Annotated in this window: 206 protein-coding genes, 3 pseudogenes and 2 riboswitches (1 of these 211 cut by a window edge); of the genes and pseudogenes, 102 read left to right on the forward strand and 107 right to left on the reverse strand. The window is 60.7% G+C overall.

Translation table 11 applies throughout. The features are described 5' to 3' along the window. The 7 genes and pseudogenes from GT753_RS07945 to GT753_RS07975 all read right to left on the reverse strand — a co-directional run. Positions 1 to 137 (reverse strand): annotated as a pseudogene (locus GT753_RS07945) (pyrroloquinoline quinone biosynthesis protein B); the annotation flags it as partial. Positions 138 to 195: 58 nt separating this feature from the next. Beyond that, positions 196 to 273, reverse strand: a complete 78-nt coding sequence (gene pqqA / locus GT753_RS07950; RefSeq protein WP_004937827.1) for a pyrroloquinoline quinone precursor peptide PqqA — start codon at positions 271 to 273, stop codon at positions 196 to 198. A gap of 116 nt (positions 274 to 389) precedes the next feature. After that, the gene (locus GT753_RS07955) at positions 390 to 1439 is read right to left on the reverse strand and encodes a dipeptidase (RefSeq protein ID WP_015377866.1); all 1050 of its coding nucleotides are present in this window, start codon (positions 1437 to 1439) and stop codon (positions 390 to 392) included. Positions 1440 to 1575: 136 nt separating this feature from the next. Further along, positions 1576 to 2499, reverse strand: a complete 924-nt coding sequence (locus GT753_RS07960) for a LysR family transcriptional regulator (RefSeq protein ID WP_021503684.1) — start codon at positions 2497 to 2499, stop codon at positions 1576 to 1578. A 137-nt stretch (positions 2500 to 2636) separates the two neighbouring features. Continuing rightward, entirely contained in the window at positions 2637 to 4106 is a 1470-nt protein-coding gene (locus tag GT753_RS07965) for an aspartate aminotransferase family protein (RefSeq protein WP_031299643.1), read from the reverse strand. A gap of 18 nt (positions 4107 to 4124) precedes the next feature. After that, positions 4125 to 5507: a diaminobutyrate--2-oxoglutarate transaminase gene (locus GT753_RS07970; RefSeq protein WP_004937838.1), complete on the reverse strand. Its 1383-nt coding sequence runs from the start codon at positions 5505 to 5507 to the stop codon at positions 4125 to 4127. 505 nt (positions 5508 to 6012) lie between these two features. Next, positions 6013 to 7233 carry an NADH:flavin oxidoreductase/NADH oxidase family protein gene (locus GT753_RS07975; RefSeq protein ID WP_021503686.1) on the reverse strand — a complete coding sequence of 407 codons (1221 nt, stop codon included), beginning with the start codon at positions 7231 to 7233 and terminating at the stop codon, positions 6013 to 6015. A 72-nt stretch (positions 7234 to 7305) separates the two neighbouring features. On the opposite strand from GT753_RS07975, the gene GT753_RS07980 reads away from it, so the two are divergent. Then, positions 7306 to 7713, forward strand: coding sequence for a MerR family transcriptional regulator (locus GT753_RS07980; protein WP_004937845.1), 408 nt, complete (start codon positions 7306 to 7308; stop codon positions 7711 to 7713). Here the strand turns inward: GT753_RS07980 and eno are convergent. From eno to GT753_RS07995, 3 genes are read right to left on the reverse strand one after another with little or no spacing between them, the layout of a single operon-like run. Further along, positions 7710 to 8993, reverse strand: a complete 1284-nt coding sequence (gene eno, locus GT753_RS07985; RefSeq protein WP_160125481.1) for a phosphopyruvate hydratase — start codon at positions 8991 to 8993, stop codon at positions 7710 to 7712. The two genes, GT753_RS07980 and eno, sit on opposite strands and share 4 nt — an antisense overlap. Before the next feature lie 16 nt (positions 8994 to 9009). Further along, positions 9010 to 9438, reverse strand: coding sequence for a hypothetical protein (locus tag GT753_RS07990; protein ID WP_004937850.1), 429 nt, complete (start codon positions 9436 to 9438; stop codon positions 9010 to 9012). Positions 9439 to 9441: 3 nt separating this feature from the next. Next, positions 9442 to 10407 carry a DHHA2 domain-containing protein gene (locus GT753_RS07995; RefSeq protein ID WP_160125482.1) on the reverse strand — a complete coding sequence of 322 codons (966 nt, stop codon included), beginning with the start codon at positions 10405 to 10407 and terminating at the stop codon, positions 9442 to 9444. 40 nt (positions 10408 to 10447) lie between these two features. Then, a riboswitch (Fluoride riboswitch) is annotated at positions 10448 to 10523 on the reverse strand. 175 nt (positions 10524 to 10698) lie between these two features. Between GT753_RS07995 and GT753_RS08000 the strand changes: the two genes are divergently transcribed. The 3 genes from GT753_RS08000 (at position 10699) to GT753_RS08010 (ending at position 13960) form a co-directional block, all read left to right on the forward strand. After that, complete coding sequence (locus GT753_RS08000) at positions 10699 to 12579, forward strand: diguanylate cyclase domain-containing protein (RefSeq protein WP_015377872.1); 1881 nt, start codon at positions 10699 to 10701, stop codon at positions 12577 to 12579. A gap of 71 nt (positions 12580 to 12650) precedes the next feature. Then, on the forward strand, positions 12651 to 13499 hold the full coding sequence (locus GT753_RS08005; protein WP_015377873.1) for an AraC family transcriptional regulator: 849 nt from the start codon (positions 12651 to 12653) through the stop codon (positions 13497 to 13499). Positions 13500 to 13552: 53 nt separating this feature from the next. Further along, the gene (locus GT753_RS08010) at positions 13553 to 13960 is read left to right on the forward strand and encodes a DUF2000 domain-containing protein (RefSeq protein ID WP_004937864.1); all 408 of its coding nucleotides are present in this window, start codon (positions 13553 to 13555) and stop codon (positions 13958 to 13960) included. A 36-nt stretch (positions 13961 to 13996) separates the two neighbouring features. On the opposite strand, the gene GT753_RS08015 is transcribed toward GT753_RS08010, so the two are convergent. Continuing rightward, positions 13997 to 14866, reverse strand: a complete 870-nt coding sequence (locus GT753_RS08015; RefSeq protein WP_118892035.1) for a LysR substrate-binding domain-containing protein — start codon at positions 14864 to 14866, stop codon at positions 13997 to 13999. Positions 14867 to 15047: 181 nt separating this feature from the next. On the opposite strand from GT753_RS08015, the gene GT753_RS08020 reads away from it, so the two are divergent. From GT753_RS08020 to GT753_RS08040, 5 genes are all read left to right on the forward strand, one after another. Further along, a complete protein-coding gene (locus tag GT753_RS08020; protein ID WP_254071033.1) occupies positions 15048 to 16220 on the forward strand; it encodes a nitrate/nitrite transporter in 1173 nt (390 codons plus the stop codon). Between the two features lie 16 nt (positions 16221 to 16236). Further along, positions 16237 to 17289 (forward strand): FAD-binding oxidoreductase, encoded by a 1053-nt coding sequence (locus tag GT753_RS08025; RefSeq protein ID WP_049188890.1) that lies wholly within the window; start codon positions 16237 to 16239, stop codon positions 17287 to 17289. Between the two features lie 261 nt (positions 17290 to 17550). Next, positions 17551 to 17868 carry a cupin domain-containing protein gene (locus GT753_RS08030; protein ID WP_015377878.1) on the forward strand — a complete coding sequence of 106 codons (318 nt, stop codon included), beginning with the start codon at positions 17551 to 17553 and terminating at the stop codon, positions 17866 to 17868. Positions 17869 to 18224: 356 nt separating this feature from the next. Then, positions 18225 to 19016, forward strand: a complete 792-nt coding sequence (locus GT753_RS08035; protein ID WP_004937878.1) for a helix-turn-helix domain-containing protein — start codon at positions 18225 to 18227, stop codon at positions 19014 to 19016. A gap of 86 nt (positions 19017 to 19102) precedes the next feature. Further along, the gene (locus GT753_RS08040; protein ID WP_160125483.1) at positions 19103 to 20638 is read left to right on the forward strand and encodes a phospholipase D family protein; all 1536 of its coding nucleotides are present in this window, start codon (positions 19103 to 19105) and stop codon (positions 20636 to 20638) included. A 60-nt stretch (positions 20639 to 20698) separates the two neighbouring features. Here the strand turns inward: GT753_RS08040 and GT753_RS08045 are convergent, their stop codons facing one another. Then, the gene (locus GT753_RS08045) at positions 20699 to 21112 is read right to left on the reverse strand and encodes an energy transducer TonB (protein ID WP_160125484.1); all 414 of its coding nucleotides are present in this window, start codon (positions 21110 to 21112) and stop codon (positions 20699 to 20701) included. A gap of 315 nt (positions 21113 to 21427) precedes the next feature. Between GT753_RS08045 and GT753_RS08050 the strand changes: the two genes are divergently transcribed. Continuing rightward, on the forward strand, positions 21428 to 22513 hold the full coding sequence (locus GT753_RS08050) for an NAD(P)-dependent alcohol dehydrogenase (RefSeq protein ID WP_015377881.1): 1086 nt from the start codon (positions 21428 to 21430) through the stop codon (positions 22511 to 22513). A 26-nt stretch (positions 22514 to 22539) separates the two neighbouring features. Here the strand turns inward: GT753_RS08050 and GT753_RS08055 are convergent, their stop codons facing one another. Genes GT753_RS08055 through GT753_RS08070 form a run of 4 tightly spaced genes read right to left on the reverse strand, consistent with a single transcriptional unit; the run spans position 22540 to position 26038 of the window. Further along, the gene (locus GT753_RS08055) at positions 22540 to 23418 is read right to left on the reverse strand and encodes an HlyD family secretion protein (protein WP_075684944.1); all 879 of its coding nucleotides are present in this window, start codon (positions 23416 to 23418) and stop codon (positions 22540 to 22542) included. Between the two features lie 7 nt (positions 23419 to 23425). Then, on the reverse strand, positions 23426 to 23638 hold the full coding sequence (locus tag GT753_RS08060; protein ID WP_015377883.1) for a DUF1656 domain-containing protein: 213 nt from the start codon (positions 23636 to 23638) through the stop codon (positions 23426 to 23428). A 1-nt stretch (position 23639) separates the two neighbouring features. Next, the gene (locus tag GT753_RS08065; RefSeq protein WP_015377884.1) at positions 23640 to 25577 is read right to left on the reverse strand and encodes an FUSC family protein; all 1938 of its coding nucleotides are present in this window, start codon (positions 25575 to 25577) and stop codon (positions 23640 to 23642) included. Further along, complete coding sequence (locus GT753_RS08070; RefSeq protein ID WP_015377885.1) at positions 25574 to 26038, reverse strand: MarR family winged helix-turn-helix transcriptional regulator; 465 nt, start codon at positions 26036 to 26038, stop codon at positions 25574 to 25576. The genes GT753_RS08065 and GT753_RS08070 overlap by 4 nt, the downstream gene beginning before the upstream one ends. Before the next feature lie 296 nt (positions 26039 to 26334). Here GT753_RS08070 and GT753_RS08075 point away from each other — a divergent pair. Further along, a pseudogene (locus GT753_RS08075) lies at positions 26335 to 26586 on the forward strand (helix-turn-helix domain-containing protein); the annotation flags it as partial. 36 nt (positions 26587 to 26622) lie between these two features. On the opposite strand, the gene GT753_RS08080 reads toward GT753_RS08075, so the two are convergent. The 3 genes from GT753_RS08080 to GT753_RS08090 all read right to left on the reverse strand — a co-directional run bounded on the left by GT753_RS08080 (position 26623) and on the right by GT753_RS08090 (position 29740). Beyond that, a complete protein-coding gene (locus GT753_RS08080; RefSeq protein WP_015377886.1) occupies positions 26623 to 27564 on the reverse strand; it encodes a sugar phosphate isomerase/epimerase in 942 nt (313 codons plus the stop codon). 10 nt (positions 27565 to 27574) lie between these two features. Beyond that, a complete protein-coding gene (locus tag GT753_RS08085; RefSeq protein ID WP_131164668.1) occupies positions 27575 to 28750 on the reverse strand; it encodes a Gfo/Idh/MocA family protein in 1176 nt (391 codons plus the stop codon). Positions 28751 to 28816: 66 nt separating this feature from the next. Then, a complete protein-coding gene (locus GT753_RS08090; RefSeq protein WP_021503698.1) occupies positions 28817 to 29740 on the reverse strand; it encodes a substrate-binding domain-containing protein in 924 nt (307 codons plus the stop codon). A gap of 317 nt (positions 29741 to 30057) precedes the next feature. On the opposite strand from GT753_RS08090, the gene GT753_RS08095 reads away from it, so the two are divergent. The 3 genes from GT753_RS08095 (at position 30058) to GT753_RS08105 (ending at position 32093) form a co-directional block, all read left to right on the forward strand. Then, a complete protein-coding gene (locus GT753_RS08095) occupies positions 30058 to 31068 on the forward strand; it encodes a LacI family DNA-binding transcriptional regulator (RefSeq protein WP_160125485.1) in 1011 nt (336 codons plus the stop codon). Between the two features lie 39 nt (positions 31069 to 31107). After that, complete coding sequence (locus GT753_RS08100) at positions 31108 to 31620, forward strand: hypothetical protein (protein ID WP_160125486.1); 513 nt, start codon at positions 31108 to 31110, stop codon at positions 31618 to 31620. Positions 31621 to 31712: 92 nt separating this feature from the next. Continuing rightward, complete coding sequence (locus GT753_RS08105; RefSeq protein WP_004937905.1) at positions 31713 to 32093, forward strand: DUF4440 domain-containing protein; 381 nt, start codon at positions 31713 to 31715, stop codon at positions 32091 to 32093. 173 nt (positions 32094 to 32266) lie between these two features. Here the strand turns inward: GT753_RS08105 and GT753_RS08110 are convergent, their stop codons facing one another. Together GT753_RS08110 and GT753_RS25815 are read right to left on the reverse strand one after the other, a co-directional pair. Further along, entirely contained in the window at positions 32267 to 32449 is a 183-nt protein-coding gene (locus tag GT753_RS08110) for a hypothetical protein (protein WP_139319740.1), read from the reverse strand. 3 nt (positions 32450 to 32452) lie between these two features. Next, on the reverse strand, positions 32453 to 32680 hold the full coding sequence (locus GT753_RS25815) for a GrpB family protein (RefSeq protein ID WP_071824286.1): 228 nt from the start codon (positions 32678 to 32680) through the stop codon (positions 32453 to 32455). 259 nt (positions 32681 to 32939) lie between these two features. On the opposite strand from GT753_RS25815, the gene GT753_RS08120 reads away from it, so the two are divergent. After that, complete coding sequence (locus GT753_RS08120; protein ID WP_075684934.1) at positions 32940 to 33317, forward strand: VOC family protein; 378 nt, start codon at positions 32940 to 32942, stop codon at positions 33315 to 33317. Between the two features lie 85 nt (positions 33318 to 33402). On the opposite strand, the gene GT753_RS08125 is transcribed toward GT753_RS08120, so the two are convergent. After that, positions 33403 to 33720 carry a YbaK/EbsC family protein gene (locus GT753_RS08125; RefSeq protein ID WP_160125487.1) on the reverse strand — a complete coding sequence of 106 codons (318 nt, stop codon included), beginning with the start codon at positions 33718 to 33720 and terminating at the stop codon, positions 33403 to 33405. Positions 33721 to 33888: 168 nt separating this feature from the next. On the opposite strand from GT753_RS08125, the gene GT753_RS08130 reads away from it, so the two are divergent. Next, complete coding sequence (locus tag GT753_RS08130; protein ID WP_021503704.1) at positions 33889 to 34314, forward strand: DUF2231 domain-containing protein; 426 nt, start codon at positions 33889 to 33891, stop codon at positions 34312 to 34314. Positions 34315 to 34324: 10 nt separating this feature from the next. Further along, complete coding sequence (locus tag GT753_RS08135; protein ID WP_044031228.1) at positions 34325 to 35626, forward strand: sorbosone dehydrogenase family protein; 1302 nt, start codon at positions 34325 to 34327, stop codon at positions 35624 to 35626. A gap of 40 nt (positions 35627 to 35666) precedes the next feature. On the opposite strand, the gene GT753_RS08140 is transcribed toward GT753_RS08135, so the two are convergent. Beyond that, a complete protein-coding gene (locus GT753_RS08140) occupies positions 35667 to 36275 on the reverse strand; it encodes a class I SAM-dependent methyltransferase (protein ID WP_004937922.1) in 609 nt (202 codons plus the stop codon). Positions 36276 to 36520: 245 nt separating this feature from the next. Here GT753_RS08140 and GT753_RS08145 point away from each other — a divergent pair, with 245 nt between their 5' ends. The 3 genes from GT753_RS08145 to GT753_RS25695 all read left to right on the forward strand — a co-directional run bounded on the left by GT753_RS08145 (position 36521) and on the right by GT753_RS25695 (position 39502). After that, entirely contained in the window at positions 36521 to 36907 is a 387-nt protein-coding gene (locus GT753_RS08145) for a DUF2946 domain-containing protein (RefSeq protein WP_230199806.1), read from the forward strand. 225 nt (positions 36908 to 37132) lie between these two features. Continuing rightward, the gene (locus GT753_RS08150; RefSeq protein ID WP_160125488.1) at positions 37133 to 39199 is read left to right on the forward strand and encodes a TonB-dependent copper receptor; all 2067 of its coding nucleotides are present in this window, start codon (positions 37133 to 37135) and stop codon (positions 39197 to 39199) included. Positions 39200 to 39340: 141 nt separating this feature from the next. Further along, positions 39341 to 39502, forward strand: coding sequence for a hypothetical protein (locus GT753_RS25695; RefSeq protein WP_015377897.1), 162 nt, complete (start codon positions 39341 to 39343; stop codon positions 39500 to 39502). A gap of 19 nt (positions 39503 to 39521) precedes the next feature. On the opposite strand, the gene GT753_RS08155 is transcribed toward GT753_RS25695, so the two are convergent. Next, positions 39522 to 40415, reverse strand: coding sequence for a LysR family transcriptional regulator (locus GT753_RS08155; protein ID WP_075684928.1), 894 nt, complete (start codon positions 40413 to 40415; stop codon positions 39522 to 39524). Positions 40416 to 40499: 84 nt separating this feature from the next. Between GT753_RS08155 and GT753_RS08160 the strand changes: the two genes are divergently transcribed. Further along, positions 40500 to 41276, forward strand: a complete 777-nt coding sequence (locus GT753_RS08160; RefSeq protein ID WP_021503708.1) for an NAD(P)H-dependent oxidoreductase — start codon at positions 40500 to 40502, stop codon at positions 41274 to 41276. Positions 41277 to 41291: 15 nt separating this feature from the next. Here GT753_RS08160 and GT753_RS08165 read toward each other — a convergent pair whose 3' ends face one another. From GT753_RS08165 to GT753_RS08180, 4 genes are all read right to left on the reverse strand, one after another. Continuing rightward, the gene (locus tag GT753_RS08165) at positions 41292 to 41942 is read right to left on the reverse strand and encodes a LysE family translocator (protein ID WP_160125489.1); all 651 of its coding nucleotides are present in this window, start codon (positions 41940 to 41942) and stop codon (positions 41292 to 41294) included. A 91-nt stretch (positions 41943 to 42033) separates the two neighbouring features. Further along, complete coding sequence (locus GT753_RS08170) at positions 42034 to 42351, reverse strand: NAD(P)H-dependent oxidoreductase (protein ID WP_226882980.1); 318 nt, start codon at positions 42349 to 42351, stop codon at positions 42034 to 42036. Between the two features lie 47 nt (positions 42352 to 42398). After that, a complete protein-coding gene (locus GT753_RS08175; RefSeq protein WP_015377901.1) occupies positions 42399 to 44153 on the reverse strand; it encodes an ABC transporter ATP-binding protein in 1755 nt (584 codons plus the stop codon). 231 nt (positions 44154 to 44384) lie between these two features. Next, a complete protein-coding gene (locus GT753_RS08180) occupies positions 44385 to 45176 on the reverse strand; it encodes a Fic family protein (protein WP_015377903.1) in 792 nt (263 codons plus the stop codon). Positions 45177 to 45334: 158 nt separating this feature from the next. Between GT753_RS08180 and GT753_RS08185 the strand changes: the two are divergent. Beyond that, positions 45335 to 45538, forward strand: a pseudogene (locus GT753_RS08185) (winged helix-turn-helix transcriptional regulator); the annotation flags it as partial. Between the two features lie 4 nt (positions 45539 to 45542). Here GT753_RS08185 and entS read toward each other — a convergent pair. From entS to fes, 4 genes are read right to left on the reverse strand one after another with little or no spacing between them, the layout of a single operon-like run. Then, entirely contained in the window at positions 45543 to 46826 is a 1284-nt protein-coding gene (gene entS / locus GT753_RS08190; protein ID WP_160125490.1) for an enterobactin transporter EntS, read from the reverse strand. A 58-nt stretch (positions 46827 to 46884) separates the two neighbouring features. Continuing rightward, entirely contained in the window at positions 46885 to 55395 is an 8511-nt protein-coding gene (locus tag GT753_RS08195) for a non-ribosomal peptide synthetase (RefSeq protein ID WP_160125491.1), read from the reverse strand. 50 nt (positions 55396 to 55445) lie between these two features. Continuing rightward, positions 55446 to 55670, reverse strand: coding sequence for an MbtH family protein (locus GT753_RS08200; protein WP_004937955.1), 225 nt, complete (start codon positions 55668 to 55670; stop codon positions 55446 to 55448). A gap of 29 nt (positions 55671 to 55699) precedes the next feature. Then, positions 55700 to 57007: an enterochelin esterase gene (gene fes, locus GT753_RS08205; RefSeq protein WP_015377907.1), complete on the reverse strand. Its 1308-nt coding sequence runs from the start codon at positions 57005 to 57007 to the stop codon at positions 55700 to 55702. A gap of 200 nt (positions 57008 to 57207) precedes the next feature. Between fes and GT753_RS08210 the strand changes: the two genes are divergently transcribed. After that, positions 57208 to 59397, forward strand: a complete 2190-nt coding sequence (locus GT753_RS08210; protein ID WP_076741239.1) for a TonB-dependent siderophore receptor — start codon at positions 57208 to 57210, stop codon at positions 59395 to 59397. A 740-nt stretch (positions 59398 to 60137) separates the two neighbouring features. On the opposite strand, the gene GT753_RS08215 is transcribed toward GT753_RS08210, so the two are convergent. Then, complete coding sequence (locus GT753_RS08215; RefSeq protein ID WP_015377909.1) at positions 60138 to 60758, reverse strand: transcriptional regulator; 621 nt, start codon at positions 60756 to 60758, stop codon at positions 60138 to 60140. Positions 60759 to 60868: 110 nt separating this feature from the next. Further along, complete coding sequence (locus tag GT753_RS08220) at positions 60869 to 62326, reverse strand: amino acid permease (protein ID WP_015377910.1); 1458 nt, start codon at positions 62324 to 62326, stop codon at positions 60869 to 60871. Between the two features lie 619 nt (positions 62327 to 62945). On the opposite strand from GT753_RS08220, the gene GT753_RS08225 reads away from it, so the two are divergent. Continuing rightward, positions 62946 to 64220 (forward strand): Glu/Leu/Phe/Val dehydrogenase, encoded by a 1275-nt coding sequence (locus tag GT753_RS08225; RefSeq protein WP_004937972.1) that lies wholly within the window; start codon positions 62946 to 62948, stop codon positions 64218 to 64220. A 39-nt stretch (positions 64221 to 64259) separates the two neighbouring features. Here GT753_RS08225 and GT753_RS08230 read toward each other — a convergent pair whose 3' ends face one another. Continuing rightward, on the reverse strand, positions 64260 to 65798 hold the full coding sequence (locus tag GT753_RS08230) for a long-chain fatty acid--CoA ligase (protein ID WP_004937975.1): 1539 nt from the start codon (positions 65796 to 65798) through the stop codon (positions 64260 to 64262). Positions 65799 to 65933: 135 nt separating this feature from the next. Between GT753_RS08230 and GT753_RS08235 the strand changes: the two genes are divergently transcribed. Next, entirely contained in the window at positions 65934 to 66503 is a 570-nt protein-coding gene (locus tag GT753_RS08235) for a DJ-1/PfpI family protein (RefSeq protein ID WP_004937978.1), read from the forward strand. 7 nt (positions 66504 to 66510) lie between these two features. On the opposite strand, the gene GT753_RS08240 is transcribed toward GT753_RS08235, so the two are convergent. The 5 genes from GT753_RS08240 to GT753_RS08260 form a co-directional block, all read right to left on the reverse strand. Beyond that, entirely contained in the window at positions 66511 to 66864 is a 354-nt protein-coding gene (locus GT753_RS08240) for a DUF1493 family protein (RefSeq protein WP_004937980.1), read from the reverse strand. Positions 66865 to 67019: 155 nt separating this feature from the next. Beyond that, entirely contained in the window at positions 67020 to 68462 is a 1443-nt protein-coding gene (locus GT753_RS08245) for an efflux transporter outer membrane subunit (RefSeq protein ID WP_075686295.1), read from the reverse strand. 1 nt (position 68463) lies between these two features. Beyond that, the gene (locus GT753_RS08250; RefSeq protein WP_160125492.1) at positions 68464 to 71601 is read right to left on the reverse strand and encodes an efflux RND transporter permease subunit; all 3138 of its coding nucleotides are present in this window, start codon (positions 71599 to 71601) and stop codon (positions 68464 to 68466) included. A gap of 1 nt (position 71602) precedes the next feature. After that, positions 71603 to 72745 carry an efflux RND transporter periplasmic adaptor subunit gene (locus tag GT753_RS08255; RefSeq protein ID WP_075686299.1) on the reverse strand — a complete coding sequence of 381 codons (1143 nt, stop codon included), beginning with the start codon at positions 72743 to 72745 and terminating at the stop codon, positions 71603 to 71605. Between the two features lie 124 nt (positions 72746 to 72869). Next, a complete protein-coding gene (locus GT753_RS08260) occupies positions 72870 to 74006 on the reverse strand; it encodes an MFS transporter (RefSeq protein ID WP_230857986.1) in 1137 nt (378 codons plus the stop codon). A 344-nt stretch (positions 74007 to 74350) separates the two neighbouring features. Between GT753_RS08260 and GT753_RS08265 the strand changes: the two genes are divergently transcribed. After that, on the forward strand, positions 74351 to 75400 hold the full coding sequence (locus GT753_RS08265; protein ID WP_004937998.1) for a DAPG hydrolase family protein: 1050 nt from the start codon (positions 74351 to 74353) through the stop codon (positions 75398 to 75400). A 92-nt stretch (positions 75401 to 75492) separates the two neighbouring features. Here the strand turns inward: GT753_RS08265 and GT753_RS08270 are convergent, their stop codons facing one another. From GT753_RS08270 to GT753_RS08280, 3 genes are all read right to left on the reverse strand, one after another. Beyond that, the gene (locus GT753_RS08270) at positions 75493 to 76239 is read right to left on the reverse strand and encodes an IclR family transcriptional regulator (RefSeq protein WP_004938000.1); all 747 of its coding nucleotides are present in this window, start codon (positions 76237 to 76239) and stop codon (positions 75493 to 75495) included. Between the two features lie 247 nt (positions 76240 to 76486). Next, on the reverse strand, positions 76487 to 77167 hold the full coding sequence (locus GT753_RS08275) for a bifunctional 2-polyprenyl-6-hydroxyphenol methylase/3-demethylubiquinol 3-O-methyltransferase UbiG (RefSeq protein WP_160125493.1): 681 nt from the start codon (positions 77165 to 77167) through the stop codon (positions 76487 to 76489). Positions 77168 to 77243: 76 nt separating this feature from the next. After that, positions 77244 to 78383 carry an agmatine/peptidylarginine deiminase gene (locus tag GT753_RS08280; protein ID WP_160125494.1) on the reverse strand — a complete coding sequence of 380 codons (1140 nt, stop codon included), beginning with the start codon at positions 78381 to 78383 and terminating at the stop codon, positions 77244 to 77246. Between the two features lie 143 nt (positions 78384 to 78526). Here GT753_RS08280 and GT753_RS08285 point away from each other — a divergent pair, with 143 nt between their 5' ends. From GT753_RS08285 to GT753_RS08295, 3 genes are all read left to right on the forward strand, one after another. Further along, positions 78527 to 79390 carry a LysR substrate-binding domain-containing protein gene (locus tag GT753_RS08285; RefSeq protein WP_015377919.1) on the forward strand — a complete coding sequence of 288 codons (864 nt, stop codon included), beginning with the start codon at positions 78527 to 78529 and terminating at the stop codon, positions 79388 to 79390. A gap of 162 nt (positions 79391 to 79552) precedes the next feature. Beyond that, positions 79553 to 81226 carry a gamma-glutamyltransferase gene (ggt, locus tag GT753_RS08290; protein ID WP_015377920.1) on the forward strand — a complete coding sequence of 558 codons (1674 nt, stop codon included), beginning with the start codon at positions 79553 to 79555 and terminating at the stop codon, positions 81224 to 81226. A 202-nt stretch (positions 81227 to 81428) separates the two neighbouring features. Then, entirely contained in the window at positions 81429 to 83726 is a 2298-nt protein-coding gene (locus tag GT753_RS08295; RefSeq protein WP_160125685.1) for an FdhF/YdeP family oxidoreductase, read from the forward strand. A gap of 67 nt (positions 83727 to 83793) precedes the next feature. On the opposite strand, the gene GT753_RS08300 is transcribed toward GT753_RS08295, so the two are convergent. Beyond that, positions 83794 to 85719: a DUF3857 domain-containing protein gene (locus GT753_RS08300; protein WP_160125495.1), complete on the reverse strand. Its 1926-nt coding sequence runs from the start codon at positions 85717 to 85719 to the stop codon at positions 83794 to 83796. A gap of 123 nt (positions 85720 to 85842) precedes the next feature. Beyond that, entirely contained in the window at positions 85843 to 86412 is a 570-nt protein-coding gene (locus GT753_RS08305; RefSeq protein WP_076741232.1) for a helix-turn-helix domain-containing protein, read from the reverse strand. Between the two features lie 129 nt (positions 86413 to 86541). Between GT753_RS08305 and GT753_RS08310 the strand changes: the two genes are divergently transcribed. After that, the gene (locus GT753_RS08310) at positions 86542 to 87438 is read left to right on the forward strand and encodes a DMT family transporter (RefSeq protein WP_015377923.1); all 897 of its coding nucleotides are present in this window, start codon (positions 86542 to 86544) and stop codon (positions 87436 to 87438) included. A 209-nt stretch (positions 87439 to 87647) separates the two neighbouring features. Here GT753_RS08310 and GT753_RS08315 read toward each other — a convergent pair whose 3' ends face one another. From GT753_RS08315 to tetR, 5 genes are all read right to left on the reverse strand, one after another. After that, positions 87648 to 88253 carry a nitroreductase family protein gene (locus tag GT753_RS08315; protein ID WP_004938044.1) on the reverse strand — a complete coding sequence of 202 codons (606 nt, stop codon included), beginning with the start codon at positions 88251 to 88253 and terminating at the stop codon, positions 87648 to 87650. A 69-nt stretch (positions 88254 to 88322) separates the two neighbouring features. Then, complete coding sequence (locus GT753_RS08320) at positions 88323 to 89621, reverse strand: cytochrome c (RefSeq protein ID WP_031299654.1); 1299 nt, start codon at positions 89619 to 89621, stop codon at positions 88323 to 88325. 28 nt (positions 89622 to 89649) lie between these two features. Further along, positions 89650 to 91908: a molybdopterin cofactor-binding domain-containing protein gene (locus GT753_RS08325; RefSeq protein WP_160125496.1), complete on the reverse strand. Its 2259-nt coding sequence runs from the start codon at positions 91906 to 91908 to the stop codon at positions 89650 to 89652. After that, a complete protein-coding gene (locus GT753_RS08330; RefSeq protein WP_015377926.1) occupies positions 91905 to 92378 on the reverse strand; it encodes a (2Fe-2S)-binding protein in 474 nt (157 codons plus the stop codon). Before GT753_RS08330 ends, GT753_RS08325 begins: the two co-directional genes overlap by 4 nt. A gap of 175 nt (positions 92379 to 92553) precedes the next feature. After that, a complete protein-coding gene (gene tetR / locus GT753_RS08335) occupies positions 92554 to 93195 on the reverse strand; it encodes a tetracycline resistance transcriptional repressor TetR (protein WP_160125497.1) in 642 nt (213 codons plus the stop codon). Positions 93196 to 93259: 64 nt separating this feature from the next. On the opposite strand from tetR, the gene tet(41) reads away from it, so the two are divergent. From tet(41) to GT753_RS08355, 4 genes are all read left to right on the forward strand, one after another. Beyond that, the gene (tet(41), locus tag GT753_RS08340; RefSeq protein WP_160125498.1) at positions 93260 to 94438 is read left to right on the forward strand and encodes a tetracycline efflux MFS transporter Tet(41); all 1179 of its coding nucleotides are present in this window, start codon (positions 93260 to 93262) and stop codon (positions 94436 to 94438) included. Positions 94439 to 94635: 197 nt separating this feature from the next. Then, positions 94636 to 95592 carry a sulfonate ABC transporter substrate-binding protein gene (locus GT753_RS08345; RefSeq protein ID WP_015377929.1) on the forward strand — a complete coding sequence of 319 codons (957 nt, stop codon included), beginning with the start codon at positions 94636 to 94638 and terminating at the stop codon, positions 95590 to 95592. Between the two features lie 257 nt (positions 95593 to 95849). Further along, entirely contained in the window at positions 95850 to 96584 is a 735-nt protein-coding gene (locus GT753_RS08350; protein WP_004938065.1) for a MurR/RpiR family transcriptional regulator, read from the forward strand. Positions 96585 to 96712: 128 nt separating this feature from the next. Further along, a complete protein-coding gene (locus GT753_RS08355; RefSeq protein ID WP_031299656.1) occupies positions 96713 to 98149 on the forward strand; it encodes a 6-phospho-beta-glucosidase in 1437 nt (478 codons plus the stop codon). 54 nt (positions 98150 to 98203) lie between these two features. On the opposite strand, the gene GT753_RS08360 is transcribed toward GT753_RS08355, so the two are convergent. The 7 genes from GT753_RS08360 to GT753_RS08390 all read right to left on the reverse strand — a co-directional run bounded on the left by GT753_RS08360 (position 98204) and on the right by GT753_RS08390 (position 104401). Continuing rightward, positions 98204 to 99541: a D-serine ammonia-lyase gene (locus GT753_RS08360; RefSeq protein ID WP_021503734.1), complete on the reverse strand. Its 1338-nt coding sequence runs from the start codon at positions 99539 to 99541 to the stop codon at positions 98204 to 98206. 108 nt (positions 99542 to 99649) lie between these two features. Beyond that, the gene (locus GT753_RS08365; RefSeq protein ID WP_015377931.1) at positions 99650 to 100339 is read right to left on the reverse strand and encodes a VIT family protein; all 690 of its coding nucleotides are present in this window, start codon (positions 100337 to 100339) and stop codon (positions 99650 to 99652) included. 26 nt (positions 100340 to 100365) lie between these two features. Continuing rightward, positions 100366 to 100839, reverse strand: coding sequence for a VOC family protein (locus GT753_RS08370; protein WP_015377932.1), 474 nt, complete (start codon positions 100837 to 100839; stop codon positions 100366 to 100368). A gap of 11 nt (positions 100840 to 100850) precedes the next feature. Then, a complete protein-coding gene (locus GT753_RS08375; protein ID WP_004938082.1) occupies positions 100851 to 101201 on the reverse strand; it encodes a DUF1428 domain-containing protein in 351 nt (116 codons plus the stop codon). 104 nt (positions 101202 to 101305) lie between these two features. Next, a complete protein-coding gene (locus GT753_RS08380) occupies positions 101306 to 102748 on the reverse strand; it encodes a diguanylate cyclase (protein WP_015377933.1) in 1443 nt (480 codons plus the stop codon). A gap of 320 nt (positions 102749 to 103068) precedes the next feature. Continuing rightward, positions 103069 to 103530: a GNAT family N-acetyltransferase gene (locus GT753_RS08385; RefSeq protein WP_160125499.1), complete on the reverse strand. Its 462-nt coding sequence runs from the start codon at positions 103528 to 103530 to the stop codon at positions 103069 to 103071. A gap of 55 nt (positions 103531 to 103585) precedes the next feature. Further along, complete coding sequence (locus GT753_RS08390) at positions 103586 to 104401, reverse strand: alpha/beta fold hydrolase (protein ID WP_015377935.1); 816 nt, start codon at positions 104399 to 104401, stop codon at positions 103586 to 103588. Positions 104402 to 104515: 114 nt separating this feature from the next. Between GT753_RS08390 and GT753_RS08395 the strand changes: the two genes are divergently transcribed. Then, positions 104516 to 104698 carry a hypothetical protein gene (locus GT753_RS08395; RefSeq protein ID WP_004938091.1) on the forward strand — a complete coding sequence of 61 codons (183 nt, stop codon included), beginning with the start codon at positions 104516 to 104518 and terminating at the stop codon, positions 104696 to 104698. A gap of 48 nt (positions 104699 to 104746) precedes the next feature. Here GT753_RS08395 and GT753_RS08400 read toward each other — a convergent pair whose 3' ends face one another. Next, entirely contained in the window at positions 104747 to 107176 is a 2430-nt protein-coding gene (locus GT753_RS08400; RefSeq protein WP_174242124.1) for a DUF3772 domain-containing protein, read from the reverse strand. Between the two features lie 449 nt (positions 107177 to 107625). On the opposite strand from GT753_RS08400, the gene GT753_RS08405 reads away from it, so the two are divergent. Together GT753_RS08405 and GT753_RS08410 are read left to right on the forward strand one after the other, a co-directional pair. Further along, positions 107626 to 109356 (forward strand): ABC-F family ATP-binding cassette domain-containing protein, encoded by a 1731-nt coding sequence (locus GT753_RS08405; protein ID WP_160125501.1) that lies wholly within the window; start codon positions 107626 to 107628, stop codon positions 109354 to 109356. Between the two features lie 338 nt (positions 109357 to 109694). After that, a complete protein-coding gene (locus GT753_RS08410; protein WP_160125502.1) occupies positions 109695 to 110543 on the forward strand; it encodes an inositol monophosphatase in 849 nt (282 codons plus the stop codon). Here GT753_RS08410 and GT753_RS08415 read toward each other — a convergent pair. The 5 genes from GT753_RS08415 to GT753_RS08435 form a co-directional block, all read right to left on the reverse strand. Continuing rightward, positions 110486 to 111862 carry a cation diffusion facilitator family transporter gene (locus GT753_RS08415; RefSeq protein ID WP_160125503.1) on the reverse strand — a complete coding sequence of 459 codons (1377 nt, stop codon included), beginning with the start codon at positions 111860 to 111862 and terminating at the stop codon, positions 110486 to 110488. The two genes, GT753_RS08410 and GT753_RS08415, sit on opposite strands and share 58 nt — an antisense overlap. A gap of 26 nt (positions 111863 to 111888) precedes the next feature. Further along, positions 111889 to 112068 (reverse strand): hypothetical protein, encoded by a 180-nt coding sequence (locus GT753_RS08420; protein WP_004938106.1) that lies wholly within the window; start codon positions 112066 to 112068, stop codon positions 111889 to 111891. A gap of 107 nt (positions 112069 to 112175) precedes the next feature. Continuing rightward, entirely contained in the window at positions 112176 to 112268 is a 93-nt protein-coding gene (mgtS, locus tag GT753_RS08425; protein ID WP_004938109.1) for a protein MgtS, read from the reverse strand. A 129-nt stretch (positions 112269 to 112397) separates the two neighbouring features. Next, positions 112398 to 113420, reverse strand: a complete 1023-nt coding sequence (locus tag GT753_RS08430; RefSeq protein WP_048323604.1) for a magnesium transporter — start codon at positions 113418 to 113420, stop codon at positions 112398 to 112400. Between the two features lie 75 nt (positions 113421 to 113495). After that, positions 113496 to 113669: riboswitch (M-box (ykoK) riboswitch) on the reverse strand. A gap of 142 nt (positions 113670 to 113811) precedes the next feature. Continuing rightward, complete coding sequence (locus GT753_RS08435; protein WP_160125504.1) at positions 113812 to 115431, reverse strand: ABC transporter substrate-binding protein; 1620 nt, start codon at positions 115429 to 115431, stop codon at positions 113812 to 113814. 411 nt (positions 115432 to 115842) lie between these two features. On the opposite strand from GT753_RS08435, the gene GT753_RS08440 reads away from it, so the two are divergent. The 3 genes from GT753_RS08440 to GT753_RS08450 are packed head-to-tail and all read left to right on the forward strand — an operon-like array spanning position 115843 to position 119510. Further along, positions 115843 to 116859, forward strand: a complete 1017-nt coding sequence (locus tag GT753_RS08440) for an iron ABC transporter substrate-binding protein (RefSeq protein ID WP_004938115.1) — start codon at positions 115843 to 115845, stop codon at positions 116857 to 116859. 33 nt (positions 116860 to 116892) lie between these two features. Beyond that, a complete protein-coding gene (locus GT753_RS08445; RefSeq protein ID WP_031299659.1) occupies positions 116893 to 118476 on the forward strand; it encodes an iron ABC transporter permease in 1584 nt (527 codons plus the stop codon). Then, positions 118473 to 119510, forward strand: coding sequence for an ABC transporter ATP-binding protein (locus GT753_RS08450; RefSeq protein WP_076741217.1), 1038 nt, complete (start codon positions 118473 to 118475; stop codon positions 119508 to 119510). The genes GT753_RS08445 and GT753_RS08450 overlap by 4 nt, the downstream gene beginning before the upstream one ends. A gap of 32 nt (positions 119511 to 119542) precedes the next feature. On the opposite strand, the gene GT753_RS08455 is transcribed toward GT753_RS08450, so the two are convergent. After that, entirely contained in the window at positions 119543 to 121051 is a 1509-nt protein-coding gene (locus tag GT753_RS08455; RefSeq protein ID WP_160125505.1) for an alpha/beta hydrolase, read from the reverse strand. A gap of 221 nt (positions 121052 to 121272) precedes the next feature. On the opposite strand from GT753_RS08455, the gene GT753_RS08460 reads away from it, so the two are divergent. Both GT753_RS08460 and fusA read left to right on the forward strand, forming a co-directional pair. Further along, complete coding sequence (locus GT753_RS08460; protein ID WP_004938127.1) at positions 121273 to 121521, forward strand: DUF883 family protein; 249 nt, start codon at positions 121273 to 121275, stop codon at positions 121519 to 121521. 237 nt (positions 121522 to 121758) lie between these two features. Beyond that, positions 121759 to 123864, forward strand: a complete 2106-nt coding sequence (gene fusA, locus GT753_RS08465; protein WP_160125506.1) for an elongation factor G — start codon at positions 121759 to 121761, stop codon at positions 123862 to 123864. Positions 123865 to 123891: 27 nt separating this feature from the next. On the opposite strand, the gene GT753_RS08470 is transcribed toward fusA, so the two are convergent. Next, on the reverse strand, positions 123892 to 124860 hold the full coding sequence (locus GT753_RS08470) for a DMT family transporter (protein ID WP_160125507.1): 969 nt from the start codon (positions 124858 to 124860) through the stop codon (positions 123892 to 123894). Between the two features lie 98 nt (positions 124861 to 124958). Then, the gene (locus tag GT753_RS08475) at positions 124959 to 125786 is read right to left on the reverse strand and encodes an AraC family transcriptional regulator (protein WP_049240927.1); all 828 of its coding nucleotides are present in this window, start codon (positions 125784 to 125786) and stop codon (positions 124959 to 124961) included. Positions 125787 to 125983: 197 nt separating this feature from the next. On the opposite strand from GT753_RS08475, the gene GT753_RS08480 reads away from it, so the two are divergent. Beyond that, entirely contained in the window at positions 125984 to 127417 is a 1434-nt protein-coding gene (locus GT753_RS08480; RefSeq protein WP_004938137.1) for an NAD-dependent succinate-semialdehyde dehydrogenase, read from the forward strand. A gap of 414 nt (positions 127418 to 127831) precedes the next feature. Here the strand turns inward: GT753_RS08480 and GT753_RS08485 are convergent, their stop codons facing one another. Genes GT753_RS08485 through GT753_RS08495 form a run of 3 tightly spaced genes read right to left on the reverse strand, consistent with a single transcriptional unit; the run spans position 127832 to position 130699 of the window. Next, positions 127832 to 128734 (reverse strand): alpha/beta hydrolase, encoded by a 903-nt coding sequence (locus tag GT753_RS08485; RefSeq protein WP_160125508.1) that lies wholly within the window; start codon positions 128732 to 128734, stop codon positions 127832 to 127834. Then, positions 128724 to 129617 carry an alpha/beta fold hydrolase gene (locus GT753_RS08490; protein WP_075684423.1) on the reverse strand — a complete coding sequence of 298 codons (894 nt, stop codon included), beginning with the start codon at positions 129615 to 129617 and terminating at the stop codon, positions 128724 to 128726. Before GT753_RS08490 ends, GT753_RS08485 begins: the two co-directional genes overlap by 11 nt. A 26-nt stretch (positions 129618 to 129643) precedes the next feature. Continuing rightward, positions 129644 to 130699, reverse strand: a complete 1056-nt coding sequence (locus tag GT753_RS08495; RefSeq protein WP_160125509.1) for a sugar phosphate isomerase/epimerase — start codon at positions 130697 to 130699, stop codon at positions 129644 to 129646. Positions 130700 to 130839: 140 nt separating this feature from the next. On the opposite strand from GT753_RS08495, the gene GT753_RS08500 reads away from it, so the two are divergent. Next, positions 130840 to 131430, forward strand: coding sequence for a TetR/AcrR family transcriptional regulator (locus tag GT753_RS08500; protein ID WP_160125510.1), 591 nt, complete (start codon positions 130840 to 130842; stop codon positions 131428 to 131430). Here GT753_RS08500 and GT753_RS08505 read toward each other — a convergent pair. The 4 genes from GT753_RS08505 to GT753_RS08520 all read right to left on the reverse strand — a co-directional run bounded on the left by GT753_RS08505 (position 131427) and on the right by GT753_RS08520 (position 135824). After that, the gene (locus GT753_RS08505) at positions 131427 to 131729 is read right to left on the reverse strand and encodes a cupin domain-containing protein (protein WP_160125511.1); all 303 of its coding nucleotides are present in this window, start codon (positions 131727 to 131729) and stop codon (positions 131427 to 131429) included. The two genes, GT753_RS08500 and GT753_RS08505, sit on opposite strands and share 4 nt — an antisense overlap. Positions 131730 to 131848: 119 nt before the next feature. Beyond that, positions 131849 to 132568 carry a glucosamine-6-phosphate deaminase gene (locus tag GT753_RS08510; protein WP_021503752.1) on the reverse strand — a complete coding sequence of 240 codons (720 nt, stop codon included), beginning with the start codon at positions 132566 to 132568 and terminating at the stop codon, positions 131849 to 131851. Positions 132569 to 132757: 189 nt separating this feature from the next. Further along, entirely contained in the window at positions 132758 to 134638 is a 1881-nt protein-coding gene (locus GT753_RS08515) for a potassium transporter Kup (protein ID WP_160125512.1), read from the reverse strand. 256 nt (positions 134639 to 134894) lie between these two features. After that, positions 134895 to 135824, reverse strand: coding sequence for a LysR substrate-binding domain-containing protein (locus GT753_RS08520; RefSeq protein WP_160125513.1), 930 nt, complete (start codon positions 135822 to 135824; stop codon positions 134895 to 134897). 169 nt (positions 135825 to 135993) lie between these two features. On the opposite strand from GT753_RS08520, the gene GT753_RS08525 reads away from it, so the two are divergent. The 9 genes from GT753_RS08525 to GT753_RS08565 all read left to right on the forward strand — a co-directional run bounded on the left by GT753_RS08525 (position 135994) and on the right by GT753_RS08565 (position 143427). After that, on the forward strand, positions 135994 to 136944 hold the full coding sequence (locus tag GT753_RS08525) for a branched-chain amino acid ABC transporter permease (protein ID WP_004938163.1): 951 nt from the start codon (positions 135994 to 135996) through the stop codon (positions 136942 to 136944). 10 nt (positions 136945 to 136954) lie between these two features. Beyond that, positions 136955 to 138067: an ABC transporter ATP-binding protein gene (locus tag GT753_RS08530; protein ID WP_075684418.1), complete on the forward strand. Its 1113-nt coding sequence runs from the start codon at positions 136955 to 136957 to the stop codon at positions 138065 to 138067. Next, the gene (locus tag GT753_RS08535; protein ID WP_021503757.1) at positions 138064 to 138834 is read left to right on the forward strand and encodes an ABC transporter ATP-binding protein; all 771 of its coding nucleotides are present in this window, start codon (positions 138064 to 138066) and stop codon (positions 138832 to 138834) included. Before GT753_RS08530 ends, GT753_RS08535 begins: the two co-directional genes overlap by 4 nt. Further along, entirely contained in the window at positions 138827 to 139540 is a 714-nt protein-coding gene (locus GT753_RS08540) for an ABC transporter ATP-binding protein (protein WP_015377959.1), read from the forward strand. Before GT753_RS08535 ends, GT753_RS08540 begins: the two co-directional genes overlap by 8 nt. A 34-nt stretch (positions 139541 to 139574) precedes the next feature. Beyond that, positions 139575 to 140726 carry a branched-chain amino acid ABC transporter substrate-binding protein gene (locus tag GT753_RS08545; RefSeq protein ID WP_160125514.1) on the forward strand — a complete coding sequence of 384 codons (1152 nt, stop codon included), beginning with the start codon at positions 139575 to 139577 and terminating at the stop codon, positions 140724 to 140726. 18 nt (positions 140727 to 140744) lie between these two features. Beyond that, positions 140745 to 141236 (forward strand): L-2-amino-thiazoline-4-carboxylic acid hydrolase, encoded by a 492-nt coding sequence (locus GT753_RS08550; RefSeq protein WP_015377960.1) that lies wholly within the window; start codon positions 140745 to 140747, stop codon positions 141234 to 141236. Continuing rightward, positions 141233 to 142459, forward strand: coding sequence for a Zn-dependent hydrolase (locus tag GT753_RS08555; protein WP_160125515.1), 1227 nt, complete (start codon positions 141233 to 141235; stop codon positions 142457 to 142459). The genes GT753_RS08550 and GT753_RS08555 overlap by 4 nt, the downstream gene beginning before the upstream one ends. A gap of 83 nt (positions 142460 to 142542) precedes the next feature. Next, positions 142543 to 142890 (forward strand): helix-turn-helix transcriptional regulator, encoded by a 348-nt coding sequence (locus GT753_RS08560; RefSeq protein ID WP_004938187.1) that lies wholly within the window; start codon positions 142543 to 142545, stop codon positions 142888 to 142890. 3 nt (positions 142891 to 142893) lie between these two features. Beyond that, positions 142894 to 143427, forward strand: coding sequence for an SRPBCC family protein (locus GT753_RS08565; RefSeq protein WP_015377962.1), 534 nt, complete (start codon positions 142894 to 142896; stop codon positions 143425 to 143427). On the opposite strand, the gene GT753_RS08570 is transcribed toward GT753_RS08565, so the two are convergent. The 3 genes from GT753_RS08570 to GT753_RS08580 form a co-directional block, all read right to left on the reverse strand. Further along, on the reverse strand, positions 143428 to 144456 hold the full coding sequence (locus GT753_RS08570) for a transporter (protein ID WP_015377963.1): 1029 nt from the start codon (positions 144454 to 144456) through the stop codon (positions 143428 to 143430). 212 nt (positions 144457 to 144668) lie between these two features. After that, entirely contained in the window at positions 144669 to 146099 is a 1431-nt protein-coding gene (locus GT753_RS08575; protein ID WP_160125516.1) for an SH3 domain-containing C40 family peptidase, read from the reverse strand. A gap of 151 nt (positions 146100 to 146250) precedes the next feature. Then, positions 146251 to 146838: a hypothetical protein gene (locus tag GT753_RS08580; RefSeq protein ID WP_021503763.1), complete on the reverse strand. Its 588-nt coding sequence runs from the start codon at positions 146836 to 146838 to the stop codon at positions 146251 to 146253. A gap of 170 nt (positions 146839 to 147008) precedes the next feature. Between GT753_RS08580 and nudI the strand changes: the two genes are divergently transcribed. The 3 genes from nudI to GT753_RS08595 all read left to right on the forward strand — a co-directional run bounded on the left by nudI (position 147009) and on the right by GT753_RS08595 (position 149490). After that, the gene (gene nudI / locus GT753_RS08585) at positions 147009 to 147434 is read left to right on the forward strand and encodes a nucleoside triphosphatase NudI (RefSeq protein ID WP_015377966.1); all 426 of its coding nucleotides are present in this window, start codon (positions 147009 to 147011) and stop codon (positions 147432 to 147434) included. A 93-nt stretch (positions 147435 to 147527) separates the two neighbouring features. Further along, positions 147528 to 148364 (forward strand): D-alanyl-D-alanine endopeptidase, encoded by an 837-nt coding sequence (pbpG, locus tag GT753_RS08590; protein WP_160125517.1) that lies wholly within the window; start codon positions 147528 to 147530, stop codon positions 148362 to 148364. A 139-nt stretch (positions 148365 to 148503) separates the two neighbouring features. After that, positions 148504 to 149490, forward strand: a complete 987-nt coding sequence (locus GT753_RS08595) for an MsnO8 family LLM class oxidoreductase (RefSeq protein ID WP_015377968.1) — start codon at positions 148504 to 148506, stop codon at positions 149488 to 149490. Here the strand turns inward: GT753_RS08595 and GT753_RS08600 are convergent. Then, complete coding sequence (locus GT753_RS08600) at positions 149487 to 150791, reverse strand: aminotransferase class I/II-fold pyridoxal phosphate-dependent enzyme (RefSeq protein ID WP_160125518.1); 1305 nt, start codon at positions 150789 to 150791, stop codon at positions 149487 to 149489. The two genes, GT753_RS08595 and GT753_RS08600, sit on opposite strands and share 4 nt — an antisense overlap. Before the next feature lie 66 nt (positions 150792 to 150857). Between GT753_RS08600 and GT753_RS08605 the strand changes: the two genes are divergently transcribed. Genes GT753_RS08605 through GT753_RS08615 form a run of 3 tightly spaced genes read left to right on the forward strand, consistent with a single transcriptional unit; the run spans position 150858 to position 152671 of the window. Continuing rightward, on the forward strand, positions 150858 to 151112 hold the full coding sequence (locus GT753_RS08605; protein ID WP_004938217.1) for a hypothetical protein: 255 nt from the start codon (positions 150858 to 150860) through the stop codon (positions 151110 to 151112). Beyond that, on the forward strand, positions 151109 to 151825 hold the full coding sequence (locus GT753_RS08610) for a glutamine amidotransferase (protein ID WP_075684413.1): 717 nt from the start codon (positions 151109 to 151111) through the stop codon (positions 151823 to 151825). Before GT753_RS08605 ends, GT753_RS08610 begins: the two co-directional genes overlap by 4 nt. A gap of 3 nt (positions 151826 to 151828) precedes the next feature. Next, entirely contained in the window at positions 151829 to 152671 is an 843-nt protein-coding gene (locus GT753_RS08615) for a PfkB family carbohydrate kinase (RefSeq protein WP_015377971.1), read from the forward strand. Positions 152672 to 152715: 44 nt separating this feature from the next. On the opposite strand, the gene GT753_RS08620 is transcribed toward GT753_RS08615, so the two are convergent. From GT753_RS08620 to GT753_RS08635, 4 genes are all read right to left on the reverse strand, one after another. Next, a complete protein-coding gene (locus tag GT753_RS08620) occupies positions 152716 to 153429 on the reverse strand; it encodes a flagellar brake protein (protein WP_004938226.1) in 714 nt (237 codons plus the stop codon). Between the two features lie 76 nt (positions 153430 to 153505). After that, positions 153506 to 154288, reverse strand: coding sequence for an N-formylglutamate amidohydrolase (locus GT753_RS08625; RefSeq protein ID WP_015377972.1), 783 nt, complete (start codon positions 154286 to 154288; stop codon positions 153506 to 153508). 101 nt (positions 154289 to 154389) lie between these two features. Beyond that, positions 154390 to 156111, reverse strand: coding sequence for an ornithine lipid synthase OlsF (olsF, locus tag GT753_RS08630; RefSeq protein WP_015377973.1), 1722 nt, complete (start codon positions 156109 to 156111; stop codon positions 154390 to 154392). A gap of 155 nt (positions 156112 to 156266) precedes the next feature. Next, positions 156267 to 157937: a DUF4091 domain-containing protein gene (locus GT753_RS08635; protein ID WP_021503769.1), complete on the reverse strand. Its 1671-nt coding sequence runs from the start codon at positions 157935 to 157937 to the stop codon at positions 156267 to 156269. A gap of 464 nt (positions 157938 to 158401) precedes the next feature. Between GT753_RS08635 and GT753_RS08640 the strand changes: the two genes are divergently transcribed. The 13 genes from GT753_RS08640 (at position 158402) to uspE (ending at position 171524) form a co-directional block, all read left to right on the forward strand. Beyond that, positions 158402 to 159655, forward strand: coding sequence for a sugar ABC transporter substrate-binding protein (locus tag GT753_RS08640; RefSeq protein WP_160125519.1), 1254 nt, complete (start codon positions 158402 to 158404; stop codon positions 159653 to 159655). Positions 159656 to 159733: 78 nt separating this feature from the next. Beyond that, entirely contained in the window at positions 159734 to 160675 is a 942-nt protein-coding gene (locus GT753_RS08645; RefSeq protein ID WP_044031158.1) for a carbohydrate ABC transporter permease, read from the forward strand. 10 nt (positions 160676 to 160685) lie between these two features. Next, a complete protein-coding gene (locus GT753_RS08650) occupies positions 160686 to 161504 on the forward strand; it encodes a carbohydrate ABC transporter permease (protein WP_004938251.1) in 819 nt (272 codons plus the stop codon). Between the two features lie 21 nt (positions 161505 to 161525). Next, on the forward strand, positions 161526 to 162638 hold the full coding sequence (locus GT753_RS08655) for an ABC transporter ATP-binding protein (RefSeq protein WP_004938255.1): 1113 nt from the start codon (positions 161526 to 161528) through the stop codon (positions 162636 to 162638). Between the two features lie 20 nt (positions 162639 to 162658). Beyond that, entirely contained in the window at positions 162659 to 163942 is a 1284-nt protein-coding gene (locus GT753_RS08660) for a Gfo/Idh/MocA family protein (RefSeq protein ID WP_160125520.1), read from the forward strand. 18 nt (positions 163943 to 163960) lie between these two features. Further along, positions 163961 to 164866 carry an ROK family protein gene (locus tag GT753_RS08665; protein ID WP_041922243.1) on the forward strand — a complete coding sequence of 302 codons (906 nt, stop codon included), beginning with the start codon at positions 163961 to 163963 and terminating at the stop codon, positions 164864 to 164866. A gap of 334 nt (positions 164867 to 165200) precedes the next feature. Continuing rightward, a complete protein-coding gene (gene agaR, locus GT753_RS08670; protein ID WP_021503775.1) occupies positions 165201 to 165971 on the forward strand; it encodes a transcriptional repressor AgaR in 771 nt (256 codons plus the stop codon). 26 nt (positions 165972 to 165997) lie between these two features. Continuing rightward, positions 165998 to 167164 (forward strand): SIS domain-containing protein, encoded by a 1167-nt coding sequence (locus GT753_RS08675; protein ID WP_160125521.1) that lies wholly within the window; start codon positions 165998 to 166000, stop codon positions 167162 to 167164. Between the two features lie 9 nt (positions 167165 to 167173). Beyond that, the gene (locus GT753_RS08680) at positions 167174 to 168028 is read left to right on the forward strand and encodes a tagatose bisphosphate family class II aldolase (protein ID WP_033632947.1); all 855 of its coding nucleotides are present in this window, start codon (positions 167174 to 167176) and stop codon (positions 168026 to 168028) included. 306 nt (positions 168029 to 168334) lie between these two features. Then, positions 168335 to 168646 (forward strand): hypothetical protein, encoded by a 312-nt coding sequence (locus GT753_RS08685; protein WP_015377982.1) that lies wholly within the window; start codon positions 168335 to 168337, stop codon positions 168644 to 168646. 219 nt (positions 168647 to 168865) lie between these two features. Further along, positions 168866 to 169390 (forward strand): methylated-DNA--[protein]-cysteine S-methyltransferase, encoded by a 525-nt coding sequence (gene ogt / locus GT753_RS08690; RefSeq protein WP_004938274.1) that lies wholly within the window; start codon positions 168866 to 168868, stop codon positions 169388 to 169390. Positions 169391 to 169670: 280 nt separating this feature from the next. Next, a complete protein-coding gene (locus tag GT753_RS08695; protein ID WP_004938278.1) occupies positions 169671 to 170435 on the forward strand; it encodes an FNR family transcription factor in 765 nt (254 codons plus the stop codon). 126 nt (positions 170436 to 170561) lie between these two features. Then, positions 170562 to 171524, forward strand: coding sequence for a universal stress protein UspE (uspE, locus tag GT753_RS08700; RefSeq protein WP_004938281.1), 963 nt, complete (start codon positions 170562 to 170564; stop codon positions 171522 to 171524). Between the two features lie 61 nt (positions 171525 to 171585). On the opposite strand, the gene pntB is transcribed toward uspE, so the two are convergent. The 3 genes from pntB to GT753_RS08715 form a co-directional block, all read right to left on the reverse strand. Next, on the reverse strand, positions 171586 to 172980 hold the full coding sequence (pntB, locus tag GT753_RS08705) for a Re/Si-specific NAD(P)(+) transhydrogenase subunit beta (RefSeq protein ID WP_015377983.1): 1395 nt from the start codon (positions 172978 to 172980) through the stop codon (positions 171586 to 171588). Positions 172981 to 172990: 10 nt separating this feature from the next. Next, positions 172991 to 174520, reverse strand: a complete 1530-nt coding sequence (gene pntA / locus GT753_RS08710) for a Re/Si-specific NAD(P)(+) transhydrogenase subunit alpha (RefSeq protein ID WP_004938288.1) — start codon at positions 174518 to 174520, stop codon at positions 172991 to 172993. A gap of 149 nt (positions 174521 to 174669) precedes the next feature. Beyond that, positions 174670 to 174939 (reverse strand): hypothetical protein, encoded by a 270-nt coding sequence (locus tag GT753_RS08715; RefSeq protein WP_157699294.1) that lies wholly within the window; start codon positions 174937 to 174939, stop codon positions 174670 to 174672. A 118-nt stretch (positions 174940 to 175057) separates the two neighbouring features. Between GT753_RS08715 and ydgH the strand changes: the two genes are divergently transcribed. From ydgH to GT753_RS08735, 4 genes are all read left to right on the forward strand, one after another. Beyond that, positions 175058 to 176008, forward strand: a complete 951-nt coding sequence (ydgH, locus tag GT753_RS08720; RefSeq protein WP_004938291.1) for a DUF1471 family protein YdgH — start codon at positions 175058 to 175060, stop codon at positions 176006 to 176008. A 244-nt stretch (positions 176009 to 176252) separates the two neighbouring features. After that, the gene (locus GT753_RS08725) at positions 176253 to 177644 is read left to right on the forward strand and encodes an amino acid permease (RefSeq protein WP_160125522.1); all 1392 of its coding nucleotides are present in this window, start codon (positions 176253 to 176255) and stop codon (positions 177642 to 177644) included. A gap of 220 nt (positions 177645 to 177864) precedes the next feature. Further along, positions 177865 to 178350: a hypothetical protein gene (locus tag GT753_RS08730; protein ID WP_015377985.1), complete on the forward strand. Its 486-nt coding sequence runs from the start codon at positions 177865 to 177867 to the stop codon at positions 178348 to 178350. 31 nt (positions 178351 to 178381) lie between these two features. Next, positions 178382 to 178777, forward strand: a complete 396-nt coding sequence (locus tag GT753_RS08735; protein WP_004938299.1) for a pyridoxamine 5'-phosphate oxidase family protein — start codon at positions 178382 to 178384, stop codon at positions 178775 to 178777. 101 nt (positions 178778 to 178878) lie between these two features. Here the strand turns inward: GT753_RS08735 and GT753_RS08740 are convergent, their stop codons facing one another. Further along, positions 178879 to 179289, reverse strand: coding sequence for a hypothetical protein (locus GT753_RS08740; protein WP_004938301.1), 411 nt, complete (start codon positions 179287 to 179289; stop codon positions 178879 to 178881). A gap of 184 nt (positions 179290 to 179473) precedes the next feature. Here GT753_RS08740 and folM point away from each other — a divergent pair, with 184 nt between their 5' ends. The 4 genes from folM to GT753_RS08760 all read left to right on the forward strand — a co-directional run bounded on the left by folM (position 179474) and on the right by GT753_RS08760 (position 183832). Continuing rightward, positions 179474 to 180196, forward strand: a complete 723-nt coding sequence (gene folM, locus GT753_RS08745) for a dihydromonapterin reductase (protein WP_160125523.1) — start codon at positions 179474 to 179476, stop codon at positions 180194 to 180196. A 75-nt stretch (positions 180197 to 180271) separates the two neighbouring features. Continuing rightward, complete coding sequence (gene rstA, locus GT753_RS08750; RefSeq protein WP_004938307.1) at positions 180272 to 180997, forward strand: two-component system response regulator RstA; 726 nt, start codon at positions 180272 to 180274, stop codon at positions 180995 to 180997. Next, positions 180994 to 182298: a two-component system sensor histidine kinase RstB gene (gene rstB, locus GT753_RS08755; RefSeq protein ID WP_031299665.1), complete on the forward strand. Its 1305-nt coding sequence runs from the start codon at positions 180994 to 180996 to the stop codon at positions 182296 to 182298. Before rstA ends, rstB begins: the two co-directional genes overlap by 4 nt. Before the next feature lie 34 nt (positions 182299 to 182332). After that, the gene (locus GT753_RS08760) at positions 182333 to 183832 is read left to right on the forward strand and encodes a carboxypeptidase M32 (protein ID WP_004938314.1); all 1500 of its coding nucleotides are present in this window, start codon (positions 182333 to 182335) and stop codon (positions 183830 to 183832) included. A 167-nt stretch (positions 183833 to 183999) separates the two neighbouring features. Here GT753_RS08760 and GT753_RS08765 read toward each other — a convergent pair whose 3' ends face one another. Continuing rightward, positions 184000 to 184905 (reverse strand): alpha/beta fold hydrolase, encoded by a 906-nt coding sequence (locus GT753_RS08765; protein ID WP_075684407.1) that lies wholly within the window; start codon positions 184903 to 184905, stop codon positions 184000 to 184002. A gap of 184 nt (positions 184906 to 185089) precedes the next feature. On the opposite strand from GT753_RS08765, the gene asr reads away from it, so the two are divergent. The 3 genes from asr to GT753_RS08775 all read left to right on the forward strand — a co-directional run bounded on the left by asr (position 185090) and on the right by GT753_RS08775 (position 186472). Continuing rightward, positions 185090 to 185365, forward strand: a complete 276-nt coding sequence (gene asr / locus GT753_RS08770; protein WP_004930450.1) for an acid resistance repetitive basic protein Asr — start codon at positions 185090 to 185092, stop codon at positions 185363 to 185365. A 35-nt stretch (positions 185366 to 185400) separates the two neighbouring features. After that, positions 185401 to 185532, forward strand: a complete 132-nt coding sequence (locus GT753_RS25920) for a hypothetical protein (RefSeq protein WP_016927581.1) — start codon at positions 185401 to 185403, stop codon at positions 185530 to 185532. 127 nt (positions 185533 to 185659) lie between these two features. Continuing rightward, complete coding sequence (locus GT753_RS08775; protein ID WP_160125524.1) at positions 185660 to 186472, forward strand: serine protease; 813 nt, start codon at positions 185660 to 185662, stop codon at positions 186470 to 186472. 38 nt (positions 186473 to 186510) lie between these two features. Here the strand turns inward: GT753_RS08775 and GT753_RS08780 are convergent, their stop codons facing one another. Continuing rightward, positions 186511 to 187287, reverse strand: coding sequence for a helix-turn-helix transcriptional regulator (locus tag GT753_RS08780; protein ID WP_015377991.1), 777 nt, complete (start codon positions 187285 to 187287; stop codon positions 186511 to 186513). Positions 187288 to 187387: 100 nt separating this feature from the next. Here GT753_RS08780 and GT753_RS08785 point away from each other — a divergent pair, with 100 nt between their 5' ends. Further along, positions 187388 to 188545, forward strand: a complete 1158-nt coding sequence (locus tag GT753_RS08785; protein ID WP_160125525.1) for an MFS transporter — start codon at positions 187388 to 187390, stop codon at positions 188543 to 188545. Here GT753_RS08785 and hrpA read toward each other — a convergent pair. Next, on the reverse strand, positions 188523 to 192410 hold the full coding sequence (gene hrpA, locus GT753_RS08790; protein ID WP_160125526.1) for an ATP-dependent RNA helicase HrpA: 3888 nt from the start codon (positions 192408 to 192410) through the stop codon (positions 188523 to 188525). The genes GT753_RS08785 and hrpA overlap by 23 nt on opposite strands. A gap of 269 nt (positions 192411 to 192679) precedes the next feature. On the opposite strand from hrpA, the gene azoR reads away from it, so the two are divergent. Next, the gene (azoR, locus tag GT753_RS08795) at positions 192680 to 193285 is read left to right on the forward strand and encodes an FMN-dependent NADH-azoreductase (protein ID WP_015377994.1); all 606 of its coding nucleotides are present in this window, start codon (positions 192680 to 192682) and stop codon (positions 193283 to 193285) included. A 119-nt stretch (positions 193286 to 193404) separates the two neighbouring features. Here the strand turns inward: azoR and GT753_RS08800 are convergent, their stop codons facing one another. Genes GT753_RS08800 through GT753_RS08810 form a run of 3 tightly spaced genes read right to left on the reverse strand, consistent with a single transcriptional unit; the run spans position 193405 to position 196543 of the window. Next, the gene (locus GT753_RS08800; protein ID WP_015377995.1) at positions 193405 to 193728 is read right to left on the reverse strand and encodes a YdbL family protein; all 324 of its coding nucleotides are present in this window, start codon (positions 193726 to 193728) and stop codon (positions 193405 to 193407) included. A gap of 8 nt (positions 193729 to 193736) precedes the next feature. Next, the gene (locus GT753_RS08805) at positions 193737 to 193934 is read right to left on the reverse strand and encodes a YnbE family lipoprotein (RefSeq protein ID WP_004930472.1); all 198 of its coding nucleotides are present in this window, start codon (positions 193932 to 193934) and stop codon (positions 193737 to 193739) included. Further along, positions 193931 to 196543, reverse strand: a complete 2613-nt coding sequence (locus tag GT753_RS08810; RefSeq protein WP_099982473.1) for a YdbH family protein — start codon at positions 196541 to 196543, stop codon at positions 193931 to 193933. Before GT753_RS08810 ends, GT753_RS08805 begins: the two co-directional genes overlap by 4 nt. 467 nt (positions 196544 to 197010) lie before the next feature. Here GT753_RS08810 and GT753_RS08815 point away from each other — a divergent pair, with 467 nt between their 5' ends. Both GT753_RS08815 and hslJ read left to right on the forward strand, forming a co-directional pair. Then, on the forward strand, positions 197011 to 198003 hold the full coding sequence (locus GT753_RS08815; RefSeq protein WP_015377997.1) for a 2-hydroxyacid dehydrogenase: 993 nt from the start codon (positions 197011 to 197013) through the stop codon (positions 198001 to 198003). A 50-nt stretch (positions 198004 to 198053) separates the two neighbouring features. Next, the gene (hslJ, locus tag GT753_RS08820) at positions 198054 to 198482 is read left to right on the forward strand and encodes a heat shock protein HslJ (protein WP_160125527.1); all 429 of its coding nucleotides are present in this window, start codon (positions 198054 to 198056) and stop codon (positions 198480 to 198482) included. A 24-nt stretch (positions 198483 to 198506) separates the two neighbouring features. Here the strand turns inward: hslJ and GT753_RS08825 are convergent, their stop codons facing one another. Both GT753_RS08825 and ssmE read right to left on the reverse strand, forming a co-directional pair. Beyond that, positions 198507 to 198761 carry a DUF333 domain-containing protein gene (locus tag GT753_RS08825; RefSeq protein ID WP_015377999.1) on the reverse strand — a complete coding sequence of 85 codons (255 nt, stop codon included), beginning with the start codon at positions 198759 to 198761 and terminating at the stop codon, positions 198507 to 198509. Between the two features lie 477 nt (positions 198762 to 199238). Continuing rightward, positions 199239 to 199571: a multidrug efflux SMR transporter SsmE gene (gene ssmE, locus GT753_RS08830; RefSeq protein WP_004930487.1), complete on the reverse strand. Its 333-nt coding sequence runs from the start codon at positions 199569 to 199571 to the stop codon at positions 199239 to 199241. A gap of 238 nt (positions 199572 to 199809) precedes the next feature. Between ssmE and nifJ the strand changes: the two genes are divergently transcribed. From nifJ to GT753_RS08845, 3 genes are all read left to right on the forward strand, one after another. Beyond that, on the forward strand, positions 199810 to 203343 hold the full coding sequence (gene nifJ, locus GT753_RS08835) for a pyruvate:ferredoxin (flavodoxin) oxidoreductase (RefSeq protein ID WP_160125528.1): 3534 nt from the start codon (positions 199810 to 199812) through the stop codon (positions 203341 to 203343). 229 nt (positions 203344 to 203572) lie between these two features. Next, positions 203573 to 204511, forward strand: coding sequence for a tRNA 2-thiocytidine(32) synthetase TtcA (ttcA, locus tag GT753_RS08840; RefSeq protein ID WP_004930494.1), 939 nt, complete (start codon positions 203573 to 203575; stop codon positions 204509 to 204511). A 146-nt stretch (positions 204512 to 204657) separates the two neighbouring features. Next, positions 204658 to 205056 (forward strand): VOC family protein, encoded by a 399-nt coding sequence (locus tag GT753_RS08845; RefSeq protein ID WP_004930496.1) that lies wholly within the window; start codon positions 204658 to 204660, stop codon positions 205054 to 205056. A gap of 217 nt (positions 205057 to 205273) precedes the next feature. Here GT753_RS08845 and zntB read toward each other — a convergent pair whose 3' ends face one another. Further along, entirely contained in the window at positions 205274 to 206257 is a 984-nt protein-coding gene (gene zntB, locus GT753_RS08850; RefSeq protein ID WP_004930499.1) for a zinc transporter ZntB, read from the reverse strand. Between the two features lie 154 nt (positions 206258 to 206411). Here zntB and GT753_RS08855 point away from each other — a divergent pair, with 154 nt between their 5' ends. The 3 genes from GT753_RS08855 to GT753_RS08865 all read left to right on the forward strand — a co-directional run bounded on the left by GT753_RS08855 (position 206412) and on the right by GT753_RS08865 (position 208599). Next, positions 206412 to 207113, forward strand: a complete 702-nt coding sequence (locus tag GT753_RS08855) for a hypothetical protein (RefSeq protein ID WP_160125529.1) — start codon at positions 206412 to 206414, stop codon at positions 207111 to 207113. Continuing rightward, the gene (locus GT753_RS08860) at positions 207065 to 208156 is read left to right on the forward strand and encodes a hypothetical protein (protein ID WP_080497853.1); all 1092 of its coding nucleotides are present in this window, start codon (positions 207065 to 207067) and stop codon (positions 208154 to 208156) included. The genes GT753_RS08855 and GT753_RS08860 overlap by 49 nt, the downstream gene beginning before the upstream one ends. A gap of 194 nt (positions 208157 to 208350) precedes the next feature. Then, positions 208351 to 208599 (forward strand): hypothetical protein, encoded by a 249-nt coding sequence (locus GT753_RS08865; RefSeq protein WP_004930507.1) that lies wholly within the window; start codon positions 208351 to 208353, stop codon positions 208597 to 208599. A 162-nt stretch (positions 208600 to 208761) separates the two neighbouring features. Here the strand turns inward: GT753_RS08865 and GT753_RS08870 are convergent, their stop codons facing one another. Both GT753_RS08870 and GT753_RS08875 read right to left on the reverse strand, forming a co-directional pair. After that, positions 208762 to 210381: an ABC transporter substrate-binding protein gene (locus tag GT753_RS08870; RefSeq protein WP_004930510.1), complete on the reverse strand. Its 1620-nt coding sequence runs from the start codon at positions 210379 to 210381 to the stop codon at positions 208762 to 208764. A gap of 173 nt (positions 210382 to 210554) precedes the next feature. Next, positions 210555 to 210905, reverse strand: coding sequence for a hypothetical protein (locus tag GT753_RS08875; RefSeq protein WP_015378006.1), 351 nt, complete (start codon positions 210903 to 210905; stop codon positions 210555 to 210557). 206 nt (positions 210906 to 211111) lie between these two features. Here GT753_RS08875 and mpaA point away from each other — a divergent pair, with 206 nt between their 5' ends. Next, positions 211112 to 211819, forward strand: coding sequence for a murein tripeptide amidase MpaA (gene mpaA, locus GT753_RS08880; RefSeq protein ID WP_004930517.1), 708 nt, complete (start codon positions 211112 to 211114; stop codon positions 211817 to 211819). A 3-nt stretch (positions 211820 to 211822) separates the two neighbouring features. Here mpaA and ycjG read toward each other — a convergent pair whose 3' ends face one another. Further along, complete coding sequence (gene ycjG / locus GT753_RS08885; RefSeq protein WP_085336620.1) at positions 211823 to 212797, reverse strand: L-Ala-D/L-Glu epimerase; 975 nt, start codon at positions 212795 to 212797, stop codon at positions 211823 to 211825. Between the two features lie 225 nt (positions 212798 to 213022). Here ycjG and tpx point away from each other — a divergent pair, with 225 nt between their 5' ends. After that, positions 213023 to 213526 (forward strand): thiol peroxidase, encoded by a 504-nt coding sequence (gene tpx / locus GT753_RS08890; RefSeq protein WP_004930536.1) that lies wholly within the window; start codon positions 213023 to 213025, stop codon positions 213524 to 213526. Positions 213527 to 213583: 57 nt separating this feature from the next. Here the strand turns inward: tpx and tyrR are convergent, their stop codons facing one another. From tyrR to pspA, 7 genes are all read right to left on the reverse strand, one after another. Next, complete coding sequence (tyrR, locus tag GT753_RS08895) at positions 213584 to 215155, reverse strand: transcriptional regulator TyrR (protein ID WP_015378008.1); 1572 nt, start codon at positions 215153 to 215155, stop codon at positions 213584 to 213586. Between the two features lie 313 nt (positions 215156 to 215468). Further along, positions 215469 to 216530, reverse strand: a complete 1062-nt coding sequence (locus tag GT753_RS08900) for a YcjF family protein (RefSeq protein ID WP_015378009.1) — start codon at positions 216528 to 216530, stop codon at positions 215469 to 215471. Next, a complete protein-coding gene (locus tag GT753_RS08905) occupies positions 216527 to 217924 on the reverse strand; it encodes a YcjX family protein (RefSeq protein ID WP_075684398.1) in 1398 nt (465 codons plus the stop codon). Before GT753_RS08905 ends, GT753_RS08900 begins: the two co-directional genes overlap by 4 nt. Continuing rightward, positions 217905 to 218171 (reverse strand): phage shock protein PspD, encoded by a 267-nt coding sequence (pspD, locus tag GT753_RS08910; protein WP_031299672.1) that lies wholly within the window; start codon positions 218169 to 218171, stop codon positions 217905 to 217907. The genes GT753_RS08905 and pspD overlap by 20 nt, the downstream gene beginning before the upstream one ends. Positions 218172 to 218267: 96 nt before the next feature. Continuing rightward, the gene (pspC, locus tag GT753_RS08915) at positions 218268 to 218627 is read right to left on the reverse strand and encodes an envelope stress response membrane protein PspC (RefSeq protein WP_015378011.1); all 360 of its coding nucleotides are present in this window, start codon (positions 218625 to 218627) and stop codon (positions 218268 to 218270) included. Next, positions 218627 to 218854: an envelope stress response membrane protein PspB gene (pspB, locus tag GT753_RS08920; protein WP_004930553.1), complete on the reverse strand. Its 228-nt coding sequence runs from the start codon at positions 218852 to 218854 to the stop codon at positions 218627 to 218629. Before pspB ends, pspC begins: the two co-directional genes overlap by 1 nt. A gap of 63 nt (positions 218855 to 218917) precedes the next feature. After that, positions 218918 to 219583, reverse strand: a complete 666-nt coding sequence (gene pspA / locus GT753_RS08925; protein WP_004930555.1) for a phage shock protein PspA — start codon at positions 219581 to 219583, stop codon at positions 218918 to 218920. Positions 219584 to 219767: 184 nt separating this feature from the next. Here pspA and pspF point away from each other — a divergent pair, with 184 nt between their 5' ends. Further along, positions 219768 to 220775, forward strand: a complete 1008-nt coding sequence (pspF, locus tag GT753_RS08930) for a phage shock protein operon transcriptional activator (protein WP_118891990.1) — start codon at positions 219768 to 219770, stop codon at positions 220773 to 220775. Positions 220776 to 220968: 193 nt separating this feature from the next. Here pspF and zigA read toward each other — a convergent pair whose 3' ends face one another. The 3 genes from zigA to folE2 are packed head-to-tail and all read right to left on the reverse strand — an operon-like array spanning position 220969 to position 223643. Further along, a complete protein-coding gene (gene zigA / locus GT753_RS08935) occupies positions 220969 to 222156 on the reverse strand; it encodes a zinc metallochaperone GTPase ZigA (RefSeq protein ID WP_160125530.1) in 1188 nt (395 codons plus the stop codon). A 10-nt stretch (positions 222157 to 222166) separates the two neighbouring features. After that, the gene (locus tag GT753_RS08940) at positions 222167 to 222727 is read right to left on the reverse strand and encodes a carbonate dehydratase (protein ID WP_160125531.1); all 561 of its coding nucleotides are present in this window, start codon (positions 222725 to 222727) and stop codon (positions 222167 to 222169) included. Continuing rightward, complete coding sequence (folE2, locus tag GT753_RS08945; protein ID WP_160125532.1) at positions 222717 to 223643, reverse strand: GTP cyclohydrolase FolE2; 927 nt, start codon at positions 223641 to 223643, stop codon at positions 222717 to 222719. The genes GT753_RS08940 and folE2 overlap by 11 nt, the downstream gene beginning before the upstream one ends. Before the next feature lie 204 nt (positions 223644 to 223847). On the opposite strand from folE2, the gene sapA reads away from it, so the two are divergent. From sapA to GT753_RS08975, 6 genes are all read left to right on the forward strand, one after another. Then, positions 223848 to 225497: an ABC transporter substrate-binding protein SapA gene (sapA, locus tag GT753_RS08950; RefSeq protein WP_015378016.1), complete on the forward strand. Its 1650-nt coding sequence runs from the start codon at positions 223848 to 223850 to the stop codon at positions 225495 to 225497. Continuing rightward, a complete protein-coding gene (gene sapB, locus GT753_RS08955; RefSeq protein WP_004930575.1) occupies positions 225494 to 226459 on the forward strand; it encodes a putrescine export ABC transporter permease SapB in 966 nt (321 codons plus the stop codon). The genes sapA and sapB overlap by 4 nt, the downstream gene beginning before the upstream one ends. Further along, entirely contained in the window at positions 226446 to 227336 is an 891-nt protein-coding gene (gene sapC / locus GT753_RS08960) for a putrescine export ABC transporter permease SapC (RefSeq protein WP_004930580.1), read from the forward strand. Before sapB ends, sapC begins: the two co-directional genes overlap by 14 nt. Continuing rightward, positions 227336 to 228328: a putrescine export ABC transporter ATP-binding protein SapD gene (sapD, locus tag GT753_RS08965; RefSeq protein WP_016927551.1), complete on the forward strand. Its 993-nt coding sequence runs from the start codon at positions 227336 to 227338 to the stop codon at positions 228326 to 228328. The genes sapC and sapD overlap by 1 nt, the downstream gene beginning before the upstream one ends. Position 228329: 1 nt before the next feature. Continuing rightward, positions 228330 to 229142 (forward strand): putrescine export ABC transporter ATP-binding protein SapF, encoded by an 813-nt coding sequence (sapF, locus tag GT753_RS08970; RefSeq protein ID WP_004930589.1) that lies wholly within the window; start codon positions 228330 to 228332, stop codon positions 229140 to 229142. 420 nt (positions 229143 to 229562) lie between these two features. After that, positions 229563 to 230686 carry the 5' portion of a carboxymuconolactone decarboxylase family protein gene (locus GT753_RS08975; protein ID WP_160125533.1) on the forward strand. 61 nt of this gene lie beyond the right edge of the window, so 1124 of the gene's 1185 nt are visible here — the first part of the coding sequence; it begins with the start codon at positions 229563 to 229565; the stop codon falls past the right edge of the window.

Genomic DNA, 230686 nt, shown 5'->3' on the forward strand with positions numbered 1-230686 from the left:
TCGCTGACGGCGATGGAAGACTGCGTGCGGCGCGTGGCGCTGATGCTGTGGCTGCGAACGCCCCGGCAGTTGTCGCAGTTGCAATTCCACTGGGGGAAGCCGCCGCCCGCTGCCGAGCCGAGAACTTTTATCTGCATGTCTGAACCAGAAAAAGAAGGAAAGAAATGCCCGCGCGAAAGGCGGGCAGACGGGCGATTAACGGTTGGAAATGTACAGCGTCACTTCCAGCCCCAGACGCAGGTCAACAAACTCAGGTTTAGTCCAGGTAGTCATAGCGGTGCTCCTTTACATGCATCGTGATAGTTCGAGCCCAATGAGAAATTTTCGCATTAGGCCGGCCCAATGTTGGCGAAATGTGACGAAGATCGCAACCTTTAAGCGTAACCGGGTTATTCACCCCAGGTGGCGGCGAGCGCGTTCAGCCAGTTGCGCCAGGTCAGCTTCTCCAGCAGCCGGTTATCGAACCCGGCCTGCGCCAGCGCTTGCGTCAGGCGCGGCAGGCCGGCGGCGTCCTCCAACGGTTGCGGTACGTTGACCCCGTCAAAATCAGAGCCAAATCCCACGCGATCTTCACCAAGTTTAGCGATCAAATACTCAACGTGTTTAACAATTTCTGTTAGGTCGGTCGTTGCACTGTCACGTTTACCGTCAGCGCGCAGGAAGGCGGTGCCGAAATTGACGCCGACTATCCCGCCGCTCTGGGAGATGGCCTCCAGCTGTGCGTCGGTCAGGTTGCGCGGCTGCGGGCAGAGGGCGTGGACGTTGGAGTGGGTGGCGACCAGCGGTGCTCGGCTCAGCGCGGCGGTTTGCCAGAAGGTTTTCTCGTTCATGTGCGAGACGTCGATCATGATGCGGCGCTGGTTGCAGGCGCGGATCAGCGCCTCGCCGGCCGGCGTCAGGCCGGGGCCGGTATCGGGGGAGCCGGGGAACGGCCCGCTGACGCCGGTGCCGAAGGCGTTCGGCAGATTCCAGAATGGCCCGATGCTGCGCACGCCCAGCCGGTAGAAGGCCTCCAACTGCGTCAGCTCCGCATCGATCATGCCGGCGCCTTCGATATGCAGCACCGCGGCCATTTGCCGGTTGAGGCGGCACTGTTCTATCTCGGCGGCGGTGCGGCAGATGCGCAGCCGCCCCTGGGAAGCCTGTTCCAGCTGATAAAGGATAGCGATCTGCCGTTCGGCGATCGCCAGCGGATCGAAGGCGGCCTGCGCCTCCTCCGGCGTTTGATTACGCATCTGGGCGATATAGCTGACCGGGGGAATAAATACCGCGAACAGCCCGCCGCAGAATCCGCCGCGCTGCATGCGGGAGAAATCGAGGTGGCCCGGCGTGACGCGGGAATAAAAGGCGGCGACCGGATCGTCGTCATGCTGTAGCCACAGGTTGAGCAGCAGATCGTTATGGCCGTCGAACACCGGCCAGAGAGGGGGAAGCGTCATGGGCATTTCACTGAGTCAGGCATCGTGAATGCTATGTTCTCCCATCGCGCGAGGGGGAACAACCCTCAGGCTATGGGGGTTTTGCCGTCGGCTGGATCACTCGACATCAGCAGGGCAAAACTTAGTGACATTGTCACTATTCGCAAAGCGGTTCCTGCACGCGTTGGCGGCAGACGGCCAACACCAACTGCCGCAGCCAGCGGTGATCCGCCTCGGCGTCCAGGCGCGGATGCCACATCTGCGAGACGGTGATGAGCGGCGTTCTTACCGGCAGCTCGAAGACGCGCAGCGGGCCATCGGCAGGTTGAGCCTGGAGGAAAGAGGCGGGCAGCAACGCCAACAGGTTCGAGGCTTGCGCCACCGCCAGCGCGGCGGGAAAGCTCGGCACCACGGCGGCGATATGGCGTGCCAGCCCCAGCTCCGCCAGCGCGGCGTCTACCGGCCCGAGGATGCGCCCGCTGCGCGAGGCCACCACGTGGCCGCAGGCGGCGTAGTCGGCGGCGCCGATCTCGCGCTGCTGCGCCAGCGGATGTGCGGTTCTCATCACGCCGACGAAGCGATCGCGGAACAGCGCCTGCAGGCGGATTTCCGGGCCCATGTCACCCAGCACGCCGATCTCCAGATCGACCAGCCCTTCACGCAGGGGGCGGTCGCTTTTCTCCGGCTTGGGCGCAAAGCGCAACCGTACCCGCGGCGCCTGTTCGGCAGCGGCGGCGATCAGCGCCGGGCCGAAGGCCTCGACGAAGCCGTCGTTGGCGCGCAGCGTGAAGGTACGATCCAGCGCGGCGGGATCCAATGCTCCCTGCGCCGGGCGCAACACAGCGCGCGCTTCGAACGTCGCGTGCCGCGCCCGCTCGCACAGCGTTTCGGCATAGGGCGTCAGCACCATATGACGGCCGGCGCGCACCAACAGCGGATCGCCGGTGGCCGCGCGCAGTCGGCTGAGGGTACGGCTCATCGCCGAGGGGCTTAAACCGAGACGGCGCGCCGCGCCGGCAACGCTGCCCGCCGTCAGCAGCGCGTCGAGCGCGATCAGCAGGTTGAAATCCGGGTCGGTCATGCGTTTATCCTGTGGCGCTGGAAATAGGGAAGGCGTTTGCTGCAGTATATCAGCGTAAGCGCTGCGTCTCCTGCGATTGATGAGCAATAAAAAAGCCGATAACAAACGTTATCGGCTTTACAGGCAGGGGGACGACGTTACGCCGGCAGCTGCTGTGCGGTTTTCTCGACCAGCGCCAGCAACAGCTTGATGTCTTCCAGCGTCACGATCGGGTTCAGCAGCGTCATCTTCAGGCAGGTCACGCCATCGAACTCGGTCACGCCGACGTTGGCGCGGCCCGATTCCAGCAAGGCGTCGCCGATGCGCTGGTTGAACAGGGCGACGGCCGCGTCGCCTTTCGCCGCCAGCTGCGCCGGACGGTAACGGAACAGCACGCTGGCCAGCTGCGGCTGCATCACCAGTTCCAGCGATTCCTGGTCGGCGATGTAACGCGCCACCTGTTGCGCCAGCGTGACGCCGTGATCGATGATCTCGGCGTATTGCTTCTGCCCCAGCGCTTCCAGCCCCATCCACAGCTTCAACGCATCGAAGCGGCGGGTGGTCTGCAGCGATTTGGAGACCAGGTTCGGCACGCCTTGCGCCTCGTCGAACTCGGAGTTCAGGTAGGCCGCCTGATAGCGCATCAGCTCGTAGTGGCGCGCGTCTTTCAGCAGGAAGGCGCCGCAGCTGATGGTCTGGAAGAACTGCTTGTGGAAGTCCAGGGTGATGGAGTCCACCAACTCCAGGCCGTCCAGGTAGTCGCGGTACTGCTCGGAGAGCAGCAGCGCGCCGCCCCAGGCCGCATCCACGTGCACCCAAATTTTCTGCTCCGCCGCCAGCCGCGCGATATCGCGCAGCGGGTCGATCGCGCCGGCGTCGGTGGTGCCGGCGGTGGCGACGATCGCCATCACCTGCTCGCCGTTGGCCTTCGCCTGCGCCAGTTTGTCCGCCAGATCGTTCACGTCCATGCGGGCGAAGCGATCGGTTTTCACCAGGGTGACGGACTGGTAGCCGAGGCCCATCAGCGCCATGTTCTTCTGCACCGAGAAGTGGGCGTTTTCAGAACAGAACACTTTCAGCTTGCGCAGATCGCCCACCAGACCGTCCTGCTGCACGGAGTGGCCCTGACGCGCGAAGAACGCATCGCGCGCCAGCATCAGCCCCATCAGGTTGCTCTGGGTGCCGCCGCTGGTGAACACCCCGGCGTCGCCGGGCTGGTAACCGACCTGGGCGCGCAGCCACTCGATCAATTTCATTTCGATCAGCGTGGCCGACGGGCTCTGATCCCAGGAGTCCATGCTTTGGTTGGTGGCGTTGATCAGCACTTCGGCGGCCTGGCTAATCACCAGGCTCGGGCAGTGCAGGTGCGCCACGCATTGCGGGTGGTGCACCGACAGGCTGTCTTTCAAAAAGTACTCGATGGCGCGCTCGATCGCCGCCTGGTTGCCCAGGCCTTGCGGGGTGAAGTCGAGCTGGATGCGCTCGCGCAGTTCGGCAACGCTTTTGCCCTGATACATCTCGGGCTGTTGCAGCCACTGCACGACGGCTTCACTGCTCTGCGCGATCGCCTGGCGGTAAGCCTCGGCGCTGTGCGCCGAGGAAGCCAGAATCGGGTTTAACTTGGACATCGCGGTCATTCGCTCCAATCAGACTGGCTTGACGCCGGCGGCCAACAGCGCCTGCTCAAATTTATCCAGGAAAATACCCAGCTCATCGTTGGTGATCAGCAGCGAAGGCAGCAGACGCAGCACGCAGCCATTGCGCCCGCCGCGCTCCAGGATCAGACCGGATTCGAAGCATTTCTTCTGCAGCAGCGCGGACAGCTCGCCATCGGCCGGGTAGCAGCCCATGTGATCCTGCGCTTCGTTCGGCTTGACGATCTCGATGCCGATCATCAGGCCCAGACCGCGGACGTGACCGATCACCGGATAACGTTTCTGCAGCTCGGCCAGCTTGCCTTTCAGCCACTCGCCCTGAGCGGCCACTTTGTCGGCGACCTTATGCTCTTTCAGGTACTGCAGGGTGGTCAGGCCGGTGGCCATCGCCAGCTGGTTGCCGCGGAAGGTGCCGGTGTGGTGGCCCGGTTCCCAGGCGTCGAACTCTTTTTTGATGCCCAGCACCGCGAGCGGCAAGCCGCCGCCGACCGCTTTCGACATCACGATGATGTCCGGCTCGATGCCCGCGTGTTCGAAGGCGAACAGCTTGCCCGTACGGGCGAAACCGGCCTGAACTTCGTCGATGATCAGCAGAATGCCGTGTTCCTGGGTCACTTTGCGGATGCGCTGCAGCCACTCGGCCGGCGCCGGGTTAACCCCGCCTTCGCCCTGAACGGCTTCCAGGATCACCGCAGCCGGTTTACGCACGCCGCTTTCCACGTCGTTGATCAGGTTGTCGAAGTAGTAGGTCAGCGCCTTGACGCCGGCTTCACCGCCGATGCCCAGCGGGCAGCGGTATTCATGCGGATAAGGCATGAACTGCACTTCCGGCATCATGCCGTTGATCGCCGCCTTCGGCGACAGGTTGCCGGTGACCGACAGCGCGCCGTGGGTCATGCCGTGGTAGCCGCCGGAGAAGCTGATCACGCCGGAACGGCCGGTGTGCTTTTTCGCCAGCTTCAGCGCGGCTTCCACCGCATCGGCGCCGGACGGGCCGCAGAACTGCAGGCAATACTCTTTGCCTTCGCCAGGCAACAGAGAGAGCAGGTAATCGGAGAAACGATCTTTCAACGGGGTCGTGAGATCGAGAGTATGTAACGGCAAGCCGCTGGTAATGACATTTTGGATGCTTTGCAGGACGTCGGGGTGATTATGTCCAAGAGCCAACGTTCCCGCCCCGGCCAGGCAATCAAGATATTGATTATTCTCAACATCAGTGATCCAAACGCCCTGGGCTTTCGCAATTGCCAACGGCAATTTGCGCGGATAACTCCTAACATTCGACTCAAATTCGGCTTGACGCGCCAAATAGGTTTCATTGTTTCCGTTTAATGAGTTTGCAACTAAAGTATCAATACGGACTTTATCCGTCATCATATCTCTCCTACAACCGAAGGTCTCAAGACGCAACGATTGAATTAATGAATTAGAAAAGTAACTGCCTTGTGAAAAGCGCGACCAATATATGGCTTTTTCGCCTGGGACTCAATAGCCGATTTTGTTTTGAATTGTTTAGTTTTTTCTTAGGCTCATCAATATGTTGTTGATTTGTTGACCGTTGGTTTTGCCGGCAGAAAACAACATTTCTTTAACATTGCGTAAAAATCCTTTTCTGCTTTCCTTTGGCTGCTTCTTTAATGCATTTATTATTAAGGTGAATTTCCGATTAATAACATAAATAGAAAATAGCGGCTTATTTTCATCTATTCACCACCTTAAGTCCTATAGCGGTTATATACACAAAATTTGTGATGAATATAAGCAATCGAGCGTTAAAAGCGCAGTATCCAGAGTGGTGATTTCTTGCAGATTTTACGTAGCGCGATCAAAACAGCGGGATTTTTGTGCGGTGCCGGCATGTCTGCCGGCGCCGCGGTCATTAACGTTGCCGTAACCAGGCATGATAGCGCCGCAGAGTGCGGCGGGTGCGCCACCGATCGATAAGCAGCGACCACAGCGGGGAGTAACGCACGTTGCGCGTCCGATCGCGGCTCAGAGCGTGCATGCGGCGCTTGATCAGCGCCATGCGGGCGAGCAGCGTCAGCGTTTTGTCGCGCCATTTTACCGGCGCGGGCAGCGCATGAGGGGCTTCGCCGGTTTGCCAACGGCGCGGCAGATCGGGAATTTCCGCCATGGCGGTGGCGATGCCGACCACCGCGACGCCGCTGTTCAGCACCCGTTGCGCCACCGTCGGGCGGGTGATGCCGCCGGTGGTCATCACCGGCATGCGGGCTACTGCGGCGAGATCGCGGGCAAAGGTCAGGAAATAGGCTTCACGCGCCAGGGTACTGTCGTCTGCCGTTTCGCCCTGCATCGCCGGGCTTTCATAGCTCCCGCCCGATAACTCCACCAGATCGACCGGCAGTTCGTTGAGCATCAGCAACACCTGCCGGGCTTCGTCCGGCGAAAAGCCGCCGCGCTGAAAATCGGCGGAATTGAGCTTTACCGCCACGCAAAAACCTGGCGAGACCCGCTTGCGCACCGCGCGCACCACCTCCAGCAGCAGGCGGGCGCGATTTGCCAGTTCGCCCCCCCAACGATCGCTGCGCTGGTTGGCCAACGGCGACAAAAACTGAGAGATCAGGTAGCCATGCGCCGCGTGGATCTGCACGCCGGTAAACCCGGCCCGTTCGGCGGCGTGCGCGCTGGCGGCAAAGCGGGCGATCACCTCGGCAATCTGCGCTTCGCTCATGGCTTCCGGCTGCGCGAACGCTTTACTGTACTTACCCATGGCCATCGGAATGGCGGAGGGCGCCCAGGCGTTGCCACCCATGTCGGCCATTACCTGGCGGCCCGGGTGGCTGAGCTGCATCCAAACCTGCGCGCCTTCCTGGCGCGCGGCCTTGGCCCAGGTTTCGAACGAGGCGAGCGGCGTATCCTGTTCCAGCACCACGCCGCCGGGGCCGGTCATGGCGCGGCCGTCGATCATCACGTTGCCGGTGATGATAAGACCGGCGCCGCCGATACCCCAGTGGCGATACAAGCGCCATAGCGCGGGGCCGGGCAGTTGGCCTTCATCGGCCAAATTTTCTTCCAACGCGGCTTTGGCCAAACGGTTGGTCAGGCGGCTGCCGTTGGGCAGTGTCAGTGGGGTAAACATCGGGTTTGCGCTCCTGTCGCAGGGGGAATGGCGCTATACTAGGTTTAAAGTTAACTTTAAGGTCAATAGGGCATGAAGATCGGAGAATTGGCGGAACGGGCCGGCGTGGCCGCCTCGGCGATACGCTACTACGAGCAGCAGGGGCTGCTGCCCAAAGCGGTGCGCGGCGTCAACGGTTATCGGGTGTATAGCGAAAGCGCGCTGGAACGGCTGCATCTGATCCAAATTGGCCAGAATCTGGGCTTTTCGCTGCAGGCGATCCAACGCGTGCTGGCGCTGCAGGGCAGCGCTTATGAGGATGGGTTGATACAGGGCGTCGAGACCCGTCTGGCGGAAATCGAGCGGATGTTGGTCACGCTGAATGAGCAGCGAGAAGCATTGCTGGCGACCCGACTTACCTTGCTGGAATCCGGCGTGGCGGGGTTATGCCAGGTCAAAAATGAAAAGTTGGCCGGTGCGTGGCCGGCCTGCACAGATTAGCGGCGTTTAAAGGCGGAGCGCCCGGCATATACTGCCGCGGTGCCCAATTGGTCCTCAATGCGCATCAGCTGATTGTATTTTTCGATGCGCTCACCGCGGCACGGCGCGCCGGTTTTCACATGGCCGGCTCGCATCGCAACCGTCATATCGGCGATAAAGCTGTCGACGGTTTCGCCGCTGCGATGCGAGATAAAGGCGCCCCAGCCGTTTGCCTGGCAAAGCTGCACGGCGGCGAAGGTTTCGCTCAGCGTGCCGATCTGGTTCAGCTTGATCAGCGCGGCATTAGCCAACCGTTCATCAATCCCGCGCTGGATGTATTTCACGTTGGTGACGAACAGATCGTCGCCGACCAGCTCCACCTGGTCGCCCAGGGCGTCGCTCAGAATACGCCAGCCGGCCCAGTCGTCCTCAGCCAAGCCATCTTCAATCAGCACAATGGGGAAATCCTGTACCAGCCGCTGGTAATAGACCGTCATCTGGGTTGCGTCCAACTCGAGGTTCTCGCTGCGCAGGCGGTATTTGCCGTCGGCGTAGAATTCACTCGAGGCCGGATCCATGCAGATAGCGATATCTTCTCCCGGTCGGTAGCCGGCTTTCTCTATCGCCTGCACGATCAGCTCCAGCGGCTGGCGGTTTGAGGCGACCGCCGGCGCGAAACCGCCTTCGTCGCCGACGCCGACCGACAGGCCTTGTTCCAACAGGATTTGGCGCAGCGCCTGATAGACTTCACTGCCCCAGCGCACGGCCTCGCGCAGCGACGGCGCGCCCAGAGGGGCTATCATAAACTCCTGAAAGTCCGCCCCTTGCCAACGGGCGTGCACGCCGCCGTTGATGATATTCATGCAGGGCACCGGCAGCAGGTTGGCGCCGATGCCGCCCAGATAACGATACAGCGGCAACTGAGACAATTGCGCCGCGAGGCGGGCGGCGGCCAGAGAAACGCCGAGCAGGGCGTTGGCCCCCAATCGACTCTTGTTCTCGCTGCCGTCCAGCGCGATCAGCCGGCGGTCAATCTCCTGTTGTTGGCGCACATCCACCCCGCGCAGCGCCTCATTGATCGCCGTTTTGACGCTGTGCACCGCCTCCAATACGCCTTTGCCGCCGAAACGGTGCGGATCGCCGTCGCGGTGCTCCACCGCCTCGCGCGACCCGGTGCTGGCGCCGGAGGGGACCGAAGCCCGGGCCACGACGCCCGCCGCGCTCATTTCGACTTCGACGGTCGGGTTGCCGCGCGAATCCAGGATTTCTCTGGCGGTTACGTTTTCAATCTCATAGCTCATGGGTAGTCACCTCATTCTAGGGAGTTGGCACATGCTTTATCAGCACGTCGATGGACAAATGGTTAATGAACTCGAAGCCGAAGGAGGAAAAGACGCCGAACGGACGGTTCTGATGGCCTAACAGCAACAGATCGACGCCTTCGCGGGCAATCAGGGCTTCGACGTCTTTGAAGCGATGGATACTGACAATTGCGCGCACCTCCAGGGGGATTGAGCAGTCCTCCACCAGACGGCTGAGCATGGCCTTGGCGGCGATCACCTCGCTGGACTGGCGATCTTTGGTCAGCGAATCGCTGAGGTAGTCCAGCTCGGCATAGTCGGCGCTGATGTGCGCCACGGTAATGCGCGTATTCATCTGCTGATTGAGGCGTTCGGCATGATGCAACAGCAGCCGGCCGTCGCGTTCATCCTGCACCAGCAGTAAAGCATGTTGGTAGAGCGGCATGACTTATCTCCCTGCGTTAGCGATCTGGCGGGTTAACCACGGTAAAACCTCTTTTTTCCGGCTCGTCATGCCGGGCAGAGACACCTGACGAATGTCGAGCACCCGGTTCGGCGAGAAATACAGGGTGGAGCGACGGCAGGTGATATCGGTGACCAATAGCGCGGCCATCTCCAGCCCGGCTTCCTGCTTCGCATGTTCAAGCGCCTGTTGCAGTGCGGGCAACAGCGGATCGATGTCGCTCATGGTCCGCACTTCTATCTGCGACAGCAGCAGCGAGACGCTATGGATGCGGTAATTCTTGGCGTCGCGGTGCAGCAACTGCGCGGCGGATTGCCCCGAGAGATCGGTTTTGGCGGCGAGCAGCCCGGCGGTGAAGGCGTCATAGTCGACATGAGCAATTGCGCGTAACCGTTCGGCGGCCAACCGATCCTGCTCGGTGGTGGTCGGGGCGCTCAGCGCGACGGTATCGCTCAGGATGGCGCCCAGCAGCAGCGTGGCCTGGGCGGCGGAAAGCGGCATCGGCCTTTCCGCCGCCAGGATCTGCAGGATCACGGTGGCGCAACAGCCGACGGCGCGAACCCAGACATCGGGCGGGTTGCGGGTGATTAACGTGCCCAGCCGGTGATGGTCGATAACGCCGACCACATCGCTGTCGGGCAATGAGGCCGGCCCTTGTTCGACGTCGGTAAAATCGACCAGCCAGACTTTACGGTCACGGAGATCGCCTTTCAGCAGCGCAGGCGCTTGTACGCCGGCGGCGGCCAGTATGTAGCGGGTTTCCGGCGTCAGTTCGCCAAGGCGGAAAGCGACGGCCGGTTTGCCAAGGTGATTGAGCCAGTCCGCGACCACCAGCGCGCTGCAGATGCTGTCGCTGTCGGGATTTTTATGGCCGAAAACGTAAAGCGGCATTTCCCGCGCGTCGGCATCGGGCTGGAGTGGAAAAGGGGTAAAGCGTGAGATTTCATTCATAGCGACTCCTGACATACCTGCCTAAAAAATAAAGCGAAGTTGTATATCAGGCGTCATCATCCGGTTCGAGCGAACGCGGCGGTTGGGAAAGGTGGAACACCATCACCTTGTGAACGACTGTAGCGCAGCGCGGTGACAAACGCAACGCCTGGCAAAGCTGGCGAGAATGCGCAATCGGATTGATACTGAGTGAGTCTATGATGGACAAGGATATTTGCCGCTAATCGACGGAAACGCTGAACGGACTCACGCGGCTATGCCGGGTCCGTCGGTGACACAATGGGAGACAACATGCTCGAACCCTGCTTCCCCGAAAACGAAGCCGAACGCCTGTCGGTATTGCATTCGCTGAACGTGCTGGATTCAAACTCGGTGGAAAAACTGGATCGCATCACGCGGTTGGCGGCGAAATACTTCGGCGTGACCATCGCGCTGGTGTCGCTGATCGACCGGGATCGCCAATGGTTTTTATCGCGTTACGGTCTGGATGCCCGGGAAACGCCGCGCAATATCTCGTTTTGCGGCCATGCTATCTTGCAACGCGAAGCGCTGGTGGTGCCCGATACCGCCAAAGACCCGCGCTTTTTCGATAATCCGCTGGTGATTGGCGGGCCGCGGATCGGTTTTTACGTCGGGCAGCCACTGCTGTCGCTCGACGGGTTGCCGCTCGGTACCCTGTGCATTATCGACAGCCAGCCGCAGCCGTTTTCCCCGGAACAACTGGCTGACCTGCACGATTTCGCTGCCGTGGTGGAGGAGTATTTGCAGAGCATTGAACGCCACGTCTATACCGAAAACCTGAAGTCCAATCTGCAACGCTCGGAAGCCCTGTTCGAACAGACCTTCGCCCAGGCGGCGGTAGGGATGGCGCTGGTGTCGCTGCAGGGGTATTGGCTGCGGGTCAATCCGCGCATCTGCGAAATGTTGCGCTATTCCGAGCGCGAGCTGATGGATCGCACCTTTCAGGACATTACCTATCCGCTCGATCTCAACACCGATCTGGAAAAACTGCAGCAGCTGCTGAGAAACGAGATCAGCACTTACTCGCTGGAGAAACGTTATTTCCGCGCCGACGGCTCGATCATCTGGGTGCAGCTGACGGTGGCGTTAAACCGGCTGCCTAACGGCAAGCCGGACCATTTCATCTCGGTTATCGTCGATATCAGCGAGCGCAAGGCGGCGGAGGCCGATCTGTTCGCTCTGCAACACGAGCTGGAACAACGCGTCGAAATCCGCACGCGAGAGCTGAACGTGGTCGTCAAGAAACTCAACGAAGAGATTGAAACCCGGGTGCTCGCCGAATGTCAGCTCAGTGCGGAGAAGGAGCGTTTGCGCGCCATTACCGACAACATGCCGGCCTTAATCAGCCAGATCGACGGCAATGAACGCTACCTGTTCGCCAACAGCGCCTACAAAACCTGGTTCGGGCTGGAGGAGTCCAGTCTCAGAGAAATGACGGTGCGCGATTTCATGGGGGAAAGCGTTTATCGGATAGCAAAACCGATGATCGAACGGGCCCTCGCGGGCGAAATGGTGAGTTTCGAGAATGAGCTCCAGACCCAGAAGGGGTTGCTGATGATCCACACCACGCTGGTGCCGTGTGAAGCGCAGGGGTTTTACATTCTGTCGATGGACATTACCGAGTTGAAGCGGCTGCAGCAGCGGCTGGAATATGACGCAACCCACGACATGCTGACCGGATTGACCAATCGCCGCGCGTTTCTGCGCCGGTTGTCGGGCACGCTGCAGGCCTGTTGCCATCAGCGGCAGATGGCGCTGTTGTTTATCGATCTCGACGGGTTCAAAACCCTTAACGACAGCTATGGTCATGACTTCGGCGACGCGATCTTGAAGACATTCGCCACATTGCTCAGCGCCTGCGCCGGCGAGCACCACAGCGTCTCGCGCCTGGCCGGTGACGAGTTCACGGTGATCCTGTGGCCGTTGACGGATCCGCGGCGCGAAGTCAGCGAATTTTGCGAAAACGTGTTGGCGCAACTGGCCAAAATTACGCAGATCGGGCCGCAGAAGGTACGGCTTTCCGCCAGCATCGGCGCGGCCATTTCCCCATGCGGCGATGTGACGGAGGAGATGCTGCTGACCCGCGCCGACGGCGCAATGTATCAGGCGAAATCGGCCGGAAAGGGCACTTATGCCATCTGCGAGCTGTGAGCGTGCAACGGTGGCGGTCTCAGGGTAAGCTGTTTTTTCTTTTCCTGTGAGCAGAACTCCGGATTTATTGCATGGCGTCAAATCATCAACATACCGACTGGCTCGAACTGCGGCGCGATGACGAAACCGGTATTGAGAGCGTCAACGCCCACTTTCAGGGGCATGCCTACGATCCTCACGATCATGATGAAATGCTGGTGGGCGTCACGCAGCAGGGCTTGCAGCGTTTCAATTGTCACCGCTCGCTGCATACCAGCCGGCCGGGGCGCGCCATGCTGATCGAGCCGGGCGCGGTGCACGATGGCCATGCGCCGCAGGCCGAAGGGTTTACCTATGCGATGCTTTATCTACCGCAGCGCTGGGTCTCCGACGCGATGCAGCGCCGCGGATTGGGGGACGCCTCAGTGCTGGAAGGCGCTTTCCACAGCACGTTGACCGACGATCCGATGCTGGCGACCGCGATACAACAGGCTTTTTTTGCGTTGCATCAGAGGGAAGGCCGGCTGGCGCGCGATCAAAGCCTGGACCAACTGCTGACGCTTTTGGCGCGGCATATACGCGTCAGGCCAACGTCCCAAAGCGATGACGCTTTGATTGAGATGAATCGTTTACGGGACTACTTGCACGAGCACATGGCGGATAATCCCAGTCTGGAGGAACTTGCGCTTCAGTGCGGCCTGGATCGTTTCCGTCTGACTCGCCAATTCACCCGCGCTTTCGGCCAGTCGCCGCATGCTTACCTGATCCGGCTGAGGCTGCGTGCCGCGCGACTGTTACTGGCGCAGGGGGAAGAGCCGGCGCAGGTCGCCATGCAGGTAGGCTTTGCCGACCAGAGTCATTTGGGCCGCTGGTTCCGGCGCGCCTACCGTTTATCGCCGGCGGCCTATCAACGCCAGTGCACAAACGTTCTATACCGCTGACTCGCTCATCGCCGATGATGTGCTTTTAACAGCACAACGGAGTAAAGCGAAACATGTTTGATACCAAGATAGCGTTTATCGTGCGTGACGATCTGCAAACCTGGCAGCGGCTGAACGTGGTGGCCTTTCTGGCGACGGGCATCGCCGCTGCGGCCCCGGAGATCATCGGCGAATGTTACGTGGATGCGCAAGGCAGACGCTACGGCGGCATTTCCGGGCAGCCGATGCTGATTTTCGCCGCGGATCTGCCGGGCCTGCAAAATGCGCATCGTAAAGGGCTGGAACGGGAATTGACGCTGATCCCCTATGTGCACGCCATGTTCTCGACCGGGCACGATGAAGCCAACCGGCAGGTTTTTCTCGCTGAAAACGCGGACAACCTGGACTTGGTCGGCCTGGCGCTGCGCGGGCCGAAGAAAGCGGTGGATAAGGCGATAAAAGGGCTGACGCTCCACGCCTGAGAATACCGTTAGCGCGGTGCGCTTCCATTACGGCGCTTAGGCCTGGAACGTCTGCAGCCAGGCGGCGAATTTTCTCACGACCTCATCGTCCCGATCGCGCAGCAGCAGGGAGTAAACGCCGGTTCGGATAGTCAACGCCGGGAAAGGCGACACCAGCCGACCGGACGACAGATGTTTGGCGCAGAACAGGTAAGGTACGACGGCCAGCCCCAGGCCGTCTTCGGCCGCCTGAATGGCGGCGAAGGTATGGTCGAGCGTGAGCGGCGGCGGTGAGGCGTCCAGCGCCGTCGGGTAGGTATTCAGCCAGCTGTGCCATAAATCTTCCCGGGCGCGAATGCGGATGGCGGTATGCTCGCCAAGCTTGTCCGGCGCACTGACCGGCATGGCGCGCAAATAGCTCTGGCTGCAGACCAGCAAGCTGTCTTCCTGCAGGAAAGGGATCGCCTTCAGCCCGGAGAAGTGCGCGGGATCGCGCCGGATCGCCACGTCAAACGGCGTATTGCGATCGACGGCGCCGGTGCTGGTGGTGATATCAACCGCGATCCCCGGATGTATCTCATTGAATGCCGCCAGCTTTGGCATCAGCCAGTGCATGGTAAACGTCGGCAGGCTGTGCACTACCAGCCGCTGCCGGCCGGCGCTCGCTTTCAGCGCGCTTTCCGCTGCAAACAATTCGCTTATCACCCGAGACGCGGTGCGCGAAAAATTCTCACCGGCCGGCGTCAGCCGCACGGACTTGTGCGCGCGATAAAACAGCGTGATCCCCAGCTGTTCTTCCAGGCTGCGAATATGGCGGCTAATTGCGCCCGTGGTGAGAAACAGCTCATCCGCAGCGGCGCTGAAGCTGCCCAGACGGGCGGCGGCTTCGAATGCGGACAGGTGTGGCAGGGAGTGAACTTTTTTCATAGGTTGAGTTTAGCTCAACCAAATGAGGGACGAAAGATCGTTTGTCAGCCATTGATTTTGCTCACTATTATGGCGCATCCTTCCCGCGTTGCCGAGTGCGCCATGTTAAGTTTCGTCCCGTCAGTTATCCGTGTTAGTCGAGTCATCCTCACCCATCGATGGACAGGGAGGCGGCGCTGAGATGCGAGCTTTCTTTCTGCTTTGCGTAAGCCGGGCAGGCCTCTGCCTGGGCACCATGATGTTCGCCGGCGCGCTGCCGACCATCAGGAGCGAGTGGCAGCTCGACGCCGCCTCCGCCGGCACGGTGCAGACGGTGTTCAGCCTGACCAACGCCCTGGCGTTGCTGGTGGCCTCCTGGTGGTGTGATGCGTTGGGCGCCCGCCGGGTTTATCTGCTGTTCTCCTGGCTGGGCGCCGCTGCGTTGATGCTGTTCGCCGTATTTGCCCATTCTTATCTCGGCGCGTTGGTGTTGATGGCCTTCGTCGGTTTGACGCAGGGCGGGGCTTATACGCCGGCGCTGCTGTTGGCGATGGGGATGAACGGTCCGGCGCGGCGCGGTTATGCCATTGGCATGGTGCTGGCGGCCAGTTCGCTGGGGTATTTTCTGTCGGTTTTCATCGCCGGTTGGAGCGCCATGCGCTGGGGCGCAGGCGTGGCGTTTTCTCTGTGCGCCGCCGGTGCGTTACTGGGAGCGCTGGCGGGATCGTTGGCCCTGGTCGGTTATCGGGAACCGCAACCGCGCACGCTGGGGAGGAAGACGAAACGTGAAAGCTATGCTATCACCTACGCGACCCTGCTGTTGCTGATCGGGTATATCGCCCACAGCTGGGAGCTGCTCGGCAACTGGGCCTGGGCGCCCAGCCTGGTCAGCGAGGCGTTGAGCGGCTTCTCTCTGGATCCGCTCAGCGCCGGATTGATCGTCGCGGCGGTGATCCACCTGGCCGGCATGGTGGCTACATTGATTGTCGGCACCGTTTCGGACTATTTCAATCGCGCGTCGGTGCTGATGTTTATGGGCGCCGCCGGCGCATTGGGTTCGCTGTTGATGGGGTGGTCGGCGGACTGGGGGCCGGGCTGGACGCTGCTGCTCGTCAGCATCGGCAGTTTCTTCATCCTCGGCGACTCCGGCGTGCTGTCGGCTGCGATGGCGGACAACGTGCCGCCGCAACAGCTTGGCAGTGTGATGGGCTGGCGATCGTTGCTGGGGTTCGGCATCGGTTCGTTCGCCCCGTTATCCTTTGGCGTGGTGATGGATACCACCCACAGTTGGGGCGCGTCTTACGCCGTGCTGGCCTGCGGCGGCGGGGTAGCCTGTTTGGCGGCATGGCTGCTTTGGCGACAACATTTGAAATGAGGTACGGGCATCATTAATGAATGGAACATCATCACGCATTATTATCGTGGGCGCCGGGATTGTCGGGGCATCGATCGCCTATCATCTTGCGCGTCAGGGGCAGCGCGTTATCGTCGTTGAGCAGGCGTATCCTGCGGCGGGGGCCACAGGCAGCTCGTTCGGCTGGATCAGCGAAGGCGTACCTGACGGCGCTCCCGACGCGTTTCTGCGGCGCGAGATCGTGGCTGACTGGATGCGCCTGACGCAGGAGATCCCGGAATTGTGGGTGAATTGGTCCGGCGCGCTCAGCTATGGTCAGGCGCCGGCTACGCAAAACCCCGACAATCGGCGTCTGTCCTTAGCCGAGGTGATGGCGCTGGAGCCGGCGCTCGGGCGGCCCGATAGCCAGGCCTATTTTGCGGCGCGCGATGGCGCGGTCGATCCGCAAGAGGTAACACAGCGGCTGCTCGAACGGGTAGGCGCGTTGGGCGGCGAGTTGCTTCTGGGACGTGCGGTCAGCGGATTTCTGCGCGAAGCCGGTGGGCAGATAACCGGCATCGTTACCGATGAGGGCGCGATCGCCGCCGAACGGGTCGTGCTCGCCTGCGGTACGGGGATCTCGGCGCTGCTGGACGGCAGCGAATTCTCGTTGCCGATCGAGGCGTCGCCGGCAATTTTGTTGCGCTATCACGCTGCGGCGCAGGCGGTGAACACGCTGATTGCGGGCGACGACATCGAAGTGCGTCATGCGCAAAATGGCGATCTGCTCGCGGCGGAGGATTATCCCGCTGGCGGCAATGTCAAACACGTGGAAGAGGACGCGCAATCGGCGATTCAAAGCCGCCTGCACGGCTCGGCGCCATTGCAGCTGCAGACGTGTTCGGTGGGGCTGCGCCCCAGGCCGCGCGACGGTTATCCCATCCTCGGGCCGCTGGGCGCCACTTGTCTCTATGTGGCGGTGATGCATCCGGCCGTGATGTGCGCTCCGACGCTGGGTCGGCTGGTCAGCGACGAGCTGCTGCACGGCGTTAATCCCGCCATTCCTCGCGGCTACCGCCCGGCGCGATTCACTGATTGGGCTGCTGGATAATCTTTCCGACTATGGATTCACATCGTAATGCGCTCAACGTTGCAGCGGTTTTTTGCGCCGTCGGCGAGGCTCTTATATATTTATTAGCATGCCTGAGGCAGGTTAGGCATGAAACGGCGGTCGATCGGGCCGCTGCAAGTACGACAGTTAATCCGTTCGCCAAGAGGCTGCGAGCCTGTGCTTTCGGTAGGGACAGCCGCCAATCGTTTCTACGGCGACCGAAGGCGGAGCAGCTACTCACCGGTCACGAGGACACTTACCATGCATAAGAGAACACTGGCGTCACTGCATTACGAAAACATGCCTTACGATGGGGTACACTTTCACATTTTGAAACGGGAGACGCCTGGCCATACGGCGTTGCTGAAGCTGGATGCGGGCAGCCGGCAACCGGCGCGTTTTCATCCGGGCTGGGTGAAACTGATGGTGCTGAGCGGTGAACTGAAGGTTGACGATCAGACGTTGCAACCCCATGAGATGTTGATCATTCCTGCCAATACCGCTTATACGGTACAGGCCATCACGGAGGTGATTTGTCTGGCGATTTCCGAGCTGGACGGCGCCGAGTTGGCCCGTTAATGAGATAACAACGTTGGATGGAGGAGAGCCTAGGCGCTCTCCCTATCCCTTCAGCAGTAAGCCGTCCCCCAGGCCGAGCTACCTACTGATTGATGCGTACACCTCCTGATTATGCCACCGCGCTTTCCCTCTCCATCACTTTCGGCCGCGTCGCCCCCGCAACGAGCCGCCATCGCGCAGCGCATGCGCAACGTCATCGCCTCCGTTTTACGCAGAACGATGAAATTTTGGTGTAAATAGTGAGTTTCTTCGCATAAGGCCCCTGGTGTGGCTTGCGAGAACGTCACTATATGGAGGATCATGCGCTCCCTCTATCAAATAAAAGACATTCGCGTTATCAAAAGGGACAAACGATCATGGGATTCGAAGTCGACAACGCCGAAACGAAACGCATTGACCTCAGCAGCCACGAAAATTCCTCGTTCGAGGTGACGGGGCTGGTGAAACACTATCCGGCGGGCTTCGTCATTCCTTACCACTCGCATAAACGCTGTCATTTGCTCTATTCGCAACAGGGCGTTATGGCGGTCGAGGCGAGCAGCGGTCGCTGGATCGTGCCGCCCACCACCGCGGTTTGGTTGCGGCCGGGGGTAGAACATCAGATCGTCATGCAGAGCAACATCTGCGTTTACGGGATTTTGGTCGATGAAATCACCGCCGCGCGTTTGCCGCTGCGCGACGGCGTATTACAGGTTTCACCGCTGTTGCGAGAACTGATCGCCCAGTTGGCGACGCTGGCGCCTGAAGGGGCGGAGACCAAACGCAATGCGCTGCTCAGAGCGTTGTTCCTGGAGGAGCTGAGCCTGCAGCCGCAGCTGGCGCTGCATCTGCCTTGGCCGGTAGAGGCGAGGATGGCCGAAATTTGCCGGCAGTTGGTCATCACGCCGGCCGACGAACGCGGTATTGAGGCCTGGGCCGATTCACTGTCGATCAGCGTAAAGACCTTTCAACGCCATTTCAGCCAACAAACCGGCATCACCTTCGGCCAGTGGAAACAACGCCTGCGGCTGCTGTCGTCCATTCCGCTGCTGCTGGCCGGCAACTCGATCATCCACGCCGCCTTCGAAAGCGGTTACGAGAGTCACAGCGCCTATTCGGTGGCGTTCAAAAAACTGTTTGGCGTTTCGCCTTCGCGCTTTACGCTATAGCCTTATGGCATAGCGCGCTTCTCCTATAGATTGAAGCAACCTAATGACGTATAAAGCAAAGCAGTCAACTTCCGAGGCCGCGTCCCGTGATAAAAATTGTCGTGTATCTGATTCTCGCCGTGACGGTCGCCATTATTGCGGCAAGAGTCCTCTTTCGTTTGCCGGATATTTCGCAGCGTCTGCCGCAGGCGGCGTTGCCGGCGGATCCTGCCGCGCTATTGCCGGCGCGAGCCGCCGAACAGATGGCGGCGCATCCCGGCCTGAGCGGCGTGGTGCCGCTGGTCAGCGGCCACGATGCATTCGCCAGCCGCCTGGCGCTGGCGCGAATGGCGGAAAGGTCGATCGACGCCCAGTATTACATCTGGCATAACGATACCTCCGGGCAGATCCTGCTGAAAACCCTGTATGACGCCGCCCAGCGCGGCGTGCGCGTGCGGCTGCTCTTGGACGATAACGGCGTCGCCATGGACGAGACCCTGGCGGCGCTGAACGCCCAGGAAAACGTCGAGATCCGTCTGTTCAACCCATCAACCGTGCGCACGCCGAAGTTGGCCGGCTACGCCTTTGACTTTATGCGCATGAACCGGCGCATGCATAACAAGTCTTATATCGTCGATGGCGCTGTGGCGATCATCGGTGGCCGCAACATCGGCGACGAGTATTTCCAGGTCGGCGACGAAAACTATTTCCTCGATCTCGACGTGTTGAGCGTCGGTAACGTGGTGGCGGAAACCGCCGAGGTCTTCGATCGCTACTGGAACAGCGCTTCGGTGTTTGGCGTTGAGCAAATTATCCGAGGCAAAGGCAATCTTTCTGCTTTCCTGACGCAGGCCTCCGCGACCGAAAGCAGTGACCGGGCTCGCAAACTGGCGGTGCAGCTGGAAACCAGTGCAGTGCGCTTTAGCGATGGTGCCGTGCAGCCGGAATTCACCCAGGTCGAGCTGGTGGCCGACGATCCGGCGAAGGGATTGGGCAAAGCGTCGCGCGATCGTTTGATGGTGACGCAGCTCAGCAAGATCATCGGCGGCGTCAACCAGCAGTTGGAGCTGGTCTCCGCCTATTTCGTGCCGGGCCGGGAAGGGGCGAGCTTTTTTGAATCGCTTGCCAAACAGGGGAAATCCATCCGTGTGCTGACCAACGCGATGAACACCACCGACGTGCTGGTGGTCCATGCCGGCTACGCCAAATACCGACGTGAGCTGCTGCAGGCGGGCGTCGAGCTGTTCGAGCTGAAATTGCGCGCCGGCCAACCGACGGGGCGCAAGGAACTCAAACCGCTGGGGCTGTCTGGCGCGGCGCTGCACGCGAAAACCTTCGCCATCGATGACAAACGGGTGTTTATCGGTTCGTTCAATTTCGATCCGCGCTCGGCGCACCTGAACTGCGAAATGGGCTTTTTGATCGACAGCCCGACGCTGGCGGCCGACACCCGCCAACTGTTTGATGGCCCGCTCGAGTATGCCGCCTACCGGCCGACATTGACGCCCAAGGGTAAAATGGTGTGGAACGAAGCCTTCGAAGACGGCCACACCGAGGTGCACCAGCAAGAACCCGGCGCCGGCTGGGTAAAACGCATCGTTCTCACCGTGGCCGGCTGGCTGCCGATCGAGTGGATGTTGTAAGGGCGGCGAATGCCGCCGACACCCGTTAAGTCAACCGTTGCAAGGGAACCAATCCTGCGCTTATCGGTTGGCTTCAGCATCACCAGAGAGTTTAAAAGTAAACAACGCTGTTTCATTAACGCTGCCTGGTATCCAGCAGCTGCGTGCGATAGCGCTTTTGGTGTCGCGATAGAACTCCGGGGTGCCCGTTAGTACGATATTTCTGGCTTTACCCTTATCATCAACATCAAACGTTGCGCGCACTTCGCCTTCACGTTTTTCAGCCTTCGCAGAGGCGGAATAGTATGGCCGCTCATAAAAGACTTGGCCGTCGCATCCCAGATTAGGCGGTTGCTTTGCCGCTGGAACATTGCTGCCTGCACGCCAGGCATAGACGCAATCGTTCACCGCACCGGCTTTTTCACAGCCATCAGGTTGCAATGGCGCACAGCCGGCAAGTGCCAGGCTCAGCGGGATGAGGGTGAATCGTGACATGGCGTTTCCTGCATGTTCTATCAATCAGATAACGCATATTTTCGCTTAGCGCAGGGTATTTAGAAAGAGAAATTATGCGGCTTTCGCTAGGGTGTTAACCATTCTTTTCTTAAGCGATGCTCTACTCGAAAATATGAAGATAAATAGTTTGTCGGGGTGGGGTTAATTCTTCGGTTAATTATATTTATTATTTTACTTCGCTATTGGAACTATTGATGAAAGTGATTACTTCACAAGAAATTAAAATAGAAAAAATAACCGTTTTGATTATTCTTTCTTGTAATTACCTCGACAGAAACCAAAGGATCTTCCACCATGCGCATGATGAAAGCCGCCGCCTTTATCGACAGGGGGAGAATAGAACTCATTGAAAAGCCGATTCCTTCTCCTGGCCCCAACGATGCTTTGCTCAAAATAACCACGACGACAATCTGCGGTACCGATATTCATATTCTTAAGGGCGAATATGCCGTGCCTCACGGATTGACCGTGGGTCATGAGCCGGTTGGGATTATAGAAAAGCTCGGGAGCAATGTTAAAGGCTTTAATGAAGGGCAGCGGGCGTTGGCCGGCGCCATTTGCCCCTCTTTTACATCCTATGCCTGCCAGGATGGATTTCCTGCCCAGGACGGAGCCTATTTGCCGGAATGCCGTTGCCACGGATATAAAGCCACGGCGGGTTGGCGCTTCGGCAATGTTATCGATGGTACCCAGGCTGAATATGTACTGGTGCCTGATGCTGAAGCCAATCTGGCGCTCATACCGGACGGTCTGACGGATGAACAGGTGCTGATGTGCCCGGATGTGATGTCTACCGGTTTTAAAGGCGCGGAAAATGCCAACATTAAAATTGGTGACACGGTGGCCATCTTCGCCCAGGGGCCGATCGGTTTATGCGCCACTGCGGGCGCTCGTCTGCAGGGCGCCAGCCTGATTATTGCCATCAGCAGCTCTCCCGAAAAGCTGATGATGGCGGGAAAGATGGGGGCAAACGTCTTGCTGAATTACAAGGAAACCGATGTGATTGATGAAATATTCAAGATTACGGCGGGGCGTGGTGTGGACGCCAGCATCGAGTGTTTGGGGACGCAAGCCACCTTCAATCAAGCACTGCGGGTGTTAAAACCCGGCGGCACCTTATCCAGCCTTGGCGTTTATAGCGAAGACCTCCATCTGCCGGTGAGTGCACTTGCCTATGGGTTGGGCGATCATACTATTCGCACGGCATTGTGCCCGGGCGGCAAGGAGCGGATGCGCAGAATGATGAACGTCATCCAGCATGGCGGTTTGGATCTCAGACCGTTCGTGACGCATCGCTTTCGGCTGGAGAATATCGCAGAGGCCTACGCGTTGTTCGCGGAGAAACGCGATGGCGTGATTAAGTTGGCCATCACGCCATAAAGCCCAGCGATACGGTTAGCGGCGGATTATTCCCCGTTATCCTTGAGACTGACCGTCGCCGTGCGGCCGGCGATCAGCTCGACGCCGTGGGGAATGGTGTCGATCGCGATGCGCACCGGGATGCGCTGCGCCAGACGGATCCAGCTGAATGTCGGGTTGACGTTGGCGAGCAGAGTGCCGGCGGCGGTGGTGCGCTCGCTGTCGTTGATGCCGGCGGAAAGCCCGTCGACGTGGCCGTACAGCGGCTGCCGTTCCCCCATGATGCGGATCACCACCTTGTCACCGTTCTGGATGCGGCCCAGCTTGGTCTCTTCGAAGTATCCGGCGATGTAGAAACTGTTGGAATCCACCAACGCCATGATCGGCTGACCGGCGGTCGCGTAAGCGCCGGGGCGCAGGGAGAAGTTGGTGATCACGCCATCCACCGGCGCATAGAGATCGGCGCGCTGCAGGTTGATGCGCGCCAGCGCCCGATCCGCCAGGGCCTGATCCAGATTGGCCTTCGCCAGCGATTGGGCATCGCGGCGATTGTCGCGTTCCTGTTGTGAAATAGCCGACTGCAACGCCTGATAACGCCGGTTTTCGCGCTGGGATGACGCCAACTGGACGTTGGCGCGCTCCACGGCGGCCTCGGCCTGATCCAGCGCGTTGCGCAGCCGTACTTTGTCCAGGCTGAGCAGCAGCTGCCCTTTATGCACCATCTGGTTGTCGTGAATGTGCACGGCCTCCACCTTGCCTGAAACGTCCGTGGCCAGCGGCACCACGTCGGCGCGAATCTTGCCGTCGCGCGTTTGCGGGGCGTAGGTGTAATAAAGATAAAGCTGCCACAGCACACCTGCCGCGAACAAAACGGCAATCAGGGTCAGCGCGGGGCGTAGCAGAGCAAGGGTACGTTCACGAAACATGGGGGCCTCAGGGGGTGGTAAGCCATTTCAGGCCGTGGAAAAACAGCCCGGCCAGAATAAGAAACAGGGCGGTGTCGAACAGCGGGCGCTGCGCGACCCAGCGATAGATGCCCACCGCGTTGAGCGTCCAGGAAAGCGCCATGCGCGAGAAAAACGCGCACACCAGGCACAGCAGCAAGGGCGAGATGAATACGCCGTCAATGTTGATTTCACCGATCATGTCAGGGATTCCAGTGCAAAGCCGTGGGGAAGTGCAGCAGCCGTAGCCGGGTAAGCGGCCGCAGCGCGCGCCGATCGTTCTGCCGCCAGGCCTGTTGCAGACCGGCGTCGATCTGGCCCAGCAGCTCGGAGGGTGCCTCGGCGTGCAGAGAAAGTTGGCGGAACGCCGCCGGCAGACCGGCGTTCGGCGAAGCGCCAGGAGTGAGCCCGCCGGCCTGCTGCAGACGAATCAGGTCGATACCGGTTTTTAAGCGCATCAACAGCTGTGGGCTGCGATCGGCTTGCCCAACGACGGCCAGGCGGCTACCCAGCGCGGTGATGCGATCCAACGCGCGGGCCTGATAGCGCTGTAAGTCGCGCTCCGTGATGTGGCGATTGAGGCGCAGCATCTCTTGCGCATCCTGCCGCATCAGCCGCGCTACTACTTGATCAGTGCCCCAGCGCCGGAACAGCGCGGCGCACAGGAATGCGAAATAGACGCCGATCAGCGTGCCGGTGGTGCTTTCCAGATACAACCCCATATTGTTCGGCGCATAGTGCCCCTGAAAGTTGACGTTGCTGAGCGACAGGGCGATCGCCAACGTCGCCAACGGGTTGCTCGCCGCCCACACGCCGAGCGGCAGCAAAAACAGCCCCATCACGATCAGGAAACTGCCGTAATCCCCGGCCAGCGGCAGCAGCACATAGCTGAGCAGGGCGCCGAGGACCATAGCGATAGTGGCGAAGCGGCCAAAAGTGGCGATGGTGGCGCCGGGATTGTCGCCGGCGCCGAAGAAGGCGATAGCCACGATCCCCATCAGCACCATGTTGGCGCCCTGTTCCCAGCCGGTGAAATACCAGAGACCGCACAGCAGGGCGTAGGTCGTCAAAATTCCGGCGAACATGCGCACCGCCATGCCGGTATCCGGCGGCGGCGAGAAGACGCGGCTGCGCATCATCTGCGCCTGCAGCGCCGCGGGCAGCGGCTCGCCGTCCAGGAATGCGTTCAACTGCTGTACCTCGGCCCACAGCGTTAACCACTGCTCAACCTGTTCAGCCAGCTCGTCGACGATCAGCGTTTCCCACGGCGACAGCGACGCTGCGGGTGGCAACAAGCTCACCGAGGGGGCAGCGTGCGGTGCGGGTTCAACGGCCTGCCGCCGGACCTCATTCAGCCACGGCTGTAGGCGGGGGCGCAGACCGACCGGCAGTGCGGCGATGCTGCTGCCGATGGCCGAGAGCAGCGGCACGATTTGCAGTACGCGTTGCTGTATCGAAATCGCCGCCTGACGGGTGGGCTTATCGACCGAACTGTCATAGCCAAGGGTGGTCATCATCTGATTGAACGAGGCGATGTCGCCCAGCAAACGGATACGGTCCGCGTCGGTCTGGGCGTCGCCGCCCTTACCGTCGAGGCTGTCCTCCTGCCAACGCGCTAGGTCAGACAGCCAGGCTTTCAGCCGCGTGCGCAGCACCGGCTCCAGCGACGATGGGAACAACACGCTGTCTACCAGCGTCACCGCCAAAATACCCAGGCAGATCTCCGTCACCCGCGTGACGACCATGGTGAACATCGTGTCCGGGTGATTGATGTAGGCGATAGCGACCAGCATCATGGTGATGGCGCCCAGCTGGAAAAAGTAAGCGCGCGGCGTGCGATCGAGATAAGAGAGGCCCAGCATCAGTGACGATGACAGCCCAGCGGCGACGATCAACAGCACCGGCGTGTTGCTAAGCCAGGCCGAAAGTCCCAGCGTCAGCACGCCGGCGAACAGCGTGCCGCAAAAACGGTAGGTGGCGCGGGCGCGTACGGCGCCGCTGACCGGATTGCTCAGCACGCAGCAGGTCACCATTGCCCAATAGGGATTTTGCAGGCCGATGCTTTCCGCCAGCGCGAAGGCCAGCATGGCGGAAATAAACAGTTTCACGGCATACAGCAGCTGCGGTTTACCGATTCTCATGGCTCATTGCCGGCCTGTTGCAGATAGTGGCCTGCGCGCTCTTCAAACAGGCGCAGAATGCGCGTGGCGGTTTCAATATCTTCCAACGGCACGTCGTGCATCAGCTCGACTCGCAGCTTATCGGCCGCGGTTTCGACCTTTTTAGCCAGCTCGGCGCCGGCGGGCAAAATGCGCAGGGTTTTAAACCGACGATCGCCGGCCGACTCCTGCCGCTCGAGGAAGCCTAACGCGGCGGCCTGATCCAACAGACGCACCAGCGCACCGGGATTGACGCCGACTTCTTCCGCCAGATCGCGCTGATTGATGCCCTGCGGATTGCGATGCACCAGAACCACGACGGTAGCCAACGACATGGAGATGCCGGATTTGGCGATCGCCAGCGTCGCAGCCTGTTTCCACACCCGGCGAACCGGTTGCAGGGCGTTGGTGAGGGCATAGAGGGATTTTTCTTTCGATGACATGGGATACCTCGGCAAACAGTGTATATAGGTTAAATGGCAACAGTTGCTTTGGCAATTAATTTTAAACAATCGACTCAGAGACAGAAGGCAAGACATATGTGACGTCGTCACATAAAACAGAAGGGCTACATAGGCAGCCCGTTTGAAAGGTGGGTATTACAGCGCCTGAACGGGGTTCATCGCAGCGCCGGGGAAGGCCGTATCCTCACCGCGTTCACGCCACGGCGCCAGATCAGTCTGGCGATCGCCGCCATGCACGCCGAGCCGGCGTGTAACTCGACGCAGGAAGAGCTGGCCCGCATCGCCGGCTATTCGCTCAACGTTCCAAAGGGCTGGTTGGTAGCACCGCCATGGAATACCTCTCGCATTGGCGTATGCTGCAGGCGGCAGATCGCCTGCGGGCCGGTAAAGAAAACGTCGCGTCGATCGCCTACTCGTTGGGGTATGGCTCGGAAAGCGCGTTCAGCACCGTCTTCAAACGGGTGATGGCGCAGTCGCCGTTTCAGTATCAGCGGCAAATGCCGGCCGGGGCGAGTGAACCGGAGTGAAAGGGGGCGCCGCGGCCGTAGCCGCCGCGCCTGAGGCTACCTGCTGATCGTCTGCTGCAACGCCTGAACGGAAGAGTCGATGCCGGCATCGACCGACATGGTCAAGTCTTCCATTTCCAGCGACACCCAGTCGTTGTAACCCATCATGCGCACCACCGAGAAGAATTCCTTCCACCACTGCAGATCCCGGCCGCAGCCGACGGCGACATAGTTCCAGGCCCGGCCAGCTACCTCGTCGATCGGTTTGGTCTCCAGCAGCCCGTTGATCTCGACGACGCCGCGCTCCAGGCGCACGTCCTTGCCGTGTACATGGTGAATGGCGGGACCGAGGGCGCGGGCTACCGCGATGGGATCCGCGCCCATCCAGATCAAGTGGCTGGGATCGAGGTTCAGGCCCACCATCGGGCCAACGGCCTCGCGCAGCCGGAACAGCGTTTCCGGGTTCCACACCAGCATGGCGCTGAAGTTTTCCAGCGCAAAGCGCTCGACGCCGCACGCTTTGGCTCGGGCGACCAGCGCCTGCCAATAGGGGATCGCCACCTCATTCCATTGATAGTCCAGACAGTTTTTCACCGTAGGCGGCCAGCTGACGGTATAGGTGATCCAGTTGGGGATGGTGTCATGCGGGCTGGCCGGCGGCAGGCCGCTCATCATCACGATCTTCTTCACCCCCAGCAGGCCGGCCAGCTCCAGCGTATTGTCGGTTTGGCGCAGATGACGCTGCCCCAGCTCGCCCGGATCGAGCGGATTGCCGGAGACATTGAGCGCGGCGATCTCCATGCCGCGGCTGGCCAGCGCTTCCTGCAGCTGCCGGCGTTTGGCGGGGTTGGCCAGCAGTTCCTCGGTATCCAGATGGGGCGCCGGGGACCAACCGCCGGTGGTCATCTCCACACCGCGCACCCCCAGCTCCAGCAGCCGATCCAGCATCGGTTCGAAGGGTAAATGGCCCAGGCTGTCGGTACAGAACGAAAGTTTCATGGTGCTTTCCTTATTGGTAATTAACCCAGGTGGCGCCGTTGTCGGCGGAACGAACACAGTTCTCAATCCAGCGCACGCCTTCCAATCCGGCATCGATATCCGGATAGATCAGCGCGGCCAGCGTCTGCCGATCGCCGCGCTGACTGGCGCTGATGGCGATGGCGAACTTGAGGTAAATATTGGCCCAGGATTCGGCCAGCCCTTCGGTATGCAGCGCGCCGAGCCGCTCTTCCGCCAGGGCGCTGTCGTCTAGATAGGGCATGCCGTGGTGCAGCGTCTGGCTGGGCCGCCCCTGGATCTCATAGCGTAATTCGCCGGGTGTGGAATCACTCCATTGCAGGCTGGCGCGTGAGCCCACCACGCGGATGCTTTGGCTGTCCATCGCGCCCGCGTTGATGGCGGAGGCCCACATGCGCCCGACGGCGCCGTTTTCGTAGTGCATCAGCACCATGGCATTGTCTTCCAGCGGGGCGCGGGAAGGGATAAAGCTCTGGCGATCGCACAGCAGGGAGGCAATTTTCATGTCGGGCATGACCAGCTGTGAGATGTAGAAGGTGTGGGTAGAGATGTCGCCCAGCACAAAGGAGGGGCCGGCGATTTTCGGATCGACGCGCCACTTTTGCGCCTCGAACGTGTCCGCGCTTTCATTGGCGTTGAAGCCATGGGTGTACTGCAATTCGACCATGCGTATTTCGCCGATGTCGCCGTTCGCGATCATGGCGCGCATCTGCATCAGCAGCGGATGCCCGGAGAAGCCGTAGGTCACCCCGACGATCAGGCCTTTCTCCGCCGCCAGTGCCTTGATTTCTCTTGCCTCCGCCGTGGTAAAGAACAGCGGTTTTTCGCAGATGACATGCAGGCCGGCATTCAGCGCGGCGCGCGTAATTTCATAGTGGGTGCCGTTGGGGGTGGCGATGGTCACCACCTCAACGCCATCTTCGCGGTTGGCCTCTTGTTTCAGCAACTGCTGATAGTCTTCATAGCAGCGTTCAGCGGGCACACCGAGATTGACGCCAAACTCACGTCCGCGCGCCGCGTCGATATCAAAAGCGCCGGCAACCAGCCGATAGGCGGTATTGTCGCGCAGTGCGCCGGAACGATGCTTGTAGCCCACCTGGCTGAGGCGGCCGCCGCCGATCATCGCCCAACGCAGCGGGCGAGGGATGCTTCTTTCACCATTTAACATGCTGACTCCTGATATTGTGGTATTGCACTCGGGTGCAAAATGGGTTGAAAAGAGAGTGGCAACGGTTTATTTCTGGTTCATCTGTGCAAATTGCGGGTAGTTTTCTCGCGTCACGGTGGCATAAGGCACCCAGTTGTAAGACTCGGTTTTGGCGCGATCCAACATCGCTCGGGTCACTTGCACCGCGCCGATCGCCTGGGCTTTGGCATCCTGGAAAATGGTCACAGCCAGGTCGCCATTTTTGATAAATTGCAGGCCGTCGGGCGTGCCGTCGATACCGGCAACCAGTACGCCGTTCTTTTTGGCCTGCTTCAGCGCCATGATCGCGCCGATGGCCATCTCATCGTTGTTGGCGGCGATCGCATCGATCGGGACGCCGTTCAGCAACCAGCCGGAGACCACGTCGACCGCTTCATTGCGCTGCCATTTGGCGGTCTGTTTCTCTACCACGTTCAGGTCTTTGTGTTTGGCGATCACCGCCTCCACCGCGCGGGTGCGTTCGCGGGTTTCTTCGTTGGAGAGGGCGCCCATCAGGATCGCCACGTTGCCGCGGTAATTCATTTTTTTCGCCAGGGCCTCCATCTGCAGGCGGCCGCTGAGCGCCGAATCGGAGCCGACGTAGGCTGTCGCGCCGCTCAGCGGCACTTCGGGTTTACGGTTGACGAAGATAAGGGGGATAGCGGCGCGTTTGGCGGCCGCTATCATCGGCTGGACGCCTTGCGTATCAACCGGGTTGAGGATAATGGCGTCCACGCCCTGATTAATCAGATCGTCTACCTGCTGCACCTGCAGGGCGACATCGCCTTTGGCATCGACGAACTGGCCTTGCAGCTGTTGCGCAGCCAGTTCTCGCGCCATTTGGCTGCGCAGGATGGAGACAAAGTTGAGATCGAAATTGGCCAGCGCCACGCCGACCTGATAGCTCTTGGCCTGAGCGGTCACGACAAACAGCGAGCAGGCTAACATCAACAGCAGTCTGGTTTTTTTCATTACGGTATCCTGTTGAGAAGAGAGGTGTTATGTAAAAACAGCGTTTTTGCAACCGGGTGCAAATCAGAAGAAAAAACGGCGATGAGTCTCTGAATGCCACCGTGAATGTCGGCCATGGATAAAATTTGGTCAACAGGGGAAAGGTGAAAACAGCGCGGACGATCACAAACTCTTTACACATTGCACCCGGTTGCACAACAAATTGCAATCGGGTGCAAAAACGATACATAATTGCAGCAGATATGCCGGCAGGCGCTTAGGGGATCTGAGCGAGCAGGGTATAGTTTAACTTCACCGAAGCAGGGATCGACGCAACCATGAAAAAACACCACAAAGCCACCGCCAGCGACGTCGCCGAAAAGGCAGGCGTCTCTAAATGGACGGTATCGCGCGCCTTTACGCCCGGCGCGTCGATCTCGGACAGCGCGCGTGATAGCGTGTTGGCGGCGGCGGCCGAGCTGGGCTATCGGCCAAACCTGCTGGCGCGCAGCCTGTCGCAAAAACGCACGCACATCATTGGCGTGGCCATCGACGAGATGAAGAACCCGCATTCGATGATGATGCTCGATATGGTCACCAAACAGCTGCAAACTCGCGGTTATATGGCGCTGCTGCTGAACATCACCGCGGGGGAAAACTACCGGGCGGTGATGGCGATGGCCGATCAGCTGCAGGTCGACGGCATTCTGTTCCTGGCGACGGTGTTAACCAAAGAGTGGGCGGCGATCGCGCAAGATCTGCATCAGATCCCGCTGGTGCAGGTATGTCGCAATACGGAAAGCGAACACATTGATGTGGTCAATATCGACGGCTACCGCGCCGGCGAAGAGATCGCTGCGCTGCTGATAGAACAAGGGCATCGGCGCTTTGGTTACATGAAGGGGCCGGACACGCAAAGCAGCCATTTGCTGCGCATGGAAGGCTACCGTGACAGGCTGATGGCCGCCGGCTTTCAGCTGGATCGGGTGCTCACCGCCGGCCACTACGATCGCCAACGCGGTTTCCAGCTGATGAGCGAATACCTGCAGGCAACGCAGGAAAGCGAGCGGGTTGAGGCGCTGTTCTGCGAGAATGACGTGCTGGCGCTGGGGGCACTCGAAGCGCTCAGGCAAACGGCGCCGTCGTCCGCGATGGCCGTGGTGGGCTTCGACGATATCGATGAGGCCGGCTCAGCCAATTGGGCGCTGACCAGCTATAGCCAACGCATCGACCGGCTGGTTGAAGAAGCCTTGAATCGCCTGATCGACAATCGCGCCACGGCAGACGGCGCCTGGCGGCACGGGGAATTGCGGGTTCGGCGGTCGCATTTGGGAGATAAACAGGCGTGAGGCTTTTTCTTTTGGTGACAGCGTCACTTTGGAGGCTTGATGAGAGCTCATCGCGATACAAAGAAAAAACTCTATAGAAGAGAAAGTGTTACATCCAAAGGGTCCATCGCCAGCGGTGGTGAATACCGTTGGGGACGCCATGGCAAACAGGCGGACGATGAGCAGTTGCCGCTGCGTGAAAGCATGCATGGGCGGATACAACATGGCATGGATTACACGCCGCTATTTCAATTTCTGCTCAGTAAAGTGGGCCAACCCTGGAATGAAGTACATAGCGAAGCGGTTAGTCGATTGGACAAACCAGCACCCATTTTTTACCTGGTGGCGCTGCACCGTAAAAACTGGCGGAACTATGTCTGCTGTGGTGAATCTAGCTATTACAGCGGACTGTGTGTCGATGAACGCGGGATACTGCAGAAAGTGAACCCGGCATTTACCGCAGAAGATGTGCCGGTGAGATGCCGTTGTTGCACCTACACGTTCAACGGGGAACTCGTGCCCGTCACGGAAAAGAACTGGCAAAAGCCTTATGAGAAGGAGTCCTGGGAATAATCAGGTCTCACGTCTCACGAGTGTCATTCTGGTGCAGATTGACTGCCGGAGTTTGCCAGATTTCACGTAGCGCGATCAAAAAGGAGGGTATTTTGACCCATTTTGCAGAGTGGCACAGCCAAATCCAGGCGCTTGAGGTTGAACTGCATCAGCCGCCGGTGCGGCGCGATCCGCGGCGCGTCGCGGCATTGCTGCATGAAGACTTTGAAGAGATTGGTCGTTCAGGGCTGCGTTATGACAAACGCCAAACCGTTGCGGCGCTGGAAATGGAAACTGAACATCCGCATATTTTTGCCGAAGGTTTTAAGCTGGCGCAAATCAGCGAAGGCGCCGTGTTGCTGACGTATAAAAGTTTTCAGCGTGATGCGCAGGGCCACGCCGTTCGTTGCACCGAACGTTCATCGATTTGGCTTCTGACAGCCAAGGCAGGTTGGCAGATGCGGTTTCATCAAGGTACGCCGACTAAGGGTTAAACTGAGATGGGGGCTTAAACATAAAAAAGGATATCCGCCTGATAAAGCCTTGAAGGTGAGGTGAGAAAGGACGGGCATGATAATCCCGGTGCGTATCCAGTAATTAAATTTAACATAATATACATTATGCGCACTCATATGCAGGTATGTGGATTATACCGTCCAGGCCTGATTCATGGGGTTTCTCTTGTAGCCAACCAGGCCAGCGCCAACTGCTCGTGCCGTTGAATCAATTCGTTTTTCAACCGGCCATAAGTCCACTGGATTTTGCCGGCAGTCTTCTGCTGCCTGGTATTTGATTGCCCTGTATTGCTGAGAACATCATAATGCTTGCGCAGATAATCTCTGAACGCCACATGTCAGATCGCCTGTTCACTTCCAGCAATAAATGCATGCACGTGATGCGTGCGTTTGCCGTTTCCCTTGATGTCGTAACGCCTGCAGGCAATGCCGTTCTCGCTACGCGGCGTATATCCCATGTCACGCATCCTGTCATTCAAGCTATCCAACGCCGGCAGACTTTCAACCTCCAGCAATATATCAATCCTTGGGATCGTGATGATGCGCGCTGATATTTTCCACTCCAATAATGATGACCGGGCATGGTTTCCAATGGCGCATACCTGCCGGTATTGGCCAAAAACCCCCTGCTTTTTTGATCGCGCTACGTGAAATCTGATAAAACGTGGCGGCTACGATACTGCAGATTTCTCCCAAACGCGTCATTTAAGCGGGCAGTATTTGCACGCCAAATGCGCATTGGCGCGCGTTTCATTGCTTTCGGCGCCCACCACGGCGTTGGCTATACTGAATGGAAACATTCTTCCTCGCTCCAGGAGCCTCTCCATGTTTGATCATGTGAAATTTGGCGTCAGCGACTTTGCCCTAAGCAAAGCGTTTTTCCTCAATGCGCTGGCGCCGCTGGGCGTAAAAATCGTTGCTGAAGGCGAGCCCGGCTATGGCGTCGAACTTTGTCCCGATCGGGGTAATGTGTCATTGTGCCTGTTTCAAACCGACGAAAAGCCGGCGCACCTACACCTGGCATTTGTCGCAAGCAGCCGTGAGCAGGTCGATGCATTCTACCACGCCGCGCTAAAAGCCGGCGGCAAAGACAATGGCGCGCCCGGTTTACGGCCCCATTACCATGCCCACTACTATGCGGCATTTGTGATCGCCCCGGATGGCCATAATATCGAGGCAGTTTGCCACAATTCGATGGACTAGTGATTTTTCCAGTTAAAACAGCATATTAATCACGAGGTAATGCATTGGATTTAACATAACGCAATTGTGACATCGTCACTTAAAGTTACCCCGTCACGTCAATCCATTCTGCTCCGGTGATGCTGGCCAGCTGCTGCGCCTCCACCTCCTCCGTCGGCAGCATGCGTGCCTTTACGCCAAAGAATTGCTTGTACTTCTTGTTGTCGATTCTGGCGGTTCCCGCCATCACCAGCAGCACCACGCCGTCGTTTACACGAAACGAAAGCGTCTTGGCGATCTGCCCGCCCTCCACGCCAAAGGCTTCCGCCGCCAGCGCCACCGTTGCGGTGTTCTTTGCCAGCACCGTCACCGTCGTCTCCGGTGCGTGCTCGGCCAGAAAACGCTGAACGCGTTCTATGCTCATGCCCTGCCTCCTGATATTGCTAAGCCATTGATAATGCCGAAGTGATGGTTTCGGTTTTAACATCGCATGCTAAAAATGAGAATCAAAATTGTTCAAATCGATGAATCTGAACAAAGCTTTAAGGGGCCAACGCCTTTTTTATCTATCATTTTTCATGGAGATAACCGTATGACCACGCAAACGACAGCAAGGCCTTCAGCGGCCGCGGTGGCCGTCTATGAATGGCTCAATCCGATACCCTACGGATTTTTTACCGCGGCGCTCATTTTCGACATCATCTATGCCTGCACGGCGAATATTCAATGGGTCAATGGTGCCAGTTGGCTGATCGCCATCGGCCTGATTTTTGCCATTATTCCCCGGCTGATTAACCTGGTGCAGGTGTGGTTCGGCAGCGGCCGGCTACAGGGCTCATCGGTCAAGCTCCATTTCTGGCTGAATCTGTTGGCCATCGTTCTCGCCATTATCAACGCTTTCGTGCATAGCCGGGATGCGTATGCCGTGGTGCCGCAAGGCCTGGTGCTGTCTGCGATCGTGGTCGCGCTGCTGAGCTTCGCCAACATTCTGCTGGCCGTGAGCGCCCGCGCAAAATAAGGAGGTTTTCATGAAGCTATCATCCATCGCGATTGCGCTTTCGGCCGTGTTGGCGCTGGCCGGCTGCGATAACAGCGCCGTCATTTCGCCGGAACAACAAATGGGGCCGGATCCGGCGTTGCCGGCGGCACAAGACTTCCTGATGCCACCGATGCAGGTGCCAAAGGGCGTGGGCTGGCAGCAAAACCAGATGCCGAAAGTCGCCGAAGGCTTAAAAATTGACAAGGTGGCAGACGGTTTGCTGCACCCGCGTCAGTTGCTTACCCTGCCCAACGGCGATGTTTTGGTGGTGGAGGCCAACGGGCCGGGCACGGAAGCGGTCAGCACGCCCAAGCAGCTGATCGCCGGGTTGGTTAAGGGCAAGTCAGGTAAAGGGGGAAAAGGCGGTAACCGCATCACCCTGTTGCGCCCAACCGCCGACGGCAGTTGGGAAAAGCATGTCTTCCTCGAGGGGCTCGATTCTCCGTTCGGCGTTCAGCTGATTGGCAACACCCTGTATGTGGCCAACACCGGCAATATCATGCAGTACGCCTATCAGCCGGGCGAAACGCGCATCAGCGATCCGGGTAAAGAGCTGGCCGATCTGCCGGACACCATCAATCATCATTGGACCAAGGCCCTGCTGGCCAGCCCGGACGGTAAAAAGCTGTATGTCGGCGTCGGCTCCAACAGCAACATCACCGAAAACGGCCTGGCCGTAGAGTACCGGCGCGCCGCCGTGTTGGAAGTGGACACCGCCTCCGGTGCCAGCCGCATCTTCGCCAGCGGCCTGCGCAATCCGACCGGGCTGCAGTGGGAACCGCACAGCGGCAAGCTGTGGGCGATTGTCAACGAGCGTGACGAGATCGGCGCCGATCTGGTGCCGGACTACCTGACCTCGGTGCAGGACGGCGGCTTCTACGGCTGGCCTTACAGCTATTTCGGCCAGCACGTCGATCGTCGGGTACAGCCGGCGCGGCCGGATCTGGTGGCGAAAGCTATCAAGCCGGACTACGCCCTCAGCTCGCACGTCGCGCCGCTGGGGCTGCTGTTCTACACCGCGAGCGCTCTGCCGGCCGACTATCGCGGCGGCGCTTTTGTCAGCGAGCACGGCAGCTGGGATCGCTCGCCGCTGAACGGCTACCGGGTCAGCTACGTGGCGTTTGAGCAAGGCAAGCCGGTCGGTAAACTCAAAGCGGTGGTCACTGGCTTTGTCTCCGACGACGAGAAGGAACTCTATGGCGCACCGGTTGGATTAGCGGTCGATAAGGCTGGCGCCCTGCTGATTGCGGATGATGTGGGCAACACCGTTTGGCGCGTCAGCGCTAAATAACGTTAACGTGCAGGTTCCGAAGAACCTGCACGTGACATTGTCACTCAATGCTTTGCGCCAACCAGACCGTTCTTCCCCCGCAGGCGGGATCTTCCACCACATGATCGACCACGCGGAAGCCGTTCTCCTGCAGCAAGCGCGTATACTCCTCCGGCGCCAGGCTGGCGTGAAACAGCGGCTGGCCTTCGAAATTGCCGATCGCCACGCCGTCTGCAGGGCCGCTGGTGAACATCAATGCGGCATTCGGCTTGGCGTGCCGTCTGAACAGTAGAAACATGCGGCGCTGATCGTCGCGCGCCAAATGGAAGAAGCTGTCCCAGGCCAGCAGGCCGTCGAATCTTGTCGCCAGATTCAGCTGGCGCATATCCATCTGCCGCCACTCCTGCTGTGGAAAACGTTGCCGGCAGCGCGCGATCATCGCCTGCGCACCGTCGATGCCGGTGACTCGATACCCTTGTTCGATAAAATAGGCGGCGATCGGCGCGCCATTGCCGCAGCCGAGATCGAGCAGCCGCGCATTGGCCGGGGTAAGCTGTAAAAAGCGGTCGAGCCACGGCCGCTCAAACAGCGTGATGGGCCTGAGGCGTTCCCAGGCGGCGGCATGTTCGTCATAAAGCGGAATAATCGTGCTCGCCAGTTTTTCCGTCATTAATATTATCCCCGTCACGTTATTAGCGCAAAAAAAATAGCCTTTGGTCAGAATTAAAGCGCTTGTCCGATAATATATTCATCAACAGGCCGTTGACCAGAAATAAAAGGTTTTAACATTTCGACATAAACCAGTACAATTCCCTACCCTGTGTTAACCCTTTTTTTAGGTTGATTGTGTCGTTAATTCAGCCCCATGCATCGCGAAATCGGGCCGCCGCCTGGTTAGGGATGTTTGCCATTCTGATGTTGTTCATTGCGCCGGTGATCTCGCGATCCCTGGAGCATGTACGCGCCGGAAGTGCTGGAACGACCGTCATGGCGGATTGCGGCATGGATATGCCGATACATCACGAGATGCACTCGCCGCCGCCTGAACCTGAAAAAGCCACGCAGCCGCTGATGCAGCACGGCGGCGGCCACCACAACATGGCGATGATGATGGACGACAGCGCCTGCGGCTACTGCGTGCTGTTGTTGCATGCGCCGCTGCTGGACGTGAGCCACGCCCCGCTGTTCTGGTCCCTGCCGCTGGCTTCACGCCCGCCGCCGATCCACTATCTCGTTCCCCTGTTTGCCCACGTCGTTCACACCGAATTACAGCCGCGCGCGCCGCCCGTCTCTTTCCTCTGATTTAACAATAAGCCCATTGCCGTTCTCTGTATTGCCGTTGATCGCTTCAACCCGGCGGAATTAATTCGCCCAATGGTTAATCATCGAGACGACATTATTAGCCCGGTTATTTCCGCGTTCAGGGAATTAACCCCCCGTATTTACCGATGGTGATTTTCGCCAGGCCTCCCCACGCCTGAATAATCCCTCGGCCAAGAACGGAAAAAGTTAGCTTAAGGAAAGATGATGTTTAAACCCGTTTATAAAAAGAACGCCGCCACCCGCGCCATTACCACCGCCATGCCGCTGTTCCTGCTGGCCGGCCACGCGGCGCAGGCGCATCAGCACCCTACCGACGCACAGGTTAATGATGGCGACGTGATCACCGTCACCGCACCACTCTACTCTCCGCTAACCATCGTGACGTCACCGAAAACTCCGCGCCAGCCGGTGCCCGCCAGTGACGGATCGGACTATCTGAAAACCATTCCCGGCTTTTCTCAGATCCGCAACGGCGGCACCAACGGCGATCCGGTGTTCCGCGGCATGTTCGGTTCGCGGTTGAAGATCCTCACCGACGGTTCGGAAATGCTGGGCGCCTGCCCATCGAGAATGGATGCGCCCACCTCTTACATCTCGCCGGAAAGTTTCGATCTGCTGACCATCACCAAAGGGCCGCAGACGGTGCTGTGGGGGCCGGGATCGTCGGCGGGCACCGTGCGTTTCGAACGTGAACGCCCGCGCTTCGACAAGCCGGGCATCAAGGGCAGCGCCAGCGTGCTGACCGGCTCCAACGGCCGCTGGGACGAGAATATCGACGCCAGCCTCGGCGCCGAGCAAGGTTACTTGCGGGTGATGGCCAACAAATCCCGCGCCAACGATTATCAGGACGGCACCCATACGCGCGTGCCGTCGCGCTGGGACAAATGGAACGGCGATCTGGCGCTCGGCTGGACGCCGGACAACGATACGCTGTTGGAAGTGACCATGGGCCGCGGCAACGGCGAAGCGCGCTATGCCGGCCGCAGCATGGACGGTTCGCAGTTCAAGCGCGAAAGCCTGGGCATGCGGGTGGAAAAATCCAACATCGGCGAGGTGCTGGATAAGCTGGAAGCGCAGGTCTACTACAACTACGCCAACCACGTGATGGACAACGTCACCCTGCGCTCACCGGGCAGCGGCGGCATGGGTGGGCACGGTGGCCATGGCGGCATGAGCATGGGCGGCCATGGCGGGCATATGATGTCCTCCGGCATGACGATGCAGCTCGATCGCCGCACCGTCGGCGGCCGCGTGATGGGCACCTGGCAATGGCAGGACGTGAAGCTGGAAAGCGGCCTGGACACCCAAACCAACACCCACCGCAGCATGAGCCGCGGCAGCTGGGAAAAAGACGCCCAGTTCAACAGCTACGGCGCCTTCGGCGAGCTGACCTGGTCCACCAGCGAGCAGGATAAGCTGATCGGCGGTGCGCGTCTCGATCGCACCCTGGTGGAAAACTTCCGCAACGGCGGCGATGCGGAGCGTTCCGACACCCTTCCGAGCGGCTTTATGCGCCTTGAGCACACGCTGGCCGAGCTGCCGCTGATGCTGTATGCCGGCGTCGGTTATACCGAGCGCTTCCCGGATTACTGGGAGCTGTTCTCGCCGAAGCTCGGCCCGAACGGCAGCAAGGATCCGTTCGCCAGCGTCAAGAGCGAGAAAACCACGCAGCTTGATATCGGCGCGCAGTATAACGGCAAGCGCTTCAACGGTTGGGTCTCCGCTTACCTGGGCCGCGTCGATGATTTCATCCTGTTCAAATACGATCCGCACAACGCGCGCCTCAGCCAGGCCGATAACGTCAACGCCAACATTATGGGCGGTGAAATGGGCATGGGCTACCAGCTGAGCGAACACTGGAAAACCGACGCCAGCCTGGCCTACTCCTGGGGTAAAAACACCAGCGACGGCCGCCCGCTGCCGCAGATCCCGCCGCTGGAAGCGCGCCTGGGCCTGACCTACGAGTACGGCGACTGGAGCGGCACCGGCCTGTGGCGTCTGGTCAGCAGCCAACACCGCGTGGCGATCAACGAAGGCAACGTGGTGGGCAAAGACTTTGCCGAAAGCGCCGGCTTCGGCGTGCTCTCCGCCAACGCCGCCTACAAGGTGAATAAAAACGTCAAGCTGAGCGCCGGTCTGGATAACATCCTGAACAAGACCTACAGCGAGCACCTCAACCTGGCGGGCAACAGCGCCTTCGGCTATTCGGCCAACAGCGCGGTGAATGAACCGGGCCGCACCCTGTGGGCCAAGGTTAACGTCACCTTCTAAGCTATTCACCGGGCGATGGATAACCGTCGCCCGGTCAGGCGATATGCGATCCGGTTCTTAGGATATGAGTTTTAAGTTTTTCCCATTCGGTTAGGCGGCGATTACTATCATCCTCAGGTTAATCATTGCCCCGGAGGGAATATGCAAAAGATCACTCGTTTTCTGGCCCTGCTCGGCGAGCTGATGATCGAAAAAGCCGAAGACACCGCACCACAGGCTGCCCAGCCTGACGATCGTGACGACGCGTTGCCACCGCGCCTTGAGCGTGGCGTTCCGCTGGCCGACCGCTTCCTGTTCATGTAATTTCCCGCGCTGTTTCCGCTCACACTGAACGCACGATATGTTCGCGCAGCCACTGGTGAGCGGGATCCCGATGCGAGCGTTCATGCCACAGCATAGTCATTTCAAAACCCGGCACTGCCAACGGCGGTTTGAGTTGCTGCAATAAAGGGTGGTTGCGCGCCAGCCGCTCCGGCAACATCGCCACCAAATCGGACTGCGTCAGTACCGAGATCACAAAGAGAAAATGCGGCACGGAAAGCACCACGCGCCGCGTCAGCTCCACGTCCGCCAGCACCTGGTCGGTGATGCCGTAGAAACCGCCGCCGTCCGGCGAGACCATCACCTGCTCCAATTCGCAAAATTGCGCCAGCGTGAGGTTTTCATGCAGCTTAGGGTGACCGACTCTGCCCACCAGCACATAGCGTTCACTGAACAGCGTACGCTGACGCAGACCGGGCGGCGCCCCTTCGCGGGTGTGAAACGCCAGATCGATCTCTCCCTGTTCCGCCAGTTTGGCGATGCGTGCCGGCGCGGTTTCCAGCACCGCCAGCCGGGTGCCGGGCGCCGCCGAGCGCAAACCGTTCAGCGCGGGCAGCACGATGGTGGATTCGCCATAGTCGAAGGCAGCCACTCGCCAGGTATCAGTCGCCACGGCGGGATCGAACGGCGTGGCCGGCGTCACCGCCAACTCAAGCACCGCCAGCGCCTGACTCAGCGGTTCCCGCAGCTGTTCCGCTCTGGCGGTCGGACGCATGCCGCGCGGGCCGGGCAGCAGCAGCGGATCGTCAAAGATCGCCCGCAGTTTGGCGAGATGCACGCTGACCGCCGGCTGAGAGAAATTGAGCCGCTGCGCCGCGCGCGTGACGTTGTTCTCCGCCAGCAGCGCGTCGAGCGTTACCAGCAGATTGAGATCCAGCCGCCTTAAATTATTCATGGTTATACCTGGGGTAACAGTAATTCATTTCTAATATACCTTGTGACGCCCTAACCTGCAGCTCTCACCCCAAGGAGTGTTGTTATGAATGTATTGATTGTTTACGCCCACCCAGAGCCACTGTCGCTGACCGGTTCACTGAAAAACTTCGCCGTTGAGCGCCTGACGCAGGCCGGCCATCAGGTCCAGGTGTCAGACCTGTACGCCATGAAGTGGAAAGCGGCGATCGACGCCGACGACAGCCTGGAAGGCGCATCAGGGCCCCGTTTCGATCCTTCGCTGGATTCCCGGCGCGCATTCGCCAACGGCGTGCAAAGCGCCGATATTGAACGGGAGCAGCAAAAGCTGCGTTGGGCGGACGCGGTGCTGCTGCAGTTCCCGCTGTGGTGGTTCTCGATGCCGGCGATCCTGAAAGGCTGGGTCGATCGCGTCTATGCCTATGGTTTTGCCTACGGCGTCGGTGAACATTCCGATACCCATTGGGGCGACCGTTACGGCGAGGGTATGTTGGCGGGCAAACGGGCGATGCTGATCGTCAGCGCCGGCGGGTGGGGATCCCATTACGCCCCGCGCGGCATCAACGGGCCGATCGACGATATTCTGTTCCCTATCCAGCACGGCATGCTGCATTACCCAGGCTTCGAGGTGCTGCCGCCTTTCGTCACCTACCGCGCCGGTAAGACCGACGAGACGCGCTTTGCCGAACTGTGCGAGCAGCTCGGACAGCGGCTCGATAACCTGTGGCGCACCGAGCCGATTCCGTTTCGGCGGCAAAACGCCGGTGACTACCTGATCCCGCAGTTGACGCTGAAAGCCCATCTGGCGCCGGGGCAAGACGGCTTTAGCATTCACCTGAAATAGCGCGAGCCGCTCCCCTTATCGCGGCGCTGACACAGCGCCGCCCCCAAGGAGGAGTTTGGCGCCCAATCCCATCATGACCACGCCCGTAAATCTCTGCTGCCAGACCAACAAACGGGGATTGCGGGCGAGCCATTGCCCCACGGTGCCGGAGGCCATCGCGACAGAGCCCAGTGAAAGGATCCCGGCCAGCTTCTGAATGGAACCTAAAACGAGCAATTGCAACCAAACCGGCCCGTTTTCTGGGTTAACAAACTGCGGCAGAAAAGCAAACATGAACAGCAGCGACTTAGGATTGGTCAGGCTGTTAATTGCCCCTTCTTTCACCGCCTGCCACCCGGTCATCATCCGGGGTTTCAGCACGGCATCGGAACGCTGCCGGCTTACTTTCAGCATTTTTATCCCCAGCCAGACCAGATAGGCGGCCCCAACCCAACACAATACGTCCAACGCCAGCGGATAAGTATGCAGCAAGGTGGCGAGACCGAGCACCAGCATGGAAACCTGCACCATGCCGGCGACAAAAACCATGCCGAAAACATTGAGCAGCGCGATACGGCGGCCTTGGCCGATACCCCGGGCCAGCGTGAGCATCATGTCCGGTCCGGGAGACAGTTCCAGGAGGGTGAGTGCAACAAGAAAAGCAATAAACGTTTCGGCCGAAGGCATGGGGTTATCACCGGCTAATCATAGGAGACGGTAATCATATTCCTCCCCGGACATTCGCGACAGCACTATCAGGCGCATCCGGGGCGTATCGTTAATTCAGGGCGGCGAGAAATGCCCGATAGCCCTGCGCGCTGCTGTCCAGCTCGTGCTGCTGAACCTGCTCTGCCGCCCCGTCCGAAGCGGCTTCCTTGCCGTAAAAGGCAAAGAACGAAGCATAGTCGGCCCGCACGTAACCGGCGGTGACTTCAAACGGCCGGAAGATTTCCTCCAGCGAGTAGCGATAACGCCCTTCACGCGCGTAATCTTCTGCGCGCACGCCCGCCGTGACCGCCAGCGCCAGTTTCTTGTTCTGCATCTTATAGCCGCTGCGGGAACCGTAGGCCCAGCCGTAGGTGAGCACGTCGTCCAGCCATTCCTCCCTAAAATGGGCGTGTTACCGAAACAATAACACCAATGTTAACCCGCAATGTCCAAGTCGCCCTTTTTCAGGATGGATTGAATATACGTATTTTTGCAGGCAAGCGAGGGCAAATTACCTCGGTCAACAATGCCATCCTGATCCAATACTATGATCTCATCTGAGTAATCAAATGTTGAACGCCGGTGACTGATATTGATGACGATAGCGAAAGGATAGGCTGATTTTATGTTTTTCAGCACTTCTCTTTCATTTACAATATCCAGTGACGAGGTGACTTCGTCGAGAATAATGATCTGTGGCTGCCTGAGAAACAACCTGGCCAATGACAGGCGTTGTCGCTGCCCCCCTGACAAGGTCATACCATTATCTCCTATCGGCAAATCTAACAATTCGGCAGGATCGTTATACGGAATATCATTAAATTGAGCTAACTGCAACGCCTTGAGTAGTTTTTCATCCGATGCATGTGGGCACGAAATTTGTAAATTAAAGCGAAGAGTATCCATGAAAATATAGTCATTTTGCGATACATGGAACATTAACTTAGCTCGTGCTTTGTCAGACATGCCATTTGTTGGCATTTGATTAACATATATCTCGCCTGAGTCAGGCATGAGCTCCCCAGCAATCAGTTTAGCCAGGGTGCTTTTCCCAGCCCCGCTTGGACCGGTCAAGGTATAGAAACCTGGGGATGATAACGTTAAGTCCATGTTATGGATTGCATTCGTTCCATTTTTTTCATACGAAAACAGGACCTTTGAGAGCGTCACAGAGACACTTTCACCTTGGACATTGTTCATCACCGGATGATCATTTCGGGGAGGGGTGCCCATATCAGTAATAAACTTATACAGTGATACCGTGGATTTTTGCATTGCGGTATACATGGAGCCGATATTCTCAAGGGGGGAAGCCAATAGCATAATGTAGGAAGATATCATAACAAAGTGACCGAGCGTGATATCTTGACTCATGACGCGATAAAAGGAGAGTAAGAAAGTGGCACCAAAAAATAGAATGCTTAAAATAGACTCAATCAGCAGGAACCGGAAGTCAGCCTTAAGCAAGGCCTCATGTTTCTCTTCTATTGAGTTGAGTAAGTTTTTATATCTAGAAAACAAAAAATCATAAGAGTCACAAACTCTAACAGCATCTATATTCTTAACACTGTCTGTAATTATGCTGTATTTTTTTACCGAGGATGAATAAAAATCGGAATACAAAGTAACAATTTTCGGGTTAAATTTCCTCTTCGTCCACAGATAGATAACAAAGTAAAGTACGAAGAGTAATGCGACAACCACATCACCAGAAATCAATATTATTGAAATACTAAAAAACAACTGCAGGAGCGGAGGTAACAAATTATGCGAGATATTTCTCAGCAACGTTGTCAGTTCGTCCACTGCTTGATTCAACCGCTGTGTGACATCACCGGTATTCTCATTTGTCGTCATTTTATTTGAAGTAAACAAACTTTTGAAATAACTATCTGTCAGACTAATGACAACATTGTTACGCAACGACGTTATCAAAATAAAGTTAACTGCCGAGGATAGCTTTTTTATGCTCATCAGTGCAATATAGCTAATGGCAAGACCAATCACCGCAACGGATAAACTGTACGCTTTTACTTCGATGGCATTGACCAGATATGACATAATTACGGGTTGCACTGAGAACATCAGCGTGGTGATAACGGATATTAATACAACATAGACAAACTGCCATTTTACCGTTTGGCTTGATGAAGCTTTGAAGTACCTAAACAAAAACAAAAGTTTTTCCATATTGGAACCTTTTATTTTTTATAGTATGGCGGGGCCCCACCATACTTTGCAATCAACGGTCAGATAAAGTATTACCTAACAGACCACCTCACTTAACTCTTAGAGGTAGTCCAACCGTCACCCTTACCGACTTGCGTATCCGTCATCGTTGTTGTCTTGATCAAAAGCAGATCTTTTTCAGTTAACATAAATGCTCCTTTGTCGATAAATTAGCTAAATAGCATGCATTTTTCACTGCATGCTATTTAGATCACTTAATGATGAACCATAGAGCAGATGAATACAGTTACAGTAAAATCGGATGATGTTATCCCACTCTGAGAACAAAAATGCCTCGCGTAAACTGAGAACATACCCACTACGTGCTGCATAACACAGCTCGGTGAGAGGGATGTAATCAGATGATATATTATTCAGCATCATGTTAAAAAAAAGCCTGGATGCACGACCGTTTCCGTCTAAAAGCGGATGAGCGTGTACAAACATAACGGAAAAAACAATAGACACAAACAAACAGTGCGTATCATCATTTTTCAGTGCATACGCACGTAAGGAATACAATGACACACTAAGCATTGACATATCAATAAACTCGGTGTACCCACCCTCTTCATCAGGGACGGTTCTTATATTCCCCTGCCGAATAATGTTAGACTCATCTTTTATTTTTCGCCCGGCATCACTGATAAACCCAATGAACGATTCATCACTGAGCAGTTTATCTATAAAAACAGGTTCTGCATGCTGATAGAAAGAAAACTCTTTACGACTGGTCGCGTTTTCACTGGGGAATATTTTTGGATCTACATGATTACTAAGGCGATGTTGCAATAATTTTACCCTGTCTGTTTTTATTGCCTCAATAGCATTATTGACCATTTGTTCATATCCAATATTTGTCCTCTTTATCAATTGCTGAGTCTTACCCAGTAATACAAGACTATCCTTGTGAAGATGACTTACATCAGGATATGCGAACGGTTGTAATTTGATGACATTACCATTTAGAACGTAGTTTCCCATGCTTCCTTTCTCTCTATCTTCCCTAAAACACCCAGCATAATTTCTTTTTTTTTCATAAATGCTTCATGTTTGTTAATGTTTTATTTCCCCCATCCTTCTGGCTCATTAGCGCCAACTTCAGTACGAACGCTCTGCTCAGCGGGAAAAAATCTGCGTGCTGCATCGGCACCATTTCGTACAAGACGCTCAGTTCGACGCTTAAAGAACTGGAAAAAGATCGGCTAGTGGTGAGAAAGGAGTATCCGCAGATCCCGCCCAAGGTGGAGTACAGCCTGTCCGAGCGCGGGCGTTCGCTGATCCCGGTGATCGACATGATGTGCCACTGGGGGGAACAGCACCGGCCGGAACCGCCGGTGCCATAAGGGGTTAATTGTCCGCCGCCGCTGAGGTTGCCGGCGCGGGTTCATCGTGCTCGACCAACGCGTCTGCCGGCCGGCACTGGCGCAGCGTGCGCACGCTGCAGGCCACCAGCACGCCCAACAAGGCGGCGAACGCACCGAACGACAGCACGCTCATCAACGGGGTAAACATCTTGCCCAGAACGCCGAGCCCCAGCGCGCCGATCGAATCGCCGGTCACGTCCTGCGCGGTGCCGAGGCTGTTCACCCGCCCCAGCAGATGGTCCGGCGTGTTGCTCTGGATCAGCATGAACTGCAGAAGTGAGGCGATGGCATTGGCATAGCCGTAGCACACCAGCGCCAACAGCGCCGGCGCCAGGTGGCTGAACAGCCCCAGCGATGCGATGGCGGTGAACGCGACGATCGCGGCGGCCAGAATCAGCACGCCAGGGCGAGAGAAACGCCCCACCCAGCCGCTGGTCAGCGCGCCCAACATCGCACCGAGCGGCACTGCGGAGTACATCAGACCAATAGAGGACGCGCCGACGTGGTAAGCGTCCTGCGCCAGCGCCGGGAACAGCACCCTGACGGCGCCGACGATGCTCATCAACATCCCCAGCAACACCACCGAGCCGACCACCTTATTGTGCCAGACAAACTGGAAGCCGCTGGCGAGCGCGCGCAGCGGATGTTCCGGCTCCTGCTGCTGCGGCAGCAGCGTCGGCAAGCGCACCAGCGGCACAAGGGTGCCCAGCGTCCCGGCCGCCGCGACGGCGAAAGCGAGACCGACGCCGCCGAACACGATGATAATCCCGCCCAGCGCCGGCGCCAGGATCGCGCCGATGCGCACCGTCACCATGCTCAAGGCCCCCGCCGCCGCCAGGTTTTCACGCCCCACCAGCAGCGGGATCACCGCCATCAGCGCCGTCATGCCCAGCGCGCCAAAGAATCCGTCCCAGGCCGCCAGCAGGTAGAGCGCCCACAGCGACGGCGCCGGGGCGAAGGCGTTCAGACTCAGGGCGACAAAGCCCAGCCCGCAGGTGCCGCGCGCGAACAGGATCAGCCTGCGGCGATCGTAGCGATCGGCGAGTACCCCGCCCAGCATCAGGCCGATAAACATGCCTGCGCCGTCCAGCGCCACCGCCACGCCCACCTGCAACGTGGAGCCGGTCATCGCCTGGATCTGAATCGGCACCCCCACCGCCAGCATGCCGAGGGAAAACACCGACAGCATGCGGGCGCAGAAAATCGCACGAAAATGCGCATTGCTTCTCAGCAAACTGAAATCAAGAAAAAAAGAAGGTCTGGCCATAGTGTCCTGCATATCATGTTTTAGTACGGGCCGTGGCGCACGCCCCGGCCCGGTTGCGTTATATCAACCCGTATTGCCGCGTCAGCAGCGAATGCAATAGCGGCCCAAGCGTCTCCAGCGAGGCCGGCGACAGGATGTCTGCGTGCTCGCAGCCTTGGTGATGGCAGATCAGCCCATCCAGATACGGCGCCCACACGGCGTTGATATCCATCTCTGGCGGCAGTGTCCGGTCGGCGACGAACAGCGTCGCCGTGCCGTGGAAACGCTGACTGCGCGCCTGAGAAAGAAGGCGCACCGCGTCGCGGTAGTTGGCGACAATGCTGTCAAACATCGCCGCCTTCTCCGCCATCAGCGCCGGATCGCCATGATCTTCCGCCATAAACTCGGCCTGCTCCTGCGCCACCTCCTTCTGCGCCTCCTCCTCGGTGGGGCCGGTCCAGTCCTGGCCTTCCGGCGGATAGGTATCCAGCATGCCGAGGAACGCCACCTCCTCCCCCTGCTGCTGCAGACGCGCGGCCATCGAATGCGCCAGCGTGCCGCCGAGCGAATAGCCCAGCAGGTAGTAAGGCCCCTGCGGCTGCAGGCGGCGCAGAGTGGCGAGATGACGATCGACCATCTGCTCGATATCCTCGCAGGTGGCGATGGCGCCATCCGGCCTTGGCGACTGCAGCCCGATGATGGGGTAGCTCCCCGGCAGATAACGGCTCAGCCCCGAGTACTGCCAGGCGAAACCGGAAGCCGGGTGCAGACAGAATAGCGCCGGGCCTTGGCCGGCCCGCAGCTGCAGGCATTCGCCGACGCCGCGGCTTTCGGCCGAGTTGGCGGCCTGCACGTCATCAAGCAGATGCGCCATCTTCTCCAGGCTACGGGCGAACATGATTTGCCCGACGGTCAATGGCCGAGGGACGCGCCGCCGCAATTCCGCCGCCAAACGCATCGCCAGCAGCGAGTGGCCGCCCAACGCGAAGAAGTCGTCATCGGCATACACCGTCTCGCGGCCCAGCAGTTCCCCGAACAGCGCCGCCAGTAGGCGCTCGCTGTCGCTGTGCGGCGCGCGGCCGCTCTGCGGGTTCAGCTGCGGCCGTGGCAACGCCTTGCGATCCAGCTTGCCGCTGGCGCTGAGCGGGAAGCTGTCGGTCATGACATAGCTGACCGGCATCATATGCGCCGGCAAACGCGCCTCCAGCGCCTGATGCAGTACGGCGGTATCCAGCGTCACCCCCGGTTGGGCGATCAGCCAGGCGACCAACTGCCGCATATCGGCGCCGCCCAGTCCCGTCGCGCCCTCGCCCAGTTCGATGGCGTGCACCGCCGCTTGCGCTACCCCCGGCTGCGCCAGCAGCGCCTGCTCGATTTCACCCAGCTCGATGCGCTGGCCGCGGATCTTCAGCTGATCGTCGCTGCGGCCCAAATACTCGACGCTGCCGTCCTCCAGCCAGCGGGCGATATCGCCGGTGCGATACATGCGAGCGCCGTTGCCGGCGGGATCGGCGACAAACCGCTGCGCCGTTAATCCCGGCCGATGCAGATAGCCGTCGGCCAGCTGAATGCCGCGCAGGTAGAGATCGCCGGCGCAGCCGACGGGCACCGGCCGCAGCATGGCGTCGAGAATGCTCAGTTGGGTGTTCCAGACCGGTTTGCCGATCGGCACGCCGGCGCCGTTCACTGCCGCCAATGCCTCGCCGGACGCCGGTTGATAGGTAACATCGACCGCCGCCTCCGTCGGGCCATACAGGTTATGCAGCGGCGCGGCAACCAACGCCTGATAGCGGGATGCCAGTTCACACGACAGCGCTTCGCCGCTGCAGAACACACGTTTCAGGCTGGCGGCGGCGCGCTGCGGCGCCCGTTCGTTCAGCGCCTCAACCCAGATAGCCAACATCGACGGAACGAAATGCAGCGTGGTCACGCCATAGTCGTCGATCAAGGTCGTCAGCGCCTGCGGATCGCGGTGCGCCTCCGGCGGCGCCATCACCAGGCGCGCGCCGACCATCAGCGGCCAGAAGAACTCCCAAACGGAAACGTCGAAGCTGCACGGCGTTTTCTGCAGGACCACGTCCTGCGCATCAAGCGCATACTCATGCTGCATCCAGAACAGACGGTTGACGATCGCCCGGTGATTCACCACCACCCCTTTCGGCCGCCCGGTCGAACCGGAGGTATACAGCACGTAGGCGGGATAATCGCCGTTCCCCGCCGGTGGGCGCGGCGCAGGCACACGCCCGCTGTCATCCAGTGCATCGAACCGCAGCGTCGGCGCCAGCGCGGCGAAGCGGGCATCCAAGGTGCTCTCGGTGATAATCAGCCGTGGTTTGGCGTCCTCCACCATGTAGGCCAGCCGCTCGTCCGGATAGCCGGTATCCAGCGGTAGCCAGGCGGCGCCGGTCTGCACAATCGCCGTCAGCGCCAGGCTGAGGCGCACGGATCGCGGCAACGCCACCGCGACGATATCCCCCGGCTGAATGCCAGCCGCCGTCAGCCGTTCGGCCAACAGCGCGGCCTGGCGCTGCATGTCACGGTAGCTGAGGCTGTGCCCGGCGTCCTGCAGCGCGATGCGTTCCGGCGTGCGCCGCGCTTGCTCGGCGATCGCCTGATGCAAGGTGGTGTCCGCCACCGCCTGCCCGGTGCGGTTGACTGCCGCGACCAGCGCCTGCTCCTGCGGCGTTTGCAATTGCCAGCGCGGCAGCGGCAGATCCGGCTGCGCTATCCACTGTTGCAGCAGCGCCATCAGCCGTGCGGCGAAGCGTTCAGGCTGCGGCACCGAATCGCGGTACTCCATCAGCAGACGCAGGCGCTCGCCCGGCAGCACCAGCAGCGTCAGCGGATAGTGGGTATAGCCTTTGTTACGGATGGCATCGCAGCGCAAGGAACCTGCGCCGCCAAGCAAGGCGTCGTTGTCCGGGTAGTTTTCCACCACCAACAGCGTATCGAACAGCGTGCCCGCCCCGGCCAGATGCTGGATCTCCCCCAAGCCCAAATCGTCGTGCTCCAGCAGTTCAATCTGCCGATGCTGCAGTTCGGTCAGTTGATCCGTCAACGAACGGTCATGCTGCAGACGAACCCGCACCGGCAGCGTGTTGCTGAACAGGCCAACGTGTTCCTCAATCCCTTCTATCTGGCCAAAGCGGCCGGAAACCGGCGAGCCGAACACCACGTCCTGATGGCCGCAACAGCTGGCCAGCTGCAGCGCCCAGATGCCCTGCATCAGGGTATTGAGCGTCAACCCGCGTTCGCGGCACAGGGTCAGCAAGCGCCTTTCCTCGGCCGGCGGCAGCGTCATTTCCAACTCATGCACGCGATCGTTATGCGATTCACCGAACAACAACGTCGGGCGCACATCCTGCAGCGTCTCACGCCAGAGGCGGCGCGAGGCGTCGGCATCCCGCGCGGTCAGGCGGCGCACGATATCGGCGTAGTTCGAGCGCAGCGGCGGCAACGCCTGCTCGCCTTCACGCAGGGCCAGCATCAGATCGTTGAGCACCACCGGCGTCGACCAGCCGTCGACAATCAGATGGTGTGCGTTAAGGAACAGCGTGTAGCGTTCGCTATCGCCGTGTTTGATCCGCAGCGCATGCAGCATCGCGCCCGGCTGATTAAACAGATCGCGCCGCAACTCTTCCTGTTCCAGTTCATGCAGCGCCTGCGCTTCTTGCTCTTCGGACAGTGGCGGCAGCTTACGGCTGTCCAGCGGCCAATGGCTTTCCTGCGGTATCAGCTGCAGCGGTTCGCCCTCGCGGTTGAACCGGGCGGCCAGCTGCGGATGGCGGCGGATCACCGCATTCAGCGCCTGCTGGAGTTGATGTTCGTCCAGCTCGCCGCAGAGGCTCAGGCGCGTCAGCGAGTTATAGCTGCCGCCCTGCTGCGCCGTCTGCGCATGGAACAGCAGGCCATGTTGCAACGGCAACAGCGGCAGCGCCGCCGCCAACGGCCCGCACTCTTGCTCCCAGGCGCGCACCGTCTCATCGGCAACGTTCGGCTGGGCGATCTCGGCCGCCACCAACGTTGCCGCCGCGCGTTCGGGATGACGCTCGGCAAACTCGCACAGTGAACGCACCGCTTGCTCGATGCCGCTGTGCAGCTGCGCAATGTCGCTCTCGCTGAAAATCGCCTCCAGCCAGCTCCAGTTGATCGCCAGGCAGGCGCCGTCGCGCCGCTCTTCGACAAAGATATTCACCTCCAGGCCATACGACAGCGCCTGTTGCGCATCCTGCGCCACGGCGAAGGCGTCGCGGAAGCGGGTTTGGCTGCGTTGCGGCGTCCAGTGCCCCTCATCCTGGCTGAAACGCCCGAGGTAGTTGAACAAGATCTCCGGCGCATTGCGCTGCGCCAGCGCCGCCAGTTCGTCACGCTGCGGATGCAGATAACGCAGCTGGCCATAACCGACGCCGCGATCGGCCACCGCTCGCGTCGCCCGTTTCACCGCACGCACGGCCTCATTGTGCTCAGCGTCATGCAGTTCAATGTGCAGCGGATACTCCGCCGTCAGCCAGCCGACGGTGCGGGCCAGATCGAGTCCGTCGTCCAGTTCTGCGCGGCCGTGCGACTCCAGAGAGAAACGCAGCGAAGCGGCCTGGAAACGGCGGCGGCAGGCCTGAGCCAGCGCGCACAGCATGATCTCTTCAACCTGCGCGCGGTATCCCTGCGGCAATGTGCCGAGCAGCGCGGCGGTCAGCCGGCTGTCGAGCAACGTGCGTTTTTCCGATACGTCGCCAGTGCGATCGCTAAGCGGATCCAGCGCGCGTCGCCCCAAACGCGGTGCGCCGTCCGCCAGCATCCGCCGCCAGAACGGCAGCTCGGTTTCCCGGCGTTCAGCGTCGGCTCGTAGACGTGCAGACCACTCATAGAGCGAGGTTTCTTCCGGCGGCAAGGTGATCCGCTGCCCCTGCATGGCGCTGTTGGCCACCTGCCGCAGCTCGTCGAGCAGGATGCGCCAGGAAACGCCGTCGACTACCAGGTGATGGATCGCCAGCACCAGCCCCAGGCTCTGCCCGTCGCGCTGCAACAGGATGCCTTGCATCATGGTGCCGGCAGCCGGTTCGAGATGGTCAAGTGCGGCATCAAACGCCTGTTCCGCCGCTAACTCCAGCTCACCGGACACGCTATCAACCTGCATCAGTTCACCGCCGGCGGCGGTTTCAACCACCAACTGACCGTCGCGGATCCGCGCGCCCAGCGCCGGGTGCGCCGCACGCAACTGCTCCAATGCATAACGCAGCTGTTCCGGTTGCAGCTCGGCAGGCACGCGCAGAAAAACGCCGTGCGCGAAGCGACGATGCATATCGCCCGTCTCGGCAAACCAATGCAGGATCGGCAGCCCGTCGATCGGGCCTTGTTGCACGCTGCGTGCAGCCTGAGAGTCTACGGCCAGCGGCTGCATCGCCTGCGCCATGCGCGCGGGGGTGTGCAGCGCGAAGATCTCGCGCGGCCGCAGCAGATACCCTTTGCGCCGCAGGGCGGTGCCCAGCCCCATCGCCGAGATGCTGTCGCCGCCGAGCGCGAAGAAATCGTCGTCGGCGCCGATGCGATCCATCCCCAGCAGCTGCGCCATGGCGCCGCAAATCAGCCTTTCCTGCTCGGTGGCCGGCTCGCGAATGCTTTGCGCCAGCGTCTCCTGCGGTTTGGGCAGCGCCTGGCGGTCAATCTTGCCATTCACGTTAAGCGGCAGCTCCGGCATCACCACCAGGATCGCCGGCACCATATAATCCGGCAGACGCTGCGCCAACTGCCCCAGCAGCTCGCTTTGCAGCGAGGGTGAGGCACGGCGCGCGTCATCCTGCACCGAGCAGTAACCGATCAGGCGATAGGTGGCGCCGATCGGCTCGGCGATCGCTACCGCCCGCCCCACGTCCGGCAAGGCGGCCAAGGCGCTTTCCACCTCACCCAGCTCGACGCGGAAACCGCGCACCTTGATTTGGTGATCGGTCCGGCCAATGAACACCAACTGGCCCTCAGCGCTCCAGCGCATCAGATCGCCGCTGCGGTACATCACTTCGCCTTCGGCGAACGGATTGGCGACAAAGCGCGCCGCCGTCAGATCCGGGCGCCGCAGGTACCCGCGCGCGATGCCTTTGCCGGAAATGTACAGCTCGCCCGCCGCGCCGATCGGCACCGGCTGCAGGCGGCCGTCGAGCAGCCAGACTTCGGTATTGGCGAGGGGCCGGCCAATCACCGGCTGTTCGGCGGCCGTGACCGGCGCGCCGAGGGTATCGACGGTGTATTCGGACGGGCCGTAATAGTTGTGGATCTCCACCTCCGGATGCTGCTGCATCAGGTTCCACAGCGTCGGCGTTGCCGCCTCGCCGCCGATCATCACGAACGCCGGCAGCGGGAACTGCCCCTTCAGCAGGCCGCAGTCCACCAGTTGCGAGAAGAATGACGGCGTGATGTCCAGCAGATCGATCGGCGTCTGTTGGGTTTGTTCGAGCAGCGCCCAGGGATCGCGGCGCAGCTCCTCATCGAAGATGACCAGTTCGCTGCCCATCATCATGCAGAACAGCGGTTCCCAGGAGGAGTCGAAAGAGAACGAAGCGGTATGGCCGGCGCGCAGGCGGCGCGCATGGCGAGCCTGGAATTTTTCGATCGCCGGGCCAAACAGCGAGGCCTGATGCGACAGGAACAGGTTCAGCAGCCCGCGGTGCGTGGACATCACGCCTTTGGGTTTGCCGGTCGAACCGGAGGTGTAAATCATATAGGCCAGATGCGCCTCGTTCAGCGGCGCACGCCGTTCGGCATCCGTTATCGGCGCAGCTTCGGCGGCCGCGCAGCGCGCCAGGCACGCTGCGTCGTCCAGGCACAATACCTGTGGCAGATCCGGCATATTGGCCTGCGTAGCGTGGTGGGTCAGCAACATCGCCGGCCGCGCGTCGTCGCACATCAGCGCCAGGCGTTCACGCGGGTAATCCAGATCGAGCGGCATATAGGCCGCGCCGCTGGCCAACACGCCGAACAGCGCGACCAGCGTGTCCACCGAGCGCGGAATGCCGATGGCGACCACGTCTTCCGCGCCGATGCCGCTTTCGATCAGCACTCGCCCCAGCTGCATCACCCGTTCGGAGAGCTGACGGTAGCTGAGGCGCACATCGCCGCAGGCCACCGCCAGCGCCTCGGGCTGCCGCTCAACCTGGCGCTGGAAAGCGTCCATGATTGACACCATGCCCGCCGGCGGCGTCAGATGCGCGCCGCGCCCCCAGGCCGCGAGCTGCTTTAACTCCCCTTCGCCGATCAACGCCAGTTGACCGTTCGGCTGGTGCGGCTGCCGCGCCAGTTGCTGCAGCCAATGGCCGATGCGCTCCGCGTGGTGATGCAAGGTGCGCGGCGAGTATTTGGCCGGGTTGGCCACCAACGACAGCGTCAGCACGCCGTTGCGAAAGCCGATCTCAAACTCGAGATCGTCGACCGGCCCCATCGCCAGCGTATGGGTAACGGCCGCCTGGCCGTCGAAGGACAAGGCGCTGTGGTAGACCTTGACGTTGATCACCGGGCCGTACAGCTCCTGATGGCCGCCGACCAGGCCGAGATCGCGTTTGATCTGCTCCGCTTCATAGCGTTGATGGCGGCGCGCCTGTTTGATTTGCGCCACGGTCGCCTGACAGACGTCCGCCAGCGACATCTCCGGCGTCACATTCAGCAGCAGCGGCAGCACGTTAACCACCGGGCCGACCGCCGCCAGCGCCTGGGAGCCCATACGGCGCATGAAAGGAAAACCGAGTGAAAAACGGGTTTCGCCGCTCATGCGCGCCAGATACATCGCCAGCGCCGCTGTGACGATATCGGCCGGTTGCAGCGACTGCAGCGCGCCATCGCGCAGCGCTTCGTCAAACAGCGATTCCGGCAGCACCAGCGCCTGTTTGAGCGGCCGGGCGCCCGGTTCAACCTCCCGACTCTCCGTCGATAGCGACAGCGGCGACGGCAAATCGCGCAGATGCTGTTGCCAGAACTCAGCCGCCCGCCGGCGCGCCGGCGACGTTTGCCATTGCTGAAACTCTTCCACCACCTTGCCGAACGGGGTAAACGGCGATGCCGCCGGCGACAGCCCGTGACGCAGCGCGCGATAGATATCGGCGATCCGACGGGTGATGGCCTCGAAGCTGAAGCCGTCCAGGGTCAGATGATGAAAGCGCTGGTACCAGAACCAGCGATCGGCGCTGACGCGGATCACCGCATGGCGATAGAGCGGCCGTTCGCCGTCCGCCGGCAGATCCTGCGCCAGATCGTCGTTCATCAGCGCCAGCGCCGCCTGCTCGGCGTCCGGCCGCGCGCTGAAATCGAACCACTCCGGCGCCTGCACGCGTGCGGGATCGGCTATCAGCGGTAAACGCTGCACCGGCTGGCCGTCCTGCGCCTCAAAGAATCGCGCCTGAACCGTATCCGCTTCGGCCAGCCCCTGACGGATCGCGCGCTCCAGCGCCGAACGATCGATAGCGCCGTGCAGTTCGGTGTAGTGCGCCACGGCGAAGCTGTTGCGGCGCAGCGCGATTTGGTCGGCGATCCAGATCCCCGGTTGCGCAGCAACCAGCGGATAATCCCGATACTCGACCTGAGTATCCGGTAAAGAAAGCGTTTCTGACATGGTGTCTGTCCTTTCCCTCAAACGGAATATATCGATTGACTGCCTGGCGCTTAACGCGCCGCATCCGCCGCTTTCAGCGCCGCCGGCCGCATGTCCTGCCAGTGCGTTTCGATGTAGTCGATGCACTCGCCGCGCGACGCCGGCCCCATCAGCACGCGCCACCCCTGCGGCGTATCGGCAAACTGCGGCCACAGCGAATACTGCTGCTGCGCGTTGACCAGCACGGAGAAACGGAGGCTTTCGTCATCGAACGGGTTTTGTTGTTCCTGAGTCATTTGCATTACCTGTCTGTCAAAATGTGGGATTACTTCATTGCGGAAAGCAGCCGGCGCACGCCGTCCACCAGGCCGCCGCGCCAGCAGAGCGCGTCATGTCCGCCGGAATACACGCGGTAGTCGGCGCGGTGCCCGGCCGCCGTCAGCGCCTGGTGCATCTGGCGATTGACGAATTCGATGTCCGCCTCCCGATCGCCGGCCTGTTGGATCACGGTGAGCTTGGGTGCCGCCGCGTTGCGCTGCCGAACCTGGCGTATCAGCCAGCCTTCCTCCAGTTCGTGGCGTTTTTCGAACTGGGTAACAAATTGCACCGTAGGCCACCAGAAAGAGCCGGACTGGCTCAGCACGTGGCCGAAGCGCTCTGGCCAGTGCAAACCGGCGTATAACGCCGCCAGCCCGCCGTAGCTCTGGCCGGCGACCACGGTGCGCGCCCCAGTCTCGCTGAACGCTTCGCGGCGCTGCGCCTGCGGCAGCAGTTCGTCGATCACCGCCTGCCAGAAGACGGCGTTGCAGGGCAGCTCGTTTTCCCGGTATTCACCATCGATCGCATCGATCAGCAACCAGCACGCGGGCGGCAACTGCCCTTTTGCGGTTTCGTTCTCGATCACCGGCAGCAGCGCATGCCTTTCGATCCAGTTTTGGCCGTCGAGCAGCAGCACCAGCGGGCGGTTCGCTTTCACCGCCGCGTCGCCGCTGGCATACAGCCAAACGCGCCGCTGGTTACCCAGCCGTTCGCTGTGCCACTGAAATCGCTGTAGCCGCGCCTCATCCAGCGGCCGATCGGCAGCCTGCCAGGCGCTTTGATCGTCGGCATCCGGTCCTTGCGCCAGGGATACGGGCCGCGGGCGATGAGACGGCCCCAGCGAGAGCCGATTCAGCGGATCGGCGATCGCCAACGGGAACAGCGATACCCACCAGGCACGCTGCTGGCGGTCGCGTAACGTTTCGTCGTCGCTGAAGACGGGGGGGAGATCTCGCTCGGTAATGGGGATCAGGCTGTAGCTGCCGCGCCAGCGGCGATCGATAACGGCCGAGCCGTACCAAACGTCGGTGCCGGGGAGCCGAGTCAGGCTGCTGGGGGACGTGCTGTGGTGATCGGTAATGCCGTTGATATCGGCGTAAACGCGGCATATCGGCGAGTGCCGTTCATCGCCGGCGGGGTCGCGCCATAGCCAGGTCATTTTGACGTGGCGTTCGTCGAGCGCGTCGACGATGGGCGTGCCCTGCGCGGCAACCTTTTGCCACCACGCGGATTGCCCTGCCGCCTCTTCACGCAGCCATTGCGCCGCCAATCCCTCAAGGTCGTTTCCTGGCCTCTTTTCCGGCAAAAACTCCATAGCGCCCCTTACATAACATGAGTGATTTTTACAAAACCTGACAATCGTATTGATACTCATTATCATTTTCAATACTATTTGTCGGATTTTTACCGTCGTGCACATACGGCGTCTCCGCGTCGACGGGTGAATACCGCTCGTCGATATTTCGGGGTTTATCAGGGTGGCATAACACACAACGCAGGTATGCAGGAGAGATAATGAAGATTAAAAACAAAGGGATAGCTAACGGGAATGCGGAGGCGATGTCCGCCAGGCGTCTGTTGCTGGGATCGGCGCTGGCGTTATTGCCCTTGGCGCAACACGCGTCTGCGGCAGCGGACGAAACGATTTTGGTGACCGCCGACGCGCAAAACAGCGTGACCGCGCCGGTCAAAGGGATCGTCGCCAAAGAGAGCGCCGCCGGCACCAAGACCGCCGCCTCTCTGCGCAAGACGCCGCAGTCCATCTCGGTGGTCACGCGCGAGCAAATGAACGACCAGGAGCCGGCGTCGGTCGCCGACGCGCTGAACTACACCAGCGGGGTGATCACCACCTACCGCGGCAACTCCAACCGCAATGACGAAGTGATCAGCCGCGGCTTCCGCTATGCGCCCAAACTGCTCGACGGCCTGCACTTTGGCCTCTCGAGCCAAAATGGCGGCGCCGGGCAGATCGACCCCTGGCTGCTGGAGCGCGTGGAGATGGTGCACGGCCCGGCCGGCGTGCTGTACGGCCAGGTCAGCCCCGGCGGCGTGGTGGTGATGACCAGTAAACGCCCTACCGCCCAGAGCATTCACGAAGTCAAATTCAGCACCGGCAACCGCCATCTGGCGGAAACGGCGTTCGATTTCGGCGGCAAACTCAACGACGACAACACCCTGTTCTATCGCCTGAACGGTATCGCCAGAACCGAGCACGAGTTCGTCAAAGACAGCAAGCAGCAACGGGTGGCCATCGCGCCGGCCTTCACCTGGCTGCCGAACGAAGACACCAGCTTTACGCTGCTGACCAGCTACCAGAACGATCCGAAAGCCGGGTCGCGCAACTTCCTGCCGCGTGCCGGCACGCTGTTCCCGACCAGCGCGGGCTATGTGCCCTATGACTTCAACGTCAGCGAGCCCAGCTTCAACAAATCGCGGCGCGAGCAGGCGTCGATCGGTTACAGCCTCGAGCACAACTTCAGCGATGCGCTGTCGTTTACCCAGAACCTGCGCTTCACTCACCGCGATGAAGACTATAAATATCTGGTCTATAACGTAAATTCTGACGTTAACGACCACACCGTGACGCGCAGGGCGCAGCATGAAACGCAGATGACCAACGAGTTTGGCGTGGATAACCAGCTGAAGGGCCTGTTCGATACCGGCGAGGTGAAGCACACCGTGCTGGGCGGGCTGGATTACCGCTACAGCCATAGCGATTCGAAGATGTATCGCGATCGCGGCAACGATTACCCGATCGACTGGGCCAATCCGGTTCGCCCCAGCATTGATGGCAGCGCGCTGACGCTGGTTTCCAGCGAATTGAAGACGCTGAATCAGGTCGGGGTGTATCTGCAGGATCAGCTGGAGTGGAATAACTGGAACCTGCTGCTGTCCGGCCGCCAGGACTGGTCGCAGGTCAACACCCGCGATCGCACCGCCGGCGGCAAAGAGCAGACCTACAACGATGCCCAGTTCACCGGCCGCGCGGGCCTGCTCTACGCCTTCGACAACGGCATTTCGCCGTATGTCAGCTACAGCACCTCGTTCGATCCTAACCTGTATCCGAGCGCGCCGGGCGCCGATCCGCTCAAGCCGACCACCGGCAAACAGACCGAGGTGGGCGTGAAGTACCAGATCCCGGGCGGCAATACCCTGCTGACCCTCTCCTGGTTCGACATTACCCAGCGCAACGTGGCGTCCTATAACCGTCTCACCTCCGCCTATGAGCAGATTGGCGAGGTGAAATCCAAGGGGATTGAGGCGGAAGTGCACGCTCAGCCGACGCCGGCGATCAAGCTGACCGCCGCCTATACCTACACCGACGTAGTGACCAAAGACTCCAACTCGGCGGACGAAATCGGCCACAGCCCGGCGGGCATCCCGCGCCACGCGGCGTCCGCCTGGGGCAGCTACAGCTTCCTGAGCGGCGCGCTCAACGGCCTGACCGTCGGCAGCGGCGTGCGTTACATCGGCGATGCGCCGGCCGACGCCACCGGCCAGTACGACGTGCCGCACTACACGCTGTACGACGCCATGGTGAAGTATGACCTCGGTCAGGCTTCGTCGGCGCTGCGCGGCGCGGCGCTGCAGCTCAACGTGCAGAACCTGACGGACAAGAAATACGTTTCGTCGTGCAGCGGCGAGTACGCCTGCTTCTACGGCAGCGGCCGCAGCATTATCGCTTCGGTCAACTACCGCTGGTAACGAAAATGGGCGGCCAGCGCCGTAATGCGTGTCAGTTAGCGTTTTTCTGAAGGTATTGGTAACGTATTTCGGTCGATAAATGTGAGATGCACCATGAAACTCATGCGCCTCGACCGAGCAAGGGACCGTAGGCGCGGTCCCTTGCAACCCGCGCCTTTGCCCTATCAGACGGTTGGCTTTGCCAACTGCCCTCCCTCCGCCATACCGCATTGAGGCCGGTTGCGACAGGCCTCCCTGCCTGTCTCACCTGAAACCGCCGTCCATGGCGGTTTCGCCTAATGCGCTATGCCTGCGTTCGGCGTCTTCAAGGGCGCCCAACACCGCGCTCATCTCCAACGTCTCTACCACAACCTCATAAGCGACAGATTTCCCGGTAGCCGCCAGCTCAGGTGTTGACCTTGGGCGCGCATCACCGGCTGCCGAGCAAGACGGCGTTGTCAGGGGCAACCGGCCAGGGAAGGCCGGTTGAGGCGAGACTAACAGGGACGTTTGTCGCAGCCGACCCGCCCGACAATGCAGACGCGGCGAGGGTATCCGCATAGCGGACAGACGGTGTTAAGCGAAGGCGCGGGTGTAGGGGCCGCGCCTTCGGCCCCTACAATTGCCGTTCATTGTGGTAACAGAGAAATTCGGGGTATTTACGGCAATTTTTCCTGCACGGCGCTGACAGATACCGGATAAAAAATGCCAGTCAGGTTTACGGCCAGCGCCGCCCCTTTCTTCCGCCTTTCTCGCCGCCTTTACTCCTGCTTCAATTCCCGCAAGTGTTTGTACACCGTGGCGCGCCCCATCGACAGCACGTTGGCGATGTAATCCGCCGCGCTTTTGGCCTTGAACGCCCCCTGATGATAGAGATCGCTGACCAGCCGCCGTTTCTGCTCGCGGCTCAGCGCGCCGAGCGCAGCGTTCTCGCGCCGCAGCCAGTCATGCAGGAAGGTGTTGATCTTCTCCTGCCAGTCGTCTTTGAACAGCTGTTGCGGCTGCGGCTGCAATCGCGTGACCGATAAAAACATGTCCAGCGCATTGCGGGCGTCCTCGAACATCGCGGTGCTCAGGTTGATGCACAGCAGATAGCTGGGCTTGCCCTGCTCGTCGCGCGCGGCGATGCTCACCGAACGCATTTTTTTGCCGTCCCAGTTCAGCTTTTCATAGGGGCCGGTCACGCCGGCGCCGCCATCGAGCTCGAAGTCTTCCAGGCCGGCGTCATCGCCCGGTTTGCGCTTCGACAGGTTGTTCGCCAGATAGGCAATCTTGTTGGTGGCCAGATCGTGGATCACCACTTCCGCATTCGGGAAAAACAGCGCGGCGATGCCGTCGGCGACCGATCGCAAAAGGTCGAGTTGAGAAGAAGAGTTCGGCACGCTGGGGGTCTCCGTATAGCCCGGTTTGGTTTGCGGTTCAGCCGCTTAGCATACCGCAGTTGCCGCCGCTTGCCGAGCGGAGCGGCGGCAAGCGGCGTATCCTTCGCCGGTTATTCCGCCTCGGCGCCGCGCCGATAAAACACGTAGCTCTCGCGCGCCACGCTGTCGCGGACCCGATAGCGCCAGATCAGGCCGAGCGTGGTAAACCACAGCGGCATGCTGCACAACGCGATCAGCGTATCGCTATCGAACACCATCAGCACCAGCGTAAAGGCGAAAAATGCCAGCGTCAGCCAGGCCATCGCTACCCCGCCCGGCATTTTGAAGTGGGAAGCGGCGTTCAGATCCGGCCGCTTCTGGCGATACACCAGGTAGGCGACCAAAATCATGCCCCAGCTGTAAACCACCAGGATCGCCGCCACGGTAGAGACAATGGTGAACAGCGTCATGACGTTCGGCACCAGTACCAGCAGCAAGGTGCCGGCCACCATGCAGAAGCAGGAAAACAGCAGGCTGCGGATCGGAATGGCCGTGGTGCGCGACAGAATGCGGAACTGACCGTGGGCGTGCTTTTCCATCGACAGGCTGTACAGCATGCGGGTGCTGGAATACACCCCGCTGTTGGCCGAGGACATCGCCGAAGTCAGCACCACGAAGTTGATCACCGCGGCGGCGGCCGGCAGCCCCGCCCGATCGAACAGCATCACGAACGGGCTGCTGTCCGGCGAGATGTGGCTCCATGAGGTGACGGCGATAATGGTCAGCATCGAGCACACGTAGAAGACGATGATGCGGGCCGGGATCGCGTTGATCGCCTTCGGCAGCACCTTCTCGGGGTTTTTGGTCTCCGCCGACATCGTGCCCAGCAGCTCGATGCCGGTGCAGGAGAAAATGGCGATCTGGAAACCGGCGAAAAAGCCGAAGATGCCGTGCGGCATGAAAATGGCGGGATCGGTGACGTTATGCAGCGAAGCGGTCACGCCGTCCGGCGAAGTCCAGCCGCTGAACACCATCCAGGCGCCGGTAGCGATCAACGCGACGATCGCCACCACCTTGATCATCGCGAACCAGAATTCGGCTTCGCCGAACATCTTGACCGACAGCATGTTGAACAGACACAGAAACCCCAGCGTCAGCAGCGCCGGCAACCAGGGCGAGACGTCTGGCAGCCAATATTGCACGTAGCCACCGCACACCACCACGTCGGCAATGCAGGTTACGACCCAGCTCAGCCAGTAGGACCAGCCGAGAAAAAAGCTGGCGCGCGGCCCCAGGTATTCGGAGACAAAATCGGCGAACGAGCGGTAATCGAGCCGCGTGAGCAGCAGCTCCCCCATCGCTCTCATCACCATGAACATGAAAAAACCGACGATGGCGTAAGTCAGCACGATGGAGGTGCCCGACAGCGCGAGGGTTTTCCCGGCGCCCATAAACAGCCCGGTGCCGATGGCGCCGCCGATCGAAATCAGTTGAATGTGGCGCGCACTCAGCCCGCGCTGCAAGGTTTGGGCACAGTGAGGCCCCTCGGCTGAACCTGGGTTCAGCCGATCGCAGTGGTTTTTTGTCATGGTGTTACCTGTCCGTCGTTAAGGCGATTAAGCAACCGATGCGCGGTTGCAGCAGGAATGAAACGCCCGCGGGCGCTCTAACCGGCAAAAAAATTGAGACCAAACGCTGCCCGCCCCGTTGTGACAGGGAGGTAATAATAATGGGTACCAAGAAAATGCTCTCGTGAGCCGTCGTATCGCCCACGTTTGGCGTACAAAGCCTGAGCGTGGTGGGTAAACACTACAATATCAAATGGTTATACTTTCCCTTGTGCAACAAAAAAACGACGCCGGAGCCGTTTTAACATTAATTTAACTCTGGCGAGGGGAAATGCCATTGTCAACATGGCAGTTAAATAAAATGAAACTTTTTGATCACATTCAAGCTTCTGAAAAATAGATAAAAAGGGTTTTTATGCGCTTTATATGCATAAATTATGCATGTGATCGCTCACCGCTGACAAAAAGTAATTAACTATTCATTTACCGCTCTGCAGGCGGCGAAAAACCGTCCGCTGGCCCGATGAGAGGGGGGCTAACAACCGGCATAATTAGTGGTAAATTTAGCGTCGCAAAGTGTTATGCGCTTGCTAATCCACGGTTAAACGAAATAAATACCTCTAATATATAAAGGTTGGTTATGGAAAAGCTATCCTACGCTTCAGACAGCAGCACCACCGCTTGGGCTACATATCTGCAACAAATCGATCGCGTCGCCCCTTACCTCGGTGACCTGTCACGCTGGGTTGATACGCTGCGTCACCCTAAGCGCGCTTTGATTGTCGATATCCCGCTGCAGATGGACGATGGCACCATCCGTCACTTCGAAGGTTTCCGCGTACAGCACAACCTGTCGCGCGGGCCGGGCAAAGGCGGCATCCGCTTCCACCCTGACGTCGATCTGAACGAAGTGATGGCCCTGTCCGCCTGGATGACCATCAAGTGTGCCGCGGTCAACCTGCCGTACGGCGGCGCCAAGGGCGGCATCCGCGTCGACCCGTTCAAACTGTCTGAAGGTGAACTGGAGCGACTGACCCGCCGCTACACCAGTGAAATCGGCTTCATCATCGGGCCACAGAAAGACATTCCTGCGCCGGACGTCGGCACCAACGCCAAAGTGATGGCCTGGATGATGGACACCTACTCCATGAACCACGGCACCACCATCACCGGCGTGGTCACCGGCAAACCCATCCACCTCGGCGGCTCCCTGGGCCGTGAGAAAGCGACCGGCCGCGGCGTGTTCGTCACCGGCAGCGAAGTGGCCAAGCGTCTGGGCGTGCAGATCGAAGGCGCCAAAGTGGCGGTACAAGGCTTCGGTAACGTGGGCAGCGAAGCGGCCCGTCTGTTCGTCGGCGTCGGCGCGCGCGTCGTCACCATCCAGGACCACTCCGCTACCCTGTTCAACGCCGACGGCATCGACCTGGCCGCGCTGACCGAATACCAGGCCAAGCACAAGCAGATCGCCGGCTTCCCTGGCGCCAGCGAGATCGAGAGCGAAGCGTTCTGGTCGGTTGACATGGACATCCTGATCCCTGCGGCGCTGGAAGGCCAGATTACCCGCCAGCGCGCCGAAATCCTCAGCGCCAAACTGGTGCTGGAAGGGGCTAACGGCCCAACCTTCCCAGAAGCGGACGACATTCTGCGTTCCCGCAACATCACCGTGGTTCCGGACGTTATCTGTAACGCCGGCGGCGTAACGGTCAGTTACTTCGAGTGGGTGCAGGACATGGCGAGCTACTTCTGGAGCGAGTCCGAGATCAACGAGCGTATGGACAAGATCATGACCGACGCGATGGTCCACGTCTGGAACAAGGCCGCCGAGAAAGAGTGCAGCCTGCGCACCGCCGCTTACATCGTGGCCTGTGAGCGCATCCTGACCGCACGTAAAGAGCGCGGCATCTACCCAGGTTGATACCCGTATTCCGGCCTGCCCCGGCAGGCCGGATTTTCCTCAGCGCAAACAGCGTTTCAACACCTTACCGGTACTGGTCATCGGCAAGCGTTCGACAAACTCGACGATACGCGGATACTTGAACGCCGCCAGCCGCTCCCGGCTCCAGGCGATCAGCGCTTCTTCCTCGATCGGTTCTTCCGTTTCCTTCAATACCACCACCGCTTTGATCTCTTCGCCCAGCGAAGGATGCTCGACACCGATCACCGCCACCAACGACACCGCCGGATGGCGAATCAGCGCCTCTTCAATCTCGCGCGGATAGACGTTGAACCCGCCGCGAATGATCATGTCCTTGGCACGATCGACGATAAAATAGAAGCCGTCGGCGTCGCGGCGCGCCAGATCGCCGGTGCGAAACCAGCCGTTTTCCAGCACCTCCGCCGTCGCTTCGGGGCGATTCAGATAGCCTTTCATGATGTTGTAACCGCGCACCGCGATCTCCCCCACCTGATCGACACCGTCGATCGGCTGCCCGGTGACGTCGAGCAAGCGAACCTCCACGCCCCAGATCGGTTGGCCGATGGAGCCGGGTTTGGTCACGCGGTGCGGATGGTTAAAGGTGGCGACCGGACTGGTTTCCGACAGCCCATACCCTTCGAGAATGTTGACGCCGAAGCGGCGCGAGAAATCCTCCAGGATCTGCACCGGCAGGCTGGCGCCGCCGGACACCGCCATACGCAGCGTGCTGCGCAAGCGTTCGATATCCGTGTGCTCATCCAGCGCATTCAACAGCGCCCAATACATGGTCGGCACCCCGGCGAAAAAGGTGATGCCGTGCCGTTGCATCAGCGCGATGGCCTGTGCGGCGTCGAAGCGCTCGACCAGCACCAGGGTGGCGGCGGCGGCAAATCCGGCGTTCATCTGCACCGTCGAACCAAACGTGTGGAACAGCGGCAAGGTTACCAGGTGACGATCGGGATTCGCCTCTGAGCCGTCGAACAGCCGCACCGATCCCAATGCGTTGAGCACCAGATTGGCGTGGGTCAACTCCGCACCCTTGGCCCGGCCGGTGGTGCCGCTGGTATAGAGCACCACCGCCGTGTCGCTTTCGAGCGTCGCGGCAGACGCGAACTCAGTGGACTGTGCGGCTATCGCCTGGCTGAAACGCTCCCCCTCGAGCGGCAGCCGATCGCCGATAATAAACACCTCGCGGCATTGTTCCGCCTTCGCCGCCGCCCGCAGTGCCTCTTCCCCCAACGGCAGAGTGCTGCTGCCTTCGAAACAGAACAGCGCCACCGCCGCCGAATCCGCCAGGTAATAGTCGAATTCGGCGCTTTTAAGCAAAATATTCAGCGGCACCACCACGGCGCCGCTTTTGAGGATGCCGTAGTAGATAGCCGGAAACTCCGGCCGGTTTGTGCAGGCCAGCGCCACCCGTTCACCGGGCTGCACGCCGCGCGCGACCAGCAAATTCGCCACCCGGTTGGCCATTTCATTCAGCGCCCGATAGCTGAGCGGGATATCGTCCTGTATCACCGCCGGCCGCTCCGGCCAGGTACGCGCACTCTCTTCAAGCAAGGTTGCCAGATTCAGCATCGGGGATTCTCCCTGGGGTTGAGCGACGAGAAAAGCGCCGCAGTATCACGAGTATAGATAGGCGCTTTGCGGTTCGCATTCCAAGGGGGGCTGGGCTATACCTTAGGCATTCCCCCTCCTGCAGGAGTTGTGATCATGAGCAAGAAAAAGATCCTGATGCTGGTCGGCGACTACGCCGAAGATTACGAAACCATGGTGCCGTTCCAGGCATTGCAGATGATCGGCCATTGGGTGGACGCCGTGTGCCCCGGCAAAGCCGTCGGCGACTATATCCAGACCGCGATCCACGATTTTGACGGCGCGCAGACCTACAGCGAGAAACCCGGCCACCGTTTCACCCTGAACGCCGACTTCGCCGCCGCCAAAGAAGAGCACTACGATGCGCTCTTGATCCCCGGCGGTCGGGCGCCGGAATACCTGCGTCTGAACCCCGACGTGATCGCGCTGGTACAGGCGTTTGACGCCGCGAAAAAACCGATCGCCGCCGTTTGCCACGGTCCGCAGCTGCTGGCGGCGGCCGGAGTGTTGAAAGGCCGCACCTGCAGCGCCTACCCGGCCTGCGCACCGGAGGTGCGGCTCGGCGGCGGTCATTATGCGGAGATCGGCATCGATCAGGCGCACGTCGACGGCAATCTGGTCACCGCCCCGGCCTGGCCGGCGCATCCGCAGTGGCTGGCGAAGTTCGCTGAGGTATTGGAGCAGTAATGCGGCGCTAACGGAGCTGCTCGATCAGAAAATGGATGTCGTACAGCCAGCGTTTGGCGCGCGCGGAGCGCACCAGCATAGACACGCACAGCGGCCGGGTGTGTTCTTTACAGGCGGAGGGAGAAAACCAGCGCCCGGTATTGCTCGGCGGCTGGAAATACAGCTCGTGGTTATAGTTGCCGCTGTCGACGCCGAAGGTGTCGAAGTAGCGGCGCATCAGCGTGTTGGAGTCGCTGAACGACAGATTGAGCACGGTGTTAATCTCGGTTTCCGGGGTGATGGCCACGCCCTTCTGCAGCCGCCCTGATGCGTTGAAGGCGGCGATAAGCGCGATGACCTGTTGCTGAATGTCTTCTGCCATGACGACCTCGAGCCGATATGAAGAAAAAGTGAGTGCAATTACCTGTCTGACTCTGCCCGCCGCGGCGAGTTCGGGCCGCCGCGCGGGTTTTCCGTTTCTTTACACTTTCCATAAAAAACGCGCGCAGCCAAACGCCCGGCGCGCGCGGTCGAAGGTTAGCGGCTGAGCGTCGTCTTGTCGGCGATGACGCCATCCCCCTGCCGCTCGGCGGCAACCCCGCCGCCCAACACTTTATACAGGGTCGCCTGATTGTCGTACGCGGTCTGCTGTGCGGCGATCAGCGACTGCTGCGCCGTATACAGCGTGCGCTGCGCGTCCAGCACGGTCAGATAGCTGTCCACGCCCTGGCGGTAGCGCAGTTCGGCCAGACGATAATATTGCTGCGCCGCCGCCACATAGCCGGTTTGCGCCGCCAGCTGCTCCCGCAGCGTGGCTTTGCGCGCCAGCGCGTCGGCGGTTTCCTGAAATGCCGTCTGCACCGCTTTCTCATAGGTGGCGACATACAGATCTCTCTGCGCTTTGCTGTAGTTCAGTTGCGACGTGTTATAGCCGCCGCTGAAAATCGGCAGGCTGATGCTCGGGGCGAATGACCAAACGCCCGCGCCGTGGCTGAACAGCGACGAGAGTTCACCGCTGCCCACCCCGCCGCTGGCGGTCAGGCTGATCGACGGGAAGAACGCCGCCCGCGCCGAGCCGATATTGGCGTTGGCGGATTTCAGGTTATGCTCCGCCTGCAGCACGTCCGGTCGCGTCAGCAGAACCTGCGAAGACACCCCGGCCGGCAGGTCGCGCATGATCCCGCCCAGCGCGTCGATGCCGCCGGGCAGCAGGTTTTCCGGCACGCTTTGTCCCACCGCTAAATCCAGCGCGTTTTTCGCCTGCGCGGCGCTGGTCGCATAGCTGGCGGCGTCCGATCGCGCCTGTTGATAAACGGTCTCCGCCGACGCCACGTCGACCAGCGACGAGATGCCGTGCTGCTGGTTTTTGCGCGTCACCTCCAGCGACCGTTTGGCGCTTTCCATCGTCTGCTGCGCCACAGCCAGATTGCTGCGCTCGGCTGCCACCGCCACCCAGTCGGTAACGATGTCGGCGATCAACGTCAGGCGGGTGCTTTTCGCCGCCTCCGAGTTCGCCAGATAGGTTTCGAACGCCGCCCGCGACAGGCTGGCGTTTTTGCCGAACAGATCCAGCTCAAAGGCGCTGACGCCGGCCTGCGCTTCGTAACTCTGGCTGATGGCGGTGGCATTGCCGTTGCCGGTCAGCGAACGCCCGCGGCTGCCGTCGGCGGTGGCGTTGATCGTCGGCAACAGCGCCGAGCGCTGCTCACCGTACAGCGCGCGCGCCGAGGCGATATTGGCGATCGCCTCGCGCAGATCGCGGCTGCTGCTCAGCCCCATCGCCACCACCTGGCGCAGCCTGGCGTCCTGCACATAGTCGCGCCAGGCGACGTCCGGGTAGCTCAACGCCTGCTTGCCTGCGGCCTCGCCCTGCGGCAGGTTGGCGGGCACCGGCGCCGCCGGGCGCTGGTAGTGCGGATCCAGCGACAGACACCCGCTCAGCAGCAGCGGTAAAGTTAACATCATGACTCGTTGCAACACGTTATTCTCCTGCCTGCGACGGCGAGTTGGCGGGCCGACGGGTAAACATGCGGCGCACCAGCACATAAAACAGCGGGACGAAAAAGATCGCCAATGCGGTGGCGGTAAGGGTGCCGCCGATAATGCCGGTACCGATGGCGATGCGGCTGTTGGCGCCGGCGCCGCTGGATACCGCCAGCGGCAGCACCCCGGCGGTAAACGCCAGCGAGGTCATCAGGATCGGCCGCAGGCGCATGCGCGCCGCGTGAACCGCCGCGCCAATCAGCGTTTCACCGCGCTGGTGCATTTCCTCGGCGAACTCGACGATCAGAATGGCGTTTTTTGCCGACAAACCGACGATGGTCAGCAGCGCCACCTGGAAGTAGATATCGTTCTCCAGCCCGCGCAGCGTGATCGCAAGCAGCGAACCGACGATGCCCATCGGCACCACCAACATCACCGCAAACGGAATCGACCAGCTCTCATACAGCGCCGCCAGGCACAGGAACACCACAATGAGCGAAATGGCGTACAGCGACGATGCCTGGCCGCTGGTCAGCCGCTCCTGATAGGACAGTCCGCTCCAGGAATAGCTGCTGCCGGCGGAGAACTTCGCCGCCAGTTTCTCCATCTCGCTCATCGCCGTGCCGGAACTGACGCCGGCGGCGCCCTGCCCGGTGATCTCGAACGACGACAGCCCGTTATAGCGCGACAGGTTTTCCGGGCCGTAGATCCAGTGTGAGGAAGCAAAGGCGGAGAACGGCGTCATGCTGCTGTCGCCCGCTGCGTTGGTGCCGCGCACAAACCATTTGTCGAGATCTTCCGGCTTGGCGCGATACGCTACGTCGCCCTGCATATAGACTTTTTTCACCCGGTTGCGATCGATAAAGTCGTTGACGTAGGTGCTGCCGAACGCGCTGCTGAGCGTGCTGTTGACGTCGCCGGCGCTCAGGCCGAGCGCCTGCAGTTTGCCGCTGTCGATCTCCACCTGCAGCTGCGGCGTGTCCGGCAAGGTGTTGGCGCGCACCGCCAGCAGCGCCGGGTTGTTGCCGGCGGCGGCGACGATCTGATCGCGCATCGCCTGCAGCTCGGCGCGGGTGGTCGCCCCTTTGGCCTGCAGTTCGAAGGTGAAGCCGTCGGACTGGCCGAAGCCGTCGATCGCCGGCGGGCTCATGGAGAACACCTGGGCGTCGCGCAGCGAGGCGAAATGCGCCATGGCGCGCTTGGCGATGGAGTCGGCGGTGTTTTCACTGCCGCCGCGTTGGCTCCAGTCTTTGAGGCTGACGAACGCCATGCCGGCGTTTTGCCCGCTGCCGCTGAAGCCGAAACCGTTGATGGTGAAAATGGTGCTGACGTTGGCCTTTTCCTGCTCGAGGAAATAGGCGGTCACCGCCTCGCTCACCGCCGAGGTGCGGGCATTGGTGGCGCCGGCCGGCAAGGTGTACTGCACCATCACCGACCCCTGATCCTCATTGGGCAGGAAACCGGTCGGCAAACGCAGATACATCACGGCGGTGGCGATCAGCAGCAGGCCGTACAGCAGCAGATAGCGCGTCGGCCGGTGGATCACCCCGCCGACCTTGTCGGCGTACTTCTCCTGCAGCCGGTTATAACCGCGGTTGAATTTACCCAGCAGCCCTTTGTCGGTCTGTTCTTCATGCGACGCTTTCAGCAGCGTGGCGCATAGCGCCGGCGCCAGCGTCAACGCCAGCACCACCGACAGCACCATCGAGGAGACGACGGTGATCGAGAACTGGCGGTAGATCACCCCGGTGGAACCACCGAAGAACGCCATCGGCAGAAACACCGCCGACAGCACCAGCGCGATGCCGACCAGTGCGCCGGTGATCTCGCGCATCGATTTCTCCGTCGCCTCGCGCGGCGGCAGCTTATCTTCACGCATCACGCGTTCGACGTTTTCCACCACCACGATGGCATCGTCCACCAACAGCCCGATCGCCAATACCATGCCGAACAGCGTCAGGGTATTGATCGAGTAGCCGAACGCCGCCAGCACGCCGAAGGTGCCCAGCAACACCACCGGCACGGTGATGGTCGGGATCAGCGTGGTGCGCAGGTTTTGCAGGAACACGAACATCACCACCACTACCAGGACCACCGCTTCGAACAGCGTTTTCACCACCTCCTCGATCGAGATGTTGATGAAGTCGGTGCTGTCTTTCGGGTAGGCCACCTTATAACCCTGCGGCATCGCGCTTTGATATTCCGCCACCTTGGCCTTTACCAGCTTGGCGGTGTTGAGGGCGTTGGCGCCCGCCGCCAGCTTGACCGCGATCCCCGCCGCCGGGTGGCCGTTGAGGTGCGCGCTGGCGGAGTAGTCTTCGTTGCCCAGTTCAACCCGCGCCACGTCGCCCAGCCGCACCAGCGCCCCGCTGCTGTCGCTTTTCAGGATGATATTGCGGAACTGTTCCGGCGTTTGCAGCCGCGACTGCGCCTTCACCGTGGCGGTCAGCTGCTGATCGGCGGCGGCCGGCAGATCGCCGATTTTACCGGCGGATACCTGGGTGTTTTGCGCCTCGATCGCCGTCTGCACGTCGGAAGGCATCAGCGCATAGCTCGCCAGCCTGGTCGGATCCAGCCAGATGCGCATCGCGTATTCCGAGCCGAACACCTGCACGTCCCCGACGCCCTCGATGCGCGACAGCGGATCCTGCAGGTTGCTGACCAGATAGTCGGAAATGTCGGCCATCGTCGCCTTGTCGGTCTCGTCATACAGCCCGACGATCAGCAGAAAGCTGCTCTGGGATTTCTTGACCGTCACGCCTTGGGCGGTGACGGCGCTCGGCAAGCGGCTTTCCGCCTGCTGAACTTTGTTTTGCACCTGCACCTGCGCGATATCCGGATCGGTGCCCTGATCAAAGGTGACGTCGATGCTGACCGAGCCGCTGGAGCTGCTGGTCGAAGAGAAATACAGCAGACCATCCAGCCCGGTGAGCTGCTGCTCTATCACCTGGGTGACGCTGTTTTCCAGCGTTTCCGCGTCCGCGCCCGGGTAGGTGGCGGAGATGGAAATCTGCGGCGGTGACACGTCCGGGTACTGCGAGATGGGCAACGAATTGATCGACATCAGGCCGCACAGCATGATGATGATGGCGATCACCCAGGCGAACACCGGCCGCCGGATAAAGAACTGCGCCATATCACTGCTCCCCGCGTTGGTTTTTGTCGACCGAGACTTCAACCGGCTTCACTGCGGCGCCGATCGTCACCTTGCTGGTGCCTTCGACGATCAGGCGATCGCCTTCGTTCAGCCCGCTGCCGATCAGCCAGTTGCTGCCCACCACCCGTTCGGCGTTGACGGTGCGCTGCGCCACTTTGTTTTGCTCGTCCACCACCAACGCGGTGGCTTCGCCCTTGGCGTTGCGGGTGATGCCCTGCTGCGGCGCCAGAATGGCTTTGGGATCGACGCCGTTATCCACCGTGGCGTGGATATACATGCCGGGCAACAGCTCATGTTCGGGGTTGGGGAACACCGCGCGCAGCGTGACCGAACCGGTGGCCTCATCCACCGCCACCTCGGTCAGCTCCAGCTTGCCGGCGTGAGCATAAGACGTGCCGTCCTCCAGCTTAATGGCGACCGGCGTGACCGCGCCGCGCTGTAACGCCGCCTGTTGGCGCCGCAGTTTAAGCAGTTGGGCGCTGGACTGGGTCAGATCGACATAGATCGGATCTAACGCGCGGATGGTGGCCAAGGCATCGGTCTGGCCGGCGGTGACCAGCGCGCCCGGCGTCACCGACGAAATACCGATGCGCCCGGCGATCGGCGCACGCACCTGGGTATAGCCGAGATTGATGCGCGCCGTCTCCAGCGCCGCCTGATACTGCGCCACCGACGCCACGGCCTGCAGATACGCGGCTTTGGCGTCGTCTGCGTCCTGTTTGGAAACGCCGTTTTCTTTCACCAGCGCCGCATAGCGCTGCGATTTGAGCCGGGTGGATTGCACCGTAGCCTGGGCGTTTTTCAACTGGGCGGCGGCCTGATCGTAGCTGGCCTGATAGCTGGCGGGGTCAATTTGATACAATACCTGCCCGGCTTTCACCTCGGCTCCTTCGGTAAACAGCCGCTGCTTGATGATGCCGTCGACCTGCGGCCTCACGTCGGAGGTCATGGTGGCGTTGACCCGGCCGGTCAACTCGCTGCTCAGGGTCACTGACTGGCCGCGCAGCGTGACCACGCCGACCTCCTGCTCACCGCCTGCGCCCGCCAGCGCACCGGCGTTTTGCCCATCGCAGCCGGCCAGCAACAGCGACAGCCCCAGCGCTAAAAGCGTTTTCCTCTGCATTGCAATACGATCCTATTGAGAATGACTATTCTCAATATATCGAATGCCGCAATGCGCTTCTGAAAGGGTTGCGTAAGGATTGCGTAAAATCTTTTCGGGCTGGAAAATGCGCAGCGCGGTGGGTTTATCCTAATCTGCGCGCAAGCGTCAGCGCCAAAATCGTGGCGATGCTGATACCCGCCGCTCCCAGGAAAACGGCGGATGAACTGCCGGGAATGAACGCCATAAAGGATGACAAGAACTGGCCGGAGAAAATCGCCATCGATAAATAGGTCAGATTTCGCCCCCGGGTGCGGGGGGAGCTTTTTTCTACGGTCATATGATTAACCAACGGCACCGAGAAGCCGAACCCGCATCCCATCAGAATGCCGCCGGCAACAAATGCCGCAGTGCCGTGCGCAGAGGCGAAGAGCAGATGCGCTGCGGCATAACAGACAAACGCCGCGCCAAGCGCGCCGTTTTCTCTGAGTAAAGCCACCAACCTGGGCATCAGCGCGGCGGCAAAAACGGCGATAAGCGAGATAAACGACAGGAAGTATCCCGTTTGCGCCGCCCCGATATTCATGTGGTGGAAATGCTGCGGGATGATAATGATCCCGGTGAAGAAGCAGATCATGGAAAGCACAGCGGAAAAATAGACCGCGGTTAATCTGCCGGCGCCGGTGGAAATGGCATCATCGCGCTGAACGTTGTCTGATTCGCCCACATCGGACTGGGGTTTGGGCACAAACAGCAACTGCATCGCCAGCAACACCCAGGCGACAAGATACAACAGGAAGGGCCAGCGCCAGCCGAGCGTCGCCAACAGCCCGCCGATAAACAGAAAGATGACGCCGCCCAGCTCGATCGACATGCCTTGCGAAGCGATCATTTTCAAGCGCGCCTGCCCGCTGTAAAAAGCAGAAATCAGACCGGTGCCGGCTGACATCACGATCGCCGTGGCGCCGCCAAGCAGCAGGCGGTCGAGCATCACCGGCCAAAAGCCGCGCAGCAACAGCCCCCCCGACCCAAGCAGGCCATACAACAACAGCCCCCAGCTGAGCGCCGCGTAAGCGCCCGCCTTGTCAATAAAACGTCCGGCGAAGGGGCCAAATATCACCACGCCCAACGACGGCACGGTGACCAGCCAACTGGCCGCGGAAGGCGTGCCCAACTGGCTCGCGATCTCCGTCAAACCGGGAACGATCACGCAACCGACCATGATCGTCAGACAGGCCACGGCCAAGAGCGTAAACGCCGCCATTTTTCTTAATTCACGCATAGAGTGCCTCACTGAAATATCCGATATATGGATATGATATCCACAATTCGGACGGTATTCTTGAGACTTCTGCCCAACATGTCAACGCGCGAACTGTAAATCGAATGTCAATCCTACCCTGCCAACGTCGGCAACCCTCCAGTTATTACCTGCAATGGCTGGCAGGCGCTTTTTGGCAATCCATGCGCTTTGTCACTCAATGAGCGTTGACATCGCCTACATCCGGCAACAGAATAATAACCATTATTCGGATGAGTGATCCATCATGCGGATAATTCGAAATCAATATCAACCACACCACATCTCGCTGCCGTCAAGTCGGCGACAACCTAAGTGAGGATCTCATGAGTAAAGAAATTTCACGTCGTAATATCATCAAACGCATTCCGCTGTTGGCTGGCGGCGCCTTGCTTTCTCAATCCCTGCTGTCTTCCGCCATGGCGGCACCATCATCCGCCCTACCGGCGGCGACGCGGAAAGGCGCGTTTACTGATGCGGGCGCATCGCTCGATAAGTCATTGATTTCCTACTATCAGGTGCCGATGCAGAAACGCTTGAAGATCAATGAGAAAGGCATTCAGGGCAAGCCCTACGCCGAGTTCTTCGACAGCAATCTGGATGCGCCCGTAGAGATGATCCGCGCGCTGGAACAGGGGCCGTTGGCAAAAGAACACATCCTTCAACCCACGAAAGCGGGCCTGAAAACCCTATTGGAACGTTTTGACGAGTTTCCGGTATCGGGTTACGCCGTCGTTGAGGATGGCGGCCCCTGCGCCTATGCGCAAAGCCGCCATATTTTTCCGGGCGTGACCACGGAGATGTTCAAGTGGTGGTTCTGCTGGCACCCGATCGAAAGCGAACGCTACTATCTGTGGTTCCCTCATGCTCATATCCACAACTCGGTTGTCGATCCCAAGCGTCTGGCGGATACCCGTCTGTCCTACGCTGAGCGGCTGTACGGCAACCCGAACCACATTACCGAGTACATTGGCGATAACTATCTTGACGGCGTTATCCATTTTAATGCGCCGGAAAGCTTCGGCGTCGAGAGCGAGTTGCTCAAAAAGCATCGCTTTACCTTTAACGCCAGCGGCATCATCACGCCTTATGATGCGCAATCAACGCCGCTGGTGCTGATGATTCATCTGGGACGCGACACGCCGCAAGGGATGGAAATGGTCAACCGTTACTGGATCGGCACGCATGAATCCTGGGATAGATTCGACAAGTTCCCGGACGGCGGAAAACGCTCGCGCGAATACATCGCAAAAGCGGGGATGACGAAAGCGTCGCTGGAAGGCTTTGCCTATGAAATGGCCGTCCACGATATGACGGAGTTCTCTTCGCTCGGCCGTTTTCTGCCTGAGATTTATGCCCGGTTCGGCAACAGCTGACTGCCGCCTTCCCCTCGCCAACGCAGCGCCGGGGGCGAGGCATGCTTGCCCATGCGGCGTTTAGCGCCTGCCGGGCCAAACGCCCCGGCTTGTTATGCCAGCATCGCCTCGATTTCCGCTTTGCACTGCATCAGCGAACCGAGCAGATGGTCAAACTTTTCCTCGAAGCGCATGGCCGGAACCGCAATGGATATGGCGTAAAGCTCGTTGACGCCGATATTGAGGTAAACGCCGACGCCACAGACGCCGCGAGCGTGCTCTTCGCGATCGATGGCGTAACGACGGATCCTGGTTTCCCGAATGTCCTCCAGTACGGATGAGACGGTTCTGAGGGTATTATCCGTTCTGACATCCGGCTGGCCGCCAAGCAGATCCGCAATCTTTTCGTCAGGCAGCTCGGCCAGAATGGCTTTGCCATGCGCCGTGCAGTGACACGGAAAGGCGGTGCCAACGGCTGATACGACGCGAAGTTCCTGATCGGAAACAAACTGGCCTACCGATACCGCGTGGCTGCCGCGGTAAACGCACAAATCGACGGTTTCACGCGTGCGGCGGCCAAGCGTTTCCATCGCCGGTTTTGCCAGGGTGATCACATCCGTATGCGCGGAAGCCGCCAGGCGGGCGAGCGCCGGCCCTAATTGAACGCCACCGCTGCCCATGATGAGCAGCTGTTGCGATTCAAGCGAGGTGACCAAACGGTGTACGGTGGTGCGCGGCAGCCCCGTTTCCCGGGACAATTGAGAGATGGTCATGCCCTTCGGTTGAGTTTCCAGCGCCCGCAGCAGGGTGGCGGCCCGGGCAATCACCTGTGAGCCGCTATTATCCGCGTCATTACTCATCGTGATGTTCCACATTGAATGGGGTCAGGGACGAAAGAATATCACAGGTTGTCCACATATTGGATAGGTGGACAAGAACCATGGAAAATCCCCCGCCTACCTGCCTCATCACAGATACCAGGATTTTTTAGAGCAACACCGTGAGATAAAAGCAATAGCTCCCCCCATGATATTCAGGATGGCCGTCTGCCCATGTTTCATCATCGCGCAGGCGCCTACGCCAACAGCCTCACGTACCTACGGCTTTTTACGGCTTCGCCAATCTGAACACCGTTTTGGTGTGCCAATAGTAGTCGATCGCCGCCGCGATATTCGGCATCCAAGCGTCCGGCTCATAGGGCACGAAGCCGGAAAAACCCAGCCTGCGGGCAGAGACCTGGAACCCTGCGCCGGAGAAAATGCGCGCATAGTCGTCCAGCGAGCGATCCTGCACCACGGTATGCGTCTGTTCAGCGACCCTTGCGCGCCATTGCGGCCACAGCGGGTTGTCGGTGTGGCAGCCGGTCACCGCATAGTAAACGCCGCCCGGTTTCAGCGCCCGCAGCATATCGGCGGCATGCTGCGCGATATCTTCGATCAGGTAGATGACTTCATGGCTGAAGGCTATATCGAAATGGTCATCCCAGCCTGTCAGCCGCGTGTCGGTTTGATAATCGATCGGCAGGTTTCCTTTCAGGCGATTGGCGTGTTCGACGGACTGGCGGGCGATATCGACGCCGAGCCCTTCACGAAATGGCCGGATTTGGTGCAACAGACGCAGAAAACCGCCCTGATTGCAGCCGAAGTCCAGCACCCTGACGCCGGACAGTTCGTGTTCCGGCACCAGAGTTAGCAGATGCCGCCAGATAGGCGCATGGCCTTCGGCCATGGCCTGCTCTGCATACGGATCGCGATACCAGGTGGGAATGCTCAAGGATGAGTCGTTCATGATGGCCTCCTTATGTTTCCACTCAGCCAACCACAGCCTATGGCGACAAACAACCGTGCGCGCATTTTTTGAACATTCACTGCTCTGGCTTGCCATGCACCGGCAGCTGGCTGGTCACGCAGTGAATGCCGCCGCCGCCGGCCGCGATGGCGTCGATCTCCAACTGCACCACCTTGCGCTGCGGATAGAGCGCCGACAGTAGCGTAAATGCCGCCTTATCCGCCTGCGGGTCGCCAAACTCAGGGGCGATCACCGCGCCGTTGATCACGAAATAGTTGATATAGCCCGCCGCAAAGTCCGGATTGTTACGGCTGAAACGGCTGTCGCGCGGTGCCAGCGGCGGCGAAAGCGTATGCACCTGCAGCTTGCGGCCGTCGGCGTCGGTCGCTGCCTTGAGGATCGCCAGATGCGCCTGGGTAACCGCATGATCATAAGAGGCCGGATCGGTGTCCAGGTTGGCCACCACCACGCCCGGCCGCACGAAACGGGCATAAAAATCGACGTGGGCGTCGGTGATGTCCCGGCCTTTAATGCCCGGCAGCCAGATAATTTTGCGCAGGCCGAGCATCGCCTTCAGCTCCTGCTCCACCCGATCGCGGTTCCAGCCTGGATTACGGTTTGCATTCACCCAACTGCTCTCGGTCATGATGCCGGTGCCGCGCCCATCCACCTCAATGCCACCGCCTTCCCCCACCAGCGCGCTGCGGCGCGGCTGAGCGACGCCGTATTTTTTGGCGGCGAACGCCGCCAGACGCGCATCCTTGGCATGCTGCTGCTTATCGCCCCAGCCGTTGAAGTTGAAATCCACCGCGCCCAGCGCACCGGCGTCGTTGATGACGAAATTGGCGCCAATGTCACGCATCCAGATGTCATCCAGCTCGGTGACGACATAGCTGACGTTCTGACTGCCGCAGGTGGCCTCCGCCAGCTGCCGTTCGTGCGCGCGGCAAAATACCGTCAGCGGCTGAAACTCGGCGATGGCGCGGGCGATGCGCCCCTGCGCTGCCTGCACGTCCGCCGTGAACCCGCCCCAGATGGCCTTCTGGGCGCCGAAGGCGAGAAACGCCCGCAGCTGAGGTTCCCCTTCGTCGGGCATCCGCCAGGCCGGATTAAGCGCAGCTTCTGCGTGACCGCGTAATGGAAAGCCCAACGATGCCGTCAAGCCGACGCCGGCCACCGCCGAAAGCTGCTTGATGAAGGTGCGACGCGATGACATAAACGACCTCTTTTAATTAATTTAAATTCAAATGGTTAACCGAATTCTTCACTCTCCGGCACTTGAATCCCATGCTAGTCTTCCCCTGCCACCGCGACAAACGATATATTTAGTGGATATCTGATTAGACAGGCTTATCGATAATGTTAAAACACTGGCCCCCTTTGAGCGCACTGCGCGGTTTCGAAGCGGCGGCGCGCCTGGGCAGTTTTCATCAGGCCGCCGAAGAATTGCACCTGACCCAGTCGGCCATCAGCCAACAGATCCGCAGCCTCGAGGCGTTTTTGGAACAGCCGCTGTTCTTCCGCACCGGCCGCAGCGTAACGCTGACCGACGCCGGCCACGATCTGTTCAGCACCGCACAGGTGATGCTGCAACAGTTGGCCGTCGGCATTCGCCGTTTGGATCAGTACCGCAAACCCAATCAGCTGATCGTCAACACCACCCCGGCCTTTGCCCGCCACTGGCTCGCGCCGCGGCTGGGCGAGTTCAACCAGCGACATCCGCAGATCGATCTGTGGCTGTTCACCAGCTTTGAACCGCCGGATATGGCGACGGACAGCATCGATCTGGCGATCCGCGACGATCTCAGCGCGCAGGCGGACTGCACCTTTAACGTTCTCTGTACCGACCGGCTCTATCCCGCCTGCCACCCCAGCCTGCTGGCGTTGGCGCCGGAGCAGCGCGTGACCTTGCACGGCGAACGCGAGATGGACTGGAGCCACTGGACGGTGGCGGGCGGCGCGCACGTCGGCCAACGCGACAGCGGGCTGAACTTCTCCGATCCTGGTCTGCTGCTGGACGCCGCCTGCAACGGCCTCGGCATCGCGTTGGTCAGTCAGCTGCTGGCGCAACACGCGCGTGAGGCCGGGTTGCTGCACCCGTTAACCGAGCAACGCGTGCGCGGCGCCAACTGGGCGTGGCTGCTGCATCGCGACAGCGAACACAATCCGCTCGCCCGGCACTTCTGCCAATGGCTGCAGTCGGCGCTGCCCGCCGGCGCATAACGCGTCACGTCACGATTTGCTACTCTGGTCAGGCGACCCCGCCTGACCGCTGCTACCTTCAATAAAGCGCCGCAACAGCCCGAAGAAAACGCGCTAACCTGCTGTTTCAAAAATAATTAGTTGAATTCACCTGATAACTGAACATCGCTAAAAGGATCTTCTATGTCTGCCGGTTTATTGAAAACGATAGCGCTGAGCGTGACCCTTGCTTGCTCCCTTCCCGCCGCCTTTGCCGCCGATCTGACCGCCGGCGCGGTCGCCGCCCCGGATCAGTATGGCGCCAAGGTCGCCGCGCACATTCTGCAGGCCGGCGGCAACGCGGTCGACGCGGCGGTCGCCACCGCCTTTACCCTCGCGGTGACCTACCCTGAAGCCGGCAATATCGGCGGCGGCGGCTTTATGACGCTGTACGTCGACGGTAAGCCCTATTTTCTCGACTACCGCGAAGTGGCGCCCAAGGCCGCCAGCAAGACCATGTATCTGAACGAGAAAGGCGAAGTGATCGAAAATCTCAGCCTGGTGGGCAGCCGCGCCGCCGGCGTGCCGGGCACCGTGCTGGGGTTGTGGGAAGCCCACAAGCGTTTCGGCAAGCTGCCGTGGGCCGAACTGCTGACGCCGGCGATCGGCTACGCCCGGCAAGGTTTCACCGTAGCGGATCAGCAGTATCAGTACCGTGAAGACGCCAACAAGCTGTTCGCCGGTAAAACCAACTTCGGCGACTATTTCGGCGCCATGAAGCCCGGCACGGTGTTCAAACAGCCGGAGCTGGCCGCCACCCTTGAGCGCATCGCCAAATCGGGCGCCGACGATTTTTATCACGGCGAAACTGCCCGCCTGCTGGTGGCGCAAATGCAGCGCGACAACGGGCTGATCGGCGCGGCGGATCTGGCCGACTACCGGGTGAAATGGCGCGAACCGATGCGCATCAGCTGGCGCGGCAACACCGTGTATACCGCCCCGCTGCCCAGCTCCGGCGGCATCGCGCTGGCGCAGCTGCTGGGGATAAAAGAAGATCGCGCCGCCGACTTCAAGGACGTGCCGCTGAATTCGGCGCGCTATATCCACCTGTTGGCGGAGATCGAAAAACGCGTGTTCGCCGATCGCGCCGACTACCTCGGCGATCCGGATTTCACTAACGTGCCGGAAGCGCAGTTGATCGCCCCTGATTACCTGCAAAAACGCGCCGCCGAGATCAATCCGCAGGCGATCTCACCGACCGAGCAGGTACGGCCGGGGCTGGAAACCCACCAAACCACCCATTTCTCGATCGTCGATGCCGCCGGCAACGCCGTCAGCAACACCTATACGCTCAACTGGGACTTCGGCAGCGGCGTGGTGGTCAAAGGCGCCGGCTTCCTGCTCAACGACGAGATGGATGACTTCAGCGCCAAACCGGGCGTCGCCAATGCCTTTGGCGTGGTGGGCAGCGACGCCAACGCCATTGAGCCGGGCAAACGCATGCTCTCCTCGATGAGCCCGACCATCATCACCCGCGACGGCGACGTCACCCTGGTGATCGGCACCCCGGGCGGTTCGCGCATCTTCACCTCGATCTTCCAGGTGATCAACAACCTCTACGATTACCACCTGCCGCTGGCGCAGGCGGTGGCCGCCCAGCGCGTACACCATCAGCTGTTGCCGAAAGACACCGTCTACTATGACAGCTTTGCGCCGCTGACCGGCAAACCGGCGGACGAGCTGAAGGCCATGGGCTACACCCTCGAAGACCAGGGCTGGAACATGGGGGATATTCAGGTCATCCGCATCGATGGCCGCACGCCGGAAACCGCGTCCGATCCGCGCGGCCGCGGCGTGGGCCTGGTGGTGAAAAAGTAACGCCCCGGCGGCCCGCCTCAGGTTAGACGGGCCGCTACTTCCCCGCATTGACTGCCGCTGCGCCCTTTCTTACTCATCTATACTGAAGCGACAGGCTCGCGTTTGACGACGGCGGCGTCTGCCTTCCTTCTTAGACGATAACGACAATATTAATTTTAAATCAATCACCTGCATTTATCGTAAGCGGTGTCGGAGGCAATTAATAATGGCGAAAAGACGAGCAGTACCCGGTGTCCATCCCTACGATGGGCCCGCCGGCGGTTGGGGCGCGCTGAAAGCGACGGCCATCGCCGTGCGCACACAGATGGATACCCTGGAAGCGCCGGTGACGCTGATGCGTACCAACCAGCCCGACGGGTTTGACTGCCCGGGATGTGCGTGGCCGGATAAAGAGCATCGCTCCACCTTTCAGTTTTGCGAAAACGGCGCCAAAGCCGTGACCTGGGAAGCGACCAGCAAGCGCGTGACCCCTGAATTCCTGGCGCAAAATACCGTGACCTCACTGCTGCAAAAAACCGATTATCAGTTGGAGGACTACGGCCGTCTGACCACGCCCCTGTTTTATGACGCCGGGACGGACACCCTGCGCCCGCTGGCCTGGGACGAGGCGTTCCAACGCATCGCCGCCGTCTTGCAGACGCTGCCGCCGGAACAGGTGGAATTTTATACCTCCGGCCGGGCGTCCAATGAAGCGGCCTACCTGTTCCAGCTGTTTGCGCGTGAATTTGGCAGCAATAACTTTCCCGACTGCTCAAACATGTGCCATGAGCCGACCAGCGTTGGCCTGCCGCAGTCGATCGGCATCGGCAAAGGCACTGTCTCGCTGGACGACTTTGACAGCGCGGAGCTGGTTATTTCCATCGGGCACAACCCGGGCACCAACCACCCGCGCATGATGGGCACGCTGCATGAGCTGGCGCGCAAAAAAGTGCCGATCATTGTGTTTAACCCGCTGCGCGAGCGGGCGCTCGAACGTTTCACCGATCCGCAAAACGTCATCGAAATGGCGACCTACAGTTCGACCCCGATCGCTTCAACCTACTATCAGGTCAAAGCCGGCGGCGATGCCGCGGCGCTCAAAGGCATCGCCAAAGCGTTGCTGCAGTTGGATGATGAGTATGGCAATGCGCTGGATCACGCCTTTATTGCCGAGCACACTGAAGGGTTTACGGCTTTCGACGCCGATCTGCGGGCCACCCGTTGGGAAGCCATTGAGGCGGAAAGCGGTCTGACGCGTCAGGATCTGGAACAGGTCGCCGCCGCTTACGCGAAATCCAACGCCACCATCGTGACCTACGGCATGGGCATTACGCAGCACAATAAAGGGACGGCCAACGTGCGCCTGATCGCTGACCTGCTGCTGCTGCGCGGCAACATTGGCAAACCGGGCGCCGGCATTTGCCCGCTGCGCGGCCACTCTAACGTGCAGGGCAACCGCACCGTCGGCATCACCGAAAAACCCTCGGCCGAATTTTTGGCGAAGCTGGAAACGGTGTTTGGCTTCACGCCGCCCAAAGCCCACGGTCACGATGCCGTGAAATGCATGCAGGCGATGATCGACGGCGCTTCGAAGGCGTTGATTTGCCTGGGCGGCAACTTCGCCGTGGCGCTGCCTGACCCCGAGCAGAGCTTCCCGGCGATGAAAGCGCTGGAGTTAAGCGTGCATATCGGCACCAAACTCAATCGCAGCCATCTGTTGGTGGCGAAAGAAACCCTCATTCTGCCCTGCCTGGGCCGTACCGAGCTGGACCTGCAGGCCGGCGGACGGCAATCGGTGACGGTGGAGGATTCGATGTCGATGGTGCATGCCTCGTCCGGCAAATTAAAACCGGCGTCGGAACTCCTGCGTTCGGAACCCGCCATTGTGGCCGGCATGGCCAAAACGGTGATGCCCGCCAGCAAGGTGCCCTGGGATGAGTTGGTCGAGGATTACGACGTGATCCGCGATCTGATCGAAAAAACCATACCGGGCTTCGACGATTACAACGCGCGCATTCGCCAACCCGGCGGTTTTCGCATGCCATTGCCGCCGACAGAACGCCAGTGGCCGACGGCGACGGGCAAAGCGATGTTTTCGGTGTTCAGCGGGTTGCACGAAGACCAGATTGCGGCGGAACAAAATACGCTGCGGCTGATCACCCTGCGCAGCCACGATCAGTACAACACCACCATCTATGCCCTGGATGACCGCTATCGCGGGGTTTTCGGCAGGCGCGATGTGCTGTTTATGAATGACAGCGATCTGCAACGTTTGGGGCTGGAGCATGGCGACGTGGTCGACCTGGAAACGGCGCTGCCCGGCAGCACCCAGCGCCTGGAAGGCATCACGGTGATCGCCTACAACATCTCGGCCGGATCGGTCGGCGCCTACTACCCGGAAGCCAACGTGCTGGTGCCGCTGCATTACATCGATGAGGAGAGCGGTACGCCTTCGTACAAATCGGTGCCAATCCGCGTGAAGCTAAGATCCAAAGAGGTGCGCGCGGTTAAGATCGCTTAGTAGGAATGCTTTGGCCCCCACAGGCATCTGATTGGGGGCCATTTTTATCCGACTACGGAGCGGCGTCCTATTTGCCGTTGGCCAATTCACCGTACACCACCTGGCCGCGGAAACCGCGCCGCACCTGCTGGAACAGCTCGCGGAACGCCGGGTAATCCTGCGCCTGGCACAGCGCTTCCTTGCCGCGAATGGCGTTCACCTGCAGCTGATGATTGACGATCACCTGCTGCCCGTCGCGCCGCCACGCGACGCGATAGTCGCCCGCCGCATTGCGGAACTGCCTGTCTTGCGGAATGGCGATGATCGGCACGTTGGCCGGCAGCTGCAGACGGTAGGTTTCATCGTAGCGCTGCGCGGTGCAGTAGAACGGCGTTTCGTTGCCCGGCGCCGCCGTGGTGGTATACAGCGTGCGGAACGATTTGCCGCCGGGCGGGTTGGGCAAGGTCATGCCGCCCACCACGCCGAAATCGACGTAGTCGTCCGCCTTGAAGCGGAAGCGGTAACCGAACTGCTTTTTGAGATCCAGCGGATCGCTGTTCATCGCCACCTCGCCGCTGCCGTCGATGCCGGAGGCGGACATGATCGTCGCTTCGGCCTGCGCCCGGTTCTGGCGGTTGATCTGCGAGAAGTAGCCCCGCAGGTCAATCTCTTCCACTTCGCTCAGCCGGCGCTCGGTCTCCCCCTGCAGATTGCCCGCCTTGTCGAACACGAAATCGACGCTCAGCGCGCTCTTGACCGGCTGCTCGTCGCTGCCCGGGGTGCGCGCCAGCCTGGCGTCGCGCGTCAGCAGCACCGGCGCGCCCAAATCGCCCTCCGGCAGTTGCCCGAAACGCGCCCAGGGATTGGTGGAATCGAGGTACAGTTTGAATTCCGGCACGTAGGTGATGGCGTGATTGAAGCGGCCAAGCAGCGGCACTTTAGGCAGTATCGGGCCCTCATCCATGCCGATCAGCACCGGCGAGCTTTCGATGCCTTTGGCGGCGAGCAGCGCCTCCAGGATCACCACGTGATCCTTACAGTCGCCGTAATGGTTATCGAGAATGCTCTGCGCCGAATTCGGCTCCAGCCCACCATTGCCCAGGTACACCGCCACGTAGCGAATGTTTTGCGCCACCCAGCGATAGAGGGCCTCCGCCTGCTCGCGCCGATCGCTGATGCCGGCGGTAATGTTGTCCGCCAGCGCCTGAATGCCCGGCGTCACCTTCGCTGCCGCGCCGGCCTTCAGCTGGTAGGCCTTGGCCAACTGCGGCCAATCGCGGTAGGTGCTGGCCATGATGGTCGGGCTGAAGGTCCAGCTGTCCGCCGCCCAGTTTTGCGCCTTCATCGGCGCGCTGCGCGAATAATGCCAGCGCCAGTGCGCTTGGCCGTTGCGGATCTGCGGCTGGTCGCCGCCCGCCACGCCGCGGGTGAAAATATGCATCGGCAGCTTGGCCGGCGCCTGCAGGGTCACTTCGGCGTCGTCGAACTGATCGAAAACGCTGAACGTCTCCCACAGGCCGAAATAGTCGGGGAAATACGGGGTGTTTTGCGTGCGGCGCAGCTCATACACCACGCGCGATCCCGGCGCCAGGTTGGAGAACACGATGACGCGCACTTTGCGGTCGGCATACAGCGGCGCCGTGGCGCTGGAGTAGCTCTCCTGGGTGTAGATGCGGTCGGGCGCCACGTCGTGGCGCTGGCCGTCGGCGGTCAGCGTATAGGCGGCGACCACCTCCAGCGTTTCCATTTTTTCGCTGTAGCTCAGGCGGATCTGGCTGAATTTCTCGATCGCCGCCTTGGTCTTCAGCAGCACTTCGTAGCTTTCCGTCTTCACGTTGGTGGCGTTGGCGTTAACGCGATAATCCGCGCGATAGCGCACGAAGCTGAAATCGTTGTTGGCCGTGTCGTTCTGGCCCTGATCCGCCGCGGCGGGCGGTGCAGCGGCCAACACGGTGGCCGGGTGCGTCGCCGTCAAACCGGCGAGTAACAGTATGGAAGGAATAGCGATTTTCATCTTCGGTCCTTGAAGGGCGTTAAGCAGCGACACCGGGCCATACGTCCGTCCCGGCGTCAAAACAGGCGGGCACACTAATATAATTGAGAATCATTTTCAATAAACGAACCATCAACGCCCGGGTTAGCCCTGCTCGATCAACATCACGGCGGTGGTCTCCGGATCCAGCGCTTCGAAAATATGCTCGCGATCGGCGGAGTAACTGATGTAATCCCCGGCGCTCAGCTCCAGCGGCTGATCCGCCGGCCCGAGGCGCGCGCGCCCGCTGCTGATGATCACATGCTCGACGGTGCCCGGCGGATGCGGCCTCGAGCATTTCGTTTCACCGGGTTGCACCCGCAGCCGGTAAATGTCGCGCTGCGCGCCCGGTGGACAAGTGGCCAACAGCGTGGCGGCGTAGTTGCCCTGCTCCGACAGCGCCGGCGTTCCCTCATGGGCGCGGATCACTTGCACCGGCCTGCTCGGCTGTGAAATCAGCCGGCTGACCGGCACATCCAGCGCCATCGCCAGCGCCCACAGCGTTTCCAGGCTGGGGTTGCCGCTGCCGGCTTCGAGCTGCGACAGCGTGGACTTGGCGATACCCGCGCGCTTCGCCAGTTCGGTAACGGACAGATTCAATCGCTCCCGCTCACGGCGGATTGCCGCCGACAAGAGGCCAATCGGCGTGATGTTCTGCATTAGGCTCTCGCTCATTGTTCGTTATACCATTCAATTGTTCGTCTTGACGAACAGCGCCAACCGTGTTCATCATAATGTTCGATTGTTCATTTTAATGATTAAGCGACTTCACCACAAGCACGGTCAGGCCGCGAGGGAAACGACATGAAAACGAAAACGCGCGGCGCAGTGCAAATGATCCTCGCCATGACGATCTCCGGCACCGTCGGTTGGCCGGTGATCGTGTTAGGGCAGCCGCCCGCCACGGTGGTGTTTTGGCGCTGCGCGTTCGGCGCGCTGGCGATGCTGGCCACCTGCGCCGCGCTTGGGCAACTGAAATCAGGCGCCATCAACCGGCGGCAGCTGGCGTTCGCCGTCCTGGGGGGCCTCGCGCTGGTGCTCAACTGGACGCTATTGTTTGCCGCCTATGCGCATGCCTCGATCGCTGTCGCCACCGTGACCTACCATGTTCAACCGTTTATGTTGGTGGCGCTGGGAACGCTGCTGTTCGGTGAAAAACTGACGGCTAATCGGCTGGGCTGGCTTCTGCTGGCGTTCGCGGGGATGGTGTTGATCGTCACCGGCCGGCAGAGCGGTGGCGGCGATGGCGACTATCTGTTCGGCGTGGCGCTGGCGCTGGGCGCGGCCCTGATGTACGCCCTGGCGGCGGCGATCGTCAAACAGCTGGCCGCGTTGCCGCCGCAGCTGATCGTGTTGATTCAGCTGACCGTCGGCGCGCTGGCGCTGGCGCCGTTCGCCGGTCTGGCCCACCTTCCCGCAGATTCGTTCGACTGGCTGCTGCTGGCGACCCTCGGCCTGGTGCATACCGGGTTGATGTCCACGTTGCTCTATGGCGCGATCCAGAAAATCCCCACCGCTCTGGTCGGCGCGCTGTCGTTTATCTACCCGGCAGTGGCGATCGTGGTGGACTGGGCGGCGTTCGGGCACCGTCTCAGCCTGTTGCAGCTGCTGGGCACGCTGGCCATTCTCGGCGCGGCGGCGGGCATGAACTTCGGCTGGCGATGGCCGCCCGCCGCGCACCGGGCCGGTAAAATCGGTTAATCCCGCCTGACGGGCAAGCTATGCACAATAAGGCATTCGCCTTGTGTCCGGCGCGGTGCTATTTATTTAAACCGTGTAGGGTAGAAGGAGTGTTCTATGTGGCATCACCGCCTGCAACGGCGCATCCGTTTCAGCTACTGGAACGAACTGTGCGTCACAAAAAAATAAGGGAAGGCGCAAGCCTTCCCTTTTGTCATTCACCGCTCGGGTCAAAAACGGTCGGTTTTCACCACCTCGTCGAACGGCAGCTTGCCGATGCGCGGGTAAGGTTGCCCCGCCGCCTTGCCGATAGCGACCATCAGCGCGATCTGATAATGCGCCGGCTTATTGATAATCTCGCCCACCGCGTCGAAATCAAAACCGTCCATCGGGCAAGAGTCGTAGCCCTGCGCCTTGGCCGCCAGCATCAGCGTCTGGGCGAAGATGCCGCTGCTGCGCATCACCTCGTCGCGCTGCACCTGCGGCTTACCGCGATAATACTGATCGACGGCCGGGATCATGAATTGCTGCACCGGCTCCGCGGCCTCGGCCCAGACGGTTTTTACCTGTGACTCCCAGCTCGACAGATCGCCGCACAGCACGACCAGCATCGACGCGTCGGTCACCTGCGCCTGCCCCCACGCCGCCTCGCGAATTTTCTCGCGCTGCGCGCGATCTTCGATCAGCAGCGGGCGCCAGTGCTGCAGGTTAAACGCGCTGGGAGCGCCCTGCAGCGCGATAGTCAGCAACGCTTTTTTCTCTTCGAGCGTCATCACGTGCTGCGCATCGAACTGCTTGGTGGCGCGGCGCTGGCGGATTGCGTCTAACGTATTCATTTTACTGCCTCTGTCCATGTGAAAAGCTCTATTGTCGCCAACGCGGCGTGGCTGTCCAGCCCCCGGCGGCTATTTCTGCTCGGTTTCGGCGCGCAAGCGGCCGACCTGCGCCGCCAGGTCCGGCCACGGCGCCTGACCGGCGTAATGCTGCCGCAGGTAGTTGAGCAGGATGGCGATCTGTGCGTCATTCAGGTTATGGCGAAAGCCTGGCATATAGCCCAGCTCGGCGTTCGCCGGCCGCTGTATGCCGTCCAGCACCACGCGAATGGCGTTGTCCGGCGCCTCGGCGAACAGGTTGGTATTCAGCGCCAGAGACGGGCGCACCCCCGCCATCTGCGCGCCTTTTTCCTGCGCATGGCACGCCATGCAGGCACCGGAAAACAGCCGCGCCCCTTGCGAACTCAGGGGCTCGACCTGGCGCTCCGCCTGAGCGTTCAAGGTTGCCGCCGCGGCCTGCGCCGCCGCTTCCGGATGATAGCTGCGCAGATAGACGGCGATCGCCTGCAGATCGGCCTGCGACAAGCGCGACAGCCCTTCTTCGATCACCGGCGCCATCGGCCCGGCGGCGACGCCGTGGTTGGCCGAGTAGCCGGTGCGCATGAAATCGACCAGATCCTGCTGCGTCCAGGCGAGCGGCGCGGGCGAGCGGCCGCTCAACGCCGGCGCCGTCCAGCCCTCCGCCACGCCGCCGGCCAGGTGCTCGCCGCCGGTTTTCTCACCGAACAGCACGTTGCGCGGTGAGTGGCAGGCGCTGCAGTGCCCCAACCCTTCGGCCAGGTACGCGCCGCGGTTCCAGTCGGCGCTTTGGGCTGGCTGTTCCGGCAACGCGCCCGGCGTCAGGAACAGCAGGTTCCAGGCGAAGATGCCCTGGCGAATGTTGAACGGAAAGTGCAGATCGGTGGCCGGCGGCCGGTACTTGACCGGCGGCTGCGACATCAGATAGGCATACAGCGCCTGCAGATCGTCGTCGCGGGTGCGGGTAAAGGCGGTATAGGGAAACGCCGGATAGAGATAGCGGCCCTGGCGATCGACGCCGTGGCGCATGGCGCGTTCGAACGCCGCGTAGCTCCAGCTGCCGATGCCGGTTTCCACGTCCGGCGTGATGTTGGTGGTGTAAATGGTGCCGAAGGGGATCTCCATCGCCAGCCCGCCGGCGTTGCGCTCGCCGCCCGCACGGGTGTGGCACACCGCGCAGTCGCCGAGATCGGCCAACGTTTTGCCACGCGCGATCTGCGCCTCGCTGAAACTGTGGGTCGCATCGGCGGCGAGCGGCGCAATCTCCGGCTGCCAACTGGCGACCACGCCGGCGACTACCACGGCGATCACCGTGACGCCGCCCCACCCGACGATTTTTTTCATCTTACTCATCTTTGCTGTCCTTGTTCGTTACGGGGGGTTAATGGCTGGCCTGAGCGCGCAGCGCGGCGAGCACCCGCGCCGGTGTGAACGGCACCTCGCGCAGGCGCACGCCGAGGGCGTCAAACAGCGCGTTGCCGATCGCCGCCGCACTCGGCACCGAGGCGGACTCTCCTGCGCCCATCGGCGCTTCGTCCGGGCGGTCGATCAGCTGGATATCGACCTGCGGCAATTCGTCGAAGCGCAGGATCGGATAGCCGCCCCAGTCCAATGACGTCACGCCCGACGCGTTGAAGGTCACAAACTCTTTCAGCACCCGGCTGGCGGACTGGATAATGTTGCCGTGCACCTGATGGCGCACCCCGGCCGGATTGATCATCCGGCCGCAATCATGCGCCACGAAGATTTTATCGAGCGTGATCTGCCCGGAAAGGCGATTGACGCTGAGATCGCACACCCAGGCCGCCCAGGCGGCGCCGAAGCCGGGAAATTTGCTGTGGAAATAGCGCGCATAGGCGAAGCCGCGGCCGCTCACCACTTCGGCGCCGGCGGCGCGTGACCGGTGCGCCGGGCCGTCTTGCCAGTTCGCCTGGCGCTTCAGGGCCTCAATCAAGGCCACTGCGCGCGGATCGTTCAGGTAACGCAGGCGAAACGCGATCGGATCCTCGCCGGCACGCCAGGCCAGCTCGTCGATCCAGGACTCATGGGCGAACACGTTGGGCAGCGCCGAAACGCCGCGCATCCACGAGGCCCGCACGATCGGCGCGGCGTCCTGGCAAATCACCCGCATGTGCGGATACTCGTATTGCGGAATGGCGGTGCGATCGCCCATCTGTTGCACGTCAGCCCGGTTGGCCACCTTGCCGGTCAACACCAGCGGCAAGGTCACCGCATTGTTGGAGGGATAGCTGGTTTTCAACTCGTAGGCCGCCACTCGGTTTTGCGCGTCGAGGCCGCCGCGTACCCGGATCAACTGACCGGTGCCCTTCGGCTCCCAGCCGGATTCCTGTTCGCGCATCAGCTGCACCCGCACCGGGCGGCCGGTCTCCCGCGCCAACAGCGCCGCGTCCGCCGAGACGTCGTCGGCGCAGTTGCGGCCATAGCAGCCGGAGGCCTCCATGCGGGTGATGTGCACCTGCTCAGACGGCAACTCGAGCAGCCTGGCGATATCTTTGCGCAGATCGTGCGGGTTTTGCGTGCCGGACCACACCTGCGCCCGCCCGTCTTTAACCTCCGCCACTGCGCAGGAAGGGCCGATCGAGGCGTGCTGATGGTAAGGCCAGACATAGTCAGCCCGCACTTCGGTATGCAACAATGCCAGCGCGTCGTCCGTGCCCGCATCGTCGCGCAACACGCGGTCAGTTTTCGGGTTGGCTTCCAGTGCGGCGGGCAGCGCCTCCGGCGACAGGTCCGGCAGGCCGGCCCAGGGTTTCCATTCGGTTTTCAGCTGGCGCATGGCGGCGATCGCCTGCTCTTCGCGCTCGGCCACAATGCCGATGAAATCGTTGATCACCACCAGTTTCACGATGCCCGGCAGATGCGCGATCGAACTTTCATCCACCGACAACAGGCCGCCGCCCAGCGGCGCGCTGCTGTCGGCGCCTGCGTAAGGCGGGCGCACCACCCGGCCATGCAGCATGCCGGGCAAACGCAGATCGTGCACGTAGGTCAGCGCGCCGCTCACTTTGGCCGGAATATCGACCCGGGCGACGGCGCGGCCGACATAGCGGTTCTGCTGTTCACCGTTCAGCGGCACGTTTTTATCCAGCGCCACGTGCAGATTCTGCCCGCTTGCCAGCTGCGCATAGCTCAAGGAACGCCCCGGGTGCTTGGTCACAAACACCTGCCCCGCCGCCGCCGTCAGCTGGTCGGCCGGCAGTTCGAAGGCTTTGGCCGCCAGCGCCGTCAGCATATGCCGCACCTGCGCCGCCGCCTGGCGCAGCGGCACCGACGTCACCTGAAGGGTGGCGCTGGCGATAGTTGGCCCCTGATCCGGCGTGCGTTGCGTATCGCCGAGGATCATCGTGACGTGCTCGAACGGCACGCAAATTTCGTCGGCGACGATCTGCGCCAGCGCGGTGCGAATGCCGGTGCCGAGATCGACGTGGCCGTTGAATGCCGTCACCCGGCCGTCGGCGGTGAGGCTGATAAAACTGTCTACCCTGTCCAGCGGCAGATCGGCAGGCGTTGGGGCGGGCTCGGCGGCGAAGGCGTTAAACGGCGCGGGCAGCAGGCTGCTGACCATCACCACACCGCCGGCCTGCAACAGCTGGCGGCGGGTCAGTTCGAGGCGGCTCATGCTTGCCTCCGTGCAGCCAGCAGCGCGCGGGCGCGTTCGGCGGCGCGCAAGATCTCAAGATGGGTGCCGCAGCGGCACAGGTTGTAGGCCAGCTCTTTCTTGATGGTTTGTTCATCTGCATCCGGCTCGCGTTCGAACAACGCGACCAGCGTCATGATCATGCCGTTGGCGCAGTAACCGCACTGCGCCGCCTGCTCATCGATAAATCCTTGCTGCACCGGGTGCGGCGTTTCCGGCGTGCCCAGGCCTTCCAGCGTGGTGACGGATTTTCTTCCTACCGCGGCCAACGGCATTGAGCAGGAGCGAGCGGCGACGCCGTCGATAAGAACGGTGCAGGCGCCGCACTCCCCCAGGCCGCAGCCGTATTTGGGGCCATTCAAGTGCAGATCGTTGCGTAACACGTACAACAGCGGGGTCTCGGGCGAGATATCGCCGAGTGGAACCACCCGGCCATTAACATTGATTTCCATGGTGAAACTATCCCTTAAACAAACGGATTTAATCCGTAACATCACTGCGGCGAATAATTGCGCAGTGTGCTAATAATTATCATCAAAAGACTTGATAATGTTAAGGGAATGTAGCCGCCATGGCTTTAACGAAAAGTGGGTATTTTCTATAAATTTCCGATAGATAAGCCCGGTTTTATGATTGCGTCCCGTGATTATTGGCGTTCGTCAACGCGGCCTCGGCACCGTCGACCAACAGCCGCACGCTGGCTTCGAACAGCGCGTCTGCACCCTTATCCTGCAAAGTTTCCCAGCCTTCGCACAGCAGCGGGTAACGCTGGCGATCGGCGTCATTCAGCGTATCGTCCGGCTGCATTTGCTGCTCTTCCAGCACCCAGCCTACGACGAAGCGCCCGACGGCGAACAGCAAATTCACCGCGCGTTCAGGCGTCAAGCCCGCCCGGCACAGCAGCGCCACCTTGGCCTCGATAATGGCGAATTGCGGCTCCTGCGGCCGGGTGCCGGCATGCAGACGCGCGCCGTCGCGGTAAGCCAGCAGAGCCCGACGGAAATGGTTCGCATTGGTGACGACCCAATCCTGCCAGGCCATATCGGCGGGCACCTCTTCACGGTGATCCAGCATGATGGTTTCCGCCATCGCCTTCAGCAGCTCGGCCTTGTTCTTGAAATGCCAATAGAGCGTGGGAGATTGCACGCCCAAATGTTGCGCCAGGCGGCGGGTGCTCAGGGCATCGATGCCGATGTCGTTCAGCAGCGCCAGCGCTCCGCGCAGGACGGTTTCACGCGTTAAACGTATCGTAGTATTTTTTTCACTCATCTCTCTATCACTGATAGGGTAACTATGGAATACTCAATACTCTATCACTGTTAGAGTCACAATCTTGAAAAAACCTATGCTGGTTATTTTGTTGACGGTGTTGCTGGATGCGGTGGGCATCGGTCTGATCATGCCGATCCTGCCGGTGCTGTTGCGCTCGCTGGGCGGTCTTGACGCCGGCAGCCTGCATTACGGTGCCCTGCTGGCGGCCTATGCGCTGATGCAATTCCTGTTTTCACCGATCCTCGGCGCGTTGAGCGATCGCTTCGGCCGGCGGCCGGTGCTGTTAATTTCACTCGCCGGCGCCGCGGCCGACTACCTGCTGATGGCGTTCGCGCCGACGCTGGCCTGGCTCTATCTGGGCCGGTTGCTGGCGGGCATCACCGGCGCCAACATGGCGGTCGCCACCGCTTACGTTACCGATATTACTCCTGCCGGCCAGCGCGCGCGGCGTTTCGGCCTGGTGGGCGCGGTGTTCGGCGTCGGCTTTATCGTCGGCCCGCTGCTCGGCGGTTCGCTGGGCGAGTGGCATCTGCATGCGCCCTTCCTGGCGGCGGCGGCGATGAATGCCCTCAACCTGGCGATGGCGTTTTTCCTGCTGCCGGAATCGCGTAAACCCCGCACCCGCGCCGCCGAGAAAATCCGCCTCAATCCCTTTTCGTCATTGCGACGGCTGCACGGCAAACCGGGCCTGCTGCCGCTGGCCGGCATTTATCTGATCATGGCGCTGGTTTCACAGGCGCCGGCCACGCTGTGGATTTTATACGGCCAGGATCGTTTCGGCTGGAGCATGATGGTGGCGGGCCTGTCGCTGGCCGGTTACGGTGCCTGCCACGCGCTGTCGCAGGCCTTCGCCATCGGCCCGCTGGTCGCGCGGCTCGGCGAACGCAAGGCGCTGCTGATCGGCCTGACCGCCGACGCGCTGGGCCTGGTGCTGTTATCGATCGCCACGCGCGGCTGGGCGCCCTTTGCGCTGCTGCCGTTCTTCGCCGCGGGCGGTATGGCGCTGCCCGCGCTGCAGGCGTTAATGGCGCAAAAGGTGGACGACGACCATCAGGGCGAACTGCAAGGGACGCTGGCCAGCATGGGCAGCCTGATCGGCGTCGCGGGGCCGCTGGTGGCGACGGCGCTGTATGCCGCCACGCGCGATGTCTGGCCCGGCCTGGTCTGGGCGTTGTCCGCCGCCCTCTATCTGCTGGTGCCGCCGTTGCTGGCGCGTTCGCGCGAGCGTGACGCGGCATAGCGTAGAGATCCCCTTCTCCCGCTTAAGCTCATTTATGGCTAAGCAAGGCATTATTCAGCATAAGCGGGCGCTTTACACGCCAGTGCGCCGCTCATTATCATCGCCCTTATCCCGCCGCAGGAAAATTTGAATGCCGTTTCATGGCGTTACGCCCAGCGCGTATCGCTATTGTTTACTTCGCCTATCGGAAAATCAGGATGAGAAAACTCACAACGCCGCTGATCGCCGCCCTGCTGCTGGGCCTGTTTAGCCTGCCGGCCGGCGCGCAGGAGAAACCGCAGCAAATCACCATCGGTTACCAGAAAGCTAACATTTTTGCGCTGCTGAAATACCGCGGCACGCTGGAAAAAGCCCTTGAGCCGCAGGGCGTCAAGGTTCGCTGGATAGAATTCCCCGCCGGCCCGCAGATGTTGGAGGGGTTGAACGTCGGCAGCATCGATCTGGCGGCGACCGGCGACGCGCCGCCGGCCTTCGCGCAAGCCGCCAAGGCCGATCTGGTTTATTTGGCGCATTCGCCGCCCAGCCCGAAAACCGAAGCCATCGTGGTGCCGCAGGATTCGCCGATCCGCTCCGTGGCCGATCTGAAAGGCAAACGCGTGGCGTTGAACAAAGGGTCTGACGTCAATTACCTGCTGGTGAGCGCGCTGGAACAGGCCGGCTTGAGCTACAAGGACATCACGCCGGTCTATCTGCCGCCGAGCGATGCCCGCGCCGCCTTCCAGCGCGGCAGCGTCGACGCCTGGGTGATTTGGGATCCCTACTACGCCGAGGTGGAAACCCGCGCCAACGCCCGCCTGCTGAAAGACGCGGAGGGCCTGGTGCCGCACTATACCTTCTATCTCGCCAGCCGCCGCTTTGCCGAAACCTACCCGGACAGCGCCAAACAGGTGATTCAACAGCTCGGCGCGCTGAGCGACTGGGCCAACGAGCATCCACAGGAAGCGGCGGCGATCCTCGCTCAGAGCACCGGTCTGGATCAGGCCATTTGGGCCAGAGCCATCGCCCGCATGCCGTTCGGCAGCCAGCGCATGTCGCCGGAGGTGTTCAGACAGCAACAGCAGTTGGCGGATAAATTCACCGCCATCGGGCTGCTGCCGGTTAAGGTGGATGTCAACGCCGCCCGCTGGTCCGAAGATAAGCCCGAGGCGCCATAGCCTTTGCCGCGCTTTGGCTTTAGAAAGCAGAAACCGGCATTTTGCCGCCGGAGTAAGCTGACCTATGCTAACCCTGTGTGATGAAACGCGTTTTCATGGCATGTCTTCCGGAACGTTTTGCTTTATTTGTTCGTCGTGAACCCTGGGCCGCCCCTGACTGGTGCGGCTTTTCTTTTTGTTCGGCAGTGTCGGCGGCGGCGAATTTTGCTATGGTAACCCGCAGATAAATGTCCCGTTTTCAGCCGCCGGATCGACCCATGTTTACCCATAAAGCAATCGCCGAGCTCAACGCCCTGGAGCTGATGGTTTATAACTACGTCAGCAAACACAAAAATCAAGTGATGTACATGACCATCCGCGAGCTGGCCGAGGCCGCCGGCGTATCCACCACTACCGTGCTGCGATTTTGCAAAAAAATGGGTTGCGACGGTTATTCAGAATTTCGCATCCGTTTCAAACTGTATCTGGAGCAAAGCGATGCGCCGCCGGTCGATTCCGGCATCGGCGAAATTCTCAGTTTTTTTAAAAGCGTCAGCAACGACGAATTTAATCAGTTACTCGATGAAGCGGCGCATCATATCGCCGCCGCCGAGCGGATTATTTTCGTCGGCATCAGCACCTCTGGCGCCTTGGGGAAATATGGCGCGCGTTTCTTTTCCAACGTCGGGAAATTCAGCACCCATATCGACGATCCTTATTATCCCGTCAACAGCGATATGTATAAAAACGCGGTGGCGATCATGCTGTCGGTTTCCGGCGAAACCGAAGAGATCCTGCGGCTGGCCAGCCAATTCAGTCTGCACCACTGCAAGATCATCAGCATCACCAACAACGAAACCTCTTCGCTGGCGCGGCTGGCGGACTTTAATCTCTCCTACCACGTGCCGCAGCATTTGATCGGCGGCCATCACAATATCACCACGCAGATCCCCGTGCTTTACATTATTGAAACCATCGGCAAACGGCTTGGGCATATTAATTCGGCAAAATAAAACAGGCTGTTTTTTTATTGTGACAAATCACTTTGTCCGGCGATTTGTTATATCGTGACATTTCTTTTGGTCTTGTTACTCTATTGGCAATGCGAATGTTATTATCCTTCATTAAATAAGATGAGACATTGACGATGAAACAGTTGCCGAAAGATTTTCTGTGGGGAGGCGCGGTCGCCGCGCACCAGGTTGAAGGCGGTTGGGATCGGGGCGGCAAAGGCCCAAGCATCGCCGACGTGCTGTCCGGCGGTTCGCACGGCGTCGATCGCGTGATGACAGACGGCGTGCTCGACGGCTACCGTTACCCCAACCATGAAGCGGTGGACTTCTACGGTCGCTACAAGCAGGACGTGGCGCTGTTCGCCGAGATGGGCTTCAAATGCTTCCGCACCTCGATCGCCTGGACGCGCATCTTCCCGAACGGCGACGAAGCAACGCCAAACGAGGCCGGCCTGCAGTTTTACGACGATCTGTTCGACGAGTTGCTGAAATACGGCATCCAGCCGGTGATTACCCTGTCGCACTTCGAAATGCCTTACCATTTGGTGAAAACCTACGGCGGCTGGAAAAACCGCCGGGTGGTGGAATTTTTCGTGCGCTTTAGCGAAGTGGTGATGCGCCGCTACCGCGAGAAGGTGAAGTACTGGATGACCTTCAACGAGATCAACAACCAGAGCAACTACCGCTACCCGCTGTTCGGCTACTGCTGTTCCGGCGTGGACTACACCCAGGAAGACAATCCGGAGCAGGCGCTGTACCAGGTATTGCACCACCAGTTCGTCGCCAGCGCGCAGGTGGTCAAACTCGGCCATCAGATCAACCCGGAGTTCAAGATCGGCTGCATGCTGGCCTGCGTGCCGTTCTACCCTTATTCCTGCAAGCCGGACGACGTGATGTACGCCGTGGAGGCGATGCACCAGCGCTATCTGTACACCGACGTGCAGATGCGCGGCTACTACCCAAGCTATCTGCTGCGCGACTGGGAACGCAAAGGGCTGAAGATCGAGATGCAGCCGCAGGACGCACAGATCCTGCGCGAGGGCTGCACCGACTACATTGGCTTCAGCTATTACATGAGCAACGCGCTGCAGGCCAACGCGGTGGAAGGCAGCGACGGCATGTTCGGCTTCCCGGGCAACGTGCCGAACCCGCACGTCAAGGCTTCCGACTGGGGCTGGCAGATCGATCCGGTCGGGCTGCGCTACTCGCTGAACGTATTGTATGAACGTTACCAGAAACCGCTGTTTATCGTGGAGAACGGCTTCGGCGCCTTCGACAAGGTGGAAGCGGACGGCCAGATCAACGATGACTATCGCATCGACTATCTGCGCGCCCATATCGAAGAGATGAAAAAAGCGGTGATTGAAGACGGCGTAGACCTGATCGGCTATACGCCGTGGGGCTGCATTGACTGCGTATCGTTCACCACCGGCGAGTACAGCAAGCGCTACGGCTTTATCTACGTCGATAAACACGACGACGGCACCGGCACGCTCGAACGTTCGCGCAAGAAAAGCTTCGACTGGTATCGCCGGGTGATCGCCAGCAACGGCGAACAGCTTTAACCGCACGGCAGACCAATCAGGGGCGATGTTCGCCCCTTTTTACTTTATTGCGCCTTACTCCGCCGTCTGCCCGGCGGCGAGGTACTTCGCCATTTCCGCCGGCGGCACCATGCCGCCGCCGGTCGCCCACACCAGATGCGTCGCCTGCGCCAGGCTTTCCGCGCTCACCCCTTGCCCGCTAAGCTGTTGCGCATTGGCCTCCATGCGCCACGGCCCGGCCATGCCCGCCAGGGCGGAGGGTTCCAGCTGGATATGCTCGTGCCTGTCCAACAACCCGAGCAACGCGAACATCTCTTCGTCGCTCAGCGTGTAAAATGCGCTCAGCAGGCGCTCCATCGCCCGGCCGACAAAACCCGAGGCGCGCCCCACCGCCAGCCCGTCCGCCGCCGTGCGGTTGTCGATGCCGAGATCTTGCACCGCAATGCCGTCATGCAACCCGCTGTAGACGCCGAGCAGCATGCAGGGGGAATGGGTCGGTTCGGCGAAAATGCAGTGAACGTGATCGCCGAACGCCAGCTTGAGGCCAAAGGCCACACCGCCCGGCCCACCGCCGACGCCGCACGGCAGATACACGAACAGCGGATGCTGCGCGTCCACCACAATGCCCTGTTCGGCAAACTGCCGCTTCAGGCGGCCGCCCGCCACCGCGTAGCCGAGGAACAGGGTTTGCGAGTTTTCATCGTCGATAAAGAAGCAATTCGGATCGTTCGCCGCCTGTTGGCGCCCTTGCTCGACCGCCACGCCGTAATCGTCAGCGTATTCCACCACCGTCACGCCATTGTCGCGCAGCTTCTGTTTTTTCCACTCTCGCGCATCCGCCGACATGTGCACGCTGACATCAAATCCCAGGCGGGCGCTGATGATACCGATGGATAATCCCAGATTGCCGGTTGATCCGACGGCGATGCGGTACTGGCGGAAGAACTGACGAAATGCATCGGAACACAGCCGGGCGTAGTCGTCGCCGATCTGGAGCAGCCCCGCCTCCAGCGCCAGTTTCTCCGCGTGCGTCAGCACCTCATAGATGCCGCCGCGCGCTTTGATTGAACCGGAAATCGGCAGATGGCTGTCCTTTTTCAATAGCAGACGCCCGCCCAACGCCTGCCCATAGCGCCGATCCAACACCTGCTGCATGGCGGGGATCGCCACCAGCTCGGACTCGATGATCCCCTTTGTCGGCTGGGTTTCCGGGAAGGCCGCGGCGAGATAAGGCGCGAAACGCGCCAGGCGCTGCTCGGCTTCGGCCACGTCGGCGGCGGTCAGCCCGACATGGGGCAAGCCGGCGGCCAGCGTGGTCGCACGCGGATTGAACCAGGTGATCGGCTCGAGGGCGACCATTCGTTGCAGCAGCGGATGCTGCGCAACCCACGGTTGGATCTGTGATTTTTGCATAAGAGTCCCTGACTGATTTGGCGTTGCCGTCACCATGCCGTGAACGCCGGCGGCTGACAAATGATAAATTCTGAGTTTGAGGTGCAATAGATTGATGCAAACGCGGCGTTAGCCTGCCGTCACGCCAAACAGCATGCCCACGCCTGAGGAGACCGCCATCGCCAGCGCGCTCCAGATCAGGATACGCGCCACGCCCGGCAAGATCGGCGCCCCGCCGGTTTTCGCGGCGATGCCGCCGAGAACGCCGAGAGAAATCAGCGCCGACGCCACCAGCGCCGCTCGCGTCCAGTCGAGCGGTGCCCACAGCGCCACCAGCAGCGGCAGCAGCGCGCCGAGGGAGAAACTGAGGGCCGACGCCAACGCGGCCTGCAGCGGCCGGGCGCGGGTGACGGAGGAAATGCCCAGCTCGTCGCGCGCGTGCGCCTCCAGCGCATCATGCGCCATGAGCTTTTCCGCCACCTGCCGAGCCAGCGCCGGATCCAGCCCGCGATGCACGTAGATTGACGTCAGTTCGCGAAACTCCCCCGGATAGTCTTCGAGCAACTCCGCCTGCTCTTCCGCCAGCGCGGCCTTTTCGGTATCCGCCTGCGACGAGACCGACACATACTCACCGGTGGCCATCGACATCGCCCCGGCCACCCACCCGGCGACGCCGGCGATCATCAGCGCGGAATGCGCGGCGCTGGCCGCCGCCACGCCCAGCAGCAGGCTGGCCGTCGAAACGATGCCGTCGTTGGCGCCGAGCACCGCCGCCCGCAGCCAGCCGATGCGTTCAATACTGTGCCGCTCTCGATGCATCCTTTCTCTCCTTCGTTCTCTTACCGCTAGCCCCGCGCCGCCGCTTCCAACCCGGCGATGTCGATTTTGCCCATCAGCAGCATCGCTTCCGTGACCCGCCGCACGCGGGCGGCGTCGGGATCGTTCATCAACTCCGTCAGGCGCCGCGGCACAATTTGCCAGCACAGCCCCCAGCGATCGCGCAGCCAGCCGCACTGCTCCGCCTCGCCGCCCTCGCTCAAGGCATCCCACAGCCGGTCGACTTCCGCCTGATCGTCACATTCCACCATCACGGAGAAACTGTGGTTGAACGGATCCAGCGGCCCGGCTTCGATCGCCGCGTAGCGCTGGTCCCCCAGCGTGAAAGAAGCCAGTTTCACGCTGCCGGCCGGGCCGCTCGGCGTATCCGCCGGCAGGTCGGAAAACCAGTTCACGGACGAACCGGGGATCAGCGCGACATAGCAATTCAGCGCCGCTTCCATGTCCTTTTCAAACCACAGATGTTGCGTAATTCTGGCCATTTGCGCCTCCTTTACGCATCGAGGATCGGCGCGAACCCGCCAAAGATCATGCGTTTGCCGTCAAACGGCATCTCACCGAGCGCCTTCATGCGCGGATCGTTCATCATTTTCTCGTTGGCGGCGTCGCGCACCGCTTTGGAGGGGTACTCTATCCAGCTGAACACCACCACTTCACCTTCTTGCGCCTTCACCGCGCCGCGAAAGTCGGTGAGCTTGCCGTCGGGCACGTCATCGCCCCAACACTCCACGATGCGCGTGGCGCCAAACTCTTTGAACAGCGGCGCCGCTGCGGCCGCCAACCGGTGATAAGCCTCCTTGTTGGCGGCCGGTACCGCCACCACAAAACCGTCTACGTATTTCATCCTGGTATCCTCTTGTCTGATTAAGGACAGTCGGTTCAGCGCGGGCGACGTTGCCTGCGCCCCCTACCAGTTTAGACGGCGGGCGCGCAACCCGGATCGGAAGTTCAGCGCTCAGGATCGTTCGGTGGGTCAGAGTCCGGCGTGGCGACCCGGTTACGGCCGGCGTTTTTCGCTTTGTATACCGCCAGATCCGCCAGTTTGAGCAAGTCGGCCAGGCTGTGGCCGGAACCGCCCGGGCAGGTCACCATGCCGATGCTGACGGTGATCTGCAGCGGATGGCCGGCCGGCATGGTGATCGATTCCGCCTCAATGCGTTGCCGCAGCCGTTCGGCCAGCTGCAACCCTTGCTGTGGCTGGCCGAGCGTCGAGACGATAGCGAACTCTTCGCCGCCCATGCGGCCGAACAGATCATCGACGCGCAAATCGGCGGCGATCGCACGGGTAAAGGCCATCAGCGCCTGATCGCCGCCGGCGTGGCCGAAACGATCATTGATCGATTTGAAGTAATCAATATCAAGCATCATGACGCATACCAACTCGCCCTTTTGGTCAATCATCCGCTCGCCGCGCTGCATAAACGCATTGCGCGTCAGCACGTGGGTCAGCGCATCGTGGTTCGCCACATGCTCCAGCGTGCGCAGCAGCGCGCTGCGCGCATAGTTCATGCTGGCCACGGCGATGGGCCCCAGCGCCAGCAGCGCGATGCCCAAACGCATCGATACCGCGTTTTGCAACACCTGCATGTCGAGCGTCGTGCTAAGCAACCCGAAATCGATCGCCAGATGGCACCACAGCACATAAATCAGCACCGCAATCATGGTGCAGAACAGCGAAAAGGACATCGCCAGCCACAGCAGCACCGGCATGGGAAAGATCACCGCCCCGGGGCCGCCGATCAGCACGCTGCAGATCGCCGCCAACGCCAGCAGCGCCAATACCGCCAGTTTTCGTCCCGCGCGCGGCCATTGGCTGCGCTGCGTCACTATACTGCGGGCCGCGCGCAAGCGATGCCGCCAATCGGCGGGAAACGCCAGAATAAACGGCATCAGCGTGACGTAGTTGGTGAACTCGGATGAGAACCACAGTGCCAGCGAGGTCAAATAGGGCCTGCCGAACAGCCACTGCGAGGCCGCCGCGCCCACCAAACCGGTCGCGGCGGCGGCGGCCAGGCAGATGCCGAACAGGTACATGCTGGAGGCGCCACGCTGCAGCATACGCGCCGGCGGCGACAGCCGCATATACAGCAGATACCCCACCACCACGCCGGTCAGATTGGCGGCGTTCAGCAGCAGCGCCTTTTGCAGCGAACTGCCGGTCAGCAGGTCCGCCGCCAGATAACCCAGCACCGCCATGCCCCAGCCGGCGCGCGTGGCCCACTGAGGGCGACGCACCAGAAACGCCAGCAGTACGGCGTTTACCGGCCAGAATATCGCCAAAAATCCGACGGGGCGGCTCACGATGCCCAACAGGCAAACCGCGAACACCAACAGAAAGACGGTGAGTGCGGGCCAAATTTTCCGGGCATCGGACAACGAGGTGGTTTGCATCTTGGATCCAGAGACTTCTGCTGCGTAAGGTGACAATCTGTTCGTGTCACAACCGTCGACGATGAGGAGAAGATAAGCGGCCGACTCGCCTATTATTGCCAGTTTTGCCTGCCCGGACATCTGTTTATTCATCTAGGAAAAATATATTTGTGTATCAATATATTGACGACACCCGCATACCTGGCACAGAAACGGCTAAAGCGGACGCTTCACTTTGAACATTTCACGCCCCAGTTGGCCTGTTACCGGTAAAAACCGCCGTCTTTTTCCTCAAAAGCAAAATAAGATTGGGCTATGTGGGGTTGTTTTTTCATCCCGCGTCAAAACGCCTTGCGATACATCACAAAACCGGGGCGCTCCGCCACCTTGTCGTACAGCCGCATGGCGATCTGGTTGGTTTCGTGGGTATTCCAATACACACGCGGCAACCCCAACTGCTGCGCACGCTCGTAAACCGCCGCGATCAGCGCCCTCGCCACCCCTTTGCCGCGCACCGCCTCTGCGGTGAACAGATCCTGCAGATAGCAGTTGGGCTGCAGCTGAATGGTGCTGCGGTGCAGAAGATAGTGCGTTAATCCAACGACCAGCCCCTGATGCTCGGCGACCAGCGCGTACATCGGTTCATAGGCGTCGAAAAAACGCCGCCAGGTGGTCTGTGTCACCTCATCCGGCAGCGCCGTTGCCCCCTCCCGGCCGTAAAAGGCGTTATATCCTTGCCACAGTGCCAGCCAGGCGGCGTAATCCCGTTGTTCCAGCGATCTGACCACGATGCTTTCGCTCATGATGTCCTCTTCGATGATGCCCAAATGCCCCGCCTCCAGCATAGAACAACGAGCGTCAACGCGCAGGCGGCGGCATCACACCGGCGAGAAAATCCAGCAATGCGCGGTTGAACAGCGCGGGCCGCTGCAGCGGCGCGAAGTGGCTGACGCCCGGCAGCGTCGTCAAACGGGCGCCAGGAATGCTGCGGCTCAGGTAGGCGGCATGTTCGGCGCGGATAAATTCATCGTGTTCGCTGTGAACGATCGTCACCGGCACGCGAATGGCCGCCAATTCCCGTGCGCGGTAGTCCGGCTGGCTGCTCATCATCAGGCTTACGGCGGAGACGAAGGGAGCGAAATCCTCCGGCGTCGGTGACAAGGCGGCATAGTCCTGCGCATGGCGCGCAAAACAGCGCTCGACGAGCGGACTGGACGGCGGCGGTTTAACCCCGCTGGCATCCATATTGCAGCCGAAGAAAAAGACGCCGTCCACCCGCTCGGGCGCCCGATGGGCGGCGATGAGCGCGACGCAAGCGCCGTCGCTCCAGCCCGCCAGCGCGGCGTGGGGGATTTGCAGCGCCGCCATCACCGCCAACAGATCATCGGCCATCCGATCGTAACGATACGGCCGGGCGTCGCGCGTGCTGCGTCCGTGCCCGCGGCTATCGATGAGCAACACCCCGTAGCCGGCGGCCAGCAGCGCCGGCAGTTGATACCCCCAGTTGCCGCTGTGGCCCAGGCCGCCGTGCAACAGGATCAGCGTCGGATCAGCGCCATAGGCCGCATACCAGATGTGCGCGCCGTCGTGTTCGACAAAGCCCTGCCTAGAACCGGGCGGCAACGGCGGCGCGCCCTGCGCGGCAAAGCGGGTCAAATCGTCGTCGGTTTGCATCTTTCTCCCCTCATTCGCCGAGGTTGAGCATCAATACGGCATCCAGGGAGTATAGTTCGCAGCGGCAAGCGGTGCCGTTCGCTTTCCCGGCATATACTTAAAGGAGGAATCGCAATGGAGGACGGTGAGATGAAGAAGATAATTCTCGTGTTTTTGACGTTGATGCTGAGCGGTTGTATCGGCGGAGGCGGCGGCCCATCGAATGCGCCTTCGGCATCGCCAAATGAACCTTACACCTGCACCAAATCCAGCGCCAACAGCGACTGCTCGCAATCGGTGGAACCATCGATGTACTAGCCGCGCTCGGCGGGCCGTCGCTTAACGGCCCGCCGCCTCAAACCGGCACTAGGAGGAGTGCTCCTCTTCATTGGCCTGATATCGCGTCGCCTGCTGCTTCATAAATACCACTTCTTGCGGGCTGGACAGGCTCACTTCCTGCGCGCGCAGCAGCTTGAGGATATTGAACAGCAGTTCGCTCTTGGTGGCGCCGACCATGCGCGGGCTCGGCACATAGCCGGTCACGCTCAGGATAATGCCGTCCGGCCCCAGTTGGCTGAAGCGCACGTAAGGCGCCGGCGTGTCCAGAATGGTTTCGTACTCGTTATAGGCGCTGAGCAAGATATTGCGCACCTGCTCCGGATCGATCGAGGTCGGGAACGTCAACGCGATGGTCACCACGCCTTGCGCGTTGCCCATGGTGGCGTTGCGCACGTTCTGCGAGATCAGCTGCGAGTTCGGTACGATCATGGTGGAACGGTCGCTGAGCTGGATTTCGGTAGCGCGCACGTTGATGCGCCGCACGTCGCCTTCCACGCCGCCGATGCCGATCATATCCCCGACCTTCACCGGGCGTTCGGTCAGCAGGATCAGGCCGGAAATAAAGTTCTTCACAATCTCCTGCAAACCGAAACCGATACCGACCGACAGGGCGCTGACGATCCACGCCAGGTTGCTCCACTGGATGCCCAGCGCCGCCAGGGTGATCAGAATCACCAGCACATAGCCGATATTGCTGAACAGCGTCACCAGCGAGGCGCGGATGCCGACGTCCGAAATGGTCTTCGGCAACAGCTCAGAGCCAAGCCAGCGCCGTACCGCACGCAGGATGTAGATGCCGATCGCCAGGCAGATCACGGCGTTGAGCAGGTTGCCGGGCACGATGTTGAAACGCTGCAAGCCTTCGCCGGTCAGGATCGAGACGATTTTCTCCATCAGCGAGCCCGGCGTGGTGCTGCCGAACGAGCCGTTGAACAACGCGACGATCATCAACAGCAACAGTGAACATTTGGCCAGCGCGGTGGTGATGATCGCCACCTGCTCCAGATGGCGATCCTTGAAGCTGAGCGTTTTCTTCAGCATCTTGCCGCTGACGGTCTGCGGCGAAAACAGCGCGGCGCACAGGTCAGTGGCGAACAGCACCATGAAGTAGAACGCCATCAGCACCAGCACCACCCAGATCAGCTGGTAGGTCAGGAAGCGGGCGAAGGCGATGTAGCCGATAAGCAGGGAAAGCAGGATCACCACCGAACACACCAGGGTGACGATGTGCACCAGCCCGCCGACCAGCGTGCGTTTTTCCAGGTGCGCGCCCTGCTGCTCCAGACGGCGACGAATGCGCTGGCCGCGCAGCGGCGCCGCCAGCAGCACCATGCCGATCAGCCCCGCCACCAGGCCGTTGCCGAAGATGGTGGTGGCCAATGAGGCGCTGACGACGTTGTTGATCAGCTCCACAGTACCGAACGCCAGCGCCAGACCGGCCAGCAGCGGCGAGAAGTAACGCAGCCCGGCGGCCACTTCATTGTCCAGCGAAGCCAAACGCCAGGACGGGCGATTCAGCGACAGCGCCGCACGCCCCAGCCCGGCGATCAGCGCGCAGAAAATCCCCAGACGGTTAAAGCCTTCGGCAAAGTCTTCCAGCATGACCGGCAGCGGCTGCACGCGGATAAAGACGTAATACAGCAGGTTCAGCGCGATCGAGGTGGTGATCACCGTCACCGCCACGGTGATGATGGCCATAAAGCTGCGGCGCAGGCGCCCGTCCGGCAGGAAGCGAATGCTGACCCAGGCGAGGAAACGCTCGGACAAATAGCGCCCCCAGGACCAGACGATCACCGCCAGCGCCAGCAACGCCAGCGTGCCGTACCGCCATTCGTCCTGCCAACTGGCGTCCCAGGCCGCTTTCATCTCGGCGTTGAACTGGTCCAGCCGCTGCACGTCATCCGCTGACGGCTGCACGACCGGCGTCCAGAATTTGACGCCCAAAATGCTGCCGGTGTTCAGCGCCAGCTGGGTTTTGAACGCCACCCGGCGCAGATCGCTGATCTGCTGGCCCAGATCGAAGGCGCTGGTCTTGATGGCCTGCGCGCGTTTTACCGCATCGTCCAACTGCTTCTTGCTGCTGTTCAGCGCATTGCGCTGCTGGGCGACGGCCGGGGTTTCCGGCAGCGCGCCGGCCGCCGGGGCCGGCCCCAGCACGTCCAGCTGCGCCTGCAGTTTTTCCTGCACCGGCTGCAGATCGGCGGACAATTTATCCATGCTGGCGACCAGATCGTCCGTCGCCAACCGCAGCTTGCTGAGCTGGGTGTCGGTCGTCGCTTTGGAAACCAGCTGCTTCATGCTGTCCAACTGCTTTTGCGCGGCTTTCAGCTGCGTAGCGGGATCGGGCACGCTTTCGGCGGCGGGATCATCCTGGGTGGCGGCGACGGCGGCGAACGGCGTCAGTTGCATACCCAACAGCAATAATAACAACAGCAGGAACGGGCGAGGCTTTAACATAAATTCAGTGCTCAGCATCATTATCTGATAGACAGACGAACAGGCGGCGGATGAACCGTCGCTTAACCATAAACGCTAATTATAATAGCTGCTTAATGTCGGCCGAAATACAGTAATTATTCCCATTGTGTGCCACGCGCCCGCGCTCGCCTTAGCTTGCTGATAATTCAGGCGCTTTTACACTGGCGATACGGCATGAAGCGCTCTATAATCCAGCCACCGATTAACCTGCAACCAATAAAAGGAGACTTACTATGCTGACGTGTGAATTGGTTTTTCACTCACACTTCTTTGGTAATCGTCGCCGCTCAAGCATTACCGGTATCGCGCTGCGATAACCCAGCTTGAGCGAAGCTTACTAAATCCAGGATCTTCCCTCCGGCTTACCGGGTTGTCGTCAGCAATGTTTGACGATAGGCATTGTCATGCCTGTAACTCTTGAGTAAGCAATGAGCACATTACTGTCTGCACAATCTGTCGGTTACGACAACGCGTTCGGCGTCCTGCTGAGCGAGATTTCCTTCAGCCTGAAAAAAGGCGACCGCATCGGTTTGATCGGCGATAACGGCTGCGGCAAAAGCACCCTGCTGCAAATTCTCAGCGGCGACCTGCCTGCGCACACCGGAACGGTGACATTGTCACATCAATGTCTGATGGCGCGCATCGAGCAGCACCTGCCGCCGGAACTGCACACCCGCACCCTGCTGGATGCGGTTCTGGCGCGGCTGCCTGCGGGCCAACACCTCAGCGAACGCTGGCGCTGCGAAGCACTACTGGCCGAGCTGGGGTTTGAACCGGCGAGCTGGATGCTGACCGCCGGCACCCTCAGCGGCGGCCAGCATACGCGGCTGCTGTTGGCGCGCGCGCTGATCCGCCAGCCCGATCTGCTGCTGCTCGACGAACCCAGCAACCACCTGGATCTGCCCACGCTGCTGTGGCTGGAACAGTTCTTGCGTAACTGGACCGGCAGCTTCGTGCTGGTGTCGCACGATCGCTACCTGCTCGACCAGGTAACCAACTGCACCTGGATCCTGCGCGACAAAACGCTGCAGTTCTTCCGTTTGCCCTGCTCTGCGGCGCGCACCGCGCTGGCGGAACAGGACGCCGCAGACGAACAGCGGCGACAGGCCGAGCAAAAGGAAATCGACCGGGTGGAAAAAAGCGCCAAGCGCCTGGCGACCTGGGGCAAGGTCTACGACAACGAAGATCTGGCGCGCAAGGCCAAGCAAATGGAGAAGCGCGTCGATCGGTTGAAGGAAGAACAGACCACCCTGACCGCCGGCAGCCCGTGGCGGCTGCGGCTGCAGGGAGAAGCGCTGGACGCTGACCGCCTGCTGGCGCTGCCGCAATGGGCGGTGCGCCCGGCGCCGGATGCGCCGGTGCTGTTCAGCCTGGAACATCTGCGCGTGAAAAGCGGCGATCGCATCGCCATCGTCGGGCGCAACGGCTGCGGCAAATCGTCGCTGCTGCGCCTGCTGTGGCGCGAGTATCAGCAACAAACGCAGCGCCCGGCGCTGTTCCATCCGCGCGTGCGCATCGGCTATTACGATCAGAGCCTGCAACAGCTACGCGATGAAGACACGTTGAGCGAAGCGCTGGCGCAGTTTGCGCCGCTGACCGAGGAACAGCGGAAAATGGCGCTGATCGGCGCCGGGTTTCCTTACCTGCGCCACCATCAGCAGATCCGTTCGCTGAGCGGCGGCGAGCGTTCACGGTTGTTGTTCGTCGGCCTGACGCTGGCCAACCATTCGTTGCTGCTGCTGGACGAGCCCACCAACCACCTGGATATGGCGGGCAAAGAGGAGCTAGCGGAAACGCTGCGTCAGTTCCCCGGCGCCGTCATGCTGGTCACCCACGATCGGATGCTGATCGAACAGAGCTGCAACCGCTTTTGGCTGATAGACCAACAAAAACTGGAGGAGTGGCACGATCTGGCGCCGGTATACCAGCGTCTGGCGGGTGAAACGCCGGCGCTGCCGACGGCGCACCAGGCCAACGCAGACGCCCCGACGCCAAACCCGCAGTTGGAAGGCGAAGAGGCGTTGCTGACCGCCCTGTTTGCCCTCGAAAGCAAACTGGAGGCCGACCTGGCGCGTAAACCGAAGCATCAAAAACCGGAGCTTCAGGCGCGCTGGCGCCGCGAGATTGCCGACCTCACCGCCCGGTTGCATCTGGGCTAATCCCACAGGCCGCCCCCGGCGGCCTGTCAGGCTATTGACAAAGAGGGGAAAAAGCGTGGTTTTTCCCCTCTTTGTGGCGATCAGCCGAAAATCAATAAATTGATTTTCCTTGTTTTTTATTCGGTGCTCTCTGCCAACCCGGCAAGGGTATAAGGTTTGTCATCAATCTCACAGGCCGCCCGGCGGCCTGTTTTTTCCTCTTTGTAAAAACCGCGTGCCGCCGACGGTTTGAGACGCGACACGCTGCGCTTTTCTTATCCGCAGCGCTGAGCGACACATTACTTTCATCATTCTCTGGCAGGCTACTGCCATTCTTTTTTTTCGTTATCAGGCACTCCATGACGTCACTCTCACCACGGGACATCGAGGCGCGCTACCGCTTCGCGCGTGAGATCGCCCGCGCCGCCGCCGATCTCGCCTTCAGCTTTTATCAACGCCGGCAGAGTCTGGCCGTCGAGTTTAAACAGGGCCTGCAGGACGTGGTCAGCGAAGCCGATCGCCGCGTCGAGGCGCTGATCCGCCGTATGATCAACCGTCGGTTTCCCCTGGATGGGTTTCTCGGCGAAGAGAGCGGCGGCAGCAGCGGCGATAACGCCACCTGCGTTTGGGTGGTCGATCCGATTGACGGCACCGCCTGCTTCCTGAACGGGTTGCATACCTGGTGTATCGCGATAGGCGTGGTGATCGACGGCGTGCCAACGATCGGCGTGGTCTACGATCCCAACCACCGCGAGATGTTCCGCGCCTGCCGTGGCCAAGGCGCTTTCCTCAACGGGGAACCGATCGGCGTGCATGCCGGGCACAGCGTCGCGGATGGCGTGATGGGCGTCGGGATATCACCGCGCGCCTCGGCGGCGGAATTCAGCGGTTTTCTCTGTCGCCTGCTGCAGGCGGGCGGCATGTTTGTGCGCAGCGGATCCGGCGCGTTGATGACCGCACAGGTGGCCGCCGGCCGGCTGCTGGGCTATTACGAACCGCATATGAACGCCTGGGACAGCCTGCCTGGGCTGGTGCTGACGCGCGAAGCCGGCGGCGTGGCGAATGACTTTATGCACCACAACGGGCTGCGACGCGGCAACCCGCTGCTACTGGCCAACGCGGCGCTCTATCCGCAATTGGCCGAGCTGATTCAAACGCCGGGCTTGATCGGCTCGACGTGCCCTATCGCGCGTGAGATGGCCGGATAAAGCGCGCGCAGCCGCCGCTCGACCCGATCGACCGCATCGTGCGCGGCGGCGATGGTTACCGCCGGCGACACCCGGCAGTGGAAGTTGACGATGATGCCGCCGTCGGTCCTGCGCGCGCGGATGTTATGGACGTCTTGCACCTTATCCCCCTGCTCCAGCGCCGACTGCAAAATCAGCCGGATATCGGCCAGCTCGGCGGCGGAAACATCCTCGCTGGCCAGCCAGTGCGGCGTCTGCGGCTCCAGATGGGTCTCTATCTCGGTGTCCTCGCCGATCGCCTGACGCAGGATCCCTTCTATCTCCGTGGCGATATCATGCGCCTGCGCCACGCTGGCGTTGGCCGGCACCGCCAAATCCATGCCGATCGCCATGTGCGTCGGCAACTGCTGCAAGGTGACATTCTGCACCTGCGCGCCGTGATTGGCGGCGATCGCCCGAATGCGCGTCGCCATGTCTTCGTCGCTGCGGGTCTGCGGCACCGCGATGACGATAAACTCCGCCTTGGCATGCTGCTCCCGCAGTCGTTCGACGATTTCTCGCTTGAGCGCATCGATGCGCTCCAGCGGCAAGGTGCGGCACACCGCCACCGTGATCTCGACAAACAGTACGGCGCCGGCGTTGCGAATGCGCACGCTGTCGCAGGCCAGCACCGCCGGGAAGCTGTCCAGCGTGGCGCGAATCGCCTCGGTGGCTCCGGCCGGCGCGGCATCCATCAGCGAGTCGAAGGAGCGTTTACCCAGTTTGATTGCCGCGACAAAGATAAAACCGGCGACGATCAGCGCGGCGATGGCGTCCGCACGGCCAAAGCCCAGCAGCACAAACACCATGCCCAGCAGCACCACGCCGGACGAAAGCATGTCGGAGAAGAAATGCAGCGCATCCGCCTCCAGCGCCGCGCTGTCGGTCGCCCTGGCGACGCGGTTGAGCGCCCGCACGCGGAAAAAATCGACGCAGATGGAAATCAGCAGCACCGCGATCACCACCGGCGCCGCGACGATCTCATGCGGCTGCCCAAGCAGGCTACTGCCCGCCTCGTAGACGATCCAACCGGCGGCGCCGAGCAACAGCAACACCTCGAACAGCGCCGCCAGGTTTTCCACCTTGCCGTGGCCGAAGTGGTGATCGTCATCGGCGGGTTTATCGCTGATGCGCACCGCCAGCCAGGTGATGCTGGTGGCGATAAAATCGGTGAAAGAGTGGATCCCTTCGGATATCAGGCCAATACTGCCGGTAAAAATGCCGGCGACGAATTTGCCCGTGGCCAGCAACCCGCTGGCGATCATCGAGTTTCTGGCCACGGCCTGTTTTTCATTTTGCATGATGCTGCTCACATTCGGACGGTGATTTATTTTTTTACTTTAGAGGATAATTGCCAGACAAAGGCGATCAGCAGCATACTGCCAGAGAAAGTCAGCATGAGGCTAGTAAGAAAATTGGATTTTCCGGTGGAATAAAAATAAATCTCATTCACCCCCACCGAAATCATTAAAATGGCGTAGAGCAATCCCAGAATAAGAATCGTCATTATTATCAACTCCCGTTTTAGGCTGCGCGTTCAGCGCGCCGCTAAATCCTCCCCATAATAAATAGCGATCACGGGGAGGATGCATCTAGGCGGATCTTTAGCGTTCATTAATCATCCCATTTGGTGCTCATATAGGCCGCCAACAGGCCCAGCGAGCTGATCATTGCCAGGAATCCCATAAAAATAGTCATGTTTCCCATTATTTTGTCCTCAGGTTAAATGTTATCGATAAAATCCCCTTGCGTTAAATATCGGGGTTGGTCGGCGTCCATGGTTTTTAACGTCCTCCTCAGGTTTGTCACATTTCCGCCCTTTACGGGCGGAGCGGTTTAAATACCCAAAACGTGTTGGGCGATTTTGAAATAAATAATCAGGCCGGTGCCATCGATAAAGGTGGCGATAAACGGCGCCGACACCACGGCAGGATCGATGCCGAGACGTTTCAGCAGCATCGGGATGATCGACGAAACAATGGCGCTCCACACGGTGATCGCCACCAGCGACAGGCTGACCACCAGCGTCACCTCCATGCCGACGCCCATGATCCAGGCGCGCACCCAGGCCGCCAGACCAATGGTGACGGCGATCAGCAGCGAGGTCGTGACCTCCTTGCGGATCACCGCGCCCAGGTTGCGCAGGCTGACCTCGCCCAGCGCCATGGCGCGCACCAGCGTCGAGGTGATCTGGGTGCCGCTGTTGCCGCCGGTGCCGATCAGCAGCGGGATAAAGAACGCCAGCGCAATCGCCGCTTCGAGCTGATCTTCAAACGCTTTCAGCACGTTGCCGGTGTAGGCTTCAGCGACGAACAACATCAGCAGCCACACCGAGCGTTTACGCCACAGCGCCCACGGGCTGGTCTCCAGATAAGGCTTGTCCAGCGGCAGGCTCGCGCCCTGGCGTTGTGCATCCTCGGTGTTTTCATCCTCGACCAGCCGGGCGATCTCACGCTCGCCCAGTACGCCGACCAGCGTGTTATTGGCCACCACCGGCACCACGTCCAGCCCCCCTTTGCCCAGCAGATGCGCCACGTCGTTGCGGTCATCGTCGGGCGAAACCTGGAAATAGCTGTAATCCATCATTACGCCGACGGCTTTATCCTGTTCTTCGCACTGCAACAGTTTTTTCACCGACAGTGTGCCGCGCAGATGATAATCGTCCGCGGTAATAAATACCCGGCTGGGAATTTCGTCCGTTTTGAGCTGCGAAAGTAAATATTCCCGGGCATGATTGACCGTCATCGTTGCGGGAACGGTAATAAAATCGGCGTTCATATAACCGGCGACCGAAGTCTCGTCGAGAGTTTCAGTCGCGTTCAGCGCCGGAGAAGAAGAGTGTTGATGTGACTTGATCATTTTGTCAGTCCCTATTTCTGTTGTGAACTTCAACAGCGAATCGCATAGGGGCGTAACCACAGAGGGAGTGCAGACTGCCTATCTCCGCGTCCAGGTTTTAGCACTATACAACGTATCCGAGTTGTTGCTCGGAAGTTACTTTGGGCTAAACCTTAATCCGATAAAGCCTGTCTTAACCTTGGGCATCTCTCGATGTCGTCAGATCAGTAACCTGTGTTTGTATAGGAGCCTCGCCAAACGAGATACTGCATATAAACTACCGGCGCAGTATAGGCGTTGTTTTATCCGGCGGGAAGAAAAGATTGCCCGTCGTTTATGGAGTATTTAGGATAATGTTAATTAAACGGCCATTTATAAAAACGGCTGATATAAATCAGCCGTTTTTTATTTTTCAGTGTTCGAGAATGTAGACGTTTTTATCGTATAAGGCGCCCTGACGAGTAAAGTCGATCCCCTTCACGTAAGGTTTGATGAGCGTGGCGTTGGCTTCGTAGTACACCGGCGCGACCGGCGTATCGACGGCCAGCACCGCCTCGGCCTGCTGGAAATATTGCTGCACCTGCTGCGGTGTCGGCGCCGCCGTCGCCTGATGCAGAATGCGATCGTACTCCGGATTGCGGTATTTGGGGCTGTTCTCGCTGCTGTCGGAACGGAACACGTTCAGGAAAGTAGACGGATCGTTGTAATCCGCCAGCCAGCGGGTAAAGGCCACGCCGTACTGCCCGCGGTTGATATTGTCCAGCGTGACTTTGCGCTCCTGGCTTTGCAAGGTGGCCTCTGCGCCGAGGTTCTTTTTCCACATGGCGGCGGCGGCGATGACGATCTTCTTAATGGTGGCGTCATTGCTGTACAGCACGGTAAAGCGCAGCGGATGCTCGGCGTTGAAACCGGCCTGCGCCAGCAGTTGCTTCGCCTGGGCGTGGCGTTGTTCCGGCGTCAAACCGGCCGCGGCGCCGGGCTGCAGGCTATAGCCGCCCGCCCCAGTTGGGGTAAAGGTCCAGGCCGGCTGCTGGCCGTATCCCAACACTTTGCCGGCGATAATCTCTTTGTCCAGCGCCAGGTTCAGCGCCTGGCGCACCCGCACGTCGTTAAACGGCGCCTGGCGGTTGTTGAAGGCGAAATAGCTGGTGGAGAGCAGCGGATAGGTCACCAGCTGTTGCTCGCCGAGCGTTTTTTTCAGCTGCTGATACAGCTCCGGCGGCGTGGTATACCCCAGCTCAACCTCACCGGCGCGAAAACGCGCCACTTCCGGGAAGCCCTGGATCGGCAAGAAGGTGACCTTGTTGAGCACGGTATTGGCGTTATCCCAATACTGCGGGTTACGTTCCACCACCACCTTTTCGTTCACCACCCACTGGCTGAGGCGGAACGCCCCGTTGCCGACAAAGTGCGCCGGCTGCGTCCAGTTTTTGCCGTACTGCTCCACCACCTTGCGGTTAACCGGCAAAACCGGGAAATGCACCAGTTGCTTGAGCAGATAGGAATTAGGCTCCGACAGCGTCACCTGCAGAGTGTGCGCATCCAGCGCCTTGACGCCCAGCTCGCTCGGCGGTTTGCTGCCGGCGTTGATCGCCGCCGCATTCAGCACGTAGGCCGAAGCCAGATAGCTGCCGTACGGCGAGGCGGTTTTCGGATCGGTGAGGCGCCGCCAGCTGTAAACGAAATCGTCGGCGGTCACCGGATCGCCGTTCGACCATTTGGCCTGCGGCCGCAGATGGAAAGTCCAGACGTTGCCCTGATGCTCCCACGTCTGCGCCAATGCCGGGATCACTTCACCGTCTTTTCCGACGCGCAGCAAGCCTTCGAACAGATCGTTGAAGATGTAGAACTCCACATTGCTTTCGGCCAGGTTTGGATCCAGCGTCGCCGGTTCATACCCGTTGGCGCGCACCAGTTCTTGCACCGCCGCCAGTTTAACGCCTGCCGGCACCTCGGCGGCATGGGCAGCCGTAGCGTTAAAAGCCAGGAGGATTAAACCAGCCAGTTTCTTGCCATTAAATGAATATTTCACGTCGATATCCCTGATTAGTGTTTTATCGCGTTTAATATGCAATGAGGCAGTGGAATAAATTAAATCATTAATCGCTATGAGTCATAACCAAAAGCGGTGTTGAATTTCTTTCATTATCAAAGAAGTACTGACGACAGAACGATGAAAAACACGAGGATAAACGCGGAGACCGGCATTGCCGTCAGGAACGCCGTGAACCGGCGGTGACATAAATTCAGGCAATCAATACAGATTATTCCAGCCGAAGCTTAACTTATCCTTAGGGCAATTCATTTTGTGAGCGATCGTCAAAAATAATTTAATACGAATCGTTTTCACTATCATTATTGATGTTCTTGGCTAAAATCGGCCTGCTTGCGCTCGCCAGGCGATATTCGTTTTCTTCATTCGAACGCTAAAAAGGATAACTGCATGAAGCTGCGTATTTCATCTCTCGGCCCCGTCGCCCTGCTCGCCTCCTCAATGATGCTGGCCTTTGGCGCTCAGGCGGCCTCCGCCGACCAGGGCATCGTTATTTATAACGCCCAGCATGAAAATCTGGTGAAATCCTGGGTCGACGGATTTACCAAAGACACCGGCATTAAGGTGACGCTGCGCAACGGCGGCGACAGCGAACTGGGCAACCAACTGGTACAGGAAGGCAGCGCTTCACCTGCCGACGTGTTTCTGACGGAAAACTCCCCGGCGATGGTGTTGGTGGATAACGCCAAGCTGTTCGCCCCGCTGGATGCCGCCACGCTGGCGCAGGTGGAACCACAATATCGCCCAAGCCACGGCCGCTGGATCGGCATCGCCGCCCGCTCTACCGTATTTGTTTATAACCCGGCCAAACTGAGCGACGCGCAGCTGCCGAAGTCACTGCTGGATCTGGCCAAGCCGGAATGGAAAGGCCGCTGGGCCGCTTCGCCGTCGGGCGCCGATTTCCAGGCGATCGTCAGCGCGCTGCTGGAGCTGAAAGGCGAGAAAGCCACGCTGGACTGGCTGAAAGCGATGAAAACCAACTTTACCGCCTATAAAGGCAACAGCACGGTGATGAAAGCGGTCAATGCCGGCCAGATCGACAGCGGCGTGATCTATCACTACTACCCGTTCGTGGACGGCGCGAAAACCGGCGAGAACAGCAACAACATCAAGCTGTATTACTTCAAACATCAGGATCCGGGCGCCTTCGTCAGCATCTCCGGCGGCGGCGTGCTGGCTTCCAGCAAGCATCAGCAGCAGGCGCAGGCGTTCATCAAGTGGATCACCGGCAAACAGGGCCAGGAGATCCTGCGCACCAACAACGCCTTCGAATACGCCGTCGGCGTCGGTGCGGCCTCTAACCCGAAACTGGTGCCGCTGAAAGATCTGGACGCACCGAAGGTAGACGCCGCGCAGTTGAACAGTAAGAAAGTTGTCGAACTGATGACCGAGGCGGGCCTGCTGTAAGGCCCGCCGGCAAACCGAGAGTTTTTGATCGTTATGTCAAACCTGAGTACCCACGCCGCGCAGACCGCGCGGCGTTATTCTGTTGTCCCCCGTCACCCGCGGCCAGGGGCGATCGTGGTGGTCAGCGCCGTGTTGCTGTCGTTGCTGGCGCTGCTGCCGTTGGGATTCGTTATCGGCGTGGCGGTTGAAACCGGCTGGCAAACGGTCAAAGCACTGGTTTTCCGCCCGCGTGTGGCGGAGCTGCTGTTGAATACCCTGCTGTTGGTGGTGCTGACGCTGCCGATCTGCGCCGTGCTGGGCGTGGCCCTGGCCTGGTTGACCGAACGCACCACGCTGCCGGGCCGCCGTCTCTGGGCGGTATTGGCGACCGCGCCGCTGGCGGTGCCGGCCTTTGTGCAAAGCTATGCCTGGATCAGCCTGGTGCCGTCGATGCACGGCCTGGGTGCTGGCGTTTTCATCTCGGTGCTCGCTTACTTTCCGTTTATCTACCTGCCTGCCGCCGCCGTGCTGCGCCGCCTGGATCCCGGTATCGAGGACGTCGCCACCTCACTCGGCTCCCGGCCGCCGGCGGTGTTTTTCCGCGTGGTGCTGCCGCAGCTGAAACTGGCGGTCTGGGGCGGCTCGCTGCTGATCGCGTTGCACTTGCTGGCGGAGTATGGCCTGTACGCCATGATCCGTTTCGATACCTTCACCACCGCCATCTTCGATCAGTTCCAGTCGACCTTCAACGGCCCGGCGGCCAACATGCTGGCCGGCGTGTTGGTGCTGTGCTGCCTGGGGCTGCTGTTGCTTGAGGCCATAAGCCGTGGCCGCGCACGCTATGCCCGCGTCGGTTCCGGCAGCGCCCGCAGCCAAACGCCGCGCCGCCTTTCGCCGCCGCTCGCCGCGCTGGCGCTGCTGCTGCCGATCGCGCTGACTGCGCTGGCGTTGGGCGTGCCTTTCATTACCCTGGCCCGCTGGCTGTGGCTGGGCGGCCTCGACGTATGGCGCAACGCCGATCTGTGGCCCGCGCTGTGGCAAACGCTGTCGCTGTCCGCCGCCGGCGCGCTGCTGATCACCCTGTGCGCCATTCCGATGGCCTGGCTGTCGGTACGCTATCCGGCCCGGCTGTATCGGGTGCTGGAAGGCTGCAACTACGTGACCAGCTCGCTGCCCGGCATCGTGGTGGCGCTGGCGCTGGTGACCATCACCATTCACAGCTTCCGGCCGATTTACCAGACCGAAATCACCCTGCTGCTGGCGTATCTGCTGATGTTTATGCCGCGGGCGCTGATCAATCTGCGCGCCGGTATCGCACAGGCGCCGGTGGAATTGGAAAACGTGGCGCGCAGCCTGGGCAAATCGCCGGCGCAGGCGCTGTGGAGCACCACGCTGCGGCTGGCGGCGCCGGGCGCCGCTGCGGGCGCGGCGCTGGTATTCCTGGCGATCGCCAATGAACTGACCGCCACGCTGCTGCTGGCGCCGAACGGCACCCGCACGCTGGCCACCGGCTTCTGGGCGCTGACCAGCGAGATAGACTACGTTGCCGCCGCGCCTTATGCGCTAATTATGGTGGCGCTGTCGCTGCCGCTCACCTGGCTTCTTTATTCTCAATCTAAACGCACGGCGGGACTATGAGCACGCTCGAACTGCACGGTATCGGAAAATCTTACAACGCCATCAGAGTGCTGGAACGCATTGACCTGCAGGTTACCGCCGGCAGCCGCACGGCGATCGTCGGCCCTTCCGGCTCCGGCAAAACCACTCTGCTGCGCATCATCGCCGGCTTTGAAATCCCCGACGGCGGCCAGATCCTGCTGCAGGGGCAAGCCATGGGCAACGGTGGCGGCTGGGTGCCTGCACACCTGCGCGGCATCGGCTTCGTTCCGCAGGATGGCGCGCTGTTCCCGCACTTTACCGTCGCCGGCAACATCGGTTTTGGCCTCAAGGGCAGCAAACGCGAGAAACAGCATCGCATCGAGGCGTTAATGGAGATGGTGGCGCTGGATCGCCGTCTGGCGGCCCTGTGGCCGCATGAACTGTCCGGCGGGCAGCAGCAGCGGGTCGCGCTGGCGCGTGCTCTGTCGCAGCAACCCCGGCTGATGCTGCTGGACGAGCCGTTCTCGGCGCTGGATACCGGCCTGCGCGCCGCCACCCGAAAAGCGGTGGCCGAACTGCTGACGGAGGCCAAAGTAGCGTCGATCCTGGTCACCCACGATCAGAGCGAGGCGCTGTCGTTCGCCGATCAGGTGGCGGTGATGCGCAATGGCCGGCTGGCGCAGGTGGGCGCGCCGCAGGATCTTTATCTGCGCCCGGTCGATGAACCGACCGCCAGCTTCCTTGGCGAAACGCTGGTGTTGGCCGCCGAACTGGCGCACGGCTGGGCCGACTGCGCACTGGGGCGCATCGCCGTCGACGATCGCCAACGCAGCGGCCCGGCGCGCATCATGCTGCGCCCGGAGCAGATTCAAATCGGCTTGTCCGATCCGGCGCAGCGCGGCCAGGCGGTGATCACCGGCATCGATTTCGCCGGCTTCGTCTCTACGCTCAACCTGCGGATGGTCGCCGGCGGCGCGCAAATCGAGATCAAAACCGTCAGCCGCGAAGGCCTGCAGCCCGGTGCTCAGGTCACTCTCAACGTGATGGGCCAGGCGCATATTTTCGCCGGCTGACTCACTTAAGGCCGGGCTGCTCCCCGGCCTTCTCAGCGGCAAATCTTGTCGCGGCGCGGCTTTTTCGGCGCCAGCAGATAATCCACCACGCTTTCGTCAACGCAGCTGTCGATGCCGTTCAGCGCCAGCGTATGCCCGTCGCGTTCGCGGGTGATCAGCGGGCTTTTAAAGGCGGCGGCCATCACTTGCGCGTTGCGGTACGGGGTAGTCGGATCGTAGCGCTGGGCAACGAACAGCAGCGGCGGCAACGCGGCGGACGCAGCCGGGGTATGCGGCCGATCTTTGCCGCGGTACGGCCACAGATCGCACATTTCCAGCGGGTATTCGTGCAGCGGCAGATAGTGGGCATACAAAGCGGCGGTATTGATCTCCTGCCGCTGCCGGCGCAACTGCTGCGGATCGGCCGTCGGGTTGGCGACGTCGGCGCAGGTGATGACGTTCAGGGCGTCATCGGCATCCGGCGAATAGCTTTCGTCGATCAGATCGGAAACCTGCTGCCCGGCGATGCCGGCATCGAGCTGGCGCAGCACGGTGGCCAGCTCATGCCAGCGCTCCGGCCACAGCAGCAGCGAACGCGTGACCGTCAACACGTCGTCGGCGGAGATTTCATAGCCTGCCGCAGTGACGAACGGCTGCTCGTGCAGCTTGCGCAGCAAGGCGTGATAGCGCTGCAGCGCCTGATTGGCGCCGCCGCCCAGCTGACAGCTGTCGGTTTTACCGCAGTAGGCGGCGAAGCGCAGGAAGCTTTGCTGGAAACCCCGTTCCTGGTTCAGCCGCTGGGTGAAATCGTCCTCAGCCAGATCCACCACCCCGTCGAGCACCAGCGCGCGCGTTTTCTTCGGAAAACGCTCGGCATACAGCGCCGCCACCTTGGTGCCGTAAGAGTACGCCACCGCCGTCAGCCCTGGCTCGCCCAGCGCGTGGCGGATCGCATTCAGATCGTTGACCGCTTCGTCGGTGCCGATATGTTGCAGCACGTCCGCGCCGGTCTGTTTGATGCAGGCGGCAATCAGGGCGCGCGTCTGGTTCTCCGCGCCGGCCACGTCGTTGTCGTCCGGTTCAGGGCGTTCGTCACCTTCGGCCAGCTGGCAGGAGATTTTCGGCGTCGATTGGCCGACGCCGCGCGGATCGTAACCGATGATGTCGTAGGATTTACGCAGCCTGGCGACGTGGGCGTCGTTGCCTAAATAGGGGTTGATGCCCGGCAGGCCCGGCCCGCCGCTGATCGTCACCACGCTGCCCTTTTTCGGCCCGGTGGCGGGCAGCAGGGTCAGCGCCAGGCGCACGGTCTGTTCGCCCGCCTGCACGGTATGAGCGGGCGGCGTGGCGTACGCCAGCGGCACCTCGAGATAGCCACAGCGCAGCCCCGGCGGCGGCGCCTCATCGAACCAACGCTGAAAGCCGCTGTTGAGACAAGATTGCCAACGAATGCCGTTTCCGGCCGCCGCCCCGTGGAGCGCAGGCTTAGCCTGAGCGGGCAACGCGGCGGCAGTCGCGGCGGCAGTCGCGGCGAGCAGCGCCAGAATACGCAGTACTGACATGGGGAGTCCTTTCAACTCAACGAATCGGTCAAAGGGTAACGGTACCCGGTTAAACCGCTAGCCAATAGAACACAAAAAGCCGCGCGGGTGAAGCCGTCACCGCGCGCCCGGCAAGACTTTTCTCTGCTCGGATTGCTCTTATAACGCACAGAATGCTGCAAAAAACGTCGTTTGCCTGCTAGGCTTAGGGTTCATTATCCCACAAGGAACAGGAGAGCAGCATGTTTGGAAAAGCGGAAGACAAAGCCAATGAAGCCGCAGGCGCGGTAGAAGAAGCGTTCGGCAAAGCCGTTGATTCGCCGGAGCATCAGGTGCGCGGCGCGGCGCGCAAATACGCCTCCCAGGCCAGCTATGCCGCCCGAGACGCCGCGGACAGCGTAAGAACGCAGGTGGAAGCCAACCCGCTGGCCGGCGTGGCCGTTGCGGCGGCGGTCGGCATCGTTTTCGGCTTCCTGCTGGGACGCAAATAAGCGGCGAACGCGCCGTTCGACAACAGGCCCATTACGGGCCTTTTTTTCGCCTTTTCTTCGCCTGCGCGCAAACTTTCATCTATCACAGCCATCGCTTAAAAAAACCAACGCCTTCAACTACGATTAGTTTGTGACCAGAGCGAGGCTCTGCGATCCGACGGATAACCCTATGAGGATTATCACCATTATCCATGCTGTTTAAGCCGCTCTCCTTCACGCGGCTAAGAAAGGTTGATTATGGCTCGCACCACCCCTATCGAACGTTACCGCAATATCGGCATCTCCGCGCATATCGATGCCGGCAAGACCACCACCACCGAGCGGATTCTGTTTTACACCGGGGTCAGCCACAAGCTGGGTGAAGTGCATGACGGCGCGGCGACCATGGACTGGATGGCGCAGGAACAGGAGCGCGGCATCACCATCACCTCGGCGGCCACCACCTGCTTCTGGAACGGCATGCAGCATAACTATCCGCAGCACCGCATCAATATCATCGACACCCCCGGGCACGTCGATTTCACCATTGAAGTGGAACGCTCGATGCGCGTGCTGGACGGCGCCGTGATGGTCTATGACTCGGTGGGCGGCGTGCAGCCGCAGTCGGAAACCGTCTGGCGCCAGGCCAACAAGTACAAGGTGCCGCGGCTGGCGTTCGTCAACAAGATGGACCGCATCGGCGCGGATTTTTTCCGCGTGCGTAAAATGATGATCGAGCGCCTGAAAGCCAACCCGGTGCCGATCGTTATCCCCATCGGCGCCGAAGACCGCTTCAGCGGCGTGGTGGATCTGGTGCGGATGAAGGCCATTCTGTGGGACGAGGCCTCGCAGGGCATGAACTTCAGCTTCGAAGAGATCCCGGCAGAGCTGCGCGATTCGGCGCAGGAATGGCGTGAAAACATGATTGAGGCCGCCGCCGAAGCCTCGGAAGAACTGATGGAGAAATACCTCAATCAGGTGCCGCTGAGCGAAGAGGAGATCGTCCACGGGCTGCGGGTGCGCACCGTCGCCGGTGAAATCCAGCCGATGCTGTGCGGCTCGGCGTTTCGCAACAAAGGGGTGCAACGCATGCTGGACGCGGTGATCGAGCTGATGCCCTCGCCGCTCGATGTGCCGCCGATGGAAGGCCACGGCGAACACGATGAAATCATCAGCCGCAAAGCCGACGACAACGAAAAGTTCTCGGCGCTGGCGTTCAAGCTGATGACCGATCCGTTCGTCGGCCAGCTGACCTTCGTGCGCGTCTACTCCGGGGTGCTGGCCAAAGGCAGCAGCGTTTACAACCCGATCAAAGGCAAAAAGGAGCGCATCGGCCGCATCGTGCAAATGCATGCCAACGATCGTAAGGACATCGACGAGCTGCACGCCGGCGACATCGCCGCCTGCGTCGGCCTGAAGGACGTCACCACCGGCGATACGCTGTGCGATCCCGGCGCCATCATTACGCTGGAGCGCATGACCTTCCCCGAGCCGGTGATAGCCCAGGCGATCGAGCCGAAAACCAAGGGCGACCAGGAGAAAATGGGCATCGCGCTGCAGCGCCTCTCTTCGGAAGATCCGTCGTTCCGGGTGCGCACCGATGAAGAATCCGGCCAGACCATTATCTACGGCATGGGCGAGCTGCACCTGGAGATTATCGTCGATCGCATGCGCCGTGAATTCGGGGTGGAGACCACCACCGGCAAGCCGCAGGTGTCGTACCGCGAAACCATCCGCAAGCGGGTGGCCGACGTGGAAGGCAAGTTCGTGCGCCAGTCCGGCGGTAAAGGGCAATACGGCCATGTGGTGCTGACCGTCGAGCCGAACGAACCCGGCAAAGGCTTCGAGTTCTTCGATGAGATCAAGGGCGGCGTCATTCCCGGCGAGTTTATCCCGGCGGTGAAAAAAGGCGTGCTCGAGGCGCTGAACAACGGCGTGCTGGCCGGTTATCAGGTAGTGGACGTCAAGGTGCACCTGACCTTCGGTTCTTACCATGACGTCGACTCGTCGGAACAGGCGTTTCGCATGGCGGCGATCTTCGGCTTCAAGGAAGCTTGCCGTCTGGCGGATCCGGTGATCCTGGAGCCCATCATGTCGGTGGAGGTGGAAACGCCGGAGGATTACGCCGGCAACGTGATGGGCGATCTCTCCTCACGCCGCGGTCTGGTGCAGGGCATGGAAGAGATCCCGGGTGGCGGCGGCAAGGAAATACGCGCCAAGGTGCCGCTGTCCGAGATGTTCGGCTACTCGACCACCCTGCGTTCGATGTCGCAGGGCCGCGCCACCTACACCATGGAATTCAGCCACTACGCCGAAGCGCCGCGCAACGTGGCCGAAGAGATCATTCACCACAGCAAGCGTTAACCCTCACGCCCGCCGCTGCGGCGGGCGTCACCTCGGATTGTCCTCCAGCGCCACCACCACCGGTTGCGGCTTGATGCGCATGGCGTACACCACGCCGGCGATCAAACAGACGATGCCTGCCAGCGTCAGCAACGGCGGCCAGGCCTGGCGCAGCAGAAAGGTATACGCCAACCCCGCCAGAATTTCGAACACGATGAGCGGCCCCACCAACACCGTCGGCAGCCGCTGGCTGGCTTCGTTCCAGCACAGCGCCCCCAGCCAGGAGCAGAACACGCCGATGATCAGCATCAGTGGAATAAACACCTCGGGGCGCGGGCCGAACGGCAAGGCGAACGCCGGCTCGCTCAATGCCAATTGGCCGCAGACTGCCAGATAGCCCAGCAGCGCCAGCGGCAGCGTCACCAGCCCCTGCGCCGTGGCCCAGGTGGCCGGCCGCTGCGTCGGATTCTCCCGCAGCCAGCGTGAATTGCGCAGCGGGAACCAGGTCCAGCACGCCACCGCCAACACGGCCAGCCCAAGACCGCTGAGATAGCGCCAGCCGTCGATCGATACCGCATTGCCGCGTAGCTCGGCGACGTTCACGCACGCCAATCCACAGACGATCAGCAGCAGCGCCGGCGCCAGCTTGCTCCAGGCCAGGCGCCCGTCGTGCCGGCCGTAAAACAGGTTGGCGCAGATGGCGATCACCACCGGCAAGGTGCCGATGATCATGGTCGAGACCGGTGCGCCGGTGCGCTGAATGGCGCTGGCCAGGCACAGGTAGTACAGCAGATTGCCGATGGCCGTCAGCTTGAGCGCTTCCAGCCAATCCTGGCGCCGCAGCTTGCGCAGGCGGCGGCGATCAAACCAGGCCAGCGGCAAGGTAATCAGCCCAAAGGCCAGATAGCGCCCGGTGGACTGCAGCGCGGCGGGATAGTCCGGCACCAGCAGCGGGCCGACGAAAATCAGTCCCCACATCAGCCCGGCGGCCAGGGCAAACACAACGCCAATGAACATAACGACTCCGACAAACGGCCGGCGCGGCCAACCCGCCCGACAAGACAGCGGCAGAGTAACGAAAACGCGGGGAGGAATGATTGTAGCAGGTTGCTGTTTTAGCCCAATTTCACCTGTTTCTGGAAACGCACCGGCGTGACGCCGTAACGGTTAGCGAACGCGCGCGTCAGGTGCGCCTGATCGGTCAACCCCGCCGCCGCCGCCACCTGTGCGGCGGGCATGCCGCGCTCCAGCATGCGTTTAGCCTGCGACAGCCGGATCGCCATCAGCATCTGCTGCGGAGAGACGTGATATTCGGCCTTGAACTTGCGCTGGAAATGGTACGGGCTGAGCGAGACCAGATCGGCCAGTTGGTGGAGGGTTACGGCCTCGGCGTAATTATCGTGCAGGTAGCTTTTCACCACCTCGAAACGGTGCGCCGCCTCGGCTTTCTCTCGCTGCCCGGTGCGGATATGCGGGTGCAGCAACTCGACGGCCTCCAGCAGCAGGCCGTCGAGCGTAAGCGGATCCTCGGTTTGCCACAGCATGGCGAGAATGGCGGACAGGCGCTGCGCCGCCCGCGGATCGTGGCGCACCGCCTCGGTAAACCACTGGCTCCGATCGCCGGACAGCTGCTCCAGCGCCTCGGGCGCCAGATAGAGCATGCGGTAACACCAACCGCCCGGCGTTTCGGCTTCGCCGGTGTGCAGCTCGTCCGGGTTCATCAATACCAGCGCGCCCGGCGCCGCTAAATGCTGCGCCCCGCGATAGCGAAAACGCTCCGCCCCGGTGTCCACGGTGCCGATGGCGAAGGCGTCATGGGTATGCGGCTCGAAGGCATAGCGCTCAATGTGCGCCTGATAGAGTTCGACGCCGGGCAGATGCGACAAATGCCGGAACTGCGCGCAATCCTTCTCGAACGGAAACTGTTGTGGAACCCCTTGCACCCGACCTCCTCATCCGTGCTGACAATCTGCTCAGCATAGCCAAAACATCGCCGATTGAGTAGCCGCCCTGGTCCTTTCGTGCCCCTCGCCTGGACGATCGCCGCCATTCGGCGTAGGGTTAAGGTCCCTGTCCCATTCAGGCGCGCCGCATCGCAAAACTCAGCGGCCCCTGACCACTCCGTAAACAAGAGGCAACAATGTATCCGGATACTCAACTGTATATCGATGGACAATGGCGCAACGCGCTGGCCGGGAAAACCCTGCCTGTCACCAACCCCGCCAGCGACGAGGTCATCGGTCAGGTGGCGCACGCCGCCACAGAGGATCTCGATCTGGCGCTGGCCGCCACCGAGCGCGGATTTAACCTCTGGCGCAACACCGCCGCACACCAGCGCGCCAACCTGATGCGCAAAGCCGCTGCACTGCTGCGCGAACGCGCCGACGCCATCGCCGCCATCATGACGCAGGAACAGGGCAAACCGGTGGCGCAGGCCAAGATTGAAATTCTCAACGCCGCCGACGTTATCGACTGGTTCGCCGGCGAAGCCACCCGTACCTACGGGCAGATCATTCCGTCCCGCGCCCGCGACGTGCAGCAGCAAACCCTGAAACTGCCGGTCGGCCCGGTGGCCGCCTTCACGCCGTGGAACTTCCCGATTAACCAGATCGTGCGCAAGCTGTCCGCCGCGCTGGCGGCGGGCTGTTCCATCATCGTCAAAGGCCCGGAAGAAACCCCGGCCTCTCCGGCAGAGCTGATCAAAGCCTTCGCCGACGCCGGTATCCCAGCCGGGGTGATCGCGCTGGTGTACGGCACCCCGGCGGAAATCTCGGAATACCTGATCCCGCATCCGACCATTCGCAAGATCTCCTTCACCGGCTCCACCCGCGTGGGCAAACATCTGGCGGCGCTGGCCGGCCAGCATATGAAAAAGGCCACCATGGAGCTGGGCGGCCACGCGCCGGTGCTGATCTTTGACGACGCCGATCTCGACGCAGCGGCCAAAGAGCTGGCGCAGTCGAAGTTCCGCAACGCCGGCCAGGTCTGTATCGCCCCGACCCGCTTCCTGATCCAGCAAGGCGTTTATGAAGCCTTCGTGGAGAAATTCACCGCCGCCGTGCGTGAGCTCAAGCTCGGCAACGGGTTGGAAGACGGCGTGACGATGGGGCCGATGGTGCTGGGCCGCAGCGTCGACAATATCGAAGCGCTGGTGCAGGACGCCATCGCCCACGGGGCGAAGGCCAGCACCGGCGGCAAACGCGTGGCGGGCAAAGGCAACTTTTTCGAGCCGACGGTGCTGCGTGACGTGCCGCTGAGCGCGCGCGCGATGTCGGAAGAGCCGTTTGGCCCGGTCGCCCTGCTGCGCCCGTTCGCCACCTACGACGAGGCGATCGCCGAAGCCAACCGTCTGCCGTACGGGCTGGCCGCCTACGCCTACAGCCGCAACATCGCCACCGTCAATGCGCTGGGGCGCGACGTGGAGAGCGGCATGCTGAGCATCAACCACATCGGTTTTGGCCTGCCGGAAACGCCATTTGGCGGCGTGAAAGACTCCGGTCACGGCACCGAAGGCGGCAGCGAAGCGATCGAATCCTACCTGGAAACGCGCTTTGTCACCGTCGCCGGCCGTTAATCGCGTGTCTGATGAATAAGTGCGGGTAATGCTGGTTAGTTAGCGTTTTTCTGAACGTATTTGTGCAGTTTTCGGTCGATAAAGGTGAGATGCGCCATGAGGATCATACGCCTCGACCGAGCCAGGGGCCGAAGGCGCGGCCCCTGGCAACCCGCGCCTTTGCCCTATCAGACGGTTGGCTTTGCCAACTTCCCTCTCTCCGCCATACCGCATTGAGGCCGGTTGCGACAGGCGTCCCTGCCTGTCTCACCTGAAACCGCCGTCCATGGCGGTTTCTCCTAATGCGCTATGCCTGCGTTCGGCGTCTTCAAGGGCGCCCAACACCCTGCTTATCTCACTATTTTTATTGCTTTTCATAACGCAACATCAAACGAATGGGATAAGAATGGTTCATCGCATCTTAGCGTGAACTTTTTACTCGCAAGCCAGCTCGAACAGGCGCCGCGCCGCCGGGGTCAGCCCCAGCATGTGTATGCAGGCATGCACCATGCCCGGCAACCGTTCACAGCGTACCGACACGCCCGCCTCGCGCAGCCGCTGCGCATACTCCTCGGCCTCATCGCGCAGCGGATCATATTCGCAGCTCAGAATGGTGGCCGGCGGTAACCCGCGCAGCGTGGCGGCGTGCAGCGGTTCGCCGTAGGGTTCGCGCCGCTGAGCCAGATACTGCTGCCAACAAAATACCATCGCGTCGCGCGTCAGAAAGTGCCCCTCGGCAAACTCGCGATAGCTCCTCGTCGCCATTTCGCGGCTGAGCGCCGGATACAGCAGCAGCTGACGCTCGATATGCGGGCCGCCGCGATCCCGCGCCAGCAGCGCGACCGCCGCCGCCAGATTGCCCCCGGCGCTGTCGCCCCCCACCGCCAAGCGCTGCGCGTCGATCCCCAACTGCGGCGCCTGTTGCACCACCCAGCAGAGCGCCTGATAGACATCTTCCAGCGGCTGCGGAAACGGATACTCTGGCGCCAGACGATAGTCGACCGACAGGATCACCCGGCCGGTTGCGTTAGCCAGCGCCTGGCAGGGCTGGTCATACAGCGACAGCGAACCGAGGCACCAGCCGCCGCCGTGGGCGAACAGCATCGCCGGTTGTGCGGCAGCGTGCCTTTCCCCCGCCGGTAGATAAGCGCGCAGCGCAATCCGGTGCCCATCGGCGGCGACCACCGTATAGTCCCTGACGCCGCCGCTCGGTGCCGCTTCGCCCTGCAGCAAGCGCAAACCGGTTTCCGTGGCCGTGCGCATTTCCGCCAGCGACGCGGGTGGCAGTGCGTCGACCGATGCCGTCAAAAAGGCGGCGATGCGTTCATCAAGCGGCATGTTGTTCTCCCGCCAGGAACGGCGTAATCAGTGCGATAAACGCCTCATGACACTCCTCGGTGATGAAATGGCCGCAGCCGGCGACCGTTTCGCCCCGCAGATCGCGCGCATTGCCCTGCAGCGTCGTCAGCGGCGCGTCGCCGGTGGCGTGTTCCGCCCCCACGGTCAGCACCGGCATCGTCAATGGCGTGGCGGCGCGCACTCGGTTCTGGCGAACGGTCTCCGGGATCGCCCGGTAATAGTCGAATCCGGCGCGCAAGCCGCCCGGCGCCGAATAGGCGGCGATATAGACCTCAGCCGCCACCCGATCGCGCCGATAAGACCAGCGGTTGAAGATATAGCCAAGATACTCCCGTTCGCGCCCCTGGGTCAGGGTCTCCGGCAAATCCGCCAACTGGTTGAACATGAAATGCCACAGGAAGATGTTCTCCTCCGGCGCGACGAAAATCGGCGGCGGCGGCGCCAGACCGGGGATCACCGCCTCCGTCAGCACCAGGCGCTCCACCGCCTGCGGGAAATCGCTCGCCATGGCGTAACCGACCCACATGCCGATGTCGTGGCCGACCAGTTGGTAACGTTCGTGGCCCAGTTGCGCCATCATCGCGTGCAACGCCGCACCGATGCTGCCGGTGTCGTAACCGCCAGCGGGCTTGTCCGAATCGCCGATGCCCGGCGGATCGACGGCGATCGCCTGAAAACCGGCCGCCGCCAAGGCGCGCATCACATGGCGCCAGGTGTACCAGGTTTGCGGCCAGCCGGGGATCAGCAACACCGGCCGCCCTTCACCGGCTATCACGCAGTGGATACGTTGGCCATTGACCTGGGTATAGACGTGTTCCGCCCCGAGATCCTGCAACAGGATCTCGTTCTCTTGTTGTTTCATGGGGTTAACTCCCTGTGGGGTCAGGCTCAGCGAATGCCGAGCAACGCATTGATCTGCTGTGGGTTGACCGGCGCACCGGCGAAGTCATCGAACACTTTGTCGGTGACATGGATGATGCGATCGCGAATGAAGGCCGCGCCTTCGCGCGCGCCGTCCTGCGGATTTTTCAGGCAGCATTCCCACTCCAGCGTCGCCCAGCCCGAATAGCCGTACTGCGTCAAACGGGAAAAAATGCCGTTGAAATCGACCTGGCCGTCGCCCAGCGAGCGGAAGCGGCCGGCGCGATCGATCCATGACTGATAACCGCCGTAAATGCCCTGGCGGCCGGTCGGGTTGAACTCGGCGTCCTTAACGTGGAACATGCCGATAACCTCTTTATAGATATCGATAAACTCCAGATAGTTGAGCTGCTGCAGCACCATATGGCTCGGATCGAACAGCACCCGGCAACGCGGGTGGTGGCCGACGCGTTCCAGAAACATCTCGTAGGTCACGCCGTCATGCAGATCTTCACTCGGGTGAATTTCATAACATAGATTGATGCCCTGCTCCTCGCAGGCGTTGAGCACCGGCAGCCAGCGTTTGGCCAGCTCGTCGAACGCGGCGTCGATCAATCCTTCCGGGCGCTGCGGGAACGGGAACAGATAGGGCCAGGCCAGTGAACCGGAAAAGGTGCCCAGCTCGCTGAGCCCGAGCCGCGCCGAGGCTTTTACCGCCAGCAGCATTTGCTGCCGCGCCCACTCGCCGCGCGCTTTGGCATCGCCGTGCAGCGCCGGCGGCGCGAAGCTGTCGCACAGCGCATCGTAAGCCGGGTGCACCGCCATCAGTTGGCCGAAAATATGGCTGGTCAGTTCGCTGACCACCAACCCATGCTCCGCCAACATACCGGTCAGATCGTCGCAGTAGGTTTGGCTTTGCGCAGCGGTAGCCACGTCGAATAAACGCCGATCCCAGGCCGGGATCTGCAACGCGCTAAAACCGGTCTGCGCCGCCCACTCGGCAATGGCGGGCAGGCTGTTGAACGGCGCTGTCTCATCGCTGAACTGCGCGAGATGCAGGCTTGGACCTTTGAGGGTTTTCATCGTAAACTCCTATTGGTTGTCGATTGACAAACAATAGGAGCAAAGCGCAGCGACCGCAAGCGAAATTTATAAAGGCATTGGTATTCCCGCCGATTTAAGCGATCCTATGTCGCTGAATGGCAGGTAAATTGGAGCAGCGAATGGCAGGCAGACCGCGCGAGTTCGATCGCGAACAGGCGCTTTTAAAGGCGCGAAACTTATTCTGGCGGCAGGGTTACGAAGGCACCTCGATGTCGGATCTGGTGGCGGAATTGGGTATTGCTTCCGCGCGCATCTACAAAGCGTTCGGCTCCAAAGAGCAGCTGTTCCGCGAGGCGATCGCCAGTTACGAAACCAAGGAAGGCGGCTTTGCCGATCGCGCCTTCGCGCAGGAAAGCGGCATTCGCCCGGCGATCAAACGCCTGCTGGAAGATGCCGTGCGGCTCTATAGACGGCCGGATCTGCCGCAGGGCTGCATGGTGGTCTCCTCCGCCGCCAGCGTCAGCGCAGAAAACGACGGGCTCAAAGTCTGGCTGGCAGAGCACCGGCTGCAGCGCACGCAGCAGATCGTCGAACGGCTGCGCCAGGCGGTGCAAACCGGCGAACTGCCGGCCGACACCGACGCCGACAGCCTGGGAGACTATTTCGCCGTCTTCCTGCACGGCCTGTCGATTCAGGCGCGTGACGGCGTCACCGAAGCGCGGTTATTGGCGGCGGTGAACGTGGCGCTCAGGGCCCTGGGCAGCGCTTAATCCTCCGGCAAATCGACAATCACCAGCGTGCCTGCGCTGCCCGGCAACACGCGGTGCGGCACGCCGGCCGCGGCCTGATACAGCTGACCGGCCCGCACCACCACTTCTTCCCCCGCCACCTGCAGCCGCAGGTGGCCGCTGATCACCAGCAACCCTTCGCTGTAATCATGCACTTCATCCGCAATGCTGCGCGCATCCATGCGCAGCACTTTGATATTGGCCGCACCGACGCGGCCCAGCACGGCAGAGCGCCAGGCTTCGGGCAGTTCGGCCGCCTGCTGGTTTAAATCGAACAGCATCGGAATTCCCCCAGGTGCATGAAAAAGCGCACTCTAGCCTGATTCTGCGCCGCAGGGAAAGACGCTTTGGTTGCAGGTTATGACCGTTGGTTCTGAGGCGAGACGCGCCGGATGAACGCTTAAGGCAGCAGCGCCGCGGCCTCCCGATCGGCGATAATCAACAGGTCCGGATGCAGCATCAAAATGCTGGCGGGCACTCCGCTCTCCACCGGCCCGCTGACAATGCGCCGCAAAATGTCCGCTTTGTGCGAACCGTTGACGAGCAGCACCAGCTTTTTGGCGGCCATCACGCTTGCCGGCCCCAGGGTGACGTAATGATCGGGCAACCATTCAGTGCGGCCGCCCACCTCTTTGAGCAAAATGTCCGCCATATCCGGCCTGGCGGAAACCGGCACCCGACAGGTGCGGTCTTCGAAGGCGGTGGTGCCCGGCAGATTGCCGCAGAAATGCCCGTCTGCTCCGACGCCCATCACGATCGCATCCAGCCCGCCATCCTCGGCGATACGCCGATCGTGCTGAAGATAGTTGTCCGAATTCAAGACATGCAGTTGCCGCTCGGGGATCGCCGCCGGGCCAAAGAACATACGGTGCAGATTCTCCATGGTGACGCCATAGCCCGATCGGCCGGCGTAAGGAATTTCATCGAAATTATAGTAATGCGCGTTGGCGAATTCCGCGTGGCCCTTGACGCGCGGAGCCAACAACTCATACATCCGTTTAGGCGTCGAGCCGGCGGTGATAGCCAGATTGACGCGCTGCGGGCGCAGCATGTAACTCAACAACAGGCTGGCGGCCAACTCACTCATTTCCTGGTAGTCATTAGCGACGACAAGTTTCATTCCCTTCTCCTTTTTGCAAAAAAAAACCTAACCGCCCGTCCGGCCATGTTCGATGCCGGGAGAGAAGTTAGGTTTTGCCTGATCGCGTCAGTAACAATCCGTTTCTTGTCAGGTTATGGCGGCCAGCAATGAAATGCAAACCGCGTTGTGTGATGCAAGCCGCAATTGCGGCGATGCCTTTTTCGCGCCCTATACCGGCACGCGGCGGCTAATCTCCACCACCTGATCGCTGGGCAGGTAGTAATAATCCGTGACGTGCATGCCGTTGCGCACCATCAGCGCGAACAGGTTGCGCTGCCAGGATGGCAACCGGTCGTTCGCTTCGCGGCGCACCACGGTCTCGTGCCCGAGATAGTAGGTCGCCTCGTCGAAGTTCAGACCGGATTTCTGCGCCTCGACGTGCTGCAACAGCTGCGGGATGTTAGGCCGCTCCATAAAGCCATAGCTGGCCACGCCGCACCAAAAGCCCGGCGACAGCTCGCGCATTACCAACCGTTCAGCATTCGAGACCCGTGGCTCATTGACGATGGCAATGGTGAGCGCCAGCACGTTGGCGTGCAGCGAACCGTTACGCTTGACCTGCCATTTCATCACCGGCGGCGTCCCCTGCAGGCTGCGAGTCAGGAATACCGCGGTGCCCGGCACGCGCGGCACGGATTCGCGGCGGATTTTCTCCAGGAAATCCTCTACCGGCACTGTCGTTTCACCGAGGGTGCACGCGGCCGCCAGCACCCCGCGATGCCAGACCAGCATCACGGTATAGACCGCGGCGGCCAACAGCAGCGGGATATAACCGCCCTGCAGCACTTTAGTCATGTTGGCCGTCAGGAAGCTCAAATCGACCACGAAGAAACCGCCCGCCACCAACAGGCTGGCGATCGGCCCCCAGCGCCACACCTCGCGCATGGCGACGAACAGCAGGCCGGTGGTCATGATCATGGTCAACGAGACGGCGATGCCGTAGGCGGCGGCCAGATTGTCCGACGATTTAAAGAACACGGTCAGGAACAGCGTCACCACCATCAGCAGCCAGTTGATGGCGCCAATGTAGATCTGCCCGTAACTTTCCTCGGTGGTTTGCTTGACCCGCAGCCGCGGCAGCCACCCCAGTTGGATCGCCTGCCGGGTCATGGAAAACGCACCGCTGATGATCGCCTGGCTGGCGATCATCGTCGCCAGCGTGGCCAGGATCACCAGCGGGATCAGCAGCGCCGGCGGGCATAAACGGAAGAAGATGTTCTGCGTGACATCGGCGCCGCTCAGGATCAGCGCGGCCTGACCGGCGTAGTTAAGCAACAGGCTGGGAAAAACGATGCCGAACCAGGCCAGCCAAATCGGCCGTTTGCCGAAATGCCCCATATCGGCATACAGCGCTTCGGCGCCGGTGACGCACAAAAATACGCCGCCCAGCACCAGGAAGCTGGTCAGTCCGTTGGAGAACAGGAAGTGAATGCCGTAGAGCGGGTTCAGCGCCAGCAAAACCGCCGGATGCTGGATGATGCCCCACACGCCCAACGCAGCGATAGACAGGAACCACAGCGCCATGATCGGCCCGAACACGCGGCCGATGCGCGCGGTACCCAGCGGCTGAATGGCGAACAGACTGAGCAAAATCACCACCGCCGCCGGCAGAATATAGGGCTGCGACGCCGGCAGCACGATGTTCAACCCTTCGAGGGCCGAGAGCACCGAGATGGCCGGCGTGATGGCGCCGTCGCCGTAAATGAGCGCGGCGCCGAACAGGCCGGCGAACAGCACCAGCGGCCGGGATTTTCGCTTGCTGACCAGCAGCGACATCAGCGCCATGATGCCGCCCTCGCCGCGGTTGCCGATGCGCATGGCGAACATGGCGTATTTGAGAGAAGTGACGATCATCAGCGTCCAGAATATCAGCGACAGCAGGCCAAGGATCACCGGCGCCGAAGGCGCCTCGCCGGAGAGAAACAGCACGGTTTTCAGGGTGTACAGCGGGCTGGTGCCGATATCGCCGAACACCACGCCCAATGCGCCCAACGCCAGCGGCGCCAGCCCCGTCTTATTCACGGTTTCCGTATCATTGCCGACAGACATCTGCTCGCTCCTTGACGTTGCGCTGAGAGTGGGAATTGTTGTCACTTTATGGCCGTCGCGCCACGTGATCGGCAAGTTAAGCATAGCCGTCATCTTCGCCAGTGACAGTATCGCGCTTTGAAGCTTCAGCAATCATCGCCGGTGAGCAACGGTTTAAAAACGCCCACCCCGGAGGGCCTATCACTTTCCTGTTGGCGTGGCGCGCGTCGTGGGAAAGTGAAATGAACGTCCGGCTCTCCCCTGTTTAAGCCCGGTGTTACGCGAGCCGGCTCTCATCGGCTTCGCGGCGCAGCCACTGCCGCAGATTTTCGCCTTCCTGCGACAGCTCGCTATCCAGTCGAGCGCACAGGTAATAATCGCGGCCGTCATCGATCGGCAGATCGAACATTTTGATCAACTCACCGCTCTCAAGGTAGTGGGCGATTAACGGTTTACGCATCAACGCGCACCCTAACCCCGCCTGCACCGCCGCCAACGTCAACAATCCATCCTCGAACATCGGGCCGATACTGCGCAGCGGGCGCTTGACGCCGGCCTGCTGAAACCATTGCATCCAGGTATTGCGCTCCTCGTCATGCAGCAGCGGCAGCGTCGCCAGCTGATCCGGCGTATCGAGCAGACCGTGCAGTTTACTGAATGCCCGGCTGCACACCGGCACCATTTTTCCGGACATAAGCTTCTCGCTGCGATAGCCGGTCCACTGCCCGACCCCGAAGCGGATCGACAGATCGGCGGCGTCGCTCAGGTAATTGCGGTGGTTGGCGTAGACCACATTGATGTCGATATCCGGGTTTTCACGCAGAAAACCGCGCAGCCGCGGAATGAACCAGCCCATGCCGAACAGCGGGATCAGGCTGATGGTCACCTGCCGCGACGCGGATTGTTCACGCACGTGTTCGGTCGCCTGCCGCAGCACGTTGAACGCCGAGCGAATCGAACGGTAGTACTCCCGCCCCTCGCTGCGCAGCACCAGGTTGCGCCCCTGCCGTTCGGTCAACGGCATCTGCAAAAATGCCTCCAGCGTTTTGAGTTGATGACTGACCGCCGAAGGCGAAATCATCAGCTCGTTGGCCGCCGCGCTGATGCCACCCAGGCGCGCGATGGCCTCGAACGCCCGCACGGCGCGCAGCGGCGGATCGTTCGGCAGCATCGGCAATGGCTCATCGTACTGTTCTGTTTTTTTCATATATTGACTGTTTTTGGGAAATCGACACTGAAGGAATGGATTCAATATACATAAAAATCAATGCATTAAAATCACTCGTTTTTTGTATAAGAAAGTATTTTTCCGTATTTTACAATTTTTTTAAATTCTCTACTGTGAGCCTCTGACTCATTATCTCCGGACTCTCCTTATGGATACGCTGGTACAGCAAACCGTCAACGGTTTGATGCTCGGCAGCATTTATGCGCTGATCGCGCTCGGCTACACCATGGTGTACGGCATCCTGCGCATCATCAACTTCGCGCACGGCGACGTGCTGATGGTCGGGGCGCTGAGCGCGCTGTCGGCGATAAACGTGTTGCAACACCACTTTCCCGCGTTATCGCCCTACGCCACGCTGCTGCTGGCAGCCCTGTGCGCCATGGCGGTCTGCGCCATCACCTCGATGGCGATCGAGCGTCTGGCCTATCGCCGGTTGCGTAATGCACCGCGCCTGGCCCCGCTGATCAGCGGCATCGGCGTCTCGCTGCTGTTGCAAACCCTGGCGATGCTGATCTGGTCACGCAATCCCCTGATGTTTCCGCAGCTGTTGCCGATGACGCCCATCGCCCTGACCGCAGGCAGCGCCGAACATGCGCCGGCGGTGATCACCGGCACGGCGATCGTCACGCTGGCGGTGGCCGTAGCGGTGATGGCCGGTCTCTGGCTGCTGGTCGAACACAGCCGTTTCGGCCGCGCCATGCGCGCCACGGCAGAAAACCCGCAGGTCGCCGGCCTGATGGGCATCAGTCCTGACCGCATCATCGTTCTGACCTTCGCGCTCGGCGGCGCGCTGGCGGCGGTCGCCGGCATCATGATGGCCAGCAACTACGGCAATGCCGGTTTCTCGATGGGCTTTCTGCCCGGCATCAAGGCGTTTACCGCCGCCGTGCTCGGCGGCATCGGCAACCTGCGCGGCGCGATGCTCGGCGGATTGCTGCTGGGCCTGTTCGAATCGCTGGGCACCGGCTATCTCGGCGAGCTGACCGGCGGCGTATTCGGCAGCAACTACCAGGACGTGTTCGCGTTTCTGGTGCTGATCGCCGTGCTGGTTTTCCGCCCCTCCGGGCTGTTGGGCGAACGCATCGCCACGCGCGCATAAGGACATCACGATGACCGTTTTGACTCCCCCCGCTCCTCTGGCCACGCCGCGTCGCGCCGGGCTGGGGCTGACGTTGTTCATTCTCGCCCTGCTGCTGGCGCCCTGGGTGGCGGGCGCCGCCGGCGGCAACTATTGGGTGCGCGTTGTCGACTTCGCCTTGCTGTACCTGATGCTGGCGCTCGGGCTGAACATCGTGGTGGGCATGACCGGATTGCTGGACATGGGCTTTATCGCTTTTTACGCCGTTGGCGCCTATCTGGCCGCGCTGCTGTCGTCACCGCATCTGACGCAGCAGTTCCCGCTGCTGCTGCAGTGGTTCCCCGACGGACTGCATCTGTCGATGCTGTGGCTGATCCCGCTGGCGGCGCTGCTGGCGGCGGCGTGCGGCATCCTGCTCGGCGCGCCGACGCTGCGGCTGCGCGGCGATTATCTGGCGATCGTCACGCTGGGCTTTGGCGAGATCGTGCGCATTCTGATGCGCAACCTGGATCGCCCGGTCAACCTCACCAACGGCCCCAAAGGCATTTCCGGCGTCGATCCGGTCAGCCTGTTCGGCCTGAAGTTTTCCGGCATGCATGAGTGGTTCGGCGTGCGTTTTTCCGGCCTGTACCTGTATTACTACCTGTTCGCCGCGCTGCTTCTGGCGATCCTGTTTATCAGCCTGCGGCTGCAGAATTCGCGCATTGGCCGCGCATGGACGGCGATCCGCGAAGACGAGGACGCCGCGCGGGCGATGGGCATCAACACCCGCAACTTCAAGCTGCTGGCCTTCGCCATCGGCGCCACCTTCGGCGGCGTGGCCGGCGCGCTGTTCGCCGCGTTTCAAGGCTTCGTGTCGCCGGAATCCTTCACCCTGCAGGAATCGATCGCCGTACTGGCGATGGTGGTGCTCGGCGGTATGGGGCACATCCCCGGCGTGATCCTGGGCGCGCTGCTGCTGGCCGCCCTGCCGGAGCTGCTGCGCAGCAGCATGGGGCCGCTGCAGCAGGCGCTGTTCGGCCAGGTGCTGATCGACCCGGAAATCATCCGCCAACTGTTCTACGGCCTGGCGCTGATCCTGGTGATGCTGTATCGCCCGGCGGGCCTATGGCCGGCTCGCCATGCCGGGAGGAACGCCGCATGACGCCGCTGCTCACTTTAAATCACGTCAGCAAACGTTTCGGCGGCCTGACGGCGGTGGATGACGTCAGCATGAGCATCCGCCAGGGGGAAATCTACGGCCTGATCGGGCCGAACGGCGCCGGCAAAACCACCTGCTTCAACCTGATCACCGGCCTGTATCGCGCCGACGAGGGCGAGTTCAGCCTGTTGGGCCAGCGCTATAAACCGCAGGCCATCGACAAAGTGGCGCAGGCCGGCATCGCCCGCACCTTCCAGAACCTGCGGTTGTTCAACGAAATGAGCGTGCTGGAAAACGTGATGGTCGGCTGCCATGTGCGCACCCGCAACGGCCTGTGGGCGGCGATCGCTCGCCACGGGCGCGCTAAAGAGGAGGAACAGGCGGTGCGCGATAAATCTCATGCGCTGCTGGAATACGTCGGCATCAGCCAATTCGCCCATTACCGCGCCGGCGATCTCGCCTATGGCCACCAACGCCGTCTGGAGATTGCCCGCGCGCTGGCGACCGAGCCCCGGCTGCTGGCGCTGGATGAACCGGCGGCCGGCATGAACGCCGGTGAAAAAGTGGCGCTGCGCGAGCTGCTGCTGCGCATCCGCGACAGCGGTAAAACGCTGCTGCTGATCGAACACGACGTCAAACTGGTGATGGGTCTGTGCGATCGGCTGACGGTGCTGGATTACGGCAAAGCGATCGCCGAAGGCGAGCCGGCGCAGGTGCGGCGTGAACCGGCGGTCATTCAGGCCTATCTGGGAGGCGGCGCGCATGTCTGAAGCCCTGCTGAGCGTTAAACGACTCAAAGTGTCTTATGGCGGCATTCATGCGGTCAAAGGCATCGATTTTATGGTCAACGCCGGCGAACAGGTGACACTGATCGGCGCCAATGGCGCGGGCAAGACCTCCAGCCTGCGAGCGCTGACCGGCCTGCAGCCGTTCGAAGGCGACATCCTGTTCGACGGTTTCTCGATTCGCGGCGTGCCGCCGCACCGGTTGCTGCAACGGGGGCTGGTGATGGTGCCGGAGGGACGCGGCATTTTCACCCGTTTGACGGTACGGGAGAACCTGCAGCTCGGCGCCTATGCGCGGCGCGACAAATCGGCGGTGCGGCAAGATTTCGAACGGGTGTGCGCCACCTTCCCGCGGCTGAGCGAGCGTCTGCACCAACCGGCCGGGCTACTTTCGGGCGGTGAACAGCAGATGGTGGCGATGGGCCGCGCGCTGCTCAGCCGCCCGCGGTTGCTGATATTGGACGAACCCTCGATGGGGCTGGCGCCGATTGTGGTGGAAGCCATTTTCACGGTCATCAAGCAGTTAGCCCGTGACGGCGTCACGCTACTATTGGTCGAGCAGAACGCCCGCCTGGCGCTGGAGTCCACCGATCGCGCCTATGTGTTGGACAGCGGCAGCCTGAGCCACAGCGGCCGTTCCGCCGACATGCTGGACGATGAAAAAATCAAACAGATCTATTTGGGTGAATAACCGTTGTTTCTTTTAACCGCACCAGGAGTATGACATGCAACAGAACATTCGCATCAAACCGTTGGCGCTGGCTGCCATGACAATGATTCTTAGCCTCCCGGCGCTGGCGGTCGACACCGTGCTGATCGGCCTGGCCGGGCCGCTGACCGGCCCTTCCGCGCGCATCGGCAAAGATCTCGAAAACGGCGCGCAACTGGCGATCGCCGACGCTAACGCGCAGAAACCGACGCTGAACGGCAAACCGGTCACCTTCAAACTGGTGTCCGAGGACGACCAGTCCGATCCGCGCACCGCCGTGGCCGTGGCGCAGCGTTTGGTCGACGAAGGCGTCGCCGGCGTGGTCGGCCACTGGAACACCGGCACCAGCATCCCGGCGGCGCGCATCTATCACGACGCCGGCATCGCCCAGGTGGCGCCGGTCGCCACCGGTCACGGCTATACGCAACAAGGTTTTGACACCAGCTTTCGCGTGATGGGCCACGACGACGACGGCGGCAACTACGCCGGGCAATATGCGGTGAAGACGCTGAAAGCCAAGCGCATCGCGGTGATCGACGATCGCACCGCTTTCGGCCAGGGGCTGGCGGACGAATTCATCAAATCGCTGCAGGCCCAGGGCGTGCAGCCGGTCGCCCGTGAATACGTCGATGACAAGACCGTCGATTTCAGCGCCGTGCTGACCACCGTGCGCAGCAAAAACGCCGATCTGATCTTCTTTGGCGGCGTAGATTCCCAGGCGGCGCCGCTGGCGCGCAAACTGAAACAGCTGGGCATGAACGCGCAGCTGATGGGCGCCGGCGGCTTTGTCAGCCAAACCTTCCTGACGCTGGCGCAGCAGGAAGGTGAAGGCGTCGTCGCGCTGGAGCCGGGGCTGCCGCTGGAACAGATGCCGGGCGGCAAGGCGTTTGAACAAGCCTACCGCGATCGTTATCACACCCACATCGAACTGCATGCGCCCTTCGCCTACGACGCCACCCGAGTGCTGATCGCCGCCATCGAACAGGCCGGCTCGGCCAACCCGACCGATTATCTGCCGAAACTGCGCGCCATACATTACCAGGGCGTGACCGGCGCCATCGCCTTCGATGCGCAGGGCAACCTGCAACAGCCGAGCTTCACCCTGTATCGGGTGGTTGACGGCAAATGGCAGCCGCAAACCGTGTTGGGCGGCGCCAAACCACAATAAATCAAGAGGAGCAAGGCGATGAGCTGTGCAAACAACGAGTTGGGCATTTTGGCCCGCAGAAAAATCGAGGCGGAGATCATCAAACCGATCTACCAGATCCTGGTGCGTGAAATCGGCAAGGCGCGCGCCCAGGCGGTGATCGGCGAGGCCATCGAGAATGCCGCCATCGCGGCGGGCAAACAGTTCGCCGCTCAGGAACCGAACGGCGCGGATCTGCGCAGCTTCGCCGCCTTGCAGTACCTGTGGGAAAAAGACGATGCGCTGCGCGTCGAGGTGATCAATCAGGACGAACAGCACTTCGACTATAACGTCACCCGCTGCCGCTACGCCGAGATGTATCACGAGATGGGGCTGGGGGAGATCGGCCACCTGCTCTCCTGCGCTCGCGACAGCCAGTTTATCGTCGGCTATGCGCCTGACGTTGAACTGCAGCGCAGCCAGACCATCATGTCCGGCGCCCCCTGCTGCGATTTCCGCTACACCGCTAAAACACCGGGAGAAGATCAATGACGTATCGGGTCAACGGCGAGCGCCTGTGGCAAAGCCTACAGACGATGGCGCAGTTCGGCGCCATCGCCAATAACGGCGTCACCCGGCTGGCGCTCAGCGAAGAGGATCGTCAGGCGCGCGACCAGCTGCGCCGGTGGGCGCTGGAGGCGGGTTGCACCGTACGCGTCGACAAAATGGGCAACATGTTCCTGCGCCGTGAAGGCGCTCGCCCCGAGCTGGCGCCGGTCGTCACCGGCTCGCACGGCGACTCGCAGCCCCGCGGCGGCCGTTTCGACGGCATCTACGGCGTGCTGGCCGGATTGGAAGTTATTCGCAGCCTTAACGATCGGCAGATCGCCACCGAACGCGCGATCGAAGTGATCAACTGGACCAACGAAGAAGGCGCCCGCTTCGCGCCGGCGATGATCGCCTCGGGCGTGTTCGCCGGGGTATTCGACCTGGAATACGGCCTGACGCGCCGCGACGAGCACGGCGTCAGCCTCGGCGACGCGCTGGAGCGCATCGGCTACGCCGGCGAGTATCCGGTGGGCGGCGCGCCGATCCACGCCGCCTTCGAGTTGCACATCGAACAGGGGCCGATTCTGGAAGCGGAGCATCTCGACATCGGCGTGGTGACCGCCGCACAAGGGCAGCGCTGGTATGAACTGGAGGTCGTCGGCTTCAGCGCCCATGCCGGCACCACGCCGATGGATCGGCGCCGCGACGCCCTGCTCGGCTTTGCGGCGCTGGTCACGGCGGTCAACCGCATCGGTTGGGATTTCGCGCCCGACGCGCGCGCCACGGTGGGCATGGCGCAAATTACCCCCAATTCACGCAACGTGGTGCCGGGACGCGTCTTTTTCAGCGTCGAATTCCGCCATCCAGAGGAGTCAATTCTGGAGCAGATGGAGCAGCGCCTGCTGGCGGCGGTGAACGCCGTCAACGACGGCAGCCTGAGCGCGCGCGCCGAGCGCATCTTCCAGTATCCCCCGGTCGCTTTCGATCGGGGCTGCATCGACAGCGTACGTCATGCCGCGCAAGCGTTGGGCTATCGCCATCGCGACATGATTTCCGGCGCCGGCCACGATGCCTGTTACCTTAACCGCGTCGCTCCGACCGCCATGATTTTCATTCCCTGCGTGGACGGCATCAGCCACAACGAGCGGGAAGATATCACCCCCGCCTGGGCCGCCGCCGGCGCCGACGTGTTGCTGAACGCCCTGCTGGCGCACGCCGGCGCCTGATCCTCACCCCGGTTTCTTGCCGGGGCCAAAAAATATTCAACAAAACGGTTGAATATTAGCCCGCCTGTTCTATATTCAACCATATGGTTGAATTATCTTCCTCACAGCTGGACGCCATTTTTCATGCGCTGGCCGACCCGACCCGCCGCTCGATGTTACGCGCGCTGGCCGGCGGTGAGCGCAGCATCGGCGAACTGGCCGCGCCGCTGCAGATGTCGTTCGCCGGCGCCTCCAAGCACGTGAAAGCACTGGAACATGCGGGCCTGGTGCAACGCACCGTGCAAGGAAGAAACCATATCTGCCGGCTCGAACCCGAGCCTATGGCGCAGGCCATGCACTGGCTGCAAACCTATGAACATTTCTGGACTGAACGGCTGGATGCGCTCGAACAGGCGCTGCTGCAGCCCGAACAGCTTCCTCCCAAGGAGTGAACCATGAATGATTACGGCATGATTATCGAACCCGGCACGCTGCGCATCCAGCGGCTGCTGCCCGGCCCCATCGAACGGGTGTGGGCTTACCTGACCGAATCCGACAAGCGCGCCACCTGGCTGGCGGCCGGCGCCATGAAGTTGGAAAACGGCGCGCCGCTGGAGCTGGAGTTTCGCAACTCCGATCTGGCGGGCGAGCACGAGCCACCGCCGGCCAAGTACAAACAGCACGGCGGCTGCGTCAGCAACCGCGGCCACATCACCTGCCTGTTCCCGCCGCGCCTGCTGAGCTTTACCTGGGCCGAACAGGATCAGGGCCGCCCTTCCGAGGTGACCTTCGAGCTGACGGAACAGGGAAACGCGGTGCTGCTGACGGTCACCCACCGGCGCCTGGCCAACCGCGACGAGATGCTCAGCGTCGCCGGCGGCTGGCACACCCATCTGGATATCCTGCTGGATCGTCTGCACGATCGGGCGCCGCAGCCGTTCTGGAGCACCCATGCCCGGCTGGAAGAAGAGTACCGCGCCCGCCTGTAATTACGACTCGTCCCTGCGCCTGAACGCCAGATAACCGGCGATCAGCGTAAAACTGCCGACCAGCAACACCAGCAGGATAAAACCGTGGTGATTGCTGGCCAGCGGTATCCCTCCGACGTTCATGCCGAAGAAACCGGCGACGATGTTGATCGGCAACGCCAGTACGGTGATCACCGTCAAGGTGTAGAGCGTGCGGTTATTCTGCTCCATCAGCTTGGCGCCCAGTTCTTCCTGCAGCAGCCGGATGCGTTCGGTCAGGCTGGCGAGATCGTTCAACACCACGGTGAACTCTTCGGTAAACTGCCGCAGATCCTGCACCACCTCGCGGCTCAGCCAGGCCGGCGGCCGGTTCAACAGGCGAAACAGCGCGGCCGGTTCCGGCGCCAACAGGCGCTGAAAGCGCAATAACATGCGGCGCATGCGCCCCAGCTCGGCGCGGTTGCGTTTGACGCGGCGGGTCAGCAGGCGATCCTCGATGGTATCGACATACTGGTTAGCCTGCCGCACCACCTGCTCCAGCACGTCCTCCTGCTCTTCCAGCAGGTGCGCCAGCAGCTCGGTAGACGACGCCAACTCCAGCGCCGTCAGGCGGCCAAGCAGCCGTTCAATCAATCGCACCGGTTTGTGACGCACGGTGACCACCAGCCCACGGCAGCAATAGAGCCACAGCGTCGCCGTTTCCGGGTTGCTGTCCTCAGGGTGGAAAATCACGTCGTTGAGCACCGCGAACAGATCGTCGCCCTGGCGCTCGATGCGCGTGGTGTGGGAACCGTGCCGAATTTCGTGGAAGAAAAAATCGGAAATGGCGAAATGGTTTTTCAGCCACTTCTCCGCCGCCGCGTGGTTGAGATTGAGGTGCAGCCAGATAAAACCGTCGCCGGGCGACAATGTTTGGTAAGCCTGGCAAACCTGCTGCGAGTTCAGGCGCGCCGGCGGCTCGCCGGAGCGAAACGCATGGCCGTAGATCAGCCCGGTCACTTCATCATCAAAATCCAGCTTGTGCATCTTTTCCGCTGCCGTTTGCACCATAACGCCTTATCCTGCCTATGGCCGTTAGCCCAGATCGTCCACGCTGTTATAACAATCTTTATCGCTCGGCGTTAATGATTTTCAACGCTCTTGCTCATTAATATTTTCGTCATAAAAACGTCATTTCATTTTAAAAGTTTTCATCCCCTGCCCGTTCAGCAACCGCACAAACGGGGCCGCATTCGCGGTCGCTTTATCAGCTAAAGAATGGGCTATTCAATAAATCCCAGTTTGAACTGCGCCTTGCCCGCCAGCGACATCAGGCTCGCATCTTCAGGATAGGTCGCCAGCAGCGGGAAAAAGACTGCGCCGCCGATAATGCTGCGGCGCTTTGAATCTGCCGGGCGCAGCCCCCAGATATTCTGGTACGTCATCGGTACAACCTGGCCGTCAACGAGCGCATTGCCGATATACAGCATGATATGGCCCGGAATATAAACCAGCGTGGTGAAGGGTTTGCCGTGATCTTTGAGATAGCGCAGCCGTTCACGGGTGTTCGCTTGAGCAAGATCAACCACCCGGGTGGCCGCCTGTATCTGCGCGGCGGAATTTCTGGGAAGAAAGAGGCCAAAAGGCATCAACAGACTGCGCAGTTCGGCGGAGCAGTCATTATTGAAGTTATAGTTCCCCCAGCCATAAGGCCTGCCGCTCATTGACCGCATCAGTACGGCAAAATGTTCGGGCGTCATTTTCCACGGCATGGCGGCAAATTCCCCCTTCTTGACAACGATCCGGCGCATCTGTGCGCGGCCATCCTCTCGGCGTACCGGCACGGCGACCACAAAAAGACCCTGTCGGTGACGGTAAAATGGCAGGATCGTGCCGTGGCGCGCCGTAAAATAAAATTGGCCGCCGGCTTGCACCGAGACCGGCTGTTTAATGAATGCCCCCAGATTTTTCTCCGCCAGCGCCAGCCATTCGGTGACAAACTGCCGATCCACCGCCGCGATGTCTTCGCTATGCACCCATCCGATCACCGTTGGCGACGCGACGTAGTTCCAGCGTTTATCGCGGCTTTGCGTAATAACGTATACAGGCGTACCGGGACGGATAGATGAATCCTGTAAATTATCAAACGGATAACCCTGTCCAGCCAGGCGAGGATCGTCATAAGCCGGATCGGCCGTCGGCAGGATCCTGACCAGCGTTTCCCTGACTGCAATGCCCCTGCCCGCAGGATGGAACGCCTTATCCATGTCGGTCGACGCGTTATCTCTGACTTGCTGTTTCCAGCGGTCAGTGTGAGTCCTGAAGTTTTCCCCCCAGGAGACACTTTCACTTCCCAGGTATTTATCCATTGCGGCATCACGGCGGCTTTGCGCTTCACGGTTCAGGACGGAAGCGATGTAATGCGGATTCCAGGGGGATTGATCATTCGGCCCCATGCCAAAATAGTGGGATTTGAGGGCGAAGAAATGGCGCTGCTGCGCGGCGGCATCCATCACGGGCACCCGCCGTTGCGGGCCATAGGGGATCCATTTATCGACAGATTGCGAGTAGTTACCCAGCGGGAATAGCGATTTGGTCGCATCGATAGGGGTTGTCGCTACGGCGTCTTGAGGTGGCTCTCTGACCGGCGCACTATGGCAGGCCGACAGCAACAGAAGCATCATCAATACAAAGGGTTTTATTCCATTAGGCATTTTTTATCATCTCCGTGACAGGTGAAAATTTCTTCTTCATCCTGACCAGAAGTGATTGCAAATGATACTCAATAACACTATCGATTGACGCCCGGTTGAGGAACAAAACGCAAAAGCAAGCCCGCCCGCTTGCTCCTGCGCCCTCACATTCTCACCACGCCAACAGACGTTCCAGCGCCGCCGCCGGCCCTTTACGGCCGATAAGCGCCGCCCGATGCCAGATAGAGCCGCTGTCGCTCACCCACTGCTCGCTTACCCACTGGCGCCGGGCCAGGCTGCGCAGTGCCTGGATGCTGTCGACGGTGGTATACACCAGCCAGGCGCCGAACAATACGCCGGCCAAGGCGATCCACAGATTGACCGTTGCCGCCAGCTGCGCGATCAACAACAGCAACAGCGCCATCTGCAGTAAGGTTTTAGCGGTGAAAGCGCACAGAAAGAAGGTCCGCATTCGGTTTTCCAGCGCAAAACAGGGGTTGGTTAACACCTGGCGGGTTTCCTGTACCGGAATGCCTTGCACATAGACCATCCATTGCGAAGCCCGTCGGGGATTCATCGCCACGCCCTTTTCCGCCAGCTGGTGTAACCGCATCGAAACGGCGACCGGCCAGACGAGCGCGAGCAGCAGGCAATAGAAGAACGCCGCACTGACGCCGCACACGCCCAATCCGATCGCGGCCAGCACCGCCAGCAGAGCCTTGCCGGAGTAAAACCAAAACGGCACCACTTGGTAATTCATAAAGTTCCCTTTTAAGTCCATTAACCAGTCCGATAGATTACTCCCTTATCAAGGCGTTAAACGCGAGGGAACAAAAAATTTTTGCTGTTACGCAGAACGCGATCGGCCCCTCTATCCTGCGCCGCCAAACCTGCTAACCTGCGCATTTTGATTTTTGACAGGAGTCTTCCATGCGCCAACGCATCATTGTCTGCCCGCTGATTGAAAACGATAACGCCTTCCTGCTGTGTAAAATGGCCGCCCACAAGGGCGTGTTTCCCGGCCAGTGGGCGCTGTCCGGCGGCGGCGTCGAGCCGGGTGAACAAATAGAACAGGCGCTGCGGCGCGAAGTGCGCGAAGAGTTGGGCGCCGCGCTGATCCTCGACAACATCACGCCCTGGACTTTCCGCGATGACGTGCGCGTCAAAACTTACGCCGACGGCAGCCAGGAGCAAATCTACATGATTTACCTGATTTTCGACTGCCATGCCGCCAACCGCGACGTGACGATCAACGACGAGTTCGATGACTACGCCTGGGTGCCGCGCGAGCGCCTCGCGGACTACGATTTGAACGAGGCCACCCGCTTCACCCTGCGGCAAAAGGGATTGTTGTAACAGTTTGAGCGATTATCGCCCTATTTCCTTCACATTTGCCGGGCAGACTCTTTTGATATTTTTTAATCACTTAGGGTCACTATTGCCGCCGTTATGCTTTTATCTCACGCTTTTCTCCGTCTGCCTGTCCGGCGCTTCAGCGCCGCCCTGCTGTTCAGCCTGCTGTTCGTTTTGGCGCCCGTGCATGCCGCTGCACCGCCGCTGGTGCTGAATGCCAAATCGGTGCTGGTCGTCAATCAACGCACCGGAAAGACCCTTTATCAGAAGCAGCCGAACCGCGTGCTGCCGATCGCCTCGCTCACCAAACTGATGACCGCCATGGTCGCCCTGGACAGCAAACGCCCGATGGGCAGCAAGCTCAAAGTCACCGCCGCCGATCGCGATCTGCTGAAGAAAACCCATTCGCGGCTGACCATCGGCTCGGTGCTCAGCCGCCGCGACATGCTGCACATCGCCCTGATGTCTTCGGAGAACCGCGCCGCCGCCGCGCTGAGCCGCAGTTATCCCGGCGGGCGCAAGGCCTTCGTGGCGAAAATGAATCAGAAAGCGCGCGCCATCGGCATGAAACGCGCCCGCTTCTACGATCCGACCGGGCTGACGCCGCGCAATGTGGCGACCGCCAACGATCTGCTGAAGATGGTCAATCACGCCTATCGCTATCAGTCGATTCGCCGCTTCAGCACCGACAAGCAGCAGATCGTGCGCCCCGGCCGCGGCCAGCTGGTTTACCGCAGCTCCAACGGCCTGATCAACAACCCCGCCTGGAAGATCCAGCTGCAGAAAACCGGCTTTACCGACGAGGCCGGCCACTGCCTGGTGATGCGCACCACCATCAAAGGGCAGCCGGTGGTGATGATCCTGCTCGGCGCGCAGCCGCGCTACGGCCACTACCGTGACGCCATTCGTCTGAAGGCCTGGCTCGAGCGGTAACATCGCGGCGCTTTACCGTTCTGCGCATATCCAAATCCGTTTTGGATCAATGGAATATCCTATCGCCAATCAGTATTAAGCCGTGCGCCGCCCGCATGGTATTTGTCAGGCATATCTGATGAGGAAAGGAGCGGGAAAAATGGCTTATGCCTTGAGCATATTGGAAAAAAGTCCGATAGCCGACGGGGAAAGCGCCGCGCAGGCGCTGGCGCGCACGCTGCAGCTGGCGCAACGGGCGGAACGCTGGGGGTATCGGCGTTTCTGGCTGGCCGAGCACCACAATACGCCGCAGCTCGCCTGCCCGTCGCCGGAAGTGCTGATCGGCTATCTGCTCGGCCAAACGTCGCACATTCGCATCGGCTCCGGCGGCGTGATGCTGCAGCACTACAGCGCCTACAAGGTAGCCGAAAACTTCAACCTGCTGGCGGCGCTGGCGCCAGGGCGCGTCGATCTCGGGGTGGGCAAAGCGCCCGGCGGGCTGCCGCTCGCCACCCAGGCGCTGCAGGCCGCCCATGACCGGCAAAACAAACCGGCCTTCCCGCAGCAGCTGTCGCAGCTGACCGCTTACCTGAACGACGACGCCGAACCGGGCCTGAGCGCCACGCCGCTGCCGCCGCAGGGCGCGCAGCGTTTTCTGCTCGGCGCCAGTAAAGAGAGCGCGACGCTGGCGGCCGAGTCCGGCTGGGCCTTCGTGTTCGCCGCGCATTTGAATGGCAATCCGCAGGATATCCGCGACGCGCTGGAGCACTACGCCGCACACAGCGGCGGCCGCAAGGCGCTGCTGGCAGTGGCGGCGATCGTGGCCCCCAGCGAGGAACAGGCCGCGGCATTGGCGGCGGAGATTCAGCAATACCGCGTGCACGTCGCCGGTGAGCAGAGCGTGACCGTCGGCAGCCTGGCGCAGGCCGAGAGTTTCGTGCAGCAGGCCGGCGCCACCGACTACCGCATCGAGCCGCGGGAAAGCCATATTCTGCTCGGCACCGCGCAGCAGGTGCATCAGCAACTGGCGCAGCTACAGCAACAGTACGGCGTGGACGAGTTCATCATCGACACGCCGATCGCCGAACCGGCCGCCCGGTTAGCCTCGCTGCAGTTACTGGCGGAAGAGAGTTTGACGCCGGCTTAGTTGATCGCCGCCGCCGCCCGCATGGCTTCGGACAGATCCTGCGCCAGCGGCGCCAACTGCGACGGCGTGACGTTCGCCAGGCTGACGCGGAGCGCCGGACCACACTTCAGGCGGAAAGGTTCACCGCCCTGCACCAGCCACCCCCGCTGCGCCATCAGCTGCGCGGCGGCGGTTTCCGAGCGCACCGGCACCCACAGATGCAGCCCTTCACCTACCGCCAGCGCCGTGTGATTCAACGCATTGAGCCGCTGGACCAGCTCATCCCGTCTGGCCTGATACGCCTGTTGCGCCCGCTGCAATTGCCCTTCCTGCAAGGCTTGTTCCCACAGTCTGGCGGCGATCTGCTGCAAGATATGGCTGACCCAGCGTTCGCTGATGTACTGATCGGCGCGCATCGCCTGCAGCAAAGTCGGGTTGCCGCAGGCCAGCGCGATGCGCAGATCCGGGCTGAGAAACTTGCTCAGCGACAGCACGTACAGGCCGCGATCGCCGTCGAACGGCAGATGCAGCGGCTGTTGCGACAACGGCCCCCAGAAATCGTCGACGATCGCCAGACACTGCGGATGGCCGCGTAGAAAACCTCGCCACTGCTGCGCACGTTGCGCTGAAAGCGAAGCGCCGGTCGGATTATGGGCACGCGGCGTCAGGATCACCGCGTCAGCCGCGCCGCTCTCCGGCAGCCGACAGCCCTGTTCATCCACCGCCAGCGGCAGCGGCCGCAGGCGCAGGTGACGCAGCAGCGTCAATAGCGGCGGCCAGCAGGGATCTTCCACCCACACCGCCGCCCCAGGCTGCGCATGGCAGCGCAGCGCCTTTTCCATCGCGTCCAACGCGCCGGAAAACACCGCCGGTTCCCCCAGCGTGACGCCCTGGCGGCTGAGCCACTCGCGTCCCAGACCGGTCAATACCGGCAGGTCGCCGCTGATGTCATAGCCGTTTTGCTGCGGGAACACCTCCGCCGCGCCAAGCCTCAGCGCCGGCAGCAAAGCGGCATCCAGGTTGCCGCTGGCCAGATCGCACATTCCCGCCGGCACCTGACGCGGCGCATAGGTCGCACTCACCGCCGCCAGCGGCGGCTCCAGCACCACCGTTCCCGCCCGCCCGCGCGTCGCCACCAGGCCGGCATCGCGCAATCGGGCATAAGCGCTGGCGACGGTATTCGGATTGACCTCCAGCTCCGCAGCCAGTTGGCGTACCGGCGGCAACAGCTCGCCCGGCCGCAGCGCGCCGTCTTTGATGCGTGCGGCGATCTGCTCGGCAATCTGGACAGCGCCGCCGCCTTTTGCATACAATAAACTCATACATAAATCCTTTTGTACTAATTCAAATAAGATTAGCAGCTTCCGCGGCCAAAAGTAAGGGGTTCCATGGATAAACATTACGTGCTCGACATTCAGTATGCAGGAAAAGCCTTTGCCCGCCTGGAGATGTTCACCCCCTGGGCAGCCGATCAGCTGGAGCAGGCGTGCGCGCTGTTCCCGGCCGCACAGGGTTATCAGGTGCAGCTCAGCCAGGTCAGCGAACGCCGCATCGTCTACCAGAGCGGCGCGCAGGGCATCACGGTGCTGGGCGAGTCGCTGGCGCTGACGCCGTTCACCCACGCTCACGAGGTTAAACAATGAAAAAAGCCGTCGCCATTCGACACGTCAATTTTGAAAACCTGGGTATTCTCGGTTCCCTGCTCTCGCTGCGCGGCTATCAGATCGACTATTACGATGCCGGTCGCGATGATATTCGTGCTATCAATAATGAAGAAACCGATCTGTTGGTGGTGCTCGGCGGGCCGATCAGCGCCGCCCGGCACTTTTCCGGTGAGCAGCGCTATGATTTTCTCGACCATGAATTGGCGCTGGTCAAACAGCGCCTGGCGCAGCGGCGGCCGACCCTCGGGGTGTGTCTCGGCGCACAGGTGATCGCCCAGGCGCTGGGCGCCGACGTGATTTCGCTCGGCGTTAAAGAGATCGGCTTCGCCCCGCTGACCACGCTCGCGGCCCAAGACGACTCGGTGCTGGCGCCGCTGGCCGATACGCCGGTGCTGCATTGGCACGGCGATATGTTCATGATCCCGGACGGCGCCCGCTGCCTGGCCGGCACGGCGATTTGCCCGCATCAGGCTTTCGACTATCAGGGGTTCGCGCTCGGTCTGCAGTTCCATCTGGAGGCGGATCACCGCGATATCGAACGCTGGCTGATTGGCCATGCCTGCGAGCTGGAGCTGGCCGGCATCGCGCCCCAGAGCCTGCGCGAACAGGCGGCGCGCCACGGCGCACAGCTGGAACAGCGCGCGCGGCAGGTGTTCGCCCGCTGGCTGGATAATAACGAACCAAGGATGTAACTCATGCAACAGGCTTCACCCTTGCGATCACCGTCCATCGATGTGATCAGCATTCAATCTCAGGTGGTTTACGGCAGCGTCGGCAACGGTATCGCCTACCGTGCCCTGCTGAAAAAGGGGCTGGAAGCGCTGCAGGTGCCCAGCGTGCTGTTCGGCTGCCCGCCCTATTACGGCAAGCCGCATGGCGGCGTCATCTCCGGCGAGTGGTTCGGCGGCTTTCTCGACGATCTGATCGCCCGCGGCGTGATGAAACGCACCCGGGCGGTGATCGTCGGTTACCTGGGCGACGTGATGCAGTGCCATATTCTGGCCAACTGGCTGCAGCGGGTGCGCGCCCTCAATCCGCAGATAAGGATCTATATCGATCCGGTGATAGGCGATTACGGCGAAGGGATCTACGTGGATGAGCGTATCGTCAATTGCTATCGTTCACCGTTCCTGCGGCTGGCCAACGGCCTGACGCCGAACGGTTTCGAACTGGAGCAGCTGTGCGGCCGCTCTCTGAGCAGCCGGGAGCAGACGCAACGCGCCGCGCAGGCGCTGTTGAACGACACCACCGAATGGGTGCTGGTCACCAGCGCGCCGGGCGTGGCACAGCACGAAGACGAAGTGGGTTTAATGTTGGTCACCCGGCAGGAAGCGCAGTGCTTTACCCATCCGAAGGTCAAATCGGCGGTCAAAGGCACCGGCGATCTGTTCACCGCACTGCTGGTGAGCCATCTGCTGCGCGGCGCCGCGCTCGACGCGGCCGTGGTTGCCGCCGGCGGCGAAGTGTGCGACGTGCTGGCCGAAGCGGCGCATTTCGGTTGGGAAGAGATCGGCAGCCTGCGGGCGTTAAAACCGTAAGACCTGTGGAGAGTCAGGGGCAGCATGCCCGCCCCTGATAAATATCAGCGTTTTTTCTTTTTGTTGAAATCCAGCTCGAAGGCGAACACCGCGCTCTGAATTTTGCGCTCCATCGCCAGCCCCAGCTTGAGGAAACGGCACGACAGGCGCGAGAAGTGCACCACCTGGTCGTTATCGTCGGTTTCCTGATCGTCGTTGACCACCACCAGCTCCATATTGACCTTGAAGCTGCCGTAGCTGCCCAGATCCAGCTCCGCTTTTTTGAACTGCAGGCCAGGCTGGAAGAAATCCGGCAGCGGGCCGTCGAAACGCAAACCGACGCCGCCGGCGGAGAGATCGTGGATCCGCAGCTCATAAGGCGTGCCGTCCGGGTACTCGCCGGTGCAGAAGAATTGGCGCCAGTGCGGCGTAGTGATGCGGAACTGGCGGCGGCGCTGGATATAGACCAACTCCTGCGGCAGCCGGGTCGAGCAGGCCTGGACGCCCTGATGTTCGGTCAGTTCTGCCTGACCGACGGAAAACTCGATTTTGGCGTCGTGGCTTTCAATCACGATGGTGCAGGCGCCGTCGATGGCGTTTTCCGCTTCCTCACCGCTAAACACGATATTGTCCGGCCCGACGCTCAATAACAGACTTTGAAACCGGTGCTGCTGATTTTCTACGCGCAGCGGCGTGCGTTGTTTGCAAATTTCACGCAGAATCGCCAGAACTTCAAAACGCTCCCGTTTGATAAACAGTCCGTTATCGCTGTGCTCCACACGTCTCTCCTGACTTTTTTTCTAATGACGTCTTATGTATTCCTTATGGTTATCATCTCTGGGAATATTCCTAAAGTCAAATTTGCCAGCGTTGCCAGGCCTGCGGCAGCAGGCGCGCGAAACGTTTCGCCCATGCCTGTTGCCCGCGTTCGTCGGCGATCAGATCCTGGCGAATTTCGATGCCGACGTAAGGCAATCCGCGCCGTTCCGCGTGCACCGGCAACGTGTAGTCGGTGGCGTCGGTCATTGCATAGGGCTCGTTGATCCCCACCTGCAAATCCCCCTCTTCGCGCAGCAGCTCGGCCAGCAGCCGGGCGAATTCCGGGTAGCGATTAAACAGCAACCCCACCTGCCAGGGGCGCGATTCCCCTTTGAACACCGGTGTGAAACTGTGCATGGCGATCACCGCCGTCGGCAGTTCGCGCAGCTGACGTTGCCCCAAATGATCGTCGATGGCGTGGTGATACGGCAAAAACACCTCACGCTCGCGCGCCAGCGCGTGCTCGGCGTCAATACCGATATTGCCGGGTATCGGCGTCAGTTCGGACAAATGCGGGATCGAGCTGGCGATGCCGGGCGCCCGGTTGCAGTCGATCACCAGCCGTGAATAACGCTGGTGGATCAGGGTGGCGTCCAGCTGACGGCTCAGATGGCGCGACACGCTCAGCGCGCCGATGTCCCAGCCGATGTGGCGTTCGATCTCCCCCGGCGGCAAACCAAGGTCGCCAAGGGATTGCGGTATCGCCTTACCGGCGTGATCGCACAGCAGCAAAAAGGGCGCTTTGCCGCGCGGGATTTCCACGGCGGCGGCAGAGGGTTCATCGGCGGACAATAACGGCGGGATAAACGAATGGGGCATGACGGGCTCCGGCGGTGGAAAGCAAAACGTTTATCGTAGCGCTATCCCGTCGCCGGCCCCAAGGTCGTGCTTAGATCAAAAAGGCATGAGTCAGACTGTAGTCATGCCGTCTCGGCCGGCTGCGGCTGGTGCACCGCGATGTAACGCTGATACCGCGATGGCTTGAGCCGCGTGGTATCCACCAACACCAGCCCGTCGATACAGTTGTTGAACGCCGGATCGGTGCCAAAGTCGATAAACTGTACCCCGCCCGGCTCGCACAGTTCGGTGTACTGCTTGTACAGCGTTGGGATCGAGCAGCCGATATTGCTGAGCAGGCTCTTCAGCCGCACCAGATCTTCCTGGTAGTTGTCCCCGGCAAACTGCGCCAGCACCTGCGGCAGCGACGCCGGATAAGGCCGCCGCGACTGCGCGAACGCGTGATCCGGCGAGAAATAGAGCCGATAGAAGGCGATCAGCAAATCACGTGCTGCCAGCGGCATGCCGCCGGAGATCGACACCGGGCCGAACAGATAGCGGTACTGCGGGTATTTCGACAGATAGGCGCCGATGCCCAGCCACAAATAGTCCAGCCCGCGCTTGCCCCAATAGGCCGGCTGAATGAAGCTGCGCCCCAGCTCGATGCCCTGCGCCAGGATCGGTTCCATATCGCGGTCATAATGGAACAGGCTGTTGCTGTAGATGCTCTCCAGGCCCTTACGCGCGATTTGTTCGGCGGTGGGGATAAAACGATAGGCGCCGACGATCTCCAGCTCCTCCTCGTCCCACAGCACCAGGTGATAGTAATCGTCGTCGTAGCTGTCCAGATCGCGGCGGCGGCCGGATCCTTCCCCCACCGCGCGGAAAGCGATCTCGCGCAGGCGCCCCAGCTCGCGCAGGATTGGCGTACGCGCTTCGTCATGGCGACGATAGAGATAGATGGTTTTACCGTCCGGCGTTACCCCCAACCGTTCGCAGTTCGCCAGCGCCTTTTTCAGCTCCAGACGATCTTCCGGCAGCGCAATCGGCGATTCGCTGGCGAACAGCCCCGGCTTGCCCTGGCCCAGACGATAGACGTGGCGGCGAAAACGCTCCGCCAGATCCTTGGCGCTGGTGTGGCCGTCGTGCCAGTTGGCGAACGGCACGCGGCCGCCGACGCGGATCTTGATACGCCCGCCCCGCTGCTGGAACATTTCGCGCACCAGCAGCAAGGTCGACAGCGGCCGGTAGACCAGAGAGGTAAAGTAGAACAGGTTGCTGTTGCGTGCGCTGATGTGGATCGGCACGATCGGCGCGCGCGCTTTGGCGGCCAGGCGCAGAAAACCGGTATGCCAGTGGCCGTCGCGGATGCCTTTCGGGCTCATGCGCGACACTTCGCCTGCCGGGAACAGGATCAGCGCCCCCTGGTTGTCCAGCTGCTGCTGCATGCCTTCAATCTGTTTGCGGCTGGTTTTATAAGCGACGTTATCCACCGGCACGAACAGGCTGCGCAGCGGTTCAATGTAGGTCAGCAGCTGGTTGGCCACCACTTTCACGTCCGGGCGCACCGCGGCAACGGCGCGCAGCAATACCAAGCCGTCGAGCGAGCCGATCGGGTGATTGGCCACGAGCACCACCGGCCCCTGGCTCGGGATGTTTTCCAGATCGCCGTCCACCAGCTCGCAGCTGAGGTTAAAGTAGTCCACCACCTGCTCGATCAGATCGAGCCCTTTCAGATGGGGATAATCGGCGGCGAACTGTTTGAATTCTTTTTCGAAGAGAAGGGTTCTTAGCAGGCTGCGCTGCCAGGCGGGGGTATTGCGGTGTGGAAATGCATCTTGCAACAGAGAATCCAGGCTGAACATCGCGTTATCTCCTGACGTAGTCGCTGCAAACTTAAGCCAGAGCCGTGACTCTGACATGTCAGTTACATGACAATAAAGTGAATCCATCGACTATCAGGTATAGCAAAGTAATGGCGAATTGGGAGCGAAAGACGCATTTTCGCCCCCACTTGCCTTCACATCGGCGCCAGCAACGCTTCGATGCGGCGGTTTACCGCGTCGCGCAGGCGCAGCAGCGCCCCGGCCTGGTGCGGATAACGCTTGAAGGTGATGCGCATGCCCAGCTCACTTTCTATAAGCGCTTCCACCGTCGCCCGATCGGTCAAACTCTCCAGCAGCTGCAGCGCGCGCATATCTTGCAGCCCCTGGTGCAGCACCCGCAGGCGCAGCGACTCCACCGGCTGCAGATCCTCACCGGGGTAGACCACGAACGGATCGCCGGAGGGAAACGCATGGCCGCTGTCGGTCACCGCGTACGGATTGATGCGTTCACGCGAATGGGCGCTGTTATAGAAGTTGAATCCCCAGTGCAGAAAGCCGGCGATGCGGTACAGATACAGCTGCACGCCCAATATGCGGTTGCGCGCCGAAGGCTGAGCGAAGAAGCGATTGGCGACCTCAGTCTTCTGCACGCAGCAGTAATAGGCCCACAGGCCGGGGACCTGGTGTTCGATAAAAGGTTCGAGGTGGTCGGTCGCAACGACCGGGGTTTCCACCAGGCCTTGCTGATAAAACGCGAAATCCGACAGCGCATCGAAGGTGCGGAAGCCATCCAGCAGCGGGCGCAGCGCGGCGCTGGCGCGCCGGTAGGCCGCCAGGTTGTCCAACGTCGGCTCATCGGAAACATGGAACCATACCTGCCGTTCCAGCCCCCGTTCGCGGAACCAGGCGGTCAACGCCGGCAGCAGCGCCTGTAGGAAACGCTGATACGCTTCGCCCTGCGCATCGGTGTGCCAGCCGAACTGCGTTCGCGTCTCGCCCTGCTCCTCCACCACGATCTTCGGCGCATGCGCCGCGCCCCATTGGGTAAACAGCGGCGCGATTTCGAAGTGCTCGATGCCCTCTTCCTGCGCCAACGCCACCCACTGCGCCAGACGGCTGAAATCGAAGCCATACCCGTGCGCCGAATGTGTCACCCTCACCAACTGTACCGTGGTGCGTTCGCCGCCAACGGCGGTATCCAGCGGCGGTGTGAACAGCGGCGTCAGCAGCATATTGACGCCGGCCTGCACCGCGCAGCGCACAAAGTTGCGCACCGCGCGCCAGTACGCCGGGCTGAACACCGCCAAACGGTAGTAATCCGCCAGGCAGTCGGTGTGCAGCCATTCGGTGTGCAACAGCGTTTGCGGCGGCAACGCCGCGGGCACCAGATGCAGCGTCAGTGTGGCCTCGGCCAGCGCCTCGCCGCTCTGGGCATCCAGCAGCCGCAGGGTCAACGGAAAGTCGCCGGCCAGTTGCGCGTCGGCCGGCGGCGTCAGGGTCAACCACAGGCTGCCATAATAGCGGCAGGCGGCAAAAAAACGCCGTTGCGGCAGCGGCATCAGCGGATCGGGAAATAAGCCCGGCTCGGTGGTCAGGTAATTCTCATCGGTCTCGCGATAACAGGGAAAACCGCTCGGCACCGATTGCACCTGGCGCACGCTGATATACTCCGCCAGCGGCCCGTCGAGTTGATAACACAGCTCATGGCGAGTCTCGTTGCCCGGGGTTTGCAAACAGTACACCGCCTGCCAGGACAGCACCTCGTTATTTAACCCGCTCAGCCGATTTTCCACGGCAATGGGCGGCATATTTTGGCGATGAAATACTTTTTCCAGGCAATGCGTAAATACCAGAGACAGGCGCATGATATTTCGCCCTCTTTATTTTGGATGAATAAATGTTGTGAGATTCAGGCTAGCGTCTTTTATCGCCACAAACAATAGCCGGCAATAAAAAACGTTCAAGTGCCCTCCTCGGACAGCCCCAGCAAGATTTTTTTGTTTATTTGCATCACAAAAATGAAAGAAGCTGAAGCTTGCACAATAAAAATATTTTTAATCCCCATTATGGTGCAAGGGTTATCAGTTATTCCTATGCCTGCGAAGGCCGCTAAATGCCGCGCCACCGGGGAAAAACCCCGCCAAAAGGTTAATGAGATGTAAAAAAAACCCCTTTCACTTGGCCGTAAAAGCCTTTCGATTTTAACAACAATGAAACATTGTCGCCCCATTTTTGGGCGTTTGGGGGTGTATTGACACATTGAAAGTTAAGGGATAGAAAGAATTTACGTTGCGAAAAACGCTATTCGTCGCTCACCGAGGGGAAAGAAATGTCACCGATAAAAAATACCGGCCGCCTACTGGCGCATTCTATTCTCGCCAGCACATTATTATTACCCACACTGCTCCATGCCGCAGACAAAATAACTTTACGCTATGCCGTTTGGGACAGAAACCAATTACCTGCCGAACAGGAGATTGCCAAGCGCTTTGAACAGGCTAATCCGGATATAAAAATAGAAATAGAATTAACTCCCTCGGCGCAATATTTCGTTAAATTAGATTCCGCCGCCGCCGGCGGCGTAGCGCCAGATATATTCTGGATCAATATGCCTTATTTTGTGCAGTACGCCAAAAACGGCATTATGGAACCGTTGGCGCCCTATATTAAGGACAGCAGCCTTAAACTGGACGACGTGGTCGCCAGCTCGGTGAAAGCCTATCAGTACGAAGGCCAACAGATGGCCATCCCGCGCGACGTCGATTCCATCGCCGTGTGGTACAACAAAAAACTGTTCGATCAGGCCGGCGTCAGCTATCCCACCAGCGACTGGAGCTGGGACGATCTGAAGAGCAAAGCCGCCGCGCTGAAAAACGGGCTGAAAGGCGCCGCCTTCCCGCTGGTGATGGACCTCAGCATCGACGGCCAGGACAGCTACATGAACCTGCTGTTCCAAAACGGCAATCACATCGTGCCCAAGGATGGCCAGCCTACCGACATCGCCAACGACAAGTCCATCTGGGTCTATCAGCAACTGCAGGGCATGATGAAAGACGGCCTGATGCCAAGCGCCCAGCAGATGAGCGAAGTCAAAACCGAGAACATCTTCCAGTCCAACCGCGCCGCGATGGTCTATGCCGGTTCCTGGCTGGCGGCGCCGTTCGCCAATAACCCGCTGATCAACGACCACATCGGCGTGGTGATGATGCCCAAAATTGAACGCCAGTCCGGCGTGGCCCACAGTTTGGCCTTCGCCATGTCGGCGAAAAGCGCCCACAAGCAGGCCGCCTGGAAATACATCGCCTTCATGAGCAGCGAGGCCTCACAGGCGGAGCTGGCCAAGGTGGTGATCCCGGCCAACAAGACGGCGGCCAAAGTCTGGGCGCAGCAGATTCAGAAAGTCGACGTCTCGCCTTACATCCAGACCCTGGAAGTGACCCAGGCTTACCCCACCGCCGGCACCAATACGCCGAAGTGGCAAAACATGTGGATCGCCAGCCTGAAGAAGATCTTTATGGGCGCAGACGCCAAACAGGAAATGGACAAATCGGTCAAGAAGATCGCGCGCGTCATGGAGCAGTAATCGCCCCGCCGCGGCGCGCTGCCCCGAGCGCGCGCCGCGGTGGACCCACGCTGAACGTCATAGGTGAGGAATGGCAACATGTCGCTGGCAGAAACGGCTACGGTCACCCTGAAACCATCCCGGCGCACCGCCCGCCCCGCGCTCAATCGGCTCGAACGCGCCGAACGCTTCTGGGGCTGGGTGATGATCCTGCCGCTGCTGTTGGGGGTGACGGTGTTTTACCTGATCCCCTTTTTGCAGAACATTTTCTACAGCTTTACCGATCTGAACCAATTCATGCGCTGGAGCAGCATCAGCGTCGATAACTATCTCAACCTGTTTGAAGACGACGACTTCTACACTGCCGCCGCCAACACTCTGTTTTACGTGGTGGTCTGCGTGCCGATCAGCCTGAGCCTGTCGCTGCTGCTGGCGATTGGCCTCAACCAGAACATCCGCGGCAAAGGCCTGCTGCGCACTCTGCTGTTCCTGCCGGCGGTCACCATGCCCGCGGCGGTGGCCATGGTGTGGCAATGGCTGTTCAACAAGGATTTCGGCCTGATCAATCAGGCGTTGGGCCTGCTGCACATTGCGCCGGTCGCCTGGCTGTCCGATCCGGACGTGGTGCGCATCAGCGTGTCCATCATCATCATCTGGTCGTCGCTGGCGCTGAAGATCATCATTTTGCTGGCCGGGCTGCAGAGCATTCCGCGCCAGCTGTACGAAGCGGCGGATATCGACGGCATCCCCACCCTGCGGCGCTTCTTCTGCATCACGCTGCCGATGATGGTGCCGACGCTGTTCTTCGTGTCGGTGATGAGCTTTATCGAGATCCTGCAAGTCTTTGACGTGGTGTTCCTGATGTTCGACCGCGCACTGGTGGAGAACGACGTGATGACCGTCACCAACCTGTTCTACAAGTACGCGTTTTACCTGCAGGAAAAAGGTTACGCCTCCGCCATCACCGTGGTGCTGTTCGCCGTCACGCTGGTGATCACCCTGATTCAAATGGCGATCGGCAAGCGCCTGAAAGTCAGCTGAGGAGCTGCACATGAACGCAAGCAAAAAAACGCTGGTGTACCTGTTTATGGGGCTGGCGGCGCTGGCCTCGGTGGTGCCTTTTATCTGGATGCTGGTGACCTCGCTGAAAACCCAGGCCGAGAGCATTCAGATCCCGCTGACGCTGCTGCCAGCGCATCCCAGCCTGCAGGCCTACGGCCGGGTGATGCACGAAATCCCGTTCGCCGGTTTTTATCTCAACTCGCTGCTGGCGACCTTCTTCACCGTCACCCTGCAGATGGCGATCGCCACCCTGGCCGCCTATGGCTTCTCGCGCCTGCATTTTCGCGGCCGCGACGCGGTGTTTCTGGTGTGCGTGTCGATCCTGATGGTGCCCGGACAGGCGTTTCTGATCCCGCAATTCCTGGTGGTGCAGAAGCTGGGGCTGGTCAACAGCATCACCGGGCTGGTGCTGCCGGGCATTTTCAGCGTTTACGCCACCTTTCTGCTGCGCCAGTTTTTCCTGGCGGTGCCGAAGGAGATGGAGGAAGCGGCGTTGATCGACGGTTACAGCTACTTCGCCATCTTCTGGCGCATCATGCTGCCGCTGATCCGGCCCGGCATTATCGCCTGCGTCATCATCAACGGCCTGTGGAGCTGGAACAACCTGATGTGGCCGCTGATCGTCAATACCACCACCGAGAAGCTGACGCTGCCGGTTGGGCTGGCCTCGCTCTCCAGCCGCGCCGGGGTGGAATACCCGTTGCTGATGGCCGGGGCGCTGATGGCGGTGATCCCGATGCTGATGCTGTTCATTATTTTCCAACGCTATTTCATCCAGGGCATCGCCAGCGCCGGGGTGAAAGGCTAACGCGCAGACAAGGTAAACGACATGGCCGGAATTCAGTTAAACAGCGTTAAAAAAGTGTACCCCAACGGTTTCCACGCGCTGCACGGCGTCGATCTGGACATTGAGGATGGGGAATTTATGGTGTTCGTCGGCCCGTCCGGCTGCGCCAAATCCACCCTGCTGCGGATGATCGCCGGGCTGGAGAGCGTCAGCGAGGGGCAGATCCTGATCCACGATCGCTGCGTCAACGACAGCATGCCGAAGGATCGCGGCGTCGCCATGGTGTTCCAGAACTATGCGTTGTACCCGCACATGACGGTGTACAAGAACATGGCGTTCGGCCTGATCGGCAAAGAGAGCAAGGCCGAGATCGACCGCCGGGTGCGCGACGCGGCGGAAAAGCTGGAGATCACCAACCTGCTGCAGCGCAAGCCGGGCCAGCTCTCTGGCGGCCAGTGTCAGCGGGTGGCGGTCGGCCGCGCCATCGTGCGTAAACCCAAGGTGTTTCTGTTTGACGAGCCGCTGTCCAACCTCGACGCCAAGCTGCGGGTGTCGATGCGCGTGCAACTGATCGAACTGCACAATCAGCTGAAGCAGGAAGGCGCCGCTGCCACCATGGTGTACGTCACCCACGATCAGGTCGAGGCGATGACCATGGGCGATCGCATTTGCGTGATGAACCGCGGCGCCATCATGCAGGTGGATAAACCGATCAACCTGTACCACCACCCCGCCAACCGTTTCGTCGCCGAGTTTATCGGCAGCCCGTCGATGAATTTGCACGATCTGGCGATCGTGCGCGACGGCCAAACGGTGCGGCTGCGTATCGGCCTGCAGCACCAGCTCGATCTGCCGCCTGCGCTGCAACGGCAATTGGCGGACTACCCGCATGCGCGGGTGTGTCTCGGCATCCGGCCGGAGTCCTTGCGGCTGTGCGCGCCCGGCAGCGCCAACTGTTTCCCGGCGCAGATCGTCACTATCGAGCGCATGGGCAACGAAGAGCTGCTGCACTGCGAACTGGCCGATCTGCGCTTCGTGCTGCGCATGGCGTCGCTGCCGGATTGGGAGCCGCGCCTCGGCGAAAACATTCATCTGGCATTCGATCTGACGCGCGCGCATTTGTTCGACGAGCTCAGCGGCCAAAACCTCAAATAACAACAGCGGAGTATCCAGCAATGTCGTCAACACAACCCAACAGCTTTGCCCATCGCCCGGTGCGGGTGCTGGTGGTCGGCGCCGGGGCGCGCGGTGAGATCTACTCGCGCTATGCGCTGGCGCATCCCGATTTGATGCAGGTGGTGGCGGTAGCGGAACCGCGCGACGCCTACCGCGAGCCGTTCGTGGCGCAGCATGCCATCGCGCCGGAAAACGTCTTCACCGACTGGCGCCTGGCCGCCGACGCCGGCAAGCTGGCCGACGCGGTGCTGATCTGCACCCAGGATCAGATGCATCTGGAGCCGGCGCTGGCCTTCGCCCGCCAGGGCTACGCCATGCTGCTGGAAAAACCGCTGTCGCCGGACGCCGACGAGTGCCGCGCCATCGTCGCCGAGGTGACGCGCCAAAAGCTGATCTTCTCGGTCGGCCACGTGCTGCGTTACACCCGCTATACCCAAAAGCTCAAGCAGCTGCTGCGCGACGGCGCGATCGGCGACATCATCAGCCTGCAACATTTGGAACCGGTCGGCTACTGGCATCAGGCGCACTCCTTCGTGCGCGGCAACTGGCGCAACGATCGGCAGGCCGCCTTTATGCTGCTGCAGAAATCCTGCCACGATATCGACTGGATCCGCTACGTGATGGAGCAGCCCTGCGAACAGGTCAGCTCCTTCGGCAACCTGCGCCACTTCCGCCAGGAAAACCAACCGGCCGGCGCGGCGGACAACTGCCTGGATTGCGCGGTAGAGGCGTCCTGCCCCTATTCCGCCAAACGCATCTATCTGGGCGACAATCACAAGGCCACGCCCGGTTTTCTGCGCGTGCTGACGCCAGAACCCGACCAGACGACGCTGCGGGCGGCGCTGCGCGACGGGCCTTACGGCCGCTGCGTCTACCGCTGCGACAATAACGTGGTCGACCATCAGGTGGTCAACATGCAGTTCGCCGGCGGCCGCACCGCGTCGTTCACCATGACAGCCTTTACCCGCCACGAAGATCGGCACACCCGCATCTTTGGCAGCCGCGGCTGCCTGGAGGGCGACGGCCGCCATATTCGCATCACCTCGTTCCTCGACGACGGTGAAACGCATTACGACACCGACGCCGGCCAGGATCTGCACGCCATGGCCGGCCACGGCGGCGGCGACTACTACCTGATGCAGCACTTTATCGCGGCCATTCGCGCCAACGATCCGAGCCAGGTGCTGGCCGGCCCGGCGGAAGCGCTGGAGAGCCACCTGATGGTGTTCGCCGCCGAACGCGCACGCCGCGAGGCGGCGGTGGTCACCCTGAGCGGAGCCTAAAGCATGGCGATGAGAGAGATGCGTTACGGCTTCGACATCGGCGGCACCAAAATTGAAATGGCCGCTTACGATCGCCGACTCAATCAGGTGCTGCTCCAGCGGGTGCGCACCCCAACCGGCGATTACGGCGAGTTCGTGGCCTGCATCGCCGGGCTGGCCGAGCAGGCGGATCGCGAACTGCACACGCGCGGCAGCATCGGCATCGGTTTACCGGGGATCACCGATCCCGTCAGCCGCCGCCAGTTAGCGGTCAACGTGCCCTGCCTGACCGGGCATTGCCTGGCGGATGACCTGACGCAGGCGTTGGCGCGACCTATCGCCATCGAGAACGACTGCCGCTGCTTCGCGCTGTCGGAAGCCAGCACGCCGCAAACCGCGCACCTGCCGCTGGTGTTCGGCGCCATCATCGGCACCGGTGCCGGCGGCGGCCTGGTGGTGAACCGGCAACTGCACAAGGGGCGCAGCGGCGTGGCGGGCGAATGGGGCCATATGCCGATATCGGCCCAGCTGGCGCAACGTTACGATCTGCCGCTGTTCAGCTGCAACTGCGGGCTGACCGGCTGCTTTGAACGCTACGTCTCCGGCAGTGGGCTGCTGGCGCTGAGCCGCCATTTCTCCCATCCGGCCGCTGACGTGCCGGCGCTGGTCGCCTGCTATCGTGCCGGTGATGCGCTCGCACAACGGTTGATGACCATGTACGTCGACATCCTGGCCTGCGCGCTGGCCGGCTTACAGCTGCTGTTGGACGTCGATGCTTTCGTGCTGGGCGGCGGGCTGTCCAACGTCGGCGAGCTGTACCGGCTGTTGCCGCCGGCGATGCGGCGCTGGCTGCTGCCTGGCATGGAGCCGGCGGCGGTGTTCCCGCCGGTGCACGGTGACAGCAGCGGCGTGCGCGGCGCAGCGCTTTTAAGCGCGCCGGCATAAAAAAAAACAGTGAAAGCCCGGCGGTTGTCGAGCGATCGCTGCGGCTTTCGGCATCGATGGGCTGAATGAATAAGCGCAGGGAATTGGCGACTGAAAAATAACGAATTTGCCGTTTTCACTTTGCGTTAACACCGCTTTCGGTTGCCGCTCAACCGAAAGCGAAATCAAATATAACCAACTGATAGATATAGATATTTTAAAATTAATCGATTGCATTTCAGTGTTTCGTTTGCTGTAATTCGCCACGAACAACTGAAAGCGCTCCGGTCGGTATCGCTGCGGCTTATTAAGCCGCGGTCGGGCACGGCTACAGGTAAATCAGGAGTCTGCATTAATGATCAATACCGCAAAACGCCGGGAATTAATTATCGACCAGCTGTGCCGCGAGGGCACGGTGCGCGTGGAGCAGCTTAGCCAGCAGTTTTCGGTGTCCAGCGTCACCATCCGCAGCGATCTGCGCCAGCTGGAAAAACACGGCTGCGCGGTGCGCGCCTACGGCGGCGCCATGTTGAATAAACAGTTCGCCTTCGACCGCCCGCTGCAGGACAAGGGCCGCATCAATCGCGACGTAAAACACGCCATCGCCTGCGCGGCGGCGGCGCTGATTGAAGACGGCGACGCCATCATCCTCGACTCCGGCTCCACCACCAGCCAAATGGCGCCGCAGCTGGCGGGGAAAAAGGATCTGGTGGTGATGACCAACGCGCTCAACATCGCTTTCGAACTGGCCAACAACGAGCAGATCGACCTGATGGTGGTCGGCGGCAGCGTGCGCCGCAAAGCCTGGTCGCTGTACGGCCCCGCCGCCGAACAACAGCTGCGCCAGTATCGGTTCGACAAGCTTTTTCTCGGCGTCGACGGCTTCGATCTCGCGAGCGGCATCACCACGCCGGATCCGGGCGAAGCGCAGCTGAACCGGGTGATGTGCGAGGTGGCGCGCGAAGTCATCGCCATCGCCGACGCCAGCAAATTCGGCCGCACCAGCTTTTGCATGATCCGCGACATCGGCCAGATCCACCGCCTGGTCACCGACAGCCGCATTCCTGAACACTATCTGCAGGCGCTGCACCATTTAGGGATCGACGTGATTATCGCCGACCGTTAACCGAGGCTTTTTAAGGAGCTGTCATCATGAACGCGTATTTCTCTTACGAGACGAATTGGCTGAAGCAGCGCAACGCCTGGCATACCGCCGCAGAAATTTGGCAACAGCCGGATTTGTGGGCGACGCTGCATCGCCAACTGCAGGATCAACAGGCGCAATGGCAGCCGTTCCTGGCGCCGCTGCTGGCCAATCCGCGCCTGCAAATCGTGCTGTGCGGCGCCGGCAGTTCGGCATTTGCCGGCCGCGCCCTGGCCCCCTGGCTGCGCGAACGCACCGGCCGCGACGTGGTGGCTTACGGCACCACCGATATTGTCGCCAACCCGCTGCAGTATCTCGACCCTGACCGGCCGACGCTGCTGGTCTCCTTCGCCCGTTCGGGCAACAGCCCGGAAAGCGTGGCGACGGTGGAGCTGGCCGATCAATTGCTGCCGGAAAGCTATCATCTGATGCTGGTGTGCAACCCGGACAGCCAGCTGGCGCAGTACGCGCATCAGCGTGGCAACGTCTGCTCGCTGGTAATGCCGCAGGGCGCCAACGATCAGAGCTTCGCCATGACCTCCAGCTTCAGCTGCATGATGCTGAGCGCCGCGCTGCTGCTCGGCCCAACGTCGCTTGAGGCCGCCCAGGCGCCGTTGAACGCCATGGTGCAGCGCTGCCGCACACTGCGCGAAACGCTGCAGCCGCAGGTGAAGGCGCTGGCCGCCAGCGGTTTCCGCCGTTATATCACCCTCGGCGGCAGCTGCTTTACCGGCCTCGCCGAAGAGGCTTCGCTCAAGATGCTGGAGCTGACCGCCGGCCGCATCGTTACGCGCTACGACTCGCCGCTCGGCCTGCGCCACGGCCCGAAATTTATGGTCGACGGCCAGACATTGGTGGTGCTGATGTTCTCCCACCACGACTACGCCCGTCAGTATGACCGCGACCTGTGGAACGAGCTGCAGCGCGATGGGCAGGCGATGCAGCTGGTCGGGTTGACCGGCGAACGCCAACCTCTCGCCGATGCCCTGCTGCATATGCACGATGCCGCTGACGATATCTGGCTGCTGTTCCCGTATCTGCTGTTCAGCCAGATGCTGGCCTTCGAGAGTTCGCTGGCGCTGGGGCTGACCCCGGACAACCCTTGCCCGACCGGCGAGGTTAACCGGGTGGTGAAAGGCGTGACGATTTACCGTTTTCCTTCCCCCGAGCTGTAAGGAGATCCCATGTATCTGATAGCCAACCGAGACATGCTGCTCAAGGCGCAGCGCCAGGGTTACGCCGTGCCGGCGTTTAACGTCCACAATCTGGAAACCGTGCAGGTAGTGGCGGAGACCGCCGCCGAGCTGCGCTCGCCGGTGATCATGGCCGGCACGCCCGGCACCTTCAGCTATGCCGGCACCGACTACCTGATCGGCATCTGCCAATCGGCCGCGCACCGCTACGATCTGCCGCTGGCGCTGCATCTCGATCATCACGAAGAACTGGACGACATCGAGCACAAGGTAAAAAGCGGCATTCGCTCGGTAATGATCGACGCTTCCCACTTGCCGTTTGAACAGAACATCGCCAAGGTGGCCGCCGCAGTGGCCCTGTGCCACCGCTACGGCGCCAGCGTGGAGGCGGAGCTGGGTCGCCTGGGCGGGCAGGAAGACGATTTGATCGTCGATACGGCGGACAGCTTCTATACCGATCCGGCCGCCGCGCGCGAGTTTGTCGCCGCCACCGGCATCGACTCACTGGCGGTGGCGATCGGTTCCGCCCACGGCCTGTACCACGGCGAACCGAAGCTGGACTTCGAACGCCTGGCGCTGATCCGCGAACAGGTGGACGTGCCGTTGGTGCTGCATGGCGCCTCCGGCATTCCGGAAGCGATGGTCAAGCGCGCGATCTCGCTCGGCGTTTGCAAGGTCAACGTCGCCACCGAACTGAAAATCGCCTTCGCCGATGCGGTAAAAAGCTACTTTTCGCAGCACCCGGACGCCAACGATCCGCGCAAATACATCGTCCCCGGCAAGCTGGCGATGAAAGAAGTGGTGGCGGAAAAGATCCGCATCTGCGGCAGCAGCGGCATGCTGTAATCCCGCTCTCGCCCCCGTTGCTGCGGCCGCGCAACGAGGGCGAAAACGGCCCGCCCTTGTCCGACTTTCCTGAGAGAACGATCACAGCCTGTTATCCCGCCTGCGCCTGAAATCATTAACCGGCCTTCACTATGATCCAAATCATGGTTTTACTCATCCTACCTCCCTATTATCAAATTCATTGAATGCGGGCAGTAGGATTTTTGCCCATTCGTTTTTATTTCTCCAAGCGAAATAGCTTATTTGATGAAAACAAGCGCGCTTGTTTTTTAATTGGCAGTGTTTTTACTCTGAAAGGAACAGCATATGAACCATTACTTAGCCGTATTAAGCGCATTGGTCATTCTGCCCTTCGCTCTGCAAGCAAAACCGCTTTCCGGCAGCCAGGTCGCCTCCGGCGTCGTGCGCTTCACCGGCGCCATTACCACGCCGGCCTGCACCGTCAAACATCAGGATGAAAAGCTTATCTCCAGCTGCTTCGGTAAAGTGACGGAATATCAGAACGGGTATATATCCTCTTCGTTAAAAGAGATGCCAAAAGAATTAGTTTCTGCCGTCAGCAGTGAGTTGGTTAATAACGATCCCCATTTAAAGCGCGTGACTATCAGCTATAAGTAAGCACAAAGCGTTATTGCCTGCTGAAATAATAAACAAGACACAACTTGTCTTGATGACTTATAAATTTATTTTATAAATTTATCGCACAATAACTCCCCGCCTTACCGTAAGCCGGCTATTCGGGCAACCCTGCGGTTGCCCATCAGCATGTCCGAAATCCGCCATCGCTCCCTCCCAGTTCATGCGATAATCGCCACACTAAACTGAGGAGTGAGCCAGATGCAGACTTTTTTGATTGATCGTACCGCCACGCCGGTGGGAGAACTGGTGCTGATTGCCGATGAACAGGGGCGCCTGCGGGCGATCGACTGGACCGATCACGAAGCGCGCCTGATGAAGCTGCTGAACACCCACTACCGCGCCGATCGGTTTACCCTGCGCGAACAGCGCGATCCCAGCGGGCTGACCGACGCCATGCAGCGCTATTTCGCCGGGGAACTGAGCATTATCGATCGGTTGCCGGTGATGACCGCCGGCACCGAGTTCCAGCGCACCGTCTGGCAACAGCTACGCCAAATCCCCTGTGGCGAGATCCTGACCTACGGCCAGCTGGCGCAACGCATCGGCCGTCCGACCGCCTCGCGCGCCGTCGGCATGGCCAACGGTTCAAATCCGATCAGCATCGTGGTGCCCTGCCATCGAGTGATCGGTTCGCAGGGCGCGCTGACCGGCTATGCCGGCGGCGTACAGCGCAAGCAGTGGCTGCTGCAGCATGAAGGCTACCTGCCGAAAAGTTTGCTGTAGCCGCTGCGATCGGCTTATCCAGCGCCATTGTTTGGCGCTGCTTAATAAAGCACAGTGCCCAACGCCGCGCTCGTGCCCGCAGGGCACTATTAATAACTTGTGTGAATAAAACGCATAAGTCACAAATAATACTCATAACTTCAGTCCGATACAGAACAATCGGCGGCATGTGTGCGCAAAATTCGCACACAATACCCCTATTCATGCTAATGCCACCCTTATCAGCTGCAGCAAAAGATGTTAAAATTGACTCATATCAATTATTGAATGAGCGTAATCTATGATCCCGGAAAAACGCGTGATTCGTCGTATCCAGTCTGGTGGTTGTGCGATCCATTGCCAGGACTGCAGCATCAGCCAGCTGTGCATTCCTTTCACCCTCAATGCTCACGAGCTGGATCAGCTCGACAACATTATCGAGAGGAAGAAGCCCATCCAGAAAGGCCAGACCTTGTTCAAGGCCGGCGACGAGCTGAAATCGCTGTACGCGATCCGTTCCGGGACCATCAAAAGCTACACCATCACCGAGCAAGGTGATGAGCAGATCACCGGCTTCCACCTGGCGGGCGACCTGGTAGGCTTCGACGCCATCGGCGGCCTGAAGCACCCGAGCTTCGCTCAGGCGCTGGAAACCTCGATGGTGTGCGAGATCCCGTTCGAGACCCTCGACGATCTGTCCGGCAAAATGCCGAACCTGCGTCAGCAAATCATGCGGTTGATGAGCGGCGAGATCAAAGGCGACCAGGACATGATCCTGCTGCTGTCGAAGAAAAACGCCGAAGAGCGCCTGGCGGCGTTCGTTTACAACCTGTCGCGCCGCTTTGCGGAGCGCGGCTTCTCGCCGCGTGAGTTCCGGTTGACCATGACCCGCGGCGACATCGGCAACTACCTCGGCCTGACGGTGGAAACCATCAGCCGCCTGCTGGGCCGCTTCCAGAAAAGCGAAATTCTCAGCGTGAAAGGCAAATACATCACCATCGAAAACGCCGACGCGCTGTCGGTGCTGGCCGGTACGCCGCGCATCAACGTGACCGTCAACGCCTGATCCCCCCGCCGGATCAACATTTCACCGAAATTGTTGATCCGGCACGCTTCCGTTGTTGTTCTGTTTTTCAATGTTGGGTTACTCTGTAAATTAACAGACTGTTGATTTCAGCTGTAAGGAGGCCCTATGGCGAAGTATCAGAATCTTCTGGTGGCTATTGACCCCAATCAGGACGATCAGCCGGCATTGCGCCGCGCCGTGTACCTGGTAAAACGGAACGGCGGGCGCATCAAGGCCTTCCTGCCCATCTATGACTTCTCTTACGAAATGACGACCCTGCTCTCCCCGGATGAAAGAACGGCGATGCGGCAAGGTGTGATCAGCCAACGCGCCGCCTGGATCAACGAGCAGTGCCGCTTTTATCTCAACGACGGCGTGCCGATCGAAATCAAAGTGGTCTGGCATAACCGCCCCTTCGAAGCCATCATTCAGGAAGTGCTGTCCGGTCAACATGACCTGCTGCTGAAAATGGCGCACCAGCACGACCGGTTGGAGTCGGTGATCTTTACCCCCACCGACTGGCACCTGCTGCGCAAATGCCCTTGCCCGGTGTGGATGGTGAAAGACCAGCCCTGGCCGGAAGGCGGCAAGGCGCTGGTGGCGGTCAATCTGGCCAGCGAAGAACCCTATCACGACCCGCTCAATATCAAACTGGTGCAAGAAACCGTCGAACTGGCGCAAAACGTCAATCAGACCGAGGTTCACCTGGTCGGCGCCTATCCCGTTACCCCGATCAACATCGCCATCGAATTGCCCGACTTCGACCCGAGTGTCTACAACGACGCCATTCGCGGCCAGCATCTGATCGCCATGAAGGCGCTGCGGCAGAAATTCTGCATTAAGGAAGAGTTCACCCACGTGGAAAAAGGCCTGCCGGAAGAGGTCATCCCCGATCTGGCCGAACATCTGCAGGCCGGCGTGGTGGTGCTGGGCACCCTGGGCCGCACAGGCATTTCAGCCGCCTTTATCGGCAATACCGCGGAACATGTGATCGATCATCTGAAATGCGACCTGCTGGTGATTAAACCGGAAAACTTCAACTGCCCGATCGAAGCGGATGAAGACGACGAACACGACGACGAAGATTAGGCTTCGCTCATAAAGAAACGGGCCGCTGAAAAGCGGCCCGTTTTTCTTTGGTTGCCCAATTCTACTTCTGCAGCGCCCGCAGAATCGCTTCCACGCTGTCTTTGGCGTCGCCGAACAGCATCTGAGTGTTCTCCTTAAAGAACAGCGGGTTCTGCACGCCGGCGTAGCCGGTGTTCATCGAGCGTTTGAACGCGATCACGTTCTGCGCTTTCCACACTTCCAATACCGGCATGCCGGCGATCGGGCTGCGCGGATCTTCCAGCGCCGCCGGGTTCACCGTGTCGTTGGCGCCAATTACCAGCACGGTATCGGTATCCGGGAAATCGTCGTTGATTTCATCCATCTCCAGCACCACGTCGTACGGCACCTTCGCTTCCGCCAGCAGCACGTTCATGTGGCCCGGCAAGCGCCCCGCGACCGGGTGAATGCCGAAACGCACCTTCACGCCGCGCGCCCGCAGTTTTTCGGTGATTTCCGCCACCGGATACTGCGCCTGCGCCACCGCCATGCCGTAGCCCGGGGTGATGATCACCGAGGTGGAGTTCTTCAGTTGCTCGGCCACTTCTTCCGCCGTGGTTTCACGGTATTCGCCCATCTCTTCGGCTTCGCCGGTGGATGAACCGTCACTGCCGAAACCGCCGGCGATCACGCTGATAAACGAACGGTTCATCGCCTTGCACATGATGTAAGACAGTATAGCCCCCGAAGAGCCCACCAGCGCGCCGGTGACGATCAGCAGATCGTTGCTCAGCATGAAGCCCGCAGCCGCCGCCGCCCACCCCGAGTAAGAGTTGAGCATCGACACCACCACCGGCATGTCGGCGCCGCCGATCGAGGCGACCAGATGCCAGCCGAACGCCAGCGCGATCGCCGTCATCAGCAGCAGCGCTATCACCTGCCAGCCCACGCTGTCGGTGCGCACGAACGCCACCAGCAACAGGAACGAGATCACCAACGCCGCCAGGTTCAGCTTGTGGCGATTCGGCAGCATCAGCGGTTTGGAAGAAATGATGCCGCGCAGCTTGCCGAAAGCGACGATCGACCCGGTGAAGGTCACGGCGCCGATAAAGATGCCGAGGAACACTTCGGTCAGATGGATATTCGCCATCACCGGCTCCATCGGCGCGCCGTGATCCAGGTAGCTGTTGAAGCCGACCAGCACCGCCGCCAGGCCAACGAAACTGTGCAGCACCGCCACCAGCTCCGGCATTTCGGTCATCTCGACCTTCTTGGCCAGATAGACGCCGATCGAGCCGCCGATGATCATGGCGATGATGATCCAGCCGACGTTGCCGGAATCCGGCCCCAAGATGGTGGCGATCAGCGCGATCGCCATGCCGGCGACGCCGAACAGGTTGCCCTGCTTCGACGTTTCATGACGCGACAGGCCCGCCAGGCTGAAAATAAACAAAATAGCGGCAACAATGTATGCAGCTGTAACCAATCCTCCAGACATTTGTTACCCCTTAGTTCTTGCGGAACATCTTCAGCATGCGCTGAGTGACGGTGAACCCACCGAAAATATTGATGCTGGCGATCAGCACGGCGATAAAGGAGAGGAAACTCACCCAGCCGCCGTGGCCAATTTGCAGCAGCGCACCGACCACGATAATCCCTGAGATCGCGTTGGTAACCGACATCAGCGGGGTATGCAGCGCGTGGCTGACGTTCCAGACCACGTAGTAACCGACCACGCAGGCCAGCGCGAACACGGTAAAGTGCGACAGGAACTCTTTCGGCGCCGCGTCCGCCAGCCAGCCGAACAGCAGGATCGCCAGGGCCATCAGGCCATACTTCAGCCACGGCGAGGTCGGTTTGGCTTCGGGTTTGGCGGCCGGTGCGGCGGCGGGCGCCGCTTTCGGCTGGGCCGAGACCTGGATCGGCGGCGCCGGCCAGGTGATTTCACCGCTGCGCACCACGGTAACGCCGCGGATCACCGTATCGTCGAAATCGATGTCAATCTCACCGTTTTTCTCTTTCGACAGCAGCTTCAGCAGGTTGACCAGGTTGGTGCCGTACAGCTGCGAAGATTGGGTCGGCAAGCGGCTCGGCAGATCGGTATAGCCGATGATTTTCACGCCGTTGTCGGTCACGGTAATGGTGTCGGCCACAGTCAGTTCGCAGTTGCCGCCGGTTTGCGCCGCCAAATCGACGATCACGCTGCCCGGCTTCATCGACGCCACCATCTCTTTGGTGATCAGCTTCGGCGCCGGTTTACCCGGGATCAGCGCGGTGGTGACGATGATGTCAACCTCCGCCGCCTGCGCGGCGAACAGCGCCATCTCGGCCTTGATAAAGGCTTCGGACATCACTTTAGCGTAGCCGTCGCCGCTGCCCGCTTCCTCTTCAAAATCCAGCTCGAGGAACTCCGCCCCCATGCTCTGCACCTGCTCTTTCACTTCCGGGCGGGTGTCGAAGGCGCGCACGATGGCGCCGAGGCTGCCCGCGGCGCCGATCGCCGCCAGGCCGGCCACGCCGGCGCCGATGATCATCACCTTGGCCGGCGGCACTTTGCCGGCGGCGGTGATCTGGCCGGTGAAGAAACGGCCGAACTCATGCGCCGCTTCGACGATCGCGCGGTAGCCGGCGATGTTGGCCATCGAGCTCAGCGCGTCCATCGACTGGGCGCGCGAGATGCGCGGCACCGAGTCCATCGCCAGCGCGGTGACGTTGCGCGCCGCCAGCTTGGCCATCAATTCGGGGTTTTGCGCCGGCCAGATAAAGCTGACCAGCGTGCTGCCTTCGCGCATCAAGGCGATCTCGTCGTCTTGCGGCGCGTTGACTTTCAGGATCAGATCCGACTGCCACACTTCGCTTTCGTCGACCAGCGCCGCGCCGGCGGCTTCGTAAGCGACGTCTTCAAAACTGGCCAGTTTGCCCGCCCCGCGTTCAATCGCGACGGTAAAACCCAGCTTCAGCAGTTGTTCCACCGTTTTCGGCGTGGCTGCGACCCGGGCTTCATTGGCCAACCGCTCTCTTGGTACACCAATACGCATAATGTTCCCTTCTCACCTGTCTTGGATGATGTTTATTATTTTCCTGCCCATAGCACGGCGCCGCCGGCGAGCGTTGCATTAACTTGCCCGCACTGATTTCAGGCGCCAACTATAACCTACTGAAAATAAGGTCGATGATCCATAATTGCTTACGCATTCATCCCTGTTTTTACATAAAAACGCCGTGCGCGATATGACAAATCGCAATTTACAGTGAAAAAATCCATACAGAACAGCACATTCTGCGTGACAGGAGGTTTACGCCCGGCGTAACGATTTATGGCCGCGCGCGGCGTAAAAGCATAAAAGTTATCATTTTGTGAATAATTAACATTAATGACACCAAAGCCGTTATTATGGAAACTTATGACGGCGGTGCCATCCGTGCGCCCCGCGTCGCCATCGGCGATTTGTCGCACGGGATAACATAAAATGCTGAGACAGTTTTCAGAATTACATGTAATAATCGACGGCTGAATTACACTTAAACAGTTCAGTACGTTATAAACGTTAATGCGCTAGGCGAAAGGATTTTTTATGAAGCTGAAGACCACGATCATCGCGTCAGCCTTGTTATCACTCACCGCGCTGTCTGCTCATGCGGCGCAAGAGTTAACTCCTGAGAAAGCAGCGGCGCTGAAGCCGTTTGATCGCATCACGATTACCGGCCGCTTCAATGCCATCAATGAAGCCGTCGACGCCGTATCCCGCCGTGCAGACAAACTGGGTGCCGATTCCTTCTATATCCAGGACAGCAACAACAGCAACAACGGCGGCAACTGGCGCGTCACCGCAGACCTTTATCATAAAGATGCGCCAGAAGTGAGCAAAACACCAAAATACCGCGTATTTAACGGCGTGAACGAACTGCCTAAAGAGGAAGCCTACCTGCTGGAGCCTTACGATACCGTGAGCGTCAGCGGCTTCTACCGCAGCCAGCCGGACATCAACGACGCCATCTCCAAAGAAGCGAAGAAAAAAGGCGCCGCTTCGTTCTTCATCGTGCGCCAGGTTGACGCCAACTCCGGCGGCAACCAGTTCGTCACCGCCTACATCTATAAGGCCGATGCGCCGAAACGCCGCGTGCAGAGCCCGGACGCCATTCCAGCCGATTCTGACGCCGGCCGCGCCGCCCTGGCCGCCGGCGGCGCCGCAGCCGCGAAAGTCGAAATTCCTGGCGTCGCGTCTTCCGGTTCGCCAAGCCGCGAAGTGGGCCGTTTCTTCGAAACCCAGTCCTCTACCGGCCAACGCTATACCGTCACGCTGCCTAACGGCACCAAGATCCAGGAAGTGAACAACGTGACCGCCGCGCAGATGGTGCCGTTCGATTCCGTCACCTTCACCGGCCACTTCAACAGCATGACCGATGTCTCCACCGAAGTGGCGAAACGCGCGGCCGAGAAAGGCGCCAAGTACTACCACGTCACCCGCCAGTGGCAGAACAAGAGCGGCGGCAACCTGACCGTCAGCGCCGATCTGTTCAAATAAAACCCGTTTTTAGGTTTACCATCGGGCAGCCCTTGAGCTGCCCGTTTTTATTGCCGCTTTTTCCATCGCGTGTTGAATAGTTTTTTGTAAATTCCGCATATTCAATCATTGCATCTCTAATCATCCCTCCGTAGAATTTGCGCCAATTTTTAGGGCTATTGTCTATTCGCGCAGTGGTTGTTAATACATTGTTGCCGCCAAGCAGTTCCCTTCCAGTTGTTTATTCTGCGTTCAGGATCCGTCATTGGAAAAAAAACTCGGTCTTACCGCGCTAACCGCTTTGGTGCTCAGCTCGATGCTGGGCGCCGGCGTGTTCAGTCTGCCGCAAAACATGGCGCAGGTCGCCAGCCCCGCCGCGCTGTTGCTGGGTTGGGGGATCACCGGCGTCGGCATTCTGTTTTTGGCATTCGCCATGCTGTTGCTTACGCGTTTGCGTCCGGATCTGGACGGCGGCATCTTCACCTACGCCAAAGAAGGATTCGGCGAACTGGTGGGCTTCTGCTCCGCCTGGGGTTACTGGCTGTGCGCCGTGATCGCCAACGTCTCGTATCTGGTGATCGTGTTCGCGGCGCTGAGCATTTTTACCGATCGCGGTGGCAACGTTATCCTCGGTGACGGCAATACCTGGCAGGCGCTGATCGCCGAATCCGCCCTGCTGTGGATCGTGCACGCGCTGGTGCTGCGCGGCGTGCAAACCGCCGCCAGCATCAATCTGGCGGCCACCCTCGCCAAGCTGTTGCCGCTGGGGATGTTCGCCGTTCTGGCGGCGATCGCCTTTAAAATGGACGTGTTCACACTGGATTTCAACGGTATCGCCCTCGGCAAACCGGTGTGGGAACAGGTCAAGGACACCATGCTGATCACCCTGTGGGTGTTTATCGGCGTGGAGGGCGCGGTGGTGGTTTCCGCCCGCGCCCGCAATAAGAAAGACGTGGGCCGCGCCACTATGCTGGCGGTGCTGTCGGCGCTGGCGGTGTATCTGATGGTCACCTTGCTGTCGCTGGGCGTGGTGCCGCGCAGCGCACTGGCAGAGATGCGCAATCCGTCGATGGCGGTGCTGATGGTAGAACTGATCGGCCCGTGGGGAGACGTGCTCATTGCCGCCGGCCTGATCGTTTCCGTGTGCGGCGCCTACCTGAGCTGGACCATCATGGCGGCGGAAGTGCCGCTGCTGGCCGCGCAGCACGGCGCGTTTCCGCGCGTGTTCGGCAAGCAGAACCGCCATCACGCCCCGTCCTCTTCGCTGTGGCTGACCAACATCGCGGTGCAACTGGCGCTGGTGCTGATTTGGCTGACCGGCAGCAACTACAACTCGCTGTTGACCATCGCGTCAGAGATGATCCTGGTGCCTTACTTCCTGGTCGGCGCGTTTCTGTTCAAGGTGGCTTACCGCCGCCGCGACAAACGCCTGATCTTCGCCGCCACCGGCGCCTGCGTCTATGGTTTATGGCTGCTGTACGCTTCCGGGCTGATGCACCTGCTGATGTCGGTGCTGCTGTATGCGCCGGGCCTGTTGGTGTTCATGTACGCCCGCCGCGGCCATCAGGATATCAATCTGCTGAATCGCCTGGAAAAAGGCAGCATCTTACTGCTGCTGGTGGCCACGCTGCCCGCCGGCTGGTTTATGCTGCACTAAAGTGCCCCGTCAATGCGGCTGCCCGTCAGCCGCATTTTGCTTCCTCTTTTTCCCCTGCTACCGCGTTTCCCCCCTTTGTACAGTCAGCCATGCGCCACGCTTGCGATCTCAAATGCAATTAATTATCATTATCATTTACTGGTCAATAGTAAGACGCGAGTGCCCCTGGCGAGAGGCGTCAGGCGGCGGATGAAGACAGGCTGAAAATGGAAGGCATTTCATGGCTGAGAAACTGCTGCACGCATTACCCTTGTTTGCCGCTTGGGAAGCACGGATCGCTGAGGGCAACACGGCATTCAATCAGCGGCGCGATCGCCTGGCGATGGCGCGCTATCAACAGGCGCTGGAGGGGGCTCAGGCGATCATCGCCGAGAAGCCCTGGCTGAATGCGGAATATACCGCCAGATTTGAAGCGCTGAATATTTTCGAGTCTGCCCTTGCCGCGCTGATCGTCACGTTCAACAACATTACCCATCTGCGCCTGCGGCAGAAGCCTCTTCGCGGCGTCGAGCTGCATGTTCATCAGGCCCGAGTCGCTATCGAGCAACTGTTGGACGATACGTCGCTGTGCGAACAGATGCAGCAGATCGCCGAACGGCACCTGCTGCGTTTCAGGATTGAAACTCTGCACTTGCTGCGCGAACACCGGCTGCCGGAAACCAGCGTCTGCGCGCCGGCGGCCAACGCTTCCGCTACCTTGCATTAAAAGTGACACACCAATCTGAGGGTCATCTGTAATGAATGAATTGAATGACGAGATGAAGAAGATGCTGGCTAAACAGCTGCCTGTGCAGGCGACCAGCAGCCCGAACGGCGTTCCCGATATCGGCCCCAAGCGCTCTTTGCGCCTCTATGATGACCGTACGCTGATTTACAACGAAAATACCGGTGGCCAAACGCTGAAAAACATCAAGGCCGGCTCGAAAATGGCCGTGGTGATCATCGATCGCGAGGCGCTGGACGGTTACCGCTTCGTTGGCACGCCCGAACTGTTTCTGGCGGGCAAGCCGTTTGACGATGCGTTGACGTTTGCGGAAAAAAATGGGATGAAGCCGCCGAAGTACGCGGTGTTAATTCATATAGACAGTATTTATACCCTGCGCTCCGGCCCGAATGCCGGGACCCAGCTCTAGACACCGGCCGTCATGCGGCGTGAGACATCACGTTCATGGTTAGGCCATCGCGGTAAGTCAATTGCCTAACCATGAACGGGCGGCCGGGTCGGTACACCCGGTCAGCTTTTAGGGGGAATGGTGATGGTCATGCGCTCACCCACCAGGGCGATCGCAATGCCTTCCTCGCACTCTTTTTGAATGGCCGCCAGCTGTTGTGCTTCCAGCGCATAGGGCAACTGAATATCAAATACCGTCAGGCCCTGCTGCTGCGCCAGGTCAATCAGGCGCACGATATTGGTTTCATCGCTGACCTGTGTCGACACCACTTGCAGCGCCAGCTCTTTCAACTGCTCTTTGCGCGTTTGTGACGTGGTCACGCGCGATTTCAACACCATGCCGAAGATCGGCATCACACCATAAATAGCATCAACAAAGCGCCAGTGCTTCCTGCACGATGCGGACAGAAAATCCATATAGTCGAAACAGATTTTCTCACTGCGCGCGATGGATGCAAGGTGATTGCTGTTCATCCCCTCATTCCTCTCATGGCCAGTGTTAACCCGTGGTCTTTCAAGCCGCCGCCGGGCGGCAACCTGAAACGCATTGGGGATCTTACATCCAGAAATGGATAATCATGCGAAGCTTTAACGACTTTCCGCCGTATGATGGCATAATTCCCCTATTGTTTGCCAGTCTGTCCAGGAGCTTTAATCAATGGAACACCCCAACTCTGCCCCGGTGCTGATTACCGGCGGCGCGCGGCGCATCGGGCTGGCGCTCGCCAGAGCGTTTCTCCAGCGCGGCGTTCCGGTCATCATCGCCTATCGCAGCGAATATCCGGCGATGACCGAGTTGAAAGCCTTGGGCGCCAGTTGCATTCAAGGCGATTTTTCCACGCACGACGGTATCTACCGTTTCGCCGACCAGGTGCGACAGGTGGCGCCCAAATTGCGCGCGGTGATCCACAACGCCAGCGCCTGGCAGGCCGAGTCGGCGGAAGTGCCGCCGGAGCAAGTGATGGCGGCGATGCTGCAAATTCACGTCTATACGCCCTATTTGCTCAACCAACTGCTCGAATCTTGCCTGACCGGCCAGGGCCAGGCGGGCGCTGACATTATCCATCTGACCGACTACGTGGTGGAAAAAGGCAGCGACAAACATATCGCCTACGCCGCCAGCAAGGCCGCGCTGGACAATATGACCCGATCGTTCGCCCGCAAGCTGGCGCCGGAGGTGAAGGTCAACGCCATCGCGCCGGCGCTGATCATCTTCAATCCGGGCGACGATGAAGCCTACCGCCAACAAGCGCTGGCGAAATCGCTGATGAAGGTCGCGCCGGGCGAGAGCGAAGTGGTCAATCTGGTGAGCTACCTGCTGGAGAGCCGTTACGTGACCGGCCGCACCCACGGCGTCGACGGCGGGCGGCCGCTGCGCTGAGGCAAAGATCCGCATGGCGCATCGCTGTAGGCCGCGCTATGCTGAAATCCGCTTTTCTTATTAAAACACGGGCATATGCATAAAATTGTTTTTGTGGAAGACGATCCTGAAGTCGGCAAGCTGATCGCCGCCTATCTGGGCAAACACGACATCGAGGTGCTGATCGAACCGCGCGGCGACAGCGCGCAGGCGCGCATTGAGCGCGAGCAACCCGATTTGGTGCTGCTGGACATTATGCTGCCCGGCAAAGACGGCATGACGCTGTGCCGCGATCTGCGCCCTACCTTCCCCGGCCCGATCGTGCTGCTCACCTCGCTCGACAGCGACATGAACCATATTCTGTCGCTGGAGATGGGCGCCAACGACTATATCCTGAAAACCACGCCGCCGGCGGTGTTGCTGGCCCGCCTGCGTTTGCACCTGCGCCAACACAGCCAGCAGCCGAAAGAAGAGTCGGTTCAGCCGCTCACCCAGCACAACGCGCTGCATTTCGGGCTGTTGTGCATCGATCCGGTCAACCGGCAGGTCACGCTGGGCGAAGAAACGATCACCCTGTCCACCTCGGATTTCGATTTGTTGTGGGAATTGGCGACCCACGCCGGCCAGATCATGGATCGTGAGGCGTTGCTGCAAAACCTGCGCGGCGTAAGCTATGACGGCATGGATCGCAGCATCGACGTGGCGATCTCCCGCCTGCGCCGCAAGCTGTACGATAACGCGCTAGAACCGTTCCGCATCAAGACCGTGCGCAATAAAGGCTATCTGTTCGCCCCTAACGCCTGGGCATCGGTGCAACAATGAGAAAACTTTTCGTCCAGTTCTTCCTGTTGCTGTTCGTCTGTTTTCTGGTGATGGCGATGCTGGTTGGCCTGGTGTACAAGGTGACCGCCGAGCGCGCCGGCCGCCAGTCGATGGACGATCTGATGAAAAGTTCGCTGTACCTGATGCGCAGCGAGCTGCGCGAAATCCCGTTGAAGGACTGGAACAAGACCATCGCCACGCTGGATCTCAATCTGTCGTTCAAACTGCATATCGAACCGCTCGGCAAACAGGCGCTGAGCGAGGATCTGAAAAAACGGCTGCGGCTGGGGGAAATCATCGCCCTCGACGATCAGTACACCTTTATGCAGCGCATTCCGCGCAGCCACTACGTGTTAGTGGTCGGCCCCATTCCTTATCTGTTCTACCTGCACCAGATGCGCCTGCTGGATCTGGTATTGCTGGTGTTTATCGGCATGTCGCTGGCGCTGCCGGTGTTTCTGTGGATGCGGCCGCACTGGCAAGACCTGCTCAAATTGGAAAACGCCGCCCAGCGGCTCGGCGCCGGGCATCTGGATGAGCGCACCCACTTCGATCCCACCTCCAGCCTGAGCCGGCTCGGCGTGGCGTTCAACCAGATGGCCGACAGCGTCAATACCCTGATCGCCAGCAAGAAACAGCTGATCGACGGCATCGCGCACGAGCTGCGAACGCCGCTGGTGCGCCTGCGTTACCGGCTCGAAATGAGCGATAATCTGTCCGAAAGCGAGCAGCAGGCGCTGAACCGCGATATCGGCCAGCTGGAGTCGCTGATCGACGAGCTGCTGACCTATGCCCGTTTGGACCGCCCGCAGGTTGCGTTAAACATTGAACCCATCGATCTGCCAAAATGGCTTGAGGACAAGGTCGATGATATCCGTCTTATTCATCAGGAACGTGACATCCAGCTCGATATCCCACACGTCGGCGACTTCGGCGGCGTCGATCTGCGCCTGATGGAGCGCGTTCTCGACAACCTGGTCAACAACGCGCTGCGCTATTCCGAACAGCGTCTGCGCGTCGGCCTGTGGTTTGACGGCGACCTCGCCTGCTTGCAGGTCGAGGACGACGGGCCGGGTATTCCGCCGGAAGAGCGTGAACGGGTGTTTGAACCTTTCGTCCGTCTCGACCCCAGCCGCGATCGCGCTACCGGCGGCTGCGGGTTGGGACTGGCCATCGTCCATTCCATCGCCGTCGCCTACCAGGGGCAGGTGTTCGTCGAAGGCAGTTCGCTCGGCGGCGCCAGTTTCCGTTTCTGCTGGCCGGTAAAGCCGACATTCAGTTTAAAAGCCGATCTGGCATAATGCCGCCAGACCTTCTCATTGGAGCCGAATAATAATGACATCTGCACATTCCAACACGTCTGCTTACGATCACCTGCGCGCCCTATTCAGCCGGTTGTCGCGTTTCGGCCACCTGTCCGCCATCGCCGGTTGGGACATGCAAACCATGATGCCGCCGGGCGGCAGCAAGGCGCGCTCCGAAGCGCTAGCCGAGCTGAGCGTGCTGCAGCACCAGATTTTAACGGCACAAAGCACCGGCGCGCTGTTGGATCGCGCGCAGCAAGAGACGCTGGACGAACTCGACCGCGCCAACCTGCGCGAAATGCGCCGCCAATATGAAGACGCCGTGCTGCTGCCGGCGTCGCTGGTCGAGGCCAAGTCGCTGGCGGGTGCGCGCTGCGAACACGCCTGGCGCGCCCAGCGCCCTGCCAACGATTGGGACGGCTTCGCCGACAACCTGCGCGAGGTGGTCAAGCTCAGCCGGGAAGAGGCGCAGATCCGCGCGCAGGCGGCCGGCACAAGCCGTTACGATGCTCTGCTCAACCTGTATGAGCCGGGCATGCGCAGCAGCGATCTCGACCGCATCTTCGGCGATCTGAAAACCTGGCTGCCGGATCTGCTGCAGCGCGTGGTGGCCAAACAAGCTAATGAGCCCTGCCAGGCGCCACAAGGCCCGTTCAATGTGGACACCCAGCGTCAGCTGAGCCTGAGCGTGATGAAACTGCTCGGTTTCAACTTCGACAATGGCCGCGTCGACGTCAGCGCCCACCCGTTCTGCGGCGGCGTGCCGGAAGATGTACGCATCACCACGCGTTACAACGAGAAAGAGTTTCTGACCGCGCTGCTCGGCATCGTGCACGAGACCGGCCACGCCCGCTACGAGCAAAACCTGCCGCGCGATCTGCTTGGCCAGCCGGTCGCCTTGGCCCGTTCTACCGCTATCCACGAATCGCAGAGCCTGCTGTTCGAAATGCAGCTGGCGCGCGGCAATGAATTCCTGAAAATCTTGCGTCCGTTAGTCACCGCGCAGTTTGGCGAACAGCCGGCGCTGGAAGAGGCCAACTTCATTCGCCTCAACCAGCGCGTTAAACCGGGCCTGATCCGCGTCGACGCCGACGAAGTGAGCTATCCTGCTCACGTCATCCTGCGCTACGAAATTGAAAAAGCGCTGATCGAAGGCGATATCGAAGTGGAAGACATTCCGGCGCTGTGGAATGAGAAGATGAGTGCTTACCTCGGCCTCGACACCATCGGCAACTACCGCAACGGCTGCATGCAGGATATTCACTGGACCGACGGTGCCTTCGGCTACTTCCCGACTTACACCCTCGGTGCGATGTACGCCGCGCAGCTGTTCCACAGCGTGCGTCAGGCCCTGCCTTCGCTGAACGAAGATATCGCCGCCGGCAACCTGCAGCCGCTGTTCCACTGGCTGCAGCACAACATCTGGCGCCACGGCAGCCGTTTCCCGACCGAGACGCTGATCGCCAACGCAACCGGCGAAGCGCTCAACCCACGCTATTTCCGTCAGCATCTGGAAAACCGCTACCTGTAATCTCCCCTGGCGCGGCCCTGCCGCGCCCTTTTCCCGCCTGCAAGACCGGATAATGCTTCATAACGCACGTTCTGTGCCGACATCGCCTTGGCTACAGAGTGGCGGGTGGCCACTCACCATTAGTATGTTGTAACTAAAATAGCAAAAAACGCCGGCATTCCGGCCTCTCATCCCAGTGCATGACGGGCGATCATCGCCGCCAGCTGCGGCCTCAACGAGGCCGGCAGGTCATGCCCCATGCCCGGCATAATATGCAATTTGGCGTTGACGACCGCGCGGGCGATCGCCACCCCACCCGCCTTGCGTACCAGCCGATCGCGATCGCCGTGAATGACCAGCGTCGGCGCGGCTATGCGCCGGCTGTAGCGACGCAGATCGCCGCTGCCGAGCAACGCGGAAAGTTGCCGCTGCACGCCTTCGGGATCCACGCCCCGCTTCAACAACCGATTCACCAATGCATCCAGCTCCGCCTCCTCCGGCGGATAAAACCGGGTACCGAGCGCGCGCAGGAAGGCCTTCATTCCCTCGTGGCGCTGCTGCAGCGTCAAATCGGCCGCCGGCCGGCGCACCAACAACCACAGCAGCGAAGGCGCCGGCGGTGGCAACAGCGGCTGATTGGTGCTGGAGAACAAGATGCATAACGAGGCGACGCGCTGCGGGTATTCCGCGGCCAGCACCTGGGCGATCATCCCCCCCATCGAAGCGCCCAGTACGTGAGCCTGCGGGATGCGTAAATGATCGAGCAGATGCGCCGCGTCCGTCGCCATGTCCGCCAGGGTATAAGGCACCGGCGTTTGCCAACCGAGCTGGGCGCGCAGCATCAGCAGCCACAACGGCTGCGTGCGTTGCGCCTGCGTTTTGCCGGAAAGGCCGACGTCGCGGTTGTCATAACGGATCACCCGAAACCCCTGAGCCACCAGGGCGCGGCAGAAATCGTCAGGCCACAGCAACAGCTGCGCGCCGATGCCCATGATGAGCAGCAGCGGCGGGTGCGCCTCATCGCCCCAGTCCTCATAGGCCAGCGGCACCTCGCCCAGTTCGGTTACGCCACAACGAATCACTATCTCGTTCATTTTAAATCCCTTTTATCGTGCCTGGCGGTCATTATAGCAGCAATCCCCTCGCCGCCGTCGCCCTGTACATTAGGTTACATGCCGAAACCAATCACTCACGGAAAGCCGGGCGCCGTTTGCCTACTATCATTTCAACGGCCCCGCAGTGGGGTTGATACCCAAAAGTCATGTTGAGGATTCTACGATGAAAAAAGTATTAGCTCTGGTTGTTGCCGCTGCAATGGGTCTGTCTTCCGTGGCTTTCGCTGCCGAGGCTGCCACCACCGCACCTGCGGCTACCGCAACCACCGCCACCGCTGCGCCGGCTAAAGCTCAGGTGAAACACCACGGCAAGAAAGCGCCGGTACAGAAAGCGCAGGCGGCCAAGAAGCATCACAAAAAAGCCGTGAAGAAAGCCCCGGCGCAAAAAGCCCAGGCGGCTAAAAAGCACCACAAGAAAACCAGCCACAAAAAAGCGTAATGACGTGAGGGTCCCCTCACCGCTTCAGGCTTGACGTGTACGACACCCGGTTCGCCGGGTGTTTTTTCATCGGGGGGTTCTCATTGATGCTGCGCCGCTACCTGTTCGAGATCGTTCTGACCGCCCTGATCCTTTGCGGACTGATCGCCGTCTTTTTTTACCTGTAGCCTGCCGCGTTGCCGGCGGGAAATTATTGAAAAATCAATTATTGCCCATCCACATGGCTGCTAAATCAGTCTATAGTTAGCATTCAGTGTGTTTATGGATGATCCGTATTTGTCAGGCAAGAGATCTATGCGCATATCCGTTTTACTGTTGCTGTGCTCACTCCCGCTCATCGCTACTCAGGCGGCACGCGCCGACGGTCCGTCCAAGGCCGAGCAAACGCGTCTGTTTTTCGGCAAAGATGAACGAATCAAGGTCACGGATACCGCCGCCCAGCCGTGGCAAGCCATCGGCCAGGTCGAAACCGCCAGCGGCAATCTGTGTACCGCCACGCTGATCTCCCCGCACCTGGCGCTGACCGCCGGCCACTGCGTGCTGGCGCCGCCCGGGCAACTGGATAAAGCCATCGCTCTGCGCTTTGTGGCAGGCGATAAATCCTGGCAGTATCAAACCGGCAATATCGAGACCCTGGTCGACAGCACGCTGGGCAAAAAGCTGAAGCCGGACGGCGATGGCTGGATCGTCCCGCCCGCTGCGGCCGCTTATGATTTTGCGCTGATCCGGCTGAAAGACAAAAAGCCGCTGCCGATCGCACCGTTGCCGCTGTGGCAAGGCGACAGCAAGGCGCTGACCCAGGCCCTGAAACAGGCCAAACGGCTGATCACTCAGGCGGGTTACCCGGAGGATCATCTGGATGACCTCTACAGCCACCAAAACTGCAAGGTCACCGGCTGGGCCCAGCAAGGCGTACTGTCGCACCAGTGTGATACCCTGCCCGGCGACAGCGGCTCACCGCTGCTGTTGAAAACCGCCGACGGCTGGCAGCTGATCGCCATCCAAAGCTCGGCGCCGGCGGCGAAAGATCGCTATCGCGCCGATAACCGCGCCCTGGCGGTGCCCGGCATCCGCGAAGCGCTGGACGCCCTGGCGGCGGGCAACTGACCCTCTCACAACGGCGCATTATGCGCCGTTGTGCTTTTTCAGCCCCCTTGCATATAGCGCCGCGGCGTGGTGCCGGTGAACTGGCGGAAAAAAGCGATAAACGCGCTGTCGCTGGAAAATCCCAACCGCTGTGCCACCGCGCTGACCGACGGCAACGACGCCAGCAGTTCGATCGCGCGCATCAGCCGCCACTGCTGGCACCACTGCTGATAGCTCAGGCCGGTTTCCCGCTGAAACAGCCGCGTCAGCGTTTTGGCGTGCAGATGCAAACGCTGCGCCAACGCCGCCAACGCCGGCAACTCGTCGCTCTCCGGCAGCGTCGCCAGCCAGGCGGCAAGACGCTTATCCTGCGGCAGCCGCAACTGGGTATTCTCGCGCTGCGCCTCGCCCAACTCATTGATCAGCACCGCCAGCAAATCGCGCGCCTGGGGCTGCGCCAACGCATAGTCCAGCGGCCAGTGCGCGATGCGCTCAACGATCGCCGCCAACAGCGGGTTTACCGCCAGCACCGCTGCCTGTGGCGGCATGGCGGCCGTCAGCGCCGGATCGAAATACAGCGAGCGATACGCGACGCGGCCACGCAGCTGCACCCGATGCGCAATGCCGCCCGGTATCCAGACGCTGCGCGTCGGCGGCAGAATCAGCCACTGCTGCGCCAACGTGACCGTCATGCATCCCTGCGGCGCATACAGCAGCTGCGAACGCTGATGCCAATGCAGCCCGGAGTCGTGCTCCACCAGTTCCGCCGCGATGCCGAGAGCCGGTGCCGGCAGCCGATCCGGGTCGAACGGGTGATGCTGTTGAATCAGCGCCATCAGATTGTCCTATACCTGTTGTTTTTTGTCCTAATGATTGTAATCGAACAAAATGCGACTCCCTATACTGACGCCTTAACATTTAGGGAGACCCTGCATCATGCAACGCTTATCTTTACCGCTGCTCGTCACCGCAATCATGACGCCGCAGATCCTGGAAACGCTGTACAGCCCGGTGCTCACCGCCATCCGCAGCGATTTCGGCATCAGCGCCGCGCAGGCCGGGCAGACGTTATCCATCTATTTCTTCGCCTTCGCCCTCGGCGTCGCCTTTTGGGGAGCCTTCTGCGATCGGTTCGGCCGCCGTCCGGCGATGCTGGCCGGCCTGGCGCTCTATCTGGTCGGCGCCGGCCTCGCCCTGCTGAGCGGCAGTTTCACGCTGTTGCTGGCCGCCCGTGCGCTGATCGCCTTCGGCGCCGCGGTCGGCTCAATCGTCACGCAAACCATGCTGCGTGATGTCTATCAAGGCCCGGCGCTGGGGCGCATGTTCGCGCTGGTCGGCATCGCGCTCTCCATCAGCCCGCTGCTGGGAATGTTTGCCGGCGGCGCGCTGGTCGCCTGGGGCGGCAGCGCGGCGATTTTCACCGCGCAGGCGGCCTGGGCGCTGGTGCTGCTGCTGTGGAGTTACGGCACATTGCCGGAAACGCGGCCGCGGCAAACCGCAACGGCCGCCGCGCCGGGCATTACCCTGGCGACGATGTTGCGCGATCGTCACATCTGGTGTTCGGCGCTGCTGGTCGCCAGCTTCAATATTATGGTGTTCAGCTACTTCAGCCTGGCGCCGTTCATGTTCGAAAGGCTGGGGTTGAACAGCCAACAGTTTGGCTACTCGGGTGTGATGCTGGCGCTCGGCAGCCTGGCGGGGGCGCTGTTGAACCGCCACCTGCTGGCGCGCGGCATCAGCGCCAAACGTCAGATCCTGCTGGGCGGTTTGCTGGCGGTGGCTAGCGGTATGGCATTGTTCGGGTGGCAACACAGCCTGTGGATGCTGCTTCCCTGTGCGCTGGTGATGCTGGCGTTCGGGTTGGCTATCCCGAATGTGCTGAGCCAGGCGCTGAGCCGCTACCGGCAGCAACTCGGCACCGCCGGCGCGTTATTCGGGTTGCTGTACTATCTGTTGATCGGCCTGGGGCTGACGATTGCGGCGCGCGGGCAGGATTTGGCCGCCACGCTGCTGCTGTGCGGCCTGTTGAGCCTGTGGTGCGCCGGCCGCTTGCCGGCCGGTGCGCCCGAGCTTAACCCGAAAACTGCTCGATAGTTTGCAAAATGCGCTTGTCGGAGATCGGGTAAGGCGTGCCCAACTGCTGCGCGAACAGGCTGACGCGCAGCTCTTCGATCATCCAGCGCACCGCCTTCACCTCTTCCTCCTGCTGTCGCTTCGGCGGCAGCTTGTTCAGCCACTGCTGCCACGCCTGCTGTACCTGCTCCACCCGCAGCATCTGCGCGCGATCCCGATGCGGATCGATAGCCAGTTTTTCCAACCGCCGCTCGATCGCCTGCAGGTAGCGCAGCGTGTCCGGCAGGCGTTTCCATCCGTTGCCGGTGACAAAACCGCGGTAGACCAGGCCGCTGAGCTGGGTCTTGATATCCGACAGCGCCAGCGCCAACGACATGTCCACCCGCCCCTTCAGCCGTTTGTTGATGTTGAAGACCGCCGTCAGGATCTGCTCAACCTGTTTGGCCACCTCGACCACCGTGTCGTTCAACTCGGCGCGGATCTGCTCCTGCAACCGTGCAAAGTCTTCCTCCTGCCAAACCGGGCCGCCGTGTTCGGCGATCAGCTTGTCGATGCCGCACGAAATGCAGTCGTCGATCAGCTCCAGCACCTTGCCGTACGGGTTGAAATAGAGCCCCAGTTTGGCCTTGTTCGGCAGCTTTTCATGCAGATATTTGATCGGCGAAGGAATATTCAGCAACAGCAGGCGGCGTGTGCCCTGCCACATCGCCTGTTGCTGCTCGATTTCGCTGTCGAACAGGCGGATCGCCACGCTGTCCTTTTCATCTACCAGCGCCGGGTAAGCCTTCATCGAATAGCCGCCGCGCTTCTGCTCGTAAAAGGCAGGCAGTTGACCAAAGCTCCAGACATGCAGATTGCTCTGCTCCAGCCCATCGTCGGCCACCGCCGACAGCGTCTCCTGCACCTTCTCTTTCAGCTGCAGGCGCAACGCGGCCAGGTCTTTGCCTTCGCGCAGCGTCTGGTTTTTCTCGCCCACCACGCGGAAAGTCATCTTCAGGTGATCGGGCACCTGATCCCACTGCCAATCATCACGTGACACGGTCACGCCAGTCATGCGCAGCAATTCACGCTCCAGCGCGTCCAGCAGCGGCAACTCCAGCGCCGTTACGCGGCCGAGGAACGCTTCGGCGTAGTTCGGCGCCGGCACAAAGTTGCGACGCACCGGTTTCGGCAGCGACTTGATCAGCGCGATCACCAGCTCACGGCGAATACCGGGGATCTGCCACTCGAAGCCCTGCTCCTCCACCTGATTGAGGATCGGCAGCGGGATGTGCACCGTCACGCCGTCGGCGTCGGTGCCCGGTTCAAACTGGTAGCTCAGCCGCAGCTTGAGATTGCCCTGATGCCAGAAGTTCGGGTAGTCCAGCGCGCTGATCTTGTTGGCGCCGTCTTTGATCAGCATCTCTTTTTCGAAGTTCAGCAGATCCGGCTGCTGCTTGGCGGCATTCTTCCACCAGCTGTCGAAATGACGGCCGGAAACCACGTCGTTGGGGATGCGGCGATCGTAGAAGCCGAACAGCGTTTCGTCGTCCACCAGAATGTCGCGGCGGCGCGATTTATGCTCCAGCTCTTCCACTTCGGCGCGCAGCTTCTGGTTGTCGCGGAAGAAGGCGTGGCGCGTCTGCCAGTCCCCCTCCACCAGCGCATGGCGAATAAACAGCTCACGGCACAGCAATGGATCGATGGCGCCGTAATTGACCTGGCGCGCCGCGACGATCGGCAAACCGAACAGCGTGACCTTTTCACTGGCCATCACCGCCCCTTGCGACTTCGACCAGTGCGGCTCGCTGTAGCTGTGTTTCACCAGATGCTGAGCCAGCGGCTCGATCCATTCCGGTTCGATGCGCGCGGCGATGCGCCCCCACAGGCGGCTGGTTTCCACCAGTTCGGCCACCATGGTCCACTTCGGCGGCTTCTTGAACAGGCCGGAGCCGGGGAAGATTGAGAAGCGGGCATTGCGCGCGCCGGTGTATTCCTGCTTGTCCGCATCCTTCTGGCCAATGTGCGACAGCAAGCCGGTCAACAGCGCGGTGTGCACGCTGCGGTAGTCGGAAGGCGTGCTGTTGATCGGCAGCCCCAGCTCTTTCACCACCTGGCGCAGCTGGGTATAGATATCCTGCCACTCGCGCACCCGCAGGTAGTTGAGGAAATCGTTGCGGCACAGCCGGCGGAACTGGCTGGAAGAGTTCGCCTTTTGCTGCTCCTGCAGATAATCCCACAGGTTGACGAACGCCAGGAAATCGGAGTCTTTGTCGGCGAAGCGGCGGTGTTTTTCGTCCGAGGCCTGCTGCTTGTCCATCGGGCGCTCACGCGGATCCTGAATCGACAGCGCGGCGGTGATGATCATCACCTCGCGCACGCTGCCGCTCTTCTGCGCTTCCAGCACCATGCGCGCCAGACGCGGGTCAATCGGCAACTGCGCCAGCTGCCGGCCTTGCGGCGTCAGCTGATAGTGGCCGTTGTCGGCGGTGGCGATCGCCCCCAGCTCTTCCAGCAGGCGCACGCCATCCTGAATGTTGCGTTTATCCGGCGCTTCGACGAACGGAAACGCGGCGATGTCGCCCAGCCCCAGCGAGGTCATCTGCAGAATGACCGACGCCAGGTTGGTGCGCAGAATTTCCGGATCGGTAAACGCCGGCCGCGACAGGAAGTCCTGTTCGGAATACAAGCGAATGCACACCCCTTCCGATACGCGGCCGCAACGCCCTTTACGCTGGTTGGCGGAAGCCTGCGACACCGGCTCGATCGGCAGGCGCTGCACCTTGGTGCGGAAGCTGTAGCGGCTGATGCGCGCGGTGCCCGGATCGATGACATACTTGATGCCCGGCACCGTCAGCGAGGTTTCCGCCACGTTGGTGGCCAGCACGATGCGGCGACCGTGGTGCGACTGGAACACCCGGTTCTGCTCGCTGTTCGACAGGCGCGCATACAGCGGCAGCACTTCAGTGTGCGGCAAATTGAGGCGGTTCAGAGCGTCGGCGGTGTCGCGGATCTCGCGCTCGCCGCTCATGAAGATCAGAATGTCGCCCGGCCCTTCGCGCCCAAGCTCGTCCACCGCATCGAAAATCGCCTGCAGCTGGTCGCGGTCGGTGTCGTCGCCGTCGTCGACCACCGGGCGGTAACGCACCTCCACCGGGTAAGTGCGGCCGGAAACCTCGATGATCGGCGCATTGTTGAAATGGCGCGAGAAGCGCTGCGGATCGATGGTCGCCGAGGTGATGATCACCTTGAGATCCGGGCGCTTAGGCAACAGTTCGCGCAGGTAGCCGAGAATAAAGTCGATGTTGAGGCTGCGCTCGTGCGCTTCATCGATGATCAGCGTGTCGTACTGCATCAGCAGGCGATCCTGCTGAATTTCCGCCAGCAAGATGCCGTCGGTCATCAGCTTGACCAGGGTGTTTTCCCCGACCTGATCGTTGAAGCGCACCTTGTAACCGACGCTGCCGCCGAGCGGGGTTTCCAGCTCGTCGGCGATGCGGTTGGCGACGGTGCGCGCCGCCAGGCGGCGCGGCTGGGTGTGGCCGATCAGCCCTTTCACCCCACGCCCCAGCTCCAGACAGATCTTCGGCAACTGGGTGGTTTTCCCCGAACCGGTCTCCCCGGCAACGATCACCACCTGGTGATCGCGGACAGCGTTTAAAATGTCCTGCTTTTTCTGACTGACCGGCAGGCTTTCCGGATAGGTAATGCGCGGGCAAGACGCGGCGCGCGCCAGCACTTTTTGCCGCGCCGCCGCGATGTCGCTTTCCACTTCGGCGGCAACCGCCAGCTGGGCATCGGGATTTTTGATTTTTCGTGCGCCCTGCAGGCGACGACGCAGGCGTTGTTGATCGCGGAGCATCAGCTCGCCCAGTTGGGCCGGCAGTGCCTCGAGCGGAGATTTCACGTTCGGTGTTCCTTGTTTCTTCGCCGCCAAGACCAGGCTTGGCAACGGTTTAATGTTTTTTTAGCGATTTTTTTGCTTTAGCCGCACAGCCTATCACAAACGGCTTTTTCGCCCTACTTCCGCGAGCAAAACCTCGGCATGTCATTCAATAAAATCGAACGAAGATCTCGAAATATTGCGCTATCACTGTTGGAGGAATGTGAATAGCATGTACTTCATGCAAGGGACGCTGAGTCCTGATGTCACTGTCACAACGTAAGGAATTATCGATGAGCAACGTATTGGTTCTGAAATCAAGCATCCTGGCGACCTACTCTCAGTCTAACCAACTGGCCGATTTCTTCGTAGAGCAATGGAGCAACGCCCACAGCGGCGACACCATCACCGTACGCGATCTGGCCGCACAGCCAATCCCGGTGCTGGACGGCGAACTGGTTGGCGCGCTGCGTCCTTCCGATGCGCCGTTGACCCCGCGTCAACAAGAAGCGCTGGCGCTGTCGGACGAGCTGATCGCCGAGCTGCAGGCCAATGACGTCATCGTGATTGCCGCACCGATGTACAACTTCAACATCCCGACCCAGCTGAAAAACTATTTCGATCTGGTTGCCCGCGCCGGCGTGACCTTCCGCTACACCGAAAACGGTCCGGAAGGCCTGGTGAAAAACAAACGCGCCGTGATCCTGACCAGCCGCGGCGGCATCCATAAAGGCACCCCAACCGACCTGGTAGAACCTTACCTGCGTCTGTTCCTGGGCTTCATCGGCATTACCGACGTGGAGTTCGTCTTCGCGGAAGGCATCGCCTACGGCCCGGAAGTGGCGACCAAAGCACAGGAAGACGCCAAAGCGGCCCTGTCTCAGGTGGTTGCTGCCTAAGACCCTGCGCAGGGGCGCCGTGCCCCTGCCGGACAAAAGGCAAGTCCTGTCAAACCTGCACTACCCTCATAATAATCATCTATCCGTATCATTTAGCGCGCCAGACGGCGCGCTTTTTTTTATTTCTTCAACCATTGTCCGTTGATGCCGCGCACATACTCGCCGCTCTGCGCACGCGTCACCAGCTTCTGCCCCGCCATGCGCGCCACTTCGTCGACGGCGATATGGTTGCCGTCCGCCACTTCCTGATACTTCTCGGCGCGGCCGGCGTTGATGCGCTTCACCAGCGCCAGCGTTTCCGCATCCTGTTTCACCGGCGCAATATAGCCGCTCAGGGTTTCGCCCACCCGCCCTTGCTGCTTCGCCTCATCCAGCGTCAGCGCCATCGCCACGCTGCTGAACAGCCAGGCGGCGCCGGCCAGCCACACATAACGTTTTTTCATGTCGGCTCCTAGAACAGACCGCTTTGGGTTTTCAGCAGGTTTTCGACGTCCTTATCCACCTTGATATGAATCTCATGCTCGATCTTGACGTTCATATTGATGGTGATCGGATCCTTCGGCGTCGCCACCTCGATGCGCGGCACGCAGCCGCTCAGCAGCGAAACGCACAGCACCGCTGCCAGCGCCGACACACTCATGATTTTCATTGTTGCTCCCCAGGTTGTGAGAGGGCCTGCTCCAGCCACTCCTGTAAATTGTCGCCGAAGCGCAAACTGCGCCACAGCTGAAACACGTTTTCCTGATGGCGATAGTTCAGGATCACCTCGCGTTTGGCGCTTTTCTGCGGGTTGATACCGTCGATGCGCGCGCTCAGCGTCAGCTCGCCCAGGTTATCGAGATCGACCCGGGCGTGCGAACGGTTGATTTCCATGTAGCGCAGCCAGTCGATCGCCGCGCCGGTCGCCAGGTTATTGCTGCCGATGGCGTCGGCCATGTCTTTGTCCAGCCGCAGCGTCAGGGTGCCGGCGTTGGCGATCCAGCCGTTTTGCACCAGCCATTTCGGGTGATTCAGGAACAGCGGCAGTTCGCCGTCGACCCGGCCGGACATGGCGAACTGCTTCGGTTTCAGGGCGGTGAACAACGCGCTGAGATCGACCTTGTCCAGCTTCAGCACCGCGGCGTCATGCTGCGGCAACCGCAGCGCCGACAGGCTGATATGCCCGTTGAGCATGTCCACGCCGACGTTGCTCAACGTCAGCGGCTGCCTTTCGCTATAAGGATAGGTGCCCTGCAGATCGGCGGAAATATTCTGCATCTCGAACAGGTTGGTGAAAGACTTGATGCGCAGCGACACCGGCTGTTTGGCCCCCAATTGCCACTGATGCTGCTTGAACCGGTACGACAGGATAAAATCCAGGCCGCTCATCTCGCCGTCCTTCAGCCACATGCCGCCGTTTTTCACCACCCAGTGACCACCGGCCTCGAACCCCTGTTCGCGAGCGGCGGAAAACGCCGACTGCGCGTAAAACTCGCCGTCGCGCAGCGTGAGATTGAGATCCGGCGCCAGCAGCGGTTGGAACACCTTCAGCGACTGTTTCGGCCACCAGGCTTCGCCGCGCAGACGTTCGCCGTCCCAACGGCCGCGCAGCGCGATCGGCCCAATCTGTTGCGCCTGCAGTTTGCCCTGCAGCTGGAAACTGTCCGGCGAACGGCCGTTCACCTGCAGCGCCAGCACCGGCGCCGGCAGATAGCCGCCGTCGCTGAAGCTGACCTTATCCGCCGCCAGCTGCAACTCGCCGTTGAACTGCGGACTTTGTTCATCACGCCGCCAGCGCAGCGGCTGATTGAGGCTCAGGCGCGGCGCGGCGACCGTCACCAGACCGTACTTCAACTTATCGAAGCCGGTGGAGAGTTTATCGAGCACCAACTCACTGTCGCGCCAACGGCCGCTGCCGGCGACGTCCCAGGCGGCCTGCAGCGGCGGCAAGCGGCCATTGCCCCAGTAACGCCATTGCCAGTTGCCCTTGTCCGGCCAGAAATCCTGTGCCTGGCCGTCCAGGTGCAGCTTGAAGCGGCCCCAGTAACTGTCGCTGGCGCTCAAAATCGCCTGCAGGCGGCCGGTGATGCCGGCGGCGGTCACCTTCACGCCCGCCAGCGGTAAACGCGCCTCTTCCAGCGTCATTTCCGGCGTCACCTTGCCCCACAGGCGCAGCAGCGAACCGGGCTGCAGCACCAGCGTCGGGTTGAGAATGCTGCCGCCGATCACACCCGGGATCGACGCGGTAGTGGAAAAGTCGGCCAGATTGGCCTGGCCGGTCAGTTGGAAGCGCAGATCGCTGTCGGTCAACCCCACCTTGCCCGGCCCGAGGGTGAGCACCGCATTGCCCTTGCCGTTGTGACCCGCAGTGATCACGTTCAGCCGCGCGCTGATCTCCGTTTCATCCAGCCCTTTGCTCCAATCGTGCAGCGCGATGCTGAGCCCGCCGTTCAACGGCTGCTCGCTGTACGGCCAACGCCACTCGCCCTGCTTGATGCTGACCCGCTGCGGCGAGACTTCCCACGGCAACACCGCCAGCGGGCGATCGTCGCCTTTCTCGCTCACCGTCAATACGCCCTGCTGCTGTTGCCAGCGCATGTCCAGCAATACCGGTTTTTCCAGATAGGCGGTCTGCATTTCCCCCTGCAACGCGCCCTGCGTCGGCAGGCTGGCCAGATCCAACGGGATGGTTATCTTGCCGGCGAGGTGCAGCGGTTGTGCGCTGTTGGGCGGAACCACGGTCAGGTTCTGCAACGTCAGCTGTTGTTTTTCATCCAGCTGCGCCTCGGCGCTGAGATTCGGGCCCCGATAATGCAGACGTTGCCCGTCGGGGCCGGAGGAGAGCTGCAGCTTGCCGGCATAGCGCTGCCAGGGAATGAGCGTCAGGTCATTAATGGTGAGATCCAGCGGCGGCAGCTGTTGCTGCAGCTGATCGAGCGCCAGCGGCGCACTGTTGGCGTCGCCGCTCGGCAGTTTTGACAAACAGGCGCTATCGATGCTGACCTTATCGCTCGACAGCTGCCAGCGGCCCTGGCGGTAAGCCAGCCGCGTCGGCCCGACGTTGGCCAACAGGCAATCTTGCGCAGTGAAACGCGCCCCCGCCAACGCCAGGCCGCCCTGGCGCCAGTGCAATTTGCCCTGCAATTCCAGGCGGCTCCCCACCGGCAACCAATGCGATAACACCCCCGGCAGCCAGCGCGGCAAGGTTTGCCACAACGCCAGCACCAGGATTGCGCAGCCCGCCACCGTCCCTATGAATACTTTCAATCGCCTGGTCATTAAATGATTGCTTCGTTCCTGAGTTAGGCATTGGTTAAGTCTATGCCTGAATTGACAATAATGATGGCACGAATTTGACATAGGGTGAAGCCGAGCGGGCTCGCAGAAGCGATTTGCACCTTTTTGGCGCAAACGTGTGCGGGGTTGTAGATTTTCGTTACATATACATCACATAAACAGGACAGTTTTCAGACTTTTGTTATTGTTGTTACCGTTGATGATTAATAGTCTTGCAACCATTCTAATAAAAGTTTAGCTGCTAGCTAACTGTGTACTAGAGAAGCCATTCCCCACACCCCCGTGGGGATTTTTTTGCCGCCTGTCGCCACCGTCGTCTTCCCTCCATCGTATCCAGCCCCACCGCAGCCTTGCAGCAGCGATTTCGGCCATGTCGGAACGGGCTAACCAATTGTCGAATTTACTAAAATCTGTTAAATTGATCACAAAATCACGGTGGAGAAACCACGATGAAATTGGCGATATACAGTACCAAACAGTATGACCGTAAATACCTCGAACTGGTGAATCAGCAGTTTGGCTATGAGCTGGAATTCTTCGACTTTTTACTCAGTAAAAAAACCGCCAAAACGGCCGCCGGTTGCAAGGCGGTGTGCATCTTCGTCAACGACGACGGCAGCCGTGAAGTGCTCGAAGAACTGGCGGCACTGGGCGTCGAAATTCTCGCCCTGCGCTGCGCCGGTTTTAATAACGTCGATCTGGACGCCGCCAAAGAACTGGGCATCAAGGTGGTGCGCGTGCCGGCCTACTCGCCGGAGGCCGTGGCAGAACACGCGGTCGGCATGATGATGTGCCTGAACCGCCGTATTCACCGCGCTTATCAGCGTACCCGCGACGCCAACTTCTCGCTGGAAGGGCTGATCGGTTTTAACATGCACAATCGCACCGCCGGCGTGATCGGCACCGGTAAAATCGGCGTGGCAACGATGCGCATTCTGAAAGGCTTCGGCATGAAACTGCTGGCCTACGATCCGTTCCCGAGCGAACAGGCGCTGGAACTGGGCGCGGAGTATGTCGATCTGAAGACGCTGTACGCGCAATCCGACGTGATCACCCTGCACTGCCCGCTGACGCCGGAGAACCACCACCTGCTGAATGCCGACGCCTTCGCGATGATGAAAAACGGCGTAATGGTGATCAACACCAGCCGCGGCGCGCTGATCGATTCCACCGCCGCCATCGATGCGCTGAAGCAGCAAAAAATCGGCGCCCTTGGGATGGACGTCTACGAGAACGAACGCGATCTGTTCTTTGAGGACAAGTCTAACGATGTGATTCAGGACGACGTGTTCCGCCGCCTGTCGGCCTGCCACAACGTGCTGTTTACCGGCCATCAGGCTTTCCTGACCGAAGAGGCGCTGACCAGCATTTCGCAAACCACGCTGCAGAACATCAGCCAGTTGGATCGCGGCGAAACCTGCCCGAACCAGTTGAACGCCTGAGCGTAACCTCGGGGCGCCCTTGCGGCGCCCTGTTTATTTGAGAGAACGCGATGAGAAAAACCACGGTAGCCGCCCTTGCGGCGCTGGCCTTAGCGGGGTGCAGCATGAAACCACACACGGCCGTCACGCCAGGCGATCTGTTGCATCACAACTTCGTGTTGCAAAGCGTGGATGGCGAGACGGCAAAATCACCGGCGGGCGGCGGCCTGCTCAATCTGGAGTTCGGCGAGAACCTGCATGTCTCCGGCACGATGTGCAACCGCTTTTTCGGCCAGGGGCAATTACGCAACGGCGTGCTGACGGTGAAATCGCTGGCCACCACGCGCAAGCTGTGCCCTGATGAGCCGCGCAACCGCTGGGATCGGGTGATTGGCACCGTGCTGGAAAACGGTGCCGAAGTGACGCTAAACGCACAGCAGCTGACGCTCACCGGCAGCGGCCACACGCTTATTTATACCCTGCGCGATTGGGTGTATTGATCCTGCAGGCCAGGCGCCGTGGGCTTACCCGGCGCAGCTGCCCAGGCCCAGCGTGCGTTCCTCACACTGCTTGCCGTTCGGCATCTGGCACATGCGCAGCGCTTCACCGTTCAAGTTGTGCGCGATGGTGGTGACGCCGCCGACCGCCGCGCAACCGGCGCTGGTCTGCAACGTATTGATTCTGGCACTGTTGCCCTGCTGTACTGGCTCTTCGTTATTGCTGCTGCAGGCGGCTAAAAGCAGCACGGCGCTGGCAAGCAGCCATTTTGATGTCGTCATTATCCCACTCCTGAACCCGGAACTGCGCTGTGTAAAATCGCCATTGCTGATAACGCGCGTCACTTGGCGGACACGTTTCGCTATCTTTGATGCAAACTTGTTTAATCTAGCTCGATATATAAATAATGAAAATATATTCCAGCCATTATTTGTCGTTTTTTTGCGCCGGCCGAACATTTATTTTGTTTGCAGAATATTTCCGTGACGGCGCCACGCGCTGTCAGGCGCTGGCCGCACGCAAAAAAGTGATAACGTCACCGCGGCCATCGAGGAAGTTTTACCCGCGACAGCGGTATTAATTATCTTCGTGTGCTTTCATTGCAGCGGCGCATTTTTTGCTACCGGAGAGAACGATATTTGTGTCTATGCTGGCGGTGCTAAGTAATTAGCATTCCACTATTTTCAGTGAATGATGACTGAATTCTTCAACCGGCGCGACTTGCTGTCACGCCGGCTTTTTTTACATCAAAATAACACTCAGTGCACCGAGGCTTTCGACAGTAAATTAATCACCAGCACGCCGGCAATAATTAATCCCATGCCAACGATCGCCGGCCAATCCAATTTTTGCTGATAAACGAACACCGCGGCGACCGACACCAGCACAATCCCCATGCCCGACCAAATCGCATACACGATGCCCAGCGGCATGCTCTTGACCACCATCGACAGCCCCCAAAACGCCACGCCGTAACCCAGCACCACCAGCAGCGACGGCCACAGGCGGGTAAAGCCCTCAGAGGCTTTCAACATGGTGGTGGCGATCACTTCCGCGACTATCGCCATCGTCAAATACATAAATGCGCTCATGGTTTTCTTCTGTCAATTTGCCGATGCGCAATTATGACGCGCCGGAAATAAATTGTCTTTAAACGGTGAAAACAATTTATTGTCGCCGGCCCCTAATCGGCGAGGAAATATGCCTTTGACGATTTATCACCCGCCACACAAACGCGATAAAGCCGCGTTCGCCCCCTCTGTTAGACTTTTTTCCATTACTGCGAAAGTGCGCTTTCGCGGCTTTGTGAGCAATGAAAAGGTAACGCTGATGATAACTACAGATGGTAATAATGCAGTCGCTTCCGTGGCCTATCGCACCAACGAAGTGATTGCCATCTACCCTATCACGCCAAGCTCCACCATGGCGGAGCAGGCGGACGCCTGGTCCGGCGATGGCCGGCAAAACATCTGGGGCGATATTCCGCGGGTGGTGGAAATGCAGTCGGAAGGCGGCGCGATCGCCACCGTGCACGGCGCCTTGCAAACCGGCGCGCTGTCGACCTCGTTCACTTCATCGCAGGGTCTGCTGCTGATGATCCCCACGCTGTACAAACTGGCCGGCGAGCTGACGCCGTTCGTGCTGCACGTCGCCGCGCGCACCGTGGCCACGCACGCGCTGTCCATCTTCGGCGACCATTCGGACGTGATGGCGGTGCGCCAAACCGGCTGCGCCATGCTGTGTGCCGGCAACGTGCAGGAGGCGCAGGACTTCGCGCTGATCTCGCAGACCGCCACCCTCAACGCGCGCGTGCCGTTTATCCATTTCTTCGACGGTTTCCGCACCTCGCACGAGATCAACAAGATTGTGCCTCTCAGCGACGATACGCTGCGGCAGATGCTGCCGCAGGCGGCGATCGACGCGCACCGCAGCCGGGCGCTGTCGCCGGATCATCCGGTGGTGCGCGGCACTTCCGCCAACCCGGACACCTATTTCCAGTCGCGCGAAGCCACCAACCCGTGGTATGACGCCACCGGCCAACACGTGATCGACGCCATGGAAGCCTTCGCCGCCCTCACCGGCCGCCGCTATCGGCCGTTCGACTATTACGGCCACCCGCAGGCCGAACGCGTGGTGGTGGTGATGGGTTCCGCCGCCGGCACCTGCGAAGAAGTGATCGACACCCTGCTGACCCGCGGCGAGAAAGTCGGCGTGCTCAAGGTGCGGCTGTTCCGGCCGTTCTCCGCCCAGCATCTGCTCGGCGCGCTGCCGGACAGCGTGCGCAGCGTCGCGGTGCTCGATCGCACCAAAGAGCCGGGCGCGCTGGCCGAGCCGCTGTATCTGGACGTGATGACCGCGCTGGCGGAAGCCTACAGCCGGGGGGAGCGCGCCACGCTGCCGCGGGTGATCGGCGGCCGTTACGGCCTGTCGTCGAAAGAGTTCGGCCCGGACTGCGCGCTGGCGGTATTCCGCGAGTTGGCCCTGCCGCAGCCACGCCCGCGTTTCACCGTCGGCATCTTCGATGACGTCACCGGGCTTTCGCTGCCGCTGAGCGACGAAATCCTGCCGCAGCGCGCCTCGCTGGAGGCGCTGTTCTACGGTTTGGGCAGCGACGGCTCGGTCTCAGCCACCAAGAACAACATCAAAATCATCGGCAACGCCACGCCGCTGTATGCCCAGGGTTATTTCGTCTATGACTCCAAAAAGGCCGGCGGCCTGACGGTGTCGCACCTGCGCGTCAGCGAGCAGCCGATCAATTCGGCCTACCTGGTCAGCCACGCGGACTTCGTCGGCTGCCACCAGCTGCAGTTTATCGATAAGTACCAAATGGTTGAACGCCTGAAGCCCGGCGGCACCTTCCTGCTCAATACCCCTTACGGCGCCGATGAGGTCTGGTCGCGCCTGCCGCAGGAGGTTCAGGCGCTGTTGCACCAACGCCAGGCGCGTTTCTATATCATCAACGCCGCCAAGCTGGCGCGTGAATGCCGGCTCGGCGCGCGCATCAACACCGTAATGCAGATGGCGTTCTTCCACCTGACGCAGATCCTGCCGAGCGACGTGGCGCTGCAACAGCTGCAGGACGCCATCGCGCGCAGCTACAGCAGCAAGGGCCAGGAGATCGTCGAGCGCAACTGGCAGGCGCTGGGCGCCACCCGCGCCGCGCTGACCGAGATCCCGCTGCAGCCGGTCGACGCCAGCAGCCCGATGCGCCCGCCGGTGGTGTCGGACGCCGCGCCGGACTTCGTCAAAACCGTTACCGCCGCGATGCTGGCCGGGCTGGGCGATGCGCTGCCGGTTTCCGCCTTCCCGCCGGACGGCACCTGGCCGGTGGGCACCACCCAGTGGGAAAAGCGCAACATCGCCGAAGCGATCCCGATCTGGCAGCCCGACCTGTGCACCCAGTGCAACCACTGCGTCGCCGCCTGCCCGCACTCCGCCATTCGCGCCAAGGTGGTGCAGCCGGCGGAGATGGAACACGCCCCCGCCTCTCTGCAGTCGCTGGATGTCAAAGCGCGCGATATGCGCGGGCAGAAATACGTGCTGCAGGTAGCGCCGGAAGATTGCACCGGCTGTAACCTGTGCGTCGAGGTCTGCCCGGCGAAAGATCGCCAGAACCCGGAAATCAAGGCCATCAATATGGCGTCGCGCCTCGATAATCTGACGGCGGAGAAAGACAACTACGACTTCTTCCTGCAGCTGCCGGAAATCGATCCGGCGCAGCTGGAACGCATCGACATTCGCACCTCGCAGCTGATCACGCCGCTGTTCGAGTACTCCGGCGCCTGCTCAGGCTGCGGCGAAACGCCGTACATCAAGCTGTTGACCCAGCTCTATGGTGACCGCTTGCTGATCGCCAACGCCACCGGCTGTTCGTCGATCTACGGCGGCAACCTGCCGACCACGCCGTACACCACCAACGCCGAAGGGCGCGGGCCGGCGTGGGCCAACTCGCTGTTCGAAGACAACGCCGAATTCGGCCTGGGCTTCCGCCTGACGGTCGATCAACATCGCGCGCGAGTGCTGCGTCTGCTGAACGCACTGGCGCCGCAGCTGCCGGAGCAATTGGTCAACGCCCTGCAGATGGCCGACGTAGCGCCGGAGCCGCGCCGCAAGCAAATCGCCGAACTGCGCACGCTGTTGGCGAGTTTCGAAGGCGAAGATGCGCGCCAGCTGGCGGCGGACGCCGACTACCTGGTGGATAAATCGATCTGGCTGATCGGCGGTGACGGCTGGGCCTACGACATCGGCTTCGGCGGTTTGGATCACGTGCTCAGCCTGACGGAGAACGTCAACGTGCTGGTGCTCGACACCCAGTGCTACTCCAACACCGGCGGCCAGCAGTCGAAGGCCACGCCGCTGGGCGCGGTGACCAAGTTCGGCGAGCACGGCAAGCGCAAGGCGCGCAAGGATCTGGGCGTCAGTATGATGATGTACGGCCATGTCTACGTCGCGCAGATTTCGCTGGGGGCGCAGCTCAACCAGACGGTGAAAGCGATTCAGGAGGCCGAGGCCTATCCGGGGCCGTCGCTGATCATCGCCTACAGCCCGTGCGAAGAACACGGCTACGATCTGGCGCTCAGCCACGATCAGATGAAACAGCTGACCGCCACCGGCTTCTGGCCGCTGTACCGCTTCGATCCGCGCCGCAGCGCCGAGGGCAAGGCCGCATTGGCGCTGGATTCGCGCCCGCCGAACAGCAGCCTGGCTGAAACACTGCTGAACGAGCAGCGTTTCCGTCGCCTGAACGCGCAGCAGCCGGAGGTGGCCAGCACGCTGTATCAGGCCGCCGAGAAAGAGCTGAAGGAGAAGTACGATTTCCTCAGCCTGCTGGCCGGCAAGGCGGAAAAGTCCGCCGCTGAGTAACCTCCCTCAGGGCGCGAGCGATTCGCGCCCTGTTCTTTTACCGCCGACGTAAATCGCAGCAACAAAACCTGCTGGCATTCCGGCGCGCAATCCGTACCATACAGGCCTCGCGTCGGGTGCGTGGCGGCTGGATGATGAATAATGATCAAAATCGGCCGGTTGAATGGTAAACTCGCGGTCTATAACGCCATGCCCCTAGTGCCCCCCATTGAGAATGAGCACGATTTAAATGTCAGAAAAGCAATCCGTTAGCCAAAAAGAGCAGTACAACCTGAACAAATTGCAAAAGCGCCTGCGCCGCAACGTGGGCGAAGCGATCGCCGATTTCAATATGATTGAAGAAGGCGACCGCATCATGGTCTGTCTGTCCGGCGGCAAAGACAGCTACACCATGCTGGAGATCCTGCGCAATCTGCAGCAAAGCGCGCCGGTCAACTTCTCGCTGGTGGCGGTGAACCTCGATCAGAAACAGCCCGGCTTCCCGGAGCACATTCTGCCCGCCTATCTGGAAAGCCTGGGGGTGGAGTACAAGATCGTCGAAGAAAACACCTACAGCATCGTTAAAGACAAGATCCCGGAAGGGAAAACCACGTGTTCGCTGTGTTCGCGCCTGCGCCGCGGCATTCTGTACCGCACCGCCACCGAACTGGGCGCCACCAAGATCGCTCTGGGCCACCACCGCGACGACATTCTGCAGACGCTGTTCCTCAACATGTTCTACGGCGGCAAGATGAAAGGCATGCCGCCCAAGCTGATGAGCGACGACGGCAAACACGTGGTCATCCGCCCGCTGGCCTATTGCCGCGAGAAAGACATCGAGCGTTTCTCGATCGCCAAAGCGTTCCCGATCATTCCATGCAATCTGTGTGGCTCGCAGCCTAATCTGCAGCGCCAGGTGATCGGCGACATGCTGCGCGACTGGGACAAGCGTTACCCAGGCCGGTTGGAAACCATGTTCAGCGCCATGCAGAACGTGGTCCCTTCGCACCTGAGCGATATCAACCTGTTCGATTTCAAAGGCATTCACCACGGCAGCGCGGTGGTGGACGGCGGCGATTTGGCCTTCGATCGCGAAGACATCCCGATGCAGCCGGTCGGCTGGCAGCCGGAAGACTCGGACGACGCGGCGCCTGCGCCAGAGCGTTTGAACGTGCTGGAAATCAAATAAGCCCCCTCGCCGCTTGCCATCCTGCGAGCGGCGACATTTCTCTTTCCCGACGATCTCGATCCTGTTCACAGTTTGCGCAAAATTTGCTGGGCAGTGCCGTTTTTACCCTATACTGTTTATTTATACAGTCATATGGAGATCGCGCAATGAACATCACCCCCTGCCTGTCCCACGTCTCGCTGGGCTCCAACGATTTCGAGGCCGCCGCCGCCTTTTACGATCGTGCGCTGGCCGCTTTGGGTTGCCGACGCGTGCTGGAGCATCCCGGCGCCATTGGCTACGGCCGCGACTACCCGGAGTTTTGGCTGCAGGTGCCGATCGACGGCCGGCCGGCCTCGCCCGGCAATGGCACGCACGTCGGTTTTTTCGCTACCAGTAAGCAACAGGTGGATGAATTCCATCGCCAGGCGCTGCTGGCCGGCGCCGTCGATGAAGGCGCGCCCGGTTCGCGGCCGCATTACGGCGAGGCTTACTACGGCTGCTTTGTCCGTGATTTGGATGGGCACAAGATTGAAGCCAGCTTCTGGGATGAAAGCGCGGCCTGAAGAAGAAGGAAATCGAATAAAAAAATGCCGGTGATTAAACCGGCATTGTACGAATCAAATGTGCTATGCAGTAATTCAAAAATAAGAAAGTAAGACAATTATGGAGCGCAACGCCCATCGCTTGACGTTGCATTCACCTGCGAGAGAGATCATGCCCCATTTCCCCCGGCTAAATGTTGATATTGCTCAATGTTAACCGGGTTTTCGTCATTTTTGCCTACAGCCAGCGGCTGCGCTTCAGCCACCAGGCGACGCCAAGCACCAATCCGACCAGCATCAGGCAAAATGCCGCGAAACCGAAAGGATTACCGCCGCCCGGAATACCGCCAAGGTTGACCCCGAACAACCCGGTCAGGAAAGTGGTGGGCAGAAATACCATCGCCAACAATGACATGGTGTAAGTGCGGCGGTTCATCGCGTCGGCCATCACCGTGGTGATTTCGTCGGACAAGATGGCGGTGCGCGCGATGCTGCCGTCCAGATCGTCCAATCCCCGTCCCAGGCGATCGGCGATATCCTGCATGCGCCGACGATCGTCATCGCTCATCCACGGCAGGCGGTCGCTGGCCAGCCGCGCGAAGACGTCGCGCTGCGGCGCCATGTAACGGCGCAGCACGATCAGCTGTTTACGGATCAGCGCCAGCTGGCCGCGCTCCGGCACCTGCTGCTCCAGCAAGGCGTCCTCCAGATCGATAATCTTGTCGTGCAGATCCTCGATAAATTCGCTGGTGTGATCGGTCAACGCATCGGAAATTTCCACCAGCCAGCTGCCGCTGTTGGTCGGCCCGGCGCCGCTTTGCAGATCGTTCACCACCTGATCGATGGAATACACCTTGCGGTGCCGGGTGGAGATAATCAGCTTGTCGGTGATATATACGCGGATGGTGACCAGCTGATCCGGCCGGGAATTAGCGTTAAAGTTGATGCTGCGCAGGGTGATCATGGTGCCTTCGCCCTGGCGGCTGACGCGCGGCCGCGAGCTTTCTCCGGAGAGCGCTTCACGCACCGAGTCCGGCAGCAGCGGCGTGGTACTCAGCCATTCAGCGCTGGCCGGGTGCGCGTAATCAAGATGCAGCCAGCACGGCGCGTCGCAGGTGATCTTGTCATCCCGCTCGATCGGCGTGACGCCGCCCTTGCCATCCAGCTGGTAGGCGTAAACCGCATCGGCGACCTGCAGCTCGCTCCCCTCAATCACATCCATTCATTTATCCCCTCAGTCTTGCTTATGTTGCTGAGTCTAGCGTTAACGCCTTGGAGATCAAAGGCCAAGCTGTAACGCCAGTTTTCTCGTTGTCCCATAAACGTGATCTATACTTCTGCCGCAAGGAACGAACGGAGAACCGCAGGAGATCGTCATGCTAAAAACTTTTCTGGACATCGTCGTACCCACCGTAGGCGCCTTTGGCGCGATGTTTTTCGCCCTCGTCAAAATGCCCTTCCGCATTCGGCGGGAAAACCACGATAAGCTGCTAAACCTGCTCGAATCCGTCGAGAAGCCCCAAAGCGCCCCCATACGCCTGCTGCGCTTTCGCGACTATATCGGCAACAGCAGCGCCAGCCTCGCTGCGCTGCAGCTGCTGTTGGCGTTACCGGACAGCGTAGCGGCGCTGGAACGCTATCGTTTCACCGGTGGCCGTCAGCAAATCTTGCGCGCCACGCCCGCTGGCTTCGTGTTGCGGCCAAGCGCCAATAACGCTTTCAAACGTTTCCTGCTTTCCTGCCGCTATTTTTTGCTGTATTTGGTGTTCGTTACGCTGCTGGTGCTGTTCCCCGCTTTAACTCAATGGGGACTGCAGCAGTTAGGGGTATTGATTACGCCCCATTCACTCCGCTATCTGCCTAATGCGCGCATCACCGACGGCTGGCAGCTGCTGTTCCCCGGCCTATTATTTATTATGATTATGTTCAGCCTGGCATTCCTGACCTTCAGGCAGCTGGCACGCGCGGGTAACCTCAGTTCGGAACGCGCCTTTTATCGCTACTATCAACGCGCGCGTGAGGAACAACGATGCCGGGAAGTCCTGAGACAAATGCGCACGGTGCTGCGCCGAACCTGACGAGGCTGCGCCGCCTGCGCGGCATCGCCATGGCCACCCTGCTGCTGTTCGGCCAATCGGTTCGCGCAGAACCGGTGTTAGAACGTCTCGCCACGCCCTACCACGCGCCGACGGCGGCGGGTTCCCTGCCTTATTTTGTCGCTCGCGCTCGATCCCCCCAGCCGCGTACCGCGCTGGTGGTGATGCACGGGCATCCACGCGACGCCGCCAAGACATTGCAAGCGGCGATCGATGCCGCGCAGGGAGCGGGAGACAACAGCTTGCTGGTCGCCCCGCTGTTCCAGGTGCCGGTGAAACTCGCCGCCCGCTGCCATTCCGCCGGTCTGCCCCAGCCGCAAGACGGTGACGCTCTCTGGCGCTGCGGCTCGTGGATCGCAGGCGGTTTGGATAATGGCGGGAAAACCGGCTCGTTCAACGCCATGGATAACCTGCTGGCCGATCTGAAACGGCGTTGGCCGTCGCTGCAGTCGATCACCGTGGCCGGTTTTTCCGCCGGCGCCCAATTCGTGCAGCATTATGTCGGCTTCGCCAACCCGCCAAGCGGAGTGCGTCTGCGCTATGTCGTCGCCGATCCGGGCAGCTGGCTCTATTTTGATCGCCTGCGCCCTCTGCCCACAAGCTGGGGAAACTGCGGCAGTGAAACAACCTGCCGCTTCCGCTGGCAAACGCCGGACGCCGGACAGTGTCCACAGGCCAACCGCTGGAAATACGGCCTGGAAACGTTTCCCGCTCACCTGCAGCGCACCGCCGACGCGGCCCGCCGGCGCTACGCCGCCGCCGATATCACCTATCTGGCCGCCGCCGATGATACCGGCACCGCGCCGGGCGCCTACTATCGGATACTCGACAAGTCCTGCGCCGCCCAGCTACAGGGTCCCTATCGGCTGCAGCGCGCCCTGGCCTATGCCGACTATGACCGACGTTATCTGGCGCCGGACAAACCGCATCGGTTAACGATCGTACCCGGCTGTGGGCACAACGTCGCCTGCGTCTTTCCGGCTCCGGCGGCCAGGCACGCGCTGTTTCCCATTAATGCAGACTAATAATAACGGCAATGAAATAAACCCTTGCCGATAAATCAGACAATATCACCGATAAAGCGCTGGTAATGCCGTTATTATTATGACTTAACATATTGCTATCAATTTTAATTCAAAATGATAATAATAAATCAACACAAAGCTGTTTCAGCGCAAATTTTAGGGGCATATACTTTTCTCACTACGAGGAGGTAGTTATGTTACGCGACCATTTAAAAATAAACGCCAGCGATACGCTGGAAAAAATCAGCAATATTCATTTGCAAAACCAGGGCCAGGAAGAGATCAGTGAGTTCGTGGTGAAAAACGCCGCCGGCCTGCAGATTGGCAAGGTCTCCGTCCACGATCGTTTCAGTACCCGTCGCTCTTATCCCACCAGCTACCGCATTACTCAGACCGATATGAGCGGCCGCGTAGTGGTGGACGCCATGCGGGACTGTCTGTAAGCGTAACCGCGCTCTGAAATAGACAATATTAATGTGATGATGGCAACCCCGTTTATTATTAAACGGGGGTTTATCGCATGGAAAAATTAATTAGCCTCGTGGTTTCGCCGCCGAGAAAAAAATACCGCCCCCGCATTGCGTGGGGGCGATAAATAAGCCCACTCAGTGTTTGATGATATACATCGTTTGGCTATAGGCCACGTCTTCCGGATTGGTGATCGGGTAGCCTTTTACCCACGGTTTGATCAGGCGGCCATTGGTGTATTGATATATCGGCGCGATCGGCGCCTGATCGGCAATGATCTGTTCCATCTTGTTGTAATCGGCGGTCACCGCCGCCGGGTTGGTTTCCCGCCCCGCCTGCGCCAGCAGCTTGTCGTAGTCCGCATTCTTGAACTTGGCGATATTGCCGCTGTGGGTGGAGGTCAGCAGCGACAGGAAGGTCGACGCCTCGTTATAGTCACCCACCCAGGAGGCGCGGATCACATCGAAATTGCCGGTATTGCGGCTGTCGATGTAAGTTTTCCACTCCTGATTCTGCAGCTTGACGTCAATACCGAGCTTTTTCTTCCACATCGAGGCCACGGCGATGGCGATCTTCTGGTGGCTTTCCGAGGTGTTATACAGCAGCGTCAGCTTCAGCGGGTTGTTCGGGCCGTAACCGGCCGCCTGCAGCAACGCCTTGGCCTGCGCGTCCAGCTCCGCCTGCGATTGCTGTTGCAGCAAGCTCGCTTCCGGTTTGAACCCGGCGGTCACGTCCGGCGTAAAGTGGTAGGCCGGTTTTTCGCCGGTGCCCAACACTTTTTCCGCGATAATCTTGCGATCGATGGCGTAGGACAAGGCCTGACGCACCCGCACGTCGTTGGTCGGCGCACGCTGGGTGTTGAACGCGTAATAATAGGTGCCGAGCTGATCCGGGGTGTACACCTGACCCGGGATGTCTTTCAGCAGCTTCTGATACATATTTTTCGGGAAGGATTCGGTGATGTCGATGTCACCCGCCAGGTAACGCTTGGTGGCGTTGGATTCCTGGTTGATCGGCACGAAGGTCACTTTGGTCAGCACGGTGCGCGCATGATCCCAGTAATGGTCGTTAGGCGTCAGCACCAGCTTCTCGTTCACCACCCGCTCCTGCAGTTTGAACGCGCCGTTGCCCACCAGATTGCCGACCTTGGTCCAGTCGTTGCCGTATTTTTCCACCACCGCCTTGTTCACCGGGAACAGGCTGAAGTTGGCCGTCAGGCTGACGAAGTACGGCACCGGCTTATCCAACTGCACCTTGAGCGTGTAGTCATCCGGCGCCGATACGCCCAAGCGATCGGCAGGCAGTTTGCCGCTGATGATCTGCTCGGCGTTCTGGATCCCCGCCAGCTGCGCGAACCAGGCGAACGGCGACAGATTTTTCGGTTCTACCAGCCGCTGCCAGCTGTAGACGAAGTCTTTTGCCGTGACAGGGTCACCGTTTGACCAACGCGCGTCTTTACGCAGATGGAAAATATAAGTCTGGTTGTCGCTGGTCTGCCAGCGGGTGGCGACGCCGGGGATCACTTTGCCGTTGGCGTCCTGATTGACCAACCCTTCGAACAGATCGCGCGCCAGCTGCGCCTCCGGCAAGCCCACCGCTTTGATCGGATCGAGCGAGGCCGGTTCGTCTTTAATGTGGCGCACGATTTCCTGTTTGTCCGCCAGCGCGGTGCCCGGGGGAACCTGCGCCGCCATGGCGCTGCTCATACAGGCGCCGATCGCCGCCGCGCAGAGCGCCAAACGAAAACCCCGTTGCATTATTTTTCCCGTCATTATGATTTGTCCCCCGTTAACCATCTGAATTTTTTATCATATAGCACAAGATCCGTCCGGCCTAGCGCTCACGGGCGAGAAGTTGCAAAAAGTGCGATTCAGGCGATAAAAAACCCGTGCGGCGCAGGGCGGCACGGGTGGGATTGCGGCAGCGACCGTCAGTCGTACAGGTGGATGCTGTTGATGCGGTAGCTGAACTCTTCGCCCTCTTCTTCATCGAACACGGTGAAAAAGCCTTTCTCGGCCAGCGGACGGGCCGAGATATCGGTTTTTTGCAGCTGACGCGCATCCGCGTCGTCGTAGCCGTAGTCGAGATAGAAGGCATCTTTCTGGTAATCGATATGCAGGGTGAACGGATAGTTCGATTCGTCCCCGCGCCCGTCGTCATTTTTCACCACGCCGAACCATTCCCCCTGACGGATCTGGTTTTCAGCGTCTACGCCGCACAGCAGCGTGATGGTGTCATTTTCATTTTCGCTATAGCTGGCGATGATTCTGGCTACTGGCATGTTAAATCCTCTTGCGGGTGATTGGCTTAGCTCTGCCGTTAGTATAACAACAGCCTCAGGCCAGGTGCGGTTTAATTGGCGTTTTCGCCGCTACCGCATCACAGATCGCGCAAACGCCGCACAATTGCGATGGGAAAGAAGTCTCAAAGCGTAATACACTGAATAAAATGACAATGACTCTCGGCCTTTAACTCAGGGACAACACCATGACCGAACATCGACCGCGCAGTGAACGTGGCCAGTTGGCCATCGCAGGAGAGAACTACGGCAGCTCGCTGCTGGGCGCACCGCTGCTCTATTTCCCGGCGGCGGTCAGCGGCCCGCAGACCGGGCTGATCATCGCCGGCACCCACGGCGATGAGAGCGCCGCCATCGTAACCCTGTCCTGCGCGCTGCGCAGCATCGCCCCCGAACAGTTGCGCCACCACGTGGTGCTGGCGGTCAACCCCGACGGCTGCCAGTTGGGGCTGCGCGCCAATGCCAACGGCGTCGATCTGAACCGCAACTTCCCGGCCGCCAACTGGCGCTCCGGCGACACCGTCTATCGCTGGAACAGCGCGGCGCCGGTGCGCGACGTCAGGCTCTCCACCGGCGGGCGCCCCGGCTCCGAACCGGAAACCCAGGCGCTGTGTCATCTGATCCATCGCCTGAAGCCGCATTGGGTGGTGTCGTTCCATGAGCCGCTGGCCTGCATTGAAGATCCCGCCAGCTCGCGGCTCGGCGTTTGGCTGTCGCACAAGTTCGAGCTGCCGCTGGTGACCAGCGTCGGTTATGAAACGCCCGGCTCGTTCGGCAGCTGGTGCGCGGATCTGTCGCTGCCCTGCATCACCGCCGAATTCCCGCCGATCTCCGCCGATGCCGCCAGCGAGCGTTACATCGACGCGATGACCGAGCTATTGACCTACCCGGATTAATCCCTACGGGGCGAGCTCGACGATCGCCCCGCATTCGAACGCCAGGCCCGGTTCAGCGTCTCGCGCCAGCCAGGTCGGGCCGTCCAGATCGACGAAGCGCGCCGCCGGTGCCAGCGGCAAGGCGGCGGATATCGCCCGCGACGTGCACAACATGCAGCCGAGCATGATGGCGAACCCTTGTTCGCGCGCGGCCTGCGCCAGCGCCAACGCCTCGGTCAAGCCGCCGGTTTTGTCCAGTTTGATGTTAACCATCTGATAGCGTTGCGCCAGCCGCGGCAGATCGGCCCGGGTGTGGCAGCTCTCATCGGCGCAGATCGGCAGCGGATGGATAAAGTGCTCCAGCGCGGCGTCGTCACCGGCCGGCAGCGGCTGCTCCAGCATCGCCACGCCAAGATCGGCCAGCAGCTGGCAGCGCGCCGCCAGCCCTTCCGCCTGCCAGGATTCATTGGCGTCGACGATCAGCGTCGCCTGCGGCACCGCGGCGCGGATCGCCACCAGCCGCTCGCTGATATAGTGATCGTCGAGTTTGATCTTCAGCAGCGTGGCGCCCTGCCGCTCCAGCTCACGCGCGGCGAAGGCCATCGCTTCCGGCGTGCCGATGCTGACGGTCTGCGCCATGCTGATCTGCGCCGGCGCCGTCACGCCGCTGCGCTGCCACAGGCTTTGCCCGTGGAGACGACACTCCAGATCCCACAGCGCCGAGTCCAACGCGTTGCGGGCCGCGCCCGCCGGCATCTGCGTCAGCAGCTGCTCGCGGGTGATGCCCTGCGCGATCGCCGGCGCCATCTCAGCCAGCTGCGCCATCACCGATTCCTCGCTCTCGCCATAGCGCGGATACGGCGTGCATTCGCCGACGCCGCGCACGCCCTGCTGTTCGATTTCGACCACCACCACCCGGGCTTCGGTGCGGCTGCCGCGCGCGATCACGAAGGCGGTGTGCAGCGGCCAGGCTTCCGGGTAAAAACGCATGTCTCTCATAACGGCTCCTGAGCGAAAACTGCGCATCCAGGCAGGCTGATGCGCCGGTGATGTTTTATAGAACAGCCTAATATATACAACTATTTAGCAAACTTTGATATCCAATCCGCCCCGCTTGTCATAAACTGGCGCCAGGGTGTGAACCTGATGTTAACAGCCGTCGCCGGCGCGCCGTTCCATCAGGTTCATACCCTTTGTATAAACACCTGTAAAAGGAATCTAGCAATGACTCAGACAGTACATTTTCAAGGCAATCCGGTCAGCGTAGCGGGCAAACTGCCACAGCAGGGCGAACAGGCCAAGGCCTTCTCGCTGGTTGCCAAAGACCTGTCAGACGTAGCGCTGAGCAGCTTCGCGGGTAAACGCAAAGTCCTGAACATCTTCCCAAGCATCGATACCGGCGTCTGCGCGACGTCGGTGCGTAAATTCAACCAGTTGGCCAGCGGCCTGGATAACACCGTGGTGCTGTGCATCTCCGCCGATCTGCCGTTCGCGCAGTCGCGTTTCTGCGGCGCGGAAGGCCTGAGCAACGTGGTTACCCTGTCTACCCTGCGCGGCGCCGAGTTCAAGCAGGCGTACGGCGTTGAAATCGCCGAAGGTCCATTGGCAGGCCTGACCGCGCGTGCGGTCGTGGTGCTGGATGGCCAGGACAACGTGCTGTACAGCGAGCTGGTGAACGAAATCACCACCGAGCCGGATTACGACGCGGCGCTGGCAGCGCTGAAATAACAAAGCCGGCGTTCGCCGGCTTTGGAAACACGCTAAAGGCGCCGCAAGGCGCCTTTCTTATTCTTCGCCCTCGGCGCCGCCTTTACGGCTGCTCAGGCCATACTCGCGCAGCTTGTTGGCGATGGCGGTATGGGAAACGCCCAGGCGCTTCGCCAGCTTGCGGGTGCTGGGATAGGTGCGATACAGGCGCGTCAGCACCGAGCGCTCGAAACGCTTGCTGATGTCGTCCAGCGAGCCGTCCAGCACCTCGTCGCCCAACGACATTTCCACCTCGAACTCCGGCAACACGATATCCTGCGGCCGCAGTTCGTAGCCTTCGGTTTGCGTCAGCGCGCGGTAGATGGCGTTTTTCAGCTGGCGCACGTTGCCCGGCCAGCCGTATTTGCTGAGGAAGCCGCCCAGATCGTTCGCCAGCTTGGGCCGCGCCACGCCCTGCTCATCGGCGAAGCGCGCCACGAACAGTTCGGTCAGCGGCATGATGTCCTGCGGACGTTCGCGCAGCGGCGGGATGGTGATGGTCAGCACGTTGAGGCGATAATAGAGGTCTTCGCGGAATTCGCCGCGCTGCACCAGCTCGGTGAGGTTTTTCTGAGTGGCGCAGATCACGCGCACGTCGACGTGCACCTCATGCTCCTCGCCGACGCGGCGGAACGTGCCGTCGTTGAGGAAACGCAGCAGTTTGGTCTGCATGCGCGGCGACATTTCGCCGATCTCGTCCAGCAGCACCGAACCGCCGTTGGCCTGCTCGAAGAAGCCTTTCTTGCCTTCCAGCGCGTTGGGATAAGCGCCCGGCGCATGGCCGAACAGCTCGCTCTCCACCACGTCATCCGGCAGCGCGGCGCAGTTCAGCGCCAGGAACGGCTGCTTGCCGCGCGGGCTGCGCAGGTGGCAGGCGCGGGCCAGAATATCCTTGCCGGTGCCGGTATCGCCCACGATCAGCAGCGGCGCATCGAGCATCGCCAGCTTGCGCGCCTGCTCCAGCACGTGACGCATCTTGGCGCTCACCGCGACGATGTGGTCGAATTCGGTATCGTCGTTCACCGACAGATTTTGCAGTTGGCGGCCCATGCGCGCGGTGGACTTCAACATCACCACCGCGCCAACCGCGGCCGGCTGTTGCTGTTCGTCCTCCAGATAGATAGGCGTAATGTCCATCAGGAAGTCCTGGCTGCGGATCACCACCCGTTCTGAGTGCGGCGCCGTATGCTCGCTCTCCAGCCAGCGGCTGAAGTTATAGCCGCCGATCAGCGCCCCGGCGGTCTGGTTGCGGATCTTGTCTTCGCTCAGGCTGAACAGCGCCAGCGCCGCCGGGTTGGCCAGCTCGACCTTGCCCTTCATATCGATAGAGAACACCGGCTCCGGCATCGACTCCAGCAGCGCACGCAGCGCGCGATGCTCGCGTTCGGAAGGCATAAAGCTGACGGTGCGCACGTCGGTTACGCCGGCGATGCGGCGGATCTCCGCCATCAACGCGCGGAAAGTATCGAAATCCAACTGGGAGAAATTGAGGTAAATGCGGCCGATGGGATCGATCTCGATGCCACGTAAGTCAATGCTGCGCGATACCAAAAGATCGAGTAATTCTCGAGTGAGACCGAGGCGGTCTTCGCAAAATACTTCCAAACGCATCAGTGTTGGCCTTATCTCTGCAGGTGCGGGGATCGTTAGCGATGATGATACTCCCTCGCACCGGGCGGTAGAAGCGATCTGTCAGCAAAAGTTGACAGAACTCTGATTTATTGCCGTGGTTGCTGATTTTAAACGCAAGTGAATAACAGCATCGGCGTCATTTTAGCCTGCAAACAGAGAGTTATCACAATCATAATTAATTTTTCAGAGATTTATCACGCAATCACAGGGGGATCGACTGTCGTCAAGTCTCGATTACGTCCGGCGTCGGCACCGCTCAGAAAACGGCGCTCCTGAGAGCGCCGTCGTGGGGTTATTTGGCCTTGCCGTCGCCCTTTTTCAGCGTATCTTTCAACTGGCCGATCAGCTGGCTGCGGAAATCGCCAAGCTTCGGTTTTTCCCCTTCCAGCCACGGCAGCGGGCGGCACAGTTCCATCGCCTTGATGCCCAGCCGCGCGGTCAACAGCCCGGCGCCAATGCCCTGCGCCGCGCGCGCCGACAGCCGCGCCGCCAGATCCTGCGACATCCAGTCCATGCCCACTTCGCGCACCAGCTCGGAAGCGCCGGCGAAGGCGATATTGAGCAGCACCAGCCGGAACAGACGAATGCGGCTGAAGTAACCCAGTTCGATGCCGTACAGCGCGGCGATGCGGTTAATCAAACGGATGTTGCGCCAGGCGATAAACGCCATATCCACCAGCGCCAACGGGCTGACGGCAATCATCAGCGTCGATTCGGCGGCGGAGCGGCTGATTTCGCGCCGCGCCTGATTGTCGAGCACCGGCTGCACCAGTTTGGCGTACAGCTCCACCACTTCACGATCGTTTTGCGTTTCATGCAGCGAGGCCTGCCAGCGCTGCAGCGCCGGATGCCCCTGATCCAGCCCGGCCTGGCGCGCCAGCTTCTCGCAGAATTCGCGCCCTTGCCCCAGCCCGTGGCTGTGCAACAGCTCGCGCGCCACGTCGCGCTCTTCCGCGCGCTGGCGCAGCCGATACAAACGCCGCCACTCAGTGACCACCGAACCGACGCCGGCAAACACGATCAGGCCGCCGGCCACGCCGCCGCCCATGGCGATCCAGTCCTGCTGCACCCAGGCGGTATGCACCCACTGCACGCCCTGCGCCACCACGCTGACGCCGAACAGCGCCAGCCCGGCGGTCACCATTTTGCGCCACAGGCTGCGTTTAGGTTTCAGCGCGGCGTTAATGATGCCTTCGGCGCGCCCTTCCTCCTCTTCCTGCTGCAGCTCCGGCGCCGCCGGAAAGAAGCTCTCCGCCTGCTCGGCGTCGAAAGCGACGCCGGCGCGCAACGCCGGTTCCTGCGGCGGCTGCAACGGCTCGTCAAAATCGATACGCGGTTTGATCGGCTCGCTCATCGCAATTTGTCTCCCAGTAAAAATTCCATCACCGCATCCAGACGGATATGCGGCAACGGGCTGTCCACGCTCATGGCGCGCGGGCGAAATTCATCGAAGTGGAATCCCTGGCTCTGCCAGAACGCCGGCCCCGGCAGGCGGGCGGGCACTTCGCCAGGGAACACCGTCAGCGGCGCGCCGTCGCTGAGGCGGTTGCCCTTCAGCGCCGGGATACGCTGCCCCTGATGATCGACGATGCCGCTCTCGGTCGCCTGCACCGAGGCCAGGCCGACGCAATCCATGCTGATGCCTTCGAACGCCGCATTCTGCCACGCCTCTTGCACCAGCTGTTGCAGCAAGGACACCAGATTGGCGTGCTGATCGGCGGTGATATGGTCCGCTTTGGTGGCGGCGAACATCAGTTTGTCGATGGTCGGCGAGAACAAGCGGCGAAACAGCGTGCGCTTGCCGTAATGGAAGCTCTGCATCAGTTGGGTCAACGCCAGACGCATGTCGTTGAACGCCTGCGGGCCGCTGTTGAGCGGCTGCAGGCAGTCGACCAGCACGATTTGCCGATCGAAACGGACGAAATGCTCTTTGTAGAAGTTCTTGACGATCGACTGGCAGTAGTAATTGAAGCGAGCGCGCAACATGCCGATGTTGGTGTGTTTGTCGGCCTGCGCCAGCTTCGACTCGCCGATCGCGGCCACGTCAGGCCACGGGAAAAACTGCAGCGCCGGCGCGCCGGCCATGTCGCCCGGCAGCACGAAACGCCCCGGCTGAATGAAGTGCAGCCCTTCACTTTTGCAACGCAACAGATAATCGGTGTAGGCCTGGGCGATCGCCGCCAGCCGGTTTTCGTCGGCCGGCGCCAGCGGATCGCAGGTTTTACACAGGTCAAGCCAGGGCTTGGCCCATTCGGCGCGTTCGCCCTGCAGCAGCCCGGTCATCTGGCGCGACCAGGCCAGGTAATCCTGTTCGAGCATCGGCAGATCCAGCAACCATTCGCCAGGATAATCGACGATCTCCAGGTACAGCGTGGAAGTGTCTTTGAAATGGCGCAGCAGCGAGTCGTTGGAGCGGTAGCGCAACGCCAGACGAATTTCGCTGACGCCGCGCGTCGGCGTCGGCCAGGCCGGCGGCGTGCCGTACAGCTGCGCCAGCCCTTCGTCATAGGTGAAACGCTGGATGCCGAGATCGCGCTGCGGGATGCGTTTGACGCCCAGCAGGCGCTCTTCGCGCACCGGTGAAAACAACGGCATGCGCGCGCCGCTGTGCACATGCAGCAGTTGGTTAACGAAGGCGGTGATAAAGGCGGTTTTGCCGCTGCGGCTCAGGCCGGTCACCGCCAGGCGCAGATGGCGATCCATTCCGCGGTTGACCAGCGAGGTTAACTCATTTTGCAGTCGTTTCATTGCTCTCCTTGACGTAACGCCCGAAAGCCTTGTTCAGGCCTTTACGGAACAGCGGTTCCAGCACCAGCGCCAGCACGAAGCGCACCGGTTTGCGGCCGACGGTCTTCAACAGCCAGCCGGCAGCGCCCGCCGGGCCATAGTTCAATAACGCTATGATGATGACTTTAGCCAATGTCTTCAACATTGCCGCCGCTCCTCGTTTAAATCCACCCGTTCTGGCGGTGTTCGCGACATCGATTTTATTCATGACAATGCCCTCCGGTACAAGACGATTAAGGTTACATTCACGGGATAACGGCGGCGAAGATACCCGGCCTGCGCAGGCCGGGTATCGCAAGAAGGGTTACAGCTTGCGGAAACGGCTCTGTACGCCGAAGGTGTCGGACGTCACGTAACGCTCGACCTGACGCAGCTGCTGCTCGCCGCTGCCCAGCTCATATTCCAGCTGATCGAGCAGCTGGCGCGGCGTCTTCTGATGCTCGCCTTCGAAGCGGCTGGCCGGCGCCTCATCCAACACGAACACCAGCGCGATATAGGCCACCAGCGTGAAGAAGAACAGCCCAAAGAACAGCGACAGCACCACCATCACGCGGATCAGGCGCACCGGCACGTCGAAATAGTGGGCCAAACCGGCGCAGACGCCTTTCACCATGCCTTCTTCGGGTACGCGATAAAGCTTTTTACTGCCCAGCGTATTACTCATCAGGACTGTCTCCAGTTCGGGTGTTCCGCATCGAGGATCTCTTCCAGCGCCTGAATGCGTTCACGCATGCGTTTGGCGTCTTCCGCCAGCTGCGCCAGGCGCTGCATTTCTTGCTGACTCAGCTGGATGCCAGTCTGTTGCCGATTGCTGTAATGCAGCCAAAGCCAAATCGGCGCGACAAACAGCACGAAAATTGTCAGCGGAATGGCAAGTAATAAAGCACTCATTGTTATTCCTTCTTATCGGGTCCTGGATTGGCGGCCACCTCCGGTGTGTGGCCGCGGTTCGCCTTACTCTGAGCGGTTCATCTTGGCTTTCAGCGCCGCCAGCTGCTCACTGATGGCGTCGTCGGCTTTCAGCTCGGCAAACTCCTGGTCCAGCGACTTCTTTTTACCGATGCTGATGCTTTCCGCTTCGGCTTCCATGTGGTCGATGCGGCGTTCGAACTGTTCGAAACGCGCCATCGCCTCGTCCAGCTTGCCGCTGTCGAGCTGGCGACGTACTTCACGGGAAGAAGACGCGGCCTGATGACGCAGCGCCAGCGCCTGCTGCCGCGCGCGGGTTTCGGTCAGCTTGTTTTCCAGCTCGCCGATTTCGCTCTTCATGCGCGCCAGCGTTTCTTCTACGGTCGCCACTTCCTGCGTCAGCGTGGCGATCAGGTCGGCAACCTTTTGTTTTTCGATCAGCGCCGCGCGGGCCAAGTCTTCTTTATCTTTGCGCAGCGCCAGTTCGGCTTTTTCCTGCCAGTCGCTGACCTGGCTTTCGCCCTGCTCGATGCGACGCAGCAACTGCTTTTTCTCCGCCAGCGCGCGCGCCGACGTAGAACGGACTTCAACCAGCGTGTCTTCCATCTCTTGGATCATCAACCGCACCAGCTTCTGCGGATCTTCCGCCTTGTCCAGCAGGGTGTTGATGTTGGCGTTCACGATGTCGGCAAAACGAGAAAAAATACCCATAATTCACTTCCTCTTGGTTCTGATGGCGTCTGAAGCGCCGCGTTAAGTCGTACAGCTTGCCCAAAGAGATAATCAAAACCCGTGCCAACTTTTATACCATTGAAAAACAACAACTCTTTATTTTTGACTCTCTGCGCGCTTGCTGTAGAGTGATTATTTTCACCAAACATTGGCGAATTTCATCATGAACGAACAGCCAGAAAATTTATTGGGCGAAGCAAACGCCTTTGTCGAAGTATTGGAGCAAGTCTCCCAGGTGGCAAAGCTGAACAAACCGGTGCTGGTGATCGGCGAACGCGGCACCGGCAAAGAGCTGATCGCCCACCGTCTGCACTACCTCTCCAACCGTTGGCAAGGGCCGTTCATCTCGCTCAACTGTGCGGCGCTGAATGAAAACCTGCTGGACTCCGAGCTGTTCGGCCACGAGGCCGGCGCCTTTACCGGCGCGCAGAAACGTCATCTGGGCCGCTTCGAGCGCGCCGACGGCGGCACGCTGTTCCTCGATGAGCTGGCGACCGCGCCGATGCTGGTGCAGGAGAAATTGCTGCGGGTGATCGAATACGGCCAGTTGGAACGCGTGGGCGGCAGCCAGCCGCTGCGGGTGGATGTGCGCCTGGTGTGCGCCACCAACGACGATCTGCCGACGCTGGCGGCGACGGGCAAGTTCCGTGCCGACCTGCTGGACCGGCTGGCGTTCGACGTGGTGCAGTTGCCGCCGCTGCGGCAACGCCGGCCCGATATCATGCTGCTGGCCGAGCACTTCGCCATTCAAATGTGCCGCGAGCTGGGGCTGCCGCTGTTTCCCGGCTTTACCGAACGCGCCAGGCAGACGTTGCTCAACTACGGCTGGCCAGGCAACGTGCGCGAACTGAAAAACGTGGTGGAACGTTCGGTCTATCGTCACGGCGACAGCGACAACCCGCTGGATGAGATCGTCATCAACCCGTTTGCACCACGCGAGGCCACGCCGCTTGCGCCCGCCCCTGAAGGCGCCGGCGTGTTGCCGTCGCTGCCGCTCGAGCTGAAAAACTGGCAGTTGGAGCAAGAGAAGGCGCTGATCGAGGCGGCGCTGCAGCAAGGGCGATTCAACCAGCGCAAGGCGGCGCAGTTGCTGGGGCTCACCTACCATCAGCTACGCGGCATGCTGAAAAAGCATGCGCTGCTGCAAAACGGCGAAACGGACGAGGAATAGCGGGCAAAAAAAAAGCCAGCACCCGAGCTGGCTTAAAAAACACTGGAAGCAATGTGAGCAATGTCGTGCCTTCCACATCAGAGCCGCAAACTGTGGCCTTCCGTGAACTGCCAGGAGATGATAATAGTTATCAGTATCGTCTGTAAAGCACTTTGTTGAGAATTTTTCTCATTACCACACGAAGATTGCGCAATTACCACTCAGGGAACGGGTCCGCCATGTCCAGCCAATAGTCCACGCCGGCGGCCATTTCGTCGTCGTTCAGCAGGCAGTCGTCCAGCAGACGCACGATCGCCGCCTGTTGCAAGTGCTGGCCGATAAATACCAGCTCCTGGCGCATGTCGCCGAACGGCTCCACCCATTTCTCCTGAATATGCGCCCGCGTTTGCGGATCCTGCGGCCAATTATCTTGCGGGATCGCGCGCCAAAAGGTGCCCGCCAGGCCGTAATGGGCGATGCCGCCAGCCTGGCTCCACTGCCCGGCCTGCCGCGGCCGCGTCGCCAGCCAGAAGAAGCCTTTCGAGCGCAGCAGCTTGCCGCCGCCCCAATCGCCGTTGATCACGCGGTAGAACTTGTCCGGCGCAAACGGCCGCCGCGCCTGATAGACAAAGCTGCTGATGCCGTAGCTTTCCGTTTCCGGCACGTGTTCGCCGCGCAGCTCTTTCAGCCAGCCGGGCGCCTGCTGCGCCTTTTCAAAGCTGAAGCTGCCGGTATTCAGCACCGCCTCCAGCGGCAGTTTGCCCGGCGCGATCGGCACAATGCGGGCGTCGGGATTCAGGCTGGCCAGCAGCGCCATCACTTCGCCCTGCTGCGTTGTCGTCAACAGATCGGTCTTGCTGACCAGGATCACGTCGCAAAATTCAATTTGCTCAATCAACAGGTCCGCCACGCTGCGCAGATCGTCCTCACCCAGGCTTTGGCCGGCCTCCTGCAGGCTTTGCGCCTGCTGGTATTGCTGAATGAAATTCACCCCGTCGACCACCGTCACCAGCGTATCCAGCCGGGCGAATTGGGACAGGCTTTCGCCCGTTTCATCCTCAAAGGTAAAGGTTTCCGCCACCGGCAGCGGCTCCGAGATGCCACTCGATTCGATCAACAGGTAATCGAAACGCCCGTCCTGCGCCAGTTCGCGCACCGATACCAGCAGGTCTTCGCGCAGCGTGCAGCAGATGCACCCGTTGCTCATCTCCACCAGCTTCTCTTCCTGGCGATCGAGATGCACTTCATTCTCCACCAGCGCGGCGTCAATGTTCACTTCGCTCATGTCGTTGACAATCACCGCCACGCGCATGCCCTGCCGGTTGTTCAGGATATGGTTCAGCACCGTGGTCTTGCCGGCGCCGAGAAAGCCGGAAAGCACGGTCACGGGAAGTTGTTTCATGGGGACCTCATTAAAATTCATTGCGTAATGCCTGGTAACCGCGCACCAGTTCGACGTTGGTGGCGGCCACTTCTTCCGAAAACTGCAGCGCGCCGCGATCGACCTGGCGATAGCGCGACAGATCGCTGTCGGTGCCCACGCGTTCGGTCGAGGGGATATAGCGGTTTTCCGGCAGCGTCACGCCGTCCACCACCGCGTTGTAGCGCACCACGCAGCCGGACTGAACGTGGCAGTTGAACAGCACGCTGTTGAAACCGATAAACACCCGATCGCCGATGCGACACGGGCCGTGTACGATGGCGCGGTGGGCGATCGAACTGTAACGGCCGATGGTGACCGCCGCCCCGCTCTTGGAGTGGATCACCACGCCGTCCTGAATATTGGAGTGCGAGCCGATGACGATCGGCTCCATGTCGCCGGCGGCGTTCAACTCGTCGGCGCGGATCACCGCATACGGGCCGACGTAAACGAAATCTTCAACGATCACCCGGCCGCAAATAATGGCGGTGGGATCGATGTAGGCCAGCGGCGAGACCTGCGGCAGATGGCCGCTGGGATTTTTACGCAGCATGGTGTTCTCCCCGCCAGCTCAGCTCCGCCACCGCATTGTGGGCATGCAGGCTCTCCTGATGTTCGACGCGCAGCGAGAAGGCGCGGTAGTCGCACTGGCTGCGCAGCATGCGATACAGGCGCCGCGCCGCATCCTCGCAGAACATCAGGTTCTGACCGTTAGCCAGCGCGAAGGCCTGCTCGTCGCGGCGTTTCACCAGCGTTTGCACCGGCGTGCCCAGCGCATGTTCGATGCGGTCAATCAGTTTCACCGGCTCAAACGCCCGTTCATTCTCGGGCGTTACGGTGATCCAGGCCCAGCTGCGCTGGCTGTGGGGCGTGGCCGGCATTCCCTGCTCCAACAGCCACTCGCTCACCTGCCGCTGGCTGACCCGCTCCGCCTCCTGTTCAAAATCAAACTGGAACTGTTGCTGCGCCAGCTGGCGGCTGAGCGCCGCCGAACTCGGGCAGGTGGAGGAATAAGGCACGCCGACGGTCAGCACCAGCGTCAGCGTGTCCGTCAGGGTGGCCTCGATGCGCAGCGGATAGGCTTTCCAGCCGCGCTGCGGCGACAGCAGCGCCGGGCGTGACAGCAACAGCTCGCCGCTGAGCGTCAGGCTGGCGCGATCGCTGTGTTCCGGCTGCGAAGCCAAAAAGGCCTGCAACGTTCGGCCGATGCGCTGCGGCGTCAGCTCGCCCTGCGTCAACTCGTCCAGCGCCAGATACAGCCGCGACATGTGAATGCCGCGCTCGCCCGCCGCTTCGGCGCGCAGGTTGATACCGGCGTCGACCTTCGCCATCAATGGCTTGCCGGCCAGCTCCAGCGGCAGCGCGATCCCTTGCATCCCGACCCAATCGAGCCCGACATCACTCATTTCGCCGCGCCATGCCTGAGCATCCGGCAGCGAACGGCGTGGTGGAAGTGCAACTTCGTTCATACATCCCCTTGCGTTATGGTGACTTTGCCGGGGAACGGTAACATGATTTTGTTATATTATAACATAACATGAAAAACTTTTTTCTTGCCGCTGAACGGGCTGATTAATCAAGTCGCAGAAAACTCAGCGATTTTGCTCAATGGATTGGGCTGCTGGTCAGAGTGCGATACACTAACGCTATTGCTGATTAACCCATGAGCCTCTATGCGTGGTTTACCCTTTTGGATACTGTCGTTGTGCCTGACGGGCTCTGCCCTGGCCGCGACAACACCGCCCGCGCCCACCGCGGCGCCGCTACCGGACATTCGCCAAAGCGGCTTTGTTTATTGCGTCAGCGGCATACTGAATACCTTCAACCCGCAAATGGCCAGCAGCGGCCTGACGGTGGATACCCTGGCCGCCCAGCTGTACGATCGCCTGCTGGACGTCGATCCCTACACCTATCGCCTGATCCCCGAGCTGGCGCAAAGCTGGGAAGTGCTGGATAACGGCGCCACCTACCGCTTCCATTTGCGCAAGGACGTGCCGTTCCAGACCACCGCCTGGTTCACGCCCACCCGCAAGATGAACGCCGACGACGTGGTGTTCAGCTTTGCGCGCGTATTCGATCAGAAACACCCGTATCACGACGTGAACGGCGGCGAATACCCCTATTTCGACAGCCTGCAGTTCGGTGATTCGGTGCAGAGCGTGAGAAAGCTCGACGACTACACGGTGGAGATTCGCCTGCAGTCGCCGGACGCCTCGTTCCTGTGGCACCTGGCCACCCACTACGCGCCGGTGTTGTCCGCCGAATACGCCGACACGCTGACGCGCGAAGGCCATCAGGAGCTGATCGATCGCGAGCCGGTCGGCAGCGGCCCGTTCCTGCTCAACGAATACCGCTCGGGGCAATATATTCGCCTGGCGCGCAACGCCGCCTACTGGAAAGGCCTGCCGCGCATGCCGCAGGTGGTGATCGACCTGGGCGCCGGCGGCACCGGCCGCCTCTCCAAGCTGCTGACCGGCGAGTGCGACGTGCTGGCCTATCCGGCGGCCAGCCAGCTGTCGATTCTGCGCGACGATCCGCGCCTGCGCCTGACGCTGCGCCCGGGGATGAACATCGCCTATCTGGCGTTCAACACCCGCAAACCGCCGCTCGACAACCTCAATGTGCGCCAGGCGATCTCGCTGGCGATCAACAACCAGCGGTTGATGCAGTCGATCTATTACGGCACGGCGGAAACCGCCGCCTCGATCCTGCCGCGCGCCTCCTGGGCCTATGACAACGACGCGCACGTCACCGAGTACGATCCGGCCAAATCTCGCGAGATGCTGCGGCAGGCCGGCGTCAGCCAGCTGAACCTGAAGCTGTGGGTGCCGACCGCCTCGCAGTCTTACAACCCGAGCCCGCTGAAAACCGCCGAACTGATCCAGGCCGATCTCGGCCAGGTGGGCATCAACGTCACCATCGTGCCGGTGGAGGGCCGCTTCCAGGAAGCGCGCCTGATGGAGATGAACCACGATCTGACCCTGACCGGCTGGGCCACCGACAGCAACGATCCGGACAGCTTCTTCCGGCCGCTGCTGAGCTGCGCGGCAATCCGTTCGCAAACCAACTATGCTCACTGGTGTGATCCGGGCTTTGACGAAGTGCTGCAGAACGCGCTGCTGTCGCAGCAGCTGTCTCAGCGCATCGACAACTACCGCAAGGCGCAGAAAATCCTCGAGCAGCAACTGCCGGTGCTGCCGCTGGCGTCTTCCTTGCGCCTGCAGGCCTATCGTTACGACATCAAGGGATTGGTGCTGAGCCCGTTCGGCAACGCCTCGTTCGCCGGGGTGTACCGTGAATCCGCGCCGGAGGTGAAAAAGTGATTATCTTTACCCTGCGCCGCATTCTGCTGCTGCTGATCACGCTGTTCTTCCTGACGCTGGTCAGCTTCAGCCTGAGCTATTTCACGCCGCGCGCGCCGCTGAACGGCGCCGCCCTGCTGGACGCCTATCAGTTCTACTTCGTCAGCCTGCTGCACTGGGACTTCGGCGTCTCCAGCATCAACGGCCAGGCGATCAGCGAACAGCTGCGCGAAGTGTTCCCGGCCACCATGGAACTGTGCCTGCTGGCCTTCGCCCTGGCGCTGTTCATCGGCATTCCGCTGGGCATCATCGCCGGCGTGCTGCGCGGCAAGTGGCAGGACACCGCCATCAGCACCTTCGCGCTGCTGGGCTTTTCGATGCCGGTGTTCTGGCTGGCGCTGCTGCTGATGCTGTTCTTCTCGCTGCATCTCGGCTGGCTGCCTGTTTCCGGCCGTTTCGATCTGCTGTATCAGGTGAAACCCATCACCGGTTTCGCGCTGATCGACGCCTGGCTGTCGGACTCGCCGTATCGCGCCGAGATGATCGGCAGCGCGCTGCGCCACATGATCCTGCCGATCGCCGCGCTGGCGGTGGCGCCCACCACCGAAGTGGTGCGGCTGATGCGCATCAGCACCGACGACGTGCTGAGCCAAAACTACATCAAGGCCGCCGCCACCCGCGGCCTGTCGCGCTTCACCATCATTCGTCGCCACGTGTTGCACAACGCGCTGCCGCCGATCGTGCCCAAACTGGGGCTGCAGTTCTCCACCATGCTTACGCTGGCGATGATCACCGAAGTGGTGTTCAGCTGGCCGGGCCTCGGCCGGTGGCTGATCAACGCCATTCGCCAACAGGACTATGCGGCGATCTCCGCCGGCGTGATGGTGGTCGGCACGCTGGTGATCACCATTAACGTTCTGGCCGACATTCTGGGTGCGGCAACCAACCCGCTGAAACATAAGGAATGGTATGCCCTTCGATAACGTATACCGCGAGAAAAAGATGCCGAGCCCGCTGCGCTACACCTGGCGGATTTTCTACGGCGACGCGCTGGCGATGATCGGTTTTTACGGCGTGATCGCCCTGCTGCTGCTGTCGCTGTTCGGCAGCCTGCTGGCGCCCTACGCGCTGGATCAGCAGTTCCTCGGCTATCAACTGCTGCCGCCGTCCTGGTCGCGCTACGGCAACGTGTCGTTCTTCCTCGGCACCGACGATCTCGGGCGCGACATCCTCAGCCGCCTGTTGACCGGCACCGCCGCCACCTTCGGTTCCGCGCTGGCGGTGACGCTGGCCGCGGCGTTCTGCGGCGTGATCCTCGGCGTGTTCGCCGGCGTAACCCACGGGCTGCGCTCGGCGGTGCTCAACCATATCCTCGATACCCTGCTGTCGATTCCGTCGCTGCTGCTGGCGATCGTGGTGGTGGCGTTTATCGGCCCCAAACTTGAACACGCCATGCTGGCGGTGTGGCTCGCCTTGTTGCCACGCATGGTGCGCACCATCTACAGCGCGGTGCACGACGAACTGGAGAAAGAGTACGTGGTGGCGGCCCGGCTTGACGGCGCTTCCACGCTGCAGATCCTGTGGTACGCGGTCATGCCGAACATCGCGGCGGTGCTGGTGACCGAGTTCACCCGCGCGCTGTCGATGGCCATTTTGGATATCGCCGCGCTCGGCTTCCTCGATCTCGGCGCGCAGTTGCCTTCGCCGGAATGGGGAGCGATGCTCGGCGATTCGCTCGAGCTGGTGTACGTCGCGCCCTGGACGGTGATGCTGCCCGGCGCGGCCATCCTCGTCAGCGTGCTGCTGGTTAACCTGTTGGGCGACGGTATGCGCCGCGCAATCAATGCCGGGGTGGAATAATGCCGTTACTCGATATCCGCAATCTGACGATTGAATTTATGACCGCCGAAGGGCCGGTCAAGGCGGTCGATCGCGTCAGCATGACGCTGACCGAGGGCGAGGTGCGCGGCCTGGTGGGCGAATCGGGCTCCGGCAAGAGTCTGATCGCCAAAGCCATCTGCGGCGTGACCAAAGACAACTGGCGCGTCACCGCCGATCGTTTCCGCTTCGACGACATCGATCTGCTGCAGCTAAGCCCGCGCGAGCGGCGCAAGCTGGTGGGCCACAACGTCTCAATGATCTTCCAGGAGCCGCAGTCCTGTCTCGACCCTTCCGAGAGCATCGGCCGCCAGCTGGCGCAGGCCATCCCAGGCTGGACCTACAAGGGCCACTGGTGGCAGCGCTTCAACTGGCGCAAACGCCGCGCCATCGAATTGCTGCACCGCGTCGGTATCAAGGATCATGACGACATCATGGGCAGCTTCCCCTACGAGCTGACGGAAGGCGAGTGCCAGAAAGTGATGATCGCCATCGCGCTGGCCAACCAACCGCGCCTGCTGATCGCCGATGAGCCGACCAACGCCATGGAACCGACCACGCAGGCGCAGATTTTTCGCCTGTTGGCGCGTCTCAACCAGAACAACAACACCACCATTCTGCTGATCAGTCACGACCTGCAGATGATGAGCAAGTGGGCCGACCGGGTGAACGTCTTGTACTGCGGGCAAACGGTGGAAAGCGCCCAGTGCGAAGAACTGCTGGCGGCGCCGCACCACCCTTACACCCAGGCGTTGATCCGCGCCATGCCGGACTTCGGCCGCTCGTTGCCGCACAAAAGCCGGTTGAATACGCTTCCGGGCGCCATTCCTTCGCTGGAACACCTGCCGATCGGCTGCCGCCTGGGGCCGCGCTGCCCTTACGCACAGAAGAAGTGCATCGAAACGCCGCGCCTGCGCCCGGTCAAGAACCACTTCTTCGCCTGCCACTTCCCGCTGAACATGGAGGAGCAATAACATGGAAACGCTGTTGGAAGTGCGCAACCTGAGCAAAACCTACCGCTATCGCACCGGGCTGTTCCGCCGCCAGCACGTCGAGGCGGTGAAATCGGTCAGCTTTACCCTGCGCGAAGGCCAGACGCTGGCGGTAATCGGCGAGAACGGCTCCGGCAAATCCACGCTGGCGAAGATGCTCTCCGGCATGGTAGAACCGACCGCCGGCGAACTGTTGATCGACGATCATCCGCTGGAATTCGGCGATTATCGCTATCGCAGCCAGCGCATTCGCATGATTTTTCAGGATCCGAGCACCTCGCTCAACCCGCGCCAGCGCATCGGCCAGCTGCTGGACGCGCCGCTGCGGCTGAACACCGATCTTGAGCCTGCCGAGCGCGAGCAGCGTATCAACCAGACGCTGCGCCAGGTCGGCATGCTGCCGGATCACGCCTACTACTATCCGCATATGCTGGCCTCCGGGCAAAAACAGCGCGTCGCGCTGGCCCGTGCGCTGATCCTGCAACCGAAGGTGATCGTCGCCGATGAGGCGCTGGCCTCGCTGGACATGTCGATGCGCTCGCAAATCATCAACCTGATGCTGGAGCTGCAGGAAAAACACGGCATTTCCTATATCTACGTCACCCAGCACCTCGGCATGATGAAGCATATCAGCGACCAGGTGCTGGTGATGCACGAAGGGGAAATCGTCGAACGCGGCAGCACCGCGGAGGTGTTGGCGGCGCCGCTGCACGAATTGACCAAGCGCCTTATCGCCAGCCACTTCGGCGAGGCGCTGACCGCCGATGCCTGGCGGCGCGACGGCGGCCGTTTCTGAGTCACGCCTTCACCTACAAACCCGCTGCGGCGGGTTTTTATCACCTTGCGCGCCTGCCGCTTAGCGAGAAAGCGCACATGCAAATTACATTCTTGTTATATATCCTTATATTTTATTCCTTTCAGTTATTGATTAGTCCGTAACATTATTTTATCTCGCCAGGGCGATCGGTGAGGATATCCCCTACGTTGCACTTCTCATACGACAGGATATCGCACTGATGAACAGCCTTCGCCATCGCCGCCTTACGCAGCTACTGCTCACGCTGGCAGCCGGTTTTTCTGTTTACGGCCACGCCCTCTGCTGTGATGAGCTGCGCTAAAACCGCCTTTCGCCCCGCCTGCGGGCATGTTGCCTCTTTGTCCAGCCGACGCTGCCGCGCGCAGCGGCGGCTGTTGATCATGATTAAGGATTGACCCTATGGAACGACTCCGTCGACAACATAATGCCCAGTGGTATCACGAAACCCAAAGCAGCGTGCGGGGCGATGCGCCGCTGGAACCGCAGGCGGCCACCCTTCGCGATCGCTTTCTGCTGGGGCTGGGCGCCTTCGCCGATGAAGCCTTAAACAATGCGCTCAGCGCTCGCGGCGCCGTGTTCAGCGCCTCGTTGGCCGGCTACCACGCGCTGTTTCCCGATCAGGTGCCGCTGTCACGATACGTGACATTGTCACCCTACGATCGCCTCAGCACCGCGTTGACCGTCGCTCAGGTGACGGGCGTGCAATCGCTTTGTAGCCACTACGCCGCTCGCCTCGCCCCGCTGCACAGCCCGGACGCCTCCCGGGAAAGCAATATCCGCCTCGCTCAGATCACCCAATATGCCCGCCAGCTTGCCAGCCAGCCCACGTTGATTTGCCGCAAAGCGCTGCAACAGCTCGCCGACGTCGGGCTGAGCCCGGCGGATATCGTCACCTTTTCGCAAATCATCGGTTTTGTCAGCTATCAGGCGCGCGTGGTCGCGGGCGTCGCGGCGTTGGCCGGCCGGCCGGCGGTGGTGGTGCCCGGCTTCCCTAACGTCGAAGACGCCGATGGCGTCGCGTTCAGTGCCGAAGAGTTAAGCTGGACCGCGCGTCTGCCGCCAATCGACACGGAAGCCGCCGCCGCCGAACAGCTTGACGTGCTGGATCAGAGCCACCCGCAGGCGCGCGCCGAATCTTATTATCTGCTGTTGGCGCACGATGCCGCCGCACTGCGCGAGCGTAACGGGGTGTTCAACGGCATCAATGCCGAAGGATATGGGTTATCGAGCCGCCTGAAGGCGCTGGCGACGCTGGCGGTCTCGCGCATCAACGGCAGCCATTACTGCGCGGCCACCGTCGCGCAAGAATTGCAGGATGAGGGATTGGTTCAGGCGCTGTTCGCCGGGCTGCCTCAGGGACTGGCGTATACCGAAGACTCGGTAAAACTCGCGGTGATGCGCACTGCCGCCGAGCTGACTCGCGCACCGGAGAAGTTCACCCCGCAGAGCGTGCAGCCGTTGTTCAACAGCGGCCTGAATCAGGCGCAGGCGCTGGAAGTGATCCTCACCGCCGCGCTCTACGC

Source organism: Serratia sp. Z4, from assembly GCF_009900725.1.
GTDB classification, from domain to species: domain Bacteria; phylum Pseudomonadota; class Gammaproteobacteria; order Enterobacterales; family Enterobacteriaceae; genus Serratia; species Serratia nematodiphila.

Excerpts from the sequence above, each read along its gene's own strand:
- pqqA (WP_004937827.1), bottom strand. The coding sequence starts at position 273 with ATGACTACCTGGACTAAACCTGAGTTTGTTGACCTGCGTCTGGGGCTG.
- GT753_RS07955 (WP_015377866.1), bottom strand. The coding sequence starts at position 1,439 with ATGACGCTTCCCCCTCTCTGGCCGGTGTTCGACGGCCATAACGATCTG.
- GT753_RS07960 (WP_021503684.1), bottom strand. The coding sequence starts at position 2,499 with ATGACCGACCCGGATTTCAACCTGCTGATCGCGCTCGACGCGCTGCTG.
- GT753_RS07965 (WP_031299643.1), bottom strand. The coding sequence starts at position 4,106 with ATGTCCAAGTTAAACCCGATTCTGGCTTCCTCGGCGCACAGCGCCGAG.
- GT753_RS07970 (WP_004937838.1), bottom strand. The coding sequence starts at position 5,507 with ATGACGGATAAAGTCCGTATTGATACTTTAGTTGCAAACTCATTAAAC.
- GT753_RS07975 (WP_021503686.1), bottom strand. The coding sequence starts at position 7,233 with ATGTTTACCCCACTGACACTGCCCAACGGCAGCCGCCTGACCAACCGT.
- GT753_RS07980 (WP_004937845.1), top strand. The coding sequence starts at position 7,306 with ATGAAGATCGGAGAATTGGCGGAACGGGCCGGCGTGGCCGCCTCGGCG.
- eno (WP_160125481.1), bottom strand. The coding sequence starts at position 8,993 with ATGAGCTATGAGATTGAAAACGTAACCGCCAGAGAAATCCTGGATTCG.
- GT753_RS07990 (WP_004937850.1), bottom strand. The coding sequence starts at position 9,438 with ATGCCGCTCTACCAACATGCTTTACTGCTGGTGCAGGATGAACGCGAC.
- GT753_RS07995 (WP_160125482.1), bottom strand. The coding sequence starts at position 10,407 with ATGAATGAAATCTCACGCTTTACCCCTTTTCCACTCCAGCCCGATGCC.
- GT753_RS08000 (WP_015377872.1), top strand. The coding sequence starts at position 10,699 with ATGCTCGAACCCTGCTTCCCCGAAAACGAAGCCGAACGCCTGTCGGTA.
- GT753_RS08005 (WP_015377873.1), top strand. The coding sequence starts at position 12,651 with ATGGCGTCAAATCATCAACATACCGACTGGCTCGAACTGCGGCGCGAT.
- GT753_RS08010 (WP_004937864.1), top strand. The coding sequence starts at position 13,553 with ATGTTTGATACCAAGATAGCGTTTATCGTGCGTGACGATCTGCAAACC.
- GT753_RS08015 (WP_118892035.1), bottom strand. The coding sequence starts at position 14,866 with ATGAAAAAAGTTCACTCCCTGCCACACCTGTCCGCATTCGAAGCCGCC.
- GT753_RS08020 (WP_254071033.1), top strand. The coding sequence starts at position 15,048 with ATGCGAGCTTTCTTTCTGCTTTGCGTAAGCCGGGCAGGCCTCTGCCTG.
- GT753_RS08025 (WP_049188890.1), top strand. The coding sequence starts at position 16,237 with ATGAATGGAACATCATCACGCATTATTATCGTGGGCGCCGGGATTGTC.
- GT753_RS08030 (WP_015377878.1), top strand. The coding sequence starts at position 17,551 with ATGCATAAGAGAACACTGGCGTCACTGCATTACGAAAACATGCCTTAC.
- GT753_RS08035 (WP_004937878.1), top strand. The coding sequence starts at position 18,225 with ATGGGATTCGAAGTCGACAACGCCGAAACGAAACGCATTGACCTCAGC.
- GT753_RS08045 (WP_160125484.1), bottom strand. The coding sequence starts at position 21,112 with ATGTCACGATTCACCCTCATCCCGCTGAGCCTGGCACTTGCCGGCTGT.
- GT753_RS08050 (WP_015377881.1), top strand. The coding sequence starts at position 21,428 with ATGCGCATGATGAAAGCCGCCGCCTTTATCGACAGGGGGAGAATAGAA.
- GT753_RS08055 (WP_075684944.1), bottom strand. The coding sequence starts at position 23,418 with ATGTTTCGTGAACGTACCCTTGCTCTGCTACGCCCCGCGCTGACCCTG.
- GT753_RS08060 (WP_015377883.1), bottom strand. The coding sequence starts at position 23,638 with ATGATCGGTGAAATCAACATTGACGGCGTATTCATCTCGCCCTTGCTG.
- GT753_RS08065 (WP_015377884.1), bottom strand. The coding sequence starts at position 25,577 with ATGAGAATCGGTAAACCGCAGCTGCTGTATGCCGTGAAACTGTTTATT.
- GT753_RS08070 (WP_015377885.1), bottom strand. The coding sequence starts at position 26,038 with ATGTCATCGAAAGAAAAATCCCTCTATGCCCTCACCAACGCCCTGCAA.
- GT753_RS08080 (WP_015377886.1), bottom strand. The coding sequence starts at position 27,564 with ATGAAACTTTCGTTCTGTACCGACAGCCTGGGCCATTTACCCTTCGAA.
- GT753_RS08085 (WP_131164668.1), bottom strand. The coding sequence starts at position 28,750 with ATGTTAAATGGTGAAAGAAGCATCCCTCGCCCGCTGCGTTGGGCGATG.
- GT753_RS08090 (WP_021503698.1), bottom strand. The coding sequence starts at position 29,740 with ATGAAAAAAACCAGACTGCTGTTGATGTTAGCCTGCTCGCTGTTTGTC.
- GT753_RS08095 (WP_160125485.1), top strand. The coding sequence starts at position 30,058 with ATGAAAAAACACCACAAAGCCACCGCCAGCGACGTCGCCGAAAAGGCA.
- GT753_RS08100 (WP_160125486.1), top strand. The coding sequence starts at position 31,108 with ATGAGAGCTCATCGCGATACAAAGAAAAAACTCTATAGAAGAGAAAGT.
- GT753_RS08120 (WP_075684934.1), top strand. The coding sequence starts at position 32,940 with ATGTTTGATCATGTGAAATTTGGCGTCAGCGACTTTGCCCTAAGCAAA.
- GT753_RS08125 (WP_160125487.1), bottom strand. The coding sequence starts at position 33,720 with ATGAGCATAGAACGCGTTCAGCGTTTTCTGGCCGAGCACGCACCGGAG.
- GT753_RS08130 (WP_021503704.1), top strand. The coding sequence starts at position 33,889 with ATGACCACGCAAACGACAGCAAGGCCTTCAGCGGCCGCGGTGGCCGTC.
- GT753_RS08135 (WP_044031228.1), top strand. The coding sequence starts at position 34,325 with ATGAAGCTATCATCCATCGCGATTGCGCTTTCGGCCGTGTTGGCGCTG.
- GT753_RS08140 (WP_004937922.1), bottom strand. The coding sequence starts at position 36,275 with ATGACGGAAAAACTGGCGAGCACGATTATTCCGCTTTATGACGAACAT.
- GT753_RS08145 (WP_230199806.1), top strand. The coding sequence starts at position 36,521 with ATGTTGTTCATTGCGCCGGTGATCTCGCGATCCCTGGAGCATGTACGC.
- GT753_RS08150 (WP_160125488.1), top strand. The coding sequence starts at position 37,133 with ATGTTTAAACCCGTTTATAAAAAGAACGCCGCCACCCGCGCCATTACC.
- GT753_RS25695 (WP_015377897.1), top strand. The coding sequence starts at position 39,341 with ATGCAAAAGATCACTCGTTTTCTGGCCCTGCTCGGCGAGCTGATGATC.
- GT753_RS08155 (WP_075684928.1), bottom strand. The coding sequence starts at position 40,415 with ATGAATAATTTAAGGCGGCTGGATCTCAATCTGCTGGTAACGCTCGAC.
- GT753_RS08160 (WP_021503708.1), top strand. The coding sequence starts at position 40,500 with ATGAATGTATTGATTGTTTACGCCCACCCAGAGCCACTGTCGCTGACC.
- GT753_RS08165 (WP_160125489.1), bottom strand. The coding sequence starts at position 41,942 with ATGCCTTCGGCCGAAACGTTTATTGCTTTTCTTGTTGCACTCACCCTC.
- GT753_RS08175 (WP_015377901.1), bottom strand. The coding sequence starts at position 44,153 with ATGGAAAAACTTTTGTTTTTGTTTAGGTACTTCAAAGCTTCATCAAGC.
- GT753_RS08180 (WP_015377903.1), bottom strand. The coding sequence starts at position 45,176 with ATGGGAAACTACGTTCTAAATGGTAATGTCATCAAATTACAACCGTTC.
- entS (WP_160125490.1), bottom strand. The coding sequence starts at position 46,826 with ATGGCCAGACCTTCTTTTTTTCTTGATTTCAGTTTGCTGAGAAGCAAT.
- GT753_RS08195 (WP_160125491.1), bottom strand. The coding sequence starts at position 55,395 with ATGTCAGAAACGCTTTCTTTACCGGATACTCAGGTCGAGTATCGGGAT.
- GT753_RS08200 (WP_004937955.1), bottom strand. The coding sequence starts at position 55,670 with ATGACTCAGGAACAACAAAACCCGTTCGATGACGAAAGCCTCCGTTTC.
- fes (WP_015377907.1), bottom strand. The coding sequence starts at position 57,007 with ATGGAGTTTTTGCCGGAAAAGAGGCCAGGAAACGACCTTGAGGGATTG.
- GT753_RS08210 (WP_076741239.1), top strand. The coding sequence starts at position 57,208 with ATGAAGATTAAAAACAAAGGGATAGCTAACGGGAATGCGGAGGCGATG.
- GT753_RS08220 (WP_015377910.1), bottom strand. The coding sequence starts at position 62,326 with ATGACAAAAAACCACTGCGATCGGCTGAACCCAGGTTCAGCCGAGGGG.
- GT753_RS08225 (WP_004937972.1), top strand. The coding sequence starts at position 62,946 with ATGGAAAAGCTATCCTACGCTTCAGACAGCAGCACCACCGCTTGGGCT.
- GT753_RS08230 (WP_004937975.1), bottom strand. The coding sequence starts at position 65,798 with ATGCTGAATCTGGCAACCTTGCTTGAAGAGAGTGCGCGTACCTGGCCG.
- GT753_RS08235 (WP_004937978.1), top strand. The coding sequence starts at position 65,934 with ATGAGCAAGAAAAAGATCCTGATGCTGGTCGGCGACTACGCCGAAGAT.
- GT753_RS08240 (WP_004937980.1), bottom strand. The coding sequence starts at position 66,864 with ATGGCAGAAGACATTCAGCAACAGGTCATCGCGCTTATCGCCGCCTTC.
- GT753_RS08250 (WP_160125492.1), bottom strand. The coding sequence starts at position 71,601 with ATGGCGCAGTTCTTTATCCGGCGGCCGGTGTTCGCCTGGGTGATCGCC.
- GT753_RS08255 (WP_075686299.1), bottom strand. The coding sequence starts at position 72,745 with ATGCAGAGGAAAACGCTTTTAGCGCTGGGGCTGTCGCTGTTGCTGGCC.
- GT753_RS08260 (WP_230857986.1), bottom strand. The coding sequence starts at position 74,006 with ATGCGTGAATTAAGAAAAATGGCGGCGTTTACGCTCTTGGCCGTGGCC.
- GT753_RS08265 (WP_004937998.1), top strand. The coding sequence starts at position 74,351 with ATGAGTAAAGAAATTTCACGTCGTAATATCATCAAACGCATTCCGCTG.
- GT753_RS08270 (WP_004938000.1), bottom strand. The coding sequence starts at position 76,239 with ATGAGTAATGACGCGGATAATAGCGGCTCACAGGTGATTGCCCGGGCC.
- GT753_RS08275 (WP_160125493.1), bottom strand. The coding sequence starts at position 77,167 with ATGAACGACTCATCCTTGAGCATTCCCACCTGGTATCGCGATCCGTAT.
- GT753_RS08280 (WP_160125494.1), bottom strand. The coding sequence starts at position 78,383 with ATGTCATCGCGTCGCACCTTCATCAAGCAGCTTTCGGCGGTGGCCGGC.
- GT753_RS08285 (WP_015377919.1), top strand. The coding sequence starts at position 78,527 with ATGTTAAAACACTGGCCCCCTTTGAGCGCACTGCGCGGTTTCGAAGCG.
- ggt (WP_015377920.1), top strand. The coding sequence starts at position 79,553 with ATGTCTGCCGGTTTATTGAAAACGATAGCGCTGAGCGTGACCCTTGCT.
- GT753_RS08300 (WP_160125495.1), bottom strand. The coding sequence starts at position 85,719 with ATGAAAATCGCTATTCCTTCCATACTGTTACTCGCCGGTTTGACGGCG.
- GT753_RS08305 (WP_076741232.1), bottom strand. The coding sequence starts at position 86,412 with ATGAGCGAGAGCCTAATGCAGAACATCACGCCGATTGGCCTCTTGTCG.
- GT753_RS08310 (WP_015377923.1), top strand. The coding sequence starts at position 86,542 with ATGAAAACGAAAACGCGCGGCGCAGTGCAAATGATCCTCGCCATGACG.
- GT753_RS08315 (WP_004938044.1), bottom strand. The coding sequence starts at position 88,253 with ATGAATACGTTAGACGCAATCCGCCAGCGCCGCGCCACCAAGCAGTTC.
- GT753_RS08320 (WP_031299654.1), bottom strand. The coding sequence starts at position 89,621 with ATGAGTAAGATGAAAAAAATCGTCGGGTGGGGCGGCGTCACGGTGATC.
- GT753_RS08325 (WP_160125496.1), bottom strand. The coding sequence starts at position 91,908 with ATGAGCCGCCTCGAACTGACCCGCCGCCAGCTGTTGCAGGCCGGCGGT.
- GT753_RS08330 (WP_015377926.1), bottom strand. The coding sequence starts at position 92,378 with ATGGAAATCAATGTTAATGGCCGGGTGGTTCCACTCGGCGATATCTCG.
- tetR (WP_160125497.1), bottom strand. The coding sequence starts at position 93,195 with ATGAGTGAAAAAAATACTACGATACGTTTAACGCGTGAAACCGTCCTG.
- GT753_RS08345 (WP_015377929.1), top strand. The coding sequence starts at position 94,636 with ATGAGAAAACTCACAACGCCGCTGATCGCCGCCCTGCTGCTGGGCCTG.
- GT753_RS08350 (WP_004938065.1), top strand. The coding sequence starts at position 95,850 with ATGTTTACCCATAAAGCAATCGCCGAGCTCAACGCCCTGGAGCTGATG.
- GT753_RS08360 (WP_021503734.1), bottom strand. The coding sequence starts at position 99,541 with ATGCAAAAATCACAGATCCAACCGTGGGTTGCGCAGCATCCGCTGCTG.
- GT753_RS08365 (WP_015377931.1), bottom strand. The coding sequence starts at position 100,339 with ATGCATCGAGAGCGGCACAGTATTGAACGCATCGGCTGGCTGCGGGCG.
- GT753_RS08370 (WP_015377932.1), bottom strand. The coding sequence starts at position 100,839 with ATGGCCAGAATTACGCAACATCTGTGGTTTGAAAAGGACATGGAAGCG.
- GT753_RS08375 (WP_004938082.1), bottom strand. The coding sequence starts at position 101,201 with ATGAAATACGTAGACGGTTTTGTGGTGGCGGTACCGGCCGCCAACAAG.
- GT753_RS08380 (WP_015377933.1), bottom strand. The coding sequence starts at position 102,748 with ATGCAAACCACCTCGTTGTCCGATGCCCGGAAAATTTGGCCCGCACTC.
- GT753_RS08385 (WP_160125499.1), bottom strand. The coding sequence starts at position 103,530 with ATGAGCGAAAGCATCGTGGTCAGATCGCTGGAACAACGGGATTACGCC.
- GT753_RS08390 (WP_015377935.1), bottom strand. The coding sequence starts at position 104,401 with ATGCAAACCGACGACGATTTGACCCGCTTTGCCGCGCAGGGCGCGCCG.
- GT753_RS08395 (WP_004938091.1), top strand. The coding sequence starts at position 104,516 with ATGGAGGACGGTGAGATGAAGAAGATAATTCTCGTGTTTTTGACGTTG.
- GT753_RS08400 (WP_174242124.1), bottom strand. The coding sequence starts at position 107,176 with ATGTTAAAGCCTCGCCCGTTCCTGCTGTTGTTATTATTGCTGTTGGGT.
- GT753_RS08405 (WP_160125501.1), top strand. The coding sequence starts at position 107,626 with ATGAGCACATTACTGTCTGCACAATCTGTCGGTTACGACAACGCGTTC.
- GT753_RS08410 (WP_160125502.1), top strand. The coding sequence starts at position 109,695 with ATGACGTCACTCTCACCACGGGACATCGAGGCGCGCTACCGCTTCGCG.
- GT753_RS08415 (WP_160125503.1), bottom strand. The coding sequence starts at position 111,862 with ATGCAAAATGAAAAACAGGCCGTGGCCAGAAACTCGATGATCGCCAGC.
- GT753_RS08420 (WP_004938106.1), bottom strand. The coding sequence starts at position 112,068 with ATGACGATTCTTATTCTGGGATTGCTCTACGCCATTTTAATGATTTCG.
- mgtS (WP_004938109.1), bottom strand. The coding sequence starts at position 112,268 with ATGGGAAACATGACTATTTTTATGGGATTCCTGGCAATGATCAGCTCG.
- GT753_RS08430 (WP_048323604.1), bottom strand. The coding sequence starts at position 113,420 with ATGATCAAGTCACATCAACACTCTTCTTCTCCGGCGCTGAACGCGACT.
- GT753_RS08440 (WP_004938115.1), top strand. The coding sequence starts at position 115,843 with ATGAAGCTGCGTATTTCATCTCTCGGCCCCGTCGCCCTGCTCGCCTCC.
- GT753_RS08445 (WP_031299659.1), top strand. The coding sequence starts at position 116,893 with ATGTCAAACCTGAGTACCCACGCCGCGCAGACCGCGCGGCGTTATTCT.
- GT753_RS08450 (WP_076741217.1), top strand. The coding sequence starts at position 118,473 with ATGAGCACGCTCGAACTGCACGGTATCGGAAAATCTTACAACGCCATC.
- GT753_RS08455 (WP_160125505.1), bottom strand. The coding sequence starts at position 121,051 with ATGTCAGTACTGCGTATTCTGGCGCTGCTCGCCGCGACTGCCGCCGCG.
- GT753_RS08460 (WP_004938127.1), top strand. The coding sequence starts at position 121,273 with ATGTTTGGAAAAGCGGAAGACAAAGCCAATGAAGCCGCAGGCGCGGTA.
- fusA (WP_160125506.1), top strand. The coding sequence starts at position 121,759 with ATGGCTCGCACCACCCCTATCGAACGTTACCGCAATATCGGCATCTCC.
- GT753_RS08470 (WP_160125507.1), bottom strand. The coding sequence starts at position 124,860 with ATGTTCATTGGCGTTGTGTTTGCCCTGGCCGCCGGGCTGATGTGGGGA.
- GT753_RS08480 (WP_004938137.1), top strand. The coding sequence starts at position 125,984 with ATGTATCCGGATACTCAACTGTATATCGATGGACAATGGCGCAACGCG.
- GT753_RS08485 (WP_160125508.1), bottom strand. The coding sequence starts at position 128,734 with ATGCCGCTTGATGAACGCATCGCCGCCTTTTTGACGGCATCGGTCGAC.
- GT753_RS08490 (WP_075684423.1), bottom strand. The coding sequence starts at position 129,617 with ATGAAACAACAAGAGAACGAGATCCTGTTGCAGGATCTCGGGGCGGAA.
- GT753_RS08495 (WP_160125509.1), bottom strand. The coding sequence starts at position 130,699 with ATGAAAACCCTCAAAGGTCCAAGCCTGCATCTCGCGCAGTTCAGCGAT.
- GT753_RS08500 (WP_160125510.1), top strand. The coding sequence starts at position 130,840 with ATGGCAGGCAGACCGCGCGAGTTCGATCGCGAACAGGCGCTTTTAAAG.
- GT753_RS08505 (WP_160125511.1), bottom strand. The coding sequence starts at position 131,729 with ATGCTGTTCGATTTAAACCAGCAGGCGGCCGAACTGCCCGAAGCCTGG.
- GT753_RS08510 (WP_021503752.1), bottom strand. The coding sequence starts at position 132,568 with ATGAAACTTGTCGTCGCTAATGACTACCAGGAAATGAGTGAGTTGGCC.
- GT753_RS08515 (WP_160125512.1), bottom strand. The coding sequence starts at position 134,638 with ATGTCTGTCGGCAATGATACGGAAACCGTGAATAAGACGGGGCTGGCG.
- GT753_RS08520 (WP_160125513.1), bottom strand. The coding sequence starts at position 135,824 with ATGAAAAAAACAGAACAGTACGATGAGCCATTGCCGATGCTGCCGAAC.
- GT753_RS08525 (WP_004938163.1), top strand. The coding sequence starts at position 135,994 with ATGGATACGCTGGTACAGCAAACCGTCAACGGTTTGATGCTCGGCAGC.
- GT753_RS08530 (WP_075684418.1), top strand. The coding sequence starts at position 136,955 with ATGACCGTTTTGACTCCCCCCGCTCCTCTGGCCACGCCGCGTCGCGCC.
- GT753_RS08535 (WP_021503757.1), top strand. The coding sequence starts at position 138,064 with ATGACGCCGCTGCTCACTTTAAATCACGTCAGCAAACGTTTCGGCGGC.
- GT753_RS08540 (WP_015377959.1), top strand. The coding sequence starts at position 138,827 with ATGTCTGAAGCCCTGCTGAGCGTTAAACGACTCAAAGTGTCTTATGGC.
- GT753_RS08545 (WP_160125514.1), top strand. The coding sequence starts at position 139,575 with ATGCAACAGAACATTCGCATCAAACCGTTGGCGCTGGCTGCCATGACA.
- GT753_RS08550 (WP_015377960.1), top strand. The coding sequence starts at position 140,745 with ATGAGCTGTGCAAACAACGAGTTGGGCATTTTGGCCCGCAGAAAAATC.
- GT753_RS08555 (WP_160125515.1), top strand. The coding sequence starts at position 141,233 with ATGACGTATCGGGTCAACGGCGAGCGCCTGTGGCAAAGCCTACAGACG.
- GT753_RS08560 (WP_004938187.1), top strand. The coding sequence starts at position 142,543 with ATGGTTGAATTATCTTCCTCACAGCTGGACGCCATTTTTCATGCGCTG.
- GT753_RS08565 (WP_015377962.1), top strand. The coding sequence starts at position 142,894 with ATGAATGATTACGGCATGATTATCGAACCCGGCACGCTGCGCATCCAG.
- GT753_RS08570 (WP_015377963.1), bottom strand. The coding sequence starts at position 144,456 with ATGGTGCAAACGGCAGCGGAAAAGATGCACAAGCTGGATTTTGATGAT.
- GT753_RS08575 (WP_160125516.1), bottom strand. The coding sequence starts at position 146,099 with ATGCCTAATGGAATAAAACCCTTTGTATTGATGATGCTTCTGTTGCTG.
- GT753_RS08580 (WP_021503763.1), bottom strand. The coding sequence starts at position 146,838 with ATGAATTACCAAGTGGTGCCGTTTTGGTTTTACTCCGGCAAGGCTCTG.
- nudI (WP_015377966.1), top strand. The coding sequence starts at position 147,009 with ATGCGCCAACGCATCATTGTCTGCCCGCTGATTGAAAACGATAACGCC.
- pbpG (WP_160125517.1), top strand. The coding sequence starts at position 147,528 with ATGCTTTTATCTCACGCTTTTCTCCGTCTGCCTGTCCGGCGCTTCAGC.
- GT753_RS08595 (WP_015377968.1), top strand. The coding sequence starts at position 148,504 with ATGGCTTATGCCTTGAGCATATTGGAAAAAAGTCCGATAGCCGACGGG.
- GT753_RS08600 (WP_160125518.1), bottom strand. The coding sequence starts at position 150,791 with ATGAGTTTATTGTATGCAAAAGGCGGCGGCGCTGTCCAGATTGCCGAG.
- GT753_RS08605 (WP_004938217.1), top strand. The coding sequence starts at position 150,858 with ATGGATAAACATTACGTGCTCGACATTCAGTATGCAGGAAAAGCCTTT.
- GT753_RS08610 (WP_075684413.1), top strand. The coding sequence starts at position 151,109 with ATGAAAAAAGCCGTCGCCATTCGACACGTCAATTTTGAAAACCTGGGT.
- GT753_RS08615 (WP_015377971.1), top strand. The coding sequence starts at position 151,829 with ATGCAACAGGCTTCACCCTTGCGATCACCGTCCATCGATGTGATCAGC.
- GT753_RS08625 (WP_015377972.1), bottom strand. The coding sequence starts at position 154,288 with ATGCCCCATTCGTTTATCCCGCCGTTATTGTCCGCCGATGAACCCTCT.
- olsF (WP_015377973.1), bottom strand. The coding sequence starts at position 156,111 with ATGTTCAGCCTGGATTCTCTGTTGCAAGATGCATTTCCACACCGCAAT.
- GT753_RS08635 (WP_021503769.1), bottom strand. The coding sequence starts at position 157,937 with ATGCGCCTGTCTCTGGTATTTACGCATTGCCTGGAAAAAGTATTTCAT.
- GT753_RS08640 (WP_160125519.1), top strand. The coding sequence starts at position 158,402 with ATGTCACCGATAAAAAATACCGGCCGCCTACTGGCGCATTCTATTCTC.
- GT753_RS08645 (WP_044031158.1), top strand. The coding sequence starts at position 159,734 with ATGTCGCTGGCAGAAACGGCTACGGTCACCCTGAAACCATCCCGGCGC.
- GT753_RS08650 (WP_004938251.1), top strand. The coding sequence starts at position 160,686 with ATGAACGCAAGCAAAAAAACGCTGGTGTACCTGTTTATGGGGCTGGCG.
- GT753_RS08655 (WP_004938255.1), top strand. The coding sequence starts at position 161,526 with ATGGCCGGAATTCAGTTAAACAGCGTTAAAAAAGTGTACCCCAACGGT.
- GT753_RS08660 (WP_160125520.1), top strand. The coding sequence starts at position 162,659 with ATGTCGTCAACACAACCCAACAGCTTTGCCCATCGCCCGGTGCGGGTG.
- GT753_RS08665 (WP_041922243.1), top strand. The coding sequence starts at position 163,961 with ATGCGTTACGGCTTCGACATCGGCGGCACCAAAATTGAAATGGCCGCT.
- agaR (WP_021503775.1), top strand. The coding sequence starts at position 165,201 with ATGATCAATACCGCAAAACGCCGGGAATTAATTATCGACCAGCTGTGC.
- GT753_RS08675 (WP_160125521.1), top strand. The coding sequence starts at position 165,998 with ATGAACGCGTATTTCTCTTACGAGACGAATTGGCTGAAGCAGCGCAAC.
- GT753_RS08680 (WP_033632947.1), top strand. The coding sequence starts at position 167,174 with ATGTATCTGATAGCCAACCGAGACATGCTGCTCAAGGCGCAGCGCCAG.
- GT753_RS08685 (WP_015377982.1), top strand. The coding sequence starts at position 168,335 with ATGAACCATTACTTAGCCGTATTAAGCGCATTGGTCATTCTGCCCTTC.
- ogt (WP_004938274.1), top strand. The coding sequence starts at position 168,866 with ATGCAGACTTTTTTGATTGATCGTACCGCCACGCCGGTGGGAGAACTG.
- GT753_RS08695 (WP_004938278.1), top strand. The coding sequence starts at position 169,671 with ATGATCCCGGAAAAACGCGTGATTCGTCGTATCCAGTCTGGTGGTTGT.
- uspE (WP_004938281.1), top strand. The coding sequence starts at position 170,562 with ATGGCGAAGTATCAGAATCTTCTGGTGGCTATTGACCCCAATCAGGAC.
- pntB (WP_015377983.1), bottom strand. The coding sequence starts at position 172,980 with ATGTCTGGAGGATTGGTTACAGCTGCATACATTGTTGCCGCTATTTTG.
- pntA (WP_004938288.1), bottom strand. The coding sequence starts at position 174,520 with ATGCGTATTGGTGTACCAAGAGAGCGGTTGGCCAATGAAGCCCGGGTC.
- ydgH (WP_004938291.1), top strand. The coding sequence starts at position 175,058 with ATGAAGCTGAAGACCACGATCATCGCGTCAGCCTTGTTATCACTCACC.
- GT753_RS08730 (WP_015377985.1), top strand. The coding sequence starts at position 177,865 with ATGGCTGAGAAACTGCTGCACGCATTACCCTTGTTTGCCGCTTGGGAA.
- GT753_RS08735 (WP_004938299.1), top strand. The coding sequence starts at position 178,382 with ATGAATGAATTGAATGACGAGATGAAGAAGATGCTGGCTAAACAGCTG.
- GT753_RS08740 (WP_004938301.1), bottom strand. The coding sequence starts at position 179,289 with ATGAACAGCAATCACCTTGCATCCATCGCGCGCAGTGAGAAAATCTGT.
- folM (WP_160125523.1), top strand. The coding sequence starts at position 179,474 with ATGGAACACCCCAACTCTGCCCCGGTGCTGATTACCGGCGGCGCGCGG.
- rstA (WP_004938307.1), top strand. The coding sequence starts at position 180,272 with ATGCATAAAATTGTTTTTGTGGAAGACGATCCTGAAGTCGGCAAGCTG.
- rstB (WP_031299665.1), top strand. The coding sequence starts at position 180,994 with ATGAGAAAACTTTTCGTCCAGTTCTTCCTGTTGCTGTTCGTCTGTTTT.
- GT753_RS08760 (WP_004938314.1), top strand. The coding sequence starts at position 182,333 with ATGACATCTGCACATTCCAACACGTCTGCTTACGATCACCTGCGCGCC.
- GT753_RS08765 (WP_075684407.1), bottom strand. The coding sequence starts at position 184,905 with ATGAACGAGATAGTGATTCGTTGTGGCGTAACCGAACTGGGCGAGGTG.
- asr (WP_004930450.1), top strand. The coding sequence starts at position 185,090 with ATGAAAAAAGTATTAGCTCTGGTTGTTGCCGCTGCAATGGGTCTGTCT.
- GT753_RS08775 (WP_160125524.1), top strand. The coding sequence starts at position 185,660 with ATGCGCATATCCGTTTTACTGTTGCTGTGCTCACTCCCGCTCATCGCT.
- GT753_RS08780 (WP_015377991.1), bottom strand. The coding sequence starts at position 187,287 with ATGGCGCTGATTCAACAGCATCACCCGTTCGACCCGGATCGGCTGCCG.
- GT753_RS08785 (WP_160125525.1), top strand. The coding sequence starts at position 187,388 with ATGCAACGCTTATCTTTACCGCTGCTCGTCACCGCAATCATGACGCCG.
- azoR (WP_015377994.1), top strand. The coding sequence starts at position 192,680 with ATGAGCAACGTATTGGTTCTGAAATCAAGCATCCTGGCGACCTACTCT.
- GT753_RS08800 (WP_015377995.1), bottom strand. The coding sequence starts at position 193,728 with ATGAAAAAACGTTATGTGTGGCTGGCCGGCGCCGCCTGGCTGTTCAGC.
- GT753_RS08805 (WP_004930472.1), bottom strand. The coding sequence starts at position 193,934 with ATGAAAATCATGAGTGTGTCGGCGCTGGCAGCGGTGCTGTGCGTTTCG.
- GT753_RS08810 (WP_099982473.1), bottom strand. The coding sequence starts at position 196,543 with ATGACCAGGCGATTGAAAGTATTCATAGGGACGGTGGCGGGCTGCGCA.
- GT753_RS08815 (WP_015377997.1), top strand. The coding sequence starts at position 197,011 with ATGAAATTGGCGATATACAGTACCAAACAGTATGACCGTAAATACCTC.
- hslJ (WP_160125527.1), top strand. The coding sequence starts at position 198,054 with ATGAGAAAAACCACGGTAGCCGCCCTTGCGGCGCTGGCCTTAGCGGGG.
- GT753_RS08825 (WP_015377999.1), bottom strand. The coding sequence starts at position 198,761 with ATGACGACATCAAAATGGCTGCTTGCCAGCGCCGTGCTGCTTTTAGCC.
- ssmE (WP_004930487.1), bottom strand. The coding sequence starts at position 199,571 with ATGAGCGCATTTATGTATTTGACGATGGCGATAGTCGCGGAAGTGATC.
- nifJ (WP_160125528.1), top strand. The coding sequence starts at position 199,810 with ATGATAACTACAGATGGTAATAATGCAGTCGCTTCCGTGGCCTATCGC.
- ttcA (WP_004930494.1), top strand. The coding sequence starts at position 203,573 with ATGTCAGAAAAGCAATCCGTTAGCCAAAAAGAGCAGTACAACCTGAAC.
- GT753_RS08845 (WP_004930496.1), top strand. The coding sequence starts at position 204,658 with ATGAACATCACCCCCTGCCTGTCCCACGTCTCGCTGGGCTCCAACGAT.
- zntB (WP_004930499.1), bottom strand. The coding sequence starts at position 206,257 with ATGGATGTGATTGAGGGGAGCGAGCTGCAGGTCGCCGATGCGGTTTAC.
- GT753_RS08855 (WP_160125529.1), top strand. The coding sequence starts at position 206,412 with ATGCTAAAAACTTTTCTGGACATCGTCGTACCCACCGTAGGCGCCTTT.
- GT753_RS08860 (WP_080497853.1), top strand. The coding sequence starts at position 207,065 with ATGCCGGGAAGTCCTGAGACAAATGCGCACGGTGCTGCGCCGAACCTG.
- GT753_RS08865 (WP_004930507.1), top strand. The coding sequence starts at position 208,351 with ATGTTACGCGACCATTTAAAAATAAACGCCAGCGATACGCTGGAAAAA.
- GT753_RS08870 (WP_004930510.1), bottom strand. The coding sequence starts at position 210,381 with ATGCAACGGGGTTTTCGTTTGGCGCTCTGCGCGGCGGCGATCGGCGCC.
- GT753_RS08875 (WP_015378006.1), bottom strand. The coding sequence starts at position 210,905 with ATGCCAGTAGCCAGAATCATCGCCAGCTATAGCGAAAATGAAAATGAC.
- mpaA (WP_004930517.1), top strand. The coding sequence starts at position 211,112 with ATGACCGAACATCGACCGCGCAGTGAACGTGGCCAGTTGGCCATCGCA.
- ycjG (WP_085336620.1), bottom strand. The coding sequence starts at position 212,797 with ATGAGAGACATGCGTTTTTACCCGGAAGCCTGGCCGCTGCACACCGCC.
- tpx (WP_004930536.1), top strand. The coding sequence starts at position 213,023 with ATGACTCAGACAGTACATTTTCAAGGCAATCCGGTCAGCGTAGCGGGC.
- tyrR (WP_015378008.1), bottom strand. The coding sequence starts at position 215,155 with ATGCGTTTGGAAGTATTTTGCGAAGACCGCCTCGGTCTCACTCGAGAA.
- GT753_RS08900 (WP_015378009.1), bottom strand. The coding sequence starts at position 216,530 with ATGAGCGAGCCGATCAAACCGCGTATCGATTTTGACGAGCCGTTGCAG.
- GT753_RS08905 (WP_075684398.1), bottom strand. The coding sequence starts at position 217,924 with ATGAAACGACTGCAAAATGAGTTAACCTCGCTGGTCAACCGCGGAATG.
- pspD (WP_031299672.1), bottom strand. The coding sequence starts at position 218,171 with ATGAATAAAATCGATGTCGCGAACACCGCCAGAACGGGTGGATTTAAA.
- pspC (WP_015378011.1), bottom strand. The coding sequence starts at position 218,627 with ATGAGTAATACGCTGGGCAGTAAAAAGCTTTATCGCGTACCCGAAGAA.
- pspB (WP_004930553.1), bottom strand. The coding sequence starts at position 218,854 with ATGAGTGCTTTATTACTTGCCATTCCGCTGACAATTTTCGTGCTGTTT.
- pspA (WP_004930555.1), bottom strand. The coding sequence starts at position 219,583 with ATGGGTATTTTTTCTCGTTTTGCCGACATCGTGAACGCCAACATCAAC.
- pspF (WP_118891990.1), top strand. The coding sequence starts at position 219,768 with ATGAACGAACAGCCAGAAAATTTATTGGGCGAAGCAAACGCCTTTGTC.
- zigA (WP_160125530.1), bottom strand. The coding sequence starts at position 222,156 with ATGAAACAACTTCCCGTGACCGTGCTTTCCGGCTTTCTCGGCGCCGGC.
- GT753_RS08940 (WP_160125531.1), bottom strand. The coding sequence starts at position 222,727 with ATGCTGCGTAAAAATCCCAGCGGCCATCTGCCGCAGGTCTCGCCGCTG.
- folE2 (WP_160125532.1), bottom strand. The coding sequence starts at position 223,643 with ATGAACGAAGTTGCACTTCCACCACGCCGTTCGCTGCCGGATGCTCAG.
- sapA (WP_015378016.1), top strand. The coding sequence starts at position 223,848 with ATGCGTGGTTTACCCTTTTGGATACTGTCGTTGTGCCTGACGGGCTCT.
- sapC (WP_004930580.1), top strand. The coding sequence starts at position 226,446 with ATGCCCTTCGATAACGTATACCGCGAGAAAAAGATGCCGAGCCCGCTG.
- sapD (WP_016927551.1), top strand. The coding sequence starts at position 227,336 with ATGCCGTTACTCGATATCCGCAATCTGACGATTGAATTTATGACCGCC.
- sapF (WP_004930589.1), top strand. The coding sequence starts at position 228,330 with ATGGAAACGCTGTTGGAAGTGCGCAACCTGAGCAAAACCTACCGCTAT.